This is a genomic window from Bacillus aquiflavi (assembly GCF_019915265.1).
In the GTDB taxonomy this organism is placed as follows: Bacteria; Bacillota; Bacilli; order Bacillales; family Cytobacillaceae; genus Bacillus_BT; species Bacillus_BT aquiflavi.
Genome location: NZ_CP082780.1, coordinates 1,441,788 through 1,672,473, shown reverse-complemented (window position 1 = coordinate 1,672,473; position 230,686 = coordinate 1,441,788). Strand labels below are relative to the sequence as shown.

Sequence of the window (230,686 nt, the reverse complement as noted above, 5' to 3'; positions counted from 1 at the left end):
TCCTGCAAAAGATTGATCTTGTAAGTCCTCAGCAGATGCAGATGATCTTACGGAAACATTTATAATGTCATGTGAAAAAGTCAAATTATCGTATGCCTCTTTTATCTCTTTTTCTAAATCACTCGGTATTGTGTGGCTTTGAAACAATTCGTTTATTTTAATATAAGGGTTAGACATTGTCTTCATATAATGATTAATTTGACTTCCTAACCGGTTAGCTTTTATGAAATTCAAAAAGGCACTCGAGGAAACGATGAAGCCATTTGGAACTGATATCCCTAATTTCATCAGAGTTGACAGATTTTTTGCCTTTCCTCCTATTAATGATCTATTTTTTTCATGCCCTTCACTTAAAGGAACTATCACACAGAACTCTCCTTTCAGGAGAGGATAGGAAATTTGATGTTCATTTCCTATCCATTCCATCTATTAAGTTGTTTAAATAAACCCTACATTTTGCATATGTTTAAGCAATTTTCTAATGTAAATGGATTCGATTGTTGGATATTTAAAATCATCTAATTGTTGTAAATATTTCACTGTAAACGAAGAATCAACTTTAACATCCCAGCTAAATTTATTAGATTCTACTTCTACTAATTCGGTAATAATATTAGATAATAAATCTTTTTGTTCATCGTTTTTATATATTTCGTAAATAAACGACTTAAATTCTTCTTCATCAAGTACTTTAAGATGAATTCCTAGTGCTTCTAAAGCTGCCTTCACATCAGCCATTTTAATCGTATGATGATTAAAGATATGGAATACATTCCCACAAGATTCTTCTGTTTTTAAAATTTTAACAATCGCTTCACTACATACATCTACAGGGGTAAAATCGATTATCTGGTTTAACATATGACTTGGGATCGTCTTAAAATTCACAAGAAATTTAAACCTATTATAAAAGGCGTTTTCCTCAATATTTTCTTGGAACATTCCATCAGTATATCGCCCAGTTAAATTACCCACGCGATAAATGCTGGCTTGTAAGCCTTTTTTTCGTGCTTTATAGATTAGTGATTCTGCTTTAAATTTACTTTTAATATACTCGTTATTGAAAATATTTTGATTAATATAAAGTTTATTTTCCGTAAATTCAATTTGATGTTGATCTTTCGTACGAGTTCCCGAAACACTTATTGTTGAAATATAATGAAAAGAAATTTCATTTTTGAAAAAAAAGTCAAGCAGACGTTCCGTTCCCTTTATATTTATTTGATTAAATTCCTCTTCGTTACCGTAATGTTTGACGAGAGCAGCGGCATGAATAACTACATCTATATGGTTTCCGACTTTTTCATAATCGTCTTTTAACAAACCTAGATGTTCTTTCGTAATGTCGCCCTCCATCATTTTAATTCTATGTTGGAAATCATTCCAGTTCTCCATGAACGTCTCGTTGAAATATAGCTTCATCTTTTGTAGAAAACGTTTTTCAGCGACAGGTCCTCTTACTAAGCAATATATATTAGCATCAGTTTCGATCAATAAATCTCTAATCAAATGGATTCCAAGAAATCCAGTGGCGCCTGTTACTAAAATATTTTTCATTGCGATCATATTTCCACTAGGCATCGCCTCTGTATTATTAGGAGAAACAATATCTTTAGCTTCAAGTGAATACTCTTCTTCAGTAAAGCCTTCGACTAAATTAATTTTCTCTGCTAATCCACTTATTGTTGGAGACGTGTAAAAGTCTCTTACAGAAAGGTTCCATCCATGGAAATACATTTGAGTTAACGCTTTTAATATTGAGATCGAATGTCCGCCCAATTGGAAAAAGTCATCAGTAACCCCGATCTTATTTCCTTCAATCGCTAATACTTCTGACCAAATTTGCACTAATTGCTTTTCAACTTCGTTTCTTGGTGCGACATATTCTTGTTCATTTATAAACGTTTCTCCTTTTGGCAACGCTTTTCGATCTAGCTTGCCATTTATCGAAAGTGGCATTTTGTCCAAATGGATAAAATGAGTTGGAATCATATACTCAGGAAGTTTTTCTGCCATATAGCGATACCATTCGCGATTACTCCATTCAATATCGGCTACTATATACGCACATAAATATTGATTCCCTTCAGTATCTTCTCTATCAATTACAACTGCTTCACGAACTCCTTCACGCTGCATTAAACAATATTCGATTTCGCCGATTTCAATCCGATATCCTCTTATCTTGATTTGAAAATCTGTTCTTCCTAAATATTCGATATTCCCATCTGGCAACCACCTTACTAAATCACCAGTTTTATATAAAATTGCATTTTCTTTATAAGGATTAGCAATGAATTTCTCCTTCGTTCGTTTCTTATCATGGAGATACCCTCTTGCTAGTCCTTTTCCGGCTATGCATAATTCACCAGGAATTCCAATCGGCTGTAACTTTCCCTCGCTATTTAAAACATATACTTCTGTATTGTGCAGTGGTTTTCCAATTGGTAAAATCGATGTTTCCAAATCATCATTTAGTGAATATTCCGTCGTATAAATACACGCTTCCGTCGGACCATAAAGATTAAATAATTGAGTATGCGGCAATAACTCTCTTACTGATTTTGCTAATTTTGGCGATAATGCTTCACCAGCAATAAATAAATATTTTAACTTCGTTACTTCTTTTAATTGTTCATCAGGAATCATATCGATAAATGGCTGTAACATGGAAGGTACAAAATTGACATGTGTGACCCGCTCCTTTTGAATGACGTTAAATATTTCTAACGGATCTTTTTCCATGTCTGGTTCTAAAATAACCAATCTCCCTCCTGCAATCATCCAGCCGAATAATTCTGGAACCGATACATCAAAGATAAATGGAGTTTTTAATAAATATGCATCGTTTTCCATGATTGGAAACTTTCTTTGTAAAGTTAACAATGTATTGAGAACATTCTGATGCTCGATCATTACTCCCTTCGGGGTTCCCGTAGAACCTGATGTATAGATGACATATGCTAAATGTTCGCCATTGTTCACTCTATTCAAATTGGTTACTTCTTCTTCATCATCTTTACGATCATCGACAACGATCATATTTTCATGATAAGCACGAAGTGTTTCCTTATACTTATCTTGTGTTAATAATAAGCAACGTACGACTATCTTTCATTATCGTTTCAATTCTCTTACGAGGATGATGTGGATCAATCGGCAAGTATGCACCGCCTGCTTTTAAAATCGCTAAAACACTCTTAACCATCTCAAATGAACGATCCATGACAACACTAACTAGACTCTCAGCTTTTACGCCTTGTTTTCTTAGTTTTCTGGCAAGCTGATTTGCCTGTTCATTCAATTCTTTATATGTCATAGATCGGTCACCAAAGCGAAGTGCTTCTTGATCAGGCATTCGCTCTGCTTGTTTCTCAAATAGTTCATGCAATAAAAATTTATTTTGATGGTCATATTCTGTTTGATTGAAATCACAAAGTAACAAACTTTTTTCTTCGTCTGTTAACATCTCGATTTCAGCTAGCCTTATATGAGGCGATTTAACAATCGTTTCTAAAATCTTGATAAAGTGCTCACTTAATCGCTTGATACTTTCTTTCTTAAAGAGCTCGGTACTATATTCAAAATGGGCTTGTAAGCCTTCTTCCGTTTCTGTTAAAAATAACGAAAGGTCAAACTTAGAAACATTCGTTTCCATTTCCCACGATGAAAATTGTAATCCATCTATACTTACTTCGGAATAGCTTGATTCTTGCAATGAAAACATCGTATCAAAAAGCGGATTGCGACTAGTGTCACGCTGTACTTTAAGTTTATTTACTAACATTTCAAATGGATAATCTTGGTGTTTAAAAGCATCCAACGTCGATTGTTTTACTTCGTCGAGAAATTCGGAAAATGTTTTTTCCTTTTTAGGAAAATTCCGAAGTGCAAGGGTGTTGACAAACATTCCGATAATATTTTCTACGTCTGGATGATTTCGGCCAGAGATCGGTGACCCTACAATAATATCTTCTTGATCACTGTACTTTGCAAGCAGTATATTGTATGCAGCTAACGAAAACATAAACAGAGTAGTCCCTTTTTCAGCAGCAATTCGCTGCATTTTATTCGTTAACTCTTTTCCAATATTGACTGAAATACTATCCCCTTCATAGCCTTTTACTAAAGGCCGTTTATAATCTGTTGGCAATTGAAGCACTGGATATTCTTCTGCAAATTGATTTAACCAATATTGTTCTTGTTTTTCGATCCTTTCAGATTTCAAAAGATTATTTTGCCAAGCCGCATAGTCCTTATATTGAAATCGAAGCTCTGGCAACTCTTTTCCTTCATATAATTGAACAAATTCATTTACCATTAAGTTAATAGAGTAGCCGTCTGAAATAATATGGTGAATATCTATTAAAAATAAATATTTATTTTTTTTAAGCTTAACTAGTTTTAATCTTATTAATTGATCGTTAAGTAAATCAAATGGTCTAATAAAATTAGAAACTAAGTCAGATAATTTTTCATCCTTTAGATTCACTACATTCATTTCAATGGAAGTATCGTGATTAATCTGTTGAACAGGATTTCCATTGGATACTTTAAAAGATGTTCTTAAAGCTTCATGTCTAAGCAATAACTTTTGAAATGCAGCTTCAATGCGCTTTTCATCGAGAGGACCTTCGATAATCATCGCTTTTGGCATATTATAACTCGTTTGGTATTTATTAAATGATTGTAGCATATAAATTCTTTTTTGTGCGGAAGAAAGCGGATAATATTTACTTTCTTCTACTTTTTCGATTGAATAGATCTTTTCTCTTTCGATTTGGGAAATATATTTTGCTTGCTCGAATACTGTTGGTTGTTGAAAAATAATATGTATCGGAATAGAGATTTCAAATTCCCGATATACTCTTGATACGAACGAAGCGATTTTTAAAGAATGCATCCCTAAATTAAAAAGATTATCTAATATACCAATTTTTTTTTTTTTACTATCAATATTAAGAATTTGACTCCATATTGTAACCAATTTTTCTTCGATTTCATTGCTAGGTGCTTTATAGTTCAATTGTTCACTTATATTTTCCGTCGGTTCTGGGAGAGATTTCTTATCTATCTTTCCGTTTATCGTTAATGGAAAATGATCAACCTTAACAAAATAACTAGGGATCATGAAATCTGGGATTCTTTTTTCAAGAAATTTTCGTAATGCTGATCCATTGATTTCTTCTGATGAAATATAATATGCACATAAAAAGTTTGACCCTTTCGAATCTTTAGCGGATGTAACAACAACTTCATCAATAGATTGATGTTCCTTTAATTGATGTTCAATTTCTTTAAGTTCAATCCTAAACCCTCTAACTTTTACCTGTTCGTCGACTCTTCCTAAATATTCTATGTTCCCGTCTGGTAACCACCGTGCAAGATCACCAGTTTTATACATTAAACTGCCTTGCAAAAATGGATTAAATACAAACTTTTCAGATGTTAATTTTGGATTATTTACATATCCTTTTGCAAGAGACGCCCCCGAAATACATAATTCACCGGGTACACCAATGGGTTGCAGTTTTTGTTCTTCATCTAAAATATAAATTTGATTGTTTGCAATCGGCTTCCCTATAGAAAATTTAGAATGATACGTTAAATTGCGAAAAGCAGTTGTAACGACACTATTCTCGGTTGGCCCATATTCATTGACGATTTCTACATTTACATTTTTTCGAGAATTTTTTTTCAGCAGACTATTTGTGACTTCCTCTCCAGCTAAAGTAATAATTCTTAAACTTAATTCATCGCCATCATCGATCTCATCTAACAGACTATTATAAAGCGATGGTGTACTAATAAAATGTGTAACTTTTTTTGATTTAATTATTTTATATAAATGAGGTGGATTTTTAACATCATCATTTTTTACGAGTATTAATTGTGCACCTGAGACAAGTGGTGTAAAAAAACTCGTTACAAATCCATCAAATGAGAAAGAGAAAAGCTGAAGTGCACAATCATTTTCTGTTAGTTTGTATTCATTTTTTCTCCAGACAATGTTATTTACAATACTTTTATGTTCAATCATTACTCCTTTTGGTGTACCAGTAGTTCCAGATGTATAGATGATATAGGCTAGATCATTTTCTTCATTAACTGATGGCAAATGATCATAGTTATTTGTATTTTTATTTAATAATTCAAGATCTATTATTTCCCCATTCAAATCCAATTTACTTCTATGTTCCGTTTCCATTAACAATAAGTCTAAACCGCTATCTTGAATAATAGAGTTTTTTCGTTCTTTAGGATAATTAGGGTCGATTGGAATATAAGCACCGCCTGCTTTTAAAATACTTAATATTCCAATTGCCATTTCGATGCCTGGCTTAATGATAATCCCGACTAAAGTATTTCGGGAAACTCCCTTTTCACGTAATAAAACAGCCAATCGATTTGCTCGTCTATTAAGTTCACGATAAGTGATTTTGCTTTCATCAAATACGATCGCAACTCTGTCCGGACATTTTTGTACTTGTTCTTCTACCAATTCATGTAACAGCTTCGTATGACTAAAATTTATTGTCGTATTGTTAAAATCTTTTAGTAATTTCTCTTTTTCTATTTCTGTAACTAAATTCAAATCGCCAACCTGATGATTTGGGTTATTTGTAAGTTGATCTAATGTCATCATAAACTGCTCAGCTAAATTACAAATAAAGTCACTGCTATATAATTCTTTCTGGTAAATAATTTCTCCAGTCATGCGGCTGTCTTCATCATTTTTTTGAAAATGAAAGGCAATTTTAGCTCGCGTATTACTTTTTAATTTTTTTTCTCCCAGATTTTTAAAATTGATCACTACAGGAAAAGAATCATCCTCTGTCTTTTCGTTTAGTGTACCCATCGATTTTAATAACGACATAATAGAGAGTTTATGATTGTTAATCGCATCATTTACTGTGTTTTTTACATTTAAGAGAATCTCTTTCCACGTCATATGAGGTGATACTGTATTTCTAATTAATAATAGATCGTCTGTAGTGTTTTTTAATTCCGTTGTACCAATTAATATATCGTTATTTCGTGTATACTTTTGTAAAATAACACTAATTGTCGTAACAAAAATTAAGAAAGCACCCCAATTAGAATTGTTGCTAATTTTGTTAATTTTATTGCTGACATCTGCTGGAATTCTAAGAGGATGGTTCGCTGTTAACTCACTTTTAAATAGTCCTAAATCCGGTGGAAAACTACTAAATTCTAGATCTCCCGATAATTTTTCCACCCAGTATTGTTTCTCTTTCTCAGCATTTTCATCTACGGGTAATTCTTGTGTAATCGTATTTACTTTCATAGCATTTCCTTTCTTTTTTTATTGGCATGACCTCAGTTAAAGGCCATGCCAGTAACAGGTTAAATTAAAACGAGAACGTTAAATCCTCCGGAAATGAAATCTCCTCAGCCGTTTGATTTTTCTCGATTTTGATATTTGCAATTTTTATATTTATGTCTTGAACTACTTGTTTTGCAATCGAATCTATATTTTGTGCCATTTGTTTAATCGTTTCTTCTTTAAAAAGATTGTCCTTGTATACTAAATGCAGGTTGAAAATATCCTCACTTTTAATCGCATTAACAGTTAAATCAAATTTCGCTTTTCCGCTTTCATATGGATATTCTTTTAACTTTAGACCCGCGATGTTAGAAAAACTATGATTGATTTTATCCTCTTTATAAATAAACATCGTATTAATAATTCCTTGAGAACGAATCAAATCATGAACTTGAAGGTTTTCTAACAACATTTCATATGGATAGTCTTGATTCTCAAACGCCAACATCGTATTTTCCTTCACTTTGTATAAAAAGTCTTTAAACGTCATGTCAGCCTTTGGCTGATTGCGAATAGCTAACGTATTTACAAACATTCCCACAATATTCTCGACATCTACATGTGTTCTGCCAGCAGTTGGAGTTCCAATTATCACATCATCTGAATTGGTATACTTAGAAACTAAAATAGTGTAAAGAGTAAAAAATGTTTGAAATAAAGTTGTTTTATACTCCTTACATATTTTCATTAATCCTTTGGACGTTTCTTCATTCATTGGATAATAGAAAACCTTTCTGCCATTAGAACTAGAATTACTTCTAGGAAAATCTACCGGAATCGTATCTACTGGAATATCACCTTTATACAAATCGCGCCAATACATTTCTTGTTTTCTTAATTGCTTATTAAAATCACTGCTCTGTTGCCAAACAGCATAATCTTTATATTGCAAGGAGTTATCTGGAAGTCTTTCTCCATCATAAATTCGGATAATTTCATTTAATAAAATTTGAAGTGAAAATCCGTCGGCAACAATATGATGAACATCCAAACAAAGAATAAATTTTGCATCGCCTACTTTAAAAAGTTTAGCTCTTATTAATGGGGCTTTCTCCAAATCAAAAGGTTCTATCAACTTCTCTATATTAGTATAGATATTAGATTCTCTCATCACTTCGTATTCTAGTGAAAATGGGATCATCGAATGTACCCTTTGTACAAATTTCCCATTCAGAAAGTGAAATGAAGTACGGAACGCCTCATGCCGCTTTATGAGCTTATTTAATGTTTCCTCTAGGCGATGGATATCCAAGTCGCCTTCGATCTCTAATAACACCGGCATATTGTAGCTTGTCCCCATTTGTTTCGTTTGTTCTAGTATAAATAACCTTTGTTGTACGTATGAAAGTGGATAATATTCTTTCTTTGGAGCTTTTTCTATAGGCTTATGCATAAATTGTTCACTTTTAATAATATGAACTGCCATCGACTCGATCGTTGACATTCTAAATATTTCGCGCAAATTTATTTCTTTATTAAATTTCTCATTAATCTTTGTTAATAAAGTGATTGCATTTAACGAATGTCCGCCTAATTCAAAAAAGTCATGGGTAACCCCGATCTTATTTCCTTCAATCGCTAATACTTCTGACCAAATTTGTACTAATTGCTTTTCAACTTCGTTTCTTGGTGCGACATATTCTTGTTCATTTATAAAGGTTTCTTCTTTTGGCAGTGCTTTTCGATCTAGCTTGCCATTTGGCGATAAGGGCATTTTGTCCAGATGGATAAAATGAGCTGGAATCATATAATCTGGAAGCTTCTCTGCCATATACTGAGACCATTCTCGATTACTCCATTCGACATCAGCCACTATATATGCACATAAATATTTTCTTCCTTGATTATCTTCCCTATCAACCACAACTGCTTCACGAACTGCTTCACGCTGCATTAAACAATATTCGATTTCCCCGATTTCAACACGATTTCCTCTTATCTTGATTTGGAAATCCTTTCTTCCTAAATATTCGATATTCCCATTTGGCAGCCATCTTACTAAATCACCAGTTTTATATAAGATTGCATTTTCTTTATAAGGATTAGCGATGAACTTTTCCTTCGTTCGTTCTTGATCATAAAGATATCCTCTTGCTACTCCTTTCCCGCATATACACAATTCACCGGGAATTCCGATCGGCTGCAATTTATCTTCGTTGTTTACGATATAAACTTCTGTATTTTGCAGCGGTTTTCCAATTGGTAGAATCGAAGTTTCTAAATTATGATTATTTAACGAATATCCCGTCGTGTAAATACACGCTTCCGTCGGACCATAAAGATTAAATAATTGTGTATATGGCAAAAGTTCTTTTGCTAATTTCGCTAATTTAGGTGTTAATGCTTCTCCACCGATAAATATATATTTTAAGTTCGTTAATTCCTTTAATTGTTCATCGGCAATCATGTCGATAAATGCCTGTAACATAGAAGGCACGAAATTGACATGTGTTACCTGTTCTTTTTGGATAACGCTAAATATTTCCGCTGGATCTTTTTCCATTTCTGGTTCTAAAATGACCAACCTTCCTCCTGCAATCATCCAGCCGAATAATTCTACTACCGATGCATCAAAGATAAAAGGTGCTTTTAATAAATATGCATCTCCATCATTAATTGGAAACTTCCTCTGTAAACCTAATAATGTATTTAACACATTCCGATGCTCGATCATTACTCCCTTCGGGGTTCCCGTAGAACCTGATGTATAGATGACATATGCTAAATGTTCGCCATTGTTCACTCTATTCAAATCGGTTACTTCTTCTTCGTCGTCTTTACGATCATCAACAACGATCATATTTTCATGATAAGCACGAAGTGTTTCCTTATACTTATCTTGTGTTAATAATAAGCACGTACGACTATCTTTCATTATCGTTTCAATTCTCTTACGAGGATGATGTGGATCAATCGGCAAGTATGCACCGCCTGCTTTTAAAATCGCTAAAACACTCTTAACCATCTCAAACGAACGATCCATGACAACACTAACTAGACTCTCAGCTTTTACGCCTTGTTTTCTTAGTTTTCTGGCAAGCTGATTTGCCTGTTCGTTCAATTCTTTATATGTCATAGATCGGTCACCAAAGCGAAGTGCTTCTTGATCAGGTATTCGCTCTGCTTGTTTCTCAAATAGTTCATGCAATAAAAATTTATTTTGATGATCATATTCTGTTTGATTGAAATCATAAAGTAACAAATTTTTTTCTTCGTCTGTTAACATCTCGATTTCAGCTAGCCTTATATGAGGCGATTTAACAATCGTTTCTAAAATCTTGATAAAGTGCTCACTTAATCGTTCGATACTTTCTTTCTTAAAGAGCCCAGTACTGTATTCAAATTGGGCTTGTAAGCCTTCTTCTGTTTCTGTTAAATATAACGAAAGATCAAACTTAGAAACATTCGTTTCCATTTCCCACGGTGAAAATTGTAATCCATCTATACTTACTTCGGAATTGCTTGATTGTTGCAAAGTAAACATCGTATCAAAAAGCGGATTGCGACTAGTGTCACGCGGTACATTTAATTTTTTTACTAGCATTTCAAACGGATAATCTTGATGTTCAAAAGCATCCAATGTCGATTGTTTTACCTCTTCGAGAAATTCAGAGAATGTCTTTTCCTTTTTAGGAAAATTCCGAAGTGCAAGCGTATTGACAAACATTCCGATAATATTTTCTACGTCTGGATGATTTCGGCCAGAGATCGGTGACCCTACAATAATATCTTCTTGATCACTATACTTTGCAAGCAGTATATTGTATGCAGCTAACGATAGCATAAACAGAGTAGTCCCTTTTTCAGCAGCGATTCGCCGCATTTTATTCATTAACTCTTTTCCAATTTTGACTGAAATACTATCCCCTTCATAGCCTTTTACTAAAGGCCGTTTATAATCTGTTGGCAATTGAAGCACTGGATATTCTTCTGCAAATTGATTTAACCAATATTGTTCTTGTCTTTGGACCTTTTCAGATTCCAAAAAGTTATTTTGCCAAGCCGCATAGTCCTTATATTGAATTTGAAGCTCGGGCAATTCTTTTCCTTCATATAATTGGACAAAGTCTTCTATCATTAAGTCAACTGAGTAACCGTCTGAAATAATATGGTGAATATCTATTAAAAATAAATATTTATTTTTTTCAAATTCTATGAGCATTACTCTAAAAAGTGGTGTACTTTCTAAGTGAAACGGTTTGATAAAATGAGAAAAAATGATAGGCAATTCTCTTTCTGAAGCCTTTAAAAATTCAATTTTATAGTTTATTTTTTCGTTAATTATTTGTTTTGCCTCAAAATCTATATACTGAAAAGAAGTTCTAAGCGACTCATGTCTTTGAACAAGTGAATGAAAAGCTTGTTCAAAGCGAGATTTGTCTAATGATCCTTTAATAACAAACGCCCCTGAAATATTGTAATTCACACTGCTTTCATCCAATTTAGCGATGGCTAACAGTCTGTTTTGTGCAGGTGAGGTAGCGTAAAACTGTTGTTTGTTTAAAGGTTTTATTGGATCATATTTCGATTTTTGAACGGTCTGTATATCATCTGCAAGGCTTTTAATATTAGGTGTTTGGAACAGTTTTTTTATCGGTATTTCTACATGAAGCTCCTTGAAAATTTTTGCAGCTACTATTGTAGCTTTTAACGAGTGACCCCCTAATTTAAAGAAATCATCCTCTATACCAATATCCTCTTCTTTTATTTCTAATACATCGGACCATATTTTCACAAGAGACTTTTCTATTAAATTCCTTGGTTTTTTATAAGCTGTACTTCTTGAGAAATTTGGTTTAGGTAGTGCATGATAATCTAACTTTCCATTAACTGTAGTTGGAAACTTATCTAAAGCTATAAAATCCGTCGGGATCATAAACTCTGGTAAATGCTCTCTTAAATATTCTTCTAGTTGTACCGCAGAAAGATCACTTTTAGAAATATAATACACACATAGTACATCATGATCTTCTGTATTGCTTTGTTTAGTGACGATAGCTTCTTGAATATGATGATGATTTAGTAATGTTTTCTCTATTTCCTCTAACTCGATTCGATATCCTCTTATATTCACCTGGCCACCAATTCTACCAATAAACTCAATTGTTCCATCGTGCATCCATCTTCCGATATCACCTGTTTTATACATCTTTTCACCAGGAATAAATGGATTGTCTACAAAATGATCATTCGTCAACTCTGGTTCATTTAAATACCCTTTTGATAATCCTTTTCCAGAGATATAGATCTCACCCGGAACTCCTATAGGTAGTAGCTTCCTTTTACTGTTAAGGATATATATATTCTTATCTTGAATAGGCCGTCCGATTAATATTTTCCCTGTCTCTTCTTTTTTTATTTTATGGAATGTAGCACATACAGTTGCTTCTGTAGGACCATATGTATTGTACACAGTTGAATAGGATAATAGGTTTGAAATATGTTCTTTTCTTAACACATCTCCCCCCCTAATAAATATCCTCATACTATTTAGGTTTTGTTGTTTGTTAAATTCATTTAAAATTAATGGAGAACTGCTTACAATAGAAACACTTTGTTTTTCAATCAATTCTACTAGACACGGGATATCCATTAATTCTTCTTTTTGCGGAACTACTAATCTTCCACCTACTAAAAGTATTGGAAATAATTGTTCAATAGATGCATCAAATGCAAACGATGAATGTAATAAAACAGAGTCTTCATTGTTCACCTGAAATTCATTAATAAAACAGTTAATATAATGAACTGCACTTTTATGATCAATACATACTCCCTTTGGCTTTCCTGTTGATCCAGATGTATAAATGATATATGCTGTATCCTCTGGATTCGTTATCGTTAAATTTGTTGATTCCCCCGTATAAATTTCATTATGATCTAGCATTACGACTTCATGACTGTAATCTAAATCTTCCAGTTGGTGTTTTAGCATTGATGAAGAAAGTAATACTTTTATCGCGCTATCGTTAATCATTAAATTAATTCTTTTAGCCGGATATAAAGGATCGATAGGCACATATGCAGCACCAGCTTTTAAAATAGAAAGGATTCCGATGATCATTTCAATTGAAGGATCGACCATTATTCCAACATAATCATTTTGCTTTACACCTAAGCTTTGTAATTTTCGCGCTAATTGGTTTGCTTTTACGTTAATCTCTTCATATGTTACTTCGTTATCCTTGAAAATGACCGCGGTCTGTTTAGGATGATCGCTGACAGCTTTTTGAAACAATTGGTGTATAGTAGTTTGATGATTAGATTGAATCCCTGTTGGATGATTAAACTGATATAAAATTTGATTTTTTTCGTCTTCAGTCATTAACTCAACTGCCGCTACTTTCTCATTAATATTTTCGCAAAAATGGGCTAAAGCAACGACGATTTGTTGAAAAAACCTCTTGATTGTCGCGCGCTTGTATAGGTCTCCACGATAACGAACGGTTGACGTTAATTCAAGCTCAGTAAAATGAAAGGAAATCATTAAATCGTGATCTAGCGTATTGTTTATAACATTGTGGTGTAAATTATCAAATACCAATAGCAACTTAAATAATGAATCCATTGAATGAGAATTTTTTAATAGTTTAACTAATTCCTCATAAGGAAAATTTTGATGCTCATTTGCTTCTTTAACTGATTGCTGAACTTGAGAAAGTAATTCCTTCCAAGTCATATCGTCGTTTATGTTACTTCTAATGACGAGCTTATCATTTAAATAATCTCCATCATGTTTTTGTTTAAAAACAGGAACCCCTATTACAACATCTTCATCGGTTGAATATTGATATAAAGCTGCATTAATCGCTGTAGAAACGATTAAAAATGTTCCAAGTTCTGAACCGTTAGCAATTGTATGAATTTTCCTAAAAATTGTATCTGGTATTTTTAATTGTATTGCCTCAGCAATTGGTTCGTCTTGCTCGCTGTAAATATGATCTCTAGGCAACGTGCTTGATGAAAAGTGACCTGATAGCTTTTCTTTCCAGTAGTCCTTTTCTTTTTGATATTTACCGCTATTTAATAATACTTGTTTCGAAAAACCCATTCTTTTTCCCCCTTAAAATTAATAGTGGGAGGGCTTCATTCCCCCACCGATAGTAGTTGAACAAGGGGTCTCTACACAGCATCCCCACCCTCATGATTCTTTTATTTTTCCAAGATTTAAGGTGGGGATTTTACTGCTTTTTACCTAGGATTAACGAAAATCTTCAAGGAATTCCCCCTTAACTATTAAAGGTAAATTCAATATCCTCCATATTTATAGGCTTTAATTCTTCAACCTGATGCTCTAATTGAATATCTGCTAAGCGTAAATACGGATTGTCGATTATTGTTTTTAATACCTTTAAAAAGTCAGCCGCCACTTGTTTAATTGTTTCCTGCTTAAATAAATAAATATTATACTCAAATGTAAAGATAAAGTTTTCCTCTAGTTCTTCCGTTTCTAGACTCAAGTCAAACTTAGAAGTATTTCTTTTTAATGGGTATTTTTCTATTTGTAATCCATCAAGACTAATTTCATGATTACTCATTTTCAAATCGAACATGGTATTAAATAATGGATTTTGATTTTCCGCTTGCTCAATCTTCATTTCATCGAGCAGCTCCTCAAATGGATAATCCTGATTTTCATATGCATCAAGAATAGATTCATTTAATTCTGCTAAATAATTTACAAATGTTTTTTCCTTTTCCGGAAAACTTCGAATAGCTAACGTATTTACAAACATCCCAATTAAATTTTCCACATCAGGATGTTGTCTTCCTGCAGTTGGGGTGCCAACGACAACGTCTGTTTGACCAGTATATTTAGATAAGAGAACGTTATAAACAGCAAATAATATTGAGTATAACGTTTTATCTAGTTGTGCCCTCAGTGAACGCAGTGCTGCAGAAGTCTGTTTATTAACAACAATTGAGAATGTATCACCTTCAAATGTTAAAGTATTAGGTCTAGTAAAATCATATGGTAAATTTAACGGCGCTACTTCTTTATAAAAGACTTCTTTCCAATACATTGCTTGTCTATTCATTTTTTCTGTATTCAATAAGTTGTTTTTCCAAATGGCATAATCTTTGTATTGAATCTCTAGCTTTGGTAGTGTCTTATCTTGATAAAATGCAACAAAATCGCGAATTAATATGTCTAATGAAACTCCATCTGCAATGATATGATGCATATCGAATAGCAATAAATACTTGTTCTCTTTAAGATTAACTAACTTCACTCTAAATAAAGGGGCTTCACTTAAATCAAAAGTAGTGATAAATTGTTCAATCAGTAGGTCAACTTCATGCTCTGATCCGTCCTCTTCCTCTATTGTGATATTTTTGTGTTCGTGGATAACTTGAGCAAATTCACCATTCTGATAGGTAAAACTTGTTCTTAATGATTCATGTCTATTTACAAGTTGCTGTAAGCTGCTCTGAAATTTTTTCTTATTTAGCTCTCCCTTTATAAGTAACGCTTCTGTCAGATGGTAACTTGTTTCCAATTGATTTACCTGTTCAAGTAAATACAAGCGTTTTTGTGAAGAAGTAAGCGGATAATATTCCCTCTCTTTGGCAACTTCTATCTTGGAATACTTCTCTTTATTTCTATCGTGAATTAATATTTCTGCTTGTTCCTTTATCGTTGGAGAGTGGAAAATATCCTTCAATGACAATTGAACGTCAAATTCTTCATAAACTTTAGAGATGATGGATATAGCTTTAAGGGAATGACCGCCCAATTCAAAAAAGCTGTCTGTCATACTAATTCTTTGTTCGTCTATACCAAGGAAATCAGCCCATAGTTTTGTTAATCTTTTCTCAATATCATTTCTCGGGCCTACATAGTTCGTACTCTTCGTGACATTTTTTTGTTTCTGTAAAGCCTTTCGATCCACTTTCCCACTTGCATTTAATGGAATACGATCAATATGAACAAAAGCAGATGGCAACATATAATCTGGTAACATCTTCAACAAATAGTTACGCAGTTTTAAATTAGGAATCGGTTCGGTTGCAACATAATACGCATATAGTTCTTTAGAGCCGTTTTCGTCATCCACGGCCATTACAACTGCATCCGTTATTTTTTCATGTGATGTTAAATTCGCCTCTATTTCTCCGATTTCAACTCGATTACCCCGTATTTTTACTTGATCATCTGTTCTTCCCATATATTCAATATTGCCATCAAGTAAATATCGCCCTATATCACCTGTTCGATACATTTTTGTTCCAGGAATAAATGGGTTTTCGATAAATTTTTCCGCTGTAAGTTCTTTTCGATTTAAATATCCTCTGGCTAGCCCAATTCCAGCGATAAATATTTCACCTTCAACTCCGACAGGTTGTATTTGATATTGCTTATTCAATACATACAAACAAATATTAGAAATAGGTTTGCCAATTGGGACACTTGATAAATGACGATTTACTTCATCACAGTCATAGTAAGATACATCAATAGTCGCTTCCGTTGGTCCATATAAATTTGTTAATCTCGTTCCAAACTGTTGCTGAATATTTTCATGAAACGCTTTAACATGGGGGCTTAAAAGTGCTTCACCACTAGTAAATATTTGCTTTAAACTGCTCAGATCATAGGATTGTTGATACTTTTTCAAATGATCTAAAAACATCGTGAACATAGATGGTACAAAATGCATAACTGTAATTTTGTATTTCTCAATTGCTTCACAAATCATGACTGGTTCTTTTTCTCCGTTTGGTTGAAGTAAGTACACTTTTGAACCATATAACGACCACCATAATAATTCCCATACGGATACATCAAATGTAAATGGCGTTTTTTGCATAATAATGTCCGCTTCTGTTAATGGATACTTGCTTTGCATCCAATGAATTCTATTTACAAGTGATCGATGTTCGATCATAACTCCCTTAGGTTTTCCAGTTGAACCAGACGTATAAATAACATAAGCGAGATTTGTAGGTTTTGTAATATGATTAAGATTTGTGTCGTCTAGTTGCTTGATGTTGCTATCATTTATATCAACTGTTAATCCTGTGAAGAGATTATGTTGCTTAAAGTTTCGTTGAGTTAATAAAATTTTCAAATTACTATTTTGAATCATGTATTTTATTCTTTCAGCAGGTGCATTTGGATCAATTGGTAAATATGCTGCACCCGCTTTTAAAATCCCTAAAATCCCAATGATCATTTCTACTGACCGTTCTAACATCATTCCAACAATGCTATCAGGTGATACCCCATTTGATCTTAAATAACGTGCAACTTGATTAGCCCGTTGATTTAATTCTTTATATGTTAAAGATGTATGATTATCGAATACCGCAATATGATTTGGAGTACGGACTACCTGTTCCTCAAATAGTTCATGGTATGCCTTAGATGTATCGATATCTTGCTTTGTGTTATTCCATTCATAAATGTGCCTTTTTTGCTCCTCTTTTGTTAACAGTTGTATATCAGCTAGTTTTATCGTTGTTTCGGCAATTACTTGATGAACAATTTCCTTAAAATATTTTGCCATTCTTTGAATTGTATCTTCATTAAATAGCGCCGTACTATATTCGATTTTCATTTCAAGCTTTTCCGCTTTTTCTTTTGCTTCAAAACTTAAGTCAAACTTGATATCCTTATGATTTACGTTAATAGGATTAATAGTTAAATCTTTCACTGTTAATGAATCATAGCCCGTCTCTTGCATCGTAAACATTGTATTAAATAAAGGAGATTTACTTCTATCAAAGCTTAGATCCAGTTTATTGATTAAATTTTCGAAAGGATACTCTTGGTTTTCATAAGACTTTAATAAGTTTTCTTTAACATGGGCTAAAAATTCTTTAAATGTCTTCTTTGAATGAGGATAGCTTCTTATGGCTAATGTGTTTACAAACATTCCAATTACATTTTTTATTTCATTATTTTTCCTTCCAATTACAGGGATACCGACAGTAACATCTTCCTGATCACTATACTTGGATAACATTATGTTATATAAAGCAAAGACAACCATAAATAAAGTCGCTTCCTGGTCTCTTGCAATCTTTTTTAAACCTAAAACATCTTCACGATCAATTACGAATGTTAGCTGATCCCCTTTATATGAAGGAATTGATGGTCTTGCTCGATCAATTGGAAGATTTAAATAAGGAACTTCATCAGAAAACACTTCTAACCAATAGGCTTCCTGTTTTTTCATTTCGTCTGAAAGCAAATATTGTTCTTGCCAATGTGAGAAATCTTTATATTGAACTTCAAGTGACGGTAAACTCTTTCCTTCATAAATCGTAATAAAATCTTCTATTAGAATTTTTATAGAAGTTCCATCAGAGATCATATGATGCATATCAACAAATAACAAACTTTTGTTCTTCTGCACATGGATTAAATAAACACGTAATAAAGGTGCAGCAGATAGATCAAAAGGTTGAATGAACGAATTTATCAGTTCCATTGGATCACGGTCTAATAAATCTATAGATGTTACATTGAAATTTACGTTGCGATGAATTTCTTGCATCGGAATACCATCTATTATTTTAAAAGATGTCCGAAATGCTTCATGTCTTTCAATGATTTGTTGGAAAATCTTATTTATTTCGTTTTTGTTTATTGCACCGTTTATTTCGAAAACTCCTGGCATATTATAATTCGTCGTATTACTCGTTTGATTAATAATAAATAATCGTTTTTGTGATGTGGAAGCAGGATAATATTTTTTATTTTCTACAGGTGTTATTTTTACTTGTTTTTTTCTTACTAATGTTTCTATATGTTCAGCTAATTTTTTTATCGTTGTATATTGAAAAATATCTTTCACATTTAAATGAACGTGAAATTCTCTTTGTACACTCGTCAAAAGTTCAATAGCTTTTAACGAATGACCACCTAAGTCTAAAAAATGATCATTAATTCCTATTTCTTGCGGCTTTTTATTAAAAAGATTGGCCCAAATGTTAGTTAACATGATTTCGGTTTCATTTCTTGGGGCAACATAAACAGACTTTACAGCATGATCGGAAAATGGAAGCGGTAATTTCTTTCGATCCACTTTACCATTTGGTGTTAATGGCATTTGTTTTAATGGGAAAAAATAAGTTGGAATCATTGCATTTGGTAAATTAAAACTTAAGTATTCCCTTAATTCCCCTAAATCTATTTGTTCTTCAGCGACATAATATGCACAAAGATGTTGTTCACCATTATGTTGTTTCACTAAAACGACAGCTTCTTTAATTTTTGGATGACTAGCTACTTGATTTTGAACTTCACCCAGTTCCATCCGTACTCCGCGTATTTTTACTTGATCATCATTTCTTCCAATAAGCTCCAATTCACCGTTAGGCAACCATCTTGCTAAATCACCTGATTTATACATTTTTAAGTTTGAGTCAAATGGATTTTTTACAAACTTAGATAATGAGAGTTCTTGATTTGAGAGGTAACCGTTTGCAATTCCTTCACCTGAAATGCATAGTTCACCAGTAATCCCTATTGGTTGCAGTTGTTCGTTCTTGTTCAAAATATATACTTTTTTGTTTGCAATCGGTTTTCCAACAGTGATCGGTTCAGTATCTGAATTAATTTCTTTTACAGTTAACCAAACTGTCGTTTCAGTTGGTCCATAAATATTGTAAACTTTAGCATTTGTTATTTGTTTAAGTTTTTGAACTAAACTGTTTGTTAGCGTCTCTCCCCCGACCAATACTGTTTGTAACTTTTCAAAAGTCTGATCATTTTCATCATTCAATAATAGCTGTAATCGTGATGGCGTCAATTGAATGACATCTATATGATGTTGTTGAATTAAATCCTTTATATTTGCAGCATTTTGTCTTTGCTCTTCATCCGCAATAACAACAACCATGCCTAAAGTTAATGGAAGAAAAGATTCCACTACAAAAGGATCAAATGACATAGAAGTAAGTGATAAAATGGTGTGATCTGGTGCAAATTCAACAGCACGAGTAAAACCGTGAATAAAATTATGTAACGATTGATGATCGATACAAATTCCTTTCGGTCTACCAGTTGATCCTGATGTATACATAATATATACTGAATGATCAACTTTGCCTAAATTCGGCAAATTTTCCACATTTTCTTGATCAATTCTTGAATCTGCTACATCGATTTTTCTTCCAGCAAACTCGACATCGTTTATCGTTGAACTTGATAATAATAGACTAATGGAACTATTTTGAATCATGTAAGTAATTCTGCCCTTAGGATAACTTGGATCTATCGGTATATACGTCCCTCCCGCTTTAAGAACAGCAAAAATAGCTACCATCATGTCGATTGAGCGGTCAATCATCACACCAACGCGTGTTAACGGTTGAACACCGTTTCGTTGTAAAAACCGTGCAAGTTGATTTGCTTTATTATTGAGTTGTTGATAAGTTAATTTTTGATTGCCAAATACAATTGCAGTCTTGTTAGGCGTTCTCTTTACTTGTTCTTCAAATAACTGATGAATTGCTTTAGTTCTTGAATAATCAGATTTTTCCCCACTAAATTCAGTTAACAGCTTCTGCTCCTCATCTGCTGGAATTACCTCTATTTCAAATACCCTTTTATTACTGTTATGCAATACATGTAAGATTGTTTGTACCATTCGATTAAAATGGGTTTCGATTTCCCTTTCCGTAAATAGATCCGTCAAATAATCAAAATCAAGCATTAACTCATTTTTTTTTTCTCGATCATTGACATGAATACTTAATGAATTAATTTCATGTCCTGAAAAATGCCATTCCGTCTCATACTGTCCTCTTATTTCTTCATTTTTGCTAATATGAAGCTTTGAATTTTGGTATGATAATGAAATATCGAATAATCTTTCGATGAGATTGTTTTTCTCTCTAAGTTTTCTAGTTAATAAATCAAAAGGGTATTGCTGATTTCTTAACAGAGACATTTGCTTATGCTTCATTTGTTCAAAAAAGTCAGTAACCTTTAGATCATCGTTTAACTCCACATAAAATGGCATTGTACTTGTGAACATCCCAAACGTTTCACGTTCTTTAACATTAAATCTATTTAAAATTGTTGTACCTAAAACAAATTGATTACGATCAGTTATTCTTTTTAAATAAATGGATAGTATGGAAATAAAAAATGTAAATATAGAGATTTCTTGATCCTTACAAAACTGATAAATATTTGACGTAATTTCTGAAGATAGTTTGAATGTTTTTCGATTTGCATTAGTACTTCTAAAAGCTAATCTGCTCTCTTTTAGATGAATTGGTTCAGGTATGTCAATTAGTTCATTTATCCAAAATGTTTCATTTTCAATAAATCTGTTTGATTTTATATAATTATTTTCACGGGTAATAAAATCAATATAAGAATGATCCTTTTGCGTACTAATCTCTTTTCCTTTACATAAATCGGTATAGTATTTCATCATTTTATTTGCCATTAAATGAATGGACCATGCATCAGCAATGGCATGATGAATTTTCGCAAATATTCCACTTTCATTAGCGCCGTTTTTAAAGAGAATAAAATCAAACAAATCGGAATTCAATAATGTAAATGGTTTACTAGTTTCTAGAGCCACCCATTCCTTAAACGTGCAATTTAACTTTTGTAAATCTATTTGTTTAAATTTTTTCTCGTGAAATGGTGAAATATATTGTCTTACACCATCGCTATCCTCAATTAACCGGAAACGTATAGAATCATTTTTTAGTATAAACAAGTTGATAGCTTGTTCCATTTTTTGAAAGTCTAACAAACCTTTGAATTTAATTGTTCCAACTAAATTCGATATTGGAGAAGTTTGAACAAACTTTTCCGTTTCCCAAATCCTTTTTTGCGGATGCGATAAAGGATACTTTCGTTCAACCATATGTTCGTCCTCCTCGTATCAATTAATGGTTAATCACTTTCTCTCCATTTTATAAATTTTATAATTAACAAAATCGAAAATAAGCTAAATAATATTAATACGACTAAATCCTGTGTGACCGTAACTGACCACTCACCTTGAAATAATGATCTCAATGCTTCTGATAAATATGTTGTTGGTAAAAGGTAAGAAATATACTGGATCAATAAAGGCAATGATGTAATTTCAACCATTACCGGACTCATAAATGTAATAAACATCATCGCAACTTGTCCGCAAATGGCTGCCACTTGTGGTGTTTTTGCCCAAAAACCAATCAAAACACCTACCCCAACACAACTTAATATGCCAAAAAGTATGATCGGAATTAGCCCTATATGAAATTTAAAAGTGATACCGTACATATATTGTCCTATTACAGTCAAGATCAATATTGAGGGTATCGCAGATAAAACACCCTTTAATAAAACAGACAAGATAAAAGTTATTTTAGAAATGGGTAAAGATGCATAATAAATAAAATGTCCTTGGTTTTTTTCATGCGAAATATCTTGTGCCACACTAGTGAGCCCCATCAGTACAATAGCAAATACAATATTTCCAACTATAATTCTAGTAATTGTTTCTATAGATGCATCTTGATTGAAAACTTTTAAAAAAAATAAAGCGGCGAGGGGAAACATAGACGCCATAAATACAATCAAATACCATGTATCCCTAATAATTCCCCATTGAATTCGTGCTAAAATATAAAAATCAACAAAATTTTTATATAATCTTCGATTTATTTTTGACTTTTTATCTGGAACTTCGTAAGCATAAGATTTTGTATTCATTATTAGTCTCTTTCCTCATAGTGTAAATAAACGTCTTCAAGACTTGGTGGTATAATTCTGTATTCTTCACACTTAACCATTTCTAGATACTCAATTATTTCACCGATTACACTTGTTAATTTTTCTTTTTGGATCAACACTCTGAAACGATTTTCAGTTAATGATTGGATCTCACCATATTTCGATAAATTAGCTTGATGGATATCATTTTCTCCAAATACAGAAGTTATTTCTAATTTATAGCGTTGATCGACTAATTGCTTTAATCGCCCTACATAATCAATTGCTAACACTTTCCCTTGATTAATTACTGCCACACGATCTACTATCTTCTCGGCTTCTAAAAGATTGTGCGTGACTAAAATAATGGTTGTGCCTTCTTCGCGATTTTTCTTTTGCAACAAATTCCAAATTAAATTTCTCTTTAAAGGATCCAAATCATTTGTTGGCTCATCTAAGATAAGGACTGGTAATTTTCCCGTTAGACAAGCTGCAAAGCCAACCATTCTTTTTTGACCGCCCGATAAATTCTTTACATACATATTTCTTAATTCGTCTAGCCCTAATGTCTGAAGGAGTTCTTCCGTTTCATTTTTTGCCGCTTGTTTTCGAATGCCTCTTAATCTTGCAGTAAAATAAATAGCTTCATAAACTTTTAATTTATGTAAGGCAAATGTCTCTTGAGAATAATATGCAACATTGTTCATAACGAAATAACTATCTTTTAAAACGTCTTGATCGTACAAATAAATAGTCCCGCTTGTAGGCTTTATTTGTCCTACCATTTGTTTGATTAATGTTGATTTTCCAGCACCATTAGGCCCCAATAATCCAAAAATTTCTCCTTGGCGTATACTAAAGGAAATATTTGAGTTTGCGACTTTTTTTCCTTTTTTAAATTCTTTATAAATAGAATCGATACGATATACTTCCTTCTTTAGCTGATCCATTTACACCACACTATTTGCTATTTCTTGATGGATAATTTTCTTGATGTTATTATTTTCATCCATTATTGCTATATTGCAACGAAAGTCTTCTAACTCATCTTCATGTACTAGTGCATACGATATGATGATCACTACATCACCTTTTTGCACAAGCCTTGCAGCAGCACCATTTAAACATATTTCCTTTTCCCCAGGATTACCCGGAATAACATATGTCTCGAAACGAGCGCCATTATTATTATTGACGATTTGCACTTTTTCATTAGGCATAATCCCAAGGGAATCAATAATTTCACGGTCTATCGTAATACTTCCAACATAATTCAAGTTTGACTCCGTAACTCGTGCACCATGAATTTTTGATTTCATCAACGTTCTATACATTTTTACTCTCCAATCTACTTATTTCGTATTTAAACTTCTCCAGCCAACTTTTTGAAAATTAACGTACAATTATTTCCGCCAAAGCCAAATGAATTTGAAACGATTACTTTTAAATCTTTTTTTCTGGAGCTTCCAACAATATCTACATCTACCTTAGGATCTTTAGCCTGCAAGTTTACTGATGGTGGTATGGTGTTTTTCTCCATCGCAAGTAAACAAATTACTGCTTCTATTGCTCCACTCGCACCTAAAGTATGACCAATAGCTCCCTTAATTGAACTTATTGGTGGAATTTGCTCCTGTCCCCTGAATAGTCGTTTAATTCCATTTATTTCCGCAAGATCTCCAGCTTGCGTACCTGTTCCGTGTGCATTTATGTAATCAATTTCTTCAACTGTGACGCCAGCATCCTCTAGAGCATTCTCAATCGTTCTTTCTATTTGTGAGCCGTCAACTACTGGCATTAACATGTGATAAGCGTCACATGTCATGCTATATCCTTTAACTTCCCCATAAATCGTTGCTCCTCTTTGTAAAGCATGATCTAAAGATTCTAGAATTAAAACTGCCGCACCCTCTCCGATGATAAATCCCTTACGTTCTGAGGAAAATGGCTGACAAGGTTCATTATTCGGTGCCATGACTCGCATGTTATCAAAGCCGGAGTAGATTAATCCATCAGTGGGTGAATCCGCACCTCCAGCCATCATGATATCTGCCTTTCCTGAAGCGATTGTATCAAAAGCTAAACCAATAGCATGATTACCAGATGCACAAGCTGTTGAAACGGTCATATTTGGACCTTGTGCATGATACTTAATTGCCAAATATCCTGATAAAGAATTGATGGTTGCAGCTGGAATATAATTTGGTGTAATTTTTCGATTATTATATTGATGTAAGTTAATTAATTGCTGACCGGTAAGAACAACAGCACCTGCTCCAGTTCCCATAATAACCCCAAATTTAGTCGGTTCAACCTCATTATTGTTTATTTTTGACATTGTTAGTGCTTCTTCTGCACAGCTATACGCTAGCTGAACAGTACGGTCAATTTTCTTGTCGTTAATTGCTTTTAAATTAAGATTATCTTCCTGGACAATAGCTGCGTGTTTTGTCCGAAAATCACCATATTTAGTAATTCGTTCTGGTAAAGGGGAATAGCCGCTTTTATTACTGCATATCCCATCCCATGTATCTATTGTCTTGCCTAAACTAGTAATCGTACTAAATCCTGTTATAACAACTCTTTGTTTCATTTTGTTAGCTCTTTTTCATCTACGTTATTAGCTACGAAGTTGATTACATCTTTTACAGTTTTAAGTGATAACAATTCTTCATCTGTTACTGTACGATCAATTCTTTGTTCTAAATAAAATGCTAAGTCTACTAAATCTAGCGATGTTAATCCTAAATCATTTTTTATGTTCATATCTTCACGAACATTTTCATTCCCAAGGTTTTCCTTTAAATAATTTAATACCTCATGACTAATATTGGCCAAAATGAAATACCCCCAATTTTGAAAATATTGACTTAAAAGAGAGAAAATTCGTTGAATAGATGAAAATCCTTCTAATAGTAATTTAAATCTAAATTTAAACTTATCAAAATTATTATTTAGATTAAATAGAAAATTAGAACTATTCCTTCGACATTTACCGACATCATTTGTAATAATCAATAAACACTTTGACTCATTTTATTTTTTACCTATTACTGTTATCCATTGTTAAAAACATAAGATTTATTGAATATTTATGATAAAAGACTATCTAACTAATAAAATTCATTGAAAAATATATATATAATAACTAGTCGTAGTAAATCACCAAGAAAATGACATGTTTTGACGATTTTGGTCTAAAAAAAAATAAAATTCAAGAAAAAAATAAAAAATAATTTAAGTTATCAATACTTTTATACTCTATAGAAGGGATTTAATATAAAAGTATTAATACTTTTACTCGTTCGTTATAATAGTAGAAATGGTACTTTTCCCAACCTTTTCTTTGTTGTTAGTCATTTTTTTTGGAAATGAGGAAGAAATGCGGTGGATATGAAAAATTTGATGGGTGGTGGCTCCTTCTTTTTATTTAAGTTATGATAAATAGGTGATAATGGCAGCTTAATTGGAGTGAAAATGATGTTATGTAATTGTAAGCAATTAAAAAGTATAAAATTAGAAGCTGATATAGGTGCCGAGCCAATTTGGTGCCTTGAATGCGGTTATAATTTAGATTTAGACGGATTACGGATTACAGATGATTTATTAAGAGAGATTGAGCATTGGTCATCTATTTATGGCGAATGGATTGACTGGGATTCAGATACATTAAAGCCGAATGCCAGCGAGTTAGAATACAAACACAACTCAATCGGTGAAAACCTAGCGAACAAACTAGCTGCACAATTGAATGGAAAATATAAAATTAAGTTTTCACCTTCGAGTATAGCAAGAAAGTATTTGGAGCATTTCCGGGAGCTTCGTTCTAAATAATCAATCTCGCCATTTTGAATACGAGATTGAAGACTGTTGACAACGAACTCATGAACGCTTGTGCTAGATCGTTTCCTTCTTGTGCAGTAACGAGACTGAACAAGCGTTTTTAAGCAGTCTTTTGAGGATAATCTTGAGGGGAATGAGTAAAGAAACAGTTAAGGGCCAAAACTTTCTTGCTTCAGTTTTAATCAAATGAAACGGATAAAACGTTTAACTGCTAAGGCTGTTCTAAGGAACAGATGAAGTTTTTTTTACTTTTTCGACGTTTAAATTCATTTTCTCTAGCTGATCTCTTAATTTGAATCCGTATCCAGAAAGATAGAGATCATCTTTTATCTTTATACTGTTGCCATCATGAAACAAAAACTCATAATCTGACATTTCTCCTTCATCCGCCTCATAATAAATGATTTTTTCCACTTCATCCCAAGTGTAAATATGATCTTTCATTGAAAATAGAGGTGCATATGAAAGTGAATCTTCTGATAACAATGTATAAGCTTGAGAAGCAGTGAAAAAGGTAATCCCACTAAATAAAATACAACAAATACTTAACAATATTGCAACTTTACTATTACGCATTAAAAAGAGCAGCAATGGAGATAAAAATAAAAGTAACAAACCGACTGCATAGACCGGGTAAGCCTCCGTGGGTACGTACACGTGCCAAATTCCTTTTTTATAATGGATAAGATCAACGATTGTTTGGGGAACAAACCCTAACAATAACGGTGAAGCAATTGCGATCATAACCGCAATGGCTAAAAAAATATGCCGAGTCTCATAATATTTCATCATTTCTCCCCCTGAAAAAATTTTTAAAGACAGCCAACCCCCACCTATTTTGAAGTGAGGGTATTTATGCAGTTAAATTTTTATATTTCTTCAGCACAACATGACCAATCGTCATAACAACAAAGCTTGAAATGAAGAGCACGATGCTTCCTGGCATAAAGTTAATATGTGGATTGTTATGAGCAGTTGAAACTTCACCGTTTATGATTTTGACAATATTAAAATAAGTAAAAGGTGACAAATGTGCAACTTCAGACAAAGCTTCAATGCTTAATACATATCCAGAAGCTGATAGTAATATGACAATCATAAAAACACCCAATTGATTTTTAATAAATAAAGAACAAAAAGTCGATAAGATAATTAAAAACAATAAAACGATAAGAAATAAAACGATACATTTTACTAAATAATGACCTAATGGCGTGAAGTGAAAACCCATTCCTTGTACATAAGTCCCATTGTAGTTCGCGGAATTAGCCAAGCTTTGGCTATCATAAACTAATATCGGATAATACCAATCGCCAAATCGGTCAAAGATTGTCCCTATTAAAAGAACGCTTGCGAAAATGACGGTACTGGAGAGTAGGACAACAATGAATGAACTCAACACTTTCCCATGAAAAATATGGCGCAACGAAAGCGGCTGTGACATTAAAAAACGAAGTGTTGACTTCTTTCCAGTATCAGTCGCTAAACCTCCTCCTAATAATAAGAAGAATAAGATCATCGGCACGAAATAGAAATATTGATTAAAGTATAAGTAAAGCGAAAACAGTCCGCTGCTATCAACTTTTCGATTCGCTTCCTCCCATTCTTTTTGGTAAAAAGCATGAGCTTCGTCCCAGTAGTGAAATATTGTAACGATAAATTCTCCTGAAAATACTGGCTGAACATGATGCTTCAATAACCACTTCTTTTCTTCCATGCTAGCAACGATGGCCATTTTCCCAATATCTTTTTTTAAGTCTTCACTCCTAAAGATGCCAGTATCTAGTTCTTCGTTTGCAAATTGATTTTCGAATAGTTGATATTCATATAAAGGAGTCCAATCCCCTTTTTCATAAGCTGAAAAATGGCTGCTTTATTTTTAGCCTGCTTCTCTTGAACGAAAGCAAGTGCTTTTTCGTAATCGTCCTTAAGCTCTTCTGATATAGAAGCAATTGAATTTTTTAAAATCGTCATAAGCTCTTCTGCTTGATCCGCTTTTAACTTACTAATATATGCTTGTTCTTTATCCTTCGCCTCTTAAAAAATAAAGACATATCCTATCGAAATGAATAGTAAAAGCAGGAGATGAACTTGTTTTAATAACCGTTTCTGTTTCATTTTTCTCCATTCAAATATAATAAAATTCCACAATATCGAAAATCTTTTTTGCGTATTCCCACGATGAAATGGCTTCTCCTTATCAGTAAAATAAAATAAATCTGTTTCTTTCTCACGCAAAACAATCGCTAAAGTTAATAAAATAAAGCTCCATCCGAAAGCTGAAAGGAGAGATAACCACATTTGGCTACTTGATGTTTGTGCAATTAATTGCAACAGGCGAAAAGATTGAAATGGATTTAACGGGCTTTGCAATAATGGATACGTATCTGTGACAATAAACCCGAGAAATAGTGTCGCACTAATAAGCATTAATGCACTAAAAGAATTTTTTAACACCATGCTAAATAGGAAGACGAAACTAAAAACAAAAGCACTGGCTCCCATAAACATGAGGGCTGTTCTCAATAAATAAATAAAGGTGGAAATAAGGGTAATCGTTTCTCCTGTCTCAATCAACTGTGGATACTTAAGATTTATACTGTAATCTGCGAAAAGGAACGGAGTCAGTACTCCTAAAGCAATCACGAACAAAAAAAATATGAAAAGCACGATAAGCAAGCTGGCATATTTTGCTACAAATTGTCGCCATTTAGGAATTGGCTGTGTTCTGAGCGTCAGCCATGTACGCTGTTCTCGTTCAGCTGTAATCGTATTTCCGAAGAGAAGCAATAAAATTAACATTCCAAACATGCTAAAAAGAAGCTCAATGCTTTGTTTTAACACAAGAGCAGGAGATAGCGGGTACTTTTCATCATCATAAGCGAGATGATGTGTGATCAGCCACTCACTTTTCTGAATTGCTTTTTCTCGCTCGATTCCCTTTAACACTTCGAATTGACCACCATACTTTTCAAACTGCTGTAAATTATGCAAAAATTGTTGTTCATGGTTTGGAATTTCGCTCCATCTTTTATGATTAATCGCAACTTCCCAATGTACTAAGGCAACTCCCATATCTTGTACGTGCTCGAATTGCTTAGTTTGCAATTCGTTGAGACCGTTTTCATTTCGGAGCATTTCTAAATTTTCTTTTATTCGATTTACCTCTGAAAATAGCGGATTGAGTTTTCCAAGAGCATTTTGAACCCTTAACGTTTGTTGAGAAACATTTTATTGGAAAATAAAACCAATCCCGAAAAGAACGATTAAAAACAACCAAATCAATTTTTTTTGGCGCCATAACTTCTTCATTTCAAATTGAGTTAATTTCATCATGTATCTTCCTTATGCCCGAAAATCTTTTGATAACGGTCTTCTGAACCGAGCATTTTTTTCTCGATATCTAATATGGTCATTTGTTGTTGATCTAACATTCGGAATATTTTGCTGATCGAACAGTCCTTTGCAGAGAGAATTAATTTACGATCCACGATTTTTACTGGAATATTTGCTTTTTCCAACGCATATTGTGCCTTCTCGAGATGATTTACAGTCAATTGATAACAAATTTTCTCGTGTTGAGGAATCTCTTCTTTTATTAATCTACCATTTTTCAGAAATAAAATATGCGATGTAATGAGATCAATTTCTAGCAATTGATGTGACGATAATATGATCGTCGTTCCATTTGCTAGTAATTCTAATAAAAGCTTCCGTACTTTTATTGCACTAGTAGGATCAAGTCCATTTAAGGGTTCATCTAAAATTAATAATTTCGGCTGATTTAAAAGTGCCATCGTTAATAATAGATGCTGCTTCATACCGAGAGAATAATTTCCTACTTTTTTATGGAGATAACTCGTTATCCCGATACGTTCAGCAGTATCGATCATTTGCTGTTTCGGTATTTTTTGTACATCACCGATAAATTGACAATGATCATATCCAGTCAAATAATCATAGAGTACAGAATTGTCTTGCATAAAAGAAACCTCTTTAAAAATTTCCGGATCTTTGTTGCTTTTATTTAAAATAAAAATTTCACCTTTGTCGGCAGTCAATAGGTTCGTAATGATGCTAAGAAGTGTCGATTTACCCGAACCATTCGGTCCAATTAAAGCAACAATTTTTGGTGTTTCAATTTCAAAAGTAATGTCATTTAATACTTTTTCCTTTCCATATGATTTATGTACTTGATTAACTGATAAAATCATATTGATGTCCTCCAAAAGAAACTCTTAATATTTAAGGCGGAAAAGATCATTAAGCCTGGGTAGAAATGTTCATCTTGTTTTTAGAAGAGGATTTCTTTACAAGTTAAAATATTTTTGACGCATTATCTTTTTCCATTTTTCCCATTTTTAAAAAATTTCTTCTTTCTCCCTTTTTATTTCACCACCCTCAGACACTCTACCTCTGAATGTTTTTCCTTCTTTTATTAACGTATATTTAAGGTGGAGAAATTCAAGTTATAGCCGCAGTTTTTGAATTATACTTGCAAATATCTATTTTTCAACTCATTTCACATCTTTATTTCATTATGTATCGATGCTTATTCAAGCATACCCTCTTACCTTTATCTATACTTATTAAGGCTTTACACCTTTCTGACATATATACATTACAGCTTTATGTACTACTCAAATATCAACAAAACATGAGTCCCTATTGATCTCTATTGATAAATATTCTTCATTATTAACCAGCCTGATTGGATTTAAATTTCTCCCTTCCATCATTTATTCCATAAAAAAAGATAGCAATTGATCAAACGATCCTTCTCTCCTGCTCTCGGTAAATTTATCCCCTTTTTCCACATCTATAGTCGTAAACAATCTTCTAGTCGGATCATTCCTTCAACAGCATGTTCAATTTCACTCACTTATTCTAGGTGGTTTTCAATGTTTGTTGAATGGCTTCAATGCCGGTATAAATCTCACGGGCATGTAAGATTTTAATGGCTTCTTTAACTTTTCGTGGAAAATTTATGTATAAGAGTATTTTTTTTACATTTATATTAATAGTAAATATAAATTCTACTACTTTCAAAGGGTTTTTAACCTTTTTGTGTAGAAAATAGCGTTACCCATGAAATAATTCACGCAATTAAAATGGTATACAATTCTTCATGATCATCTTAGTAACTAGATCAATAATAGATAGCCTTCTAATAAAATAAGTGTGATCTTTCCTTAAATGGTTCGTTTTCCAAATGAGCTTTTAGGAGTAGAACATTCGAAGAACTTTAAAAGTTTATAGTATTGACGAGAATAAGGCTTTTACAGCAGAAAAATATAAATATTTTTAGTTAATCACTAAGAAGATAAAGTTGTAACCCATTTTGTTCTTTTTATCTGAACTTTTTTCGTATTTTAGAGAAGTGATATTGCTTAAAAGAAACGATATTTGATTTTTAAATGTTAAGAAAATGCCCTTTATCTATTGAAGCAAGATAAAGGGCGTTACATTTTCCTCTTTAGCGCAGTGCGGTTTTCAAGTAGTTTTTTAACTGTGTTTGCAGTTCGATTTTTTTTATTTTTCCGCTTGATGTAATTGGAAATTCATTCAGAAATACGATATGATCTGGTATTTTGTAATTTGCTACTCTATTTTGCAAATAAAGTTTAATAGACTCTTCATTTTCTTGGCATCGTTGTTTTAATTTAAGAGCGGCGCAGGAAACTTCACCTAATACCGTATCTGGCAAACCGACGATCGCTGCTTCAAGAACGCTAGGGTGCTTATATAATAATTCCTCGATTTCTCGTGGATAAATGTTATAGCCTCCGCGGATAATCATTTCTTTTTTCCGTCCTATAATTCGAATATAACCATTTTCGTCGATTGTGCCAAGATCTCCTGTACGATACCAGCCTTCTTGATCCAACGCTTCTAGCGTTTGCTCTTGCATTTCGTAATAACCTTTCATGATTCCGGGACCTTTACAAACAATTTCGCCCACTTCGTTTGCACCTAAAGTGTTGCCTTGCTCATTAATAATTTTTATTTCTACTTCGGGTGCGACTGTTCCGACTGTTTGTGCCCTCAAATCATCAGGATCATCAAAACTTGTGAACGTAACTGCGGATGATGTTTCCGTTGCCCCGTAAGCAACGATCACTTCGCACCCCATATCTTTACGAATGGCTTTAATCACTTCTTCAGGACAAGGAGCTGCAGCAATTATTCCAGTGCGTAACGTAGAAAGGTTTGTCTCCTTCAGGGCTTGATGATTAAGTTCTAAAATAAACATTGTCGGCACTCCGTGATGTACAGTCACACGTTCTGTTTCAATTAAATGAAGTGCATTTTCTGGCTTATAGCTTTCCATTAATACTAATTTCGATCCAGCTACTACTGCAGAAAGGATGCTTGGGACCATTCCGAAAATGTGGAATACAGGAACAGGGACAAGAAATACATCTTCACTGTTGCACCGGAGCCATTCGGCAACCATTATGGCAACGCTTACAAAGTTTCTATGAGTCAGCATGGCTCCTTTCGGTTTGCCAGTAGTTCCAGATGTATATAAAATTGCGAACACATCGTCCTGCGGAGTTATTATCTCTTCAACGGCAGATTGTTGTTTGCCGATTGCCAACAATTGTCCGAATGAATTAAAACCAGTTTTGTGAAACCTTACTGTAAAAATTTGCTGAAGTGATTCATTTTCGTCTGAAATAAATGGCTGTAGTAGATGAAGATGGTTAAACTCTTCAATCACAAATGCGGCTTTCGCTTTTGAATTTTTCACAATATATTCAAGCTCTTCTGAACGATAACGAGTATTGGCCGGGATCATAATCGCACCTAGCTTTGCTAGTGAAAAATAAATGACGACAAATTCCATCCAGCCGGGAACACAGACAATGATTTTATCACCTTTCTGTATTCCATGCTGCTTTAGGGCTGTAGCAAGTTGATCAACTTGCTCTTTCAACTCACTATAAGTAATGCGCTTCTTTCCATCATAAACAGCTTCTTTATTTGGAAAAAGATGATACGAACGATCTAAAACTTGAAAAACTGTTAACTCGTTAGTCATATCTGCCCTCCGCCTTTCTTAAAAATGTTCCTAAATAGCTCATATTACTTATCTGCTATTATTTTGTATGAATAGAAAACTAAATATTTTGAATACTCCCCCAAATATATTATACTGCCCCAAACTGAAAATAAATACGTATATCATGTAGGAAGACAAAGTGCCTTTCTCCTAAGTTTTGCGGATTTTAATAATATAAATCATATAATTTAAAAGCGATCATTATGTTTAAACGATGTTCGGAACAACTAATATCTACGTTTAACAGTGTTTGAATTTTTTCAAGGCGATATTGTAAAGTACTCCGATGAATAAACAATTTTTTAGACGTTTCCTTCAAATTTCCATTATAAGACAAGAATGTTCGTAAAGTATGAAATAAGTCCATGCTTTTACCGTCAGTATAACTTAACAAAGGTCCTAAATGTTTTTTGACAAATATTTTAACTAATTGAGTATCTTTTAACTGGTGAAGGAGAGTGTAGACGCCTAGTTCTTCGAAAAGTGCGTAACCTTTATCAAGGAAGTGAGAAGATATTACTTTCATTGCCTGTACAGCTTCACGATAACTATGATAATAATCAACGAGTTGCACTGTTTTCCTCCCTATCCCTAAGTAAACATTTCCTTCTGTTTCATTAAAACCCATCCATTTTTTTATATCTTTATAGAGACGGTTCCAGAATAGATCTGGTGTTGTCGTTTCTTGATCAACAGGGAGAATTAACACTAATTCCTCTCCTTTTGAGGCGGTCTGTATATAGGGTGCATAATTAGATAGATGAACCTTTAGACGTTCCCAATACAATGGCTTTTCAGCTTCGATTTCAAAAAAACTTGTTTTCTTCTCATCTTTTAAACTTATTTTTAAAAATGCTACTCTATGTGGCTTAAACAAATTCCATTGGAAAATATTCGCATATTGAATGATCGTTTCTTGATCCTCTATCTGTTCAACGAGCAACTTATTAATAAACGTATCTTTTACCTGTGCTTTCGCATCAAATACCAATTTCTTTTTAAGGAACTGTAGAGAATAAATATTTAAAGCAATATCGATTCCAAGCTTGAAAAAGTCATCTGACTGATTAGGGTGAATCTTTACGATAAGATACCCTAATACATCTCGATTATCAATGACTGACCAAACTGAGAATGTATTCTTTTCAACTTCTAACTGATAAGAGTCTCTTTTTTTAATCGGAGGGAGCAGACTCATTTTATCAATAAGAGAAGTGAATGTACTCGGATCCATCCCATTTAAATATTTTCCTAACGGTCTTAAAAAGCGATCAAGGACGATAATCGAAGTTGTAAAAATCTTGCCGATAATTTCACTGATCCCATCGAAGCTTTCTTGTTCGACCGTTTTTTTCACTAGTTTCTGTTGATAGTTTAACAGCTTTTGAAGAAACTGTTTTTGGTTGCGTTCATTCTGATAAAGCTGAGCATTTTCAATCATAACTGCTATATGGTTTGAGATGAGCTCAAGTGTTTCTAAATCACTTTTCGTAAAAAAGTTCGGCTCCTCTTTTTCAACGTGCAAAACACCAATAATCTTTAAATTAATTACGATCGGAACTGTTAAATGATTGCCTCCCGGTTTTTCAAGCCATGGAAAGTAATGTTCCAATACATATGTATTTTCCACTTTTATAAACTCTGGGTATGAAATTTTTTGATACGAGGGGTGCTGTAAAATAAAACAACTTTCTTCTTCCTTATATAGATACAGGCAGCTTGCATCAGCTTGAGTAATGTTCGCGGCTTTTTTTGCTAAGCTTTCAGTTATCTTTTCTATCGGGGAATTGACCATTAAATTCGGGGTGAAGAAACCCGTCTCAATCATTTTCTGTTTTTGTGCTTCTTTTTGTTTAATAAGATTAATTGCAACCGCAACGCTATTTCCAAATTCAAGAAAAACAGAATCCATCTCCATATATAGTTCAATTTCTTTTTTAAAACCGATAATACAGACACCAAAGCTCATTCCATTATCAATAATTGGGACTGTAAACCACGTCTTTAATTTCTCTTGCTTTAACAGTAAAGTTAACACACAATCTTGTTTTTCTAGTTGAGTATACGTCAAACTTTTTTCTAACATGTCGTGACTACAGTTTTTTATCGGCAGCGGAAAGAATTGTTTGAACAAAGAAGAAGCATTGTTTAAAGCACCGTGTATTAATTGATCTCCTTCTTTTAATAAAATAAAAACACTATCACAAGGGAGTTCTTCTTTGAAAGAGTTAATTAAGAAATGAAACGTTTCCTCTCTAGTATTAAATTTCACTAAATTTCTAGCCGTAATCCGAAGATGGTGATCAATTCTTCTCATTAATCGCTCTTTTTTATTCACATCTTTACACTTCCTTTCTATATGATTTAGCTGCTCTATAAATATAGATAGTAAAAGTTATTTCGCCAATGTTGATTAAAATCCCTGTCATTCGAGTTGAACCTTACCTTGATTTAGCTACTTTAAAGGTAAAAAAGCTGTTTCAAAAAACAGCTTTTTCTTGAGCTTGTAGACAAAGTCATAATTTGACACAGACTCGTTTAGAAACACTTGTCAGTAGGTGCGAGCAACGAGACGGAAGCAAATAGAACATACGATTCAGGAGCTTATAACGAAGCTAACAATCCGAGCGTTTATTAACAGTCTGAACGTTGTTTAAAAAACAGCCTTTTCCCTGGAAATATACTTTTCCGATGCAATTACTGTATCAGCAATCCTTCGTTTTAAATCGACGATATTTTCGGGACATTTCATGATAAGCTGACTTGCCATCTTAGAAAATGTATCTTCTGCCCGTATATGATGGGAAATGTTTAACGCTTTAAGCCCGATTAATTGAGATGTTTCATAGACAAATAATTTCGTATAGTCAATTTTTTGACGAACATGTTCTTGCGTGGAAGTTTTTATTGCCTTTTCTGTTCTTAAAATGACACTTTCGATTGCATATATACTAATGACTACATCAGTAATGAATGCAGCTACTTCTTGTTCAATGTTAAAATGATGCAGAGCATTTTCCTGCACATTGAATATCGTTGAATGATAGAGCTTTTTCATCTGCTGAAGGAGCATTCTTTCTTCCCGCAGCAGACCGTCTGCATCATTTTCTTTTTGCGTTGCCTGCATGTACTCTTTTAATAATGTTGACGCAATTAAGATTCGATTGATTTCATTTGTCCCTTCAAAGATTCGGTTGATTCGCGAATCACGATACAGTGTCTCGACTTCATATTCTGCCATATATCCGTATCCACCGTGAATTTGCACCGCTTCATCAACGACAAAATCTAATATTTCAGTCGACATGATTTTATTAATTGAACATTCAACAACATACTGGGCAATTGTTTCAGCAAAATGAGCGCCTGTCTTTTTCATGTTTTCAAATCCTGTCTGTATTGCCCCTGCTGTTCGATAAATGACACTTTCATTTGCATATATTTTTGTCGCCATAGTGGCAATTTTATCTTTTATTAAGTTAAAATTCGATAATAGCCGTCCGAACTGTTTTCGTTCATTTGCGTATTTTACTGCAAGTTCGAGCGAACGCTTTGCTGTTCCTAATGAGGACGCGGCGATTTTATGACGGCCAATATTTAAAACATTAAATGCGATCACATGTCCACGACCGACTTCACCGATAATATTATCTGCTGGTACTTTTACGTTATCTAAAATAAGTGAGCGTGTAGACGAACCATTTAGCCCCATTTTCTTCTCTTCAGTACTAGTTGTCACACCCTCGTAGTCTTTCTCAACGATAAAAGCGGTAAATTTTTCTCCATTCACTTTTGCATATACGATAAATACGTCTGCAAACGCTGAATTTGTAATCCATTGCTTTTCACCATTTAAGACATAATATGTGCCGCATGTTGATAAAACCGCTTTTGTCTTTATACTCATTGCATCCGTTCCAGAGGAAGGCTCTGTCAAGGCGTACGCGGCGATCATTTCACCTGCTAAAATACGTGGCAAGTAGATTTGCTTTTGTTTTTCTGTGCCAAAATAAGCGATCGGTAACGCACCAATGCCAGTCTGTCCGCCAAAAGTAATTGAAAATGAGCGGCCAAGAGCCATTATTTCTGAAATGATTGCCGCGCTTACTTTACCTAGGTCAAGTCCTCCATCTTCCTCTGGAATATCTGCACTAATTAAGCCGAGATCACCTGCTTCTTTCATAAGCCGTATCGTCTCCGAAAATTGTTGCTTTTCAATTTTCTCTAGTGCGGGCATCACTTTATGATTGATAAATTTCATCGTGGTATCAGCAAGCATTTTATGTTCTTCATGAAAATCTTCTGGTGTAAATATTTCCTCTGGCAACATGTCATCAAATAAAAAATGCTTATTTCGCATCGTATTTTCACTTCCTTTTTTTGCTTATTGCTGAAACGGTTAAAAAATTGTAAAAGCCTCAGACTGTTTGTTAACTCTTACTAGTTAGAAAGCTCATATGCTTTACGATGTGTGTAGGCAACAACAGTCTAAGTCTTTGATTGCTGTTTTATTTTGTTACAGCCTTTCCCATATCGCAGCAATTCCTTGCCCTCCACCGATGCAAAGTGCAGCAGCGCCGTACTTTTTATTTCTGCGTTGAAGTTCATATATAAGTGAAAGTGTGATCCGTCCACCGCTTGCGCCTAGTGGATGTCCAAGTGCAACCGCTCCGCCATTGACGTTTCCAATTTCAGGGTCAAAATTGAGCTCTTTTTGACATGCTAAATACTGTGCTGCAAATGCCTCATTAATTTCAATTAAATCGAGGTCTTTTAATGTTAAACCTGCTTTTCTTAATGCTTCACGGATCGCTGGGGCAGGACCAATCCCCATTATTTTCGGCTCTACCCCAACTACTGCATAGGAAACGAGTCGTGCAATTGGAGTTAAATTATTTTTTATCGCATATTCACTAGATGTTAATACAGTCATTGCTGCACCATCATTTATACCGCTCGCATTACCCGCTGTTACGACACCGTTCTTTTTAAAACGTGCTGGAAGTTTTGCTAATTTTTCGAGTGATGTCAAACGAGGGTGCTCATCACGGTTGACGATTTTTTCTTCACTTTTTACTTTGATGATGACAGGGACAATTTCTTTTTCAAACAGACCATTTTCCATTGCTGCTAATGCTCGTGTTTGACTGCGGAACGCAAACTGATCGATTTCTTCACGAGAAATATGATATTTTTCCGCAAGATTTTCCGCGGTAATGGACATCGTACAATCGCCATATGAGTCATAAAGAGCTGCCCATAAATAATCTTCCATTTGTCCATGACCAAGCGGGGTGCCCCAGCGTGCGCCGCGGATAACATGTGGTATTTGACTCATATTTTCAGTCCCGCCTGCTAAAACGACTTTATGATGACCGAGCATAATCGAGTCCGCACCTGTGGTAAGTGCCTGAAGACCTGAACCGCACAAGCGATTAACAGTAAGACCTGACGACTCCTTCCGTGCCCCCGCCTTTAAACCAATATGGCGTCCAATATAAATCGCATCAGAACTTGACTGAATGACGTTGCCGACTATTGTTTCATCTATTTGTTCAGGATCGATATTTGATCGCTTAATGGCTTCTTTTGCTGCAGCCACCCCTAAATCAATCGCAGAAATACTTTTCAAACTGCCGCCAAATTCTCCAAAAGCGGTTCGTGCTCCTTCAATTAGTACCACATCTGTATTTTTCATGTTCATTCGCTCCTATCTCCCAACATATACTGGTTTTCGTTTTTCAACGAACGCCTGTAAACCCTCTTTCCGATCTTCTGTTGAAAATGCATTAACGAAGCATGCACTTTCAATCGTCAAACCAGACTCAATATCAGTATTGCCGCCAGCATTAACAGCTGTTTTTATCATTTGCAAGGCGATAGGCGGTTTGCTCGCTAATTTCTTTGCCCAATCTTTTGCGGTTGATAAGACTTCGTCAGCTGGAACTACTTTATTAACAATGTGCAAACTTAATGCTCGCTGTGCATCAAACATCTCTCCAAAATAGAGAAGCTCTTTTGCAATTCCTTGACCGACAATTTTTTGTAACCGTTGTGTCCCGCCTCCGCCTGGAATAATCCCTAGACCAACTTCAGGAAACGCAAATTTCGCCTTGTCCGAGCTTATTCTTAAATCACAAGCTAAAGCAAGTTCAAGCCCTCCGCCAAGCGCAAGACCATTTATTGCTGCGATAACAGGTTTCGTTAAAGTTTCGATTTTTGTAAAAACAGTCCGGGAGATTTTATTCATTTTATGAACACCTGCAAGATCAAGATTAGCCATTTCATTTATATCTGCACCCGCAACAAATGCTTTCTCGCCGCTGCCAGTAAGTACGACTGCCCGCACTTCATCATTTACTTCAAGTTCAGCAAATAATGCTAATAATTCTTGAAAAACTTGCGTATTTAACGGATTGACAGGAGGTCGATTAAGCGTCACAATCGCTACCTTATCTTCAAATTTATATTGCAAAAACGCATCATTCATGATTTTTCATTCCTCCATTATTAATCGTAGTCGTAAAAACCTGCACCTGTTTTTTTCCCATGCCTGCCGGATCTAACTAACTGTTTGAGAAGAAGCGGCGGTGCAAAACGATTCTCATTCAATTCTGCTTTAAAATATTCCATGACGTAATAACCAATATCAACACCCGCAAAATCTTGCAGTTCAAAAGGGCCCATCGGATAGTTTAAGCCGAGTTTCACTGCCTTATCGATATCCTCCGCTGTCGCCACACCTTCTTCAAGTAGCTTGATTGCTTCGATAAACTGTGGAATCATGATCCGATTGACGATAAATCCCGGAGTATCTTTCTTTACTTCTACTGCTTCTTTATTTAACTGTTTGGAAAACGTTTTCAATTCTTCAACTGTTTCGTCACTTGTTTGAAAACCGCGTACAACTTCAACGAGTTTCATTATTTGAGCAGGATTAAAAAAATGCATGCCCGCAACCCGTTCTGGACGTTTCGTCGCAGCTGCAATTTCCGTAATAGACATTGAGGATGTATTTGTCGCTAAAATGACACCTTCTTTTACAATTTGGTCAAGTTTTTAAAATACTTCCTTTTTTAACTCAAGATCTTCAATAACAGCTTCAATGACGATATCCGCATCTTCTAGCTGTTCAAGATTCGTTGTCATGTTAATACGCTCAAGTGTTTTTTGTTTTTCCTCAGGCGTCATTTTCCCTCGAGACACACTTTTTTCCATAAACTGATCGATTCGTTTTATAGCATTTTCCAAAAAACAATTTTCAATATCATGTAAAATCACCGTAAATCCATTCATCGCCACGACGTTTGCAATACCTGAACCCATTGATCCTGCGCCTACAATTCCAACTGTCCGAACAGACATTTCGTCATCTCCCTATTTATTTTAATATTAAATATTTTCTGTAAATAAATTATAACGTTACCATCTTTATGATTGTACCTACATAATGAAGGAAAAAATGCTGTTTTTTTCGTTAAAAAGCGGATAAATAAAAAACAACAGCGAATTTTCCTACTGTTGTTTTAAAAGTGGGAGCTGATAATAGCCATTTAGATGATAGGACATGCTTTATGAAGAGTATGAAGCTGTATCTTTGCTTCGTTGATTACACTAGCAATGATTTTCTCCACTGATTGAATTTCATTAATTAAACCAATTGTTTGTCCTAATGAAATCACCCCAGCATCAATATCCCCATTATGAATTAACTGTTTGTATGATTTTCCGCTAATATAAGGATAAAGCTCTTCAAATGAACAATCATTACCTTCCATTGCGACAACTTGTAGAGCAGTGTTAGTTTTCATCACTCTCATCGGCTTTTGCAAAGAACGTTTGACGATGACAGTGTCGGTTTCATTTAAATGGAGTAAATGTTTTTTCACTTTTTCATTTAGTGGATTTTCCTTTGCCAACAAAAATCTTGTCCCCATTTGGATTCCTTGTGCTCCAAGAGCTAAAGCTGCCACAAGAGACTTCCCAGTGCTAAAGCCGCCTGCGGCAATGACGGGAATGCTTACTTCTTGAACTGCTCTTTGAATAAGAGTCAAGCTAGAAATATCATCTAAGCCTGGATGTCCCCCACATTCATATCCAACTACAACTACAGCATCACATCCTATTATTTCCGCCTTTTTTTCAAATCGAACTGTTGGAACGACATGTGTAACGATAATTCCTGCTCTTTTTAATTTTTCCATATAAGGCTCTGGATTTTGACCGGATGTAAAAACGATTGGCACTTCTTCCTCGATTACAGCTTCTACAAACCGATCCATAGGTTGACGAATTCCTATTGTAATGTTAGCTCCAAAAGGTTTATCGGTCTGTTTACGAACATTGCGAATAGCTGTTCTGAATTCCTGCTTATTTTCATAACTTCCCGCTGTTAATAATCCAAGAGCACCAGCATTAGATACAGCTGTAACAAGCGTTTCTTTCCCTAGTTCTTGTAAACCGCCTTGAATAATAGGATGTTCAATTCCGAATAAACTCGTTATTCCGGTTCTAAACAAAATTGTCACCTTCCTTATGATAATATGTAAAAAAGATAAATAACCGCAGTGTATAAAAAAATCATTAAAATTGCAAAAGGAGCATTCCAGCGAATAAGATCAGGAATGTTCACTTTTAATAATTGTGCTGTAATGATATTTACCGGAGTTGTTGGTGAAATTAATGTCGACAATGACCAAGAACACGTTAATGTTAAAGCAAACATTAAATGAGAAAAGCCAAACTCTAACGGATTCACACTAGATAAAAAAGCACTGATCGTTACAATTTGATGGATGCCTGCTAAGGCGAATAGCATCGTGATTATCAACATAAACAGAATGACTAAAATGATCGTCTTGTTTGCTAAAAACATAAATAACTTTTGTACATGTTGACCTAAAGGTGTCATCGAAAGGGTTTCACTAAAAAATCCAGCAGTTAAAAACAAAACAACTTCATTAGCTCTTTTTGGTAAAACATTCATCGAAAATTGATGAAATTGTAATAAAATTTCTTTTACTTTCCTTAAAAAAAAACACCATCCAAAAGTAATTAAAACAACAATCATTGTAATGACTATGCTCATATTCGTATTCACAAATCTTTCTATACTTAAAACAATGACAACTAATAAGAAAAAGACAACCGCTAATTCTTTTACCTTTTTGCGATTTATATTGTGAAGTACACGCGGACGATGTTGAAAAGATATCTTATCTTTTTCACGATAACGAAATAGTAAATTTGCAGCAATTAACTGGATCGTCCCCAATATGAAACTATAAAAAATAAAATTTGCTACAGACAAATTTAATGTAAATAAAATGAGGAATACTGACGCAAAAAATGGCGACCATGTAATGACTGATGTAAATCCTCTTACATAAACTCTACCTAAAAACTCCTTCGGAATATGAGCCTTTTCAATAATAGAGTGCACAACTGAAATAGAACCTAAATTAACAATCGAACCTAAAACAAAAATGGTGGACGAAATCCATAAAAAAAGCAAGCTCTTCTTTTCAGTAAATCGGATAAGAAATTTCATCATTTCTTGATTGTATTGACCAATGCTTAATGGAATCGCCAATACTGGAACAAAAATAATTAAAATGACTAACGACATGTTTTTTGTAAACATTGGTGTCCATATCGAAAACGGTTTGGCAGTCCAAATCATCACAGTCATTCCGATTAGCAGCATTAATAATGAAAATATACGAGGTAAACCTGACGTAATAGGTAAACAAAGTAAAATAACAACAAAGGATAAAAATCCTACGTAAATAAAATAAGAATCAAATAAAATGAAATAGTTTAGCAGGAAAGTAAAAACTAACAGCAAAAGCAACACATTCATTACTTTTTCGTATATGAACAAATCATATCTCTTCCTTATTGTTTTTTTAATAACATGCTATGTTATAAAACTCGAAACTCGTTCATTTATTTACTCATTTTCCTTTTAACGATATACAAAGGGGAAAGCAAACGAACTATCTTTCTCACTTCGTATCGTTAAAAGGAACGAATGAGTCTAAAATAACAATATTGCTTAACATAGCTAATTAAAAAGATCGGATCGTTTCCTGCTAGAATGCTATTCACTTATGGCAAGCTTTCGCCCCAGCTTATTATTCCATCTAACGCAACGATGCCTTTCCCCTCTTTTAGAACAACTACAGGATTAATATCAAGCTCCTTTAATAAAGCTCCTTGACGATAGGCAAAATTTGCTACATGTGACAAAGCTTCAGCAAAGGCATTAATGTCAGCCGGATCTCTCCCTCTCGTCCCAGTTAAGATCGGATATCCTTTTAAACTCTTAATCATTTCTAATGCAGTTTCTTTACCGAATGGGGCTTTTCGTAAGGAGATATCTTTCAAAACTTCAATAAAAACTCCCCCAAATCCGCACGCTACAATTGGACCGAAAGTGGGATCGTGTTTTATTCCAATAAACATTTCAATTCCATCTTCAGTTAACATTTCTTCTAGTAATATTCCTTCTATTTTTGCTTCCGGCGAATAACGTTGTGCATTTTCGATTAATTCATAAAAGGAATTGATTGCTTCCTGTTTTGTTTCAATTCCGACCTTAACAGCTTTCGCATCTGTTTTATGCAAAATATTTTGTGAGATCACCTTCATCACTACAGGAAATGTAAAGCTGTTTAAAACCGATTGTAATTGTTGCTCAGATTGTACAACTACGCCTCTCGGAATGTTAAAATGTAAGTTTTTTAACATAGGTTTCACTTTTTCTTCTGTCCAAACATTTTGTGGATCGTCTAGCAATATTTGCGAAGCTGTCACCGTTTGATCTTTAGAACGTCTAATATATTTCGAGTGTTTCACTAGCATAGAAATTGCCTGTATCGTTTGTGAAGGAGTTTGATATACAGGGATTCCTGCATTTTGTAAAATATTTAATCCCCCGCCAACAATATCTTTCCTTCCAGTAAGAGTGACGATAATCGGTTTCTCTGTTTTTTTATCTAGCTCGATAATATCTTGACACACTTTTTCCCCTAATTTTCCGCCTAGCGTAGTAGCCACAACGACTAAATCACACTCTTCTGCTTCCACAAGCGCTTCGATTGTATCACTTAAAATAGATTTGTTATTTAAAGCTTGTAAAGTAATATCAATCGGATTCAAAGATGAACCAAAGGAAGGAATAATACCCTCAATCATTTCTTTTGTTTTCGAAGATAATTCGGCCATTTCTAATTCATATTCCTCACTCAAATCAGCCATAGCAATGCCCGATGCACCTGAAGTAGTAACAACAGCAATTTTTGATCCTGAAGCATACTTTTTTCGCGAAAAAATCTTCATTGCATCGATCATATCGTTCATGTCACGAACCGAAATTGCACCGTATTGCTCTGCCACTGCTTCATATACATCTGATGAACCAGCTATCGATGCTGTATGAGATAACGCTGCTTTTTGCCCTAGTTGAGAGCGGCCTGATTTTAAAATAATGACAGGCTTCCTCTTTTCTTTTGCACGTTTCAAAATATCGATAAATTGTTCTCCATCAGGAATACTTTCTAAATAAGCTGCAAGCACATCTGTTTTTTCATCATTTAACATCTCAACAAGAAAGTCTAAAGTCGAAATATCAACTTGATTTCCAGTGTTTGCAATGTAGGAAAATCCTATCTTTTCTTCTTGAGCAAGACCAAAAACAGAGTAACCAAATGCACCGCTTTGAGAAGCGAGCGCAACATTTCCAGAAAGAAACGTTTGCGCCTCAAACGATGTAGCAAATCCCATCGGAATTTGTTCTAAAACATTTAGACATCCTACACAGTTAGGGCCAATTAGTCGAATATCGGCTTTTTGGGCAATTTGTAAAACCTCTTGCTGCAGTTTCTCTCCCGTAGATCCAAGCTCAGCAAAGCCGGCTCCGAACAAAACAGCGTATTGAATTTTTTTCTCAGCGCATTGTTCCATAACATCCTTAATCCTTTTAGATGATATCGCAATAAGAGCCAACTCTACTTCAGTTGGAATATCTAAAATAGTTGGATAACATTTATATTGTTGAATTTGCTTATACTTTGGATTAACTAAAAACAACTTTCCTTTATATTGGTGGTTGATTAAGTTTCGGATCGGTTTTCCGCCTATACTTGTAAAATCTTCGGAAGCACCAATAATCGCGATCGAAGCTGGCGAAAAAAACGCTTTCATATTAAAATCCTTCATTTTTAACAACTTCCTGTTCCCCCTCTATTTTAAGATCCGTTTTGTTTTGTAATCGGATAAAGACAAACACGACAACTCCTACTGCAAGCCCTCCTATTGTTAATGCAATATTAGGAATAATAATGAGTAGTGAGGTCACGAATAAAAGTCCTCTTAAAAGCCAATTTTTTATTTCTCCTGCCCCAATTAAATACCCCTCTAAAGAGGACGATAATAGGAAGACACCTAGAACAGCTGAGGTGATTACGATTAAAACTTCGTCCACGCTGCCTCTCCCGATCAATGCAGGATCATATACAAAAAAGAACGGAATAATAAAGGTTACAATTCCTAAACGTACTGATACAAACCCCGTTTTCATAGGATTCGCTTTAGCGATTCCAGCAGCTGCAAAAGATGCTAACGCAACAGGCGGAGTAATGTAAGATACAGTTGCCCAATACAAAACAAATAAATGTGCTGCAATTGGATCAATTTGCATTTGCACTAACGCGGGAGCTAGAATAACGGCCAAAAAAATATAAACAGCAGAAACGGTCATTCCCATCCCTAAAATGAAGCTCGTAATCGCTCCAGCAATTAAAATAAGGATTGTGCTATCTCCCGCTGCTGTAATGAGTTCCCTTGAAAAGGAGAAAGAAACACCTGTGATAGATAAAGCGCCGACGATAAACCCAATTCCAGCAATTAAACAAGTTAAATCTGTTAAAACCTTTCCTATGTTAATCATTAAGTCGTATAACTTTTTCTTATTAAATCTTGTTTCCTTTTTTACCATTGCAAGGATTAAAATTAATAAACTTACATAAAAAGGGGCGTGTCCTTCATTTCGCATAAAAATAAGGAGATAAGTAAGCAACGCTAAAGCAAATAAATAAAGCCAGCCACTTTTTAATGTTTCTTTTAATGAAGGAATTTGACTAACTGGCAACCCTTTTAAATTATTTTTTGCCGCAAAGCCATCAGCTTGAATGATTAACGCAAAGAAATAAAGTACCGCTGGAATTGCAGCTGCGATAGCGATTTCACTATATGGTACTCCAATAAAAGAAGCCATAATAAATGCTGCAGAACCCATAATAGGAGGTGTAATTGTTCCTCCAGTGGAAGAACACGCTTCAACCGCGGCGGCATAATGTGGCGGATATCCACCTTTTTTCATTGACGGAATCGTCATTGCACCAGTAGTAATTGTGTTTGAAATTGCACTTCCGCTTAACATCCCAAAAAATGCGCTGCTAATAATCGATACTTTCGCAGCTCCTCCTCTAAAACGACCAAAAATCGATTGGGCAAGATTGTAAAAAAAATCTCCGCCTCCTGATGCTGTTAAAATGACACCAAATAGCATAAAACCTATTAGCAGACTGCCTACAGTTTCAAAAGGAATACCAATGATACTGTTTGTACTCATGGCATGATTTCGTGCCGTAGTAATAAAATCAAACATTTGTCCTTGCAAAAAACCGATCGGCATCGAACCCGCAATGAGTGGATAAAAAGAAAATATTCACTACTAATAATCATAATCGGCAACCCGGCAACACGACGAAGTGATTCAAGCAGAAGAAACCAAAAGACAACACTTAAAATAGTCGGTAAAGTAGGAGAAATATACTCCCATCCTTCACTAATCATTTTTTGACCATTCATACCGAAATAAAATGGAATACCAAAGGATAGTAACGCTAAAATGACATCAAAAATATGAACTTTCTGGTTTGAAAGCTTTTTACTTAATGGATACATAATAAAAGAGATCGGCATAAAGCAAGCAATTAAAAAATATAGGTAAGATGTTTTAATTGGGATAAGCTAAATAGCTTTAAATAGAATAATTGATTAATAGCAAGGAAAATCCCCATTGCTGTAAGGATTACAATGATGCTTCCCCAAAATTTATTTATACGTTGATTCAAGTTTTTCACCTCTCTAAATTAAGCAGTATGCATGGGATAATTGAGACCCATGCATACTAATTGCTTATTTCATGTATTCGTTTTTCTTTTTGAGCCAATATTCTGGAAACTTATCTTGACTGATTCCTTCTTTATCGGCTTCCTTAACAGCTTGATCCCATGCTTCTTTCAGTTTTTTACCTCTTTCAATTAATCCGTTATTTTTCTCTTCATATTCATCTGTCCAAAGACCCTCTTCTTTTAAAAATTTAATTGTCCCTTCATGCATCGGAACTCCATAAGGCTCAACAATAATCTGATCTTTACCCCAATTAACTAGATTGGCAGAACCTTGATGCCATTTATCAAAAGTAGCATCAAAAGCTTTTAATAACGCATAAATTTCGTCCTCACTTTGGTTTGCATAAGCTACTACCGCATACCCGTATCCCATTATATTAGCTGGATTATCTTTCGACATCCCTGCACCATTATCCATTGTTCCGGGAATCATCCATGGGGCAACCTCTTGTACACGACCCCATCCGCCTTTTTCATTTTCAGGCATTTCAAGCCATTTGATTCCTTCTAAACTATCTAATTCAAATAAAGCGGAAGCGGAAGGTAACATTGAGACTACATCTAATTCACCTTGTTTCAAAGCATCGCCTTGAGTTCCGTATGACGAAATTTCTACTTTTTTTTCATCGTCCCAAGTAAGACCAGCAAAAGCGAGCATTGCTTCTGTTTTAATATTTATTGAATGATTTCCAGTAATGAAAGGCACCTTTTTTCCTTTTAAGTCGTTTATTGATTCGATTCCTGATTTTTCAAGAACAGCTAGTCCAAAATAACTATACGGTGTCCAAACTACCCTTAAATCTTGTGGTCCCCAACTTTTTTCTGAAAATTCATAAATGCCTTCAAATGCAAACTGGTACTCATCACCAAGTCTCCCGATAAAAGCCATGTTATTTTTCATTGGCTGCATTCTACCAACTCCACTGGATGACGGCAAGAGGCGGATTTGAGTGCCATACGTCTTTGTCAGCTCATTGGCAATCGCAGTTGCCTCCGCATAACCTCCAGAACCTACATCGTACACACTCCATACCATTTTACTAGGGAGGTTCTCTATTGAACTTGAGTCACTTTTTTTCTTTTCACCTTCTTTAGAAGCTTGCTGACTTCCACATGCTGAAAGAACTAAAATACAAATAAGCACGATCGAAATGTTAAACCAATTTTTCATTTTCATCCTTTACACCCCGTTTTCTTATTCATTTGAACTAACAATGCTCTTTCATTAAATAGCTAAGTTTTCTACGATCGTTGAAATCCCTTGACCTCCGCCAATACATAACGTAACAAGTCCATATTTAGTACCTGTTCGTTCCATTTCATGTAATAGCTTCGTCATTAACACAGAACCTGTGGCGCCAATAGGGTGACCTAATGCAATCGCCCCTCCATTAACATTTACTTTATGAATATTTAAGCTTCCCTCTTTAATTACAGCTAAAGCTTGAGCAGCAAATGCTTCATTTAGTTCGATTAAACCAATGTCTTCTAATTTTAAACCGCATTGTGCTAGTGCTTTTTGTGTAGAGTAAACAGGTCCTATCCCCATGATTTCAGGTGAAACTCCACTAACTGCTTGCGCGATAATTTTTGCTTTCGGCTTTAATCCATACTCCATCGCTTTATTTTCAGACATCATTAGCACAACACTTGCCGCATCATTCCGACCGCTAGAGTTTCCAGCAGTCACCGTTCCATTTTTTTTGAAAACTGGATCAAGTTTCGAAAGCTTTTCAATTGAAGTTTTCCGCGGGTGCTCATCTTGATCGAAAACAATCGTTTCCTTTTTCTTTTTGATGTCATAAGAAATAATTTCTTTTTTAAATTTTCCATTTTGAATTGCTTGTTCAGCCAATTGTTGGCTGCGTAGGGCAAATTCGTCTTGCTCTTCACGGGTAATTGAGTACTTTTCGGCTAAATTTTCAGCTGTTAACCCCATTGTTAAATTTCCATATTTCTCAACAGGTTGTGACATCGGTTGACTCTCTGTATTCGGATCAAGCAAAAGTCCATTTCCAGCTTGAAGACCGTATCGTGCATTCCGAATATAGTAAGGGGCAGTACTCATACTTTCTGCTCCTCCAGCGATGATCACTTCAGATAAACCTAGTTTTATTTGCATATGTGCATTATTAATTGCTTGTAATCCTGAACCGCATTGGCGATGGACTGTATATCCAGTTACTTCAACTGGAAGCTGTGCCCGCAATGCCGCCAATCTTCCTAAATTAGCGGAATCAGTACTTTGTTTTGCTTGTCCCAAAATAACTTCATCTACTAATATTTCTTCATTAGTACGAGTTAAACAATCCACGTATATTACTTTAGCAGCTAAGAAATCGACCAATTCATTTTTTAATGTCCCCCCCATTCGGCCAATAGCTGTACGAACAGATTCTACTATGACAGGCTGATTCATCTTGTTACCTCCAAAAATGAATATTCTCTCTTTAATTCACTAGCGATAATGTTCCGTTGAATTTCAGATGTTCCTTCGTAAATTTTTGTAATCCGTGCATCACGAAAGTAACGTTCAATTGGATAATCTTTCATATATCCAATACCTCCATGAATTTGAACCGCTAAATCAGCAATTTTGTTATATACTTCTGAACCGAATAATTTTGCAATCGCTGCTTCTTTTACAACCCTTAACTTTTCATCTGTCATCCAGGCGACGCGATAAGTGATCGAACGTAGTACTTCAATTTGCATACTTATTTCTGCCAACATATGTTGGATTGCTTGTTGCTCAAAAATTGGTTTTCCAAATTGTTCACGCTGTTGCGTGTACTCCATACAGTACTCTAGTAATTTAATACTCGATCCTAAATTTCTAGCAGCTAAACCGGCACGTCCGCTAGCTAAAATCTTCAAAGCGTTTATATACCCTTCACCTTCTGCTCCAAGAACATTTTCAGCTGGAACCTCTAAATTTTCAAAAAATAGTTCTGCAGAATGGGAGCCTCTTAATCCCATTTTTTGCTCTACATTTCCGACAATAAAGCCAGGGAAATCTTTCTCTACGATAAATGACGTAATCCCTTTCACTCCTTTGGAACGATCGGTTACTGCCATAACTGTAAAAACATGACCATCTACCGCATTTGTTATATAATGTTTTGAACCATTAATAATGTAGCGATCACCTTTTCTTTCGGCTGTCGTTTTAAGTGCTGCTGCATTAGATCCTGCACTTGGTTCAGTTAAAGCGAAAGCTCCAATCCATTCCCCAGTTGCCATTTTAGGCAAGTATTTGCGCTTTTGTTGTTCATTCCCAAGCTCGACAATTCCAACTGTACCGATGCCTGAATGGGCACCAATTAGTGTTGTATAGCCGTTATGAGTTTTTCCTAATTCTTCATAAATTGCACATTTATCTACCATTGACAATCCTAAACCGCCATATTCTTCAGGAATACTAAGACCAAACAGTCCCATTTCTTTTGACATTTCGATAATTTTTTCAGGAATGTGGTCGTTTTCCTCAATTTCCATTGACAACGGATCGACTACTTCTTTCACAAATCTTTTAACATTATTTCTCAATAATTCAATATCTTCTGATAATTTAAAATCCATTTTGTTCTTCCTCTCTCTTTTTATTTTTCTATTTTTACTATTTGTTATAATCATAAAAACCTTTACCAGTTTTTCTACCAAAACGTCCTGCTTTAACATATTTGATGAGAATCGGACTTGGACGATATTTTTCACCAAGCGTTTTATATAAATATTCCATATTTCTTAACCGCGTATCTAATCCGACCAAATCCGCAAGCTCAAGCGGACCCATCGGATGGTTTATTCCAAGCTTAATCGCTTTATCGATATCTGCCGCGGATGCAACTCCCTCCATTAACATATTCATTGCTTCATTTCCAATTAAACAATTCATTCTACTCGTCACAAATCCAGGAAATTCATTAATTTCAACCGTTTCTTTGTTCATTTTTTCAGCTGCTGCTTTTACTTTTGCCACGGTGTCTTCGGTAGTTTCCAACCCTTTAATAATTTCTACTAATTTCATTTTGTGCACTGGATTAAAAAAATGCATGGCAACACAGCGATCTGGCCGTGATGTTTGTGCTGCAATTTCAGTTGGACTCATCGTTGAAGTGTTTGTCGCTAAAATTGTGTGTTTCGAGCATATTTGATCGAGTTTTTGAAAAATTGCAATCTTTAAATCGATTTTCTCTAAAACAGCTTCAATAACTAAATCAGCTTCTTTTGCAGCAATGTTCATATCCTCTTCAAAATTTAAATTTCTTTTTGCAATTTCTGCTGTTTCTTTCTTTAAAAATCCGTTTTCAACACTGCGATCTAGAAGATTTTCAATCGCTTCTTTTGCTTGCTTGAGTGTTTCTTTACTAATATCATGTACAAATACTTTATAACCCGAAATTGCGGATGTGTATGCAATTCCTCTTCCCATCGTTCCAGCACCGATCACTGTAATTGTTTTCATTATTCTTCTCCTCGTTAATCTAGTTTTAACTTGTCTGAAAGATCAAATTCCGCTTCTGTTATCTCTTTTAATTGTTCTATTGAAAGGTTTGAAGTCATTTCAGTCAAAATCATCTTTCCGTCGTGAAATTCAAACACACCATGTTCAGTAATGACCATTTCAACCTTTCTTTTACTACTGCTAGGGTATGTCAACTTTTTTACTAGCTTTGACTTTCCGTTTTTCGCCAAATGAGTGGACGCAATAATAATCTTTTTTGCCCCCGCCATTAAATCCATCGCTCCGCCGACTCCTAAAATAGTTCCCTCTGGAACCGCCCAATTTGCAACTTCTCCCGTTTGATCAATTTGAAGGGCACCCATTATGGCAACATCAATATGACCGCCGCGAATCATATTAAAGGAAATAGAGCTATCAAAAAGCGAAGCACCTAAGTCCATCGTAATCGGCTCTTTACTCGCACTAATTAAATTCATATCTCGTTCGTCTTCTGGAGGAGTAGGACCGATACCGAGAAGTCCGTTTTCAGAATGAAGATATACTTTTTTATCTCCTAAAAAATCGGGAATAAGAGTTGGAATTCCCACGCCAAGATTTACAATTTCACCATTATGAAGTTCAGCCGCGGCTCTTTTGGCAATTTTGACTCTAATATTCTCTTTTCTTAGCATGTAAACTTCCTCCTTTCTTCCGATCGTGACTTAAAACGAGATAATCGACATGAAGGTGTGGAGTAATGACTTCATCTGGTGAAATTTCTCCTACTTCAACAACTTCATCGACTTCCGCAATCACTTTCTTAGCGGCAGTCGCCATGAGCGGATTAAAGTTTCTCGCTGTTTTATCATAAATAAGGTTCCCTAACCGATCAGCCTTTAAAGCTTTTATAAGAGCAACATCACCCTTGATTGCTTTTTCAAATACAAAAGTTTCACCATCAATCATCTTATGCTCTTTTCCTTCAGCCAATTTCGTCCCTACTGCGGTCTTCGTATAAAAACCTCCGATGCCCGCTCCCCCGCATCTAATTGCTTCAGCAAGTGTTCCTTGTGGAATTAATTCGATTTCGAGTATCCCTTTAGACCATGCTTTTACTGCATCACGGTTCGTTGTAAAATAAGAGCCAACTACTTTTTTTAATTTTCCCTTGATTAAAAGCTTTCCTAAACCTCTTCCTTCTTCCCCTAAATTATTGCTAATAACTGTAAAGTTCCCTTTCGTCTCATCTGCGGCAATAGCATCTATTAACGTTAGTGGAGTTCCAGACAAGCCAAAGCCTCCAACAAGTAATACATCATCGCTATTTATTAAATTTATTGCCTCATTTATTTGAATGAGCTTTTCCATCTTTCTTCCCCCATTCATCAGAAAAGCCTTTATATTCCAAAAATTTCGATAATACTTTTATTGCTGTTTGTTCATTGACAAAGTAAGGAAGTTTCTTTTCTTTAATTAAGTCTAAAGATAATTCATTTTGATAACCTTGTGATAAAAAGATCGGGATGATGATCTTTTCCTTTTCTACAATAATTTTTAATATTTCTTTTGCTAAAAATTCATTTTGATAGTCAACCTGAAACGGAAACAGGACAATAATATTGTCAAACTCCTCTGATTCGGAAATATAGTTAAGACAATCTGAAAGCAAAGTTAAATCATCATATACAGTCGTCGTTAAATCTAACGGATTGATATAGTAATCTTTAATTTTAATTAGTTCCGCAAATTTTCTTTTAAGTTTATTAGATAAGTCAGGTAAATGAATATGATTTCTTTTACATAAATCAGCTAAATAGATAGATGCCCCGCCGGCCCATGAGAAAACAACGGTCCTAATTCCCCTCATTTGTTGATAATATTCAAATAACCAAGCAAGGGAGACGATTTCATCAATTGAATCCACTTTAATGAGCCCGGGGTGTTGAATCACTTCCCACGGAAAAGGGGTTTTCATTTCCTTTCCTAAATGGAAACGAATCGCAGAGATAGACTCATTTGTCGTACCAATCGATAATAAAATAACCGGTTTATTTTTCTCATAAGCTTTATGAATTAAATCAAAAAACCTTTTTTCCTCAAAAAAGCTTTCGATAACAAGTAAAATAGTCTGTGTATGCGGGTCATCTATTAAAAACTCAAGACAGTCATTGAAGTTCACATCAATTTCATTTCCTGGAGAAAACCAATAACTAAATCCAATCCCCTTTTCATTTGAATCAATAATCGCTCTTCCCAAACTTCCCCCGTGACTAATTAAACCGACGTTCCCACGTCTAAATTGTTTAGGTTCAAATCTTGGAGAAAACGATATTCCCCATTGCTTACAGTATGAAAAAAGACCCGGAGCATTTGGACCATAAACAGCAATATCCTTCCCTTTAATCATCCGATGTATTGATTCTTCCAGCTTACGTCCTTCAATACCGTTCTCTGAAAATCCAGAACTCAAAATCATTACTGCTTTTACACCTTTTTCAATACAGCTCTCCATCACAATTGGCACGTTTTTAGCTGGAACAATGATGCAGGCTAAATCGACCTGTTCTTCAATTTGTAATATTGAATGATAACACCTCATTCCTAAAATATTTTCATATTTTGGATTAACTAAAAATATTTCACCTTTAAAATTAGTTTTCATTAAATTCACTAATACTCTGCCAGCGCTTTTTTGCAAATTTTCTGATGCACCGATCACGGCAATAGTTTTTGGTGAAATAAAACGATTAAGCTTACTCATCATCAATTTCCCTTTTCATATTTTTGAATTTTTCTTACTATAGTAGATGCATTTACTTCTAATAATTTGGCTGCTTTACGATATGTTTTTTCTTTTTGTAGCGCTTTTGCAATAAGTTGTTTTTCCAACTCTTCTACAGCAGCCTTTAAAGGAAAAATTTGATTTACAGTAACAAACTCTGATATTGAAAGATCTGGTTCTAAGTTTAAAAGTTGTACGAGATCATCATATTGCACAACAGATGATGTCGTCGTGACAAAAATCCTTTCAATCATGTTGACTAACTCCCTTACATTACCAGGCCAATCATGATTCATAAACGCTTTAATTGCGTCATTTGAAAAATCTACATTTTTATTGTATTTTACAGAGAATTTTTTCAAGTAATAATCAATCAATATAGGTATATCTTCTTTTCTTCTTCGTAATGAAGGTACTTTAATTGGTATGACATTTAAACGGTAAAATAAATCCTCTCTAAAAATCCCTTCAATTACTAGCTTTTCTAAGTCTTTATTTGTAGCTGCAATAATACGAGTATCAATTTTTTTAGATTTTTCAGCGCCAATTCTTGTAATCTCCATTTCTTGAAGAACTCTCAACAGCTTCACTTGTAAATGTTGTGGGATTTCTCCTATTTCATCTAGAAAGATCGTTCCCCCATCAGATTGTTCAAAGAAACCTTTTTTTCCTTTCCTAGATGCCCCCGTAAAAGCACCTGGTTCGTATCCAAATAATTCGGATTCAATTAATGACTCTGGAATTGCTCCGCAGTTCACTTTAACAAACGGTTGGTCTTTTCTTTGACTAGATCTCCAGATTAAATTAGCAATTTCCCCCTTTCCCACGCCTGACTCACCAGTTAACAGCACTGTAACATCAACATTTGCCACTTGATGCACGGTTTTAATTAAATTTTTCATAGTAGGTGAACAATAAATAAAACCGCTTTCATTTTGATGATTTAAAGAACTCAATATTTTCTTCGTCTTGGCTAGCTCATCACGTAAACTTTCCATTTCAGTCATATCTTTAACGTTAATGACGACTCTATTTACATTTTTTTTGTGATCTAAGATTGGAGTTGCCGAAATGATCATATTCTTTTTAAGGATAGAACTAGCTTTTCTGCTTTTTATGACACCGTGAATAAACTGTTCTATGTTACCTGATATATCGGATAGATGGTAATTATCTTTATTCGTTAATTGAAAAATTCGCGAAAATTTTTTATTCATTTTAATGATGTTATACTGATTATTCATAATACAAATTCCGTCATTTGATGTATTAATAATCGTATCTAGCTCATTCACAATTTGTTTTACTGTTTCTAATTCGTTAGATATAAATTCAATATCAGATATGTCTTGAAAAACACCTACTGCGCCGATTACTTTGTTTTCATCTATAATTGGTGATCTGTTCGTAATATAAGTCCGTTTTCCCGCACGATATTTTTCTGTGTGACCTTTTCCTGTTCTAACTACTTCTAATAATCCCGCTGGAAGAACCACGTCAGTTAAAAATTCACCAATTGCTTTCTCTTTTGTCGTTTTAGCCATTTTTTCCGCTGGAGGATTTATTGAAGTTATGTTACCTGTCGCATCGATCGACAAAATCCCGTTATGAGTAGAGTTAAAAATGGCATCTAAATGTTTTAATTGAATTTGTGTATTTTTTGCGTATGCTTCAAGATATTGTTCTTTTGTTATATATCCAACAATGACTCCTTCACGATTCATTACTGGATTCATACAATTTAGTCCAAAATCTACTTCATTTATTTTTGCTGTTTCTTCTATCATTTTGAATGAAGGCAACAATATTTCTTTTAAACGTGTTTGTCTACTTTGTAACCCGAATAAAATTTCAGTTTCCGTAAATACTCCGATTAGACTGTCAAAATGGTTATATACCAATCCCCCTTTAAGACTTTGTTTTACTAAAGACTTTGCCACTTCCTCAATTAAGTCATTTTCATAAAACTTTAAAGAAGTCCTCGCCATAACTTCCTTAACTATCATCTCTTCACTTCTCCTTAGTGCTTAATGCACTCAATCATTATTTATGCAATTACTGTGCCAACTCTAAAATACTAGTTAATTCGACAAATATTTAAATTATGATGATGTTTTTTTATGTTATCATGTAAATTTGTTGCAAAACAACAACATCATCGTTGTGGTTCTGCAACAAAATGACGATTTAAAGTGAAAACTATGTCGAAATGAAGGAAATATAGGCATTCAGACTTTTTTTGTTGCATTTTTTCAACATTAAGCGAAATGTAAGCTTCAATCGCACACATTTTTTTAAAAAAGCTATGTTAAACATTATATTGTTGTGTTAGCCTCATTCGTGTGAACTGTAGTCTTACACGCCTTTGAACCATGACGATATGTTTGCTTCATACGACTTCCTTCAGATTCTAGGTCACCCTAGACACCCTAAGCTAACCTGTTACTACTGCCTTCACAGTTCGGGGCTTCAACCCTATAAAAGTGTGCATGCCCGGCGCACCAAAAAGAAGCTAAAGACCGATTAGCGGTTTTTAGCTTCTTTATTTGAAATTGATAAAAGTAATATTAATGAATATCTATTTTTTTTAAGTAAACGATGGTTGCGATAAATCCGATAATAGAAGTGAAAATGATCGCAATATACGAATACTGTGGAGGATATGTTGAAAGCAACGTATTATTTGCTATATCTCCAGCAGCTGCCCAAGGAAACAAATCTCTATGTTCTGAATTTGCTGTCATGATATTGATCAATGTAATCACAATTGTAAATATAATCGTTGGTACATAATTTTTCATGACAAGTGTGATAAAAATAATTGGCATTGAAAGAATAAAAAGAAGGAATCCGCCTGTAAAAAACTGCTTGAAAGATTCTCCAATTAATGAGAAACTTAAACCTTCAAACTGCCCTAGTACTCCCAATAGTAAAGTAAATCCCCAAGAAACTAAGGTTAACATCGTAATCCATATGAATAAGAGAAGAATTTTACTTATAATAAAGCTTATTCGCGGAACTGGGATCGTCAGAAGATTTTTCAATGTATCTTCCGTATATTCACGATTAAAAAGAAAAGCTGTAACAACTCCATATAAAGGGACTCCGATGACTAAAACTGTATATAAATTAGTTTGGTAAAATAGTTCTTCAAATAAAATTGCTTCAGTAGGTTGTTTCGTTTTCATATGTACATATGTAGCGACAACGACGATAAAGGGGGCGACAGCAGCTCCAAGAATACTAATGATAATCATTTTAGCACGTTTTAATTTTAAAAATTCTGTGAATAATAAATTAGCCAATCGTGTCACCCCCAACTAGTCTTGTAAAGTAGTCTTCGAGTTTATCTTCACTCATTGCAATCTTTACTACGTCAATATCATTTTGAACGAACAATTTATTAATTTCAGCTTGTTGTCCAAAGTGAGAGTATATACGAATATTTCCTTCATCATGCACTTCATAATCAAAAATATGGAAGTGTTGCTCGAGAAGCATTGTTGCTTTATTGTCATTAGAAACTTGGAACTCAATGTATTTACGATTCTTTTTTCGAAGATAATCGAATGTCACTTCTTCCAATAGCTTTCCTTTATGAATGATCCCGATACGGTCAACTAGTTGTTCTATTTCTGATAAAATATGGCTGGATATTAATATCGTTATATTTCTCTCTTCGGCTAGTGATTTAATCAGCCTCCGCATCTCCTTAATGCTAATCGGATCCAAACCGTTTGTAGGCTCATCGAGAATTAAAAGCTCTGGATAATGAAGAAGAGCTCTCGCAATTCCTAATCTCTGTTTCATCCCTAAAGAATATTGTCCTACTAGCTTTTTTGTTTCATTCTGAAGCCCAACAGTCTGCAGTGCTTCCTCAATCGCATTTTTCTTATGAACACCAATAATTTTTGCATTAATAAGTAAATTTTCTTTCCCTGTAAGATTTTCATAAAATCCGGGCACTTCAACAATTGAGCCAATTCTTCTTAAAATTTCCTTTTGATTTTTCAATAAGTTTTCGCCGAATATCTCAATTTGTCCGTTAGTAGGTTTTATTAGTCCTAATAACATTCTAATAGTGGTCGTTTTACCAGCTCCGTTTCGACCTAAAAAACCATAGATTTCACCTTGATTTACTGTCATATTGAGGCCATCTACTGATTTTTGCTTTCCATAAATTTTCGTTAAATTTGTTGTTTTAATGACCGCCAACTGCAACACCCTCTTTTTTCCCTCGACTATTTATCTTTAATTGTATCGATCAACATTTAATTGCCTATTAACTATTTCTTAACTGTTTCTTAAAGTCCGATTTAGGAAAAGAAAGACTGAATGTAGTTTTTTTTCAAGGAATACTTTCTGCCCATATTTCTCCTCTATTCTTTTCTGCTAAAGCTTTAGCAATAGCTAGTCCTAATCCACTGCCTCCATTTAATTGATTTCTTGATTGGTCACTTCGATACATTCTTTCAAACACATTTCCTATATCAGCTTTCGGAATACCTGGTCCTTTATCCCAAATATTTAGTTGATAAGCATCGTGAGTTTCTATCATCTCAATTCCAATTATTTTCCCTTTCTTTCCATGTTGAATCGCATTCTTTATTATATTATTGATAATTCTTGCTATGCTCAGTCGGTCGGCAAAGATATAACATTTTGTTTCTGGAATTGTAACCTCTATACTCATTCCCTCTTTTTGAATTACTGGTAAAAATTCAATCAATGACTCCCTAACAGCTTCCGAGAAATCAAGATATTCTTCCTTTATCGGAATTTCATCCGCATCAAGCTTAGCTAAATTAAAAATTTCTTCAATCAAATCTTTTAACCCATTTGCTTTCTTTGCAATAATCTCAAAATATTCCTGCTTCTCTTGTTCTGAAACTGCTATATTATCTTTTAGTGCATCTATATAGCCGATAATGGAGGTAAGGGGTGTTCGAATATCATGTGAAATACTAGATAGGAGTCTTTTTCTTGATATTTGGCTTTTAATTGTTTGGATTTGAACTTTTTCAAGTTGTTGAATTAATTCGTTAATCGCAAAAATGAACTGATTAAATAGGTGATCGCCGTTGGCAAATAACCTTGTATTCAAGCTTCCGCTATTTGCCCGCTTTAACTGGTTAATTGTATGCTTTAAATTTTTGTCATCATGGAGTTTTTTTGCAAAGAGAATGGCTGTTATTAAAAAAAGTGCAATGAACAATGCCCATTCTAAAAAAGATAAAGGATGAGCATTGATATTTATCAACAATAGGATATTAATGACGATAAATTGAAGAAACAGTAAGATGATCATTTTATCTTTATTCATCTCTCTCACCAGTAAACTTGTAGCCTATCCCCCAAACAGTCTGTATATATTTTGGGTTAGAAGGGTCATCTTCGATTTTCTTTCTAAGTTTCCTTATATGAACCATGACTGTGTTATCATCTTCAATATAATGATCTCCCCATGCATTGCGAAATAATTGCGTCTTCGTAAACACTTGTTCAGGATGGGAGACAAAGAACTTTAATAATTTCAGCTCTTTTGCTGTTAACGAAATCTCTTTTTCGTTTTTAGTGACTGTGTATGTTTTTAGGTTGATCGTTAAACCTTTAAATTTAATGGTGGATTTATCTTCATGATGTTGTTCGCTCCCAAGTATTAAATACCGTCTCATATGAGCTTTAATTCTAGCGATGAATTCATTCATACTAAACGGCTTAGTAATATAATCATCGGCTCCGATTGTCAGTCCTAAAATTTTATCAACCTCTGTATCTTTAGCTGTTAGCATCAATATCGGAACATTCGTTTGATCTCGAAGTTTTCTACACACTTCTACACCATCTATTTTAGGCATCATAATATCTAAAATAATCAGGTTATATTTATTTTGAGCAAATAATTTTAGCGCTTCCTCTCCGTTAACTGCTACATCTACTTTATATAACTCTCTTTCAAGATACTTTTTTAATAAATTTCTTATTTCTTTTTCATCATCTGCTACAAGTACTCGTACGTCCTCCATTTTTTTCACCTGCTTTTTTAAAATGTAAACTAACCCTTTAAAACTACAAAAGCCTAATCGTCAAAAAATAGGCTTGCCTCATCTAAAACTCTTAAAGACTTAATATTATTTTGCAAAAGTGTCCGTTTTCTGTCAAATCTGTCCTAAATAGTTGTTCATTTTAATGATGATTATTAAGGCTTATTTAGTAAAAAAAGACGTAATAAAATCGTTGCTTAAGCAGAGAATCTTTTACTGCCTGTCTGTTCAACAACAGTTAATTTAGATCATTTAAAGATCATCATTCTTCATTACTGGAACTAACCGTATTTAGCTTCCTATTTCCATTATCTCCTCTATATTTTTAACGTCAAGAACTCCTTTTAACATTTGCCTGAACTATTATTAAGAAATGGTTAAGAAATGATTAAGAGGATGTTAAAAAGTGATGCCTATAATTAAAAACAAGAATAAGATATCCTGAAAAAATTCAATTTGGTTTGCTTACTGATTGGATTTTTCTAACCGATTTGCTCGCTTTGTCATTTTATCGTTTACAACTACTATAGAAGAGGAGATGTCAAAATGTCCGTTTCTCAAATAAATATTGACGTATTTCGGATGATTAATAACTTAGGAAATCAATCTTCTTTCCTTAATCCGATTGCAATTTTTTTTGCGGAATATATGTTGTATATTCTTGCTTTAGGCATGGTTATTTATTGGTTTACTCGAACTAAACAAAATAGAATGATGATCATTCAGGCAGTTATTGCATTTATATTGGCTGAAATCGCAGGAAAAATATCTGGCTTATTTTATTCTCATCATCAACCATTCGCTGATCTGCCTAATGTAAATCAACTAATCGATCATGCGATTGATAATTCATTTCCAAGTGACCATACAATCCTGTTTTTCTCTATCTGTTTTTCAATTTGGTTAGTACGCAAAAAAGAAGGCTGGTTGTGGCTTATCATTGCATGCTTTGTAGGTATTTCTCGAATATTGGTAGGGGTTCACTATCCTATTGATATCGTCTTCGGAGGCCTTTTTGGCATAACTTCAGCCATTTTAAGTTACTGGATGACTCCAAAACTTACTTTTTTAAAAAATTTACTTCACGCCTATGAAAAAGTGGAGGATTTTTTTCTCCCTGCTAAATATAAATCTCATTCAAAAGATAAGTACAAAAACTTTTAGTGCAACGGTGTTTCTATATATAATTAAAAAAGAAAACGTCCTAATGATAACTACGCTTTTTGATATCAGTAATCAAGTTTAAATAATACCGTTAGGAAATCCTAACGGTATTTCAAACTGTTGACAAACGAACTTTATGAACGTATTCTATTCGCTCCCGCCTCGTTGCTCCGCATTGACTGACAAGCGTTTGCAATCAGTCTGAGGACATCTGCTTCAAATGAGAAATGGTTTAACTAATTACCGAGTGAAGTTTTGCTTTATTTTCCAATTAATCATTGTTTTTGTTTCGTTCACTTTTATCATGCCAAGCTTTTCTAAAACTCGCATAGATCCATAATTATTTTGCAGTGTTTCAGCTACTACTTTCTTCACTTTTGATGTATCAAAAGCCCATTTAATTAATGCTCCGACAGCTTCTGTCGCATAACCCTGATTCCAAAAGCTTTCAAGAAAACCATACCCGACTTCAACTGTCTTATTCTTATCCGGTTTTCCTTTAAAACCGATATCGCCAATGATAACTCCATCGTTTTTTCGGATGACAAGCCAAACACCCCAGTACAATAAGGACGGATCTTCTTTTAACAGCTCTAAATAAGTTTGAATTTGTGGTCCATGATCATAATTTTGCTTCATTGCGATTTCAATTGTTTGTTTCGTACATGGGATAATACTTAGCCTTTTCGTTTCTAATTTCATGATGAGAGCTCCTCAATATTAAATAAATTTTATCGTTGAATAAAGTAAAGCTAAAATAATTAGGAATTATCGTTATCATGATTCTGATCGTATATTTCAAAATACTCTTGGAATTATCCCCTTATAAATTGATCAAATGTCATTTGTAAATCAATCATTTCTGCAGAGTGATCAATCTCTACTAATTTCCACTCATCCTTCATAAATCCTCCACAGTATCCAGAAAAATCATCTCCAAAGAGGACAATATTTTTTTGTTCCTTAGCTGTACTAGGATCATAAATATCATCTGTTTCGATTAAACCACTATAAATAGCATCATGCATTTCCCCAATTGTCCCCCAACCAATTTCAAGTGAAAATTGGATATAATCTAATACGGTTGGATCATTGAAAAGTATTTTATTTATCTCTTCATTTGAAAGTTTTGTGAAATAGCGATCTAAATTCCGCATCTTTCATTCAGTGTTTAAATCATCATACTTTCTTTTCATGAGTCACTCCACTTTCATAATATCTTAGACAAGGTTATTACTATAAATCGATTTGCTTCTAATAGTTGAAAACGCTTGTCAGTCGTAGTGGGAGCGAATAGAACATACCGTTCATGAGTTCGTATGTCACAAGTCTGTTGTTAATTTCTAGTTTTCTATGAGAGAAAATCTCCGATAAATTTTATTCATTATTAATCATTTATAAGAGTTACAAGTCTAGAAATTTGTGCATTTAATTCCTCAATCGGTACGAATCTTGCTTTTCTAATCATTTCCTTCCCTGCTGCAAAGACAATAACAACAGGAACTGTAAAAATTGAATACTCCCCTGCAATTGCAGGAATCTCATCTGCATCCGCATGAATAGAAACAACAGATGGGTAGTTTTCCAATACACGTTCAACTTGAGGGAGCAATGAATGACAGACAGAACAATTATCTCTTGAAATGTAAAGAAGAGTCAATTGGTTTTCGTTAATTGTTGATTTAATTTCTTCTAATGAATGTACGATGTTCATTTTATTCGTCCTCTACTTTCATAGTAATAATTCAAAATGAATACTTGTAAAAAAATTATACATGTTCTTTCATATATTTTCTTCTTTAAGGATTTAAAATATACTTAGTTATAAATCGTAATTATTACTATTTACAAAACAAACTAAGTTAAGTTAAACTATAATTCGTAATCATAATTATTACGGAGGCGGAAATCATATGAAAATACCAGTTACCGTTTTAAGCGGTTATTTAGGGGCTGGAAAAACAACTTTACTAAATGAGATTCTTTCAAATGAAAATAATTTAAGAATAGCAGTTATTGTCAATGATATGAGCGAAGTGAATATCGATGCAAAGCTTGTGAAAAACGCCGGCTTTGCAAGAACTGAGGAAAAATTAATCGAACTGCAAAACGGCTGTATTTGTTGCACTTTAAGAGAAGATTTAATAAAAGAAGTTGATAAAATGATCGATAATGGTGGGATCGATTATATTGTAATCGAATCATCGGGTATAAGTGAACCTATTCCTGTAGCCCAAACTTTTACTTATATTGATCATGAACTAGGAATTGATCTTACTAAAAAATGCAAACTAGATACAATGGTTACGGTCGTTGATGCTAATCGATTTTGGGAGGATTATGCTTCAGGTGAATCGCTTCTTGATCGGAAACAAGGAGTAAATCAAGATGATACGCGGGAAATTTCAGACTTATTAATTGATCAAATAGAGTTTGCAAATGTCATAGTTTTAAATAAAACCGATTTACTAGAGGAAAGTGACACATTAGAACTCATCTCATTTTTAAAAAAATTAAATAGAGATGCTCATATAATTCCCACCGCCTTTTCAAAAGTAGAGCTTTCTGCTATTTTAAATACTCATCAATTTGATTTCGAAAAGGTCAGCCAATCTGCAGGATGGATTAAAGAATTAAATGAAGAACATACACCTGAAACTGAGGAATATGGGATTTCATCTTTTGTTTATCGAAGAAAAAAGCCATTTCATCCTGAAAGACTGATGAATTGGTTAGAAAATTGGCCAATCGATGTCGTCAGAGCAAAAGGTTTTTTCTGGCTTGCATCTAGAAATGAAATGGCCGGACTTCTTTCGCAAGCTGGCTCAACAATTACAATTCAAGGTGCTGGTGAATGGGTTGCTGAATATTCTGAAGCTGAACAAACACAAATGCTCCGTGAGGATTTTGAGTTACAGAAAAAATGGGATTCACAATACGGAGATAGATTGACAGAATTAGTTATGATCGGAATTGAGATGAATGCAAATGAAATTGCAAGTTCCTTAGATCAATGTTTGTTAACAGAAAAGGAAATGCTTTCAGATTGGACGCAATTTCCCGATTCACTTCCGAGATTTGTTGAAAGTTAACTAAACTTTTCATAAATTAAAAAAACCGCAGTATTCTTAATGAATACCGCGATTTTTTTATTTTGTTTCACGATGAAGCGTACGTCTTTTAAGACGCGGAGAATATTTCATTAGCTCTAGTCGATCCGGGTTATTTCGTTTATTTTTTGTCGTAATATAATTCCGATCTCCTGTTTCTGTGCATTGTAATGTAATTTTTACTCTCATGTTAACTCCTCCTAAATTTATCTAAAATATTGTAGCATTCTTTTAGTTTGCTTCAGCAGTCACAGTCCATAAAAATGGGTCTTTTAACGTATTCCAATCGCCTTCTAGCTCTTCTTCTGTCATCAGACAATGATCTAACGATGCCTTTATCACCTCTTTATCCATATCAATCCCAATCAAAACAAACTCAATTTTTCGATCGCCATACTTCAAATCCCAATCATCCTTAACAGACGGATTTTGCCGTATGTATTCAGTTTGTCTCTCTGGAGGAAGAGAAGCGATCCAAAAAGCAACAGGTTCTAATTGAATCGATGGTCCTGATTGTGAAAATAAAAGAGCAATATCATTTCTCGTAGCACACCACACGATCCCTTTTGCTCTGACAATTTCTACTGGCATCTCCTCTAACCATTTGTCAAATCTTTCAGAATGAAATGGAATCCTACTTCTATAGACGAAAGAACTAATTCCATATTCCTCAGTTTCAGGAGTATGTTCAGGTAGTTGCAGTTCTTTTAGCCAACCTGCGGATTCACTTGCTTTATCAAAATCAAATAAGCGTGTATTTAATATTTCTGCCGGCGGTACTTGACCATTTACTGATCTTATTAATTTAGCCTCAGGCTGAAGCTTTCGCAAAAAATGTTCTAATTCGTCTAACTTTTCCTGCTGAAGTAAGTCACACTTGTTTAAAACTAATACATCACAAAACTCAATTTGATCAATTAACAAATCAGCTACTGTCCGTTCGTCTCCCTCACCCGCGGCTTGACTTCTTTCTAGCAATGAATCTCCAGAAGCAAAATCATGCCAAAAACGGTTCGCATCAACAACTGTGACCATTGTATCAAGTCGACAATATTTTGTTAGATCAACTCCTAATTCTTCATCAATATAGGAAAAGGTTTGCGCAACTGGTACTGGTTCGCTTATACCAGTTGATTCAATCACGATATAATCAATGCCGCCCAACTTCACAAGTCGCTCGACTTCCTTTAATAAATCTTCTCGCAGCGTGCAACAAATACACCCATTTGATAATTCAACAAGCTTTTCTTCCGTTCTATGAAGACCTCCACCTTGCTTAACCAATTCGGCATCGACATTAATTTCGCTCATGTCATTAACAATAACAGCTACCTTTAAACCATCCCGATTTTTTAAAATATAATTCAATAACGTTGTTTTTCCTGCACCTAAGTAGCCACTTAATACTGTGACAGGGATCTTTTTCTCGTTCATCATTACTCTCCTTCATACATTTTAATTCGTAGTGATTACGATTTATTTTCGAAACGTTTTCTACTTTCTTTGTTCATTACAGCTTATTTAAATCAAAACCATTACGATTTGCATTTTAAATGAACATATGTGTTTATGTCAAGTTATATTCTCCTTTTATGTTGAGGCTGAAGAAAAAATGAGAACATTTTTTCTTCAATTATTATAATGCCATTTATCTGAAACAAGATAGTTCATTCCATGTGTCACATAAGGTAATGCTAATTTTATATATTCTTCTGGTGACATCGTCCTGTTATGCTGCCAATCTACTGAAGCTCCGTAAATTCCCCAGCTTAACATCACTGCTGCAATTCTTAAAGAACAGTCGCGATCAGTAGAAGTAGATTGTTCTTTAGTTAACATTTGATAAAAAAGATTTTCCAGTCTTTTTTTAATAATCGCTTCAATTGTTTCTGTAAAAGCCTTAAAACTTCTTGGACATTTAGTTGATAAAGATATTTGAAAATGAGTAACGGATAAAAAAACACTAATAATCGTTTCTTGGTTAAGCTCGTCATGTTCAGCAATTTCACTGCAGAAGTTTAACATTAAATCTTCCGATAATACTTTTTCCAACAAGTCATATTTATCTGCGAAATGATAATAGAAAGTTGCACGATTCACAGTTGCTTTTGCTGTAATATCTTTAATTGTAATATCCTTAAAATCCTTTTTCATTGAAAGTTGAATAAATGCATCCATAATTAACTTACGTGTTCGGATAATACGTGGATCTGTTTTTTGTTCAATCACGAAAAAAGCCATCCCTTCAAATTTTTAGACATTTCATTAGATTTGTTGTATATACGATAAAAAGCAAAAAATATCGGTTGAGCAATCTTTGTCTAATAACTATAATATAAATTGTACAACAAATGTTGGATAAACAAAAGGTGTTTAAAAATAGAGATGAACAAATTTTTAAAAAAGCTAACACTAAAAAACATTTGGCTACCTTAACTTTTGCAGAAACACGATGAAAACTTAAGGGAATTAAAATTAAGAGCAAAAGTTAAGTTGGTGTATAAATAACAACTGGAGGGTAATAAGTATGAACGTATTAGTTGTAAAAGCAAACAATCGCCCAGCATCAGAAGGCGTATCAAGTAAAATGTATGAAACATTCATGGAAGCCGTAAAAGGAGCAGAAAACTTGAATGTTACGACATATGATGTATTCGAAGAAGACACGCCTTACTTCGGTCAAGAATTATTCAATGCGTTTGCTAAAGTACAAAATGGAGGCGAATTGACAGATTTAGAACAACGCCTATTAGCAGCAAAACAAAAGGCTATGGACGCTTTAACTGCTGCGGACGTAGTCGTATTCGCATTCCCATTATGGAATTTAACGATCCCGGCTAAATTGCATACATTTATCGATTATGTTTTCGCAGCTGGATTCGCATTTAAATATGATGAAAGTGGCAACCTCATTCAATTAATGACAGATAAAAAAGCCATTTTCTTAAATGCACGCGGTGGTGTTTATTCAACACCAGAAAATGCGCCAATGGAATCAGCGGTTAATTATATGCGCAATGTATTTGGCGGTATTTTCGGTATGGAAATTATCGATGAAGTGATTATTGAAGGTCATAATGCAATGCCTGCAAAAGCGGAGGAAATTATTCAAGAAGGATTACGTAAAGTAACTGAAGTGGCTGCTAAACTAGCAAAGCAACATGCTTAAAAACTTTTAAACTTTTTTCAAAACAAACTACGCTTGTCAATCAAGCGGCAAAGCATTAAACGGAAAAATAGAATTTTAGGTTATGAGTCAGCAGACTGAATGGAGCATTTATGATGAATGCTCCATTCCTAATACATTAGTAAAAACGGCGGCGAAACCTGCGAAACCTTCTGCGATGAAATCTAAAAGGACGAAAGCGGCGAAATCCATAAAAATACATTATTTACACCTCAATTCATTTTCACAATAAAAAATTACGACTCAGTTTATTATATGTAAAGTTATTAAAGTCGTTTGGGACAATGACTAGCTTCCCCTAGTTCTTAAGTATATTAGGCTAATTCAGTTCAATAAAACTAAGGGGCTAGAACAAATCAGCCCCTAAATTGGCAGTGGACTTTCTTATTTATTTATTTACTTCCTGCTTCTTTAATTTTCCGTAATTTAAATCTTTCAGCAGTGTTGCCATCATATCATATCCTCTTTCATTTAAATGAACACCATCGAATGACTGATAATCTTTTTCATGCGATTTGTAAGCTCCATAAACGTCGGCAACTTTAATATGTGCTTTATTATGAAAGCCTTGTAAGTGTTGATTAAATTTCTGCACCCATTTATTTGCATGCTCCTTATCAGGGAAAGGATTATACAAATTACATATTCTAATAATATACGCCTGTTCACTTTCTTGTTTTAACTGATTGATTTCATGAATCATTTTCGACATATTCTTTTTACTAGTTGTTAATGCCTCGGTGAGCTTTTCTTCATCTTTATCTTTTCCATAACTTTCCACTGCTTTAATTAAATCTGTTTGGCCTGCTGTAATTGTAATGATGTCTGCCTCTTTTAAATTTTTTTGAATAAATTCATTCTTTACCTCTGCGAGCACATTACTTGTATCAAATCCTGAACGGGCAACAACGCGTAGATTAACCCGTTGCTGCAGTTCTCTTTCAGAAATCCGCTTAAATCGTTGAACAAAGCCAGGGGCAAAAAACGATGAACCGACCCCGACGGACAAAGAATCTCCCAGTGCAACATAAGAAATACTCAAGTAATTCAACCTCCTAACATAATCAACAAAATCGATCTTCTAAAATATATTTATTCTAAATAGGTAAAGTTGCTACAACGGTTATGAAATTAGGTCAAATTCATTAGTTAGAGTTATTTAGAAGGATGTAAAGAAAGAGTTGGGGCAGCTCGTAAAGTTTTTTGCATTGATAAAAGAAAAAAGCAATCAATTGTGCCATCTTTTATTTTAATATTAAACACAATATTGTCGTATAAGACTGCAGTCTCACCAATCTGAAATGAAATTAAAAAAACCGCAAAAATATTTTTGCGGGTTTTTTAGGATAGCTTTAAATCCTTCACATTCATTTTTAAAAATTATGCTTTTTGAACGTTTGCTGCTTGAGGACCACGGTTTCCTTCAACAATGTCGAAAGTAACTGATTCGCCTTCTTCTAAAGTTTTAAAGCCATCAGTTTGAATAGCTGAGAAGTGAACAAATACATCTTCTCCTCCATTAACTTCGATAAATCCAAAGCCTTTTTCTGCATTAAACCATTTTACTTTACCATTTTGCATTTACATTACCTCCACAGTAACTATTATTATTCACTATAAGTTATTTTATAATTGTAAAAGTAAAAAATCGCAGCTTGTAAAGTGGAATATAATAAAATCGTTCCACTTCACTTGTAGCTACGACTCCTATTAATCCAAAATTATAATGATCGAACTTATTAGCGTTACCTAACTATAAACGAATCGTTAGGCAAAGTCAACAATTTAATTTAATGATAATAAATTTTTAAACTGCTTCGCCGACTCTTTCGGTGATTCCGTTTGAAAAATTGCTGAGACAACAGCAACTCCATTGATGTTCGTATTTTGTAATAAACTTATATTTTCTAGTGTAATGCCACCAATAGCAACCTTTGGAAGCTGTACAGCCGCAGAAATTTGTTTCAAGCCTTCGACAGAAATAATATTTGCATCCTGTTTTGTCTTTGTTGGGAAAACAGCACCGATTCCTAAATAATCTGCTCCTTCCAGCTCCGCTTTTTTTGCTTCTTCTATCGTCTTTGCGGAAACACCGACAAGCATATGAGATGGAAGCAAAGCTTTAACTTTTGAGAGCGGCAAATCTTTTTGTCCAATATGAACCCCATCTGCATTTACAGCAAGGGCAACATCAACACGGTCATTAATAATAAGGGGAACGTGATAATGAGCTAGCATCTTCTTTAACTTGCTTGCTTTTTCATAAAACTCTAATCCAGCAGCATCTTTTTCTCTGAGTTGAACAACCGTAACCCCTCCAAGAACAGCTTGTTCTACTTTTTTACATAGCTCATCTATTTCTAAATTACTAGGAGTAACTAAATAAAGCTGATAATCTACATTCACTATTTTACTCATTTAAAATTGACCTCCTCTTCCCAACGTCCGCCATCAATAGAGGAAATTTCATCGAAAAGCTTCACTTTGAATGTACCGACTCCCTCACCTTGACGCAACGAACGAACTGCACGTTCACCAGCAATACTCATGATTGAAATCCCTGCGATTGCAGCATGAAAGAAATTTTCAGTTACCCCGGCAAAAAAACCGATTAACGACGCTGTCATACAGCCAGTTCCTGTTATTTTCGTTAACATTTCATGACCGTTAGCAATTGAAACGATGTTTTGACCGTCTGAAATGACATCGATTTTACCGCTAATCACAACGATTGAGCGAAATTCTTGAGCTGCTTTAGTCGCAAGCTGTTGACGATCGATTGATGTTTTTCCAGCATCAACACCTCGTGTCTCAGCAGACAATCCTAATAACCCCATCACTTCAGTTACATTTCCCCGAATAAGTTGGATATTCACTTCCTTTAAAAGTTCTTTCGCTTTTTCAGTCCGAAAAGAGGTTGCCCCAACACCCACCGGGTCAAAAATGACGGGAATTCCAAGATGATTGGCTGCTTTCCCCGCCTTTATCATTGCTTGAAATGTATCCGTTGCAATCGTTCCAAAATTAATGACGAGCGCTTGAGCTAGTTCAGTCATAGCTGGTGCTTCTTCAGGACTGTCAGCCATAACAGGAGAGCCCCCGATTGCTAAAGTGACATTTGCACAATCGTTCATTGTGACCGTATTTGTAATATGATGAATGAGGGGATTTTTAGTACGAACATCATCGAATAACTGCTTGATTGAATTTTTCATTTGGATCGTCCTCTTTTTTGATTAGATTTTTAATCGTGTATTTTTGCTTTTTTATATAACTGGTAAAAATGGTGTGTAGGACCATGACCGTTCCCAATTGATAGACTATGTTTAATTGCCGTTGTAATATATTCTTTTGCTTGCTGTACCGCATTGTGAATATTCATGCCCAATGCAAGATTAGAAGCAATAGCGGAGGATAACGTACAGCCTGTTCCATGTGTATTTTTAGTTTCGATTCGCTCTGCTTCAAAACTTAAAAATTCATTCCCATCATAGAGAAGGTCGATTGGCTTTCCTTTTAGATGTCCTCCTTTAATAAGTACATATTGAACGCCAGATTTTTTTAAATCTTTACATGCCTGCCGCATCTCTTCGACAGTTGAAATCGCTTTACCTGTTAGCTTTTCGGCTTCAGGTAAGTTAGGAGTAATCACCGTTGCGATCGGCAATAAATATTGAACTAGTGACGCAACAGCTTCTTCCTGTAATAAATCACTTCCGCTTTTCGACACCATTACAGGATCAAGAACGATCTCGTTCGGTTTGTAGTAGGTTAATCGTTCTGCGACTGTTTTGATTATTTCAGAGTTTGATAGCATGCCTATTTTTACACTATGAACGTCAATATCTTCAAAAATAGCATCTATTTGATCACGAATAATCGCTAAATCTATATTTTGAACAGAACGAACACCTAACGTATTTTGTGCGGTAATCGCTGTAATCACCGACATCCCATAAACACCATGGGCAGAAAAAGTTTTTAAATCTGCTTGAATACCTGCACCGCCGGAACTATCTGAGCCCGCAATTGTTAGTGCTGTTTTCATTTTTCCAACCTCCCTGTTATCGTTACAAAAGCATTATGATTAATTAAAACCTTTAATAAACAATAGCCTAAAATTCCCCCTGTAAATGAACTGACTAAAAATGATGGAACGAAGCCAAACAAAGCTACATCTTGACCAAGTATGAGCGCTGAAAGCGGAAAAGACATCATTGCACCGAAAATCCCAGTCCCAACAACTTCTCCAATTGCGGCGGCACCTGGCTTCTTCACTTTCTGATATACAATTGCCGCAAGAAACGCCCCAATCATGCTTCCTGGAAACGCAAATAGTGAACCTGTGCCCATCAAGTTGCGCAGCAAAGACACCGAAGACGCTTGTAATACAGCATAAAATGGCCCTAGCATTACAGCAGATAAAACATTTAAAAAATGTTGGACCGGGAATATTTTTGCAAATCCAACTGGAATAAACACTAAATGGCTTGTGATGGTCCCTACTGCTGTAAACATAGCTGTTAACGTTAATTTTCTTGTTGAAAACAGATAAAGCCCTCCTTTTCTTTGCACTAGGAGGGCGAAAATTAAAAATAAAATACGCAAACCCCAGTGTAAGAAGGTTTGCGTGAAATTTAAAGACGCAGCCACTTCCCTCCGCTGGTACAAACCAGATCAGGTTAAAGGGTCAAAGACTTCTTCAGGTCTTAATCTCAGCCAGCCTCTTCCGGCACCCCTAGTGCATTTCATATATTTCATAACGTATTTAGTTTATCATAAACAGTATTTTAAGAAAAGAACCTCCCTTTGTTATTTAAGTAAATCTACTGGTATAACTGCATCTTTTAAAGCGTTATTTAGCTCTGCTGTTAATTCAGCTGTTCGTTCTGGAGTCCAGCTTAATTCCTTTTCCATAAAGGAAATGACATTGTCTTTCCATTCGTGCACGAACTTAATATTAAACAATAAATCACCAGTTCGACGATTAAAAAAATCAACGGGGGTTGTCGCCATTTCTTCCTCTATTGCATAAGTAAGCTTAGCAAATAATTCGACGGGAAGTTGAGATGCAGCCATTTCTTCTTTTCGTAAACGAATGATGTTAAATACTTTTTGTACGTTTGAACCATATAGATGCGTAAGATTTGCCGCTTGGATTTTTGTTAAACCGAGTTCCATTCCGTAGTTTATTTGCTCATGTACATAGCTTTTTAAGTTGGCGGATCCTCCTACATCTCCGCCCGAAATAGTTAAGTATCTTGTTTGACATGGATGAAAGACACGGTTTTCTTCATCCGCAAATTTTTTCACTAACAAATTAACAACTGTTTCCGCCATTTTCCGATAACCAGTCAGCTTTCCTCCAGCAATTGTAATTAGTTGTGATTCTGATTCCCAAATTTCATCTTTTCTTGATATTTCTGAAGCTGATTTACCTTTTTCATAAATTAATGGACGGACACCAGCCCAGCTCGATTCAACATCTTCTTCTGTTATGTTGACGTCAGGAAACATAAAATTGATCGCGTTAATAAGATACGTTCGATCTTCACTAGTCATATTCGGATGGGCGATATCCTCATCATATACTGTATCTGTCGTTCCTACATAGGTTTTTTGCGAACGTGGAATTGCAAATACCATTCGTCCGTCAGGCGTATCAAAGTAGACTGCCTGTTTGAGCGGAAACCGCGATTGATCAATTACTAAATGAACTCCCTTCGTTAATTGCAACATTTTTCCCTCTTTTGATTGATCCTTCTCCCGAATGGTATCGACCCACGGACCTGCTGCATTGACGACTTTTTTCGCATTAATTTCATACTCCGCAAAAGATTGCTGATCAACAATTGATGCACCTGCAACTTTATTATTTTTATATATTAGTTCAGTTACTTTTGAATAATTTAAAGCGACTGCTCCTTGTTCAACAGCTTTTTTCAATACTTCGATTGTGAGACGGGCATCATCTGTTCGATACTCAACATAATAGCCTCCGCCCTTTAAACCTTGCTTCTTAATAAGCGCTTCTTTATTTAACGTTTCAACATCAGTTAACATTTGTCGGCGCTCACCGCTTTTCACACCTGCTAAAAAGTCATATAGTTTAAGACCGATTGATGTACTAAACTTACCAAAAGTGCCGCCCTTATGGATTGGTAACAGCATCCATTCTGGTGTCGTAACGTGCGGACCATTTTCATAGACGATGGCTCTTTCCTTTCCAACTTCAGCAACCATCCCCACCTCAAACTGTTTTAAATAACGAAGTCCCCCATGAACAAGCTTTGTAGAACGGCTTGAAGTCCCAGCTGCAAAATCCTGCATCTCCACAAGTGCCACTGTCATTCCGCGTGTTACAGCATCTAAAGCGATACCAGCACCTGTAATGCCGCCGCCGATAATGAGGACGTCAAACGTTTTACTTTGTAATTCATTTTGAATATCTTTACGTTCTCGTGCAGAAAATTCCATGTTTATTTCCTCCAATCGAAAAAAGAGACCACAAACACACTATCGAAATACGATAATGTCTTGTGGTCTCTCCGTTTCTCCAACCATTTTATTAACTTACATTCATTTTACCATAAAAAGAGCCGTAATAAAAGATTTTAACGATTTTCTTATTTTTTTATAGCTTTGTTAAACAATATGTTATTTTAAGACTATCCCTTTCAGTTATGCTGGAAGATCCTTATCATCCCTTTATAAAAATCTTTAACACAATGATAGTGATTAGATTAGCACCGTTTCTGTTGATTTAGTTTTGACAGAAAGATTTACTCGATCACCAACATAAAAACGTGAAGAATGAACTGAATCATGAACCGTCCAAATATCATTTTTTACTTCAACAGTATAATGAATCTCTTTACCTTGATACTGTACAAAGGTTATCACACCGTTAAGCACTTGATTGTGATCTTTTGTCAACTGCCACTGTTCTGGGCGGACAGGATAAATTCCTTTTTGTTTTAAGTTGACGGAAACTCCAATATCCGGCCAACGCTCTAAAGGAAATTGTTCCGGTATAAAAACATCATTTGTCCAAGTTCCTTTAATAATATTGCATTTTCCAACAAATTTTGCAACAAACTCCGTTTCTGGTTTTGTGTAAATGACTTCTGGGCGGGCTGCTTGTTCAATTTTCCCATTGTTCATGACAACAATTTTATCTGCCATTGCCAACGCCTCACTTTGGTCATGGGTAACATACACAATCGAAGCATGTGTCTGGCGATGAATCTTTTGAATTTCTTTCCTCATATCCATTCGCAATTCTGCATCAAGAGCACTGAGCGGTTCATCCATTAGTAACAAATTTGGCTGATGGGCAATTGCCCGTGCAAAAGCAACTCTTTGCTTCTGTCCTCCTGATAGTTGGGCAGGATACCTGTTAGATAATTTTTCTAAGCCAACTAACGATAAAACATCGTGCACTCTTTCCTCGATCCGACCTTTTAACGCATATGCAGTGTAGGGATGATGCAGCAACGGAAATTTAAAATGTTGATATACTGTGATATGTGGCCAAAGAGCAAACGATTGGAAAACCATGCCAATATTCCGTTTCTCAGGCGGAACAAGCTTTGACTTTGAAGCTACAACAGTGGTGTCCATAACAATTTTACCGCTCACAGGCTTCATAAAACCAGCTAGCAATTTTAATAAAGTCGTTTTTCCACAGCCAGAAGGACCGAGAATCGCAATAAATTCACCGTTATGAATTGTCAAATCAACTGAATGAAGAGCCGTAAAAGAATGATAAGTCTGCGTTACTTTTTGAACTTCGATCATGTTTTCTTTAACACCTTTCGATTCCACACTTTTCCAGCTGTCATAAATAATATTCCTCCTAACAAAACCGCGAAAACAATGATACTAGAAAATGCAGTTGAATAAGTAGTGTATCCTGCCTGTTCATAGTTAAAAATAACAACCCCTACTGTTTCTGAGCCTGTTGACCAAAGTAGACTAGATACTGTTAATTCTGTTAGAGCCGTTAAAAAACTACTATAAAAAAGCTCCTCCAATTAAACCAGGCAATATTAACGGCAAAAGAATATTCCTCCATTTAACCCATCCTTTTGCGCCCGTTGTTCTAGCCGCTTCCTCAATAGATGGATCAACTTGTAATAAAGCAGCATAACTTCCCCTTACTTGTAAAATTAAAAATCTTGTGACATAAGCAATAAATAATATCCAAATAGAGCCGTATATTCCTGGATTCCATCCGCGAATCGGCTGCATCCATGCGAAAATCATACAAAGTGCAAACACCGTTCCCGGTAATGCATAAGGAATCGTCACAAATAATTCAGTTATTTTTGTTAAAATATTCGGCTTTTTATACCGTAAATAAGCGATAATCGTACCAGCAATTAAACAAACAATCATTGTAAAAGAGGCTAATTTAAAACTATTTCCTAACGCCGATAATGTTTTTGGATCAGAAAACAATAAATATTGGTAGTTTTTCATTGATAAGTTTTCTAGTTTAAACGGCAACCCATATGCTTTAATAAAAGAGATGGCTCCCATCGTCAAAAATGGAACTAAGCTTGTAAAGAGTAAAAATGTCCAAATTGCAAGTTCAACTAATCGTTTCTTTACTGTCGAAAGGTAAATTCTTGGCTCAACATCTCTTTTCACTGTTTCCGCTATCCGGTTGCGTTTTAACAGCAGCCATTGAATAAATGTCCCTGTCAAAGCGATGACTCCGAGTATGACGGAAAGCACAGCGGCTCTTTGAAAAGGCTGCTGGGCCAAAACCGACAACTTGCTCATATATATAAGTGCTTAATACTCGTATATTTGCTGGTATTCCTAAAAATGCTGGAATACCAAAGTTATCTAAATTCGTTAAAAATGCAAGCAATCCCCCACTTGCTATTCCCGGTAAAGCAAGCGGCAGAACGATCTTTCCTAATACCTTTCTTTTTTTCGCTCCGGCAATTTTTGCTGCGTCTTCTAGCTCCCTCGGTATTTTTTGCAAAACATTTACAGAAAACAAATATACTAACGGATAATGAGATAGTCCGAGTATAAAGATGATTCCTCCCATACTGTATAAGTTAGGGACATCAAAGTTCCCTGGAAGTAAGCTTAGCAAAGCTAAAGCAGGACCATTTTTACTAAAAAATTGAATCCACGCTAATGTCGTAATGTACGACGGAATAATGAAAGGGAGAAAAATGAACAGCTGCATCCATTTCTTCCCGCTAAGATTTAAATAAGCAACCATCCAAGCAAGTCCTACTCCTAAAAAAAGGGAGACAAACGTTGCCCCAAAAACGATAAAAAGCGTATTTTTAATCGTTGTCCACGTCGTTTTTTCTTGTAAAACTTCTGTATAATGAAGAAATGTAATTGATTCTTCTTGAAGAAAACTTAATACGATTAAGCGCAAAATAGGTAAAATAAAGAACAGGAAGATGAGAATAAAGCCAATGCTTGCAAAGATCCTTTTCTTTCTAAATAATTGAATCGTCCTCTCTTCTTCTACATGATTGCAGGGAATCATCATCCTCTCCCTTTCATAAATAATCTTACTGACCAAAAATATTTCCAAACTGTTTTTTGTCTTCCTCACGGGCTTTATAAAGTTCTGTTATGTTTGCCTCAAGTACGTTCATCTCATCTAACGTTTTTAAGCCTTCTGGTGCCGCAATTCCTTCACGTATAGGTGTATATCCAAGCTCCGCTGCAAGCTTCTGACCTTCTTCAGAAAGAACAAAGTCAATAAATGCTTTTGCTGCCGCTTCATTTTTCGTATTTTTCATTATTCCAACCGGCTCAGTAATGACAGGAACGCCTTCTTTAGGATAAATTAATTCGACTGGAGAGCCTTCCTTTTTTGCACGCGCAACAACAAAGTCAACAACAATTCCATATGATTTTTCTCCAGTCGCAACTGCTTCCAATACACCGCCATTCCCTTTCGTAATGCCGATTTCATTTGCCTTTAAATCTTTATAAAAATCCCAGCCTAATGAATCTTGTCTCGTGATCACACCAAGATTATACGCAGCTGCACCTGAGTAGAAAGGACTTGGCATACTCGCTTTACCTTTTGACTCCTTTTCCGTTAAAACGCTCCATCCGTCAGGTAATTCTTTTACCTCATTCGTATTGATAACTAGCGCGGTTGCCATCACTTTCGTCCCTGTATATGTTCCATCCTGATCAACAAAGGAAGCAGGAATTTGTTTCGTTTCTGGAGATTGATAAGATAATAGAAGATCGTCTTCTTTCAAACTTTCAAACGTAACAGAATCAGCTACTAACAGTACATCCGCCTGTATATCTCCTGCTTGTTTTTCCGCCTGTATTTTTGAAATTACTTCTTCTGTACCCGACCGAAATGTTTCTACTTTCACATTTGGATTTTTCTTTTGAAAAGCTTCTACTAGCGCTTGAGCATCAGCATCAGGCTGTGATGTATAAAAGCTAAGCGTACCAGAGATCTCTGTCGTTTCACTTTCATTATCCGATTTTTCGCTTTCTTTTCCATTCTCCTCTGCAGCATTTTTCCCGCATCCAGCAATTACAATCGCAAACATAAATACAATCATTGTCATAAATATTTTACGCATTTGACTTTTCCTCCCTTTTATTATGATGATTTATCTTTTGAAACCATCGTTCAATTTGATCCTTTTTTCTTTTATGATGCGTGCGAAACTCTACAGGTGAAACTGTAATATAGCCTTCCTTTAGCTTTAAATAATCACTATTCTCTGCAAATTTTGATAGTTCGTTTAACTCGTCTTTAAGCCAAAAATATATTTGTCCATGCGGATCATTCAAACCGACGTAACGGTAACGGGAAACGCTCATATCTAACGGTATAGTCGCTACGCCTTTACATAATTCCTTCGATAAGTTGGGCAAATTAATATTTAAAAATACCCCTTTAGGAATTTTGTTTTTTAAGACGATCTCTACGACATCATAAATAAGCTGTTTCACTTTAAAATAATTTACCTTCGTATCATTGAAAGCATTGAGAGAAACCGAAACTGAAGGGACTTGATAAAGCGAGGCTTCAACCGCTCCCGCCATCGTTCCGGAATAATATAAATCCCTTCCAAGGTTTGGCCCAAGATTCACTCCAGAAAATAAAATATGAGGGGGCGATTTTAATAAAATCTCTATACCTAGCTTTACACAATCAGCAGGTGTACCGTTTACTGCCCATGCTCCTTTAACACCTGGAAAAATGTTAATCGGTTTTGCTTTTAACGGTGTTCTTAATGTAATTGAATGACCTACCGCACTGCGCTCTTGATCAGGACAAACAACAAACACATCGCCGAAGTGCTGTAGCACCTCTGTTAATGCCTCCACTCCAGGGGCGAAAATCCCATCATCATTCGTCACTAATATTTTCAAGAATGAACCCCCTTATATGTTGCTTGGCTTATTTGTTTTTTGACATAGTCTATATTTTTCTTTAATCGTGTTAATTCTTTTGAACTATCAAATCCTTCAATTACGATTGGGAACTGTTCAAAATGTAGAAAAGTACTTAACGTATCTCGTTTGATGCTGCCCTCCCCAAGCGGAAGATGAAGTTTTTCTGCAGTCGCATCACTAATATGAATTTTATTTACGTGTGGCATATTTTCCCACATCAAGACGATATTCTCATGAAGAGGAATATGAGCAACATCAAAAGTCGTTTTTAAATAAGGCGTAAATGGCTCAGTTAATCTAGTCACAATTGCCGGTTCTGTTACAAACTCCTTTGTTTTCCATTCCATCATTTCTAATGACATCGTAATCCCTTCCTGTTTAGCGAACTGCATAATTTCAGCAATAGATTCAACTAGCAATTGTTCATGAAATGAAGATTGAAAGGAAGTTAACGTCATCTTACCTGGATGAAACGTAACATTATTAGCCCCAATATCAATTGCTAATTCAATTGATCGTTTAATCTCTTGAATAGATTGCTTTCTAATTCCCGAATTAAGTGCACAAAGGTTTAAATCCCAACTAGCAGCGTGCATTGTCAATAAAAGATTAAGCTGTTTTCTTGTAGATTTAATCGTTTCTAATGCTGTTTCATGAGCCCATACATGCTCAGCCCAAACTTCTACACCAGTGAAATTTTCTGAGTTTGCCATTTTCATTACAACATCTATTGGATACGACCAAGCTAAAGTTGAAGCAAATAGTAAGTTCATCTGATTATTTTTCTCCTTTCCCACCAGTTGTCAATTTCAATACGAGGGTGGATATTTACACTTCCAATGGGATACGGATTACGAGAATTAGGTCCATGAAAATCACTGCCGCCTGAAATGAGGAGATTATAGTACTTGGCGATCTCGATCCAATATCGTGTCACTTCCGATGAATGTTTAGAATGATATACCTCGATACCATCTAATCCATTTTGCACAAGAATATCTAACGGAATTTGAAACGGATAAATTCCTGGATGAGCTAAAAATGCTAGTCCACCGGCTTCGTGAATAAGCTTGATTGCGTTAAGTGCCGTAAATACTTCTCTTTGAACAAACCCAGGTTTTCCTTTACTAAGTAATGTTTCATACGCCGCTTGTCTCGACTCAAAGTATCCTTTGGAAACTAACTCCTCAGCGATATGAGTCCGTACTAATACACCTTTGCCAACCCGTTTTACACACGATTCAAAAGATAATTGATATCCTAACAATTGAAGTTGTTGAACGATCTTTTGTCCCCATTTCATTCTTTCGTTCTTCCGCCAGTTAATGTGTTCACTCATTTTAGGATGATTCTCCAAAAAGAGGTATCCTAATATATGCATTTCACCTAAAGTTCCATCTGTATTGAGTTCAATACCAGGAATGAGCGTAATCCCTTCTTTTTCCGCAATCGGCTTGCCCAAATAATAACCTTCAAGCGCATCATGATCTGTAATAGAAATCGTTTGAACACCATTTTTCTTCGCTTCTTTTATAATTTGTTCTGGGCTCCAATAACCATCAGAATAAACCGAATGAATGTGTAAATCCAACTCTTTGCCTCCTTATTGTCCTCAACTTATTTACTATGTTAAAAAAAATATATGAACAGGGAATTAAAACAGATTTAAGCCTCTGTTATATATTTGTTAAGACAATAGCTTGAGAAATTTTTTGTTTCAGCCTGATCGTTTCATTGATGCAGTAATATTACAAAAGCTCTTGTAAATTAAGTGTAAATTTTTAACCGTACGTTCATATTTAAAACGATTTCTATAAAAATAAAAAAACTGGCTCCTCTTAAATTAAATGGAGGAACCAGTTTTTCTCGAATTATTTAAATACCATTGTCGCTTTTACTGCTTTTTTCCAGCCGTCATAAAGCTTTTGGCGCTCTTTCTCATCCATACGTGGTTCAAAGGAACGATCGATTGCCCATTGTTGCGCGATCACTTCTTTACTTTCCCAATACCCTACCGCAAGACCAGCCAAATAAGCTGCACCTAATGCTGTTGTTTCATTCACCATCGGTCTTTCGACTGGTACGTTTAAAATATCACTTTGAAATTCCATTAAGAAGTTGTTTTTAACTGCCCCGCCATCAACTCGGAGAGCTTTTAGTTGGATACTTGAGTCTGCTTCCATTGCTGATAAAACATCTTTCGTCTGGTAAGCTAAAGACTCCAGAGTCGCTCGAATGAAGTGCTCTTTTGCTGTCCCGCGTGTCAAACCGAAGACAGCGCCTCGGACATCACTATCCCAGTAAGGCGTACCGAGTCCAACAAATGCAGGCACGACGTAAACTCCGTCTGTTGATTCTACTTTGCGAGCATATTCCTCCGTTTCCTTCGCATCTTTAAACATTCTTAAGCCGTCTCTAAGCCATTGAATCGCTGAACCGGCAACAAAAATACTTCCTTCAAGAGCGTATTCAACTTTTCCATTTAACCCCCAAGCGATAGTTGTCAACAAACCATGTTTTGAGCGAACAGCCTGCTCACCAGTGTTCATTAACATAAAACAACCTGTTCCATATGTGTTTTTAGCCATTCCATCTTCAAAACAAGCTTGACCGAAAAGAGCAGCTTGCTGGTCACCAGCAGCCCCAGCAATTGGAACCTCCTGTCCAAAGAAATGATAATCAACCGTTTTCGCATATACTTCAGAGGAAGGACGTACCTCTGGAAGCATTGATTTTGGCACGCCGAGTATGCTCAAAAGCTCATCATCCCATGTTAAGTCATGGATATTAAACATTAACGTCCGAGACGCATTAGAATAATCGGTGACGTGCGCTTTCCCTCCAGACAGCTTCCAAATAAGCCACGTATCAATCGTTCCAAATAAAAGTTCTCCCCGCTCAGCCTTTTGACGAGCTCCTTCAACATGATCTAATATCCACTTTACCTTTGTACCAGAAAAATAAGCATCAATTAATAACCCTGTTTTTTCACGAAATAGCTCATTGTATCCTTTTCCTTTCAACTCATCGCAAATTTTACTCGTTTGTCTTGATTGCCAAACAATTGCATTATAAATTGGGGTACCGGTATTTTTATCCCAAACAACTGTTGTTTCACGCTGATTTGTTATTCCTATTCCTGCAATTTGTTCTGGTTTTACATTTGCTTCTGAAAGACAAGCTGCAATGACAGCCAAAATCGATCCCCATATTTCATTTGCATTATGTTCTACCCAACCAGGATTTGGGAATATTTGTGTGAATTCTTTTTGAGCCACGTGAACAATTTCGCCCCGCTTATTAAACAAAATTGCCCGTGAGCTTGTCGTTCCTTGGTCAAGTGATAAAATATACGTTTCCATTTAATACTCCCCCTCATTTTAACTTTGCGAACTTTATAGATGATTATGATACAAGCTTTGATTGTTCAACCTCACGAGAAGACCTTTTCTCAACTGTATATGCAAGTAAAAGAACGATGACTGTTGCACTTAAAATCAGCCAAAGCATAACTGTTATTTCACCTTTAAACAAAGCATTATAAAGAAGTGATCCTAAAGAACCTCCTAATAAAGGGCCGACAACAGGAATCCAACTATACCCCCAGTCAGAATCCCTTTTCCCTGCAATTGGAAGGAGGAAATGAGCGATGCGCGGACCGAGGTCGCGAGCAGGATTAATCGCATATCCCGTTGGACCTCCTAAAGACATTCCGATCGCAACAATGAGTAAACCAACGACTAAAGGATTTAATCCTTCTGTAAAGTTATTTGCCCCTATAAACAAAATACCAAATACGAGAACCATTGTCCCAATCATTTCACTTAAAAGGTTGGCAAATTTGTGTGCAATTGCTGGACTAGTTGCGAAAACAGCGAGCTTCGCGTCTGAATCTTCCGTTGCTTTCCAATGAGGTAAGTAATGCAAGTATACAATTACCGCTCCGATAAATGCACCAATCATTTGCGCTAAAATATACCCCAGAACATCTCCCCACGGAAAATCACCGCTAAACGCTAAGGCAACGGTAACAGCTGGATTTAAATGGGCGCCACTAAATTGTCCAACTGCGTAAACCCCCATTGTCACACCTAATCCCCAGCCAATCGTAATCACGATCCAGCCGCTGTTGTTTGACTTTGATTTTTTTAATACCGAGCCTGCGACAACTCCTGCTCCAAAAATAATTAAAATAAGTGTACCGACAAGTTCTCCCAAAAAAGCGGTCAAATGAAGCTCCCCTTTCTTTCTAAACTATTATTTACTATGTAACAAAGAAAAAAGAGATCCACGACAGAATATACCTCTAGTTAGAGGATTGATCTGTGTGAATCTCCTTATCTCCGTCACTTTTATTAACTTGATATTGAGTATACAAGGTTATGAAAGCGTTGTCAATGAATATTTTTACATGACTAAAAAAAGGGGAACTGATTAAAAGTAATTCCCCTCGGCGGCTATGTTAATAACGTTTAGCGAAAGAATCCCAAAGTTCTGTTTTCGATGTAGTAATTGCGGTTGCTCCTGCATCAAGCGCATTTTGGACTTCTTTTACAGAACGAATAAGCCCGCCTGCTAATATAGGAACCCCAACTCTTTCTTGCACTTCAGTGATCATCCACGGCATCCCCCCTGGCAATACTTCAATTAAATCAGGCTTTGTTTTCTCAACTAGACGATAGCTTTTTTCTAACGCATGAGAATCAATTAAGAATATCCGTTGAACTGCAAGTACACCTTTTCGCTTTGCTGTTAAAATAACATTTGCTTTCGTCGAGATCAGTCCAAATGGTTTGAATTCCTGACAAATATACTCAGTCGCAAAATCATCATTTTTTAAACCATGAATTAGATCAACATGATAAAGAAGCTTTTTGCCGTGTGCCTTTGCCATTGCGCACACATTTTTCAATTGAGAAATATGCATTTCTAAAAAAACACCAATGTGGTAAGGGCTTTGTAAAAACCGTTCAAACTCCTTCATATTAGAAGAAGCAGGTAATATTTTTTGATTCACGTTTCTCGTCTCCCATTTTTTATTATCTATTTTTTCTATATTTATAAAAACGAAATATTAAAATACAAATAAGAAGCCATGCACCGCCAGCTACAAAACCGCTGACGACATCACTCGGGAAATGGACTCCTAAATAGATACGGCTTAGTCCTATCATAATGATAAACAGGAATAAAAATAAAGTACTAATTAAATTGATTACTTTACTTCGTGAAAGGTGAAGAATTAAATAAGCAACTGAGCTATAAAAAATAAATGCTCCCATTGAATGACCACTCGGAAAACTAAATCCTTGCGCTTCTATTATAGGGAAAATATCTGGTCTTTCCCGTTTAAAAAGCCATTTTAACCATCTATTAAAGAACGCCCCAAAACCAGAAGCCAATATGACAAACAAACCGAGCGCAAATTTTCGCTGAAAAAAAAAAATAAGTGCGATCACAATAACTGCTGTCGTTAACCATTTAATCGAGCCAAAAAAAGTGATCCCTTTCATGACATTTGTCAAGCTTGGTGAAACGAACTGCTGTACAAACGAAATGATGCTTTGATCAAACTGTGCAAGCTTCTGTGCTTTCATTCCATTCACAAGTAAAATAAACAGAATGATAAAAAAAAGGAGTACAGCAACGATGATGCCCAAATAAACTAAATTCTTTTTCTTCATCATGTTGTTCATTGAAGTCATCCTTTATAATTGGGGTTATTAATGATAAACATATCATAAAACCGATCCTTTGAGAGATCGGTTTCGTTCACAAACGCATACACATCGTGATCGGCAATATAGAATTTCTCAATAAGCTAATCAATCCTATCTTGCATTCATTCCCGCCTCGTGCGGTGCACCTCAGTTAACAATCGTTAATCCTGTACTGGATCAGACTATTGGACTATGCATTTTTCTTTGTTTTTTTTGTCACTGCTTTTTTCCGTTTCGTTACTGTTTTCTTCGGCTGTGTTCGATCAATCGAAGCTTGGAGAGCAGCCATTAAATCCGTTACGTTTGCTGGCGCCTCTTTTTCAATTGGAGTAACTAATTCTTTTCCAGTCCGTTTTGCCTCAATTAATTCAAGTAATGCTGTCCGATATTCATCTGTATATTTTTCTGGCTTAAACTCTGTCGTTAGTTGATCAATTAGTAAGATTGCTGTATCAAGCTCTTTTTTCGTTACATTACTTTCAACCGGTACATTTGGAACATCCTGCGCTTTGCGAACCTCATCAGGAAAATGAATCGTCTCCATTATTAACGTATTTTCAAAAACACGTAAAACAGCGAGCTGTTCTTTAGATCGAATGATTATTTTTGCTAAACCAACTTTACCAGACTCCTGTAAAGCTTTTCTCAGCAAGGAGTAGGCCTTTACTCCCCCTTCGTTTGGCGACATATAGTAAGACCGATTAAAATAAATCGGATCAATCTCGTTCATCATGACAAAATCGATAATTTCTACAGATTTATCTTCATTTTCTTTTTTTAGTTTATTAAAATCTTCATCATCAAGCACAACAAATTTACCCTTCGTATACTCATATGCCTTCACAAACTCATCGGTTTTTACATCTTTACCACAAGTAGGGCAAACTTTTTCGTATTTTATCGGTGAATGGCATTCTTTATGCAATGTCCGTAATTTTATATCTTTGTCCTCTGTTGCCGCATGAAGTTTAATTGGAATATTAACAAGTCCAAAACTGATGCTTCCTTTCCAAATTGTATGCATTTGTATATCTCCATTCTTTAAATTTACTTATTTTTAATGTGGATAAATAATAATAAACCATTCATTAAAAAGGATGGAAAAGATAGAAATTGCTGTGATGCTCAAGCTAATTTCTGGATGATAATGAGTTTTATTTCTTAAATTGGTTAAAATGAATAATAGCTAAAATATTTTGCCGAAGGAGCTTTTGTATGAAATTTAATCCCATCATTCCTTTTGAACCTATTCCTTCAGACAAAATACCACTAGGTGCTGAATGGATATCACAGGTTAAATGGGATGGAGTGAGAGTGCTAACAAATTTTGACGGACAGGAAGTAAAGTTATTTAATCGAAAACTGAACGAACGTACAAATATTTTTCCTGAACTAACAAAGATAAATTCTTATACATCGGCAAAATCAGTCATTTTAGATGGAGAAGTTGTCGCTCTCGGTAAAGATGGGAAGCCATCTTTTCACGAAGTGATGAAACGTGATGGGATTAGACGGATAGATCGTGTCAAAGCTGTGATGAACACAGTGCCAATTTACTATATGATTTTCGATGTTGTTTTTTATAATGGCAATTGGATGCACAACGAACCGCTGAAAGAAAGATTGAACGTACTTTCTAAAATTATTGAACAAAATGAGCACATTCAAATCGTTCCTATCCAAGATGATGGACATACACTTTTTGAAGTAGTGAAACAATATAATCTTGAAGGAATCGTTTGTAAAAATATGAACAGTAAATACGTCATAAACGGAAAAAATGCTAATTGGCAAAAAATAAAAAATTATAAAGATATGATCGCTGTAATTGGCGGGGTTACTTATCGGTCAGGAATCGTAAATTCAATATTACTCGGTCTATATAATGAGCATCATCAGCTTTTGTATATCGGACATGCCGGTACAGGAAAACTGACAGCAGCTGAATGGCAACAGCTTACAAAGATCATCGAACCATTAAAAATAAACAATCGTCCTTTTATTAACGAACCCGAAAGAATGCATAAAGTACAATGGCTTCAACCGGCCCTGACTGTTAAAGTGCAATATATCGAATGGCCCGAAGGACGTTCACTTAGACAGCCAAGTATTCAAGCTTTTGTTGATCAAGACCCGAAAAAATGTACACTAAATGAATAAAAAAGGAAGAGACATATGCAAAAAAATTTCCCTGCAAAAAACAGAAAATATAAAGGTTTTTTTTTCTCTTAGGATGGAATACAGAAAAAGAATATTTTCTTGCTGGTATAAAGAAAGGGGACGAGATTGTTCAAATTGGAACATTTCACCGCGGATTAAAGGACAGTGAAAAAAAATCATTAATTCAAGCTATTATGAGAAATCGTGAAAAAATAGAAGATAATACAGTGTTTGTCAATCCAGGAATATGTATAGAATTAACGTTTCAAGCAATCGAAAACGATCAATTAGTTAATACTTATTTTCACTCCTTTCAATTTGAACTGACTTGGGAGCAATGTACTTGGGAAAAGCTTATTTTAACGAATCATCCAGTTCAAAGTGAAATAAAGATGACCCATCCAGAAAAGATCATATGGGAAAAACTCGATATGAATAAAGAAAAATATCTTGCCTATTTAATTCAAATATCACCATTTTTCCTGCCCTTTTTAAAACAAAGAGCATTAACAATTATTCGTTATCCGCACGGAATTCCAGGAGAGTCGTTCTACCAAAAGAACTGTCCGGACTACGCCCCAAGCTTTATTAAAACAGAAGAAATAGAAGGAAATCATTATATTATTTGTAATGAATTATCCACTTTGCTTTGGCTGGGAAATCAATTGGCAATAGAATTTCATGTCCCTTATCAAACAATTGATACTGAAAGACCGATAGAAATTGTCTTTGATTTAGATCCGCCGAATCGATCTAGCTTTCCGTTGGCAATAAAAGCTGCAAAGGAAATGAAGAAAATTTTCGACAGCTTTGATATCGTCAGTTATCCGAAACTTTCAGGAAGTAAAGGAATCCAAATCCATATACCACTCTGTAAAAATTGTTTAACGTACGAGGAAACAAGAATCTTTACATCCTTTATTGCAAATTATTTAGTCGAAAAATTTCCAAATGAATTTACAGTTGAAAGAATGAAAAAAAATCGGGGTGGTAAACTTTACATTGACTATGTCCAGCATGCAAAAGGAAAGACGATTATCTGCCCTTATTCAACGAGAGGAAAGGAAGAAGCAACTGTCGCAGCACCACTTTACTGGGAAGAAGTAAACGAAAAGTTAAAAATTGAAACATACAATATTCCTTTTGTACTTGATCGCCTTGCAAATATGGAATGTCCGATGAGTGATTTTTTTAAACAAAAAAACAAATCATTATTAACGATCATTTCCTCGCTTAAAAAGGAAATGATCAAATAGTCCCCCACCATTATTTATACATTTATAGGCGGGGGGTGTATTTACTTTTTCCATTCGTTAGCGAGCATTCCATAAACAACATGGTCTACATAATGGTCATATAACCATTCTGCTTGTCTAATGCAGCCTTCGTTCACAAATCCTAATCTTTCGGGAATACTTCTACTTTTTTTATTTTCGACGGCAGCCCAAATTTCAATCTTATTTAACTTCAACTCATGAAAGGCATAATCGGTTAATGCTTTAGCTACCTTCGTCATAATCCCATTTCCTTGATATTTTTCTCCTAACCAGTAACCAATATATGCAGTTTTGTTAGCCCAATTTATTTTATTATAACCAGCTACACCAACAATATCGCCTTTAAATAAAATAGCAGTGTTCATGCTTTCACTTTCGGCAAAGCTTTTTAAACTAGTTTTTATATACTCCTTTGTATGTTCAAGCTTCGTAGTATCGTCCAGCCAAGGAAGCCATTCTTGTAAATAATCTCTTGATTCATTTGTTAAAGTAAATATCCTTTCTGCATCATGTAATTGGACTAACTTTAAAGAAAGATTCTCATCAATTTTATGAATAAACATGAAACCCCTCCAAATCATGTGAGCTTTATTTTAAAAACCAGTTTAGCAAATTATTGGTGATTTAAATAGAGAATCATATGATTTATTTTAAAGTTTTCTAATTTAACAGATGACTAGATTACTGCACGAATTAAATCTTAGAAAAAACTTAAAGAGATTTCTCTTAAAACTTTCTCTAAATTTGTCGCAAATCTAATATAAATCGATTCCATTGAACTGTCTTTCCCTACGTAACCTTCCTAAAACTATATCAGCGTTTTTTATAGTCTGAGGGGTTTTTTACATTATTTTTGAAATCTATTCCAGGGTTTTTATTATCTCTGCTAATTTTCGCATCCCAAATTCAATTTGTTTTAATGACGCGTGAGAGTAGGAAATTCGGATACAGCATTCACTTCCAGCTTGATCGTATAAATGACCTGGGTTGAGAAGAATTCCGGCTTTTAATGCTTGATCAAATAGACGGCGAAATGAAAAAGGCTGACATAAACGGAGCCAGATGTAAAATCCTCCTTTGGGAACATTCCAAGTAGCAATTTCCGAGAAATAATTCTTTAATGCATTAAGCATTGTATCGCGACGAATTTTTAGCTCGGCTCTTAACTTATTTAAATGCTCAACATATATACCGCTAGAATACCATTGTGCAGCTACAATTTGAGATAACGAGCTTGATCCATAATCCGTCTGCATTTTAATATCTGCAAGTCGATTTATCACTTGTTCTAGCCCTACGATCCAACCTATTCTTAAGCCTGGACTAACAGATTTAGACATACTTCCTACATAGAGAACATTGCCGTTATGATCATTCGCCTTTAAAGGGCTTGGAGGCGGATGATCAATCCATAAATCTCGATAAACATCATCTTCGATCACAGGAAGTCTTTCCTCTTGACATACAGAAATAAGCTCTTTTCGTCTCGATTCCGTCATCATGATTCCAGTTGGGTTATGGAAAGAGGGAATCGTATATAATAACGCCCCATTCGTTTCTTTTTTATATTTTTGTATTAACGAAATTTCCATCCCCTCTTTGTCCATTGGAATCCCATATAACTTCATCCCCGCAGATTGAAAGACATGAATCGAATAGAGATATGAAGGCTTTTCGAGAAGTATCGTTGAACCTTTTTTTAATAGACCGATAGAAACTAATTGCAATGCTTGCAGAGCACCGGAAACGATCAAAATTGAAGACGGGGACGTATGAATGTTTAACCCCTTTAAATATTTCGCTAATTGCTCCCGCAGCAATAAGTTTCCCTTTGGTTCTTCATATCCTAAAAATATCCCTTTTCGAGAAGCTTTTTGAAAAATATGTTCCAATTGGACAGCTGGTAACAACTGTGGTGAAAGCTCCCCTGTTCCAAGGCGAATAATATGAGGATGAAACTCCGCTTCGTTAATTCGTTGGATCATTGCTCTATTCGGTTGATAAATTCCTGAACTTACGTATGTATTCCAGTCAGGTGTTGGTGACGATGCTAGTAGATTCCACGTATTATTAACTACCTTTGTTCCGCCTCCAGTCTTCCCCGCAATTAATCCACTCGCTGCAAGCTCTTCAAAAGCTGTCACAACAGTACTTCTGTTAACACCAAATGCTTTTGCTAAAGCTCGTTGCGATGGAATTCTCGTTCCAATCGGCCATTCTCCATTTAAAATTTTTTCTTTTATATAATCTTCAATTTGCTTATGAAGAGGAGTATGAGAAAGACGATTCGGTTTCCATCCTGTATTTGTCATTTTTTACCTCCTTATCTTTTCATTACACCAATTATAATATTTGGTTGGTTTGTTTTCCATCCAAAATGGATGGATACAAATAAAGCTTTTTTTACTAAAATGAAACGCATGAAAGAAACGTTTTGAACGGAGGAAGTAAATAATGACAAATGTAATCATGCATGGAATTATTCTCGCTTTTGGTCTAATTTTGCCTTTAGGTGTGCAAAATATCTTTATATTTAATCAAGGAGCTAGTCAACCTTCACTAATACACGCCTTTCCAGTCATTATAACAGCAGCTCTATGTGATACACTCTTAATTCTTCTTGCTGTTTTAGGTGTTTCGGCTATCGTCCTCACATTTTCTTTGTTAAAAACAGTACTGCTTGGACTTGGTGTTATTTTCCTCGGTTATATGGGAGGAGTCATTTGGAAAAGTGAAACAAAACTTAACGAAGCTAACAGCGAACGCATCTCCACTAAAAAACAAGTGCTATTTGCAATCTCTGTTTCTGTACTAAATCCTCATGCAATCATCGATATAATAGGCGTCATCGGAACAAATTCATTAAATTATTCAGGTGAGGCAAAGTGGGTATTTACTTTTTCTACTATTTTAGTATCTTGGATTTGGTTTTTCGGCTTGGCAATTGGGGGGAAAATGCTCGGAAATATTGATAAAACAGGGCGTCTTATTCATATTATTAACAAAATTTCAGCATTCATTATTTGGTCGATTGCTTTATATTTGCTGAAAAGCTTTTTTGAAAGCTTCTGATTTCCCGCAAAAATGAGAAGTCCTTTAAGATGATATTTAAAGCAACTGCCCAGAAGACTACTTGAAAACACTTTTCAGTCGAGGTACGTAGCATAAAGCGAAGGCAAATAGAACATGGGATACATAGGTTTGTTTGTAAAGAGTATGAAAGGACTTCAAAAACGAGAAGTCCTTTCATTAATCATCTAGCAAAAATAAATAACAGTGTTAGAGTATATTTGTTATTTTTTAATTGCGTTACGAATTTAGCTGTTCATCATAACGATAAAATTAGCGAGAAACAAGCAAGCAATAATATAAAGAGTGAATGAAACCTCGCGCGCTTTGCCAATTGCTACTTTTAACAGCGGATATAAAATAAACCCAACAGCGATTCCATCTGCAATACTATACGTAAACGGAATCATCGCAATGATAAAAAAAGCAGGGAAGCTTTCACTTAAATCTTTTAAATCAAGATGACGAATATTTTGTAGCATTAATCCTCCGATAATCATTAAAATCGGTGCGATTGCACTGTCTGGAATAAGCTTAATGACAGGAATAAAAAACGCAGACAATAAAAATAGCATTGCAGTTGTTACTGATGTTAATCCTGTTCGTCCTCCAGCTGCCAAACTAGCAGCAGTCTCAACTGTTGAAACAGTTGGGCTAGTGCCAAATAAACCAGAAAGCATTGCTGAGACGGAGTTTGCTTGAAACGCCTTTGCAAATTTATCAGGTCGTTTTATAAACTGAACATGCCCATGCACTGTGCCGATATTTTCAAAAACAATGACCATCGTCAGTGAAAAAACAGCCACCCAGAAGGACAATTTAAAGATACTTTTAAAAGAAAAGGCAGCAAATACAGATGTATAATCAGCAAGCGTAAATGATTGTATGGAAAAACCGGTCATATCAATTGTCCCAAATAAAAGTGCGATTACCGTACCGCTCAGCATGCTAATAAGAAAATTTCCACGGACATTTCTCATAAAAAGCACAATTGCAACGATAAACGTAAAAATTGTCGCAAGCACTTGAGGATGACTAAGATCACCTAGTGCAATGATTGAATTTGTGCCCCGCTCGACAATGCCGCCCTTTTCAAGACCGATCAACATTAAAAATAAGCCTAATCCGACAGTAATTGCTTCTTTTAATGACTTTGGAATCGCAGCGCTTAATTTCTTTGCATAACGAGAAAAAGCGATGAAAGTAAAGATGACTCCAGAAACAAAAACGACTCCTAATGCTTCCTGCCAGGATAAACCAAGCGATTGAACTAGCGTATAAGAAAAAAGTGCATTAATTCCCATCCCGGGAACGAGCAAAATCGGAACGTTTGCCCAAAAACCCATCAATAAACAGCCAACAACCGATGACAATATCGTCGCTATAATTGCTCCTTCAAGCGGAATACCCGCCTCAGATAAAATGAGTGAATTTACAGCAATAATATAAACAATTGCAAAATAACCGACTGTTCCTGCGGTCAATTCTTTCTTAACAGATGTATCATTTTTTGATAACTGAAAAGAACGTTCTAACCACTTTTGCAGCATCTTGTATCATATCCAGTATCATAATTCCCTCTCCCTACCCACTCATCATAAAAAAATAATAGATGAGCCACAAATACATATTTTATCAAAATTTTTATACGATGCCAATAAATGAAGCTTGGTGTCTAATAATAGTAGATATTTGATCATTACGAACAAATGATCTATAACATAAGAAACGTTTGTTCGCATTTGATTGCCAAGAAGGTTTCATAGCATTCCCGACATTAATAGCGTTAGCGTTTAGCATGCATTGGTAAATCAATAACTGTTCCTTTTTACCGTGCTGATAACATTTTAGAATAGAACCACACTTCGGACAGTATAGGAGGTAGAGATGTTATCTTCACAATAATCGATAATTATCTTCGCCCTCTATTATATCAAGGATCCCTATATTTGGGTGATTTAGCATATTTAATGAATTCATCATATACCTTTTATTCTGATATCTGACGTAAAAGCATAATACCAAGGGTACTAAGCATAATAGATATAGATCAACTTTTTCATAAATATCCCCACCAATCTTTACCAAGCAATGGGCTGGCGATTACGAAAATAACCACCATTTGGCCCCTCTTCATTCAATGTTGCTAACCAAACAGCGGTATCTGCACCTTCTTCGACTGTGCTAGGTGCATCAGATCCTCCCATATCGGTTTGAACTCTTCCAGGACAAACTGCGTTAACTTTGATTCCCATATCAGCCACATCTTGAGCTACTAAACATGTTAAGGCGTTAAGCATAGTTTTGGTGATTCGATAGGCGGGCGAAGATCCCCCTAATTGACGTGCTAGGGTATGGTTTTGAATAGATCCTTGACCGCACATAATTTCGGAAGGCCCCTAGACCAGATGATAAATTGACAATTCTCCCATAATTCTGTTGTTTCATAATAGGAACTACGGCCTGTGTGATTCGTAAAGCACCAAAAAAGTTGGTTTCAAAAGTTTCTTTGACTACTAACTCCTCAACTTCTAAAACGGAAACTCCCCTGTCAAGAATAATTCCAGCATTATTCACAAGTACATCCAATCGGCCATACTTATTTGCTATTTGATTTATTATCTCTTCGATGTTTCCGCTATCATTTACATCGATTACTTGCAGATCCGCCATCAATCCATTACTTCTAAAGTCCATTACAACTTTTTCTCCCTTTTCTGCATCTCTACATCCGATTAGGACATGGGATCCTTGTGAGGCTAATTGACGGGATATCTCTCGCCCAATCCCACGATTTCCTCCTGTAACTATAGCAACTTTATGATCTTGTTTGTTTACTAAATTAATCATTTTACCGATCTCCGTATTTGATTTGTTTTTTAGATTTTTGACTATATCCATAAGCTGAGACTCTGCTTTGCGTAAGTTCTCAAATTGTTCCCTAATTTCAGTTAGTTTCAGTTCACCCTTTCTGATACCATTTTGGATACAAGCTTCTTTGTTTTCATCCCATGAACAGTGAAACAAATCAGCAATTTCATTAGTTTTTAAACCCATACTTAGATAAAACTGAATCATTCGAATCTGTTCAATATCGATTTCGCTATATTGACGATACCCATTATCTAACCGATTTGGCTTCAAAAGTTGTTTTTCTTCGTAATACCGCAGAGACCGAAGACTTACACCCGTTTTCCGAGCTAATTCACTAATATGAATGATAATCACTTCTTTCACATGTCTTAATTTAGTTTTACTATAAACCTTCACATCATGTGAAGATCAAGTATTTTATTCAATGAATAACAAATCAAATAAAGGTTAATGTAAATGTTTACAGTGTGATCAAACAACTTAAATAAAAAAGTATTCAGATCTCGTATGAGCACAATTCCACACGATAATCTGAATACCCAAAAAAAGCAGGCCAAGCATTTATCATGATTAACCTTTTGATTTATAAACAAAAAGCTGAATAAAAAAATGACAGATTCCCAAATGGGTAAACCTGTCATTTTTTTCCTTTGCAAAGTTATGCTAATTGGCGATATAAGTTTGCCATTTCGATTGCTCCGACTGCTGCCTCCCAGCCTTTATTTCCGGCCTTCGTACCTGCACGCTCAATCGCCTGCTCGATCGTATCCGTTGTTAATACCCCAAAAATAACAGGAATTCCACTCTGCATACTTGTTGCTGCTACTCCTTTTGCCACCTCACTGCTAACGTATTCAAAATGCGGAGTAGCTCCTCTAATAACTGTTCCTAAAGTAATAACAGCATCAAATGAACCAGATTCGGCAAATTTTTTTGCTGTTAACGGAATCTCAAATGCGCCTGGAACCCAAACGATTGTTACATCTTCTTCGTTTACTCCGTGTCTTTTCAGCGCATCCTCTGCTCCGCTTAACAATTTACTCGTGATAAATTCGTTAAATCTTGATACTACAATTGCTACTTTTAACCCTGTCCCTACTAAATGACCTTCTATTGTTTTTTTCATTTTTTCCACTCTCCCAAAAATTATAAATGAAGTAAATGTCCTAGCTTTTGTTGTTTTGTTTGTAAATAACGTTTATTTTCTGCTTTAAATGGCAGTTCAAGAGGAACCCTTTCTATCACTTCTAATCCGTAGCCATTTAAGCCCGCAATTTTGCGCGGATTGTTTGTTAATAAGCGCATTTTAGTAATTCCTAGTTCACGAAGGATTTGTGCTCCAATCCCATAATCTCGTAAATCAGCGGCAAATCCCAATTTATTGTTTGCTTCAACTGTGTCATAGCCCTCCTCTTGAAGCTTATATGCTTTTAGTTTGTTAATAAGTCCAATTCCTCGGCCTTCCTGTCTCATATAAAGAAGGACACCACGGCCTTCTGCTTCAATTTGGGTTAGCGCTGCTTCAAGCTGTGGACCGCAATCACAGCGGTTTGAACCGAACACATCACCTGTTAAACATTCCGAATGGACCCGCACTAGTACAGGTTCGGCTCCAGAAATATCACCTTTAATAATAGCAACATGCTCCTTTTGATCAATAATCGATGTATATCCGACTGCACGGAATGCTCCGTATTCAGTGGGTAATTTAATTTCAACTTCTCTTTTGACTAGTGAATCTTTTTGCATCCGAAAATGAATTAAATCTTTTATCGTAATCATTTTCAAATTGAACTTTTTCGAGATTTCGATTAACTCAGGAACTCTCGCCATCGTCCCGTCGTCCTTCATAATTTCACAAATAACACCTACAGGCTTTACACCGCAAAGCTTTGCCAAATCAACGGCTGCTTCTGTATGACCAGCTCTTCTAAGGACGCCCCCCTCTTTTGCGACGAGTGGGAAAATGTGACCTGGCCGTCGAAAATCACTTGATGTTGAATTTTCATCAAGAAGCTTCTGCACTGTTAACGAACGTTCAAAAGCACTAATTCCTGTTGTCGTGTCTATGTGATCAATACTAACGGTGAAAGCCGTTTCGTGGGCATCAGTATTCACCTCAGTCATCGGCTTTAAGGCAAATTTTTGTGCCGTGTCAGAATCAAGTGGAACGCAAATTAGCCCACGGCCTTCCTTTGCCATAAAATTAATCGCCTCAGGAGTTGCAAACTCACCTAATACGACAAAATCACCTTCATTTTCTCTATCTTCATCATCGCAAACGATAATCGGTTTTCCTTTTTTTAATTCCTCTAGTGCTTCTTCAATCTTATGGAACAATTTTTGTCACCCTTTCGTTATGCAAAACCATTTTCCTTAAGGAAGTCAACTGTCATTTTACTTTTATGAGTGGAATCTTCAGTTTTTTTCGCAAGTGCTAATTGAACATATTTCGCTAACATGTCAAATTCAATGTTCACTTTGTCACCTATATTTTTCATTCCTAAAATGGTTTCATTTGCCGTGTGAGGAATGAGCGAAACGGTAACAAATTCATCATTTACACCAAAGGTTGTTAATGATGTTCCATCAATCCCGATTGATCCTTTCTCCATCACGTAAGCTTGCCCTGTTTCAGGTATACTTATGTCAATGTAAATAGCATTTTCTTTCGCTTCTTTTCGTAAAATGACACCTGTTCCATCAATATGGCCGGTAACAAAATGACCTCCAAATCTGCCGTTAGCCGCAAGTGCCCGTTCAAGGTTTACGAAAGAACCATTTTTTAAAGACGCTAAAGATGTTGAATGAAACGTTTCTGGCATAACATCGACTGTAAATAATTGACTAGAAAAGCTTGTTACGGTTAAGCAGACACCATTCACGGCAATGCTGTCGCCTAATTTTACATCCTCTAATATTTTCATCGCTTGAATCGTCATCTGCAATGAGTTTCCATTTTTTATTATTTTTTGAACAGTGCCGATTTCTTCAACTATTCCTGTAAACATTTATACATCACTGTCCTTTTCTCTCGGTATTGCTGTAATCTTTAAATCAGATCCAATCTTTTCTATAGAAATAAATGTTAATTTTTCTGCTTCCTTCATTACAGTTGCCCCATTCCCACCGATCACAGGAAATGACTGTTTACCGCCAATGAGAAGGGGTGCAACATAAAAGATGATTTGTTGATACACTTGTTCCTTTATAAAGGATGCGTGCACTTCCCCTCCTCCTTCAACGAGTAGGGACATAATGTTTTTCTTTCCTAATTCAAATAATACGTCTTGGAGAGAGATTGTTTTACTTGAAAGGGAAATGACCTCAACTCCTTTTTGTTTTAAGGCGTATTTTTTCTGAGTATCAATATTTTCCCCTGTGATAATAATTGTTTTAGCTGAACGATCTTCGACAATACGGGCGTTAAGCGGTGTCCGCAATTGTGTATCTAATATAATTCGATTGGGATTTTTTCCACCTCGGGGTAGTCTGGTGGTTAGGAGTGGATCGTCTGTTAAAACTGTGTTAATGCCAACAAGAATGGCATCATGCTTATGCCTTAATTCATGAACGTCTAACCGCGCTTCCGATGATGTAATCCATTTGCTATCACCAGAGCTTGCTGCTGTTTTACCGTCTAAAGAAAGCCCAGCTTTCAGCGTAACAAAAGGCTGTCTTGTTTTAATAAAGTGGAAAAAAGGTTTATTCATGTTGTCTGCTTCACCTTTACATAAACCTACTTCTACTTCAATTCCTGCACTTCGTAACCTTTCGATCCCTTTTCCTGCAACTAGCGGATTCGGATCTTGTGTTGCGACTATGACTCTTTTAATGCCCGCTTCAATAATCAGCTCGGTACATGGAGGTGTTTTACCATGATGGCTGCAAGGCTCCAATGTAACATATAAATCTGAGCCACTCGCCTCAACACCAGCCGCACGGATTGCATGTACTTCTGCATGCGGTGTCCCAGCTCGTAAATGAGCCCCCATCCCTAAAATATTTCCGTTTTTTACAACTACTGCTCCAACTAACGGATTCGGACTAGTTTGGCCCTCAGCTGCCCGAGCAAGTGAAAGAGCAAGCTTCATATATTCATACTCTTGCATCGAAATATCCATCCCGCCTTTTTATCTTTAGTTTTTACGCAGACAACAAACGAAAACCCCCGTATAGACGAAGACGGGGGTAATGAAAGCATGATGGAATAGACGTTAAAAAAGCTATTTTTTAACGTTTCTCACTCATTCCTTCTCCCATCCAGACTTTTACTGTCGGCTTTGGAATTACACCAAATCAGCCGTTTTTGAACGTTCAAAAACGGGTCACGGGCTGAGAGGAATTCTCCTCATTACCGCCGGTTGGGAATTGCACCCGACCCCGAAGGAAAAACTATTCAATTATAGAAAGTGCTGACCGCCATTAAAATTATATTAAAATCGTTCATGTTTTAATATTCTACTAAAAGCTTGTCAGTCTTTAATGGTTTAAATTTTAACAGCATCATAATAAAAAAGCAAGTATTCAAACTGTTATAAAATACAGATCATCAATCGTAATCTTTTTTGTTTCACCCCAATGCACTCCTCCTTAACTTTAAAACCAATCTAAATCAACGACATAAGCTGTCGGATTCTTTTTATCCTTCTGCAAATCAATGATGACGTTAGTTGAACCGGCATTGCCAACGATAGGGGCATGATAACTTAAACTTAGGATTATAAAATCCTTATTAAAATATAAGATATGTGCATGTTTTACACCTGCAGCACTTTTAAAGCCCGACTCTTTCGCTATTTTTTTAAAACTAATTTTGAATTCCGCTTCGTACGCGTCGTTACCGGCCATATAGTTTTCAATTGTTTGAATCCGTTGAATGCCGTCGGATAAAGGATCTTCTAGCCCATTAATATACACATATTTGCCATCTTCACTTAAATAATCTTCTTCACCAATTTCTTTTAGCTGCTTATCTTTTCTGTCATATACGAAGCGATGTCTGAAAGACTTTTCATACCTATGATCATTCTTTACATTAGAGAATAAATCATGAAATTCATCGAGTTCTCCGCTAGCTAACGTTTTATTAAATGTCGCTGGATCGGTACTTGTCGGTACGATACGCGATAAATCTTGTTTAATAAAAAGAGCAATAGATTTATTTAATTTTTCTTCCGGATTTTTATTTACTAAATATATAACGAAATGATCATCATTCACACTAAAAAGATTAAAAATTAACGGATCTTCAGGGTTGAGTTTAAATTTTTCCATAAGTTCAGGTAAATCTAATATTGTTTCTTTCTGTCTTGTTTTAACGTACAATTGATTTTTCTCCTCTAACTTTAATGTTGGGAGGTTGAATTCATCCTTATTCGCGATTTGTTGTTCTATTTTATCTGTTAATTCATCATTTTCCCATAAATTATAAAAGGTTTTCTCTACATCTTTTGTATAAAATAACGGTTCATAAAATGTTTTTAAGTCATCTTCCTTATTGTAATGAAAAGAAATTTCTTTATCATCTCTACTTCCATTACTTTTTGTATACACATGTATCCCATTAACGTCATACAAAAAATTATATCCGCTCCCCGGCAGCTTACCCCTTAAAAATTCAGACAACGCTGGGCTATCCTTTGTTGGAAAGCCTTTTTTATATGTCACTTTACTAGCTCCACAGCTGACAAAAAAGAATGAAGAGATGAGCAATATACTTATCAGTACAGCTATTTTTCTCAATCTACTCACCCCACTACTCTTGTTGTGTTTTATTTATTTGCCCTTCAAAATTTACACACTTCATTAATAAACACTCATATCTAGCTCTACTATGTAGGCTGTCGGGTTCTTTTTTTCCTTCTGCAAATCTATCATCACATTAGTTGAACCGGCATCTCCAGCAATAGCTGCATAATAATTTAAGTTTAAAACAACATAATCTTTATTAAAGTAAACAATTTTAGCTATCCCTACATCTACAGCACCTTTAATGTCACCCTTTTTTGCGATTTTTTTAAAACTAATTTTGAATTCCGCTTCGTACGTGTCGTTACCAGCCATATAGTTTTCAATTGTTTGAATCCGTTGAACTCCATCTTCCAGTTTTCTTTTTGCTCCATTAAGATACACATATTTGCCATCTTCACTTAAATAATCTTCTTCACCAATTTCTTTTAGCTGCTTATCTTTTCTGTCATATACGAAGCGATAGATGAATGTTTTTTCAAACCTATGATCACTTTTTACATTAGAAAATAAATCATGAAATTCATCAAGTTCTCCGCTAGCTAACGTTTTATTAAATGCCTCTGGATCGGTACTTGTCGGTACGATACGCGATAAATCTTGTTTAATAAAAAGAGCAACATATTTTATTTAACTTTTCTTCCTGATTAAAATTTTTAAATATACAATAAAATGATCATCATTCATATTATACAGATTAAAAACTAACTCATCATCTGGCTTAAGTTTAAATTTTTCCATAAGCTCAGGTAAATCTAATATTGTTTCTTTCTGTCTTGTTTTAACGTACAATTGATTTTTCTCCTCTAACTTTAATGTTGGGAGGTTAAATTCATCCTTATTAGCAATTTGTTGTTCTATCTTATCTGTGAATTCACCATTTCCCCATAAATTATTAAAGGTTTTCTCTACATCTTTTGTATAAAATAACGGCTCATAAAATGTTTTTAAGTCATCTCCATCATGAAAATGAAACATAATTTCCCTATCATCTTCATTCAGATTTATTCCTGTATATACATACATCCCATTAACATCATAGAGAAGATTATAACTACTACTAGCCATCTCACCTCCTAAAAATTCAGACAACGCTGGGCTATCCTTTGTTGGAAAGCCCTTCACATATATGACTTTATTTCCACAGCCAATAAGTAGGAGTGAAGAAATAAACAACATGCAAATGACGACAGCTTTTTTTCTCAACCTTTTCACCCCTTTGCTTACTCTTGTTGTGTTTTATTTACTTTTTTAATTAATTCGATAAACTCCTCATTCTCTATTTCATAAATATGAGGCGGCTTCGTGGGGCGAAACCCTCCTCCATCAACTTTATATGATAAACGCTGATCAATTAACGCTCCTAAGGACTTTGCTTGTTGACTTTTTACTGAAACAGCGCCATCTTGTGATGATTTAGTTCCAAGCCAACCTGCTAAATCATAGCCCGCTACCGCAGTTATATCCATTTCCTCCAGTTTTCGATACACTTCTGGATTTGCCGCTTTCAAATAAGTCATCTCCTCGCTTAACGCTTCGCTCGTCATATCAGTATAAACATTACTATGTTCGATTCCTTTATCTACTCGTCTATTTTCTGGATTTGGATCTACATATCCACTATATTGAGTTGGCTCTTTATCAACTAATTTCTGTACCCATTTCCAGCGTAAAATGGAGACGTTATTCCCGAGCTTGCCCATCGTATTTTTATCGTACGGTGTCCCAATTGTCGTTATGCTTCGCACTTGATCAGGGTAGTCCATCGCAAATTGGAAAAACCTTCGCCCACCATAACTATGGGCAAACAAATCAATCTTTGTCGTTTCGTTCACTAATCCCATTTCCGTCAATCTTTTCGCTACATCGTCACTCGTTTCTTGACGGTGTTCGTTTTTATGTTCAGTATCGTAAACGATATGGAGACGTCCTTGTTTATTCTTAAATTCATCTGCTAATCTTAATTTTTCAAATTCCTTAAATTCCTTTATTCCTCCATCTTCATTTACTACAAAATATTCATTCTTTCCTTTCCTCATTTCACGCATAATTACATCGCCTGGTTGAGCCGCTTTCTTCGCACTTTTGATAAAATCTTCCCCGTTCGATTCGATCCCGTGCACATAGACTGAGACATTTTTTTAAGCCAGAAAAGTCGCCTTTTACATTGTTTACTGAGTTGTATAATCGTGTAATGTCATTTAATGCTTGGCGCAAAGGTGAGCGGTATACACGGACTGTATTTTCAAACTCCATTTCCACTTCATCTACTTCGGCTTTTAGTTCTCGATATACTTGTTGAATGTAGTCTATATCATCTATCATAAATGACATTTTATTTCTTTCCTCGAAGGGGACATCAACTTTCATATATTTTTTTTTATTACGTCATCCCGACAATCTTCTAAATGTTCAATCCAACTATTAATCTTCCCTTTTATCTCTCCTGCATCGAAAGTAATCGTATCTTTGTTTGCATTGGCTGTTAAGCTTGTGTGATTAAGTTTGTTCCATTTTTTCGAGAATGCTTGTTTAAGTAAATTCGAACCGGTTTCGGTGATGATTTCATTTGCTTCGACTTGATGCTTATTGATTTTAGCAAATGGTGTGGTCTTACTTTGTTGGTTTAGTCTCCTAAAAATTCAGACAACGCTGGGCTATCCTTTGTTGGAAAGCCCTTTACATATGTGACTTTACTAGTATCATAGCGATAAAAAAAGAGGAGCGTACAAGCAAGTAACAAAATACAGATCATCAATCGTAATCTTTTTTGTTTCACCCCAATACACTCCTCCTTAACTTTAAAACCAATCTAAATCAACGACATAAGCTGTCGGATTCTTTTTATCCCCCTGCAAATCAATGATAACGTTAGTTGAACCGGCATCGCCAACGATAGGGGCATGATAATGTAAGCCTAAAATAATATAATCTTTATTAAAATAAACAATTTTAGCTATTCCTACACCTGCAGCACTTTTAATGCCCGCTTCTTTTGCGATTTTTTTAAAACTAATTTTGAATTCCGCTTCGTACGTGTCGTTACCAGCCATATAGTTTTCAATTGTTTGAATCCGTTGAACGCCGTCGGATAAAGGATCTTCTAGCCCATTAATATACACATATTTGCCATCTTCACTTAAATAATCTTCTTCACCAATTTCTTTTAGCTGCTTATCTTTTCTGTCATATACGAAGCGATAGATGAATGTTTTTTTAAACCTATGATCACTTTTTACATTAGAAAATAAATCATGAAATTCATCAAGTTCTCCGCTAGCTAACGTTTTATTAAATGCCTCTGGATCGGTACTTGTCGGTACGATACGCGATAAATCTTGTTTAATAAAAAGGGCTATATAATTGTTTAATTCCTCTTTGTCTATTTCAAGAACGAAATGATCATCATTCACATTATACAGATTAAAAACTAACTCATCATCTGGCTTAAGTTTAAATTTTTCCATAAGCTGAGGTAAATCTAATATTGTTTCTTTCTGTCTTGTTTTAACGTACAATTGATTTTTCTCTTCTAACTTTAATGTTGGGAGGTTAAATTCATCCTTATTCGCGATTTGTTGTTCTATTTTATCTGTTAATTCATCATTTCCCCATAAATTATTAAAGGTTTTCTCTACATCTTTTTGTATAAAATAACGGTTCATAAAATGTTTTTAATTCGTCTTCCTTATTGTAATGAAAAGAAACTTCTTTATAATCTTCATTCCTATTTCTTTTTATATACACACATGAACCCCGTTAACATCATACAAAAAATTATATCCGCTTCCTGGCATCATACCCCTTAAAAATTCAGACAACGCTGGGCTATCCTTTGTTGGAAAGCCCTTCACATATATGACTTTATTTCCACAGCCAATAAGTAGGAGTGAAGAAATAAACAACATGCAAATGACGACAGCTTTTTTTTCTCAACCTTTTCACCCCTTTGCTTACTCTTGTTGTGTTTTATTTACTTTTTTAATTAACTCGATAAACTCCTCATTCTTTATTTCATAAATATGAGGCGGCTTCGTGGGGCGAAACGCTCCTCCATCCACTTTATATGATAAACGCTGATCAATTAACGCTCCTAACGATTCCGCTTGTTGACTTTGTATTGAGACAGCACCATCTTGTGTGATGATTTAGTTCCAAGCCAACCTGCTAAATCATAGCCCGCTACCGCAGTTATATCCATTTCTTCCAGTTTTCGATACACTTCTGGATTTGCCGCTTTCAAATAAGTCATCTCCTCGCTTAACGCTTCGCTCGTCATATCAGTATAAACATTACTATGTTCGATTCCTTTATCTACTCGTCTATTTTCTGGATTTGGATCTACATATCCACTATATTGAGTTGGCTCTTTATCAACTAATTTCTGTACCCATTTCCAGCGTAAAATAGGAACGTTATTCCCGAGCTTGCCCATCGTATTTTTATCGTACGGTGTCCCAATTGTCGTTATGCTTCGCACTTGATCAGGGTAGTCCATCGCAAATTGGAAAAACCTTCGCCCACCATAACTATGGGCAAACAAATCAATCTTTGTCGCTTCGTTCACTAATCCCATTTCCGTCAATCTTTTCGCTACATCGTCACTCGTTTCTTGACGGTGTTCGTTTTTATGTTCAGTCAGTATCGTAAACGATGTGGAGGCGTCCTTCTTTATTTTTAAATTCTGTTTCTAATTTTAATTTATAAAATCCCTCTACTTTATTTATTCCTCCACCTTTTTTAACTACAAAATATTCATTCTTTCCTTTCCTCATTTCACGCATAATTACATCGCCTGGTTGAGCCGCTTTCTTAGCACTTTCAAGAAATTGCTTTCCATTCGATTCGATCCCATGCACATAGACTGACACATTTTTAAAGCCAGAAAAGTCGCCTTTTACATTGTTTACTGAGTTGTATAATCGTGTAATGTCATTTAATGCTTGGCGCAAAGGTGAGCGGTATACACGGACTGTATTTTCAAACTCCATTTCCACTTCATCTACTTCGGCTTTTAGTTCTCGATATACTTGTTGAATGTAGTCTATATCATCTATCATAAATGACATTTTATTTCTTTCCTCGAAGGGGACGTCAACTTTCATATATTTTTTTATTACGTCATCCCGACAATCTTCTAAATGTTCAATCCAACTATTAATCTTCCCTTTTATCTCTTCTGCATCGAAAGTAATCGTATCTTTGTTTGCATTGGCTGTTAAGCTTGTGTGATTAAGTTTGTTCCATTTTTTCGCGAATGCTTGTTTAAGTAAATTCGAACCGGTTTCGGTGATGATTTCATTTGCTTCGACTTGATGCTTATTGAGAATTTGCTTCACGATCTGCTCCCTTGCCATCCTTATCAATCCCCCTTCTTTACACGCTGCATTTGATTTGAGAGTAGGTGATCTACACGCTTTAATTCTTTGACAAGATTTTCGGAATCTCCAATCAATTGTGTGACACGTTCTTTAAATTCATTTATTACAAATTGGATTTTATTCTGCGCCTCTGGCCAAACCTCTGTTACATCACCCCATGGGAAGTCAGTGCTAACGATAATATGATTTAAGAGTGAATGAAAAACTGTCAATATCTCCTCAAAACCAGCAAGGTTAGAGTGGAACGTGCTTGTTGCCTGTTCCAGCGCCGTTGGATCTAATTTAATTTCTGCTTCAACTCTTCCTGCTGAATACGTATATTGACGTTCCGCTCTTGTTGCGATCGGGGGCGCACACCCATTAATACCCTCATCAGTCGTATTTATACCAGCTATAAAGCTTTTGACAGTATCAACAAATAGCATTAATCCGAATGACGCCTCGCTAAAGTAATGAATCTGATCATCCATCTTCTGTTGAAGAGCCTGTGCTGCTGTTCCAGTATGTCGATCAAGCTCTTTCCGAAAATAAACCATCTGTTCGAATACTGTCTGAAACAAACTTTCCAACCTTACAGTTACATGAGAAATATGATCTCTCAATTCTTTATTAAACTGAAAAATCCCCATCATCCGCACCTCTGTTATCCGTACTCTCTGCCTCGATTATTAATGTTTCTAATTGCATTTCCTTTTCATCGACATAACCGTAATGATAGACAACTGCGATATCCGCATGATTAAACATAATAAATTTCTCTTTTGCATCGATAAACCCATTCGGATATTCTACAGCTGCATAATCTCTTATGATCTGATTTGTTTCAGAATATAATTGTCTTCCAACTACTAATAGACGTCTTGCATCCTTTTGTAAGCCAACAACACTTCCTATAGGAAGATATTTTTTTTTTTCGAAAAAAACATAAGCAATCACCTTTCTATCTTTACAAAATCTTTCAAGATTTGATTATTTTCACCTTTTGTCGAAATTATAGCAAATTTTTATGACTAAGTTTGACAAAATAGGTGATTTCACCTAAAACAATGAAAAAGTCATAGACGGAAATATCTAGTCATCATCACAAATAACATTTTTATCGGAAGAAAGTATTTATTCTGTGAGTAACATTAGGTCTTTTTATAGAGCTGAACGTTTCGTTGTCAATCTATGATCGAATGTGCTTTCTATTATTTTTTTGAAAACTGTCGAAAATTCCATAGTATCTTAGGAAAATATTTTAAATAGCATCATTGTTTTCTCAAGGAGTATTAGGGATATAATTTTGTATGAATCCATATGAAGGATTAAATGAGCTTTTTAAAAAATATAACAGAACAATTAAGCGAAGAAATACAGCGTTAAAAACATTCAAGAAGCTATGAAAATTTTGAGGTTCAACAGATTAAATTACAAAACATTGATTATGAAAAGATTGAAACTATCATTGAACGCAATTTACAATATGGTTGGACTTTAACAGGAGAAATGGATGTTCATTTTTTAAACTAACAGATTTTGTGGCAAAATAATTTTTTTAAGTCTTGTTCATAGTAATGTAAAAATTCATTATCGATTTTTTGTTGATTTAATTGTAATAAATCTTTAAATTTTTGAGAAAGGAAAGTATAAAACCATACTTCCTTTACTAATTACCATGATCGAAGGAAAAATTTCAGAGATAACAAAAAGCGATTTATTCGGTTCAAAGTTACTCAATAAGTGAAAAATGGATATTCAGCGAACAAGAAAAAAAGCTGACTATCATTTCCCATTCACGATATAAATATTTATGTAGTAAGATTTTTGCATTTATGAGGTTTTCAGGCGAAAGGGGCTCATTCATCGTAAGCCCGAACTATAAAAATATGCGCACCTTCTGGTGCGCATGACAATTAACCGTATTTCATGATCTTTTTGGTCAAAATACGGCTAATTTCATTTATTTACTACATTCTGCCTTGATCATTTTCGACCATGGCATATATAGATCTAAAATTTCAGGGTTTTGATGGATACTACAATTTGGTAGATCGGTCAAAAGCTTTTTTATATATTCGTAGAAATCGATGCCGTTACTTTTGGCTGTTTTCTGCGATACTCAAACAAATGGCGTTGGCTTTTGCCCCAGCTTCGCTGACCGAAAATAGCCAATTTTTTCTTCCAATGACATTGGGTCGGATGGCATTTTCCGCGGGATTATTATCAATTTCAATCCGGCCATCATATAAGAATGCCTTTAATCCATCAGCTCTATTAAGTGTATATTCTGCCGCCTTCGCAAGGGCATTTTTTCCGAAGAATGGCGATGTTTCAACCCAGTTAAGGAATTCCTCCACTATTGGCTTTGAAAACTTTTTGCGTTTTTTTCTACGTTTACTCGGGGACAAATGTTTAAACTTCCTCTCGAGCCGATACAAATCATCGCAATACTTCACACCAATTCGGCCATTTTTGCTGTCTGCTTTCAGCCAATAACGCCGAACATGAGCCCAACAATTCGCAAAGCTGATTCCTTCAATTTTGTCATATGCAGAATAACCATCACAGATAATCGTTCCTGAATAATCTTCAATAAAACTTTCAAGAACTGAACGTGCACGTGATAATGAACTTTGAAATAGAACTATCGTTGGCCCCTGGCAAGGTATACTTCGGTAGACCCAGTTATAGGCATTGGCTTGACCCGGTTTACCGTCAGAACGATTAATAATTTTTGCATACGTTTCATCAATATGTAAAACGGATTTTTGCCATCATGATCGTTTTCATTCGTTCATAGATAGGAAGTAGCCAATCACCTGCTACACGAATGACCCAATTGGAAAGGTTTTTGTCATTCGTATCCAGTCCATAACGAACCCATTCCTTCACCTGACGGTGAAGGGGTAAGTACTGCACAAATTTATCATAGATAACTTTGGCAAGTACACTGGGACTAGTAATACTGCGTTGAATAACTGGTTGTGGTGCTTTCCCACGTTTTATTTGCGCTGGTTGGGATGAATCCCCCTTACATTTTGTACACCCATAAGCATGTTCAATGTGTTGAATTTTCTTCATCCTTGCTGGAATGAATTCTGCCTCTTCACGTACGATTGTGCTGCCGATCTCAATCATTTGCCCTTGGCAACACTCACAGATTGTATTTTCTGGATGATGATGAATGTCATCTACTTCAATGTCATCATGTAATGAATCGTTTCTTTTTTTCTTTTTTGAACTTTTCGTACAACAGTATAAGAAATCGTCTGTTGGCTTTGTTCTTCTGTGTGCTCAGAATCGCTAAAAGACGAGTCATCATCAAATAAAGAGGCTTGCCCGTCTGGCGCATTGTATTTAGATTTCTCCGTTTTAGAACCATATAAAGCTTTTGTTAGCTGGCGAACTTGCTGTGATAGAGAATCAATCTTCTTCATTAATTCTTTATTTTGCTGGTTCGAATGAGCCAATTGTTCTTCGAGTAATTGAATTAATTTGTCCTTTGAAGAAGAGTCTTTTCCCACAATGTTCACCACTTTTCGTCCATTTTCGTACTCCTATTATAATCATTTTAAACCTTGAAATAAAGGAAAAATAGGTAGAAAAAGTTCAGAACGTGCCTTTTGGCGATGGTTGAATGGCCTTTGGCTGCTGAATGGATAACCCCTCAAGCAACCACCTGAGCTCCTTCTGAGATAGATTACGAACTGCTTGTTCATCTTTAGGCCATTGTAGCTTACCATTGTCCAGTCGTTTATAGAGCATGGCGAAGCCATCCCCATCGAAATACAGACATTTATATCTATCTTTCTTCCATCCGGCAAATAAGAATATAGAGTCGCCATAGGGGTCTAATTCAAAAGAATCTTGAATTAGAGTAGCCAATCCGTCAATCCCCTTCCGCATATCCGTTTTCCCACAGATAATATAGATATTTTTCACATCCGTATAATCATGTTTCACCAATGTTTCAACTCCCTCATGATTGCTTGGATGACGTGCTCCTCTACGCCGTTGAAGAAGGCAATTTCCGCAGCTGCTGTTTTAATCATGCAAGCAGGTTTTGAGGAAAGCTCAGCTGGAACTGAACTAGAAGAATTATTGTTTTCGGTATGTAATGTAACGGGGACAATAGTCAATTTTTGTTGTGGCATTTGAAAAGCACCTCCTTTTTTAATAGATACGCTTATCGTACCAGGAGGTGCTTCTATTTTATATGCGTTGTTTGAATTCGGGCTTACAATTCACACTCTAACATTAGCCCATACGGGGAGTGAACAATTTGGTACCAGTATAAACATATCATTCTCTTATTTTCTCACTCGAATATGATTTAATATAAATTTTTAAAAAAACCTTGGAAGGCATTTAGCCAATCAAGGTTATCGAATTCATTCAAACTATTTATATATTTTAACTGCGCTCTTTATGAAGACCTCTATAATAAAAAATCCAATTAGCTGTTACTATCTCTTTCTTCTATGAATTCTTAAAAACGAATCTTGCAGTTCTCCTTCCGTATCAATAGAATCGAGAAGTAATTTAGGTTCTAACGAACAATCTTTTAAAGTGTACTTCCATCAATTACTCCTAGCATGTTTGAAATAGTATCAATCATAGTTTGTTCAATTAATATATCTTTTTTTTCGTCAGTTAAACTATCGTAAAAACCAATAGCTTTTTTCCAATAATCATCTGTTTTAGAAGTAACATTCGTTGTTTCATACAAGTCTTTGTATAGTTGAAGGTTCTCTTTAACGATAGACTTATAAAGTGATTTAACAAAAATATCATTTATTTTATTTCCTCATTTTAAACTTCGTCAGACATAGCGTCATCGTCATCCTGTAATTCTTCCATAATTTCTTTTAATCGGTCAATATTATTAATAAATTGGTCGTAAGAAATTTCTTGATAATCGAAAATCCCTTCACCATATTCATCACTATCAAATATTCTCACTTCTGCACCTAACTTCAACAAGTTATCAACTAATCCTTTTAAATTTTCCATATCATCAATATCATTTGCATCCGTTTTAGCAAAAAAATCTTTGTTTTCAATTTTATTTTTTATCTCCGCAATTCCTAAACAAGTGTACTTTCTTAAGGGTACTACACATTTACTAAATGTACCATTAGAGCTTATTTTAATTGCCATTTTACTCATCTATGATTCTCCTTTCCATTAAAATTCTTCTAAATAGTTTGGATCAACAGGTCTACCAGGTGCATTTTTACTATAGCTTCCGCCATGCCACCCCTTTAAATGTTCCCTACTAGTTACAGGATAAATTAATTCTCCCCTATTACATATATGTGGGTAATTCATAGCATTGTAAGTATGATGTCCAATTATTGATTGCCCATTATATTGAGGTTTTTTTCCTTTTAAAATCTCTTGTATCTGTTCATTAGTCCAATCTCTTGTTGGAGGTTCTCCATCTAAAATCCTTTTCTTTTCTTGCTTCCAAAATTCATTAACCCCTACAGCTCTTCTTTTTGAAAATCTTTTATCCCATTGATATCTTTTATATTCTTCTTTTGTTACTGTACGATTTTCAATCTTTTCTTTTATTTTTTTCTGTTGACCCCTACTTAAAGATTTGTATGGTGTAAGCTTTGGTACTAAATCGAGTTCCACCTTCAGTACCCTTTGAGCAATAATTTCTTCACCTACTGCTACTTTCTTATTACCCAGAGCTTCTCCCGTCCCCCTACCTTCCTTACTCTTCACCGAAAACATTTGCGGACGAATCTCACCGAGCGGCTTTGTTCCCATTCCAACAATCGGCAGAGAAGAATAGCCTGTCGACAGTTGCTCTCGATAAAGTACAGGGACCTTCACCTTGCCCAATTCCGCTTTTGCTGCATTGATCTTTTCTTGGATAAATTCTTTGCTGTATGGTTTACTGTTGTTCACTTTCGGTGATTTTCCAGGACTCTTTACGCTAGAAAGACCTTTTACTCCTTTTAATAAGGTGCTTGGAATGAGAGACGGCAAGGCAGAACCAGTTGCATACATGATGCCTTCTTGTTCAACCGAATCGGTCACGACCTGTGCGACAGATTCCGCTGTACGAATAGGGTCTTGGATAAATTGTATCGCAGCCTGTGTGTATGTATCAATCGTTTGATCTGCCTTTTCTTTTAATTTAGGTGGTTCGATTACATCAGGAATAACACCTGATAATATCACTACACCTGCATCTTCCACAACGGTGACCAATCCCGTCACCATCCCGACGATTCCATTTGCCAGTCCCTTGATGAGATCGGTGACGCCTTCGGTTATATTTTCGACGACATCTCCTACTCCCTCAAAGAAGTTCGTATATTTCCCCTTCATTTTTGCGGCTCGATCATGGTACGCATCATCGACATTTTCAAATTTTTTTACTTTCATGTCGTATAGTTCCCACAGATCATCCATTTTGTTTTGAAGTTTGTTTCTAGTTGATTTAATGCTCGCTTGGATCTTTTCCATATTTCTTCTATTTATCTCGCTTGCTTTCTTTTCGGCATCGGTTGGATCATCAAACAAGCTTAAGATGGAAGAGGGTGTCTCGAAGCTTCGGTTTAATGCTTTCGTCACGTTTCTAGTGATGCCACTTTCTATTTGAGTGAGATTAATCCAAATATCATTACGGTCGACACGCATCATAGCGTTTCTCGCAATCGGGGAAATGTAAACAGTTGTGTCTGCCACATAATTTTCGAATAATGACAAAAGATCGTTGATTTGTGTTTCGTATTTTTCGATTTTTCCTGGGAACGATTGATCTTTTGATCCCATGCCTCGACACTTTTCCCCTGATTCGTTTGAATCGCTGTGGAAACTTGATCAAGCGAGTCTTTCATTTCTACAAGGGCATGCTTATACATATGAAGCTGTCCAATCATGTCATCTAAAATCCCATAATTTAATTGTAAGTCACGCTTCACGATCGATCGCCCCCAATTGCCTCTCCAAGTTCTTCATCTACTTGTTTCATGCTTTCTAGAAATGTTTTGCCAGCTTGATAGATTTCTTGGAGCTGTTTAATTAAATCTTGATTGACATCATTATTCATGTTATCGAGGAGGGCATCGACTTTGGCGATAAAATCGGAATGAAAGTTTTTTAAGCGATCCCTTGTGTTCGAGCGAAAGGTTGTCGTGTAGCTTGTAAACTCATTCATCCCAGTTTGTAATTGATTTAATGTTGTTTGAAGCTCTTCGAGATGTAATTTAATTTTTTGTGCTGATCCCATGAAAACCCTCCCTTCTTCACAAACTAGCGAAAGTGAACGGATTCTATTTTATTAATTAATTGAGTTAACTCCGTCACCATCTCATCCACGATCGCTCTCATCTCCTCTTCGACAGATGCATTTTCTAAATCCATATCTTCAAAGTTTTGCTTGATTTCATCAACGGCATCTTGTAAGTTGTTAATTATTCCAAAATCCCAACCGCCGTACAATAAGCGATGGCAAAAATCAGCCTCATATAATCCCACTACACTTCACCTACTTTTTGTTTCGCTGCCATTTCCTGTTGAAGCTTGTTCATATCATGATGAGAAAACTCAATAGAGTTCATGTCTTTTTTTAATTAATTGTTAACTTGTTCAGTCATCAAGCTAATCAACTCACTTTTTCTATTTATATTTCCTACATCAATCATAATGTTAAATTCATCCATTCTCCATACATCTATTTTCCTAGTTTTTTATGTATATTTTTAACTAATAAATACTTAAATAGAACTCTCAACTTACCAAAATGATATTATCCGGATATATAACTTTAAACATGAGCTCCTTGTTATTTAGAAGGGGATTTGATGGGGATATTCATTGTGGATGATTATCAACATTCGAAGAAACTTCCTTAAAATATTATGCAGTCAACAAAACAAAAACGATAATCTAGTATTATTTACTCTTACATATTTCGTTACGATCCTGTTAATTTCATACGATAGTTCGTCTCTAAATTTTTTTAAAAAAAAAAAGGCTAGCTCATTTCGGTCGCACAAATGTAAAAAAGCCGATTCATTCAGAAATCGACTTTTTTCGTTTCATAATAACCAATGTATTTGGTGCAATACACTCTAAAATTACACAGGTAAGTTAAAATAAGCTTAAAGCGTAAAAGTTGACTGCCTAGAACAGTCTCCGCCATTCATTGTTATGAATGGCTTTTTATTTTTATTTAAACTCACTAGCATTGCGTAAAATTAGTTAGAACTTTCTGTTAATATATTTCTTCGTTTTTGAACTAAAAAGACAAGACCTAAATAAAGGTGGCACTTTCCATTTGGTAACAATATACAGTTATCCCAGAGTTACAACAACAAGATTCTTTTACGGACTAGAGCGTTCATCAAACTTTCGTGTCCAAATATTAAGAAGGTTTCCAAATTGCTCTCTTTAACCAGCGAGTGATTCGAAGTAAAGATTTACTACTTTTCATCTCTAATTGAATGAGAACATTTAAGCAATAGGTGATAAGGGCTAAGAAAATTTGGTTTTGAATCGCGGTCTCACTCATACGATAAAAATGCTTAATTTCTACGTGCTGCTTCAGCCATTTGAAAAATAGTTCAATGGCCCAACGAGAACGATAAATATCACTGATTTCTTCAGCACTTAAATCAAAGCGATTCGTGATTAAACGAAGGAAGTTTCCTTTTGTATCCTTGACTTCAAGAAGACGAAAGACATTTTCTGTTCGATTTTGTATGCTACCGATGTAAACCCTTTTGTCGGATTGTACAGGGCAATCATCCGAAATTGAAAAAGAATGAACTTCACGAATGACTGCATTTTTTTCTTCAGTCGTGATACGAAAAAATAACCTTCATCGGTCATCCGATCAAATCGTTCATAATCCACATAGCCACGATCAAACACGTACATAGCTTCTTTATCATCTACCAGAACTTCAAGCTGATTTCGGTCATGTTCTTTTGCCGTTGTAATGACAGCTTTTTCTGAATAAACAGCATTTTTATCCATGAATACAAGTCGTAAATGTAGTTTTACACCTGCTTTTGTTTGACGAAACTTCGCCCATTGATAGTTAGTTAAGTTGAGTGGTAGAGTACTCGAATCAATGATTTTTAGTGGCATTCTCTTTTCACTTTTCATGTGATAATGTTGAATTTTCCACACTAAATCCAAGAACATATGAGAAAGAATGAGCGGATTGATATTATTGTTCTTTCGTGATAACTGAGATGCACTAATTGATTCAAATCCGAGTATTTTCTGAAGATCTTCGTCTAAAAGGGCATCACTGATTTCTTCTAAGCTCTCATATTCATGAAGCTGGGCAAAAAGCAAAAGCTTAATATAAGACTCCGTTGTAAACTTCTTTGTATAGTAGTCCTGTTTTTGTTCTTTAACAAGTTCAGAAAGCTTTTGAATATTTATTGGTGAAACCCATTTACCAAATGACATAATTAGTGTATTCTTGTCCATGAATGTATTCCTTTACATTTGGATTTGGACAGGAACCACCTGTACTTCCATTGTAAAGGATTTTTTTGTTTTACAATCACATTATTTTTAAAAATTCCTAGTATTTTAAATCATCTGAACATGTTAATGCAATGCTAGTGATAAGAAATAAATTAAAAATGAAGCCAATTTAACTTGGCTTCAAAATACAACTTTCCCCCTTCAACTGCAATGATTTGCTAATTAATAAAAGTTTTTTATCATCTTTCGTCGAAACTTGCCATACCTATCTTAAGATTGTAATTATCATAATCTTCGTTTTACAATTTTTCGATTTTGATGATTCGCACCAATTCTTTAAATTTAGGAACGATTGCAAAAACATCATTCAACACTGTTGATCTACTATGCGTTTAAGGACATCCTTATCCATAATATTTCACATATTATAGAAGGTAATATTTCCTATCACTTAACCCTTATTAAATCAAGAAATAACAATTTTAACACGGACGTTAAAATAATAATTTTGCTTCTTAGTTCTCACTTCTTTCCTATAAAAATTTCAATAATAAATGACATCCTTTTTGTTTTCTTTATATTTTAAAAATAATACTCATTCCCAATTGCATTAAATATGTTATGATCTAAACTCCGACGAATCGTTTCAATAAAATCCGCAATCACTTTATTGTTATATAAATGCTCTTCATTTGTTATCACTCCAACGGTAAATCCGCTTTTAAAATCCGCAATCGATTTGATAACTTTACCGTATGAAGATGGATGTACAGCTATTTTGGGCACAATGGCAATTCCTAATTCACTAACAACGTATTTTTCGAGTGCGCTGAAACTGTTTACTTCAATATGATATTGTAAATTGATACCTATCTGAAGTAAATGTCTTTCTAAATGTTGTCTAATTGGACAATGGGGGAAGTGATTAATAAACGATTACTTTGTAAGTCTTTTAAACTAAGATGTTCTTTTTGACTTAAAGGATGATGCTCTGACATATATAAAACAACTTCTTCATCAAATAATGGTTCAAAAATAAATGAATGCTGACTTTCAGGAGCTCTGTACATATTGCTAAATCTATCTCTCCATTTTGGAGCATTTCATGTAATTTATTTACTTGATGCATTAGAACTCTTATCCGAACCGTTGGATATTTTTCTGTAAATAATTGCAACACTATCGGAAAACGAAAGCTAGCGGCGGGCTCCATTACCCCAATCCTGATAACACCGGCTTCCTCATTTTTTAATGCTTCTATTGCACATTAAAGGCTGTCTAATTCCTTTAAAAGAAAGTCCCCTTTTTCATGTAATAACATCCCTGCTTCTGTTAATTTTAATTCCCTTCCTCTTTCAATTAACGTAATGCCTAAATCTACTTCCAAATTTTTAATGTGCGTTGTAATAGTAGATTGAGCATAATTTAATTTTTCAGCGGCGCGTTGGAAACTCCTACATTTTATAATAGTAAGGAAAGATTTTATTGCCTTTACATCCATCTATTTCACCATACATTTTTGTAAAACAGACTTTAATTTTTTTAAAAAATTAATATCATATTGTCATCTAATAATAACTACTTTATTTTTTCAATCCGATTGATAAATGAATCAATTCATCTTCAATGAAGAATATGAGTCCGTCATTTTGACTAACTGTCCAAGACTTTAGCTTAAAATACTAAGTATTGCTTCTTCATTATCTACTGTAAAGAAAATCATTCCATCGAATCCGTTTGCTTGTTTTTATACATTGTTGTTTTGAATAATTAGAAAAGAATGAATAGAATGCTTTGTTTACTTCTGTATGTTCATTTAAAAAGATCATTTCCGTAGGCTTTTTGTTCAAACTATCTACTTTTGCTTTTAAGATCCATTATTCCCCTCATTCCATAACTCCAATGGCAAGCCAACTAAATCTTTCCCTACTTGATCACGGGCAATATTATTTGATGGTGCCATCGGAATGCCTGCTCGTGCATCGCGATACAATCTTTCAAAAATTCCTTCTTGATAACCATAGCCACCTGCTACGTCCATTGCAATCCTTGCTGCAAAATCGGCTAACTCCGAGGTCTGAACCTTAAATTCAATTACTTCTATCGCCAATTCACTAAGAGATTTCCCTTCTGCTAGTAATTCATCGTGATGCCTTGCTAAATCTAACTGCCAGGCCTTTAATGCCGAGATTTGCATTTTAACTTCTGCTAGTTTTTGACGAATGACTTGATAGTCGGCAAGATTTTTATTGAAACCTTTATTCACAGCTTTCGTTACATGTTCAACAGCCGCATTTAACGCACCTTGTGCGACACCAAGCCATGCTGATGCCAAGCCGACTAAATAGATAGGATTAATTCCCTCATCCATAATTTCATTTCCTAATTTCTCATTGCCAATTAAATCACGCCGTTCTACTTTGACATTGCGATACGAAATTGGACCACTATGATTCCCCCGTACACCTAAAGCCTTCCATGGTTTTACTGAAATCCCCTTACTATGACCATCTACAATGAAGTAACTAACCCGACTAGGATCTGTTGTTTCGGGCGTTCTAGTTTGTAAAATATAAAAATCCGCTTGACCCCCACTAGTTGTAAAAGATTTTTCAGCATTAATAATATAATCCTGTTCCGCCCTTTCAGCTTGACTTAAATTAAACCAGACGTGACCCCTTGTTGCTTTTTCACTAATTGAAAAAGTTCCAATCGATCCTTCCCGAATCGGCAACAGCCACCTTTCTTTCTGATCATCATTTCCATAAAGATTTACTACTTGTGTTGCACCAATATGCATCGCATAAACTAAAGCTGTTGATGCATCTACCTTCCCGATTTCTTCAGCAGCAATTGAAAAACCTAAATATCCTAAATCTAAACCTCCCCATTTTTCAGGAAGAGTGACAGAATTCCATCCTTCTTTCGCAAGCGCTACTAGATTTTCTCGAGGAAACTTCCCTTCCTTGTCAATCATCTTCGCATTTGGCTTAATCATATTTTCTATAATCGGCGCAATGCTTGTTCGAATTTTCTCTACATAACTTCTTGAAAAAATATTTTTTTCTGTTACTACACTGTTCATCTCTTACCCCTCCAAATTTCATTTTAGGTTTATGAACGCCTACCGCCGTCACTCGCTTTATCGAGAATCGATCTTAAAAATAAACTTCTTGAATAGGAAGCTCTGTACCATTTACAACATAGTTTCCAATGGCACGCGCTTTATAAACCGTTGGATTGTGCGAAGCGATCGTTCTAATGTTGCGCCAATGACGATCAAGATGTGCCGATTGTTTTGTGGCTGATGCTCCTCCCACTTCAAAAAGAAGCGTGGAAGCTTTTAAAGCTAGTTTGTCAATCACGACTTTTGCCTGTGCTGCCTGAAGTGAAGCTTCATGACTTAGCCCATAATCAATAACACCGTCAACTGCTGAATTAACAGCAGCATCGAGTGCTTCTGCAGCTGTAAGTACGATTGCCTCTGCAGCAAAAGTAATGCTTGAAAGTTCTCCTATTACTTGTTGTAATTGTGGATCAGCAGCGGCTGTTTCAGCAGCTGCAAAGGTAAATGTTCGTCTCCGACTATGAACTAAATCCTTAGCATCGGTTACGACATTACGCAATATACCCGCAATAACAACATGTAAAAAGAGTTGCAAATGTGAATTAAACGGTGTATCAGTCTCCTGAGTGATTGTCACTTCCTCTTCATTTACAAAAACATTATTTAGAATAGTAGTGCCGCTTCCAGTCAATCGCTGTCCTATCCCATCCCAGTCATCCTTCATCATAACGCCTTCTCGATTCGTCGGAATGAGTGCGGAAACTGTTTCTCCTTTCCAATTTGAAGCTAAAACGTCAACCCAATCTGCAAACAAAGTACCTGTACCTGTACTAAAATACTTTGTACCATTTAATCGATAGCCCGAGCCATCAGGAGTTAAAGATGTGTCAAAAGTATAAGTTCCTACATTTCTTGCTGAAATTTCAGTAAACGCATTTCCGATTATTTCTCCTGCTGCAATTCTTTTTAACCATCTATCTTTCCGATCACTAACAGGGGCACGAAGAAATTGTTCTACTTGATAATAATGATAGCGAAGACTATGTGCCACATCGGGGGGGTCCGCTTCAGCTAATCGAATCAGTACATAGAATAATTCACGGATGCTAGCACCTCCGCCCCCCAGTTCAACGGGTAACCGAAGAGCACTTAATCTCGATTCCTTAATAAGTTCGATAGCATAATAAGGTCTTTCTTCTTTACCGCGTTCTCTACGTTGTTTTGCATTTTGCTCAATTGCTATCAACAGTTGCTCTAATTCTATAGATCCTACTTTTACGGGTTCTGAGAAGGTAGGTAATGTACCTGAATTTTTTTCTATCTGTTGTTTTACTTTATCTTTAACAGACATTTGATTTCACTCCATTTCAATAGATTTAATGTTAAATATATTCCACCATTTTACTGATCTTGGTGAAAATATTTTCATAGTGATTATTTTAAAACCTCTTCCAATTGTTGTTGCTCTTTCTCTCTTACTAAAGGAATCACCTTTTCTCCAAAAGCCTTTAAGTCTTCTTCATAATGTAAAAATCCTGTCAGAACAATATCTACACCGATTTTTTTCAATTCGACAATTCGATTAGCAACTTGCTTAGCTGTTCCGATAAGTCCTGTTTTAAAACCATCATTGTATTGTACTAAGTCTTCAAAAGTCGATTCAGACCACATTCCTTTTCCTTCGGGCGAAGATGATCCAGCTGCCTGGACAGAATCTCTAAATCCTTGAACCGCCTCTTCATTTGCGTTTGTCACAATATCTCGCAACACTTGTTTTGCTTCTTTTTCTGTATCCCGAACAATGACAAAGCTATTTACACCAAACTGAATGTCACCTGCACCATGCTTTTTTCTATATCCCCTTACTTCATTAATTTGTTCCTTTATCTCCTCTAATGAACCTCCATTCATTAAGTACACATCCGAAACACGACCCGCCATTTCCTTTGCAGCTCGGGAATTTCCACCTTGAAATATTTTCGGCGGATGAATCGGTTTTGGTTTTAAAGGTGCATCATTCAATCGATAGAAATCACCACGATAGTTCGCGATTTCTTTTGACCACAATTGACGAAGTACATTAATAAATTCCTCAGAACGACGGTAACGTTCATCATGATCCAACCACGGTTCACCGTAGCCATTAAACTCCCCTTTCAACCAACCACTAACAATGTTAATGGAAGCACGACCGTTACTAATGTGATCGATGGTTGAAATTATTTTAGCCATGACACCTGGATGCCATAATCCAGGTAATACTGCCGTAATAATGTTAATCTTCTCTGTTGATGCAGCTAGGGCAGAAGCAAGCGCTGAGGCTTCTAATTGATTTTCAGCTCCATAACTTGCAATGAAACGTGTTTGTAACAAAACATAATCAAAACCACTATTTTCAGCGATTTGAGCATAACGTTTATTATCCTCAAATGACCAACCGGTTTTCTGTTGTATATTTGAAATGACTAATCCCCCGCTCACATTAGGTGCCCAATAAGCAAATTGTAAACTCATACTATCTCCCCCTAACACTTATTAAAAAAGAGGTGCGCATGATATCCTTTGATGGAAAGGATTAACACGAACCTCTAGTGATCTAGTCAGTTTGTTTTTTTTCTCATTTATATGAATAATTCGTTTTTACAGTTGATGTCAACGTTTTTAACTGCTGTTCTAAAAACTTAGCAACTTCAAGCATGCCAAATTTTTTTACCGCAAATTCTGCATCCGCATTATAATTTGTGTTTGTATTAACATCGTACGTATAAAGCTCTCCGCGATCATTCCGTATAAACTCAATGCCCGCAATTTGAATGTCGTTTTGCTTTAGAAAAGATTCGTATTTTTCAATAATAGGTTCTTGAAAATCCTCTATAATTTTAAACTTTGGCTTTTTTGTAGGAAGTTTTTCTCCAACTGGACAAAACAGATCTTCAATTTGACAAGCCTCTGCAGGACACAATTCAAATCCTTCTGATGTATCTACTTGAACCGCATAAACAAATTTTCCACCTACAAATTCACAGCGAGTAATATATGGTTCAGGTGCTTGAATATATTCCTGAATTAAGGTTATCCCATCAATCGACAGTTCAAACCTTGGACTTTTTACGTATTCATTAAGCGCATCTATTGAATGAAATAGCTGTACCCCTAATCCTTTTCCTGCACGATTATGTTTTGTAATGAAAGAAGCAGCATCTAACCTTTTAGCAGCACGAATAATTTGCTCTTTACCTACAGCTGCTATTGTATTTGGTGTACGAATTCCAGCTGCTTCAAGAGCTGTATATTGATTGACCTTACTTACTTCAAGTCTGAGCGCACGACTGCCATTGATGATTTTTCGGTCATAATACTCCAACCAAGCTATGACAGCCTCAGTTAGTTCTGGAGCAAATGGATGTCCTCTCGTATGAGATGATGCGCTCATTCGACTATAAAAAATACCTTCTGGCGGACTGACAGTTAAATCTAAGATTCCTTCGTTAAGATGCCACTCTTCATATGGCAGGGCAAGCTCATCTAACCGCTTTGTCAAGTGAATCGTCCACTCATCATTTTCGTGAATGACATAAATTTTTCCCGTCATTTCGTAATCCCCTTTCAACGGAAGATTTTTCTTTTATAAGAGGAATGACATCCTTTGCAAAACGTTCCATTTCTTCTAGTTGTGGTGAAAACTGTAGAATAAGTAAATCCAAACCAACTTTTTCATATGCGTGAATCCGTTCAGCTATTTGAAGCGGTGTACCTATTAAATTAGGACGTAATCCTCGATTGGAAACGGAATAATCCATTAATGTTACTTGTTTCTCCAATTTTGATTTCGTTGTAAAATCTACAAACCCCGCATAACCTGACGCACTCTTTTTTACATTAGTAATTCGTTGTAGCTCTTGTTGTGCCTCCTTCTCCGAATCTCGGCAAATCACATAGGCAGCCATTCCAAACTGTTGGAAAGGTTCCTTTCCCGCATTCGCTCGACGTTCTTTCATATCCGCAATTTTCAAGGCTATTTCGTCTACCGTCCCCCCATGCATGACATACGCATCGCATTGATTAACAATTGCCTGTTTTCCTCGCTCGCTTTCACCCCCGGCATACAATGTCGGGTACGGATGCTGAATTGGTTTCGGTTCAAGATGTGCATTTTCAATTTGATAAAATTCACCATCATACCGGAAGGACTGTTGTGTCCAAAGTCCTTTTAATATTTCAATAAACTCTTCTGTTCGATCATAACGTTCGTTATGTTTTGTAAAAATGCCGCCATATTGCTTTGCCTCTTCTTCCCACCACGCAGATACGATATTTAACGTAAAACGACCGTTTGAAATATGATCAATATTTGCCGCCATTTTCGCTATAACAGCTGGATTATGAAATCCAGGGCGAATAGCCGTTAAAATCTCAATTTTTTCAGTCACTGCCGCTAAAGCTGAAGCGGTAGACCAAGCTTCAAGCGAATCGTGTTCAATTCCTTTAATATCGTTTAAATATAGCTCGGCAATTAGAGTCATGTCGAATCCCCACGCTTCAGCTGATTGAATCACATTTTTTGCATAATCGAATGTGGGAGGCATATGTTCCTCCTTTACATTTCGTAACCATCCTCCAAAAATCGGTAACCAAAATCCAAATTTCATTTTTGATGCCCACCTTAAACTTTTTCTATAAAATGTCGCTATAAATAAGAACGTGAAAAATCCACAAAAGTACTTCTTATTTCTTTGTCTTCAATCACTTTCCTTAATCTTCTAGCTCCTTGTCACCTAATCAATCTAAAAATCTTCTTTCATTCCTTTTCATGTATCGTTATCTTTTAGCTATTCGTTTGCAAGGAGAGGTTTTTTCGATATTGGCGACCTATATGATGATCAGGTAAATAATCATAACCAAATAGGTTGTTGCGGAACGTACCTTGTTCATATTCCGTTCGAACAAGTCCGCGTTTCTGCAATATTGGAACTACGTATTCAACAAATTCCTCAAAAGTACCGGGGCTTATTGCATAAGCAATATTAAAACCATCAACACCTGTTTCACGAATCCACTCTTCCATCAAATCAGCCACTTTTTCTGGTGTACCTACTGCGACTTGACCCATACCGCCAATACCAACAAAATCAGCTACTTCCTCAACTGTCCATTTTTTCCTCGGATCAATTTGTGTCAATGCCTCTAAACTTGAACGGATAGCATCATTTTCGACATATTTCAGCTCTTCATTAGGCTGGTAGGTTGAAAAATCAACTCCGCTCCATCCTCCGTACAATGCCAATGCCCCTTCATAGCTAGTATGAAGTTTATAATCTTGATATTTGTTATGTGCTTCTTCATCAGTCTTTCCTATAATTGGTGTTAATAAGGAGAGGACTTTTATTTCATTCGGGTTGCAGCCGACTAAGTTTGCTTCTTCTCGTAAAGATTGAACATAGTTTTTTGCAATTGTTACTGTTGGGGAGCTAATAAAAACAAGTTCTGCGTGTTTTGCTGCAAACTCCCTACCTCTTTTTGAAGCTCCAGCTTGAAAAATAACTGGCGTTCGTTGTGGTGATGGCTCACATAGATGTGCACCAGGAACACGATAATAGTTACCTTCATGTCGAATATCATGGACTTTCCTTGGATCTGCATAGAGCCTCCTTTCCTTATTTACGACAACCGCATCGTCTTCCCAACTCCCTTCCCACAATTTATAAACAACCTCCATATATTCATCTGCAATATCATAACGTTTATCGTGGCTTATTTGTTGTTCCAATCCAACATTTACAGCTCCGCTATTTAAATAAGATGTAACGACATTCCACCCGATACGTCCATTTGTTAAATGATCGAGCGTTGAAATTCGTCTTGCAAAAACATAAGGATGTTCAAAGCTTGTAGATGCCGTTAATCCAAAACCTAAGTGTTTTGTTACTTGTGCCATTATCGGTACAACAAATGCTGGATCATTAACAGGAATTTGAATTCCTTGGCGAACAGCTGCATCTCTTGAGCCGTCATATACATCATACGTTCCAAGTACATCCGCTAGAAAGATCGCATCAAAACATCCTTTTTCTAATACTTTTGCTAAGTGAATCCAGTATTCTGCATCTTTGTATGTGGAAGATTTGTCTTCTGGATGTGTCCATAATCCTGGTGACTGATGACCAGAACAATTCATCTCAAATGCATTTAAATAGATTCTTTTTTTCACCATCATCATTCCATCTCCTTTTCCAAAAAGTATTTTTCCTCTAATTGAAATCCAATTAGATATAAACAAAAGAGCCCTCACTTTATTAAACACATAAAGATGAGAGCCTCTAGTTGCCTAGTCAGCTTTATTCATTTGTTAACCTTTCAACTCGAATGAATAGCTTTTTTTATCGCCTATAAAATAATTATTTTAAAACAATTATATATTACTTTTCATATATAATTACTTGGATTTATTATAAGACGTTTTATATTGTTTGTAAAATTAAAATAATTGAATATTCATTTAAACTATTTGAACAACCTCATGTTTAATGTCACGACTCACCGGTTATGACCTTTCCTATCCAGATCATTGTAACAACAATTATGATACTGGATGTTTATATTGTGCTACAAAAGCGGAAAGCTTTGTGACAAGTTTACCCTTCCCAAATTTTAATGATTTAGATTCTGGATTATACTCAGCTCCTGCTACATGTTTGAGGAACTGTAAAATAAGTATACGCCGCTTATACAAATCAATTACTTCATTTGTATATAACCAACAATCTATCGTATTCAATACACCACGATTAATTCTGAAATGTTCATTACACCACTTATAAAAGTATAAATCAGGATAATGAAGGCAATCAAAAGTGGCTAATTTTGTCTCACTAGATTTTTGTAATTCTCTTTTCTTATATATTTCCCCCCTCTCTATTCTCCTTCTATTCAGTAATAGCGGATGTAGTTTACTTCATATAACTCATATTTCATATTCGTTTACTTGGAATTAGTATACTATGTTTCCTTCATTTTGTGAAATGAAACTTTTAAATTTGCAAATTATAAATTGATTCGGACAGGTGCAGTAACTAAGTTAGACAGAAAAGATAGATGTAAGCAGGTGTCATCCCCTGTTCATCTATCCTTTCCTTTTACTATTTTCTTGCTTTTAGTAACATCTTTTCTGAAATCAATTTTTTTCGGTTGAAAATGCTCCCCATTATTCACGGTTTTACAATTTTATCAAAGCGGAAAACACTTTCAGTCCTTCTCATGTTAAATATATACTTGCCCCTTCAATCAATGTAACGATTGTTAATTCTTTCGTCGGCGAAACTTTGCCGCCTATCTAAATGAATATTTTAATCATGATAATATTCAGCTAATGCATTTGCCGCAATGATTGCTTGGTACACATCGTCAGGAGTTACGGGGTGTGGCATGTTCCCCATTGTATCTCCTTCAGCACACGCATCTTCCGCTACTTTTCTCCATTCTTCCTCTCTAAATTTATCGAGACCTAAATCGTTTAATGTTAGAGGCAGACCAACTTTTTTAATAAATTCAATAACTGTTTCAAGCTCCTCTTTTGGTGCATTTTCTAAAACAAGCTGTGTTAATAAACCGAATACGACTTTTTCACCGTGTTGCGCCTTGTGGAGAGATGGAACGGCAGTCATTCCGTTATGGATCGCATGTGCGGCAGCTAAGCCACCCGCTTCAGCACCGACACCACTTAAATAAATTGTTGCTTCGATTGTATTTTCAACAGCTGGAGTAGAAATTCCATGATCTACTGCAATTTTAGCTTGATGACCATATTTTAAAATTGTGTCATAGCACATTTTCGATAAACCTAACCCAGCAAGTGAAGGTTTCATATTCGCTAAGTTATCACCGTTTTTGTGATAACATGCGCGTGCTTCGAAATATGTAGCAAGGGCATCGCCAATTCCAGCAACAAAAAAGCGAGTCGGGGCAGCTGCTAATATATTTGTATCCGCTAATACTACATCTGGATTCGCCGGCAAAAATAAGTAACGATCAAATGAACCATCTGAATTGTATATAACTGCAAGTGCTGTACAGGGTGCATCTGTTGAAGCGATAGTTGGGAAAATGACCACTGGTAAATGTTCATAATAGGCAGTTGCTTTAGCTGTATCTAACGTTTTTCCTCCACCAATACCAACGATTACATTTGCACCTGTTTTTCTAATTGCTTCACGGTGTCGATCAATTTCTTCTTGTGTAATTTGATAATTAAATTGAACAAATTCACTTTTATGACCAGCATCTTCAAATGATTTTTCCGCTTCTTTTTTTGCACGTTCAAGGATAAATTCATCACAAATAACATAAGCATCATCACCAAATGTTTTTGTATACGTTGATAGATCTCCTAATAAATTTTGACCAATGATAAATTTTTTCGGTGATGTTACTGATTTTACTGGTTTAGTCATCGCAAACAATCTCCTTTTATATAGATTTCACGAAATAGTATCTGCTTTAATTTACATTTACATGTAATTTAACATGTGAATTTAGCTTAAAGATGTCAGTTTAATTTCTAGTAGCTGCTTAACATATTTGTGAAAGATAAAATTTACATCAAAAAACCGCAACTGATGATGAACTGCGGTTTTTTAGGAAATACGCGATGGTCGCCACTATTTCTTCATGCCATTATTTTTTAGAACTGAGTCTTTTGGTACTTGTGATCATATAGAAATAAGCTAAACATATCAACTGAAGACGATGCTGTATTCAGCAAGATTAAAAGTTTTAATGCTGTTGTTAAGCCTAATACTAAAGGTAAAAAATTGAAAGTATAATAAAATGGGCTACTGTAATAAGGACGTACCTTTTTAAGCGAAAAATGTTAGTCTATATCCTATAAGTTTAAGAAAATAGACGATCACTTTATCATGTTCATCTATTAATATTAGGGGTGGTTTTTTAAAAAATAGATAATAAGACCTATTAAAACAACCGAATTAACATTATATTCAATATTTTCTTAAATAATGAAGCCATATTTCTTTTTCCTCTTCTGATGTTTCTCCAACAAGCTGTGAAAAATCTATTTTTTGAATAAATAAATCTTTTAACAAATAAAATTGTGCAAAAGAGCCTGTAAATGTAGTTAAAGATTTTGAAGAGGCAATGCTTTCAAGATTGCCAATTGTCGAACCTTCTAACGTTAATTTCGTTAAACGGCTTAGTTTTACTATCGTTGAAGCATCTTTAATTACTGAATTTGTAAATGTTAATTGTTGCAGCGCATTGTTTTTACGTAAAAAATCTACATGTTGTAAAGTGGCGTTTTCGATTTTCAATGACTTTAATGTTTTTAAATTTCCTAATAACGCTAAAACTTCTTCCGTCACGTTTTCTAATCTTTGTATGTGCAGCTCCTTTAAAGCAGCAATGTTTACAATAGCTTCAAGTTGCTTTATATGAGAAATCGCACACGTCAATGTTTCTAGCTTTTTACACTCGGATAAAGGCGAATAATCAGCAATTTTAGTATGAGCAATATTTAATATTTTTAACGCTGATAAAACAGTAAGCGGCTGGATATTAGTCACATTTGTTTTTTCAAGATTTAAAAATTGCAAATGTTTCAAGTATGCAATTGGTTTTAAGTCCGTTACAGGGTTGTTGCAAAGATATAAATTTTTCAGAGAAGTTATTGCTTTTAACGGTGATAAATTATTAATGTAGTTGCCGCTTAAAACCAACTCCCTTACATCTGTACATATTGTGAGCGGTGTAATATGCGTCAGCTCTTTACCCATTAAAAGTAAATTTTTCTTTTGTGTAAATGATTGTGGATTTACCGCCATTTCGTTTACAATCGAAACCCAGTCATTATCTAATTGCTCGAACCACCCATCGGCATCTGCACTATTTTTTTCTATCGGATGTAGAACAGGCAGTTCCATCGTACGAATGGCATCTAAAAAGTGGAGCTGTTCAATCGATCCATAGCTCCAACTTACATCGCCTTCTTGTTCGTCGATCGTGTAAGTGCCATCTTTAAGTGTATTTGTGATAAATGTGAGGAAATCGCTTAGATGATACGCAATGACGTATTTTACTTCTTCATCGGCACCAAAATTAATGACTTGCCCTCTTTTTCCGCATTCATCAGGATCAAGATCAATTCCGAGATGATTTCCCCCAAAGTCTGTACTGATCGGGATCCAATAACGGTTCGCGTATTTTTCTTTAATCCACAATTGCGGTACTGAGTAGGCATCAATCGTATTTAGTTCTTCATCCTCCTCTAAGCCCACCCAACATTTCCATTCTGTCAGCATTTCATCCAACGAAAGAAAAGGAAGTCCAAAAAATAATCCCGGCCCCGATTGTTTCTCGCCATTATGTGTCAGATAAAGAGCACGCAAGTCTTCTGGAAAGGTTACGTTCATTTCCTTCTCAACTGCCTTAATTTTGTCCTCAGACGCAGGTGGATTTAAAAACGGCTGAAAATGTATCTTTAATTGTTCTTGTAATTTTTTTATAACTGAAGTGATCATTTCTTTTTCTCCTTTTTGTCAGCTCATTTTTCTTATTTAGTATTTTAACGATAAACTAAAACATATCAGACTTCAATGTCACTTAAATCTTTGGGCTAATATTTAAATCTTTCTAGTATCTCATTCCAAACTTCTTTTAATCAGTAATCAAAAAAAGCATATTCCGCTAAAATCGAAATAAGCTTTTGTAAAGTAAGCTATTAATCATTAGTTTTTTCTATTTGTCCGCTTGTTTGAAGTCTTTCATCTTTAAAGGAATGAGGTAAGGAAGATGCTCGCAAAGAAATTTCACCATTTTCTCTGGCTGTTTTAAGCGATTCAATTCTAGTATGAGAGGACAATCCTTATGCTCTTCCTCCCGCCAATCTTCATCAACAAAATTAAATCCAAGTCTCATTTCTTCTGAATCAGATAGCATGACTTTATTATAAATGCCCCAATAGCTACTATCATGTTTTGCAAACTGAATGTGCAGCAAGTTTTCTAAATCATTTGTAACAGCGTCAAGATCGTCGATCGTAACTCCTAGTTTTATATATTTATTATTCATAAAAAACACCGTTTACCTTCCTTTAAAAATTTTTAATCTTATAAACTTACATATATTGCGAGAGTTTCTTTCTGCTATTCATGAATAGTTTGGTTGGTATGTACCCTAAAACTCCTCCAAGCGTATTTAAAATTAAATCATCAACATCAAAACTTCCAAAATGAAATACAAGCTGAACAATTTCAAATGTTAGACTTAAACAAAATGTTGCTAGTAAAACAACTTTAAGCCGGCGGAATTTTTTTGACAGAAGCGGAAGCATTAAGCCAAAAGGTGCAAAACCTATTACGTTTCCAACTATATTCTCAATCCGAATGTTTAAATTAATATCAGCCAAAAATAAATAATAAGTAATCGTTTTAAAAGGGATAAAGTTGTGGTAATACTACTGATTTTGTTCATATGTAAAATTAAAACGGCTCATAATTTCGGTTAGAGGAAGATGTTTAAATAAAATGAGTTTTGTCAAAATCGCCAAATAGAGACAAAATAATAATGTTAAGCTCACTCTTGCAAAAGTTTTCATTCGTTCACTTTTCTCCTTGAAAAATTTAAAAACACATACCAAAACTACCTTATTTAACATGTAATGTCAACTTAAACATTTGATATTTATTTTTACCATTGTTCTGTATGATTTCTTAGTATTTCAAGAAAGACATTTAACGTTGGGGATAGCGATTTATCTTTATGAAAAGCGATATACGTTATTAATTGATCAATTTGTTGTGCCTGCAGCTTCTTTTGCTGGATTTCATTTTTGACTGTAATGTAAGGAAGTATTGAAATGCCAAGTCCCGTAATAACACATTGTTTTAAAGCTTCAATACTCCAAAATTGTAGATTGTTAGTTTCTTTCAGATGTAAATATTGTTCAATTAGTTCTTCAAATACGACCCGATAACTACATCCGCTTTCAGTAAAAAGGAAGACACGATCTTTCATTGAATCTGGTCGATCTAAAGATATCACATCTTTTGAAATAAGCATCATCGGTTCGGAGACTAATCGTTCAAAGCGGATCCCTTCTTCCTTTCTTTCTTTATCCAACAGAAACGCTAAGTCGACTTCGCCATCAATTAACTCGGTTTTTAATTGGGTCGGGTCTAAATGCTTTAAATGAATCACAGCCTTCGGGTATTTTTCTTTAAATTCTTTAATTACAAGTGGAAGGCGGTAAATTAATAAAGCTTCTGAAGCAGAAATGACTAACTCTCCTTGAATTTCACCGTTAAGTGACGTTGCATCTTTTAATTCCTTATATGTATGTAATATTTTTTTAGCATAAGGCAAGAGCCGCTTGCCTGTTTCAGTTAACTGCACTTTTTTTCCGACCCGATCAAATACTTGGCTCCCCAGTTCTTCCTCAATTGATTGAATATGAAATGTAATTGTCGATTGAGCATAACGGAGTGAGTTTGCTGCTTTTGTAAAACTTCCGAGACGAACAATCGTAAAAAAAGTTTTTAAGTGGCGAATTTCCATTTATGAAAACATTCCTTCCATCGAAAAATTCGATTATTTTGTTTTAAAATATCAATTTTACTAATCATAAGCAACATTATATAATAAAAACAAATCGATCGACTTGGTGAAGAGAGGTGTTTGTGATAGAGTTTGTACGTCTTGCCTTTATTATCATGTGGAGCAGCGGAGCAATTTTTGTTGAGTTAGGATTGCGTGATGCCGATCCTTTTACTTTTCTGTTTTTAAGGTTATTATTTGCAGCGATTATTTTATGGACTGCGGTTTTTTTCTTAAAGACTGCCCTGCCTACAAACATAAAAGAATGGAGATATATTTTACTTACGGGATTATGTGTGCAAACCGGTTACCAAATTTTCTACTATTTAGCGATTTATCATGAAGTATCCCCGGGCGTTTTAACGATTATATTAGGGGCACAACCGATCATTACGACAATCGCCTTAAAGGAAAAAAGCAATACTGTTCAGTGGTTCGGATTATTATTTGGAATGGTTGGTTTAATATTAGTCGTCGCTGATAATATTATCATTGCTTCTGTTACTTTAATAGGGATTTTAAATGCGATATTATCTCTTTTATGTATAACAGTCGGTACAATTTTACAAAAAAAAATAAAAATCATCCAGCCTGCAAACATGGCGATCCAGTACAGCAGTGGTGCCTTAGTCCTTTTCCTACTATTATTATTTTTTGAACAATCACTTGAATGGACAATGATGTTTTCCGTTTCACTCGCTTGGATGACGATTGTTATTTCAGTCGGCGCAACCTTTCTACTATATTATCTAATCGAAAAAGACCATTTAATGAAAGTAACTAGTTTATTTTACGCTGTCCCGCCAGTAACAGCGATGTTAGATTTTTTGATCTTTGGAAATATGATAAAGCTATTCACAATTATCGGCATGATCTTAATTGTCATCGGTTTAATCTTAATTAATAGACAAACAGTCATTTAACAATTGAAATCCCTCTTCAGACTAGAAATTAACGATACCTCCCTAATATGTTTTTATTTAATTGTAAGGATGATAAGCTTTCGTCATTATTTGCTTTTTCATTCATTTATAGGAATTGGCTAAATGCCAATAACTTTTCAGATTGTTAGTATCCAGCCCGGTGCTAACTTGAAATTACAATAAAAAGGAGAATGCAAAACTATGGATGTAATCTTAATTAACATTTTATTAATGTCGATTGCATTTATCTTATTTAAAGCTTTTAAGAATGGAGCAAATAAAATCGTCGTATTCACTGTGCTTTCAAGCTCCGCAGCAGCACTAGCATTTTTCTTAAGTTCAGTTTATGCAATTCCTTTCTATGCTTTACATTTAGTCTGGTTGTTACTTTCCTTAATATTTGCGATTAAAAAACAGGCAAAACAACATTGGTTTTAGTATGAACCAGTCGATCAAACTTTTTTATGCAACAATTTTTTATAAAAAAGCTGCTCCCATTTTGTCCATGGGAACCATTTTTTTAAATAAAAAGCTAGCTTTACCCCTTTTCCAATTGGATAACGGAGCGCTTTTAATCTATCTTGTTCACAAATATTAGCGATAAGTGAGGCCACTTCTTTAGGATCACCCATCTCTTCTTTTCCTTTTTCCAGTTGATCTTCTATCGCTTTCATATATAAATCATATGGAGAATTCGTGTTGTTTGCTTTTTTCGCTATTCTTTTGCCGCTTGACCAAATATTTGTGGCAAATGATCCGGGTTCAATAAGAGCGACATCGATTCCAAATGGTTTTACTTCCAGGCGCAAACATTCCGACCAACCTTCTAATGCGTGTTTGGAAGCGACATATGGTGAAAGCCCTGGAAAACCGATTTTCCCAGAAATGCTACTTAAATTAATAATTTTCCCCTGTTTTTGCTTCCTCATAAATGGCAATACAGCTTGTGTTACGGCGATGACGCCAAAAAAATTTGTCTCAAACTGCTCTTTATATTCTTGCAAACTGACTTCCTCGCAAAAACCGCCAAAAGCAAAGCCGGCATTATTAATCAAAATATCAATTTTCGGAAATTGGTTTAAATGTTCGCTTAAATGTTGTAATGATTTTTTACATGTTACATCTAATTGTAAACAGGTAATTTGCTTTTCAACTTGAAATTGTTTGCATAATTCAATGACCTTCTCCTTTTTTTCTTCATTTCTCATCGTTGCAATGACTGAAAATCCGCGCTTTGCTAATTCGATCGTTGTTAATAGACCAAAACCGCTTGATGCCCCAGTAATGAGAACGTATTTTTTCTCCATTTCCTTCACCCCTAGCGAAAGTTAAGGGCATCCAATAAGTCAATTTTCGGCTATTGGATGCCCTTTTATGTTCAAAAAAGCTGATATATTTACATTCATATTTTCATTTTTTATAGTATTTGCCCCAGAAAAAAACCGTAAATTTTGTCATTTACGGTGTGTCAGACTGTTGATAAACAAACTTATGAAACGACTGATTCCCTTCCGCCTCAGCTGACAAGCGTGGCAATCTTTCGGGGAATCATTCAATTATTGACTTTGTAAATTGTATTTCTAATATCTTATTTTAGGTAATATTTGGAAAATCGCAATCTATTTTACTTTTACAATCCAGCCGAATGGATCGGGTTCTGTTCCATACTGAATTCCAGTAAGTGTATCATATAATTTTTTTGCGATAACTTTCCTGTTTGTCCATCGTTAATAATCATTTTTTTTTATCTTGCCATCGCAATTCACCAACCGGAGAGATAACAGCTGCGGTGCCTGTTCCAAAAACCTCTTCCAGTTGGCCACTTTTATATGCTTCATACACTTCCTCAATTCCAAGCTTTCGTTCCACTACTGGAATTTCCCAATATTTTAAAAGTTGAATGATTGAATCTCTCGTTACCCCTTCTAAAATACTGCCATTTAAAGCCGGTGTTACTACTTCGCCATTCATTTTAAAAAAGATGTTCATGCTTCCGACTTCTTCGATATATTTTTTCTCTAAACCGTCTAACCATAAAACTTGCGAGTATCCTTTTTCTTCGGCAACTTCTTGTGCTTTTAAGCTTGCAGCATAGTTACCAGCTGTTTTAGCTGTGCCTGTTCCACCTGCAACCGCACGGACGTATTCATTTTCAACGAGGATTTTTACAGGATTTATCCCTTCTTTATAGTAAGCACCTACAGGCGATAGGATAATGAAAAAGCGGTATTGTGTTGAAGGTGCCACACCCAAGTATGGTTCTGTTGAAATAACGAAAGGACGAATATATAATGATGTTCCCTTTTCAGTTGGAATCCAATCTCTTTCAAGTGCAATTAATTGTTTTAACGCTTCTAATGCCAAATCTTCATCTATTTGCGGCATACATAGGCGCTCGTTTGAGCGATTTAATCTTTGCATATTTTTGTCTGGTCTAAATAAGTGAACTTCATGATCTTTTGTGATATATGCTTTTAACCCTTCAAAGACAGTTTGTCCATAATGAAAAATAATTGCTGCAGGATCTAACGTAATTGGCTCGTAAGGAACGATACGCGGATCATGCCATCCTTTATCTTCCGAATAATCCATAACAAACATATGATCTGTAAATGTTCTCCCAAACTCAAGCTGAGCGAAATTAGGTTTTTGTTTTTTTGTTTTCGTCAATGTCATTTGAATTCTCTGTTGTGGTTCCATCGTAAAATCTCCTTAATTTTCAGTCATATTTATTAATAATTATACAATATTATCACAACCATTGAAACAATTACACGATTACAAAAATATCATTTTTTTAAAAGCAACTTATGCTAGTTAAATGGAATCGTCTTTACAAATTTCTTAAAATATGACTTGCGTTGTTTTTATAACGCTGACCGCTTTGAATATACCGATCAACCATATGTCGTGTTTTATGGCCGGTTTGTTTCATAATGCTGTTGTCATTCATCCCTTCCATTGAGGCTGACGTCGCTAACCCGCTCCGCAATGAATGACCTGCATACTCAGATGGGTCCAAACCTGCAAGTGCCGCATATTTTTTAACGACTCGTGCAACTGTTTTATCAGTTGTTCGATTATATATGTTGCCGTATTTATCAACGGTTTTGAAAACAGCGCCCGTTTGAATGTTTGCTGTTTGAAGCCAATCGGCCAAAGCAACTACAGGACAATATGCAGAAGAGACTTTTAATATACTCTTTACGACATCGTCATCGTTCGTTTTTGTTTGCCGAATCCGAATATCGGCTCCTTCTCTTGTGAAATAAATATCTTCCCTATTAATCGCGACAAGCTCCGATCGCCTGCTCGCTAAAGCGAAGCCGACTAACAGTAAAGCTTTATCGCGTTTCCCAATAACAGTAGAAGTATCGATACAATCAACCATTTTTTTTAAATCTTCAAGTAAGATCGCGCGCTTTGAATGTTGCCGTCTTCCATTTAATTTTCCAATCCCATCAAGGGCCATTTGAATATAATCATGACGTACCGGATTCATTTGATTACGTAATTTATGCGCTTTACTAATACTTGAAATTCTTCGTCTAATCGTACTATATTTATAAGTTTTCGATAAATCATTTAAATAGAGTAAAACTGTTTCAACTGAAGCAGGCATTGACTGCACGGTATTTTCCGCACACCAGTTTTCAAAATGCCTCCAATCTGATTCATACGCTTTTTTCGTATTGTTACTTTTCGCCGCCTCAATAAGATGTTTGATTTCTGCTAATCTTCCTGTTAATTGTATTTGATCACTCGGTAATATTGACATCTTTCTATCTCCAATACTATTCATTTCTAACGTCCGATATCTATATATTATCGGACGTTAACCATTTTAGCAAAGGATTTAATAACATTTTCACTTGTGATTTATTTAACAAAGGGCTCTACAACGAAATTAGATTTACATTCATCTATCCTTGTCCATCTAATTGCAACCAAATGATTCCGTTTGAATTTTCAAAATTTATTGCTTTTTGTTGTTTGATTTATTATTATTGGGTAAAATGGATAAATATAGTATGCACGGAGGTGACAAATGTTTAGCGAAAAAAGAACATTATTCCAATGGATAAATTTCTTTATTCCCTATATATACGCAGGAGGAATTGTTGTAATTTTTAGTTGGATGGTTATAGCTTCTTCTATTTTTTTAATAGAAACAGTTCAGGATGATCCAAAAGCTATTTTTTTACACCCCCAAACAGAAAACACCGAAGTGGAAATTATAAATCAACAAGATACTTGGATGAATGTTGTTGTAAAACCAATTGTCGAATCTCCATTAAATAAAATTATTTTTCGAGGTATTTTTTTACTTATTATTTGGATGCTTTTCTTTCTTGTTATTCCAGTAGCGTTTAAACGTTTAAAAAGATTTAAATTTTTTAATTTAGAATTTGAAGTAGAAAATATCGAACAAGCTGCGATACACACTGTTGAAGTGAGCGGAGGAAAAGCGAAGTTGATGGCTTATTTAACAAGCGAACAAGCAGCTGGCAAAACACTTGAATTTTTAAATGATGCATCGATTGATTTTTTTGAGGTTTTACAATATTTTCTTGAGGAAATTCAAACTGGATACCGCAATTATTTTGAAGCACCATTTTCTTATGCGGTTTTTTCTGAAAGCCTTCCAGAAAATTTGATTGATCTCATGGAAGAGTCAAAAGAAACTGGTGAGGCTGTTATTAAAAATAAAGTGGATAATGAGCATTTGTTAAAGAAAAACTACCTTTTATATTACTATATCCATGAAGAAAAAGAAGTGTTCACGGTTTTAAGTAGCTATCGTTATCAGTTCGATATTTTTGATAAATATTTAATTGAATTGCTTCATAATACGATTAACAAAAACATAGAGAACATTGAGTATATCGTAACAATTACAAGCCCGATAGATGAATGAACATGTTTTGCAGTTACTTGACTGTGTCGTTCTCATCATATATTATAAAATTAAGGAGTGATGAATCATGTCAAAAGTAAAAACTCCAATCAAACCAGAGGATGTCATCAAACGAGCTGAAAAAAAACTTACTCTTTCAGGAAAAAATGTACATACTTCTAGCACAGGAAATATTGTCAAACCTGTCCACATAGGTAAAAATGACCCATTAGTTAAAAAAATGTTAGGCTTACAATAAAATTGGTGATCAAATCTAGCCCACTTTATTTATTAGTTAGTGGGTTTTTTTATTTTTTATTTTTTAACGTCTTCGCATGTTTTTTAGCCATTTCTTGCATAATTAAAGAAGGACCAACTAAATCAGCCGGTTGTTTTATTGGTAATTTTCTTAAATCAATTTCGTTAATCCCTTTAAATCGTTCCCCCTTCTTGAATCTTTTATAGAGCTGCAACATTCCCACATTAACGACCTCACTTTAAAAGTATTGTCCTCTCTCTTCGGTAAAATTATTCAACATAAAGCTCTGTATTAGTTTATGCGATAATGGAGGTCGGGTGAAAAAGCGAAATTTATTTTTTATGTTTAACATACTGATGGGCTTGAAACGAGCGTTTGAACAGTCTTATGCCCACCTTATTAGGTGGGCATAGATCTTGTTTTATTGTTGATTGTTGTTATTATTAGGCATTAACTCTTTAGAGAACTCGGCAAAAGATTGTTGATTTTGTAATTGATTTGGCTGGAAGTTTTTAATCATATTTTGTATAGGCTGGAGCAATTGATTATTTTGCTTCCTTCTTAATCCAAAAGCTGCTGCACTTACTCCTAATCCTATTAAAGAAGCCCAAAGCATTCCCCGATTATTATTTTTTCTGCCAAACCTATTCATCAGCGGTTGTTTTTTTCTTGTATTAAAAAGCGCTGTTAACCATTGAAAATTATTCAATCTAAAGCACTCCTTTGATAAAAGTTGGAAAGCCACAATTAATTAACTTTCCAATCATTTATTCTCCCTTCATTTAACCGTTGTATGCGAGGAAAAGGTTGGCTTAATTTAAAATCATTTATTTAGTGCATACTTTTAATGATTACACTTAAATAAAATTCACCTTTTCCCAATAGTCGAGCATTTTCTTTGTTGCTGTTTCATTTAGTTTACTCCATTTGAAGTTCATTTTTTCTAATAAGTAAGTTGTTTTTTCATTTAAACATATGGTTTCTGTAACATCTGATTTTTTATTTGTTAAATGAAAGTACATGAATATTTGATCTAAATATGGTCTGATTTCTTCATGATGGATATTTTTTAATATAAAATCCAAAAACTCAGCAAAACTTATCATGTTAACCGTGTTGTACTTTTTCTTGATTAAATTTGCGATATCAACAATGCTTACTTTATATGGATTATATAAGTGAAACACTTCATTTTTAAGCTCTTTTTTATTAAATAGAAGTACAAACGATTTTGCAAGTTGATCGACATAAGAAAAATTTAAATCTTTAATATTTAATTCAGGGAAAGTGTTTAATTTAATGAATGATTGCAATGTTTTCGACATTGCATTATCTTCGATGTTTTCTTGAAAAGTACCATTTTCGTAATGAAATGAAACATTACCTAATCTAAAAATTTTAAACTCGATCCCACTTTCACTTGCAGCCATCACTAATTTTTCCGATTCTAATTTTGTTTGCGCATAGAAGCTATTTGATTTTTGTCCTATATCCATTTCAAATTCTGAAAAATACACTTTATCCTTGCCTTTTATATTCCCTTTACTGACAGTCGTTGTAGAAATATGATTAAAATCCTTTACTTTATGATTTTTTGCAAAGTTAATTAAATGATTTGTACCTTGCACATTTATCCGGTAAAATTTTTGAAAATCGCCATAATGTTTTACGTATGCTGCTGAATTTATAATACAATCAATTTCGTGAGATAATGTTTCATATTCTTTTTTTTCCAGCCCTAAATAACGATCTTCAATATCGCCTTTTATAATATTTATTCGCTTTGATATTTGATCAAAATATTCATTGCCAAAGTAGAAAGTAATTTTATGTTTAACACGCTGCTCCGCTTCTTTTAAGTCTTTGCCTCTCACTACTACATGGATCATACTGTCTGTTGCATGGATCAGTTCTCTTAAAAGGTATATTCCAACATAACCTGTTGCTCCAGTTAACAATATATTGTCATATTTTTTTGTTTTTGTAAGATTTAATTGTTTGTATAATTCTATTTTCTTCTTATATAATCGATATTGGTCCTCTAAATCATGAGCTTTTTCCTCATTTATTTTTACTTCACTTGCTGTGGCAAATTGTTGTTTGAGCTCTTCAATCCGTGCGGCTAAGCCTTTGTGAGAATAATCAATTTGTGAGGCTAGCTCTTGAATTGTTTGATATTTATATATATCATTTATTTCGATATTCAATTGTTCAGATAATATGCTTACAGCCCGAATTGCTTTTAAGGAATCACCGCCAATCGAAAAGAAGTTATCATTTATTCCTATTTTGTTAACATTAAGAACTTTAGTCCAAATGTCGGCAATTTTTTCTTCAATTTCATTTCTTGGAGCGACATATTGCGAGGCAAGGCTAATAGCATTACTTGGCGTTGGCAAGGCTTTTCGATCAATTTTTCCGTTGTTTGTCATCGGCATTTCCTGTAACTGAATAAAGTAGGATGGAACCATATATTCAGGTAGGTCTTGAGATAAAAATTCTTTTATTTCATTAACAGATAATCTTTGATCAGAAACAAAGTATGCACTTAAATATTTTACCCCATTTTCATCCTCGCAATCGATAACAGCAGCTTGTTTAACGAACGTATAAGCTAGTAGCTTTTTTTCAATCTCTCCAAGTTCAATTCGGAAACCCCGTATTTTTACTTGAAAGTCTTTTCTTCCGATAAAATCAATATTTCCATCATCGCACCACTTTCCTAAATCTCCTGTTCTATACATTATTTGTCCTTTTTTAAACGGATTGTGAACAAATTTTTCTGCAGTAAGTTCAGGTCTATTTAAATATCCTCTTGCTAACCTGCCTCCAGATATACAAATCTCTCCACATACTCCTATCGGACATAAATTATCATCCTTATCTAAAATATAAATGTAGGTATCATATATAGGTTTGCCGATTTTAATAATTTTATAGTCATTCATATTTCTATATATTGTTGAGATAATTGTATTCTCCGTCGGACCATACTCGTTCACAAGTTCAATCTGTTTTTCAGCGCATAATTTTATTAAATTTGCCGGAGTTCGATCTCCACCTACTGTAATAGTTTTTAAACTGCTTGCTTCATCCTCATTTATTTTTTTTATTATTAAACTAATGATGGGTGGAACTCCGTGTAAATGAGAAATCTTTCTCTCCTTCATATACTTCCTTATTTGAATTGGATTTTTTATTTCATCATTAGTGAGTAAAACGATTTTACTGCCGGAAATAATTGGAGCAAAAAAACCTCCAACGAAAGCATCAAAAGAATATGGGACTAACTGTATAATTCCATCGTCTTCTGTAAATTCATATTCTTCCTTTCTCCATAATATTGTTTTGGAAGCGGTTTCATGTTCAACCATAACACCTTTAGGCTTTCCAGTAGATCCAGAAGTATAAATAATATATGCTAAGTCATGTAAAGATTGGCGAATATTTAAATCATTTTTTTCACCTATAAAAATTGCTTGATTTTCTATATTCAGTTTTTTCACATTTTCTTGCAAGCGGTGTAAATTTTTATGATCTGTCAATACTAATTGAACATGACTATCTTGCATCATAAACGTTAAACGATCTTTGGGATAATTTGGATCAAGTGGTAAGTATGTACCTCCTGCCTTTAAAATTGCTAACAAGCCAATTGCCAATTTAATTGAGGGTTCAACCATTATCCCGACAATATCTTGACGAGCTATTCCTTTTTCCCTGAGTACTCTAGCAAGCTGGTTTGCTTTCTCATTTAAGTCCTTATACGTAATCGTTTCGTTTCCTGCTATGGCGACAATATGATTTGGTGTTTTAACCACTTGATCTTGAAAAAGTTCGTGTAATGTCTTTATCTCACTGTTTAGTTTAGTATAGTTATTAAAAGTAGAAAAAATCTCCTCATACTGTTCATTTGCTAACACGTGAATATCTTTTATTTTATTATTTTTATGAAACATCATAGCTTGTAATAAATGATCTAAGTTTTGAGCAATTCTTTCAATTGTAGACTTTTTATATAAGTCGGGGCGATATTCAATTGTAACTGAAAGGCCATTTTCATTTTTTGAAAAAATAAATGTTACATTGTTTTTTACATGTTGTACATAGTCTTTATCATGAATCGCGTCTAAAATTACCATCACATCGAAAAGTGGAAAGCCTTGTTGATCTATCTCTGTATTTAATTCATTTATCATATTCTCAATTGAGTAATTTTGGTGTTTATTTGCACTTAAAATAGTATCATGAATTTGCAATAAAAGTTGTTGAAATGTCATCTCCCCTTTAACGGTGTTACGCAAGGGCAAAATGGTGTTTATTAATACTTTCTTATTTTTTTGCTTATAAATAGGAGAACCAATGATAATCTCTTCATGTCCTGAGTATTTATATAACAATATATTTAAACTAGTGATGAGGAGTACATGCAATTTATAATCGGAATGACCACTTAATTGACGAAGTCCATCACAAGCTTGCTTTGATAAATTTTTCGTCAATTTTTTTACCTTATCTTCCTGGTGTACTTCTAAACGATCATAAGGAAATTTCACTTTTGTTAATACTCCAGTCAATTGTTTCTTCCAAAAACTCTTTTCATCAGTTTTTATACTTTTATTCATCTTGTACTTCTCCCCCTTTTATTTAGCAAATTCATTCTTGTTTCTTATACTTAAAGTAATTTGTATAATGACAAGGGGAAATAATCCCCTAAACATCCGACTTGAACATTTTCAATTTTGTCTGTGTTCGGATTAAACAATTATGTATGTTTGCTAATATAAAAACTAGTAACGATCATAATCGTTACTCTTTTTTATAAATAACAACATTAATATTATGTTGCCTTAGGGAAAATATGTATTTTACCTATTTCTATACTGTCAATATTTTAAACGATGTATTTTTATTTTTATTAACAAGCAACACCCTTACAATATAAATAAAGGATGTTACCCATCAGTTAACATAAATTTCACTTAAAAGTCAAAAATTAGTCATTTCTATATTAATTGACCTGATTCAGCAATAAATACTATTTGTCTTTCTTGTTAATGTCTTTATATCTAAGTTTTTTCTTTATAGTTCAGAAGCTCTAGTTGTATCCGTTCTTTTAGGGTAGTAACCTTTATACCATTATTTTTTCTTATTGATATCGCTTTATTGCAAAAAGGAACTAAGTTTATTATTCCCTCTGAATATACATAATATTCAGAATATTATATATATTAAAATTAAGAGAAGTCCGATTTCCTTAATATAAATAAATCGGACTTTTTAAATTTTAAACTTCGTTTATTTAAAATTAGTTCGAAAGTAGTAAATACAACTTTAAATGAAGAAAAACAAATCTAGAAAATATACGTATACTAATGCGCCTATTCCTGCCATAGTAACGAGTGTATAAAAGCCTTTACTCCATATAGAAAGGAATTTTTGTTTCCAAACTGATACAAATAAAAAGATAGATAAAAGTATCTGTATAGCAGTTATAATGCTCATTAAATTAACTCCAATGAGAACACCTTGTCGAAGGCCGTCACTTTGAGTAAAGATGACTAATATCATTCCAATTCCTAAAAATAAAATTAAAAAGCATATGCGGCTAGAGATTTTTCTCGCACGTTTCACTACACTATTTTCGCTTTGTTTCTTTTTCTTCTTCTTTTTCTTTTTCCTTCTCCTTCTAAACAATCTAAAAAAGCTAACGAGACAGCCTAATAACGCAACAATAAAAACGAAAGGTCTTAGATAACTTTCCATAAAGACTTCTTGATCAGTTAATTTTTCAAACGACTGCATCGGGACCTTCGTGTTAATGAATAAATATTTAGACCCATCCTCACCTTCTTTTAGTAAAAGACGTCTATGATTTTTTTCATTTACAAACAGATTTTCATCAATTTGTTTATACGATCCGCCCAGACTTGGATCAAACACTTTAAGATTCAGTTTTCCATTTTCTCCAACCCTTACTTTCACTTTTAAAAATAAGCCTCTTGCTTTTAAAGGACCTTCTAATAATCTATTAACAAAAACATAGTCCCCTTCAAATATTTCCAATTGTCTCGTGTTACCATCGAATGCTTCCGTCACAATTGTTTTTTCTTCTAACTCAATTCCAAAAAACTTATATAATTCTTCTTCAAACTCATCTCTTAACTTTCCATCATCTAATGTGTTATAAGAGATAAAAAATCCTAAGTTTTCTTCTGGTAATATTGACAGCTGACTAGTAAAAGAATCAGTATCTCCGTCGTGGAGCATGATTTTATGATTTTTATAGTTTTCATAAAACCCATATCCGTATCCAGGCATTAAATCATGTTGTGAAAACTGACGTGTATGCATCTCGATGGCTGTGTCTTCCTTCAAAATTGTGTTTTCTTCGTATTTTCCGTTCTGTAAATGTGCAATTAAAAACTTTGACATATCTTCTGCTGTCGCAACGATTGAACCTGCCGGATGCACAATAATACTTCCAATTGGTTTTTCAGTAAAGCTTTTATTCTCATATGCATAACCTTTAGATGCTTTGTATAAATTTTGTGGTGACAAAAAATAATAACTGTTATTCATTTGAAGAGGTTTAAAAATATTTTCTTCAATGTATTGATTAAACGGTATTCCGCTCACTTGCTCAACAATGTATCCTATAAGGGAGAATCCGTGGTTACTGTACTGGATTAATTCATCGGGTGCTCTAATAAGAGAAGGCATTTTATTTTTAATTGTGTTACTTAAAGGTACAAGCTCATCTAATAATTTCTCACTATAGACACCATCATTACTATCTGCAAACCCACCTGTATTTGTTAATAATGATGCCATTGTTAAAGGCGTCTCATCATCATTTTCAATTTTAATCTCTTTTAAATACTGATTAATATCCGTATGTAAATCGATTTCCCCTTTTTCTGCAAATTGCATAGCTGCGGTAGCTGTAAAAAGTTTTGTAATAGACCCTATTCTAAAAAGCGTTTCATCCGGGTCTACTGGAACCTTTTTCTCTACATCAGAATAGCCGTACCCCTTTTTTAATAACACATGGCCATCTTTTACAACGACCAAAGTTGCACCAGCAACATGATTTTTTTTCAATCCATTTTTCATAAACTGATCGATTATTTTTTCAAGCTTTTCTACTTCGTTATCAGTGTCTTTAGCATAAACAGATGTGCCCATAAAAGACATGATAAATATAAAGATAATAGTCAAGCTAATTATTTGATAAAATTTTGTTTTCATGTACATCTATGTCCCCCTCATAACATAAATAAAAGATTAATTTTTAGCCATTAATAAAAGGAGTTCGTATGCTGTTTTTGTCAGTTTTATCGGAGTATCATATAACATAACAGCGCGTGAATTTTCAATCTTTTAATCTGAATAACATCTTCATGATGTTGAAATTGCTTCTTTGTTATTTAAATATGTAAATCTCATTTGTTTGTTTCTAGCTCATGATCCTCCCTCTTTTACATGCATATTCATGATCAAATTGTTATTTTTGACTACATAATTTCATAAAATCATTGATTAAATCATGTTGATTTAAATAAGTAATCTGATTTGGAAAATGGTTATTTAGATTACATGCTGACATGACGTAATTTGGAGCAATATTAAATAATTTAAAATAGCACTCTTTTAATCTATTTGAAGTGAGCATCTTTATATCATTAGGGTTAGATATATGAAAGGAAAATGATTTTAGCGGAATTGATAACCCCTTTCCATCAGCTTTAATATAACTTTCCTTTAACGTCCAAATCCAGTAAAACTTCTTTAACTGATTCGTTAAACTTTCATTCATAATAAAAAGATACTCTTCCTCTGTAAAGTAGTTTTGGGCGATCTCTTTGTACTCGATGTCGATTATTTCTTGAACATCTACCCCTACACTTTGACGATCAATGGCGCACACAACCCAGTCACCAGAATGAGAAATATTAAAATGAAGTTCGGAGTCCAAATCTAAATAAGGCTTACCAAATTTAGTTTGTTTTAGACGAATTTGATCATTTCTTAAATCCAACTTCCGACAAACAATTAACCTGAGCAGTGCTTCAGCTAACAATAACCGATTTTTATCATCTTCATGAACCATTTTAATAATTCTATTCTTTTTATTACCATCTATAAAATTAATCATTTTATTAAAAAAAAAAAAAATATTTATTAATATTTTCAACGATTTTTACTGCATAAATCTTCATAAGAAATTATTCTCCATTTCATTAATTTACATAAACATCTCTTTGACTTATTCAGTGCAATTAAATAAATTGGTGAATTTTTTATTTATTGTCAGTTGTATAGATACGATGTAAATATACCATTTTTTTATAGAAAAAGCTTCTATCTATAGCACTGTTTAGCACCATTGATAGAAGCCTTATCAATTTTTTTATACTCAGTAGAAAACAAAGGTCATCCTTTTTAATCCTTGAGCTAAGAAAAATTCTAGTAACCTATTGCTCACTGTATGAAGAAAATAAAAGCAATATAAGGAATGTTCCGAACATTCTAATTAATATCTATACTTCCTACTGAAACAGATAGATTTAATTCCTTATTTCCTTTAGAACGATTGATGATCCTCTGTCCTACACCTCGTTTTGTTATTTGTTTGTTTAATAATTCATTTTTTAAAATGATCTTACCATTATTCGTTGAAATATGATATCCTATATCATTAAATTTTAATTCATTTGGCAGTGTTATCTTTACATTGCCGTTTGATAATTTAATACTATTCTTACCCTTAATGTCAACAAAAGTTAAGCTATTTAAGTTACCAGTTCGATTCTTTATTTTGACTTCTCCATCAACAGTTCCTAAGTTTATAGCACCATTTTTTGCATCTATATTTACAAATTCCCCCATAAAAGAATCTACATTAATATTACCGACATTTGAACTTAGAAATAATCGATTTATTTCATTTAAATTTTTCACGTCAATATTTCCATTTTTAGTATTGATTTGGACTTGTTTTAATAATTTTGGTGGAATATTCACTAGCAATATCTTTTTCTTGCACCGGGGAAAATATTTATCCACTTTTTCTGAATCGCATTTACCTTAATTATTGCTTGATCTTTGTTATAAACTATATCAATTTTAGGAGTTCCTAAAATTGATTTCTCACCTACATATTCAACGTACATACTTGAATCATTATTAACAAAAAGAATATTAGCAACGTCACAATCTACAATCATCTTTTCTACTTCTTTTAGATCGTTCCTATACTCAAAGTTTTTTTATTCTCCTTAAAAATAGCAAAAATTACAATCATCATCAAAGTTATAACCCCAATCATAATTAGTTTTCTATTCTTTATAGACATTACTAGTATTCCATTTTCTCGAATAATTTACTCATTTCTCCTAAAACGCTTAATATTCTCTCTAACTTTTCCTTTGAATATCTTGAAAATATCGCGTCCACCTTTTCTTCTCCTTTTCTTGTAAGTGAGACTCTTACAACTCTTCTATCATCTTTAATCCTTATTCTTTCTACATAATTTAAGTCTTCAAGTTTATCGCACATATTCGTTAATGCACCAGGTGTTAACATGAATTCTTCAGAAATCTCAGTAATTTTCATCTGTTTGTATAATTTAAGTCTTAATAATAAGAGCACTAAATTTTCCGAAATGTTTTCGTGACGAGTAAGTAATTCTATAAATTCTCTTGATTTTTTTTGAATGTTAAACATTTCCTCCATTAAATTACGAATAACATCATCTAAAGACTTTTCAATTAAAATTTTAATTATTTTTCTTTAACAAAAAACATCTATTATTTAAATGGTAATGGATACATAGAGTGGAAGAAATACATCTTAACTTTTGGATAAAGTCAAATCATAGGGCGAGAGTGAATAAACCGATGTCTATGGACTGATAACGAAACACAAATCATACAAGAATGCGTGCGATTTATCAATAGTCTGAGATGACTCAAAAAGTCACTTTTAACAACATTTTGAGTCAATCTCTTTTATGGATGAAGATGTTGCTGTACTTTATATTTGTCGTTTTGCTTACTTATTAAGCCTTTCTCATTTAACTCACGTAAATGACTTCTCACTTTATACAAAGGTAATTGAGTATGTTTTCCGATTTCTTCTTCAGAAAGGTAATTGTCTTGAATAGCGTGCAAAATTTTTTTAGCGCTTATTGTCAAATGATCTGGATTATTAATACAAGCCATTTGCTTTCACCTATAATTGTTTTTTGCAAATATACCAGTCTTTACATTCAATGGTTTCATCCGTTATTCTTGCTTCTGCCTCCTCCTGTGTTGCTGGCGGCGGGACAATAACTTTATCTCCAGGAGCCCAATTTGCTGGTGTTGCAACTTGATGTTGATCAGTTGTTTGGAGGGCTTTAACAAGCCTAATAATTTCACTCATATTTCTTCCGGTTGATAACGGATAATAAATAATCGCTCTAACAACTTGCTCACTGTCAATCACAAAGACGGCCCTTGAAGTTTCTGTATTATTTCCTTCAGGCATAATCATGCCGTATTTTCTTGCTACATCTTTATTTAAAACCGCAATAACTGGGAATTCAATTTTCGTTTGAAATTTTTCTTCAATATTACGAACCCACGCAATATGTGAATGAACACTATCAATACTTAAACCTAATAGTTCAGTATTTAACTCACGCAATTGCGGATAAATTTCTTGGAAACCGATAAATTCAGTTGTACAAACAGGGGTGAAATCTGCGGGATGGGAAAATATAATAAGCCAATTTCCTTTGTAGTCATCAAGTCTGATTTTTCCATGAGTTGTAGTCGCTTCAAATAACGGTGCTTTATCTCCTATAAGTGGCAAAGAGTGATGACTTATCACTTCAGTATCTTGGATAACTGTGTCTCCTTGAAGATTGTTTTCGGTCATGATCTTCCCTCCAAAAAATGTTTAATTTTAACACACTTAGAATGTCAATTCGAACACTTTTTTATTCACAATAAAAGAAATGGAGAATAAAAAAAGTGATCTTTATTAGCGGTCGTTTAAAAACAATAAGGAGCACATTTGTGTTTATTTCGACCTCTGACATTCTTATAGAAAGAGAAAAGCATTAAATGAAACAAATCTCTCTTTATGAACGTATCATTAAAATAGACTAAAATTTTTTCGATAAATTTATAATCAAAATACAAAGGGGAATGAGGAAATGCATTATCAAGAATATGGGAAGGAAAATGCCTCATTCATGTTATTTTTGCATGGTGGAGGAGTGAGCAGCTGGATGTGGGATAAAAAAATTGAATATTTCACCCATTATCATTGCGTTGTTCCAGATTTACCAGAACAAGGACGGAGTATAAATACAAACTTTTCTATTAAAAATAGTGCAGAAAAATTAATTAAATTAATTGAGGAAAAGGCTAAGGGAAAAAAAGTAATTGTTATTGGGTTTTCATTAGGTGCTCAAATAACGATTCAAATGTTAAGTATAAAATCAGATTTAATTGATTATGCAATGATAAATAGTCCGTTAGTCAGACCAATCCAATTTGCAAAAAAATTGATTAGACCATTTGTAAAACTAGCATTCCCATTAATTAAAAATAAAACATTTTCAAAAGTGCAAGCGAAAACACTTTATATTAATCAAGATTATTTTGCAACCTATTATCAAGAAAGTTGTCGTATGCAATTAGAAACCCTTGTTAAAATTTTAGAGGAGAATATGTCATTTAAAATACCAAATGATTTTAAACAGGCAAAGGGAAATATATTAATTAATGTGGGAGAAAAAGAAAAAAACATTATGAAAAAATCAGCAATTGACTTAGTGAAAAATAATCCGAATTGTCAGGCAGTGATTATACCTAATGTTGGGCATGGAGTTCCTATGGCAAAACCTAATATTTTTAATCAAATGATTGAAGCATGGATAAATGAAGGGATCATACTAGAAGGTAAAGTAATAAAATGCTAACAAGAAACAACGACTTCAAATTCGATATATTTTTAAACTAATAATCAAAATGAATATTAGGTATTAGGCACTTCAGTCTAGGCGCATAATAAAACATATAGTTCAGCGGTTCCTTTAATCAACAATCGGCAAAGACATCAAATTCGATGTCTTTTTTATTTATAGCTATATTAATTTTAAGCTTCTGCTTTACATATCGTCAGAAAGAAGCTATTTAAATTTCGTTTGCCAGCATTCCATTTTCCTCCTCTTTCTTTTTAACAAGAATATCTCATTTTAACAATGTTTTTAAGTTAGTTGGTTTATTTCCAATCATAAAAAGGACTAAATGAAAGATAATACAAAAGAATGATTATTTTATTATGAAATGGAGTGATATTCGTGACAAATATCCCTGGATTAACAGCCGAACAACTTTATAAAAAAATGAAAACAGGTGAAAACATCATTATTTTTGATGTACGAAATAAAGATGATTTTAACGATTGGAAAATCGAGTATAAAGAAATAAAAATGGTGAATGTCCCATATTTTAATATTATTGAGGACGAGGACAATGTTGAAAATTTTAAGGATCTTTCAAAAGATACTGAAATTGTCGTTGTTTGTGCAAAAGGAGGAAGTTCTGAGTATGTTGCTGATGTCCTTTCAAAAAAAGGATTTAAAGTTTCGCATTTAATAAATGGAATGCTTGCGTGGAGTCAATTTTATTATCCAACCACGGTTAATATTAGTGAACAGATGAAATTAGTTCAAATTAATCGTCTTTCAAAAGGTTGCCTTTCTTATTTAATTATTTCTAATGGAAAAGCTGCCCTCATTGATCCAAATCGTCATATTGATATTTATTTAGAGTTAGCGAAGAAGGAAAATGCAACAATTGAACATATTCTTGACTCGCATCTTCATGCTGACCATATTTCTGGCGGGGCAGAGATCGCAAAAATAACTGGAGCTACTTATTATTTAAATTCAAGTGAAGGGGCAAAAATTTCATTTGAACCTCTTGAAAAACATGATGTAATCAAATTTGGCGACGTGCATGTAGAAGTATTAGCAATAAAGACACCTGGTCATACACCAGGAAGCGTTTCCTTTCTCGTTAATAACCAATTCCTTCTATCTGGTGATACTATTTTCGTTGGTGGATTAGGCCGTCCTGATTTAGGTGGAAAAGCCCGTGAATGGGCAATGGACCTTTACGACACAATTTTCAATAAAATTGCCGACCTTGCTGATGACGTTTTAGTATTGCCTGCTCATTTTGCTGATATTCAAGAAATAAATGAACAGGGCATTGTCGCTGCTACTTTAGGTGAAATTCGAAAAAGCAATCGACAAATGCAAACGACTAATAAGGAAGAATTTACTGAAATGGTTGCAAGTTCAGCTAATACTACGAAGCCTCCAAACTTCGAAGATATTGTAGCGATTAATAAAGGGGAACAAAATGTCGATGATGAAACAGCAACTGCGCTAGAAATTGGTCCAAATCGGTGTGCTGTCCATCATACTGCAGAATAAGAAAAAGAAGGTGAAATAAATGACAAACCAACAATACGAAGTTGCAATTGTCGGCGGAGGTACAGCTGGAATTACCGTAGCTGCTCAATTAGCAAAAAAAATGTCTCGAGCTGACATCGTGATTATCGATCCCGCTGAATCGCATTATTATCAACCATTTTGGACTTTAGTCGGGGCAGGTATTGTTCAAAAAGAGGATTCTGTTCGTAAGGAAAGAGATGTCATTCCAAAAGGTGTTCATTTTCTTCAAGAGGAAGTCACTTCATTTAACCTTGAAGAAAAAAAATTAGTGACTAAAAACAAGACTGAAATATATTTCAACTATTTAGTTGTTGCCCCCGGCATTCAACTCTTATGGGATCAAGTTAAAGGGCTGAAAGAAGCGATTGGTAAAAATGGTGTAGTAAGCAATTATTCTTATGATTATGTTGATGATACTTGGGAGTCAATACGAGATTTTAAAGGAGGAAATGCAGTTTTCACTCATCCAAATACACCAATTAAATGCGGAGGAGCACCACAAAAAATTATGTATTTGGCAGAAGAGTTTTTCCGTAAAAAAGGGATTCGAGAAAAGTCCGAAGTGATGTTTTTTTCTGCAAATCCGGCCATTTTTGATGTCGAAAAATATAGAATAGCTTTAGAAAAAGTTGTTACTGAAAGAAATATAAAGACGAGCTTTAGAACGCACTTAATTGAAATTCGCCCCGAAACGAAAGAAGCGATTTTCGAAAACTTAGATACAGGAGAGACAAAAACAATTAATTATGAAATGATTCACGTTACTCCTCCAATGGGGCCACCGCAATTTATAAAAGAAAGCAAACTGTCAGATCAGGATGGCTGGGTTGATGTTGATCCTTATACACTCCAACATAAACAATACCCATTTATTTTTGGATTAGGTGATGCCGCAAATCTGCCAACGTCTAAAACTGGCGCAGCAGTAAGAAAACAAGCTCCTGTAGTCGTTAAGAATTTACTTGCAGTTATGCATGGGGAATCACTTAAAGAACGGTACAATGGTTATAGCTCTTGTCCAATTGTTACTGGAAAAGGAAAGTTAGTTTTGGCGGAATTTGATTATGAAAAGCACCCAGTAGAAACATTTCCTTTTAATCAAGCTAAAGAAAGATACAGCATGTATTTTTTAAAAAAAGAGATCCTTCCAAGGTTTTACTGGCAAAGCATGCTAAAAGGTCGCGGATAAATTAAAGCTCTATTTATGCTTATGCTAGTTAAATCTGTTATCATTTTGAAGTAGAGGAAAAATATAAGGGAAGGTGTTTGAATTGTTATTACGTTATTTTTATGATGAAAGACTTGCGCAAGCCTCTTATCTCGTAGGCTGTGAAGCAACAGGGGAAGCAATCATCATTGATCCTGCTAGAAATATTGAGCAATACTTAACTGCTGCTGAGCAGCAAGGAATGAATATTATTGCAGCTGCTGAAACACATATTCACGCTGATTTTGTTTCTGGAACATGTGAATTAGCAGTAAGAACGGGGGCTACGGCCTATCTTTCCGATGAAGGAGATCAAGATTGGAAATACCAATTTCTTCATAAGCTAAATCATGTGTTAGTAAAAGATGGAGATACATTCAAAATTGGTGGAATTACATTTGAAGTCATACACACACCTGGACATACACCAGAGCATATTTCATTTATCGTCACTGATGGAGGGGCAACACAACCAATTGGTATTTTTACAGGTGATTTCGTCTTCGTAGGGGATATTGGACGTCCAGATTTATTGGAAAAAGCAGCAGGTATACAAAATACAGCCGATAAAGGTGCAAAACAAATGTTTCATTCATTACAACGTTTTTTAAAACTACCTGATTTTGTTCAAGTTTGGCCTGCTCATGGTGCAGGAAGTGCATGCGGAAAGGCACTTTGCGCTGTTCCATCAACTACAGTCGGGTATGAAAAACGGGCTAATTGGGCTTTTAATTATAATAACGAAGCAGAATTTGTTAAAGAGCTCCTTTCAGATCAACCTGAACCACCAGAATATTTTGCTGAAATGAAACGAGTGAATAAAGAGGGTCCCGCACTTTTAAGTGAACTTTCTGCAATTAAACGCTATTCACCTTCAAAAAAGACAATTGAAAATTGGATAAATGACAACGTACCAATTATTGATGTCCGCTCTTTTCATGAATTTTCTAGAGGACATATTCCAGGTACGATTAATATTCCATACACGTTGTCCTTTACTAATTGGGCTGGATGGTTCCTCGATTACAATCAGCCATTTTATGTGATTGCAGATGAAACTGAAATTAACGGTGTCATCCATGATCTTCATTCGATTGGGATTGATACACTAAAAGGATATATGCATAGTGACATACTAGAACGTCTTGAGCAAGATGGGTTAGAACTGCAAAAATACGAACAAATTTCCTCAGAAGAATTAAAAAATAAAATGAAAAAAGACGAAGTGTATGTTATCGATGTTCGGAATGAAAGTGAATACAAGCAAGGAGCAATACCTGGATCCCGCCATATCATGCTAGGAACTTTACGAGATCGCGTTCATGAGATCCCAACTGATAAACCAGTCGTGACAACATGTCAAGCAGGTGGAAGAGCTGCAATTGCAACAAGTATTCTCCAGGCACATGGGGTAAGTAATGTCATTCATTATCGTGGCGGATATAATAATTGGGAAAAACAACATGCTTCTACTAAATGTTAAATAAAAATCCCTTTACAATGAACTGCACTTAATTATTAGTTGTCCCTAACAATTAAGTGCAGTCCATAACTAACTATGTCGGGCTACTTTAAAAAAAGCTTACGCAGCTTCCCCATCTTTTGAATGAACTTTACGCATGAAGTCGTTGACATCCGCCGGCACCTTGCCATCTAATTTCGAAACGATATATACTGTTAAAAATCCGACAGGAACAGACACAATTCCCGGAACTCTAAATTGTAAAAATTCCGGAAGAGTTGATGAAAAGAAAATCAAGTACATTGAAACAAACAATCCTGTAAAAAGACCAGCAATTGCACCTTTTTCAGTCATTCCGCGCCACCAAATGCCAAAAATGAAAATGGGAGCAAATGTACTTGCACCTACTGTAAATGCAAGAGCTACGAGATGTCCTATTGACGCACCTTTAACAAGCAATCCTAAAATTCCATAAACAATCCCGAGGATAACAATTGCAATTTTTCCTGAAATGACTCGTTGTTTTTGTGTAATATTTTTCTTAAAAAACGAAGCGTATAAATCATGAGCTAATGCCCCAGAACTTGCGATAAATAAACCTGATAAGTTTGAAAAAATTGCTGCAAAAGCTCCAGCTATAACAAGCCCTAGCAGCCATTTTCCTCCCAATGCTGCCGCAGTTGATGGAACAACCATATTATCTCCGCCCGTTATTAATTCTTTCATGATTTCCGGACTCGCTGTCCCTTCTAAAAAGATTGCTCGTCCAACAACACCGAGATAAATAGCAAAACAGAAAAATAAACTTGCAATTCCAATGGCCATAATCGCAGATCTACGAGCGGATTTTGCATCAGGATTTGTATAAAAGCGTAATAAAATATGGGGTAAGCCAATTGTTCCTAAAGAAAGCCCGATTAACATCGAAGCTGAATGCCAAAACGTCGGGTTAAAAGATCCGGCTTTTCCCCATGCTTCCCCGTCAAACGCAATATCTTTTCCATCAGCTGTAAATTGTGCTGTATTGCTAACGATGCCGCTAAAATCAGTAATAGCAGCCAAAATTTTTTCATAATGAAACCCACCGTATATTGCCGCCGCTACCATAATGATAAAAGCACCAAAACGAATCCAAAGTTCTAACGCTTGATTCAACGTTGTTCCCTTCATACCGCCAACCCCGACATAAAAAACCATAACAATACAAGTAAAAATAATTCCAAACTCATATGAGGTTCCAAAAAACATATTTAAAATTTGCGCAGCACCGAGTAATTGCGGGGCAGCATAAAAACCTGAAATTGCTAAAACGACAATCACTGCTGCTAGCCGGGCATTTTTACTATGGAATCGATATGCAACAAAATCAGCGACCGTAAAAGCACCGAAACGTCTTAAAGGACCTGCGACGAAAATGGCAAGCAGCGTTAATCCTATTGAAAAACTAAATACATAAAACGCACCATCATAACCAATGGCAAATGTTAAACCAGCTAGTCCGAGGAAGGTGGCTGCACTTAAATAATCTCCAGCGATCGCTGATCCATTCGTAAACCAACCGAACGATCGACCGCCAACAAAAAAGTCACTGGCATCTTTATTTCTTTTTGTTAAGTACGTAATAAATACAATCGTGCCTAATAATAAAAATGTAAATAAATACTTTGGATCAAGAATCGTTTGCATCATCCTTTAAAATGCCCCCTATCACCCTGATTAGCTACTTTATTTATCTTCATAAGATCATATTTTTCTAAGCGCTTTTCATATAGCTTTGTATGGATATATGCAATACAAAAAGCCATGGCCATCGAAACAATCGCCGTCAAAAACCAACTATTAGACATTCCTCCCCACATCTTTGAAAAAGCCCAATCTTGTTTATACCAATTTAAAATAGGGATTAAAAAGATAAACGCAAAATAAATAATAGTTAAAAGTAGTCCTGTTCGAAATTCAGATTTCATAATACGGCTCGTATCCTCTTCGAGCGGTAATAAATTTTCTACATCAATCTTTTCTTTTTTTTCGTCTGTCATAACATAATCCTTCATTCAATTTGCCATCCCCTTTTAAAATAATTTTTCTTTAGGAAGAGAATTCCATATACTGAATATTCCGATTATTTTGAAATTAACCTCCTTTCGTCCATAGTATACAGACTATTCAGTCATTTTACAATTTTTATTTTCAGGAAATAAAGCGATAATATATTTATTTTTATCCTATTATAGTATTATGATAAAATTAAAATGATCGAATATCATTCTATTCCATTCGTACCATTGCCGTACTTTATTAGCTCATTAGTTCAGAAAACGATCATTTTATCGTAATGATTTAAAATTGTGTTAATAAATAAATTAGCTCCGCCTATTTAATAGCGGAGCGCTTGAATTCTTCGTTATAAGCAAACAAACGATATGCAGCTTCAACTAAGAAGCGTTTTAACTTAATTTATATATAAACGATGGATCTCATTCGCCTATTGTTTTAAAAAAAGGTATACTATAACTAAGAACCATAGAAAGAAATGAGTTATGAATCCCCTTTTACAAGGGGATCTGAAAAAGTATCTGTTAGTCCATTGAAGACAAAGAACATTGTAGATAAACTTAATTTTTTATATTTTGTAGCTCTTTTAACAATATTTCAGCACCTTCGCGACTTAAAGAGATTTTTCCATTCACTAAACTAACATTATCATTTGAAATGATACCTGTAATATCACATGCATTATTAACTACATATTTTCTTAAAATAATTTTGTCATCATCAACAAAAATTTCAATCGGGTCTTTAATTTCTAATGACAAACTTCTTCTCAACTCAACTGGTATAACAATTCTCCCTAATTCATCTATTTTTCGTACAATTCCTGTTGGTTTCATGCGTCCATCTCCTCTTCTTTAATAGTTTAATATTTTTATAAATTATATCATATTTTCTATTTATGTAAATACAGGACATATATTACATAAAATATTTTATGTGCCATTTTATTGTATAAAATGTAATAGTTTTTTCATACAATTTAATATTAATAACGTATTAAAGAAATCAGCCGCTAACTAAATAGAAAAGAAATTCATCTCATGAATCATTACGAGATGAATGAAAAAGGTACATATTAGCATGTTGACAACTAAAACACTTATGAACGATTGTTCTATTCGCTTCCGCCTAGAATCTGAGGAAATTTATGACTAGTATTGACTTTGTTTATAATCTCGGTACGTATTATTTAGTCTTTTTTTCAAGAAATGATAAATTTATCAGCCCATCAATATTATTGCTAGAAACATAACCAGCTTCTTCACTAATATCAGCCATTTCTTGAATCACTTGTTCATTAACGGATGTCGTCACTTGTAATCTTGTAAACGCTGCTTTTAATTCAGCTTTATTTAATTCTTTCCCTGTCAACCCTTTAATATGTTTGATCACAATATCTTGGCTTTTTTCAGGATTTTCTTCAATAAAAGTAATTGCCCTTTCATGTGCCTTTAAATAAGCTTTAACAAGGTCTTTGTTTTGTAAAAATTCATCAGTTGCAGCTACAACAGTATTTGTCGACTCTTTTCCCCAAGCGAATTCATCCCAATCAAGTAATAATTTTCCGTTTGCTTCTGTTTCAAGTACATAGCCCCACGGTTCCTGGGTTGCTGCCGCATTAACTGATTTTTGGATAAAAAGTGTTACCGTATCGGCTGGTGCTGCTGCATACAGTTCAACTGTGCCTCCGCTCGTTGTTGGTTTTAGCTTTACATCTTGCAGCGCTTTTCTTAACATAATATCTTGTGTACTTCCAATGACAGGGATAGCCACTCTTTTACCATCTAAATCAGATAATTGTTTTACATCGCTTTCTTTAGTTGAAACGAGAACTGCTCCCCCATTTACTGCTCCAGAAATAATATGATACTTTGGATCTTTTAAATAAAAGTTTAACAATGGTCCGGGACCAACTGTACCGACATCAATTGATTTTGTTGCCATTGCTTCCATAAACAATCCACCATTACTAACTGTTTTCGTGTTGATCTTAACGTCTTCACCAAATTCCTCATTAAAATAGTTATTTTCAAGGGCAACAATCGTTGTAATATGTGTTAAGTTCGGAAAATATCCGATATTTACTTCCTTGTTTGTTGAGCCTGTTTTTTCTCCTTTTTGGTTGCAAGCTGCTAACATACCAATAAAAAAAAAAGAGATAAAGATTATCATCATTCGTTTCGTTTTCATTTTAATCGCCTCTTTTTCCATACTTTTAACTAACTCCCCACTTCATTTGGACGTTTCGTTCTAAGCGTAAAAATACTATATTATCCATAATCGTACCAATAACTGCGATAACAATCATCACCGAAATGACTAGGTCCATTTGTCCGAGCGATCTCCCTGTTTCAAGGAGCTGGCCAAGCCCTTCACCTGCACCTAATAATTCACCTGCCATTAAGGCACGCCATGAAAAAGCCCAAGCGATCCGCAAACCAGATATAATTTGAGGAACAGATGCGGGCAAAATAACTGTTCGAATAAAATGAAATCCGCTTGATCCTAATGTTTTAGCAACTCGCTTATACAATTGCGGGACATTTTTGAAACCGCTAGTCGCACTAATTGTCATTGTCCATGTTGCCCCGATCGTTACAATAAATAAAATCGACATATTATTTAAACCGAACCAAATAATTGCAAATGGAAACCAAACAATACTCGGGATTGATTGTAAAGCAGTAACAGCAAATCCAAGTGTATCTTCAACAAATTTATAACGCCAAATTAAATAACCTAAAAAAAGTCCTACTACAATTGCAATCGAGAACCCGATTAGTAACCGACCGAGACTTTTATAAACAGCTGTGATAATTTGGCCGTCTATCATACCTGTAAATAAAGTTTCAAATACTTGCGTGAGACTCGGAAACATGAAATCTGGCAAACTAGAAAACCTAGATGTGATTTCCCATATCACCGCTATAGTCACGATGAAAATGATCCGTCTTAAAGCTGTATTCATCACCAATTTCCTCCTTTAACACTTTCTCAATTTCTCCCTGTAAGATAGATAATATTCTCTGTTCAATATGAAGCGTTACACTATCAGGCATAACGCCGTCTCTCATAGATGGAACAGATAAAGTCGTTTTAATTTTTCCAGGCCGTGTTGCGAAAACGATAATTTGCTCGGAAAGCAGAACAGCTTCACGAATGTTATGGGTAACAAAAAAAATCGTTACTTTTGTTTTCCGCCATATTTCAAGTAGTTCTTTGTGTAAAACCATTCTCGTCTGCTCATCAAGCGCTGCAAATGGTTCATCCATTAATAAAATATCTGGTTCCATAACGAGCGCACGAGCAATGGAAACTCGCTGTTTCATCCCACCAGATAGTTGATGAGGGTATGCATCGATATAACGGCTTAAATGAACCATTTTTAAAATATTTATCGCTTTTTCTCTTGCTCGTTCTTTCGAAATTTTCTTTAAAAGTAATCCATACATTACATTTTCCAGAACAGTTAACCACGGAAACAGTCCTGCTTCTTGAAAAACAACGACACGGTCAGGGCCAGGTTTCGTCACTTTATTACCAGAAATCGAAATTTCCCCCTTATCCGGCTTTTCAAGACCTGCAATTAGATATAATAATGTTGATTTCCCCCAACCTGAAGGACCGACAATCGAAACAAACTGTCCCTTTTCAACCGCTATATCAATCTTATCAAGCACTTTGACTTGACCGTTGACTTTATGATAAAAACTCTTTTCTATGCCGTTAATTGTAAGATACATAAATCCACCTCTTTTTTATTCTCATTAAACCAATATGTTTTAATGATAATAATCACTAATCCTATGAGTTTTGTCAACTATAAAATTAAAAATAATCATTATCTTTATACAAATATGTATAATGCCATGAAGTGGAACTTTAATAAATATTAGCTTTCTTGTCTCCAATTCATTGTTGTCGCCTAAATTTTTTTTCTATTTTTAAAGTCAATAAAGAAAAAAAGAAGCTAAAAACCTCATATAATCGGTCTTTAACTTCTTTTTCTTTGCTTTTCACGAATATCGTTATAATTACAGCAAGAAAAAACGAATGACAGATAAAATTGTAATTGTGATAACTATCCCAATCTGAAGCTTTGATGGTTTTTCACGCAGCAATAAACTAGATAGCGCTACAGAAAATATAGATGTTGAATTTAATATCGGCCAAGCTACGGCTGAAGCTGTGCTCCCAACTGCTAAAATAAAGGTTGTTTGTGTAATAATCGTTAACAAAGCTCTAACGAAAAACACCGGATTCGATAGCAATCCAAAAAAGGAAGCCTCGTCTTGTGCACGTTTTTTCCTCAGTAACGGAATGAGACTCCAAACTGTACGCCAAATAATGACTGCTGTTGTAAATGCGAATGTATCACGAATGGCTACAACTGTGTTCATTTCAGTCAACAAAGGGGAAAGGCTCGCTTGTAATACAAGTGCACTACCTATTATTAATCCAACTTTTTTAAAAGCATTGCCATTTTCCCGTTCCCCTTTTTCCCATAAAATCGGCAGACAAACTATTGTAGTAGCTACTGCAAAAAAATATGTACTCCAATCCCATTGCATCGTTGTGACAAAAATTCCGATTGGGATAAATAAATCAGACATTTTTTTTTTTCCGATCACTAATACTTGACTTACATTTAAATGACGAAAAGCATAGGAAAAAGCGTAGGCAACAAGCTGAACGATACCGCTGAATACTAATGTTTTCCAATCAAATATACTTGCCACGAGTTGACCATGCCAGCCTAATAATATACATAGAGCAATCATAAGAATTGCAGGAATGACATTATTCCATAGATTTACATAAAAAATCGAAAGCTTCTTCATTCCGATTTGATAACGATCGACAATATTTAATCCTGCCCTGCTTAAAGCCGAGAGGAAAGCAAATATCATGATGAATTGTACAGACAATGAAAACATATATTCTCCTTTATCGTTTAGCGTAAAAATCTAGCCATAAATCGGAAATAAAAGACTTAGACTCATCGCTTATTTGGTAAACTTTGTCGTTTGGAAAACGTGATAATTGTGATAGTGCAAAAATAATTTCTGCTTGTACTAGCTTAATAAATGGACCAACAACACCACCATGCATAAAATTAGCTGAATTACCATTGTTACAAAGAAATAGCTGTTTACCAGCAACTTCGAGTTGAGAAATTTTTTTATTAGGATGAGGAACAGCATTTTCCATTATTAAAAGATGTTCTTCAATTTCATCGTCAGCAGATGTTGCAGTAAATATATAAGAATTATTTTTCATTTTTGGGAGGTCACTCTGCTTCAATGAATGATTGCCTGTGGCACAAAATAGCAAGTCAGCATTTTCAAGGAGAACGTCTTTTTTGTTTGTATGAAAATCATGAGCAAGCGCTAATACTTGTCTACTTGAGTTAGTATCAATAACATCAACCCGGACACCTTTAGAACGTAAACTATTAGCAATGCTGCGGCCAATTTTACCATACCCTAACACAACTGCCTGTTTTCCAGTTAAGATCTCTCCTTCTTCACGCAGTAAAGCTTCCGCAGAAAACACAATTGCATGCCCGACTAAAAAGTCTTCTGAATCTTTTAACGAGCTTCGAGCAACAGAAATCACTGGACAAGGTAACGAAGTATGATTTTCATTTAACAGTAATGTCTCATATTTTTGGTGACCATTTTCTGTATCTTCGACGACACCAATGAATTTTGAACCAAAAATATACTGCATTTCATCTAAGACATGCGAAAAATAACCACCAATATCAACGACAGCAAAAGTATCATTGCCAATATGTTTTTGAAGGAGTTCGAGGAACTTTTTTTTATTCCTCTTAATTTCGTCACGAGTAAAATGCAAAATTGGAATAAAATCTATCACTTTATCTTTTACTTGTTTATCTATCGAGTTTGGTTTTGGAATAAGCATTGCAATGGGTATTTCTTCATTAACCGTTAACAAAAACTCATCACTGCCTGGAACAAGATGGGTAACTATTACTAACTTATCTATTTTTTCAATCGCACTTAAGTTTAAAATTGAACGAAAAAAATTTTTCTCTGCAACAGTTCTATGCATTAATACACCCCGCTTTAATGTATTGTCAAACCTTTTTATCGAGTCGGTTATAAAATACCTTGGGCTTTTTGTGTAAAAAAGTTGCCACCACTTGAAATTGAGGTAACTACACACCCAATAACCTTAGAAAAGGAAGTGTTGTCCCCTCAAATAATAACCTTTGTCAAAAGCGATCGCGTGGCCTTTTCACTAAAAAATGGAAAAGCACCCATACAACTATTCAGTTTTCATAGAGCTTTTGATCATACATTCATTTTATATCTTTGTTCCTCCCATTTTCTAATTGCTGTTTTTAAATGGGGCTCTTCTATGCTTTCTATGTTCATCCAACTAATCTGCAGGTCTTCTTCTGAATGTCCTTTGTCTCCCCCATCAAGCTGTAATAAATAACGAAAATCGTAATGGAAGTGACTAGGCTCTTGCTTATTTGGGTTAGCAGGAATTGAGTGAACATCTATATCAAAAGGAGCAGCATGTTGATTATGCCAAGGATGCAGTTTCGTTTTCAAACCCGTTTCCTCGAGGATTTCCCGCTTTGCTGCCTCTAACGGGGTCTCTCCTTCATCTACATGCCCTCCAGGCTGTAACCATTTTTTAATATTCGGATGATATATCATTAACATTTTCTCCTCTTTTATTACTATGCCGCTAGCTGTAATATGGCCAGGAAGTGATTTACGATCAAATATTTTGATATTCTTTTTTAATTGATGAACTAAAGGCAAAATACGCTTTTGTTCACTAGGAAAATAGTTTAAATAACACTTTGTTTGCTTTATCACTTCATCATAAGTGGTTTTCTGTACTCGTTCATTCATATTTTGATTCATAGATTTCCTCTCCTAATTTACTAGAATTTAGCATTTCATTTATTATAAATTAATATTTTAAATTGTCAATACTTTTACATTTACAGCTAAAATAGGCGGTAAAGGTCATTTCTTAAAATAATCTTTTGAGGAATGTTATTTTTCTATCAATGTTCATTTTAAAAATGTTATATTTCTTTTTATATACTCCCAATTTTGGGGAGATGGTAGTCTAATTTGCCAAAATGTTGTTCCTTGTAACTGATAATAATCAATGAGATTGTATTTCTCTACATAGCTTCGTATATCCTCAAACCAAACAATGTGTTCTTCACTATTTTTCCAGTATTTAAATGATGGTGCTTTTGCTTCCCGATCATAAAATATAACCGTTTGCTTAGAAATTGCGAGATTTTGGGCACCTAAAGCAGAAAAAGCAGTTGTCTTATTATCGGAAATTCTCCAATCATATCCGTAAAGCGGTAGCGATATTTGTAATTTTTGTGGGGGAATTAAGCTAGTTGCATAACGGACTACTGCATCCACCCACCAAATTGGTGCGATCGGATTTGGTGGACCGGTTGGATAACCATAATCAATTGTCATGACAGCTACAATATCGGCAATTTCTCCAATAGCTTTATAGTCATAAGCGCCGATAATTGGATTCGTCGGAATATCTTCAGTTTTAGAATGAACATTTACATGAAGAATCCGCGTGCCTAAAAAGCTTTTTTATTCGGTTAAAAAGCTAATGAAATCTTTACGCCTTGGTGGAGGAATAAATTCAAAATCTATACTGACTCCTTCATAACCTTTCTGTTCGATTATATTAACAAGACTCGTGACTAAACGTTGTCGAGACTGTGAGTTTTCAAAAACTTTCCCAACAAGCTCTGCACTGAAATTTTTTTCCTTAAAGTTACGAATCATTAATAATGGTTTTATGTTTATTTGCTTACTTTGAGTTAAAGTCACAGAGTCATCAGCCTCTAGATATACATCGCCATTTTCCGAAAATGAATAAGCAATAATGGCAACATAGGATAATTGATTAGCAATTTCGTTAAGAGCAGCAAAACTTTTTCCGTTTGCTTGCGGAAAGATAAAGCCAACCGTTTCGATTGACATTTGATTCGGGGATGGAACGATTACCTTTTGACCGATAAATAATTGATTTGGATTTATCCTTGGATTTACTGTGAAAATATGCTCTATACTTGTATCAAAGCGTCTAGCTAATTTCCATAAAGTATCACCCGGTTTAATTTGATAAATGCGGTTGTAAAGGTAATTGTCAGGGATATACAACGATAATCCTGGTATTAATACATTTGGAGACTTTAATCCATTTACGTTAACAATCAACGAAATAGAAACGTCGTACATTTTCGATATGTCATATAACGATTCACCCGTTTTAACTACATGGATAGTCATTTCATCTCACACATTTTAGTATTATTACAACAGTTTATGGTAAAGGCTTTTCATGATATGACTAAAAAGGGCATCCATATTTTTTTTGGACACCCTTTCCATGAAATTATTTAGCTAGTACATCTTGATACTTTTCATTTCTGTTCAGACGCACCTCTACATACCAACAAGTTGGCACAATTTTTTTACCTTCTTCGCGAGCAAGCTCGACGACATGATCTACTAACTGTTCAGCTATCCCTTGGCCGCGGAGCCTCTCTGACACGTACGTATGATTGACATCGATCTGCTCGTCATTAAGCGGTTCGTATGTAATTTCAGCAATCATTTCACCTTGTTCTTTAATAAAAAATTTATTATGTCCCTTTTGAATTTTAGTCATTAATATTCCTCCTATCATTTGTAAAGCCTGAATGTGCTTATTTTACTATGAAAAATGAAAAGATGAAAAGATGATGCTCTTTATATGTTTTACATAAGTTGTTTCTATTCTTAGACATTTAAAGCTTATTTTGATGAAAGCATTGGCGGTCTATTTGTGTGACTGTTTTTAAACGGAGTAACCCTCACTTGCCGATCTCCCCATTGTGGCTCAAAAATTAATTCGCGTTTTTTTACGTGTGGGTGATGCGGAAGTTCTTCAATTGATAAAACTGGTGCTAGACATGCATCCACCTCCATTGAAAATTTCAGCCATTGTTCAAATGTGTATGTTTTAAAAAACGCCTTTACTTCATGATAAACAGCATTTGTTTCATTTGCAGCACTTAAATGGGCTTCTATCCATCTTTCTTTTCCTGCCCAAATACAAAACTCTTTCCAAAATTTCATTTCTAATGCGGCAATGGATATGTAACGGCCATCTTTCGTTTCGTACAAATGGTAAGAGATATTAGAACCATCAATTTCCGGAATCCCCTTTTTTGATATCTTTTCTTTTTCGTATAAAACATGGTTCGTTTGCAAGCCAACCATCATATCTGTAATTGCAAGATCAATATAAGCTCCATCACCTGTTCGCAGTTTTTTTATGATCGCTGCTAATATCGCTTCTGATGCAACTGTACCACCGACCAAATCCGCTAATGTCGTTGTCGGATGAACTGGTCTTCCGGAATGATCGGAAAAATGCGTAAGGACTCCACTTAATGCCATATAATTTAAATCATGACTTCCAAGATGAGCAAGCGGACTATCATGTCCATATCCAGACAAAGAACAATAAATAACAGTAGGGTGAAATGCTTTTACCTCTTCATAGCTAAGCCCATGTTTTTTCATGACACCAGGGCGAAAGCTCTCTAATAATACATCAGCCGTTTGAATCAATTTCTTCAACTCATTTTTCTCTAGCGAATCTTTTAAATTAAATGTTTTGCTCTGTTTGTTTCGATTGTTTGCTCTAAAGACAACTCCTTCACTTAATTGGCGAGCTGGATCACCATGTGGAGGTTCGATTTTAATGACCTCTGCCCCCATTTCAGCTAGTCTTAACGACGCAAATGGGCCAGGCAAGTATTGGGAAAAATCTAGTACTCGTATACCATTTAACATACGTATAAAAAGCCCCCATTCTCTTTTAATCTACTAAATTGTTTCCGATGAACTTCACTCAGTGTTAATGAATAATAGTAAATTTCCCTTTCAATTTCACCTCGCCTTCTTGATTCACTACTTGAAGCTTTCCTTTTTGAAATATTTCGTTATTTTCTTCATATTGATCTTCTAATTTTCCGCTAATCGTTAAAATTTCCCCAGGGAAGGTCATTTTTGCAAATCGCACTTGAAATTTTTTTATTTGCTCTCTTTTAAACCATCTTGTTAACGCCTCCCCCGCCATACCCATAACAAGCATACCGTGGGCAATTACATCGTTGAGTCCTGCCTTATTAGCAACAGGAACGACAGTATGAATCGGATTAAAATCCCCAGATGCTCCGGCATATTTGACTAGCTGCGTATGGGTAATCTTTTCTTTAACGATTGGTGTTAATTCAGTCATTATTTCCCACCTCCATGGCGCTCAATAATTGTTGAGCGGGAAATAAAAACTGTTTCGTCATCTTTTCTATATGATGTTTCAATCGTAATAAAGTCCATCCCCGCTTTTGTCACATGACGCACAACTTTGGGAAAGACAGTTAATATATCACCCGCATAAACCATTGAGAAATATTCATATTCTTGTTCTCCATGTAAAAAATTTAATGGATTAAGCTCAAGCATTTCGATTAGTTTATTGAAATTCATCCCACCCCACATATCGATCACTGTTGGAAATGTAAGCGGCATAGGGATTCCCTCTAACTCGCTCATTTTTGCCTCCTCTTCATGGTAGTAAATCGGGTTTGAATCTCCGATTGCTTGAACAAATTCCTTTATTTTCCCCTGTTCGATTTTAAAATTGAAAGAATCAAAAACAAGTCCTGTTTTATCTGCCATCCATCCTCACCCTTTCATTCTAGTAGGCCCATAACCTATCATTTTTAAACTCTATCTCATTATATAACAGATACTGCAAATAAATTTATAATTATTACAATATTCACAAAATATATCTACTCCTTTTAATGCTCGTTAAATAGTTGTTATTCGTTCAAATGTTATTTTTCCTAAAGTACTCATGAATGAATGTTTCAATTTGATCTGGTTTAGGAGATCGACCTGTAAATTCAAACTTAATTTCCTCAATAAATTCTCCATTGTGATATACATGAATAGCACCCTTTTGACTGATTACACTGTATTCCGGTTCAAAGATAAAGCCATTTCGTTCTATTGCTCCCAATTAAAACACCTCACTCTAATGTTTTTAAATTTTTTATTAGAAATCCTCTTTTGTTTATTATGTAACAAAGGATGTAACATACTCTTTTTTGTTAAAATAAAAATGAAAGCTTTTGTTGATTAAAAGGGATCACAGAAGTATGAAAAGGTTAACATATAACGAAGTGGAGGAATCGTAATGAGAAAGATCCTAGTAGCAGATGATGATATAAATATTCGAAACATAGTAAAAGTTTATTTAAATGAAGAAGGCTATCGCGTACTGGAGGCGGAAAATGGATTCAAGGCTTTAGAAATATTAGAGAATGAAACCTGTGATTTGGCGATTGTTGATATTATGATGCCAATTGTAGATGGATTTGAACTTACGAAAGAAATCCGTACGAACTATAATATCCCCATTATTTTATTAACAGCTAAAACCCAAATAGAAGATAAGGAAAAAGGATTTTTATCAGGAACAGATGACTATCTTGTCAAACCTTTTGAACCGAAAGAACTTCTTTTTCGGATCAAGGCATTACTTCGTCGTTATGACAAACCGAATGAAGTAATCATTCAGCTCGGTTCAACTAAAATAAACAAAAAAAGTTATGAAGTGCACATTGGTCATCAGGCATTTTTACTGCCACTAAAAGAATTTGAACTGCTATACTTCCTTGCCTCACACCCGAATCAAGTTTTGTCACGAGATCAGCTAATTGAGGCAATTTGGGGTGTTGATTATAAAGGAGATGAGCGAACAGTTGATGTACATATAAAACGGTTGCGCGATCGCTTTTCAGCATTAACCGATGATTTCCGAATTAAAACGAAACGAGGAGTAGGGTATTTTTTGGAGGAAAAACAAAAATGAAATCGCTTTATACTAAATTTGCGCTTACAACAATTACAATTATGCTCGCTAGCGGACTCATTTCATTTATCATTTCAAATACTTATTATCAACAAAAGTTAAAGCCATACAATGATGAAAAAAACACAAAAATCGCTTTACAAATCGTTGACTATATAAATAGTCACGAAAATATAAACTTAGATCAATATTTACAAAGCATTTCATCTATTGGTTATCAGTTGTATTTAGCAGATGAAACAGGAAAAGGCGTATTTTACGGAGAAGCGTTTAGAGACACCCATCTCCCTTCTTCTACAAAAAAAAAGGAATTAAATGGTGATATCTATCACGGAATCGCTCTATTTCCCCAAGAAACGTTTGTTACAGGTTTTTTTGCAAATGAATTAAAAAAAACAATTGGAGTCCCTTTACAAAATGAAGGTCGCCACTACGCCCTTTTTATTCGTCCTGATATAAAACTTCTTTTTAATGAAATGCACGTTTTATTCGGTTGGCTTTTAGGATTAACAATTATTTTAAGTATTGTTTTAGTAGCGATCAGCACAAAATTTTTAGTGAAGCCAATTTCAAAATTAACATCGGCTACAAAAGATCTATCTCAAGGTCATTTTTCGATCAAACTCGATATTGACCGTGATGATGAGCTAGGTGAATTAGCGAATAGCTTTAATTATATGGCAAAGAAACTCGAGCGTTTAGATGATATGAAAAATGAATTTATTTCAAATATTTCTCACGATATTCAATCACCACTATCCAATATTAAAGGGTATACAGCTTTACTTGAAAAAAATTCAATAACAGCAGAAGAAAAAAAAAATTATATTTCCGTCATTCAAAACGAAATTACAAGATTATCTAATTTAACGAAGCAGCTCTTGCTGCTCGCCTCCCTTCATCGTAATGAAGGTGTAATAAAGAAAAAAGAATTTAATGTTTCAAAACAGTTGAAAGAAATTATTTTAAATTATCAATGGACCTTAAGCGAAAAAGGGATGATGATTAGTTATTCATTGCCGGATACTTATGTCATTGGTGATTCCTCCCTCCTTTATACAGTATGGGATAATTTAATAACAAATGCGATTAAATATAATAAAAAGAATGGCAGCATTCATATATCAGTTAAAGAGAAAGTCCATACAATCGAAATTTCTTTTCAAGATACTGGTATAGGTCTATCTGACGATGAAATCGACCGAATTTTTGACCGATTTTATCGAGTGGATTCTGCAAGAACTCGAAAAGTTGATGGGACAGGTTTAGGCTTATCCATTGTATCGTCTATTATGAAACTTCATGACGGACACATTAAAGTGAATAGTACAAAGGGCGAAGGGACTACATTTACGGTCTCACTTCCGATGTTATAGCATCCATATAAGACCTCTCACTTTAAAAAGTGAGAGGGAACGTTTAATGATTATATTTTCGATAGGCAGAATGATTTGTTGGTCCAACTTGATCTTTAAAAGATAACGAATGTCGAATAGCAACTGTAATGAAGTCCTTGGCAATTTTCACTGCTTCATGAACAGATTTTCCCTTAGCTAATTCAGCCGTAATTGCCGCTGAGTATGTACAGCCTGCGCCATTTGTATTGATTGTATCAATCCGTTCTGCTTCGAACATTTCAAATGTGTTGCCATCATATAAAATATCAATTGCAGGTCCTTTTAATCGCCCTCCTTTTATAAGCACATAATGAGGGCCTAGCTTATGGAGTTCAATTGCCGCTTCTTTCATGTCATTAATCGATTTTAGTTCCAATATATTTAATAGTTTTGCCGCTTCAGGCATATTCGGCGTAATCATTTTCGCTAAAGGGAATAGTTTCTCCTTCATGGCATTAACCGCATCATCTTTAAGTAATTGCGATCCCATTTTTCCGATAATCACTGGGTCCACGACAAGATTTTCAAATTTCTTTTCTTCTAAAAGCTCGGCTACTCTTAAAATCACTTCTTCAGAAAATAACATCCCAGTTTTTAATGCATCAATACCAATATCGTTTACTGCAGTGTAATACTGAGCTTCTATTGCTTCTATCGATTGTGGAAAAATCCCACTCCTAGTTATTGGATGAGGTGCAACAATCGCTGTAATCGCACTCATTCCAAAAACATCTCGTTCTTGAAATGTTTTAATGTCTGCTTGAATCCCTGCTCCGCCTCGAGCAGCAGAACCCGCAATCGTTAAGGCTCTATAAATGGTCATTTCTAATGTTACCCCTTTCAATCGTTAAAAATAAAATCATGATTCTGTTTCTAGTATAAAACAAAAAAAATGATGTTGTTTATCTTTTCATTCGTAAATTTATCGACTATCATTCTTTCTTAGAAGGAGATGATAAAATTGGAACAATCAGGGATTCACGCATTGAAACTACATTCAGCACATATTGATCATAAATTTAATGAATGACAGTAAAAATAGATGCGCAAATTAATAAAAATTGAAAATCGAATGGACGGACTTGAAGATCATCGAGACTTACTTGATAAAAAAATGAATAAAATAGAAATAAAGATAGATAAAGTTGAGACAAAAATGGACAAACTAGAAACAAAAATCGATGAACGGTTAAATCAGACTGATAAAAAATGAGATAGCTTTCGCGTTGAACTTTTTGAAACACAAGAAACCGTTAATTATTTATCAAGTGAAAAGCCTCCAACATGAACGTAACCTTCGTTTCTTTCAAGCTTAAAATCATTTCTCCATATAAAAAAATGGGAGAACATAATCTGAAAGTTGTTCTCCATTCATTATTATTCATTAATAAAAACGTTGATTTTTTCTTTCACCTTTCCTCCAATATCTTCTAGCTTGTTGATTCCTTTGTTAATTTTCTCCTTCCATTTTCCTGATTCTTCTTTAAGCTCTTCTGTTTTCTCTTTTAACTGTTGCTTTGCTTTTTGAATAGACTCAGTGCTATCCTTCTCTAGTCCGTTATTGACAGAGGCAACTTCAAACTCACGTGGTTCAATATATTGAACAGCTTGCTCCATCATCGCTTTAAAAATGGGAACAACGTTATCTGAACCTCTGCTTGGCAAATAATGGTCCCGATCTGTCTTATCATAGCCAATCCAAACAGCTCCGACAAGGTTCGGAGTATATCCTACAAACCATTGATCTTTCGTTCCATTTATATCATTGTAAGGCAGTTGAGTTGATCCTGTTTTTCCTGCTATTTCTACTCCAGGAATTCTCGTTCCTTGCCCAGTACCGGTTTCAACTACATTTAAAAGCATTGACGTCATCTTTTTCGTTACAGCTTTAGATGTTACTTTTACCGTCCTTTGTTTATGTTCAGCAATTATATTTCCTGTCGGTCCAATAATTTTTGTAATGAGATGACTTTCCTGTCGCTTACCGTTATTAGGAAATACAGAGTATGCTTCTGCCAATTCAAGTGGTGAAACCCCTTTATGCATTCCCCCCAGCCCTATACTTAAATTTGCATCTTCTTCTTCGAGGGGAATCCCAAATCGCTTAAGGGCGTCCATACCTTTATCAATTCCAATCTCATTTAAAAGCCAAACAGCAGGTATATTAAGGGAGTCTTCCAATGCTTTATACATTGGAACCTCTCCTTGGTAACTTTTAGAGAAATTTTCAGGCTGATATGAACCAAATGACATTGGTTCATCAACTAGCATTGAATTGATCGTGTATCCTTCCTCAAGCGCCGGTGCATATACAGCGAGAGGTTTTAATGTTGAACCTGGCTGCGCTTTAAGATGTGTGGCTCGATTAAAGCCACGAAAAACATGGGTCCCTCTTCCCCCAACTAATCCCCTCACTCCACCTGTTTCTGGATCAAGTAATACTGCTCCACTTTGAACAATCGCATCTCTCCTTCCTTTAGGAAAAAGAGAATCTCGTTCGTACACTTTTTCAATAGAAACCTGTAAGTTTTGATCCATCTCTGTATAAATTTGATATCCTCTAGTAACAATTTCATCTTGTGTTAATCCATATTTATTAATCGCTTCGTCTAAAACAGCGTCGACGTAATATGGATATTTCCCTTTTGCAAAATTACTGCCTCCATCTTTTAACACAATTTTTTCTTTTTTAGCTTTTTCATATTGATCTTTTGTAATAAGATCATACTCTTTCATTTGCCCTAAAACAACATCTCGCCGCTCGATTGCCCGTTCATAATGTTTGAATGGATCTAAGGCAGATGGAGACTTCAACAGTCCAGCAAGAAGGGCTGCCTCACTAATTGTCAGTTCTGAAACCTCTTTAGCGAAATATTTTTGTGCTGCACTATCAATTCCCCACGCACCGCTGCCAAAATAAACTTGATTTAAATACATTTGTAAAATTTCATCTTTTGAATAGTTTTTTTCAATTTCGACTGCTAAAAAAAGTTCTTCTACTTTTCGTTTATATGTTTTTTCAGGAGATAATAACGCATTTTTCGTCAGCTGCTGTGTGAGCGTACTTCCGCCGCCAGTAATTCTACCAGCGAATATATTTTTTAAAAAAGCCCGAGCCATTCCTTTAATATCAAAGCCGTTATGTTCATAAAAGCGATGATCCTCTATCGCAATAACTGCATTTTGTACATGTTTAGGTATATCTGTAATTTTTGATCGTTTCTTTCATATTTACAGAAACTTTACTAGCAACATCGCCATCTTTATCATAAATAATTGTCGATTGAGCTAATCCGTCTTTTAAAGATTGAACATTCGCTGTAACCGCATGGTAACCAAAATAAAGTAATAGAAACAAGACAGCTGAAGAAAAAATAAGTAATAAAATTTGTGTTAAATGTCTTTTCCTCCAAAAAAGTCTAATTGCTTCTTTATATTTTTGTAATCTTTCCATGTCTCTCCTTACCTTTACTTGTAATCATATATATTACTATATTACACTATTTTACATTACATTAGAAATATTGAACTAAATTAAAAAAGTCAGTCCCCGAACGAAATCATTCAAGGACGACTTTAAATGAAAGCTATGATCTAAAAATTAAATAAAGAAGCAAAATGACGATAAATATTGTTGCGATAAGTCCAATTTCAATAATTGGAAATGTCGATATAAATGCTGTTTTATCTAGAAGTGCGATACTAATAACGAGACTAGCAATAATAATACTAAACGATAACAAGACAATACTGTTTGAAACACGTCTCCCGATCCTATCCATCTTTGCCAAAATTGACTCTAGCTGTGGAATAGTAACTTCAAAGCGAAATTTTCCTTTTTGCATCATATCTTGAAAATATTCTGGAAAACGAACGAACCATTGCACAAATTCGGATGTGCTGCTCCAAATTCGCTGCGAAATGCTTTTTGGCGAATAGCGGTCCTTTAATAATTGCTTTCCGAAAGGTTCTGCTATTTTAACCATATTTAAATTTGGATTCAAACGTTCAACAATCCCTTCTACCGTTAACAGTGACTTGCCCAATAAGCTAAGATCAGCCGGAAAATGAATTTTATATTTAAAACTAATCGAAAATAACTCTTTCATCACTTCACCGAAACGAATTTTACTAAAAGGAATGCGGTAATATTTTTCTCGTAAATCATCTACATCTGCACGAAAAGCAACCATATTTATATCATGAGGTATGAGGCCCATTTGAGAAATAGCCTTCATAACCCCATCTGTACTTTGTCGCTGCATTGCTATGACTAATGATGTGAAATGATATTTCATGTCTGAATCAATTTTCCCCATCACACCAAAATCAAGCAGGCCAAGAGCCCCATTCGGAAGGACAATTATATTTCCTGGATGCGGGTCTCCATGAAAAAACCCGTCGATTAATATCTGCTTTAGAAAAGCATGAGCAAGTCTGATTGCGATCTCTTTACAATCCTGTTCCTGCTCATTCAGCTTGTCAACATGGCTTATTTTAATCCCTGAAATAAAATCAGAGGTTAAAACCTTCTTCGTCGTGTACTCCCAATAAATGTTTGGAACAACAATTTGCTCATCATGAGAGAAATGATGCGCCAGCTTTTCTGCATTCCTTCCTTCATTTTCATAATCCAATTCCTTACGCATTGAAATAGATAGCTCTTCAACAAGCTCAGACAATTTATGTCTAGCAGCCCACTCAAATTTATTTTCCGCCAACCGAGCTAAATCAGCTATAATCTCCAAATCAGTTTCAACTATTCCTTTCATATTAGGACGTTGAATTTTTACCGCAACTGGTTGATTTGAAGGCAAGATAGCATAATGAACTTGTCCAATGGAAGCAGCTGCAAGTGGGTTTTTGTCAAATTCCACAAAAAGCTCTTCTATATTTCTTCCCAATTCTTCTTCTAAAATTTGTTTTACCTCTGCAAATGAAAATGGAGGAACACTATCTTGTAGTTTTTCAAGCTCCTTAATAATGTCTTCTGGCACTAGATCAGGCCGGATACTGGCCATTTGACCTAATTTTACAAATGAAGGACCAAGATCCTCTAAAAAACAGCGTATCCGTTCGCCTCGTGTACGGTGATTTCTTTGTTTGACAGAGGACCATTTCTTTCTAATCGAAAACATTTCTAATAAACCAAGCTCTTTTACTACGTATGAAAAGCCATTTTTAATAAAAGCGTTAATAATTTCTTGATAACGTTGGAGATGCCTTAGCCGTTTCCCGATCACGTCCCCCCACCTCACAATAATCTTTACAGTTTAAAGATTTTCTTTTGACTTCTCAAGCTCGATAATTCGTTCTTTCAATTCTTTAATCTCGTCCTTTGTTGCAATATTTAATGACTGAATCAATTGTCTAGTACGTTCTTCGACGATTTGAGAAATTTCTTCTCTTGCCATATTTCCCTTTTGTACAAGTTCCTCTACATATTGATTTGATTCAGACTTTTTTATTTCACCTTTTTTTACAAGTTCATCAACTAACTTCTCAACTTGTTCTTTACTTGCTACGGCGAGACCTAATCCGATTGAAAACGCTTTATTTATTAACTCCTTCATTTTTGGCAATCCTCCTTTTTGTTATTATATGCAAATATTTTTTGAAAACACGTTTTAAAATAGGCTTTGTTTAATAGACGGGTAATGAACGTATCCCTCTTATGAATTATTGCAAATCATCAAACCAAGAAGCATGATCAGGGCAATCTAGTACAATAAATTTTCCGTATTCTCCATTTTTAGCTTGATGATATTTTAAATATGCTTTTCCATTTTTTATTGCTAAAATTTCTATCTTTCCTGAAACGTGACTCATAACCAATCTAACTCTCTTTCCGAGCCCGGATGTTTTTGCTTTTGCACCTTCTACAATGTCATAAGCTTCTTTTAAAGTTAAAACAAATCCTCCATTTCCAGCAACAGGACGGTTTATAAAGAAATAATAAGGAGTTACTCCTGCCCAAGAAAGCTTATCAAGCAGCTCAGCTAAAACGTTCGGATCATCGTTAATACCTTTAATAATTGGAGTTTGATTTACAATAATTGCACCAGCATCATATAGTGCTTGAAATGCTTTGTTTGTTCTTTCAGTAATTTCTCGGGGGTGAGTAATGTGTGCCATGATATAAATTCTTTTATCTGGCGTTGAATATTCACGAATTAATTGCAGTAGATCTTCGTCTTCATAAATACGCATCGGGTTAAAAGCAGGTAGTTTAGACCCGATTCGAATAATTTTTACATGATCAATTTTTCTAAGTTGTTCAATGATCGTGCGAAGTTTTTTCGTAGATAAAATAAGAGGATCTCCTCCGGTTAGAAGAACGTTATTAATTTCCGGAGTTTGGCGAATATATGCCAGTCCAGGTGCTACATCAGACATTGCCTCTGTTACGTCATCACGAAATAGTCTCTTTCGAAAACAATAGCGGCAATATGATCCACATACTTCTGAGACAAGAAGTAAGGCTGTCGTTGTATATTTATGCTGACATCCTGGCACAACATAATTTGATTCTTCATCAGAAGCGTCCCAGCTTCCATATTCATTTAGTTCATTCTCATGCGGAATTACTATTTTGCGAATAGGATCATCCAGGTCGTTCCAATCTATTAGCTGAAGATAGTAATCATTTACACGAAAAACGTAATTTTCAGTTATTTCCTTTAGCTTTGAACGTTCCTTTTCAGAAAGCTCAGTTATTTTTTCTAAATTCGTAATATACTTTGGTTGTCCCATTTTTTCTCGCCCTCTCTGAAAAATTTTTTCTACATCTTCAGTCTAACATTTATAAAGCACAATCGTTTGTTTTAAAGGAAATGTTTGAATTTTATTCAAGAAAAATATCATAAATATATAAATATAGGTATTGACATTATATTCGGAATTTTTTAATCTTTTAGATATGATGGAATATTTAGAAAATAAAAGGGGTTGTGATAATGGATCAATTAGAGAGCAATCAAAAAGGAACGATCGATTTTGAAGCGATTGCTGCAAGTGAAAAATTTAATGAATTAAAAAATGAAAAGAAGAAATTTGTTGTCCCATTTACATTTATCTTTCTGATTTTTTACATTATGTTACCGATACTTACATCCTATACTGATATTTTGGAAAGACCTGCCGTAGGATCAATATCATGGGTCTGGGTTTACTCTTTATTTTTATTTATTATGACATGGACATTCGTTATGCTCTATGTGAGAAAAGCAGCCTCTCTTGATATTTCAGCAAAAGAAATATTAACAGAGCAAGAAGTAAAAGGGGGTAAAGCAGTGTGAATTTTACTGTTATTGTCCTATTTTTAATAATTGTCGCAAGTACACTTGTCATTACGTATTTTGCTGCTAAACGCACTCAAACTGCAAGCGATTTTTATACTGCTGGCGGGGGGTTAACCGGTTGGCAAAATGGGTTGGCTATTTCAGGAGACTACTTATCAGCAGCATCCTTTCTTGGAATTGCTGGTGCAATATCACTAAATGGTTTTGACGGATTTTTATTTAGTATCGGATATCTTGTTGCCTATTTAGTCGTTCTCTTTATTGTTGCTGAGCCTTTACGAAATCTTGGTAAATATACGCTTGCTGATATGATTAATGCTCGATTTAATGCGAAGAAAATTCGTGCCGCTGCTGCCTTAAGCACGATCACAATTGTCATCTTCTACATGATTGCCCAGCTAGTTGGGGCCGGTGCACTTATACAATTATTGTTTGGAATCGACTATTGGTTAGCTGTTTTAATCGTTGGTGTCATGATGACAATTTATGTGTTATTTGGGGGGATGACAGCTACAAGCTGGGTTCAAATTATAAAAGCTGTTTTATTAATGATCGGAACAGCTGTTATTTCCTTTTTAGTGCTAGCTAAATTTAACTTTAATATTTTGAGTATGTTTGATGAAATGAGAACGTCAACCCCACTAGGAGAAGCGTATTTAAATCCGGGGGTTAAATATACGATGCCGCTCGATACGATCTCACTAATGATTGCGCTCGTTTTTGGAACTGCTGGATTACCGCATATTTTAATGAGGTTTTTTACAGTTAAAGATGCAAAAACAGCTCGTTCTTCTGTCATGTGGGCGACATGGATTGTCGGAATCTTTTACTTGATGACCATTTTCTTAGGTTTTGGCGCCGCTGCTTTCGTTGGCTTTGAAACAATAAAAGAGGCCAATCCTGCTGGTAATATGGCGGCACCACTACTAGCTAACGTTCTTGGCGGAGACTTCTTAATGTCATTTGTTGCTGCTGTGGCATTTGCAACCATTCTCGCTGTCGTAGCTGGTCTTGTATTATCAGGTGCTTCGGCATTTGCTCATGATATATACGGACAAATTATTAAAAAAGGAAAAATAACAGAAAAGCAGCAAATGCTCGCTGCTCGTTATGCTTCAATTGGTGTTTCAGTTTTCTCTATTTTATTAGCTTTGTTTGCCCAAAAAATGAATGTTGCTTTCCTCGTGTCTTTAGCCTTTTGTGTGGCTGCAAGTGCTAACTTACCAATTATAGTGTTTACAATTTATTGGAAGCGCTTTAATACAACAGGAGCCATTACGGGAATGATGTCAGGGTTATTATCTTCCCTTATATTAGTTTCAATAAGTCCAAACGTATTTGCTTTAGACGGTTCAGCTTTATTTATTGGGGAGCCACTATTTCCATTAACAAATCCAGCCCTTATATCTGTACCTCTAGGTTTTATTGGATCAATAGTTGGAACATTACTCTCAAGCCATTCTGATGCTAAAAAATATGCTGAAGTAACAGTTAGAGCAAATACAGGCTATCGGGAAAATATTTAAAAATTGACAGCCAGATTTTTGAAATCTGGCTTTTTTATCCTTTAATCGATTCTAACCATTCTCGGTAACATCCATCACAAAGAGTTTCATTACGTTCACTTACTTCATCGTAAAAAGTAACATAATGAGTTTCCTTTTGTTCCATTTCATGATTACAATAATGACAAATAACGAGACAAAATTTCCACCTCTCCTTTCATAACTATTTTTAATCATATTTTCCCCACAATTTATTTGTTTTTTATTATTTGTTTTTACAAAAATATCAAACAATACTTCGCTTAATCCCCAATTTCTAACATCACTGTAGAGAATTTATTTTAATAATCTTTCGTTTCTTTACATAAAAAAAGTTTTCGATTTAATATATAAGGAAAGGAATTTATTATTTCAGAAATTCTTTTCGATTTTATTTGCAAATTTAATGGAGGAACTTTATGAATCAAACTAGAGAACAATGGACATCAAAACTAGGATTTATTTTAGCAACAGCTGGATCAGCAATTGGCCTAGGAGCTATTTGGAAATTTCCTTATGTAGCTGGAAGTGCTGGGGGCGGAGCGTTTTTCTTCGTTTTTTTACTTTTTACACTGCTTGTTGGCTTACCTATATTGCTTGCGGAGTTCATTATTGGCAGAGGCTCTCAACAAAATGCCATTTCTGCTTATACAACGTTTGCACCGGGAACGAAATGGAGTTTAATCGGGCGCTTAGGAGTGGTCACAAGCTTTATTCTCTTATCATTTTACAGTGTAGTCGGAGGCTGGATCTTAATATACCTTATCAAGTCTCTTACTGGGGGATTAAATAATTATACTGCTGATGAGTATGGGCAATTATTTAACGATCTCATCGCAAATCCTTTTATTGCAATTTCGGGACAACTTATTTTTCTGCTAATAACAATCATCATTGTGGCAAAAGGAGTTCAAAAAGGGATTGAACAAGCGAGCCGGATTATGATGCCCGCTTTATTTGTCTCATTTTTTATTTTAATTATTCGTTCATTGACGCTCGAGGGCGTGGGTGAAGGACTCCGCTTCTTTTTATATCCCGATTTTTTTGCACTTAATTCAAAAACAATTTTATATGCTTTAGGTCAATCATTTTTTGCATTAAGTGTTGGTGTTTCCGTTATGGTTACATACAGTTCCTATGTATCAAAAACCGAAAACTTGCCGAAGTCCTCTTTAACGATTGTATTAATGAATATATTAATTTCATTATTAGCAGGATTAGCAATTTTCCCAGCTGTATTTTCTTTTAATGTTGAGCCTGAGGAAGGTCCTGGTCTATTGTTCGTTGTACTTCCTGCGGTCTTTGACCAAATGCCTTTCGGAATATTTTTCTTAATTATTTTCTTATTGCTATTTTTATTTGCGACTTTAACATCTGCTTTTTCAATACTAGAAATGATCGTCGCAGTTTTTGTTAAAGACGAAGCCGAAAAACGAAAAAAAAAAACTTGGCAAGCAGGTTCCCTTATTTTTCTTCTTGGCATCCCTTCTACTCTTTCATTTGGATTGTTAAGTGATGTGACGGTATTCGGAAAAACAATATTTGATTTAGCAGATTATTTAGTTTCTAACATTTTATTACCTATCGGAGCTCTATCTATTTCTATTTTTGCATTTCTAAAAATACCGAGACAAACGTTAATTGACGAAATAAGCACTGGAACGAATAACGGAAAACGAATATTTACAATTTGGTTTTTTCTCATTCGTTACATTGCCCCAATTGCAATCATTATTGTTTTCTTAGATGTGATTGGTGTTTTTGATATGCTTCATTTATTTAAATAAGGAGGAGTTTGTTCTTTATTTTAGACCTTATAGCAATGATTTTTCATAAGATTGGTCATGGCTTTAGGCGCATATATTGTAAAAGTGGAGCGGATAGACATTTGTGCGGGCAACAGTCCGTTCCTCTTTTCTTTTTTTGGGAGAAGTAAATTTTTTCACATTCATCTTTATTATTTTTTTCGGTGGATATACAGAATCACGTGCACATTCTTACACCTCTAAAGATAAAATCATTATGGCTTTTTTATAAATCCTGTCCCTTTCAAAAAAAATCAGATAGTGATATCCACTTGAGTTTTACTTAATTCCAAATCATAAAAATTTGCATAGAAAGTAGGTTTATATGTTGAAAGAGTTTTTGTTACGTATTTCTATCTTTTCTATCTTTTGGTTTGGGTTTATTATTGAAAGCGGCAGCCGCTCCTTACTGCCTGCTATACTCTTTATTTGTGCGTTAACGATCGGGAGTTATTTCTTTTTAGCCGTTATTAAAAAACCACTTCTTTTATATATTGGCATATCTCTTCTTATTTTTTTTTCTTATATTTTAAATAGCAATGATGAAAATTTATATACTGCTTTACTATTGTTATACATTCATATAGAAAGTATTTATCAATTAAAAACAATTCATTTTCGAATTTTTACAGCCTTTCATTTTATTTTATTTCTCTTTATCGTGATCAGTAATAACGCTCAACTCGAATGGCTTATGTTCTTTAGTTTAGTTTATTTTATTGCGCTCTCTTTAAATAACATGGTTCATAACAGAAAAGAACAGCGAAACATGTACGAAGAGCTTCTCGGGGAATTTAGAAAACTAAAAAGAGCAAGTTATGAAACAGATCGAACTGCTAGACTTGAAGAAAGAACGAGAATTGCCCGAGATATGCATGATTCTGTAGGTCATAAATTAACAGCATTACAAATGCAGATTGAAATATTATCTATGCAAAAAACGGAACTAGATGTTTCTGAACTTAAAAAACTGGCACGGGAAAGCTTAGAGGAAACTAGGCATGCAGTAAAAGCATTAAAAGTTGAAGAAAGCGAAGGAATTGCTACTGTGTTAAATCTTATTCGAAAATTAGAGTCTGAAAGTCATGTTTTTGTCCAATTTACAACTAAGCAACGTGTCCTATCAGCAAAACTATCCAACAAACAAAGCGTTGCTCTTTATCGGGTCATTCAAGAAGCCCTAACAAATGCAATGCGGCATGCTCATTCAAAAGAAATCCATGTTATTTTAGGACGTTCTGCAACTGGTGATTTAACATTCAAAATTTCCAATCGTATTCATCAACAAAAACCATTGCAGCTCGGTTTTGGATTATCAAGCATGAAGGAAAGAATTAACGAGTTAGGCGGAACCGTAAGTATTTATCAAACCGAGAATGAATTTATTATAAGCGGAACATTACCTTTAAAGGAGAAAGATAGATCATGCTAAAAGTCTTATTAGTTGAAGATCAAGCAATTGTCCGTGAAGGCATAAAGATGATGCTTGAACAAGATGACAATATTCAAGTTATTTCTGAAGCAGAAAACGGACAAACAGCTATTGAACAGATGGAAAAATTTATTGTTGATCTTGTTGTAATGGGCATACGGATGCCCGTCATGAATGGCATTGAAGCAACAAGAAAGATGAAACAAAGATGGCCTAATGTCAAAATATTAATATTAACTACATTTAATGATGACGAATATGCGCTTCAAGCTCTTAAAGAAGGAGCGAGTGCTTTTTTGCTAAAATCAGCTGAACCGCAAAAATTAATTCAAGCTGTATATAGTTGTATGAGAGGCGGTATCGCAATTCATGAAGAAGTTGCTGCTAAAGTACTACCTCGCCTATTAAAGAAGGAGACCCGACTAGATGTCACTGTCCCGCTCTCCCCTCGAGAGCTATCAGTTACAAAATTAGTTGGCGAAGGAAAAACAAATAAAGAAATTGCTGCGGAACTTTATTTATCAATCGGAACGGTTAAAAATAATATTACACATATATTACACAAACTGGAATTAAGAGATCGCACACAATTAGCAATCTATGCAGTAAAACATCATTTATCTTAAGACAGTATGAAAGGGTTGCCCCAAAGTCGAAATAACTGACTTTTAGGCAACCCCTTTTTTAACAACAAAAAATGACTGTAGTCATGGTTGTTATTAAAAATAGTGACAAAAGACAGTATGTATGATTCCTTCTTATACGTAAAATGAAAAGTAATGAAAAGGAGGAGGGTCTTATGTTAGAAGTCGTAGAGTTAACAAAACGGTTCAAACAATTTCATGCTGTAAAGGGAGTAAATATGTTTTTGGAGAAAGGAGAAATTGTTGGTTTATTAGGTCCAAACGGTGCAGGGAAATCGACAACAATTTCAATGATCTCATCTTTAGTTCAGCCTACAACTGGCGATGTTCGCTTGAATAATAAAAGCATCATAAAAAACCCTGAACAAATTCGCAAAGTGTTAGGAGTTGTCCCTCAAGAAATAGCACTTTATTTAGATTTAACTGCTCAAGAAAATCTAGAATTCTTTGGAAGAATTTATCGACTTTCTGGAGCAGAACTTAAAAATAAGATAAACGAAGTACTAAATCAAATCGGCTTAACCGATAGACGAAAAGATCTCGTGAAAACCTTTTCCGGGGGGATGAAACGGCGATTAAATATCGGCGTTGCTCTTTTACACGATCCAGAACTTATTATTATGGATGAACCTACCGTTGGTATTGATCCTCAATCCCGTAATTACATTCTTGAAACTGTGAAACAGCTAAATAAAGATAGAGATATGACTGTTCTATATACGAGTCATTATATGGAGGAAGTAGAGTTTTTATGCGATCGAATTTATATTATGGATGAAGGCTCTATTATCGCTTCTGGGACGAAAGATGAAATTAAAAATATATTATCATCAGAGAATACAATCTTAATTAAAACAGAAAGAATGAATGACAAGTTTATTAGTGCATTAAAAAAAGAAGCGGTGATTACTAGAGTAACCGTCCAAAACGAAGCGATTACTATTATTGTCCCGAAGGAAGTAAATGTGTTTCGAACAATTATTAAACATGCAGAAGATACCAACACAGTGCTAATGTCTGTTGACGTCAAAACACCAACTTTAGAAGATGTATTTTTACATTTAACCGGCCGGGCATTACGAGATTGATAAGGGGTGATTAAAATGATGACACAGATTGTTAAAAAACAATGGCTACTGCTGTTTCGTAATAAACAAGAGTTAATTATCCTTCTTGGAATGCCTCTTATATTAATTTCAATTTTAGGATTTTCATTGGGTAGTTTTATGAATGGTGAAACACCTGACATAAAAGCTAAAGTAGCCCTGATTGAACATGGAAATGAACAAAAAGAGATTGAGCAATTTATAAATGAAATAAAAAACATGAATCTACCTGAAAAACAGAAGCAAGCAATGATTGCTGGAGCAAAACAAATCCAGCCTTCCCACTCATTGAAAAATGATGTTTTCGGTCATAAAGAATTAAAAGATCATATAGAACTAGTCATTGCGAAGCCTTCACACTTTGACAAAATTAAAAAAGATGATCATTATGACGCAGTGATCGAAATTCCAGAAAAATTTACTTACAACACATTGCAAACCGTTTTCTTTAACAAAAAGGAGTCACGTTCGACAATAACTTTATTTAGGAATGAAGGAAATGAATTAGCATCATCAATAATTGAAGAAATATTAGAAAGCTTTCAAAACCAATTTTCTACGCTCACTGTTCTTGGAGCTGCCGGTCTCTTACATGAGATTCATTTTTCTCAAGAAAAAACTTTTGAAGGAACGATTGAATCAGTAACAAAAAGGGAGCCGATTAATGCAACCGTTTATTATACGATCGGAATGAGTGTCATGTTCGTTCTTTATATCGCTTCCAGTATCGGCACATATGCTTTTCAAGAAAAACAATTACATGTATTTAACCGTATTCTTCTAGCAAACATCTCAAAATGGACTTATTTTTCAAGTATATTTATTTCGGGGATGACGTTAGCCTTTATTCAATTAATGATTTTATATGGTGTTACCGCACTCGTCTATGATGTAAGGTGGCCGAATATCCCGGCATTTTTCACAGTCTGCTTTATGCTTAGTTTTGCAGTTGGGGGAATGACTGTTTTATTAACTTCGTTGACTTATAATTTAAATTCAGAGTTAATAACAAACTTTTTTTCTTCCGTTATCGTCACCTTTTTCGCATTTTTAGGAGGAAGCTTTTTTCCTTCTGGTGAATTATCAAATGTTATCCAATTTTTAGGCGAACTCACTCCTAATGGAGCAGGGATGACAGCCTTTTTGAAGCTACAACAAGGATACGATTTAAGTGATATTACAGGTTCTTTAATTTTCTTAACTTTATTTGGACTTTTAATGATTGTCATTGCTGTTATCAGTTTCCCAAAAAGGGGGGAAACAATATGATTGGTATTTTACTTGCAAAATTGCGCTTATTTTTAAGATTTCCTTGGCCATTTATCGGGATGACCTTTATCTGCTGAATATTTGCTTATTTTATTGGCCAAGGAAATGAAATAAAAGTATCAATTCCCGTCTATAGCAATATCGAAAATATTGAAACAAACTCTTTATGGAAGCAATTAAAAGCGTCAGATACTTTTGATTTTTATTTAACATCAAAAAAAGAGGTAAACAAGATTGTAAGTGAAGGAAAAGCTGAAGCTGGTGTCGAGCTTAAACAAGATTCCTATCGGATTATTATTACTTCAAAAACAGAAAATGTGAATTTAGTTCGCCAATATATCGAAACTGTTTATGCAGATGTTTTTCGTCATGATCAAATCGTTAAGGCGGTATCTAGTCAGGCAAATATTGAGATAACAAAATTAAAGGATACATTAGCAGAAGTAAATGAAACACCGATTTTTTCTTTAAATAGGGCAAACTTTCGTGGCGATCAAACAGTTGTCATTGATGGAAAACTCCAAGCTATTTATGGTTTTTCTCTATTCTTTGTCATTTATACGATAGCTTATAATGTCCTGCATATATTATTGGAGAAAAACGAAGGTGTATGGGATAGGATGATCCTCTCCCCTGTTCGAAAGTGGGAAATGTATACTAGTAATTTATTATACAGCTTTGTCGTCGGGTATATACAAGTCGTTCTTATTTTCTTAGTGTTTCGTTTTGGAGCTGGAGTTGACTTTTATGGCGGCTTCGGAAAAACGTTAATATTGTTAATACCTTATGTTTTTTCAATTGTTGCGATGTCAATTTTAATTACAAGTATTGTTAAAAACACGCAACAATTTAATGCGGTCATTCCCCTAGTTTCAGTGAGTATGGCAATGATTGGCGGTGCTTACTGGCCATTAGAAATTGTCTCATCTGATGTAATGCTTACACTTTCAAAATTTGTTCCGATCACATATGGAATGGAAGCTTTAAAAGGAGCAACAGTGTACGGTTACTCGCTGAGTGAGCTGATGTACCCAATGAGTATCCTTTTCTTAATGGGTGTCGTCATGATCGGAATAGGCATCAACTTTATGGAAAAAAGACGTATTTGATCAGTTCAGTTCCAAACTCATAAAGATTTATTTTCCTTAAGGGTTTAAGAATGTATATGGTCAATATTAGAATCTATTTTCCGAGCGAGAGACTAGAAATGCTTGTCAGTCGAAGCATCGAGCAATGAGTCGGAAACGAGTAGAACAAAGCGTTCATAAGTTCGTTTGTCAACAGTCAGAAACCCACAAAGGTTTATTTTCTTTGTGGGTATTTTTATTCAAGGGCTTTTTTCTCTTACAACCCTTTTCGTTTATTTATACTATTTTAAGGGTGCGTAATTTAACTGTTTAATTGAAGTGTTGATTTTGCATTTGTTATGTAATCTATTACATCATCAGCTGTAATAATTTCAATATTTTCTAATAAATTATCGTCTTTTGAAATACCGTTATGCTCCATACATGATGAACAAACTTTTAATTGACCGCCTTTTTCAAGAAATTTCGTTAATAAATCTTTCACTGGAGAAAATGGTGCTCCGATATCAATTGAATCTGCATACCCTTTCTTTGCTAAATGAACAGCATCAGATAAAAGCATAATAGCCGTTTCATGCCCCTTCTCTAAAGCCTTTACCCCCATTGTAAAAGCAATTGTTACATTGTTTGAGTTGTTTTCCTTAGCAGTTAACGTAATTAAAAACGATGGCTGTGACATAAAATAAAACCCCTTTCAAAAAGTATTGTTTTACAATTTCTATTATACCTATATAGGTATATAAAAGAAAATGATCTGTACTTTATTTCAGTTTAATCTATTAGAACTAAAATTATTCTTCTGTTTTTTCGGACATTGCAGAGATTGACTTGTTGTAACCACGTAATTTCTATAAATACATTAATTAAAAATAAATTTATTATTTTTTTAAAAAAAACTACACATTTTATTTATTATCGTGTATACTGTTTTATAACAGATACGAATTTTATAAAACTGTACTATATTAAAGGAGGCGTTTATTTTGTTACAAAGTCCAGTAGAATTTTTTAGAAATTTACCTAAGAAAGTATGTCCGGAGTGTGGCGAACAAATAAACGAGCAAGCTGAATCGTACATGATGGAATGCGATCGCTGCCTCGCCCAAAAACCTGAATAACTTTTTGAACACCTTTAAGCAGATAGCAAAACAGCCATCTGCTTTTATTTTTATATTGTTAGTAAAGACATTATTTAAGTTCTCTAACTATAAACTGTTAAAGTGCAGCTAACACTTATTTTGACTTTTGCCTTAAGCTGTTCAATACATCAGCCATTAAAAAATTGTTCTCTTCATTAGCCTCTTCAATTTCTACTATTTTGCGGTCTATGTAATAATCAACTTTTGAAAAAGGATCATTTTCTACATAATCCTTCGCTTCCTTCAATGAAGCAGCTTGGATCATCATAAAAGCAGTCCCATCTACACAAGGCCCGCAAAAAGATAACACACCTTCCCTTTTTAATCTTTTTAAATAAGTAACATGATCAGTAATAAGTGCTTCAGTCATCAGCTCCCTTTGTTTATTTGAAAGTTGTACGATAAATTTTTTCATCAAATTTTCACTCCTACAACGTTTTGTTTAGTAATTTAACTGCTTGTTTAATGATTTCTAAATTCCCATCGAGTTCAATATTTAAACTTTTGTCAGCTTGCCTTAAAGCGTTTAATGCTTCATCTAAAATTTCCTCCCCTTTTGCCGTTAAATGAACTTCCATTGACCTCCTTTCCTTCCCTGGTAAACGTTTAATAAAATCATCTCTCTCCATTCGTGAAAGCAAATTACTTACAGTAGCTCGCTCAAGCTCTAAATTTTCGGCAATAGTCGTTAACGTAGATGGGCCAAAGTCTTTTAATACCTCCATTACATAAACGTAAGAAGTATTTAAACCTAGCGATTTTAAATATTGCTCATACCACTTTTGAATCTTTTTACGAGCTAAGCTTAATTGAAAAGCTAAACAATTAATTGTTACACTATTATCCTTCATAGCTAGTATACTAACAATTAGTATACTAAATGTCAACTTTTTCATCATGTAAATGATGTCATTATCAGTAATCAATATGAAATTTATATCTCTCTACATATATTTTAAGACGAAAACAAATGGCTAAAAGGATGAATGATTGAAATTATATGTTGTGTCGGCTTTCTTCAACAGCTTAAAAGAAAAAGGATAATGCGAACTTTTAAGGAATAAAGGAGAATAAAATTAAAATACAGAACAGCAAATATGAGTATCTTTTATAGAGTTAATTATATAGCTGATTCAAACAGATATTTTTAAAAAATTACTTCGAAAGAAATCAGTTTAAAACGATCAATCCTGTTAACTTAACATGAAGCATTATTAAAAGCTCATATTTACATTTAATATATTTAAACGATGTGAGAACAAAATGTTCGAAACATCTACTAATATAAAGTGAAACTTCAGTTAGTCATCGCAGTTCTAGATGGCAAAGGGGGAACGAAAGAAAGAGACTTCCATAACGAAAGTCTCTCGGACTGCTAATAAACGCTCGCATTCTTCGTTGCTAAGCTCATGAACGACTGTTCTATTCGCTTCCGTTTTGTCCCGTGCACCTTGACTGACAAGGATTTTTAGATCAGTCGAAAGAAATAAATTTATGATTTAACTGCTGTAATATTAACAGCACATGCTTTAAATTCAGCAGTTCCCGAAATAGGATCATATTCATCGATCGTTAATATATTCGTCGGGACTTCAGACCAATGAAAGCTCATAAAAACGAGACCTGGAACAACTTGATCTGTTACTTTAGTCTTAACAGTGATTTCACCCCGACGAGATGTGACTTTAACTAAATCTCCGTCCTGAATGCCAAGTAAGTTAGCATCATTAGGATGAATATCGACTGTTTCCTCAGTCTGTTTTATTTTTACTCCTTTTGCATAATATCGAGTTTGCGTATGTGTGTTATAAGATTCATAGCGTCTTCCTGTCGTCAACGTAAATGGATATTCTTCATTCGGCAGCTCAACTGGCGGTGTGTATGTTACTGGTATAAAAGGAGATTTTGACTTACCTTCATTTTTTTGATGGAAACGCTCATGCAAAATGAATGTACCAGGATGTGTTTCATTTGGACAAGGGTAATGAATAGCATATTCCTTTTCTAATCGAGTATATGAAATGCCTCCATACATTTCATGAGCTAAAGTGCGAACTTCATCCCATATTTCTTCACTGTTTGCATAATTCATCGGGTAACCTAACAACGTTGATAATTCACAAATAATTTCCCAATCTTCTTTCACATTTGGATGAGACTCAACAGCCTTACGTGCGCGCTGCACTCTTCTATCTGTATTTGTATACGTTCCATCCGCCTCAGCCCATGATTTTGCTGGAAGAACAACATCAGCAAATTTTGCTGTTTCGGTTAAGAAAATGTCTTGTACAACTAACAAATCTAATTGCTCAAACAGTTTCCGAGTATGTGTGAGATGAACATCCGCTGTTAACGGATTTTCACCGATAATATAAAGAGCTTTCAGATCACCTGTTTCAATTCGCTCAAATGTTCTTGTTTGCGTATCTCCTACCTCTTTTGGGATAGAAACACCCCACGCATCTTCAAAACGAGATCGGTATTGATCATTTGTAATAAAAACACCGCCAGGGAGCTGGTTAGGCAAGCATCCCATATCTCCTGCACCTTGCACATTATTTTGACCACGCAGTGGCATAATACCGCTACCTTTTTTACCAATATTACCTGTTAATAAAGCAAGATTGGCAATATCAAAAACATTATTTACGCCACAGTGATGCTCTGTAATTCCAAGTGTATAGGCAATCAATGCACTGCTTGCAGTTGCATATTCTCTTGCTGTTTCGACGATTTCTTCGGGAGTCAATCCCGTAATCGAGGCTGCATATTCAGGCGTATATTGCTCTACTTGTTTTTTCAATTCTTCAAAATTATCGGTAAGCTCCTGTATAAAATTTGGATTATACAAATTTTCCTTGATAATGACATGTATTAGTGCATTAATTAATGCAATATCACTGCCGACATTAATTTGGAGATGACGATGGGCCACCTTCACCATATCAATTTTTCGGGGATCAACGACAATTATCTTTAATCCAGATTTTACTGCTTTTTTCATTCGGTTTGCAATAATTGGATGGGCTTCAGTTGTATTAGATCCCATTAAGAGTAATATTTCAGCCTCATCAAAATCATCAAGTGTGTTAGTAGGAAAACCACTGCCAAATACAGTTGCCAGACCGGCAACACTTGGAGCGTGTCAAGTACGATTACAGCCGTCAATATTGTTGCTCCCAATCGCTGCCCTCATAAACTTCTGAGTAATGTAATTAGATTCATTCGTTGATCTAGCACATGCAAACATTGAAATCGCATCAGAACCCCATTTTGTTTTAATGAAGCTGAGCTTACTAGAAATAAATGTTAATGCCTCCTCCCATGTTGCTTCGACTAGTTTTCCAGCTTTACGAATAAGCGGGGTACGAAGCCTTTCTTTAGCATGGACATATTTGTAAGCAAACGCCCCCTTTACACATGTTTGCCCTTTATTTACAGGCGCTTGGCGGTCGCCGCGAATTCTGACAATTTCATTATTTTGTACTTCAAGAACTAGACCGCAGCCAGTGCCGCAATAGCCACAAACCGTTTTAACTTTCGTTACTTCTTCCACATCGGTCCCTCCTAGTTTTTTATTAAAACTATGTTAATCATTCATCGAACGATTAGAAATGAAGAATGCTAACATAGCCTTGATTAAAATTAAAAATACACAATAATAAACAAATAATCACAACTAATGTTGCTAACTGAAAAGCGATCCTTTTCTTCACTTTCTCTTTGGCAAGCGTTTCAGTTGAAAAAATACCTCAAAGCTAATGACTTTTCTTCATTTTACCACGTTTTCATCGTTGATCGATTACTTTAAAGAAATTTCCCTAAAATTCCGACTATTTATTAAAGGAAACTTATCAATGATTAAAAACGTATGAAGAAGTAAAGGGATTTTAACATGGAGGTGTTACAATGAGTGGAGAAATTAATCGGTTTTTAAAAGATGTTTTATGGGTAAAAGATGACAATTTAAGCAACTATACTTTAACAAATATTGAACAAATGATGATCAAAGATAAATTTCAGCATGAATTTATTAAAGAAATAATCGCTTTATTTAGAAAAAGAATAGAAAAATACGGTGAAAAGGAATTTCAACTTTGGTTTAGTCAATTAAACTTCACTGTTCCAGAAGAATTTCAAAACGAAAAAGCTTGTATACAAATCTATGAGAAGTATCATTTTTGGTTCGAGAAAGAGGTAGAAAAATTAGAAAAAGAAACGAAATTATCATGGGAAAAACAAACAGAAGATATTAAGTTTTTACATGAAAAAGCAAGGAAAGTACAATTAGTGATAAGACATCGGCTTTCAGAAATTCAATTAGCTTTGTTAACGTAAGTATAGTTCGCTAAAATAGGACAGGACTTCTATAATTGGGAAGTCCTTTTCTATGTAATTGTTTGCACGAACATTCCGTCTCCCTCAAGCCATTCTGCTAAAAATATTTTAGAATAATCAACAACATGAACATGGGCTAATAATTGTGATTTTAGCCATGCCTCGTCATAATTTAATTCCTTTAGCTCATCCCATAACACTTGGCCATCACGAATTAAGGTTACTGGGACTGCAACAGATTTAATTGGCAAATTAAAATCTTCCTGGGCTGTTTTTTGATATTTTGACTTTTTCAATATACTGATTGATCCATTTGCCTCAAGATAGCAATACGCTACCTCTCTTACTGAAAAAGTTTCGCTTTGCCGAAGCAAGCTTTGCAATTGGTTTATATTCATATGATTTTTTTTTTTTACTCTTCCCGATCAATGACACCATTTTTGATTAGCGCGGAAGGTTTTCCCTCAATGATCCCGCGAAAAGATAAAAATTTTTGTCCAAGATATTCGACAATAAATAAAAAAAAGCCCCATAAAAGCATCGTATAAATGATTGTTAATACGTTAGCATTTGGATCATACAATGCATTTCCAAGTAATTCTCCTAAAACGATAGATGCGATAAATGTAAAAGGACTAATTTGATTAATAATTTTTTTTCCGACAATTTTCACAATCAGAAATAATAGAATAAATCCAACAGCGAGCTCCGTAGTTAACTGAAGTATTTTCATTATTTAAATACTCCTCCTTATTTTCATTCATTATCCATTTTTAACTAAAATGACTTATTAATATACAAAAAGGAAGATAAATAAATGCTTTGAACAGGTACTACGACTCTTTACAGAATATTCAGTTACTTATAACATTTAAATTGGAATCAAATTTAAAATGAGGAGGTTTTAGTAAATGAAGAAAAAATCTATTGTTTCTATGTTAGTTGCTTTTTATTTAGCATTTGGTGTCTTATTTTCTTCTGTATCCGCTAAAATTCAATCTGAGCAGGCATTTGATAATAAAATAGTTAAAAGATTAAAAGTTAATAATATTTTTAACCATATTGAAGCCCTTTCTAAGGAGCCGCGTGTTGCTGGTACAGAAGCAGAATGGAAAGCAGTACAATATATTAAACGACAATTCGACTCATATGGCTATGAAAGCGAGCTCCAACCTTTTACATTTATCGAATACAAAGCTCCAACTAAAGTATCAGTAAATGTGAATGGAGATACTGTAGCTGCTGCACCATTCACATACACTCCAAATGGAGACGTTAATGGAGAGCTAGACTATATTGGACTTGGTACTCCAGATGATATTAAAGGAAAAGATTTAACAAATAAGATCGCTTTAATTAAGCGCGGTGAGATTACCTTTGGGGAAAAAGTAATCAATGCAGCAAATGCTGGGGCTAAAGCGGTGATTATTTTTAATCATTTAAGCGGTGAACTTAATGGTACACTAGGAAACGTTGACAACCGTTTCGTCCCGACAATCGCGATGACAAAGGAGCAAGGCGATATTCTTGTTGAAAAATTAAATTCTGGTGATGTTTTATCTGCTTCTATTACAATAGCAGGAAGTGTGATAGAAGAAAAAAAATCTCATAATGTAATTGCGAAAAAGGATGTTACTCATAAACAAAAGGACACCAATCAAGTCATTGTTATCGGAGCGCATTATGATTTTGTCCCTACATCACCCGGTGCAAACGATGACGCATCAGGTACTGCAGTTACATTAGAATTAGCACGTGTACTAGCGAAAGTGCCTACCGATACCGAAATACATTTTATTACATTTGGTGCAGAAGAGCTTGGTTTAATTGGATCAAACAAATACGTTGATTCATTAACGGATGTAGAAATCGATCGTATTGTCGGCATGTTCCAGCTAGATATGGTTGGCAGCAAAGATGCTGGTGAATTAGTGATGTTTACTGTTGATGGGGAAAAAAATCTTGTTACTGATTTATCGGCAGCTGCAGGTGTTAGAACGGGAACACCGTTAACATATGGTCAGGAAGGCCGCAGTGACCACGTTCCTTTCTATTACGCAGGAATTCCAGCAGCGTTATTTATTCATTCGCCTACCGAACCTTGGTATCATACACCAGAAGATTCTCTCGATAAAATTAGTAAAGAAAAGCTGCTTGAAACAGCTAAAATAGTAGGTTCAGCAGCTTACCAGATTGCTAGACCTGATACACCTGCTCTTGAACGGGCTAAAGTAGCTCCTAAAGAAGTAGATTACGAAAAAATGACGGGGGGTTTAAAGTAGCCAAATTTTGAAGCAAAAACGCTTATCAGACAGGGTGCCTAGCACGAGGCGGAAGCGAGTCGTTGATAATCTAACACTAGCAGTAAGTTAAAAACAGCTTACTGCTAGTGTTTTTTTATGCAGCCTTGAAATACCAGTGTTGTGCGTAATCTTTATCGATTAATTTTCCTGATAGTACACCTACTTGGCAATGTAAAGCAAATAATCGATATTTCTGACTTTTATTATTTTTTTCATTTTGAATTCCAATAATTTGATGCAAAAAACTGTTATAAATTCCCCGGTTTGTAATATATTTTTTGTCCAAACCAATTTCTAATAGTTCATCTAAATGATCAATATCCATCATTACTTCAATATTGAAAGTTCTTTCACTTTTATTACCAGCAGCATCTTTGGCAGTAACAGTTAATGTATGAGTACCTGCTCGTAATTGTAAAGGTTCAATTTTTATTGGATTTGTTAGCTCTTTACCATTTAAAGTGATATTTATTTCTTCAACTCCACTGCCTTCGTCTGTCACATTGATCATTTGTTCATATAAATCTGTTAAAAAAAAAAATTCTTTGACTAAATCATGAATAATGGGAGATTCAGTATCCTTTACTTCCGCAAGCTCAACATCATTTAATCGGAGCAGCTTCAATTGAAATGTGTCTTTGAAAATAGAGGCAACACCCGAAAGATGAATGTTGTCTCCATTTTTAAAATTTGCTGAAAACTGTTCATGCGTAATACCTGTTCTTCCATCTACACGGACACGAGTTGCTGTTCCTTCTCCAGCAATATCAAACTCAAAAGCTCGGTTTACTTCTTTCAAATTTTCAATCGTCACATTTTCTAGCCGAACAAGCTGGCCTTGATTTGTCTCGTTTACTTCTGAAACGATTTTTGCCTCAGGTCTATCAGATGTCCCAACTTTATTTATTGCTACTATATTTTCTAATTCAAACTCATTATTAAATAATTTTGTTGGTGCAGTAATTTTTACAACATCGCCGACTTGATAGCCTTCATCATGTTGGTACACATAAATACCCGCTGTCTCATCTTGTATGTAAAACCCTTTTCCTCCAAAAACCCCAGGCTCAGAAGTAATAACACCTTGAACTGTAACAACAGTTCCTTCTGTTTTTTGTCTTGCATCAGCAATGGAAATTTCCCCTGGTACGTTTTGACTATCATCTGGAAGCGGAACACTTGGGACATGATCAATTGTAACCGTATTTGTAATTAGATTTTGTTTTCCTTGCTTCAAACGAAGGCTTGCTGAACCAGTGGTCTCACTTTTAATTTGCACTGTTAAATCTTTTGTTGCTCGACCAGATTGATCAGCAGTGACGGAAATTGGTTGGCTGTACCCATAACTTGCTGGCCAAGTTCCGTCTTCATTTTGAAATTTTGCAACTTGTGTACCGCCTTCTAAATAAATACCTACTCGAAGGTCAGAAACTGTTTGACCTGGATTCATATTATCAACAACTAAGCGAATTTGAAATTCTTCTGCATTTGGTAACACATCTTGATGAACAAAAGAATATTCTGGTTCTATTTCAGCCTGTTTTACTGAACCGTATGATCCCGGAGCAAATGTAGAAGGATCGTACCATTTATAACCTGGTGTCGGAGCTGCCCATGGCTCTGGTTTTGGTTCTGTAGAGTTCTCTGGTATTTCCATGTCTAATACTGGTGACGGGGCATCTAATGGAATTCCCGCCTCCTCAAAGTTTGTATAAGTTTCTTTATCTGCAAGCCAATGAATGATATTCATTAATAAGATCGCATCGTCTTGTTCCTTAAATCCGTCGTAAGTTCGTTTCTTCTGTCCATTTTCTTCTCGTAAATATTTAGGAGTTGCGTCCTCTACTGGAGAAGAATCGCCGATAAATGCAGCTTTCCCATTTCCTAGCTTTGAAATCGCCGCATATGGACCTTCCTCAATCCCGCCGCCAAAATAAACACCTTGGTCAACTGCAGGTCCCCATGCTTCATTTTCTGTCAAACCAGTAGGTAAATAAACAAGCCCTTTTGCTTTTTTCGGATCAATTATCATTAATGTTGAACCGGCATGCATCGCGACAGAATTAACCCCATTCGTAATCCCAAATGTTTCGTTAGCAGGTGCCACTGTTCTTGCATTTACATCACCAACTGCATTGTAGCGGAAACGGATACCAAAATTATCTGCAAGCCAATCAGAGCTTACAATACCTTGCATTGCTTCAGATGCCTTTTCCCCAGCACTCATTCCTTTAGCAGGGTCTGTAAATGCACCACGGCGATATCCATTCATTACTTCGGAAGAATCCCAACGATTTTTATTTCGGTCTGCATTGTAATGGTCGGAAATAAAAAAGATACTTCCACCATTTTCTACATATTGAATCATAGCATCTTGTTCAGATTTTTTATAAGGAATGTTTGCTTCTGGAATAACAAATACTTCATAATCTTTTAAATCTTCGTACGTAATTGGTGTTGCTTTACGAAGCTCCTTCACAAAAAAACCTTCTTTTGCAATCTCATTTGCGAAATCAGAAAATGCACCATCAATTACCCAATCTGCTGCACCAGCTGTTTGTCCATGAGTATTATCAAATAATACACTCATGCCATTTGGATTCGCCGGGGTAATTTGTGGTGCTGGATCTAATGGACCTTCAGCATTAACAACATTTGTGTCGAAAATAAAAGACGGCAACACACCAAAACTCAAAATAGCTACGAGCAACAATTTAAATAAAAAGCTAGCTTTTTGTCTCAATTCTCTACTCCTTTAAAATTTTTTTGCAAGACCTATTAGCCGATCAACAAATAATATATTTTTATTTATCCCTCCTACTTTCTATTATTTAAAAGGGGATAACACTTGTACAAAAATCCCCCTCATTTACCTTATATATTATATACTGGTTTAAATCTACATTTTTAGTATTAAGTTTTTGTTAAATTTAATAGTTTTATATCATTTAGCACTTCCCGCTAGTTTTATTATGCTTTAAGCCCTCTACAAAAACATAAAGGCACAGTATGATAAACTACTCATTAACTACTGCGCCTTATACTAACCGTTTAGTTTTTAATTTTTACAAATGATTAACTATTACTCCTGTAACTTGCGCCATAATACTTTACCGCTGCTTGTAGTTGGGAAGCTCTCCCTAAACTCAACAATTCTAGGATATTTATAAGCCGCCATTTGCTTTTTAGACCAATTTATTAAATCAGTATCTGTTATTTTCCCTCTGTACTCTTCTTTTAAAATAATGAAAGCCTTCACCGTTTCACCACGTAAAAGATCTTGCGCGCGTACAACACATGCTTGTTGAACCGCAGGATGTTTGTATAATATTGATTCGACTTCTGTTGGCCATACTTTTAATCCTGAAGCATTAATCATCCGTTTTAAACGATCGACAAGGAAAAAATATCCTTCGTGATCCATTTTTACGATATCACCTGTTCTAAAAAATCTTTTTCCATTAATCGTCATATGATTTGCTTTATTTTCTTCTTCATTACGATAGTATCCTTCAAAAAGCTGAGGCCCATTTACTACAAGCTCCCCTTCTTCACCTATACTGACTTCTTTACCTGTTTCAGGGTGAACAACTCTTGCATCTACATTAAATGCCGGTATTCCGAGACATTGCAGCTTCGGACGATGTGGCGGATTAAAATGAGTATGTGACATCGTTTCAGATAATCCGTACCCTTCCACATAATCAAGTCCTGTTACTTTATAAAGTTGTTTCCCGACAGCTTCCGGCAAAGGAGCTCCACCCCCCCCAACTAAAACTAATGATGAAAGATTATAATTTGCTATATTTGGATTCGCTAAAAAATCAATCAGCATTGTGCTTATATTAATCCAATGCGAACAACCGAACTTTTCAATTACTGCACTAGCATACTCACGATCCCAACGTGTCAAAAGTACAATCGTACTTCCGGCGAAAATTGGAGCTAAGGCGCTGTGAACTAATCCAGTTACATGGAATAAAGGTAAAGTTGTAAGTGAAACTGAATCTGATGTCATATTCAGCCAATGAAATGCGCCGACTGTATTTGCTTGAACTGTTTTATTTGTATGAACACATCCCTTCGGCAACCCTGTTGTTCCTGATGTATAAGGAACTATAGTAACATCCTCACTTTCACCGCAATAAGGTAAAGCGCTTTCATTGGATGTTAAAGCATCGTTCCAACTAATTGTCTGATGAAACTCTTTTCTACATCCAGCTACTTCTGAAGGTAAATGATCATATGCTTCATTTTCATTTATATAGTCAGAGTAAGTAGCAATAATAATGTTTTTTTGCAAATTATTTTGATGGATTATCTTCAATTTTTCATAAAGTTCTTGCCCGACAAGTGCAGTTTTAATATTTCCGTCTTTGATATAAAACTCCAAATCATTCGTTGTACTCATTGGATTAATTGGAACAACGATCGCTCTAATTCTAAGTATTGCGAAAAATCCAATAATAAATTGCGGTGAATTTTGCATAAATAGTAAAACGTGTTCCCCTTTTTTAACACGCAACTCTTTTTCAAGATAATACGCAAGTGCCTCAACCTCATTTAGCAATTGCTTATACGTATATGAAGTACCATAGTAGTGTATCGCTATTTTTTGAGGATACTTTTTAGTTGTCATTAACAAATTTTCGTATAATGTTGTTGCAGGCACAGTAAGCGTTTTAGTCATTCGTGGCGGCCAAAATTTAAAATGAACTTGATGTTTCAAGCGATTCACTTCCTTTTAAATTTCTTTTTGCTAATAATTAATTAATCGATTGTTCACTAACTGAGGAATTACAGTTATAATGCCTTGCATACTTACAAATTCAACATCGTCACCGATACCTATCTGAGTTAGCTTTTTCCCCACTTTTGACTCAGTTAACATCTGTTTACTTTCAGAGGCGAATTGCTCATAAAACAACTTTGCAGTTAATGCACTATCAGTTAATTTAATTTCACGTTCATCTGCTAATTGACTGATAAAATAACCTGCCCCATAAAAATCTTCAAGACTAAATTTGTTTTTTGATCCAGAGCAAATCACAATAATTGTTTCATTTTCATAAGCTTGCGCTATTTCTTTTGCGACAGCTCTGCCATTTAATAATGAACAGATGAAAACCTTTTTTGCATTAGAAGCTTTTCGAATCGCTACAGTGCCGTTTGTTGTTGATAAAATAATACTCTTCCCTTTCATATGTTCTCGTAGTGATAATGGCGTCGGATCTAGAAATTGTTCAATCGTTTGACCGTCGAATTCTCCGACTAGACAAACGTCCTTATTTACCATCTTGTTTGCTAAAGAACGTGCCTCAGCTTCATCTACAACTGGGTACACCTCTTTTGCTCCGTATGAAAAGCAAGCTGTAATCGTTGATGTTGCTAGTAGCACATCAAGAACGACCGCAATTTTATCCTCCATTTTCAACGGATTTATTTCTTCCTTCTTTAATAACAAATGTACCTTCAACTTTCTCACACACTTTCTTAGTTATTTACGTTCAATGCTTCGTAAAGCTTGATGCACCATGTTTTTAACTAAGGAATTAAAATGAGCAAAACGAGGGTCATGCGTTTGACCATTTTTATACCGATAATAAATTTGCTGGCCAATAACCGCTAATTTAAAATAAGCAAACGTTAAATAAAAATTTATTGCTGATAGATCACGGCCACTTTTATTTGCGTAATCTTCTATAAATTCATCACGAGTAAAAAATCCATCCATTACTGTAACAGATGGTTTTCCCCGTCCTTTTTTCAAAAGGTCATCATCATCTTTTTGAATCCAATAGCTCATCGCAACACCTACGTCAGCTAACGGATCTCCTACTGTTGACATTTCCCAATCAAATAAACCTGTTACTTGACGAAAGTCTTCTGAAAACATCGCATTATTTAATTTATAATCATAATGGATAATTGTCGGCTTTTGAGAAACTGGTATATTTTCAGCCAAGTAGCGGATTAATTTTACAACACCTTGGATATCATCTGTTTTAAACCGTTCATATCGGTTAATCCACCCCTCTACTTGACGATGCATAAACCCATCTGGTTTTACCAATTGCATTATTCCGGTTTTAGTATAATCGACTTGATGGAGCTCTACTAACTTATCGACCATTAATCTTGATATTTGCCGCCCCATTTTTGGTGTATAGTTAACGTACTTAGGAAATTCCGAATCTAACACGATCCCTTTTCTTCGCTCCATCATGAAAAATGGGCTTCCAACAATTGTTTCGTCATCTGAATATAGATATGGTTTCGGTGCAGTCTGATAAACAGGACTTAAACTTGTGAGAAACGTATATTCCCTCTTCATGTCATGAGCTTTAGGAGCAACAGGACCATGTGGCGGTCTCCGTAAGACAGCCTCCCAATCTCCTATTCTTAATAAATAAGTCAGATTAGAATGTCCTGCGCCAAACTGTTCGATTTCCAACTCCCCCGCGGGAGCCTCTGAAAGATGCTTTAATAAAAAAGCGTGTAATTTTGCTTGATCTAATTCTTCCCCTTCTCTAACCTGAATCGTATCTTTATACGTTCGCGTCATTTTATTTTTCCTCCCAACTTCAGCTTACTAAAGAATCTACCCTCATCTCACTAAGATACCGTCCAGTCAGTATGTTTATGTTTCAACAGATTCACGCTCATTTTTAACGGTTACAAGACAGATTTATGCTTTTATTATTCCATGTAAAATCATTTCTACATACGTATCGATGAGTTGTTCTGTTGTTACTTCACCATTCGGATTAAACCAGTTATAACAATAATTCGTTAAACCTAAAATACCGAACGTGACCATATCTGTGCGCAGATCTGAACGAAATTCTCCATTATTTACTCCGTCTTGAATGATTTTTTCAATGTTTAAACGAAAAAGTGTTCGCTTTTGTTTGATTTTATCGATATTTTCATTGATTAAATGCCGTATTTCGCGAAAGAATACGCGTCCATTCGCCCCTTTATCCTTAATATCATCAATCAATAAAGTCATGATCTTTTTCAATTTTTCTTTATTTGTTATGAGATCATTTTGTAAAATTTGCTGTTGGCGACCAAGCAAATCGGTAATATATTCAAGGTGAATATCCATTAGCAATTGTTCTTTACTTGAAAAATAATAATAAAACGTTCCTTTCGTCACTTGTAGTGAATCAACAATATCTTGAATAGACGTTTGGCTAAAACCTTTTTTCTCAAAAAGCTCAATGCTCTTTTCTGTTATTTTTCTTTTCATGACTGACTCTCCACTCTTTTTGATCATCTACCAATTAATTTACCACAAACGTCTATCTTCTACCATATTTTAAAAAGCGTGTGCTCCGCCATCAACTGTTAAAATATCACCAGTTACATAATCAGAAGCTTTCGATGCTAAAAATAAAGCTGCACCTTTTAAGTCTGAGTCATTTCCTAAACGATTAAGCGGTGTACTATTTAAAATAATTTCCTCTCCATATTCGATCAGACCTTTCGACATTTTTGTTGGAAAAAATCCTGGAGCAATTGCATTTACATGAATATTATATTTTCCCCATTTAACTGCCAAATCTTTTGTAAAGGTGATGACCGCCCCTTTACTAGTATTGTATCCAATTGTTTGCATGAATGGATGTGTTCCGCCAAAGCCAGCTACAGAAGCTATATTAATCACTTTTCCTCTCTTTTGTTCAATCATTACTTTTCCTACAGCTTGACTCATAAGGAATGTTCCGGTTACATTCACATCGATTACTTTTTTCCATGCTTCTAAAGGCATTTCCTCAACTGGCGCTCCCCATGAAGCTCCACTATTATTAACTAAAATATCAATCGAACCAAATTTGTTTTTTGTTTCTGCAACGACAGCTTTAACATCTTCTGCATTTGTTACATCGCATTTAATTGGCAACGAAGCAACTCCAAATTTTGTAAGACTCTCACTCCGGTCTTTACAAGCTTCTATATCCCGGGAACAGATCACAACATTTGCTCCTGCCTCAGCAAAAGCTTGAGCAATTTGTGCCCCTAACCCTCGTGCCCCTCCTGTCACAATCGCTGTCTTTCCTTCTAATTTAAACAAATCAAAAATACTCATGTAAAAACTCCTCCTAAAAACATTCACTTTATTTTGAATACTTTCGTAATTCTAATCTTGCAATTTGACGGCGGTGCACCTCATCTGGACCATCGGCAATTCGAAGCGTTCTTGCGTTTACATAAAGATGCGCCAATGGAAAGTCTTCACTAACTCCAGCTCCTCCGAATGCTTGAATTGCTCTATCAATTACTCGTTGTGCCATATTTGGAGCAACTACTTTAATCATCGCAATTTCAGCTTTCGCTACTTTATTTCCTACAGTATCCATCATATAAGCCGCTTTTAATGTTAATAACCGTGCTTGTTCAATGTCCATTCTTGATTCAGCAATCCATTGTTGAATTACACCGTGCTGTGCCAAACTTTGACCAAATGTACTTCTTTCTTGAACTCGTTTCGTTAATAATTCTAGCGCACGTTCAGCAGAACCAATTAGACGCATACAATGATGGATTCTTCCAGGACCGAGTCGTCCTTGTGCAATCGCAAAACCTTTCCCTTCTCCCCATATGATGTTGGATACGGGAACCCGTACATTTTCGAATTCAATTTCAGCATGACCGTGCGGCGCTCCGTCGTAGCCAAATACCGGAAGCATCCTCTTTATCTTTACACCCGGAGTATCCATTGGTACGAGAATCATAGATTGTTGTTCATACCGCGGGGCACTCTTATCGCTTTTACCCATGAAAATAGCAACTTTACATCTTGGATCACCTGCACCAGAGGACCACCATTTCCTGCCATTTAACACATATTCATCTCCATCTTTCATAATACTTGCTTGAATATTTGTCGCATCACTTGAAGCGACATCTCTTTCAGTCATCGCAAAGCACGAACGAATTTCTCCAGCAAGAAGCGGCTCTAGCCACTCTTTTTTTTGTGCTTCGGATCCATACTGTACTAACACTTCTATATTTCCTGTATCCGGGGCATTACAATTAAAAACTTCAGGTGCAATCATTGAACGTCCCATTATTTCACATAAAGGAGCATATTCTAAATTTGTTAACCCCGCACCATATTCCTTATTTGGCAAAAATAAATTCCATAATCCTTCAGCTTTCGCCTTTTGTTTTAACTCTTCAATAATCGGCGGAACAGCAGTCCAACGGTTTTCCTGTACTTCAACTTGTTGTTGATATATTTTTTTATTTGGATAAACATAGTCTTCCATAAAACGGGCTAATTTTTCCTGTAATTCTACTACCTTTTTAGAATATGAAAAATCCAACAACATCATCACCTATACTATATTATACTGACTGGTGGGTATGTTTAAAGTATGGTAAATTACGATGTTTCTTAATTGTAACTACCTTTCTATTATGTCGCACTCCCCCATATTTATCTCCCTTCTATTTTTTTATATTTTAAACATACCGACCAGATAGTATGTTTAAAATATTAACTAACATAATATATTAAAATGAAAAATAAAGCAAAAAAAAAAAAAAATTTTTATATTGATAATTACTTGAATCCTGCTTTCCTGTAACACTTCAAGGCAGCACTACATTAATGTAACAAAAAATTCTTATTTTTAGTATTGATAAGATTTCAGAATTATGTTACTCTTTTTAACAATAACTTTTTGCAGTTTCGACTTCTATATAATAGATAATGAAGTTTAGACTTCATTATTTTTTAAAGGATGACTAAAATGACACACTTCAAAACTTTAGTAAAGGAGCATTATCACCAGTTGTCAAAAAGCCAGCAAAAGGTGGCGAAATATTTGTTGGAACAACCTGGAGATTTTGCAATTAAATCAGCACAAGATATCGGTAAGGAAATTGGGGTTAGCGAAACTACTGTTATTCGCTTTTGCTATTCTTTAAATTTTAATGGCTTTTCAGAGCTGCAAAAAAACACGCGCGAAGCATTATTACAAAAAAGTAGTCTTGATGAATATCATGAAGAAAAACTAAAGCTTGCAAAGAAGCCTCACCTTTTTGCAAGTGTGATGGAACAAGATAGTCGGAACATTAGGAATGCAATTCACAGCATTCATGAAGAAGATTTTCAATTAACTGTTGAACAAATCGTTAAAGCAGAGAAAGTATTCATCTGTGGATTGCGTTCCTCTTTTGCAGCGGCTCAGTGGTTAACGTTTACTTTAAATATTATGAGAGATCAAGTTTTTTTATTCCGGCCAGAAACAGATGATTTATTAGTTACCCTTCCGCAATTAAACGAAAATACAGTGTTTATCGGAATTTCATTTCATCGTTATTTAAAAGAAACAGTTGAACTGGCACGAATTGCTAAAGAACAAAATGCCTTTGTTTGCGGGATTACTGATTCACCTGTGTCACCGATAAGCAAGTATACGAGTACACTTTTAGCAACTAGTGAAACATCAACATCAACAATTGACGCAACACCTATTCTATTCTCAATACTTAACGCGCTTGTTGCCAATGTATCTGTGATGAATAAAGAACGAATTGAAAAGCGAAAAGAGCAATATGAATCATTTAATATTCATCATTTTTTTGCAAAATAACAACAAGGTGGGAGAGATCATGAAGGCGACTATAAATGAATTAAAGCCAATTATAAAAGAAATTTTTACGCATTTACACGAACATCCTGAAGTTAGCTGGAAAGAATACGAAACGACAAATTATCTTAAAGACTTATTAGAACATATCGGCTTCACACCTAAAACGTTCCCAGACAGTACAGGATTAACTGTAGGATTAGGAACTGGCCCGATTACAGTTGGTTTACGAACAGATATTGATGCATTATGGCAAGAAGTAGACGGTCAGTATAAAGCTCACCATTCATGCGGACATGATGCCCATATGACAATGGCATTAGGTGTCCTTCTTTTATTTAAAAAAAAGGGGTATCAGCCGCTAGGAAAGCTAAAAGTAATATTCCAACCTGCAGAGGAAAAAGGAACTGGAGCTTTAAAGATGGTCGAAATGGGAGTTGTCGATGATATCGATTTTCTTTATGGTGTCCATCTTAGACCAGTTCAAGAATTAGAAAATGGTAAAGCAACCCCGGCAATTATGCACGGTGCAGCAAAATTTATCGCTGGTAAGATTTATGGTGAAGATGCCCATGGAGCTCGTCCCCATTTAGGTCAAAATGCAATTGAGATTGGTGCTGCACTCGTAAATGAGCTTAGTAAAATCCATGCAGATCCAATGGTCCCTTACTCTGTAAAAATGACTCAGTTTCATGCAGGCGGTGAAAGCAGTAATATCATTCCAGGCCGGGCATCATTTCATCTCGATGTGCGAGCGCAAACGAACGACGTAATGGAATATCTCACTAGCAAAATATCAAAAGTTGCACAAGCGGTTTCAAGTCTATATGATGTCTCAATTTCTTTAGAAACAAAAGCTGCTGTTGCAGCTGCGAAAGTAAATAAAGATGCTCAGAATTTTATGAAAGAAGCAATTATCGATTCAATCGGCAGAGACAATCTTGTCGAACCAATTATTACGACGGGAGGAGAGGATTTTCACTTTTACACATTAAAAAAACCTCGCCTCAAGGCTACGATGCTTGGGTTAGGTTGTGATTTAAAACCGGGATTGCATCATCCAAAGATGACATTTGATCAAACAGCACTTTATACCGGAATTGAAATTTTAGCCAAAACGATTATTCGCACATTTGACCAACTAGAAGGAGCGACCAAGCATGAATAATGATGTAGAAATTAAAAAAATAGATACATTAGAAGAGCTAGAGGAGGTGCAGCAGCTTGATCAAACCATTTGGACAACAGAAGCTATTCCTGTGCATCAAACATTAACGGCTGTACAAAACGGCGGAATCATGATTGGAGCTTATAAGCATAATAAACTAATTGGATTTAGCTATGGATTTCCAGGTTTCTCTGAAGGGAAAGTATATCTTTGCTCCCATATGCTCGGAATCCATCCCGATTTTCGCGGTCAAGGAATTGGGCCTCTCTTAAAGCATGCACAAAAACGAGAAGCATTAAAAATGGGCTACTCATTAATGACCTGGACATACGATCCTTTAGAAAGTGTGAACGCGTTTTTAAATTTAACAAAGCTAAGTGCTGTCTCAAATACTTATATTGAAAATTGTTATGGAGAAATGGCTGACGGTTTAAATGATGGATTACCTACTGATCGTTTAAAAGTACGCTGGCATATAGCAAATCCGTACATTGGACAAACAAACGAATGGAATACTGAAAAATTACAGACTATCTCAACATGGAAAATATGCGAGCACGGACATCCTAAACTAAATGATCATGCACTAGACGTAAATACGGATGAAACAGCTTTCCTACTTCCAGTTCCTGAAAATTTTCAAAAAATAAAGCGTGAGGATTTTCAACTAGCGCTCGATTGGCGATTAAAAACGAGAAAGCTTTTTCAAAGCGCTTTTCAACATAACTATGTTGCTGTAAGCATTGTTAAAACACAAGATGAACCCGTGAACTATTACGTATTAACAAACAAAGAGTTAGCGTTAGACTAGGCAAACTAAAAAAGAGAAGGTTGGGATAAATAATGAAATTAACAGAAATTACATTACGTCAGATGAAAATGAAAATGAAGTTTCCATTTGAAACTAGCTTTACAACAATGCAAGATAAAGATTTTATCTTAGTTGAAGTCGTTGATGAAGATGGGAAACGCGGCTGGGGAGAATCTGTTGCCTTTACTGCCCCCCTTTATAATGAAGAAACGATGAAAACAAACTGGCACATGCTAGAGGATTTTTTAATCCCATTAATACTTGATAAAAACATTCATCATCCGGATGAAGTAAATCAACTTTTCTCACCGATACGAAAAAATAATATGGCAAAAGCAGCAATTGAAGGGGCTGTTTGGGATCTATATGCTAAAAAACAGCAAATGACACTTTCCAAGGCATTGGGTGGAGAAAAAAAAAAAATTGAAGTTGGGATTAGCATCGGGATTAAAAATACGATTGATGAACTTCTTCAAGTAATCGATCAATACGTCATGGACGGCTATAAACGGATTAAAGTAAAAATTAAACCGGGCTGGGATGTAGATGTCATTCGTGCTATTCGAAAAAAGTTTCCCTCGATTCTTCTAATGGCAGATGCCAATTCTGCATATCAGCTTGAAGATATAGAATTGTTAAAACAGCTTGATGAATTTGACTTAATGATGATTGAACAGCCCCTTGCTTCAGATGATATTGTTGATCATGCAGTTGTTCAAAAACAACTGAAGACTCCAATCTGTTTAGATGATAGCATTCATTCTTTAGAGGATGCGCGAAAAGCCATCAGTCTAGGAAGCTGTAAAATTATTAATATAAAAATCGGCCGAGTAGGCGGCTTAACAGAAGCTAAAAAAATTCATGATTTATGTTTGACAAAAGGGATTCCAGTTTGGTGCGGTGGAATGCTTGAAGCTGGTGTTGGCAGAGCACATAATATCGCTCTTACAACTTTATCTAACTTTACAATGCCCGGGGACACTGCTGCTTCTAACCGTTACTGGGAGCAAGACATTATCGAACCAGAAGTAACTGTCCATGATGGAATGATTACCGTTCCAGATAAACCAGGGATTGGCTATGATATCAACATGAAAGCGGTTGACATGTTCACTGTTGCTAAGAAAACCTTTAAAAAGTAAGGAGATGCTCCTTACTTTTTAGTAAATTTTCTTAATATTCCAACTAGTTTCTTCAAAATAATGGGGGATTAAAATGAAAAAGAGTTTACAAATTGCAGGTGCTTATATCGGATTAATTGTTGGAGCGGGATTTGCTTCAGGGCAAGAAATTTTACAGTTTTTTACGAGCTTCGGAATATTCGGAATGTTAGGCACACTCGTTGCTACTTTCCTATTTGCATTTTTAGGAATGCAAATTACTCAGCTTGGTTCAGATTTAAAAACAATTTCACATAAAGAAGTACTTTATCAAATTTGTGGCCGGCATCTAGGATTAATCGTCGATATATTAGTCACTTTTTTCTTATTTGGCGTGTCAGTCGTTATGATTGCTGCAAGCGGATCTATTTTTCAGCAGCAATTTGGAATGCCTTCTATTGTCGGAAGCATTATTATGACGTTATTAACAATCGCTACTTTATGCTTAAATATTAAAAAAGTCATCTATGTCATAAGTAGTATTACTCCGTTTTTATTATTACTTATTTTTATTATTACAGGTTATTCTATTTTTACGAGTGATGCAAGCTTCTCAAACCTTCAGATGGCTGCGAAAGATTATGAAGCGTCAGCTCCCAATTGGCTTCTAGGCGCTTTCTTGTATGTGTCTTATAATTTGGCAGCCGGCTTTGCGATGCTATCAGTAATTGGAGGGGCTGTTGACGATAGAAAAACTGCCGGCAAAGGTGGATTCATTGGCGGCATCGGTTTAGGTTTATTTATTTTATTAATTAATGTAGGAATGTTTGTTAATTTAGATCGCCTTCATGGAATTGAAATGCCGACACTATTAATAGCTTCAGAAATCTCCCCTATTGTCGGTGATTTAATGTCACTCGCTTTACTTGGGATGATTTTTAATACGTCTGTCGGGATGCTGTATGCTTTTACGGCACGATTTATTTCGCCTAAAGAAAAAGCATTTAAACCTGGAGTTGCCTTCACTGGTGTTCTAGCTTTTGCTGCTAGCTTTATCGGATTCATCACGCTTGTTAGTACTGTTTATCCTATAACTGGTTATTTAGGGTTTGTGTTAATGATAACAATTTTTCTATCATGGCTAAAAAAGTGGAAAAGTAAGATATAATAAAGTTTATGTGCTTTAGATTTTAGACAAAGTATATTTAGAAACGTTTACTAGTCGTTGCCCCCGAGTAACGAGGCGAAAGCGAAGAAAATTTATCATTCATGAGTTTGCTTGTCAAATAGTCTAAGCACATAAATTTTTATGTGCAATTTTTCATATCACTTTTTTACTAAGTGGGAATATGTTATGATAAAGTGCGAAATTTGATAAAAATCTATATGTCACACTAAAAAAAGTATGATAAAATAATTTTGCTCTTCCCTTTATTCATCACAACTAATAATCAAGTGAATCCCGCTTAATAAAGTTTCACTTTACGTAAGGAGTTTTGTTTTATGAGTTTTATGAGTTTTGTTGAGAAGTACTTAACTTACGATACTTTAGTAAAAATCCTTATTACAATTGGTATTTTTCTTTTATTCGTTATTTTCAGGAAAATATTCGCAAAATACATATTTAAAATTATTTTACGACTAAGTAAAAAAAAACCGACTGATTTTTTTACTCACTTATTAACATCATTCGAAAACCCAATTCGCTGGTTCTTTATTATTATAGGAATTTATCTTTCTGCTAGATATTTCCCATATTTCAATCATGAAAACCCACTATTTTTATAATTAATGCGTTCTTCTTTAATTGTGCTCGTGATCTGGGGACTGTACAATTTCTCTTCTTCATCTTCGTTACTTTTTAGGAAGCTGAACAATCGCTTAAATATTGAAATTGATCAAATGTTAATTCCGTTTTTATCTAAAACAATTCGCTTCATTATAATTGCAATTGGGATTAGTATGATTGCAGAAGAATTCGGTTATGACGTAAACAAATTTATTGCCGGACTCGGCTTAGGTGGTCTGGCTGTCGCATTGGCTGCAAAAGATGCGCTCGGTAATCTTTTTGGCGGCGTTGTTATTATTACGGAGAAGCCTTTCTCGATTGGTGATTGGATTATGACTCCCAGTGTTGAAGGAACAGTGGAAGAAATTAGTTTCCGCAGCACAAGAGTAAGAACGTTTGCCCAAGCGTTAGTAACAGTTCCGAATGCAACTTTAGCTGTTGAAACAATCACTAATTGGAGTAAAAAGGGGAAACGAAGAATTTCTTTTCATTTAGGTCTTACTTACGACACACCTAAAGAAAAAATAGAGAAAATAGTAAGAAGGATTGAGGAATTGCTACGTTCTCACCCTGACATTCATCAAGAAACAATTTTCGTTAAGTTCGATCAATTTAATGAAAGCAGTTTAGATATCTTTTTATACTTTTTTACAAAAACAACAAATTGGGGAGATTTTTTAACAATAAAAGAAGAAATAAATTTTAAAATTATGGATATTATTGAAGAAGAAGAAGCATCGATTGCTTTCCCTAGCAGAACATTATACGTTTCCTCTGATTCTGAAACAAAGGCAGTAAAAGACCGTGCCTAATAAATAAAAAGCTGATGGCTAAATATGCTGTCAGCTTTTTAGTATATTGATCATTCAATTCACAAAAAATAATGGTAACACTTTTAAGGAAGGTGAATTGGAAGTGAAAGAAAAAGAAAACTCCACACTATCAAACATACCGGAAGAACCGAAAATAACGATTAGAACTGATGTTGGTACAATTAATAAAGAGAACTATCATCATGGAAACTCGGTAAATAAGCATAAAGATTTGGAATATGCAAATGAACTTCTTGGCAGTGACGAAATTCATCAGCAAAATGAAAATTTATGAACATAAATTTCAGACTGTTGACAAACGGACTCATGAATGCCTGTTCTATTCCCTTCGACCTTGTTGCTTGCGCCTCAACTGACTAGAGAATCCATTCAAATATTAGTTTTTTGTATACAAATCGAAAATTTTAAGACATCATTTTCTCAAGCTGTTAAAGCCTATAGACGAAAAATGAAACGGTTGTTAACAGTATACGGCCAAAGGTCATTTATTAGCCTTTGGCTTTTTATTAGTGTGCCAGGCATGGCATTTATCTAGGTGGTGCAAGTCCACTGTGGGGGAACACATCATCCAACCACTAGGGAAGCGCAAGGTGCTTGTCGTGAGGCAAGAGCTGAAGGAAGCGTGTACCAAAATCTTGGTCTGACGAACAGAAATCTGATACCAAGGCTTTACAGAAGGATAAGACTACTAAACAAGTCAAAGTCCAAAAGATGTGCGTAACTCTGTGAAGTAAATCAGGCAGATAAAAAGAGGAAAGATAAATGTCTTACCTTGGGAGGTCTCACGAACAGTTGAGGAGTCCCCTATAAAGAAAACTGGTCGAATAAGGTTTATCGTGAGAAGTCAGCAGAAACCAACACGTGGTTAATTGATATTGACCTAGAACGCTTCTTTGATACTGTCCATCATGATAAGTTAATGAGAATAATTTCTTATACAATCAAGGATGGCGATGTCATATCACTCATACGAAAATATCTAACAAGTGGAGTAATGGTGAATGGGAAACGTGAAAACACTCCCATTGGAACACCGCAAGGTGGTAACCTGAGTCCGCTATTAAGCAACATCATGCTTAATGAATTAGAAGCAAGAAATCTAAATTTCGTCAGAGATGCGGATGATAGCATCATCTTCGTCAAAAGTGAAAAAGCAGCCAATCGTGTCATGAAATCTATCACAAATTTTATCGAAAAGAAACTTGGGTTAATCGTAAACGCAGAGAAAAGTAGAATATCAAGACCAGGAAATACGAAATTTCTAGGATTTGGATTCTATTATGATACGCATACGAAAAAATATCAACCACGAGCGCATCAAGATTCGGTACGGAAATTCCAAAGAAAGCTAAAACAGCTAACGAAACGCAACCAAGGAATCTCCCTAAATAACAGGATAATGAAATTAAGACAAGTTATTTACGGATGGGTGAACTACTTTAAAATCGCGAAGTTGAAAAAGATACTCACAACTACTGATGCGAAATTGCGCTCTAGGTTACGAGTCATCATTTGGAAACAATGGAAAAGTAATAAGAAGCGAATCCAATCACTTATTCAATTGGGTATACCTGAAGAAGAAGCCAAAGGACTGACCTATTGCCGAAAAGGATATCGGTACATAGGGCTATCGAAAGTTGTTCAAACAGCATTATCAAATAAACGCCTAAAGCAAAGAGGAATCCCCTTTGCCTTAGATTATTACTTAGAAGTTCATACTGCAATATAAGTTGAACCGCCGTATACGGAACCGTACGTACGGTGGTGTGAGAGGGATGGGAAGTTAAATAACTTTCCTCTCTACTCGATTGAGTTTTCCTTTCGCTTCATTCTTATTTTGTAACGTTCCCAAGCTTGGTCGTACTGTCTCTTTTCCTCAACGGTCTCTGGAATCACATGTGGAACAGATGCAGCCCTTCCTTGATCATTTAACGCAACCATCGTCAAATAAGCACGGGAAGTCAATCGTTTCTCAGCTGTTAATAAATTTTCTGATTCTACTTTAACAAACACTTCCATTGAAGTGCGATGAGTCCAGGCAACATATGCTTCAAGACTTATCGCTTCACCTGCTTTAATAGGTGCCAAAAAATCAAAAGAATCAGTTGAAACGGTAACAACAGGCTTACGGCAATGGCGCATCGCTGCGATACAGGCTATTTTATCTACATAAGCCATTACCTTTCCACCAAAAATTGTGTCATGATGGTTCGTATCTGATGGTAATACGAGGTCTGTTAAATACGTTCGAGATTGAGAAACTGTTTTTGCTTGATCGCTAATACTTTTCATTCTAAAATTCAACTCCCCTATTTATTGCAAATAAAATAGCACTCCTAATTTGTTCACATAGAAAATTAGAAATGCTAAATAAATGTCAGACATATTATATAACACCTCCCTATTTCCCGTAGGTTATCAGTGTTGCTGAAACAGGCAGGTCTCCTGACTTAAGGATCATTTGTGAGCAGCAACCTTCCCAATCTAACGATCAGTGGTATTTTTGCCGCGCATTATCCTTTCACAGTGGCGGGACCGTGTCGGCATTTCACCGAACTTCCCTTTTAATCCTCGAAAGTATTCTTTCAAGGAACCTGATTCCAACTAATATTTAATTGTTGAAATATAAAAACTAGATTAGCATGTACAGAAAATGATGTCAATTATTGTTTTTATATGATCATGCCTATTTTAACAGCGAAGAAAATGACAAAAAGAAAAAAACGCCCTTTTTAGGACGAAAAATAGTACATATTCACTATACAAATATTGCTAATAAAAGAATGTCATAAAACAACATGCATATACATAAATAAAAGGGGGTGAAAAGATGAACAAAATTTACTTTGTTTTCTTTACATTTTTGTTTTTCATCGTCACTTTTCTCTCTTTAATCGTTGCGCTTGTAAACTAAAAATAAGACATTTTTTTAAAATCACTTGGTATGCCCGTACCAAGTGATTTTTTCTCACATTGTTATCATATACATCAAGGACGATAAAAATGAATCTTTTTAATAAAAATAAGAAAAGAAACTATGACGAAGAAAACATAAACTTTCTCGTTCGTGCTCTTACATTCAAAACGAGTCCAAGTGCAATCATATTCGTTAAAAGTGCACTGCCTCCGTAGCTAATAAACGGTAAGGCTAATCCTGTTATCGGCATTAAACCGACGGTCATCCCAATATTTTGAAAAATTTGAAAAGCTAACAAACCAATGACCCCAGTTATAATGTAAGTACCATACTCACTATTTGCTTCTAAAGCAATTGAAATCATGCGGAAAAATAAAATAAAGTAAATACTTATTAAGATGGATGCACCGATAAATCCGAATTCTTCACCAATTACAGTAAAAATAAAATCAGTATGTACTTCTGGCACCCTGCCGCTTTGCGATTGCACCCCATTCATAAAACCAAGCCCGGTCATTTGACCAGCCCCGATACCTGTTTTTGCTTGTAAATGTTGGTAGCCGTAGCTTGAAGCATATTGTTCAGGTGCAAGCCAGCCGTAGATTCTTTCAAGTTGATGAGGTTTAATCATTTTAGAAAAGAAATCAAAATGAAAAAAATGCAAATAAACTAATGAACCAATTACAGATGAACCGATCCCAATTAACGAAAGTAAAATTTTAAAAGAAACACCCGCAACAAATAACAACGAGAATACAATTGATATAATCACCAATGAGGTCCCTAAATCTGGCTGTTTCAAAATAAGTAAAAGCGGTGGGATACTCCAAGCAAATAAAGTTACCGTAAGCTTTAAATGATTTTTGAACGAATTTTGATAATTTTTCTTAAATTTATCTATTTGAGCCCCCAAGTGGATGATAAGGAAGATTTTCATAAATTCTGATGGCTGAAGTAAAAATCCTCCTAGTTGAAGCCAACGTTGGGAACCGTTCTTCTCAATACCGAAAAAGTATACCGCAATTAATAACACAATTCCTATAATATATAAAATGAGCGAAAAATTCGGCAATAACTCATAATCAAAAGTCATAACTGCACCTAAAACGATAAGTCCAATAATGTACCATACAATTTGGCGCTTCAAAAAAAAGTAAGGGTCACTTGGCGCATATTGACCAGAACCGCTATATACAGTAATTAAGCTAATGATAAAAAGGAGTAATAAACAAACAATAATTGATTGATCAAGCCTGAAATTAGAAAAAGCTTGAAACGTTGTTCTCTTTTCCATGCTATCCTCCTTAACATGCATTTCTTTAAACGTAAGCCTTAAGAACGTGATCATAAATAAAAAACTCGAAATAACATTATATCATAAAAAATCAGATTTGATAAAAAGATACATTGAACAGCAAATTTAAACTAATAATAAGTAAATAAGAAGAAAGTTTGTAAAAGGGGTGTCAATGGATGAAGAAAAAAAATTGTATTTTTATTATTTTTTTATCTTTTATTATGATCTTATCTGGATGGACAGGAAAAAAACCCGAACCTATAAGTGAAACTCATGTTAGCGAGAATGAACAACCTGAACATCACTCAAATTTAACCGTCCAGGTGCAAAAGCCTGTCTCTTTTTGGAGGTTACAGCAAGAATTCCCTAATATCGTCGTGATCCGTGGTATCGGGAACAAAATTGCGCTTACATTTGATGACGGTCCTAGTGCAAAGTACACACCACAAATCTTGAATGTATTAAAAAAATATAACGTAAAGGCAACCTTTTTTATGATGGGGGCTAAAGTTTCAAAATATCCTTATATTGTAAAGCGAGTTGCTCAGGAAGGTCATGCAATCGGAAATCATACGTATTGGCATCCTAATTTAGGTAAAGCTACCGTAGAACAAATGAAATGGGAAATTGCAGAAACAGAAAAGGCATTGAACAAAATTGTCGGAATTAAACCTAAATTATTTAGACCTCCATTTGGATCATTAACGCGGGAGCAAACGATTGAGTTGGGAAAATTAAATTTAACGACTGTTATGTGGTCTGTTGATTCCAATGATTGGAAACAACTTCCTGCAGAACAAATTAAAAATAATGTCCTTAATCATATTCATCCTGGAGCTGTTGTGCTTTTCCATGATGGCGGCCACTGGACTCAAGATTTATCTGGAACAGTAGAAGCATTAGAGCTCATTATTCCTAAACTGCAGGAAGATGGATTTACATTTGTCACCATTCCGCAGCTTTTTCATCTTTAAAAAGAGGAGTTCCTCTTCTCACCTTGCAGACAAGTCAAATAATTAGCATCTTCTCTCCTCTCAGAATACGAGACGAAGCTAGAAACAACGTTCATATAATCGGATATAAACAGTCTAAAGAAGAAGGAGCTTCCCCCTTCTTTTTAAATGCGTGCATTCATTTTTTCATCGCTAAAAAGGACGAAATATGTTAATATAAATTAAAAATAATTCATAATTATTCAAATAATGGAGGTATTTTAATTGGAGATTCAGTTGGCAAAAAGAATGGAAGCATTTAAACCATCAATTTTTAGTAAATTAGCTGCTTATAAAAAGGAGAAGCTAGAACAGGGTTGTGACATTGTCGATTTAAGTGTCGGTAGCCCCGATTTATCTCCACCTCAATTTATTATGGATGAATTAGCGGAGGAAGTAAAAAAAGACCAGTATGGTTATACACTATCTGGTATAGATGAGTTTGCTGAAGCAGTTGCGGACTACTATAAAGAATCGTACAATGTATCTTTAAATCCAAAAGATGAAGTGTTACAACTTATGGGTTCACAAGACGGACTCGTTCACTTACCGATGGTATTTGCAAATTCCGGTGATTACATTCTTGTTCCTGATCCCGGATATACTGCTTATGCGACAGGGGTAGCAATGGCTGGCGCTGAATGTTATTTAATGCCGTTATTGCAAGAAAACAACTATCTCCCAGATTTAAAAGCAATCCCAGCAGAAATTGCCGCAAAAGCAAAAATGATTATTTTAAATTATCCGGGGAATCCAATTCCTACCCTTGCAACTGAAAGCTTTTTTGTCGAATTAGTTGCTTTTGCGAAAAAATATAATATTATTGTTCTTCACGATTTTGCCTACTCTGAAATTTATTATGACGGTAAAAAGCCAGTGAGCTTTCTATCTGTCCCAGGTGCAAAGGAAGTTGGAATGGAAATCAATTCGCTTTCAAAAGGGTTAAATTTAGCTGGGACACGAATCGGATATTTAATGGGTAACAAAGATATGATCAAAGCTTTCGCCCAACTAAAGTCGAATTTAGACTATGGTGTTTTTTTTCCTGTTCAAAAGGCAGCCGCTACTTCTTTACGACATGCAAAAACGATATGTACTAGTAATCGCATCGTTTATCAAAAACGAAGAGACTTACTTGTTAACGGACTCCGTTCTATCGGTTGGAACGTTGATGCACCAGAAGGAGGAATGTTTGTATGGGGGAAAATTCCTGAAGGATGGAATTCAACTGATTTTGCTTTTACCCTGATTGACAAAGCAAATGTTGTTGTTACCCCTGGCGTTGCATTCGGACCATCTGGTGAAGGTTATGTACGAATTGCCTTAGTCCAAAGTGAAGAAAAACTTCAAAAGGCTGTTTCTCAGTTACCACAAAGTGGTCTATTTCTTCAACCGTCACCATTAAGTTAAAGACAAAGCAAATTAAAAGATGAAACAGCCTGAGCTTGTGTTTTAACCTTAGCTTATAAACAAAGTTGATAATGTCCTTAGACTCGTTGGAAAACGCTTGTCAGACAAGGCACCGAGCAACGGGGAACAAGCAAATAAAATAAATGCTTACAACGAAGTGCAAGGTTTCGATAAATGCGAACGTTTGTCAACAGTCTAAGGACGATAAAACAGTAGCTTGTTTTATCGTCCTTTTTAATTGACTAAGTACGGATTAATTTTTTGAATCATTTTCTCTAGTTTTTCAGCATTTTTTGTATACATGAATTGTGCGGATTTTGATTCTGTTTCAAGTGCAAATAACTCGAGATCTGCTTGACATTTTTTCAAAGACGCTAATAACAAAGGTTTTTCCTGTGGTGCCGGAACTTGAATTTTATCATCAAATAAATCAACAGTTAATTGTCCATACGAATCAATTTGGGCAAGAAATACATTTTCAACTGTTACATCTAATTTATCAAGTTCCGTATGAAGCCACCCTCGATTATAGCCGCTATTAGATAAAGGCTCATCTAATATTTCCCCATCCATAATAACAGTTTGCGGTTCCTTTTCAGGTGGAACGTACAGTTGAATATCCTTTGGTGTAATCGGTTGAGCTTCTTTTTTTAATAATACGTTTAAATTGCCATCTGCCTCTAAAACAGCAAATTCTACATCGGACACATTAAACGCATTTTTTTTCCTTAACAGTTCCATTAACTCATCTGTTGTATACTTTTCTTTTTTTTAATTATCCTCTAAAATTTTACCCTCTTTAATAAATACAGTTGCTGAACCTTCAACAAAATCACGAATACTTTTATTCTTCATTGCGATAACCGCAACTAAAAACGGGACTGTTGTCCAAACAAGCAAACTGAAAATTCCATGTAAAAAGTTTCTCTCTAACCCAGTTGATATTTCTGCTGCAATACTTCCAATCGTAATTCCAGCTACATATTCGAAAAATGAAAGTTGAGATAATTGCTTTTTTCCAAGCCACTTTGTTAATAAAAATAAAAGACCTAACATAATAAATGACCGGGTAATAATATCGAGCCAATCTGGAATCTCCAAAATATCTCCCCCCTAATTTCCTTTATATTGAGGTTCTTCACGCTCTAAAAAAGCTAGTCGTTTCTGTAAGTCGTCAACAATCTCTCTTGTTTCCAACATACATTCGTGAAAGGCACGAGTAGCATCAGTACATGAAGTTATTGCTGCTAATTTACTGAAGCTTGCTTCAGCACCTTTCAAACTGGCTATACATGATTTCAAACTTGAAGCGATCGTCATGAAAACAAAACTCCTTCATCATGATTTTTGAAGAAAAGAGGCTGGGACAAAACCATTTTAATCAAAGATAAATCCGAACAATGAGATAGTTAGTGCTTATATCCCGCTCCGGAAATATACTTCGCTTTCCGCGGGCAACGCCTCAACTTCCTCGGAAGCAAAAACCGCTTCCTGCAGGATTTTCAGCTGTTGCTTTTCCCGCAGGAGTCTACGTATATTTTCTCCGCTGAATGAGCATATCGTTCTTAGAGTTGATTGTTTTAAGTTTTGTCCCGACCTCTTTTAAAATAATCTTCGTTACAGCAACTTTCTTAGGCTAGTTGAAAACGTTTATCAATTATAAACTTAAAATAGTTGCCAACAGTCTAAGAGCACCATCGTTATTATTGCTGTTTATATTGTGGTTCTTCTTGCTCTACTTCGGTAATACGAGGTGATAATGTATCAATAATTGATTGAGTTTGTTGTGCTGCGGCTTGATACAATTGCTTTGCTTTCTTATTATCAGTATCTAACGCAAATGTTTCAAGACTCGCTTGCGCACTTTTTAAACCAGAAATTGTTTGTTTTAAATTATTTATAACTGTCATTTCTCTTCCTCCGCTTTAAAAAGTAATGCTGATTTTATTTATAAATCAGCTCCGACGTTATTTTATGAAGAAAACAACTTTCTATAATAAAGAAAACAATCCAATTGAGTCTTATTTTACCTATATGATAAAAAATTTAATTTTGCATAGTAATTTTTTATTGAGCTAAGATAAAATATCTTGACTGTAAGTGATCTTGAAAGGAGAAACAATTGTGAATATTCGAATGTATCTCCTCTCTCTTTGGGGGTTATTCGATCCAATTTATTTTGCATTTACACGATTAACATATGTTGAAACAAATTCATATGGAGAAAAAACAATATTTAGGGTACGTTTAATTAAATATAAAGGAAAAAAAATTATCCTTTCAGATGGCTCAAAAATATGTAAAAATGATATGTTAATTAAAATCCATTTACACAATATTCGCTTACTTAAAGAGTTGTCTTGTTTGAAAAATAATACTTCAAGGGGCATTTCGATTTATCGACATGTGTTAAATTCTATGCCGTTTTTAAGCTCCTATATAAAAAAGCATCCATTTGAAAATGATATTAAAGGAATTATTGGAATCACAATGATAAATAAAGGGGTTCAAAAATTAGGTTTTGAATGTTTTGAACCAAATCAATCGCTTTATAAGTGGTTTAAATTTATTTGTCAGCTCCCTATTTTCCTTCTGTCACAATCTCATTTTTCACTTAAGAACATGCATAAAAATACACCTGTGTTTTTATGCATGTCAAAGGAACAGTTGTTTCGTAAGTACGGAAAATGATAATGGGCTGTTGTTAAAAGTCATTGATATGACTTTATAACAGCCCATCTTTTTAGTTGCTATATACTGCTAATTCCTTTCGGAGCATAAACTTCTGGATTTTCCCACTTGCATTTCTCGGCAATTTTTCAACAAAAATATATTTTCGTGGACGTTTATAATCCGCAAGACGATCACTGCTTTTGCAAAAAATATCTAATTCTTTTTCAGTTAATGATTTATCTTTTTTTACAATGACTGCTGTTACAAGTTCTCCCCATTTTTCATCGGGTATCCCTATAACAGCAACATCTAAAACACCTTGATGCTCATGTAACAAATCTTCTACTTCTCTCGGATAGACGTTTTCTCCTCCGGTATTGATCATGTCATCTACACGATCAGCAACATATAAATAGCCGTCTTCATCTAAATATCCAAGATCACCCGTATGATACCAACCTTTATATAAAGCCTTCTTAGTCGCTTCCTCCCGATGAAAGTAACCAGCCATCATACAAGAGCCTCTGACAATAATTTCCCCTACTTCATTAGGTGGGAGAATATCACCTGGTTCAGATGGTTCAGCCCCCCTCGGTTTCACAATACGGATTTCATGATTGTAACAAGCCTTTCCAGCAGATCCAGCCTTACATAATTGCTCGTCTTCTTGTAAAAAAGCAACTGCTGGACCCATTTCTGTTTGGCCATAAGCTTGAATTAAATCGATTCCTAGTTTCTCTTTCACTGCTCTTACATGAACTGGAGCCATCGGAGCTGCACCATATAAACCAACTCGCAATGAACGTACATGATAAGATGTTAAGTCTTCTTGAAGAAGCATGTTCCACATTGTTGGAGCGGCAAACAATTGGGTAATTTTTTCATTTTCAATCGTCTGTAAAACAGTTGTTGAATTAAAATGTTTGATCATGACGTTACAAGCCCCCGCCTGTACTCGAGGAAGAAAACAGCAATGTAGTTCAGCACAATGAAACATCGGCGCAACAACAAGTCCACGGTCATTTGGAGATAGTTTCATCATTGATAAGCAAATTAAACTTTGCTCAACCATATCACGGTGTCGATGCAACACCCCTTTTGGCTGTCCAGTTGTTCCGCTTGTGTACATAATTGCATATAAATCCTGTTCATTCACGTCAACTTCAGGTGCTGTAGTGATGGAGTTGCTTATTTTTACATCATAATTTTCTGCATATTGGGGAGTGTCTTCATTAATATACCAAAAAGATATATAAGGAAATTGCTCATGTATTGCTGCGATTTGCTGTTCGAGACCTTGCTCAAATATGACAATTTTAGGTGTCGCATCTTTAAAAATATGAATAATTTCCTGTGGTTTCAACCGAAAATTAATTGGATTTATAATCGCACCGATTTTAGCACAAGCAAAATAAGTCATTGCAAGTTCACTTGTATTAAACAAAAAAGTTGACACACGATCTCCTTTCGTTATTCCTGCAGCAAGTAATGCATTTGCTAGACGGTGGACATCATTTTGCCATTCTTCAAAAGTCCAGCGCTTATTTGAAGAAATATCGACTAGCGCTTCTTTTTTCGGATATTTTTGCACTGTTTGATCAAAGATTTTACTAATTGTTGGATACATTCGTGATCATCCTCCTTTTTTATAAAAGTATATTGCAAAACAAAGTATTAATTTCCGAATTTTCAAATCCTTCTGCATAAAAAAATAGAGTTCCTTTTTTAAAGAGCTCTATTTTTCGATTTAAATCAAATAAGTAATGATTGATGGAATGATTAGAGATGTGAAAATTGCGGCTAACCCCATTGCTACTGCTGAAATTGCGCCTTGCAGCTCTCCTTCCTTCACCACCTCTGCTGTTCCAATACCATGAGCAATTGTTCCCATTGATAATCCTCTAGAAAATGGATCATTAATTTTTATGACATTCATAAGCCATGGACCAAACATTGCCCCAATCATACCTGTTGTCATTACAAACGCTGCTACAAGAACTTCATCACCTTTGATTATTTTTGCTACTTCTGAAGCAACTGGAATTGTAATCGATTTTAAACTGAGCGCTCTCATCACCCAGTCTGAAAGTTGAAAAAGCTTAGCTAAAAACAATGCGGAGAAAATGGTTGAAACTGTTCCAGTTATTAATCCAATACAGGCTGGAATTAAATATCGAAGCAATTGTTTTCGCTGCTTATATAGTGGTACAGCTAATGCCACTGTAGCGGGACCAAGTAAAAATGTTAACACTTCTTTCGCTAAGCTGTACTCTTCGTAAGAGATATGACTGAACAATAAAATAATAATAACGAACACTGTACTTAAAAAAACGGGAGATGTTAACGGCGACCCATATTTTTTTGAGATCATTCTTGAAAAAAGATAACTCCCGATCGTAATGGTCATACTATACAGTGTGATGATGATGCTCATCAGAAGTCCCCACTTTCCTTTTAGCCAAGCTTTGTGTAAACAAACCGGTCACTGAAATACCTATAAATGCACTTGTCACTAAAACAATAATTAAAAAAATTCCATTTTCAAGAAAAATCGATCCGAGCGTCATTAAGCCAACGGAAATGGGAATAAAAAAGAAACCTAAATGCTTAATTAAAAAAACAGACGTTTCTTCAATCCAGCTAAGTTTTATCACACCCGTTAATAATAAAATAAAAAGAAAAATGATTCCCATCACATTCCCGGGAAGAGGCAAATGTAGAAAGGTAACAGTTAAATTGCCAAGCTGATGAATCACGATAAGAAATAACAGCTGGGCCAAAATGATAAATATTCTTTTTGTTATAGGCATATTAACACAACCCCAATCAATCATTGTTCGTATATTTGCAGTTAATTACTGAATAATAAAGTAAATTCAGATTATTTTCAACATAAATATTGAAAACAAACCGTAAAAAACATTCATTCCTCTATCAGTTTGTTACATTATTAAAAATACACTAAAATAATATCAACGGATAATTGTTAAACATTTTAGCAATGCTTTTTAATACTTTCATTACTGGGTGATAAATAATGAATAAGCTTTCTTTTAAGCTCGGATTGTTGTTTTTTTTTATTATTTTCGGAATGGAAACGATTCTCTTTTTCTATCTTCATAAAGGGATTGTTCATTCTCGAGTAGATGAAGAATTAGCAGCTTTACAAGCTAGAGGAAATAATCATCGCGACGTGCTGGAAATTTCATTTGAAGAAGAAACAATTAACCATATCGCTTTAATGGAATCACAAGGCGAAACACATGTAGCTATTACCGATTTAGATGGAAAGCTAATGAAAGCATCCGAAGAAATAACCGCTGAAATGTATGATATTTTTTCAATTAAACGAGACAACATTCCGCGAAAAGGTGCTATTTTAGTAAATGACTGGAAATCAAAACCGTATATAGCAACTGTCAGTCCATTTACAATTGACGAGACGACTAAAGGTTATGTATACATGTTTTAAAATACAGAAACCGTTCAAGATTTAATATCAAAGCTGAACCGTCATTTCTTATTAGCCGGTTTACTAGCGATCCTTTTTATGATCATTACGATCACCTTTTTAACAAATATGTTAACTAAACCGCTTATTAAAATGAAAAAAGCTACAAAAGAAATGAGTAAAGGAGATTTTACAGTATCCTTGCCAAAGCTTGGAGATGATGAACTTGGAGATTTAGCAAAGTCGATCCAAGTTTTAGCAGATGACTTAAATTATTTAAAGCTAGAGCGAAATGAATTTTTAGCAAGTATTTCCCATGAGCTTAGAACACCTTTAACATATGTAAAAGGGTATGCAGATATTACGAGACGACATCATATTTCTGAAAAAGATAGACAAAAGTATTTAAATATTATTTATGAAGAAAGTATTCGGCTGTCCAACTTAATTAAAGAGCTATTCGAGCTTGCAAAAATTGATGAAAATACGTTCACGATTCATAAAGAAAACATTGAAATCTGTTCCTTTTTTAAAAAAATTCACACAAAAATGGCTCCAGCCTTTTACAACAGAGAGATTCAACTTGAGGTGAAATGTTCTAAAAATCACATCGTTTCCGTTGATCCAATCCGTTTTGAGCAAATCATCTTAAATTTATTAGATAACGCATTAAAATATTCTGAACAAAATTCAACTACTACAATTGAAGTATCTGAATTGGATAACAAAACTTATTTTTATATAAAGGACGAAGGACAAGGAATCCCGAAAGAACACCTCCCTTATATTTTTGAGCGTTTTTATCGAGTTGATAAGTCACGAGCGCGTGCTTCTGGTGGAAAAGGGCTTGGGCTTGCAATTGTTAAAGAACTTGTCGAGGCACATAATGGGAGTATTAGTGTAGAGAGCACATTAAATAAGGGAACATGTTTCAAGATTGTGTTGAATCACGATTTATAAGAGTTTAAATCGTAGACAAAAGGTGCTGTTCTCCTTTTGTCTACGATTTGGAAAGATTTCAGGCTATAGATATGAAAATATGTTGAAAAATGGTGTCGTTATTTATCAGAAAATTTGTAATAGTAATAATTGAACATCTATTTTGATAATGTTAACATTGATATGGGCGTTTTAAACTCTTAAGGCATCTAGCGTTATTCCTAATTAATAGAGAAACGTCACGATGTTATTAAGCATTTATTAAAGGAGGCATTCGATGAGTCAACTAACAGTTGAACTGAAAAAGAAGGTTGCAAGTTTTTTGAGAGGTACAAAGAAACTTTATATTAATGGAGAGTTTGTTGAAAGTAAATCACAAAAAACATTTGACACCCCAAATCCAGCTACCGGAGAAACATTGGCAAAAGTTTACGAAGCAGGACCGGAAGATATTGATTTAGCGGTAAAAGCTGCAAGAAAAGCCTTTGATGAAGGCCCGTGGTCAAAAATGACACCTGCAAAGCGAAGCCACCTTATGTATAAGCTTGCTGATTTAATGGAGCAAAATAAAGAAGAGTTAGCCCAATTAGAAACGTTAGATAACGGAAAACCTATCCGAGAAACATTAAATGCCGATGTTCCTCTAGCCGTTGAACATCTTCGATATTACGCAGGCTGGACAACGAAAATCGTCGGGCAAACGATTCCCGTTAATGGATCGTATTTAAACTACACACGGCATGAAGCAGTCGGGGTTGTTGGGCAAATTATCCCTTGGAACTTCCCATTATTAATGGCAATGTGGAAACTCGGAGCTGCTCTTGCAGCAGGGTGTACTGTGATTTTAAAGCCTGCAGAGCAAACACCGCTCTCAGCTCTATACTTAGCAGAGTTAATTGAAGAAGCCGGATTCCCGCCAGGCGTTATAAACATCGTTCCTGGTTTTGGGGAAACAGCGGGACAGCCGCTCGTAGATCATCCGCTTGTCGATAAAATTGCCTTCACCGGTTCTACAGAAGTAGGGAAGCTTATTATGGAACGTGCGTCCCGTACTTTAAAAAGAGTAACATTAGAATTAGGTGGCAAATCACCAAATATTATTTTACCTGATGCAGATTTAACGAAAGCAATTCCTGGTGCCTTAAACGGAGTCATGTTTAACCAAGGTCAAGTTTGCTGTGCCGGATCACGCGTATTTATTCAAAAGAAACAATTTGATAACGTCTTAGCAGATATGGCTTCCCAGGCAGAAAAGATCAAACAAGGTGCAGGGATTAACGCAGAAACGGAAATCGGTCCACTCGTTTCTAATGAACAACAAAACAGAGTACTTAGCTACATTGAAAAGGGATTAGAAGAAGGCGCTGAGCTAGTGTCAGGCGGAACAAAACCTTATGAAGAAGGTTACTTTGTCTCCCCGACGATATTTGCAGACGTTCGAGATGAGATGACAATCGCGAAAGAGGAGATCTTCGGCCCGGTTATTTCTGCCCTTCCATACGAAGACATTGACGAATTAATTGAACGAGCAAATAATAGCCCATATGGCCTGGCAGCCGGTGTTTGGACTAAAGATATTAGCAAAGCTCATTATATTGCAAGTAAACTGAGAGCAGGAACGGTTTGGATCAATTGCTACAACATGCTAGATGCAGCTTCTCCGTTCGGAGGATACAAACAGTCTGGAATAGGCCGTGAAATGGGCTCATACGCTTTAAATAATTACACAGAAGTTAAAAGCGTTTGGGTATCAATGAAATAAAAAATTACAAAAAACAATCGGTGGAAATTCCAAAAAAACTGATTGAAAACGCTTGTCAGTTAAGGCGCGCTGCACAAAGCGGAAGCGAATAGACATATAATTCATGAGCTGACAACGAAGAAAGCGAGCGTTTGTCAATAGTTTGAACAATCGGCTTATTGCACCGATTGTTTTTTTATGTTCAAAAAAAGTGACTGTTTTATTTAATTACATTTCACTATAATGAAACTAGTTGCATTTATAAATGATCGTACTATTTTTGTCTCCGGCAAATGTCGTTGTCAATCTTGCAGAAAATGACTTCTTTTACTCAAGCCTATAAATAAGAAGATGTTCAAGAAAATCCGAGGAGGAATTAAAATGAAGAAAATCGTCATCTCTCTATTGTTATTAATCGTACTCATTTCTCTTACCTCTTGTTCCTCAACCTCACAAGAGAAAGAAGTATCTAATGCGCCAAAAAAGGAAATAACAATTTCAGCGGCCGCAAGTCTTAATGAAGTAATGCAAGAAATGAAAAATCTATATGAGCAAGATAATAAAAACATTAAACTTTTATTTAATTTTGGCGGTTCCGGTGCTCTTCAACAGCAAATTTCTCAAGGTGCTCCCGTTGATCTCTTCATTTCAGCATCAGAAGATAAATTTAATTTTTTAAAAAATGAAGGACTCATAGCAGATGAAAATAGTAAAAACCTTGTTGGTAATGAACTCGTACTCATTACATATAAAGATTCACCTAAACAAATAAAAACGTTTGAAGATTTAACAAATGAGGAAGTAGAGAAAATTTCTATCGGTACACCTGAATCCGTTCCAGCTGGAAAGTACGCTAAGCAAACATTTGGCTTTTTAAACATTTGGAATCAGGTTGAGAGTAAACTTGTATTTGCTAAAGATGTTCGCCAAGTTCTAACATATGTTGAGACTGGCAATGTAGATGCAGGAATTGTCTATAAAACAGATGCCGCTACATCTGATAACGTTATGATCGTTTCGACTGCAAATAAAGAAAGTCATGATCCAATTATTTATCCTGCCGGTATTATCGAAAATTCAAAACATAAAGAAGAGGCAGTCGAGTTTTTTACATTTTTACAATCAAAAGAAGCAAAAGATATTTTTATAAAATACGGTTTTAAAGTATTGGATTGAGATTAAATGGCTCATTATTTTTGGGAACCGGTTAAGCTCTCGCTTGAAGTAGCATCGGTATCAATTATCATCGTTTTTTTTACAGGAATAATCTTTGCAAGATTGATGACACGGGTTCAATTTAAAGGGAAAATAATTGTTGAAACGCTGTTTATGCTACCTCTCGTTTTACCGCCAACTGTTGTCGGTTTTTTACTCGTTATTATTTTCGGGAACAATAGTCCCATTGGAATTTTTATTGAATCGCTTTTCAACAAACAGCTTATGTTTACATGGTGGGCGGCAGTTATTGCATCAACGATCGTTGCATTCCCCCTCATGTATCAATCAGCAAAAGCTGGCTTTTTAAATGTTGATCGCGATATTGAGGAAGCTGCTAGAATTGATGGGGCAAGTGAATTCAAAGTTTTCATATATATTACTGTTCCTGCAGCAATGCGCGCAATTGTTTCCGGTATTATTTTAAGTTTTGCAAGGGCACTCGGTGAATTTGGGGCAACTCTTATGTTTGCAGGTAATATTCCCGGAAAAACTCAGACAACACCAACTGCAATTTATGTTGCCCTTGATTCAGGCAATATTCAGCTTGCTTGGCTTTGGGTTATTTCAATTTTAATTATCTCTTTTTTTATGTTACTTATGACATCGATGTTAAAATAAATGACCACAAGCAAAAAGAGTACATAGAAAAATATATTTTAGGTTGGATTGATGAAATAGTTGATAATAAAAGGAACCACACATAGTAGACATATCTAAATGTGTGGTCCAAATTTTTTTCTTATTCAACTGAACGCAGAGTCTGGTTTGTCTTTAAAAAATCGTACTCTTTTCAACCTGCTGACAAACGATCCTTGTTCTATTCGCTTTCGATTCGTGCTGCACGCCTCGACTGATAAGCGTTTCTTGTCTTTAATCAATCTTTAACATAAATTCAAAATAATATAAATAAAAATATATTCTTTTTTTCTTCGGCATTAACGAAAAAAATTACAGGGACTTTAAGGTACAAACCAGCTATTAAGAAACTGGCTGTTTTATTGGCTTGGCAATATATTGACGAGGTGTCCCCATATAGTTGACTTGTTGAAACTGACGATAAGCGGATTCAAATTGAAGATATATTGGTGAGTCAAGCAGCCATGGGAAATGTACGTAAAACTGCTGATCTCCGTTAACGAATGCTTTTAATGCTTGGCTTGTTTCTTTCTTAAAAATCATAAATCGAATTTTAGCACTTTGTTCATCATCTTGACCATCGTCAACAAAAACTTTTACCCATAAGACGATTTGTCCCATTTGAGGGATCCATTCCGCTAATACTTGATCTCGCTTTTTTTCGTCTTTATTTATATGATAGTCGTAACCAATGTGTAAACAATGGCTATCTGTTATATTACAACGGGTTAATGTATATCTGCGGCCATGTACAGGACGAAATCTTGTAGAAGGTGGAATACACGAAACAGTTAATTTTTCAGGATCGAAAGAACTCATTTTTATCAACGCTCCTTCCAATCAAAATTGCTTACTTTATGGTATGTTCAAATTTTGAGTACGTGACTGCTGCCTATTCTTGTTTTTTCTTTTCGACCCAGCTATTAACGAATTGCCAACTTTTGTCCTTATAAACCCACGTTGATTTCAAATAGGCAATCGTCTGATCATCAATTCCTCTTACTTGTTGAATTCCTCTTAATCCGTATTGCTCTCCGTTCATTTTTACAGGCTTTAATTTTAAATATGGACTTACGATGAGCTCGGTTGGGATCATTAATTTTCCATTTTGATATAAACCGAGTTGATCAAACTCATTCTTCTGCGATGTTAAATCGAGCTCATATGTTTTTTTCGTTTCATCTACTGAGATAAATGCTTGATAATTATCTTGATATTCTCCATTAATCGTCTGTGACTGGGGAACAGTTAAATTTTCAACTGTAAAATTTGCTAATGTATACAAGAAATGATTCGTCACCTTACCACCTTTATCAGTCGAAATTTTAACAAATATATCTTTTGTCCCATCGCCGTTAAAATCTTGATAAATAAGCTTCGGCTTATATCCACTGCCTAAATCTATTGAATATGTATTTTGATGAGAATCTTGAACTTCTAAATAAACTTCATTTAAAAAATTTGTTTTTCTTTCTAGTTGTCGACCCTTTACATAAATTATCTCTTTTTTCCCATCCCCTGTCACATCGATTTTATCTTTAGAAATGATGATCATACTAGCTTCCTCTTCTGCGTACGCACCTGTAATTGCAATAATGGACATTAAAAAAAATGCAGTATAAGCAAATAACAGCTCTTTTCTCACGAAAATAACCTCCAACTATTTTTCACTTATTTGTTACATTGCCCATTTTTGGTAAAACCATTCTAAAGCTTTAATTCAAGTAGAAAAAAACAACTAACTCTCCGATATCTCACATCACCGTATTTGATTGCTTATTACCTTTTTTTATGGCTTTTAATGGTCTATTTTTTAGTTTATTTGCATCCTTAGTTAACTACTCTTCACTGAAAACATTGTGAATAAATTTCACCAAGTGACTTCGTTTCCATTCCAACAATCGGGATCAAAGAATATCCAGTCGACAGTTGCTCTCGATATAATGCAGATCACCTTGTCCAACTCCGTTTTGATGTTTCATATTCCAGCTCTCATGAGTTTTCAATTCAATTTTTGCGATATTTATTTTCAGCTTCCTTTAGATTCCGCATCACCATGTTGACACCCTTGCTCCTAGCTAACCTGTAGGTTCCTATAGTTCATGCGCATGCCGGACGCACCAAAAAAGCATTTGTTGCCTACAATACAACCAAGTGCTTACAGTTAACAATATCAATTTCTTAGTTTTGTTCTGTTACAACGTAAGCCCGAATTCAAACAACGCATATAAAATAGAAGCACCTCCTGGTACGATAAGCGTATCTATTAAAAAAGGAGGTGCTTTTTTCAAATGCCACAACAAAAATTGACTATTGTCCCCGTTACATTACATACCGAAAACAATAATTCTTCTAGTTCAGTTCCAGCTGAGCTTTCCTCAAAACCTGCTTGCATGATTAAAACAGCAGCTGCGGAAATTGCCTTCTTCAACGGCGTAGAGGAGCACGTCATCCAAGCAATCATGAGGGAGTTTGAAACATTGGTGAAACATGATTATACGGATGTGAAAAATATCTATATTATCTGTGGGAAAACGGATATGCGGAAGGGGATTGACGGATTGGCTACTCTAATTCAAGATTCTTTTGAATTAGACCCCTATGGCGACTCTATATTCTTATTTGCCGGATGGAAGAAAGATAGATATAAATGTCTGTATTTCGATGGGGATGGCTTCGCCATGCTCTATAAACGACTGGACAATGGTAAGCTACAATGGCCTAAAGATGAACAAGCAGTTCGTAATCTATCTCAGAAGGAGCTCAGGTGGTTGCTTGAGGGGTTATCCATTCAGCAGCCAAAGGCCATTCAACCATCGCCAAAAGGCACGTTCTGAACTTTTTCTACCTATTTTTCCTTTATTTCAAGGTTTAAAATGATTATAATAGGAGTACGAAAATGGACGAAAAGTGGTGAACATTGTGGGAAAAGACTCTTCTTCAAAGGACAAATTAATTCAATTACTCGAAGAAGAAACAATTGGCTCATTCGAACCAGCAAAATAAAGAATTAATGAAGAAGATTGATTCTCTATCACAGCAAGTTCGCCAGCTAACAAAAGCTTTATATGGTTCTAAAACGGAGAAATCTAAATACAATGCGCCAGACGGGCAAGCCTCTTTATTTGATGATGACTCGTCTTTTAGCGATTCTGAGCACACAGAAGAACAAAGCCAACAGACGATTTCTTATACTGTTGTACGAAAAGTTCAAAAGAAAAAAAGAAACGATTCATTACATGATGACATTGAAGTAGATGACATTCATCATCATCCAGAAAATACAATCTGTGAGTGTTGCCAAGGGCAAATGATTGAGATCGGCAGCACAATCGTACGTGAAGAGGCAGAATTCATTCCAGCAAGGATGAAGAAAATTCAACACATTGAACATGCTTATGGGTGTACAAAATGTAAGGGGGATTCATCCCAACCAGCGCAAATAAAACGTGGGAAAGCACCACAACCAGTTATTCAACGCAGTATTACTAGTCCCAGTGTACTTGCCAAAGTTATCTATGATAAATTTGTGCAGTACTTACCCCTTCACCGTCAGGTGAAGGAATGGGTTCGTTATGGACTGGATACGAATGACAAAAACCTTTCCAATTGGGTCATTCGTGTAGCAGGTGATTGGCTACTTCCTATCTATGAACGAATGAAAACGATCATGATGGCAAAATCCGTTTTACATATTGATGAAACGTATGCAAAAATTATTAATCGTTCTGACGGTAAACCGGGTCAAGCCAATGCCTATAACTGGGTCTACCGAAGTATACCTTGCCAGGGGCCA

General features: G+C 34.9%; 202 protein-coding genes, 11 pseudogenes and 3 riboswitches (2 of these 216 only partly in view). Of the genes and pseudogenes, 47 read left to right on the top strand and 166 right to left on the bottom strand.

Annotation, left to right across the window (positions count from 1 at the left end; all coding sequences use genetic code 11):
- From K6959_RS08165 to K6959_RS08120, 10 genes are all read right to left on the bottom strand, one after another.
- On the bottom strand, positions 1–366 hold the 5' end (the start) of the coding sequence (locus tag K6959_RS08165; protein ID WP_163243111.1) for a PEP/pyruvate-binding domain-containing protein. The gene continues 576 nt to the left of window position 1, outside the view; the window shows 366 of its 942 coding nt (coding positions 1–366); its start codon is at positions 364–366; its stop codon lies beyond the left edge, outside the window.
- Positions 367–438: 72 nt separating this feature from the next.
- Positions 439–3,042, bottom strand: coding sequence for an amino acid adenylation domain-containing protein (locus K6959_RS08160; protein WP_223088144.1), 2,604 nt, complete (start codon positions 3,040–3,042; stop codon positions 439–441).
- A 34-nt stretch (positions 3,043–3,076) separates the two neighbouring features.
- Positions 3,077–7,309: a non-ribosomal peptide synthetase gene (locus K6959_RS08155; RefSeq protein WP_223088142.1), complete on the bottom strand. Its 4,233-nt coding sequence runs from the start codon at positions 7,307–7,309 to the stop codon at positions 3,077–3,079.
- Between the two features lie 64 nt (positions 7,310–7,373).
- On the bottom strand, positions 7,374–14,399 hold the full coding sequence (locus tag K6959_RS08150; protein WP_223088141.1) for an amino acid adenylation domain-containing protein: 7,026 nt from the start codon (positions 14,397–14,399) through the stop codon (positions 7,374–7,376).
- Between the two features lie 178 nt (positions 14,400–14,577).
- Positions 14,578–22,191 carry a non-ribosomal peptide synthetase gene (locus tag K6959_RS08145; protein ID WP_223088139.1) on the bottom strand — a complete coding sequence of 2,538 codons (7,614 nt, stop codon included), beginning with the start codon at positions 22,189–22,191 and terminating at the stop codon, positions 14,578–14,580.
- Positions 22,192–22,220: 29 nt separating this feature from the next.
- The gene (locus K6959_RS08140) at positions 22,221–23,027 is read right to left on the bottom strand and encodes an ABC transporter permease (protein ID WP_163241383.1); all 807 of its coding nucleotides are present in this window, start codon (positions 23,025–23,027) and stop codon (positions 22,221–22,223) included.
- Between the two features lie 2 nt (positions 23,028–23,029).
- Positions 23,030–23,977, bottom strand: coding sequence for an ABC transporter ATP-binding protein (locus K6959_RS08135; RefSeq protein ID WP_163241381.1), 948 nt, complete (start codon positions 23,975–23,977; stop codon positions 23,030–23,032).
- The gene (gene panD / locus K6959_RS08130) at positions 23,978–24,361 is read right to left on the bottom strand and encodes an aspartate 1-decarboxylase (RefSeq protein ID WP_163241379.1); all 384 of its coding nucleotides are present in this window, start codon (positions 24,359–24,361) and stop codon (positions 23,978–23,980) included.
- 29 nt (positions 24,362–24,390) lie between these two features.
- Entirely contained in the window at positions 24,391–25,620 is a 1,230-nt protein-coding gene (locus tag K6959_RS08125) for a beta-ketoacyl-[acyl-carrier-protein] synthase family protein (RefSeq protein WP_163241377.1), read from the bottom strand.
- On the bottom strand, positions 25,617–25,865 hold the full coding sequence (locus tag K6959_RS08120; RefSeq protein WP_163241375.1) for an acyl carrier protein: 249 nt from the start codon (positions 25,863–25,865) through the stop codon (positions 25,617–25,619). Before K6959_RS08120 ends, K6959_RS08125 begins: the two co-directional genes overlap by 4 nt.
- A 642-nt stretch (positions 25,866–26,507) precedes the next feature.
- On the opposite strand from K6959_RS08120, the gene K6959_RS08115 reads away from it, so the two are divergent.
- Positions 26,508–26,861: a hypothetical protein gene (locus K6959_RS08115; protein WP_163241373.1), complete on the top strand. Its 354-nt coding sequence runs from the start codon at positions 26,508–26,510 to the stop codon at positions 26,859–26,861.
- Positions 26,862–27,092: 231 nt separating this feature from the next.
- Here the strand turns inward: K6959_RS08115 and K6959_RS08110 are convergent, their stop codons facing one another.
- The 28 genes and pseudogenes from K6959_RS08110 to K6959_RS07975 form a co-directional block, all read right to left on the bottom strand.
- Entirely contained in the window at positions 27,093–27,659 is a 567-nt protein-coding gene (locus K6959_RS08110; RefSeq protein WP_163241371.1) for a hypothetical protein, read from the bottom strand.
- 64 nt (positions 27,660–27,723) lie between these two features.
- Complete coding sequence (locus tag K6959_RS08105) at positions 27,724–28,605, bottom strand: ABC transporter permease (protein WP_223088137.1); 882 nt, start codon at positions 28,603–28,605, stop codon at positions 27,724–27,726.
- Between the two features lie 47 nt (positions 28,606–28,652).
- Positions 28,653–28,844, bottom strand: coding sequence for a hypothetical protein (locus K6959_RS08100; protein ID WP_223088136.1), 192 nt, complete (start codon positions 28,842–28,844; stop codon positions 28,653–28,655).
- Between the two features lie 63 nt (positions 28,845–28,907).
- The gene (locus tag K6959_RS08095) at positions 28,908–30,008 is read right to left on the bottom strand and encodes an ABC transporter permease (protein ID WP_163241367.1); all 1,101 of its coding nucleotides are present in this window, start codon (positions 30,006–30,008) and stop codon (positions 28,908–28,910) included.
- A 194-nt stretch (positions 30,009–30,202) separates the two neighbouring features.
- Positions 30,203–31,084, bottom strand: coding sequence for an ABC transporter ATP-binding protein (locus K6959_RS08090; protein WP_163241365.1), 882 nt, complete (start codon positions 31,082–31,084; stop codon positions 30,203–30,205).
- Positions 31,085–32,346: 1,262 nt separating this feature from the next.
- A complete protein-coding gene (locus K6959_RS08085) occupies positions 32,347–33,915 on the bottom strand; it encodes a class I adenylate-forming enzyme family protein (protein ID WP_163241363.1) in 1,569 nt (522 codons plus the stop codon).
- Between the two features lie 187 nt (positions 33,916–34,102).
- Positions 34,103–36,274: a helix-turn-helix domain-containing protein gene (locus K6959_RS08080; RefSeq protein ID WP_223088135.1), complete on the bottom strand. Its 2,172-nt coding sequence runs from the start codon at positions 36,272–36,274 to the stop codon at positions 34,103–34,105.
- A 315-nt stretch (positions 36,275–36,589) separates the two neighbouring features.
- A complete protein-coding gene (locus K6959_RS08075) occupies positions 36,590–38,296 on the bottom strand; it encodes an acyl-CoA dehydrogenase family protein (protein ID WP_163241359.1) in 1,707 nt (568 codons plus the stop codon).
- Between the two features lie 156 nt (positions 38,297–38,452).
- The gene (locus tag K6959_RS08070; RefSeq protein WP_223088133.1) at positions 38,453–39,634 is read right to left on the bottom strand and encodes an acetyl-CoA C-acetyltransferase; all 1,182 of its coding nucleotides are present in this window, start codon (positions 39,632–39,634) and stop codon (positions 38,453–38,455) included.
- A gap of 12 nt (positions 39,635–39,646) precedes the next feature.
- On the bottom strand, positions 39,647–40,426 hold the full coding sequence (locus tag K6959_RS08065) for an enoyl-CoA hydratase/isomerase family protein (RefSeq protein WP_163241355.1): 780 nt from the start codon (positions 40,424–40,426) through the stop codon (positions 39,647–39,649).
- Positions 40,427–40,446: 20 nt separating this feature from the next.
- Positions 40,447–41,301, bottom strand: a pseudogene (locus tag K6959_RS08060) (3-hydroxyacyl-CoA dehydrogenase family protein).
- Between the two features lie 188 nt (positions 41,302–41,489).
- A complete protein-coding gene (locus K6959_RS08055) occupies positions 41,490–42,464 on the bottom strand; it encodes an NAD(P)H-dependent flavin oxidoreductase (RefSeq protein WP_262421929.1) in 975 nt (324 codons plus the stop codon).
- A 5-nt stretch (positions 42,465–42,469) separates the two neighbouring features.
- A complete protein-coding gene (locus K6959_RS08050; protein ID WP_223088131.1) occupies positions 42,470–43,819 on the bottom strand; it encodes a hypothetical protein in 1,350 nt (449 codons plus the stop codon).
- A gap of 227 nt (positions 43,820–44,046) precedes the next feature.
- Positions 44,047–46,158: an acetate--CoA ligase family protein gene (locus K6959_RS08045; protein WP_246234631.1), complete on the bottom strand. Its 2,112-nt coding sequence runs from the start codon at positions 46,156–46,158 to the stop codon at positions 44,047–44,049.
- Positions 46,145–47,635 (bottom strand): TRAP transporter permease, encoded by a 1,491-nt coding sequence (locus K6959_RS08040; protein ID WP_223088130.1) that lies wholly within the window; start codon positions 47,633–47,635, stop codon positions 46,145–46,147. The genes K6959_RS08045 and K6959_RS08040 overlap by 14 nt, the downstream gene beginning before the upstream one ends.
- A gap of 301 nt (positions 47,636–47,936) precedes the next feature.
- Positions 47,937–48,077, bottom strand: coding sequence for a hypothetical protein (locus tag K6959_RS08035; RefSeq protein ID WP_223088127.1), 141 nt, complete (start codon positions 48,075–48,077; stop codon positions 47,937–47,939).
- 64 nt (positions 48,078–48,141) lie between these two features.
- Positions 48,142–49,314, bottom strand: a complete 1,173-nt coding sequence (locus K6959_RS08030) for a TAXI family TRAP transporter solute-binding subunit (protein ID WP_223088125.1) — start codon at positions 49,312–49,314, stop codon at positions 48,142–48,144.
- A gap of 48 nt (positions 49,315–49,362) precedes the next feature.
- Positions 49,363–50,556, bottom strand: a complete 1,194-nt coding sequence (locus K6959_RS08025; protein ID WP_223088124.1) for a thiolase family protein — start codon at positions 50,554–50,556, stop codon at positions 49,363–49,365.
- Positions 50,553–51,719: an acyl-CoA dehydrogenase family protein gene (locus K6959_RS08020; protein WP_163241341.1), complete on the bottom strand. Its 1,167-nt coding sequence runs from the start codon at positions 51,717–51,719 to the stop codon at positions 50,553–50,555. Before K6959_RS08020 ends, K6959_RS08025 begins: the two co-directional genes overlap by 4 nt.
- A 37-nt stretch (positions 51,720–51,756) precedes the next feature.
- On the bottom strand, positions 51,757–52,605 hold the full coding sequence (locus tag K6959_RS08015; protein ID WP_223088122.1) for a 3-hydroxyacyl-CoA dehydrogenase family protein: 849 nt from the start codon (positions 52,603–52,605) through the stop codon (positions 51,757–51,759).
- A 14-nt stretch (positions 52,606–52,619) separates the two neighbouring features.
- Positions 52,620–53,276, bottom strand: a complete 657-nt coding sequence (locus tag K6959_RS08010) for a 3-oxoacid CoA-transferase subunit B (protein ID WP_163241337.1) — start codon at positions 53,274–53,276, stop codon at positions 52,620–52,622.
- Positions 53,254–53,952, bottom strand: a complete 699-nt coding sequence (locus K6959_RS08005; RefSeq protein ID WP_163241335.1) for a CoA transferase subunit A — start codon at positions 53,950–53,952, stop codon at positions 53,254–53,256. The genes K6959_RS08010 and K6959_RS08005 overlap by 23 nt, the downstream gene beginning before the upstream one ends.
- Positions 53,927–55,345, bottom strand: coding sequence for a CoA-binding protein (locus K6959_RS08000; protein WP_262421928.1), 1,419 nt, complete (start codon positions 55,343–55,345; stop codon positions 53,927–53,929). Before K6959_RS08000 ends, K6959_RS08005 begins: the two co-directional genes overlap by 26 nt.
- Before the next feature lie 2 nt (positions 55,346–55,347).
- Positions 55,348–57,372, bottom strand: coding sequence for a sigma 54-interacting transcriptional regulator (locus tag K6959_RS07995; RefSeq protein ID WP_223088119.1), 2,025 nt, complete (start codon positions 57,370–57,372; stop codon positions 55,348–55,350).
- 561 nt (positions 57,373–57,933) lie between these two features.
- The gene (locus K6959_RS07990) at positions 57,934–58,671 is read right to left on the bottom strand and encodes an ABC transporter permease (RefSeq protein ID WP_223088117.1); all 738 of its coding nucleotides are present in this window, start codon (positions 58,669–58,671) and stop codon (positions 57,934–57,936) included.
- A complete protein-coding gene (locus K6959_RS07985; RefSeq protein ID WP_163241327.1) occupies positions 58,664–59,581 on the bottom strand; it encodes an ABC transporter ATP-binding protein in 918 nt (305 codons plus the stop codon). Before K6959_RS07985 ends, K6959_RS07990 begins: the two co-directional genes overlap by 8 nt.
- 133 nt (positions 59,582–59,714) lie before the next feature.
- On the bottom strand, positions 59,715–60,689 hold the full coding sequence (locus K6959_RS07980; protein ID WP_223088116.1) for a sensor histidine kinase: 975 nt from the start codon (positions 60,687–60,689) through the stop codon (positions 59,715–59,717).
- Positions 60,682–61,392, bottom strand: coding sequence for a response regulator transcription factor (locus K6959_RS07975; RefSeq protein ID WP_163241323.1), 711 nt, complete (start codon positions 61,390–61,392; stop codon positions 60,682–60,684). The genes K6959_RS07980 and K6959_RS07975 overlap by 8 nt, the downstream gene beginning before the upstream one ends.
- A 564-nt stretch (positions 61,393–61,956) precedes the next feature.
- Between K6959_RS07975 and K6959_RS07970 the strand changes: the two genes are divergently transcribed.
- Positions 61,957–62,574 carry an undecaprenyl-diphosphatase gene (locus K6959_RS07970; protein WP_223088114.1) on the top strand — a complete coding sequence of 206 codons (618 nt, stop codon included), beginning with the start codon at positions 61,957–61,959 and terminating at the stop codon, positions 62,572–62,574.
- A gap of 240 nt (positions 62,575–62,814) precedes the next feature.
- On the opposite strand, the gene K6959_RS07965 is transcribed toward K6959_RS07970, so the two are convergent.
- The 3 genes from K6959_RS07965 to K6959_RS07955 all read right to left on the bottom strand — a co-directional run bounded on the left by K6959_RS07965 (position 62,815) and on the right by K6959_RS07955 (position 64,288).
- Positions 62,815–63,276 (bottom strand): GNAT family N-acetyltransferase, encoded by a 462-nt coding sequence (locus K6959_RS07965; protein ID WP_223088112.1) that lies wholly within the window; start codon positions 63,274–63,276, stop codon positions 62,815–62,817.
- 113 nt (positions 63,277–63,389) lie between these two features.
- A complete protein-coding gene (locus tag K6959_RS07960; RefSeq protein WP_223088111.1) occupies positions 63,390–63,731 on the bottom strand; it encodes a hypothetical protein in 342 nt (113 codons plus the stop codon).
- A 230-nt stretch (positions 63,732–63,961) separates the two neighbouring features.
- Positions 63,962–64,288: a thioredoxin family protein gene (locus K6959_RS07955; protein ID WP_163241315.1), complete on the bottom strand. Its 327-nt coding sequence runs from the start codon at positions 64,286–64,288 to the stop codon at positions 63,962–63,964.
- A gap of 199 nt (positions 64,289–64,487) precedes the next feature.
- Between K6959_RS07955 and K6959_RS07950 the strand changes: the two genes are divergently transcribed.
- Positions 64,488–65,666 (top strand): GTP-binding protein, encoded by a 1,179-nt coding sequence (locus K6959_RS07950; RefSeq protein WP_163241313.1) that lies wholly within the window; start codon positions 64,488–64,490, stop codon positions 65,664–65,666.
- A 57-nt stretch (positions 65,667–65,723) separates the two neighbouring features.
- Here K6959_RS07950 and rpmG read toward each other — a convergent pair whose 3' ends face one another.
- The 3 genes from rpmG to K6959_RS07935 form a co-directional block, all read right to left on the bottom strand.
- On the bottom strand, positions 65,724–65,873 hold the full coding sequence (gene rpmG, locus K6959_RS07945) for a 50S ribosomal protein L33 (RefSeq protein ID WP_163241311.1): 150 nt from the start codon (positions 65,871–65,873) through the stop codon (positions 65,724–65,726).
- 42 nt (positions 65,874–65,915) lie between these two features.
- Positions 65,916–67,118, bottom strand: coding sequence for a GTP-binding protein (locus K6959_RS07940; protein WP_163241309.1), 1,203 nt, complete (start codon positions 67,116–67,118; stop codon positions 65,916–65,918).
- Positions 67,119–67,313: 195 nt separating this feature from the next.
- A complete protein-coding gene (locus tag K6959_RS07935; protein ID WP_163241307.1) occupies positions 67,314–67,913 on the bottom strand; it encodes a TetR/AcrR family transcriptional regulator in 600 nt (199 codons plus the stop codon).
- 298 nt (positions 67,914–68,211) lie between these two features.
- Here K6959_RS07935 and K6959_RS07930 point away from each other — a divergent pair, with 298 nt between their 5' ends.
- Positions 68,212–68,853, top strand: a complete 642-nt coding sequence (locus tag K6959_RS07930) for an FMN-dependent NADH-azoreductase (protein WP_163241305.1) — start codon at positions 68,212–68,214, stop codon at positions 68,851–68,853.
- Between the two features lie 406 nt (positions 68,854–69,259).
- Here K6959_RS07930 and K6959_RS07925 read toward each other — a convergent pair whose 3' ends face one another.
- The 20 genes from K6959_RS07925 to ku all read right to left on the bottom strand — a co-directional run bounded on the left by K6959_RS07925 (position 69,260) and on the right by ku (position 87,036).
- A complete protein-coding gene (locus K6959_RS07925; protein ID WP_163241303.1) occupies positions 69,260–69,913 on the bottom strand; it encodes a GDSL-type esterase/lipase family protein in 654 nt (217 codons plus the stop codon).
- Between the two features lie 338 nt (positions 69,914–70,251).
- Positions 70,252–70,452, bottom strand: a complete 201-nt coding sequence (locus K6959_RS07920) for a cold-shock protein (RefSeq protein WP_163241301.1) — start codon at positions 70,450–70,452, stop codon at positions 70,252–70,254.
- A 204-nt stretch (positions 70,453–70,656) separates the two neighbouring features.
- Positions 70,657–71,289: a thiamine phosphate synthase gene (gene thiE / locus K6959_RS07915; RefSeq protein WP_163241299.1), complete on the bottom strand. Its 633-nt coding sequence runs from the start codon at positions 71,287–71,289 to the stop codon at positions 70,657–70,659.
- Complete coding sequence (gene thiM, locus K6959_RS07910) at positions 71,286–72,086, bottom strand: hydroxyethylthiazole kinase (protein WP_223088109.1); 801 nt, start codon at positions 72,084–72,086, stop codon at positions 71,286–71,288. The genes thiE and thiM overlap by 4 nt, the downstream gene beginning before the upstream one ends.
- Positions 72,087–72,115: 29 nt before the next feature.
- On the bottom strand, positions 72,116–72,919 hold the full coding sequence (gene thiD / locus K6959_RS07905) for a bifunctional hydroxymethylpyrimidine kinase/phosphomethylpyrimidine kinase (RefSeq protein WP_163241295.1): 804 nt from the start codon (positions 72,917–72,919) through the stop codon (positions 72,116–72,118).
- Positions 72,916–73,422, bottom strand: a complete 507-nt coding sequence (thiW, locus tag K6959_RS07900; RefSeq protein ID WP_163241393.1) for an energy coupling factor transporter S component ThiW — start codon at positions 73,420–73,422, stop codon at positions 72,916–72,918. Before thiW ends, thiD (K6959_RS07905) begins: the two co-directional genes overlap by 4 nt.
- 86 nt (positions 73,423–73,508) lie before the next feature.
- Positions 73,509–73,621: riboswitch (TPP riboswitch) on the bottom strand.
- Positions 73,622–73,683: 62 nt separating this feature from the next.
- Positions 73,684–75,348 (bottom strand): glycerol-3-phosphate dehydrogenase/oxidase, encoded by a 1,665-nt coding sequence (locus K6959_RS07895; RefSeq protein ID WP_223088108.1) that lies wholly within the window; start codon positions 75,346–75,348, stop codon positions 73,684–73,686.
- 261 nt (positions 75,349–75,609) lie between these two features.
- Positions 75,610–76,671 (bottom strand): ABC transporter ATP-binding protein, encoded by a 1,062-nt coding sequence (locus K6959_RS07890; RefSeq protein ID WP_223088107.1) that lies wholly within the window; start codon positions 76,669–76,671, stop codon positions 75,610–75,612.
- Positions 76,668–76,907, bottom strand: a complete 240-nt coding sequence (locus K6959_RS19010) for a hypothetical protein (RefSeq protein ID WP_262421927.1) — start codon at positions 76,905–76,907, stop codon at positions 76,668–76,670. Before K6959_RS19010 ends, K6959_RS07890 begins: the two co-directional genes overlap by 4 nt.
- Positions 76,888–77,526, bottom strand: coding sequence for an ABC transporter permease (locus tag K6959_RS19005; protein WP_262421926.1), 639 nt, complete (start codon positions 77,524–77,526; stop codon positions 76,888–76,890). The genes K6959_RS19010 and K6959_RS19005 overlap by 20 nt, the downstream gene beginning before the upstream one ends.
- Positions 77,510–78,400: an ABC transporter permease gene (locus tag K6959_RS19000; protein WP_262421925.1), complete on the bottom strand. Its 891-nt coding sequence runs from the start codon at positions 78,398–78,400 to the stop codon at positions 77,510–77,512. Before K6959_RS19000 ends, K6959_RS19005 begins: the two co-directional genes overlap by 17 nt.
- A gap of 22 nt (positions 78,401–78,422) precedes the next feature.
- Positions 78,423–79,469, bottom strand: a complete 1,047-nt coding sequence (locus K6959_RS07880) for an ABC transporter substrate-binding protein (protein ID WP_163241290.1) — start codon at positions 79,467–79,469, stop codon at positions 78,423–78,425.
- Entirely contained in the window at positions 79,462–80,268 is an 807-nt protein-coding gene (surE, locus tag K6959_RS07875) for a 5'/3'-nucleotidase SurE (RefSeq protein ID WP_163241288.1), read from the bottom strand. The genes K6959_RS07880 and surE overlap by 8 nt, the downstream gene beginning before the upstream one ends.
- The gene (locus K6959_RS07870; protein ID WP_163241286.1) at positions 80,265–81,065 is read right to left on the bottom strand and encodes a sugar phosphate isomerase/epimerase family protein; all 801 of its coding nucleotides are present in this window, start codon (positions 81,063–81,065) and stop codon (positions 80,265–80,267) included. Before K6959_RS07870 ends, surE begins: the two co-directional genes overlap by 4 nt.
- Entirely contained in the window at positions 81,062–81,883 is an 822-nt protein-coding gene (locus tag K6959_RS07865) for a PHP domain-containing protein (RefSeq protein ID WP_163241284.1), read from the bottom strand. Before K6959_RS07865 ends, K6959_RS07870 begins: the two co-directional genes overlap by 4 nt.
- A gap of 280 nt (positions 81,884–82,163) precedes the next feature.
- A complete protein-coding gene (gene glpK / locus K6959_RS07860) occupies positions 82,164–83,654 on the bottom strand; it encodes a glycerol kinase GlpK (RefSeq protein ID WP_163241282.1) in 1,491 nt (496 codons plus the stop codon).
- A 43-nt stretch (positions 83,655–83,697) separates the two neighbouring features.
- Entirely contained in the window at positions 83,698–84,522 is an 825-nt protein-coding gene (locus K6959_RS07855) for an MIP/aquaporin family protein (RefSeq protein WP_163241280.1), read from the bottom strand.
- A 232-nt stretch (positions 84,523–84,754) separates the two neighbouring features.
- Positions 84,755–85,309: a glycerol-3-phosphate responsive antiterminator gene (locus tag K6959_RS07850; protein ID WP_163241278.1), complete on the bottom strand. Its 555-nt coding sequence runs from the start codon at positions 85,307–85,309 to the stop codon at positions 84,755–84,757.
- Between the two features lie 22 nt (positions 85,310–85,331).
- A complete protein-coding gene (locus K6959_RS07845; RefSeq protein WP_262421924.1) occupies positions 85,332–85,988 on the bottom strand; it encodes a phosphatase PAP2 family protein in 657 nt (218 codons plus the stop codon).
- Positions 85,989–86,202: 214 nt separating this feature from the next.
- Positions 86,203–87,036 (bottom strand): non-homologous end joining protein Ku, encoded by an 834-nt coding sequence (gene ku, locus K6959_RS07840; RefSeq protein WP_223088105.1) that lies wholly within the window; start codon positions 87,034–87,036, stop codon positions 86,203–86,205.
- A 191-nt stretch (positions 87,037–87,227) separates the two neighbouring features.
- On the opposite strand from ku, the gene K6959_RS07835 reads away from it, so the two are divergent.
- Together K6959_RS07835 and ligD are read left to right on the top strand one after the other, a co-directional pair.
- Entirely contained in the window at positions 87,228–88,172 is a 945-nt protein-coding gene (locus K6959_RS07835; RefSeq protein WP_223088103.1) for an ATP-dependent DNA ligase, read from the top strand.
- 107 nt (positions 88,173–88,279) lie between these two features.
- A complete protein-coding gene (gene ligD / locus K6959_RS07830; protein ID WP_262421975.1) occupies positions 88,280–89,428 on the top strand; it encodes a DNA ligase D in 1,149 nt (382 codons plus the stop codon).
- A 41-nt stretch (positions 89,429–89,469) separates the two neighbouring features.
- Here the strand turns inward: ligD and K6959_RS07825 are convergent, their stop codons facing one another.
- Positions 89,470–90,012 carry a GNAT family N-acetyltransferase gene (locus tag K6959_RS07825; RefSeq protein ID WP_163241271.1) on the bottom strand — a complete coding sequence of 181 codons (543 nt, stop codon included), beginning with the start codon at positions 90,010–90,012 and terminating at the stop codon, positions 89,470–89,472.
- A gap of 297 nt (positions 90,013–90,309) precedes the next feature.
- Complete coding sequence (locus tag K6959_RS07820; protein ID WP_163241269.1) at positions 90,310–91,761, bottom strand: aminotransferase-like domain-containing protein; 1,452 nt, start codon at positions 91,759–91,761, stop codon at positions 90,310–90,312.
- Between the two features lie 142 nt (positions 91,762–91,903).
- Here K6959_RS07820 and K6959_RS07815 point away from each other — a divergent pair, with 142 nt between their 5' ends.
- Positions 91,904–92,521, top strand: coding sequence for a LysE/ArgO family amino acid transporter (locus K6959_RS07815; protein WP_163241267.1), 618 nt, complete (start codon positions 91,904–91,906; stop codon positions 92,519–92,521).
- A 245-nt stretch (positions 92,522–92,766) separates the two neighbouring features.
- Here K6959_RS07815 and K6959_RS07810 read toward each other — a convergent pair whose 3' ends face one another.
- From K6959_RS07810 to K6959_RS07600, 43 genes and pseudogenes are all read right to left on the bottom strand, one after another.
- Positions 92,767–94,068 carry an NCS2 family permease gene (locus K6959_RS07810; protein ID WP_374058347.1) on the bottom strand — a complete coding sequence of 434 codons (1,302 nt, stop codon included), beginning with the start codon at positions 94,066–94,068 and terminating at the stop codon, positions 92,767–92,769.
- Between the two features lie 531 nt (positions 94,069–94,599).
- Complete coding sequence (locus K6959_RS18995; RefSeq protein WP_262421923.1) at positions 94,600–94,902, bottom strand: SDR family oxidoreductase; 303 nt, start codon at positions 94,900–94,902, stop codon at positions 94,600–94,602.
- On the bottom strand, positions 94,811–95,755 hold the full coding sequence (locus tag K6959_RS18990; RefSeq protein ID WP_262421922.1) for an SDR family NAD(P)-dependent oxidoreductase: 945 nt from the start codon (positions 95,753–95,755) through the stop codon (positions 94,811–94,813). Before K6959_RS18990 ends, K6959_RS18995 begins: the two co-directional genes overlap by 92 nt.
- Positions 95,756–96,050: 295 nt before the next feature.
- A complete protein-coding gene (gene ribH / locus K6959_RS07795; protein WP_223088102.1) occupies positions 96,051–96,518 on the bottom strand; it encodes a 6,7-dimethyl-8-ribityllumazine synthase in 468 nt (155 codons plus the stop codon).
- Positions 96,519–96,538: 20 nt separating this feature from the next.
- Positions 96,539–97,732 carry a bifunctional 3,4-dihydroxy-2-butanone-4-phosphate synthase/GTP cyclohydrolase II gene (locus tag K6959_RS07790; protein WP_163241263.1) on the bottom strand — a complete coding sequence of 398 codons (1,194 nt, stop codon included), beginning with the start codon at positions 97,730–97,732 and terminating at the stop codon, positions 96,539–96,541.
- A 17-nt stretch (positions 97,733–97,749) separates the two neighbouring features.
- Positions 97,750–98,403, bottom strand: coding sequence for a riboflavin synthase (ribE, locus tag K6959_RS07785; RefSeq protein ID WP_163241261.1), 654 nt, complete (start codon positions 98,401–98,403; stop codon positions 97,750–97,752).
- Positions 98,404–99,504 (bottom strand): bifunctional diaminohydroxyphosphoribosylaminopyrimidine deaminase/5-amino-6-(5-phosphoribosylamino)uracil reductase RibD, encoded by a 1,101-nt coding sequence (ribD, locus tag K6959_RS07780; protein ID WP_163241259.1) that lies wholly within the window; start codon positions 99,502–99,504, stop codon positions 98,404–98,406.
- Between the two features lie 135 nt (positions 99,505–99,639).
- Positions 99,640–99,787, bottom strand: a riboswitch (FMN riboswitch).
- Positions 99,788–99,991: 204 nt separating this feature from the next.
- Complete coding sequence (locus K6959_RS07775; RefSeq protein WP_223088101.1) at positions 99,992–101,137, bottom strand: hypothetical protein; 1,146 nt, start codon at positions 101,135–101,137, stop codon at positions 99,992–99,994.
- A gap of 63 nt (positions 101,138–101,200) precedes the next feature.
- Positions 101,201–101,527, bottom strand: coding sequence for a hypothetical protein (locus tag K6959_RS07770; RefSeq protein ID WP_223088099.1), 327 nt, complete (start codon positions 101,525–101,527; stop codon positions 101,201–101,203).
- Positions 101,528–101,773: 246 nt separating this feature from the next.
- Positions 101,774–102,349: a hypothetical protein gene (locus K6959_RS07765; protein ID WP_223088098.1), complete on the bottom strand. Its 576-nt coding sequence runs from the start codon at positions 102,347–102,349 to the stop codon at positions 101,774–101,776.
- A gap of 17 nt (positions 102,350–102,366) precedes the next feature.
- Complete coding sequence (locus K6959_RS07760; protein WP_223088096.1) at positions 102,367–103,191, bottom strand: alpha/beta hydrolase family protein; 825 nt, start codon at positions 103,189–103,191, stop codon at positions 102,367–102,369.
- Complete coding sequence (locus K6959_RS07755; RefSeq protein ID WP_223088094.1) at positions 103,184–103,477, bottom strand: hypothetical protein; 294 nt, start codon at positions 103,475–103,477, stop codon at positions 103,184–103,186. The genes K6959_RS07760 and K6959_RS07755 overlap by 8 nt, the downstream gene beginning before the upstream one ends.
- A gap of 292 nt (positions 103,478–103,769) precedes the next feature.
- On the bottom strand, positions 103,770–103,922 hold the full coding sequence (locus K6959_RS07750; RefSeq protein ID WP_163243580.1) for a hypothetical protein: 153 nt from the start codon (positions 103,920–103,922) through the stop codon (positions 103,770–103,772).
- Between the two features lie 22 nt (positions 103,923–103,944).
- Positions 103,945–104,808, bottom strand: a complete 864-nt coding sequence (locus K6959_RS07745; RefSeq protein WP_223088093.1) for a hypothetical protein — start codon at positions 104,806–104,808, stop codon at positions 103,945–103,947.
- A 428-nt stretch (positions 104,809–105,236) separates the two neighbouring features.
- On the bottom strand, positions 105,237–105,719 hold the full coding sequence (locus K6959_RS07740) for an alpha/beta hydrolase family protein (protein WP_223088092.1): 483 nt from the start codon (positions 105,717–105,719) through the stop codon (positions 105,237–105,239).
- A gap of 58 nt (positions 105,720–105,777) precedes the next feature.
- On the bottom strand, positions 105,778–106,500 hold the full coding sequence (locus K6959_RS07735) for a hypothetical protein (RefSeq protein WP_223088091.1): 723 nt from the start codon (positions 106,498–106,500) through the stop codon (positions 105,778–105,780).
- Positions 106,501–106,505: 5 nt separating this feature from the next.
- Complete coding sequence (locus K6959_RS07730; protein ID WP_223088089.1) at positions 106,506–107,153, bottom strand: hypothetical protein; 648 nt, start codon at positions 107,151–107,153, stop codon at positions 106,506–106,508.
- On the bottom strand, positions 107,134–107,460 hold the full coding sequence (locus K6959_RS07725) for a DUF4176 domain-containing protein (RefSeq protein WP_262421921.1): 327 nt from the start codon (positions 107,458–107,460) through the stop codon (positions 107,134–107,136). Before K6959_RS07725 ends, K6959_RS07730 begins: the two co-directional genes overlap by 20 nt.
- A 1,006-nt stretch (positions 107,461–108,466) precedes the next feature.
- Positions 108,467–110,042 (bottom strand): annotated as a pseudogene (tnpC, locus tag K6959_RS20000) (IS66 family transposase).
- A gap of 73 nt (positions 110,043–110,115) precedes the next feature.
- A complete protein-coding gene (gene tnpB, locus K6959_RS07715) occupies positions 110,116–110,469 on the bottom strand; it encodes an IS66 family insertion sequence element accessory protein TnpB (RefSeq protein ID WP_262421973.1) in 354 nt (117 codons plus the stop codon).
- Positions 110,466–110,660, bottom strand: a complete 195-nt coding sequence (locus K6959_RS07710) for a hypothetical protein (RefSeq protein ID WP_163240371.1) — start codon at positions 110,658–110,660, stop codon at positions 110,466–110,468. The genes tnpB (K6959_RS07715) and K6959_RS07710 overlap by 4 nt, the downstream gene beginning before the upstream one ends.
- A gap of 658 nt (positions 110,661–111,318) precedes the next feature.
- A complete protein-coding gene (locus tag K6959_RS07705) occupies positions 111,319–111,675 on the bottom strand; it encodes a hypothetical protein (RefSeq protein ID WP_223088086.1) in 357 nt (118 codons plus the stop codon).
- 18 nt (positions 111,676–111,693) lie between these two features.
- A complete protein-coding gene (locus tag K6959_RS18970; RefSeq protein WP_262421918.1) occupies positions 111,694–113,169 on the bottom strand; it encodes a hypothetical protein in 1,476 nt (491 codons plus the stop codon).
- Complete coding sequence (locus K6959_RS07695; RefSeq protein ID WP_223088085.1) at positions 113,166–113,450, bottom strand: hypothetical protein; 285 nt, start codon at positions 113,448–113,450, stop codon at positions 113,166–113,168. The genes K6959_RS18970 and K6959_RS07695 overlap by 4 nt, the downstream gene beginning before the upstream one ends.
- The gene (locus K6959_RS07690) at positions 113,447–113,758 is read right to left on the bottom strand and encodes a hypothetical protein (RefSeq protein WP_223088083.1); all 312 of its coding nucleotides are present in this window, start codon (positions 113,756–113,758) and stop codon (positions 113,447–113,449) included. The genes K6959_RS07695 and K6959_RS07690 overlap by 4 nt, the downstream gene beginning before the upstream one ends.
- Before the next feature lie 23 nt (positions 113,759–113,781).
- Entirely contained in the window at positions 113,782–114,006 is a 225-nt protein-coding gene (locus tag K6959_RS07685) for a hypothetical protein (RefSeq protein WP_223088082.1), read from the bottom strand.
- An 849-nt stretch (positions 114,007–114,855) separates the two neighbouring features.
- Positions 114,856–115,974: pseudogene (locus K6959_RS07680) on the bottom strand (IS4 family transposase).
- A gap of 582 nt (positions 115,975–116,556) precedes the next feature.
- Positions 116,557–116,841, bottom strand: a complete 285-nt coding sequence (locus K6959_RS07675) for a substrate-binding domain-containing protein (RefSeq protein ID WP_262421972.1) — start codon at positions 116,839–116,841, stop codon at positions 116,557–116,559.
- A 23-nt stretch (positions 116,842–116,864) separates the two neighbouring features.
- On the bottom strand, positions 116,865–117,044 hold the full coding sequence (locus K6959_RS18965) for a LysR substrate-binding domain-containing protein (protein WP_163240870.1): 180 nt from the start codon (positions 117,042–117,044) through the stop codon (positions 116,865–116,867).
- Positions 117,045–117,100: 56 nt separating this feature from the next.
- Positions 117,101–117,187: pseudogene (locus tag K6959_RS19815) on the bottom strand (hypothetical protein); the annotation flags it as partial.
- A gap of 54 nt (positions 117,188–117,241) precedes the next feature.
- A complete protein-coding gene (locus K6959_RS07660; protein ID WP_163240866.1) occupies positions 117,242–117,475 on the bottom strand; it encodes a LysR family transcriptional regulator in 234 nt (77 codons plus the stop codon).
- 366 nt (positions 117,476–117,841) lie between these two features.
- A complete protein-coding gene (locus K6959_RS07655) occupies positions 117,842–119,059 on the bottom strand; it encodes an acyl-CoA dehydrogenase family protein (RefSeq protein ID WP_163240864.1) in 1,218 nt (405 codons plus the stop codon).
- A gap of 73 nt (positions 119,060–119,132) precedes the next feature.
- Positions 119,133–120,392, bottom strand: a complete 1,260-nt coding sequence (locus K6959_RS07650; protein WP_223088080.1) for an acyl-CoA dehydrogenase family protein — start codon at positions 120,390–120,392, stop codon at positions 119,133–119,135.
- Positions 120,393–120,475: 83 nt separating this feature from the next.
- Entirely contained in the window at positions 120,476–121,555 is a 1,080-nt protein-coding gene (gene sfnG / locus K6959_RS07645) for a dimethylsulfone monooxygenase SfnG (protein WP_163240859.1), read from the bottom strand.
- A gap of 103 nt (positions 121,556–121,658) precedes the next feature.
- Positions 121,659–122,633 carry an ATP-grasp domain-containing protein gene (locus K6959_RS07640; RefSeq protein ID WP_163240857.1) on the bottom strand — a complete coding sequence of 325 codons (975 nt, stop codon included), beginning with the start codon at positions 122,631–122,633 and terminating at the stop codon, positions 121,659–121,661.
- On the bottom strand, positions 122,599–123,690 hold the full coding sequence (locus tag K6959_RS07635) for an LLM class flavin-dependent oxidoreductase (protein ID WP_163240855.1): 1,092 nt from the start codon (positions 123,688–123,690) through the stop codon (positions 122,599–122,601). The genes K6959_RS07640 and K6959_RS07635 overlap by 35 nt, the downstream gene beginning before the upstream one ends.
- Positions 123,691–123,866: 176 nt before the next feature.
- A complete protein-coding gene (locus tag K6959_RS07630) occupies positions 123,867–125,252 on the bottom strand; it encodes an LLM class flavin-dependent oxidoreductase (protein WP_163240884.1) in 1,386 nt (461 codons plus the stop codon).
- Between the two features lie 366 nt (positions 125,253–125,618).
- On the bottom strand, positions 125,619–125,816 hold the full coding sequence (locus K6959_RS07625) for a hypothetical protein (protein WP_223088079.1): 198 nt from the start codon (positions 125,814–125,816) through the stop codon (positions 125,619–125,621).
- 568 nt (positions 125,817–126,384) lie between these two features.
- Entirely contained in the window at positions 126,385–127,488 is a 1,104-nt protein-coding gene (locus K6959_RS07620; protein ID WP_163240851.1) for a glycerol dehydrogenase, read from the bottom strand.
- A 546-nt stretch (positions 127,489–128,034) separates the two neighbouring features.
- Positions 128,035–129,570, bottom strand: coding sequence for an SMI1/KNR4 family protein (locus K6959_RS07615; RefSeq protein ID WP_223088077.1), 1,536 nt, complete (start codon positions 129,568–129,570; stop codon positions 128,035–128,037).
- Positions 129,571–129,787: 217 nt separating this feature from the next.
- Positions 129,788–130,129 (bottom strand): hypothetical protein, encoded by a 342-nt coding sequence (locus K6959_RS07610; RefSeq protein WP_163240844.1) that lies wholly within the window; start codon positions 130,127–130,129, stop codon positions 129,788–129,790.
- A gap of 37 nt (positions 130,130–130,166) precedes the next feature.
- Positions 130,167–130,457: a VanZ family protein gene (locus K6959_RS18960; protein WP_246234571.1), complete on the bottom strand. Its 291-nt coding sequence runs from the start codon at positions 130,455–130,457 to the stop codon at positions 130,167–130,169.
- A 281-nt stretch (positions 130,458–130,738) separates the two neighbouring features.
- Positions 130,739–131,605 (bottom strand): LysR family transcriptional regulator, encoded by an 867-nt coding sequence (locus K6959_RS07600; RefSeq protein ID WP_163240842.1) that lies wholly within the window; start codon positions 131,603–131,605, stop codon positions 130,739–130,741.
- 122 nt (positions 131,606–131,727) lie between these two features.
- Between K6959_RS07600 and K6959_RS07595 the strand changes: the two genes are divergently transcribed.
- Both K6959_RS07595 and K6959_RS07590 read left to right on the top strand, forming a co-directional pair.
- On the top strand, positions 131,728–132,567 hold the full coding sequence (locus K6959_RS07595; protein ID WP_223088076.1) for a DMT family transporter: 840 nt from the start codon (positions 131,728–131,730) through the stop codon (positions 132,565–132,567).
- Positions 132,568–132,768: 201 nt separating this feature from the next.
- Positions 132,769–133,005: a hypothetical protein gene (locus K6959_RS07590; protein ID WP_163240837.1), complete on the top strand. Its 237-nt coding sequence runs from the start codon at positions 132,769–132,771 to the stop codon at positions 133,003–133,005.
- A 14-nt stretch (positions 133,006–133,019) separates the two neighbouring features.
- Here the strand turns inward: K6959_RS07590 and K6959_RS07585 are convergent, their stop codons facing one another.
- From K6959_RS07585 to K6959_RS07575, 3 genes and pseudogenes are all read right to left on the bottom strand, one after another.
- Positions 133,020–133,874, bottom strand: a complete 855-nt coding sequence (locus K6959_RS07585; protein ID WP_163240835.1) for an oxidoreductase — start codon at positions 133,872–133,874, stop codon at positions 133,020–133,022.
- Positions 133,875–134,186: 312 nt separating this feature from the next.
- Positions 134,187–135,267, bottom strand: a pseudogene (locus K6959_RS07580) (branched-chain amino acid aminotransferase).
- Positions 135,268–135,400: 133 nt separating this feature from the next.
- Positions 135,401–136,345 (bottom strand): site-specific integrase, encoded by a 945-nt coding sequence (locus K6959_RS07575; protein ID WP_163240831.1) that lies wholly within the window; start codon positions 136,343–136,345, stop codon positions 135,401–135,403.
- A 270-nt stretch (positions 136,346–136,615) separates the two neighbouring features.
- On the opposite strand from K6959_RS07575, the gene K6959_RS07570 reads away from it, so the two are divergent.
- Entirely contained in the window at positions 136,616–137,485 is an 870-nt protein-coding gene (locus tag K6959_RS07570; protein ID WP_163240829.1) for a hypothetical protein, read from the top strand.
- Positions 137,486–137,552: 67 nt separating this feature from the next.
- Complete coding sequence (locus tag K6959_RS07565) at positions 137,553–137,723, top strand: M20 family metallopeptidase (protein WP_163240827.1); 171 nt, start codon at positions 137,553–137,555, stop codon at positions 137,721–137,723.
- Positions 137,724–137,772: 49 nt separating this feature from the next.
- On the opposite strand, the gene K6959_RS07560 is transcribed toward K6959_RS07565, so the two are convergent.
- From K6959_RS07560 to K6959_RS07515, 10 genes are all read right to left on the bottom strand, one after another.
- Complete coding sequence (locus tag K6959_RS07560) at positions 137,773–137,946, bottom strand: hypothetical protein (RefSeq protein ID WP_223088074.1); 174 nt, start codon at positions 137,944–137,946, stop codon at positions 137,773–137,775.
- A gap of 198 nt (positions 137,947–138,144) precedes the next feature.
- A complete protein-coding gene (locus K6959_RS07555; protein ID WP_163240823.1) occupies positions 138,145–138,432 on the bottom strand; it encodes a hypothetical protein in 288 nt (95 codons plus the stop codon).
- 148 nt (positions 138,433–138,580) lie between these two features.
- Complete coding sequence (locus tag K6959_RS07550; RefSeq protein WP_223088073.1) at positions 138,581–142,348, bottom strand: non-ribosomal peptide synthetase; 3,768 nt, start codon at positions 142,346–142,348, stop codon at positions 138,581–138,583.
- A gap of 709 nt (positions 142,349–143,057) precedes the next feature.
- A complete protein-coding gene (locus tag K6959_RS07545) occupies positions 143,058–144,980 on the bottom strand; it encodes a serine hydrolase domain-containing protein (RefSeq protein WP_223088072.1) in 1,923 nt (640 codons plus the stop codon).
- Between the two features lie 250 nt (positions 144,981–145,230).
- A complete protein-coding gene (locus K6959_RS07540) occupies positions 145,231–145,920 on the bottom strand; it encodes a 4'-phosphopantetheinyl transferase family protein (RefSeq protein WP_223088070.1) in 690 nt (229 codons plus the stop codon).
- Positions 145,921–146,255: 335 nt separating this feature from the next.
- Positions 146,256–146,750, bottom strand: a complete 495-nt coding sequence (locus tag K6959_RS07535) for a DUF4097 family beta strand repeat-containing protein (protein WP_163240815.1) — start codon at positions 146,748–146,750, stop codon at positions 146,256–146,258.
- Complete coding sequence (locus K6959_RS07530) at positions 146,750–146,953, bottom strand: hypothetical protein (RefSeq protein WP_163240813.1); 204 nt, start codon at positions 146,951–146,953, stop codon at positions 146,750–146,752. Before K6959_RS07530 ends, K6959_RS07535 begins: the two co-directional genes overlap by 1 nt.
- Positions 146,954–147,083: 130 nt before the next feature.
- Complete coding sequence (locus K6959_RS07525; RefSeq protein ID WP_246234566.1) at positions 147,084–147,452, bottom strand: MarR family winged helix-turn-helix transcriptional regulator; 369 nt, start codon at positions 147,450–147,452, stop codon at positions 147,084–147,086.
- Between the two features lie 284 nt (positions 147,453–147,736).
- Positions 147,737–147,949, bottom strand: a complete 213-nt coding sequence (locus K6959_RS07520) for a winged helix-turn-helix domain-containing protein (protein ID WP_163240811.1) — start codon at positions 147,947–147,949, stop codon at positions 147,737–147,739.
- A 10-nt stretch (positions 147,950–147,959) separates the two neighbouring features.
- The gene (locus K6959_RS07515; protein ID WP_223088069.1) at positions 147,960–148,649 is read right to left on the bottom strand and encodes a peroxiredoxin; all 690 of its coding nucleotides are present in this window, start codon (positions 148,647–148,649) and stop codon (positions 147,960–147,962) included.
- 280 nt (positions 148,650–148,929) lie between these two features.
- Between K6959_RS07515 and K6959_RS07510 the strand changes: the two genes are divergently transcribed.
- From K6959_RS07510 to K6959_RS07495, 4 genes are all read left to right on the top strand, one after another.
- Positions 148,930–149,700 (top strand): alpha/beta fold hydrolase, encoded by a 771-nt coding sequence (locus K6959_RS07510; RefSeq protein WP_223088067.1) that lies wholly within the window; start codon positions 148,930–148,932, stop codon positions 149,698–149,700.
- Between the two features lie 381 nt (positions 149,701–150,081).
- Positions 150,082–151,224, top strand: coding sequence for an MBL fold metallo-hydrolase (locus K6959_RS07505; protein WP_262421917.1), 1,143 nt, complete (start codon positions 150,082–150,084; stop codon positions 151,222–151,224).
- A 19-nt stretch (positions 151,225–151,243) separates the two neighbouring features.
- Positions 151,244–152,434: an NAD(P)/FAD-dependent oxidoreductase gene (locus K6959_RS07500; protein WP_163240805.1), complete on the top strand. Its 1,191-nt coding sequence runs from the start codon at positions 151,244–151,246 to the stop codon at positions 152,432–152,434.
- 82 nt (positions 152,435–152,516) lie between these two features.
- The gene (locus K6959_RS07495; protein WP_223088065.1) at positions 152,517–153,935 is read left to right on the top strand and encodes an MBL fold metallo-hydrolase; all 1,419 of its coding nucleotides are present in this window, start codon (positions 152,517–152,519) and stop codon (positions 153,933–153,935) included.
- A gap of 99 nt (positions 153,936–154,034) precedes the next feature.
- Here the strand turns inward: K6959_RS07495 and K6959_RS07490 are convergent, their stop codons facing one another.
- The 16 genes from K6959_RS07490 to K6959_RS07420 all read right to left on the bottom strand — a co-directional run bounded on the left by K6959_RS07490 (position 154,035) and on the right by K6959_RS07420 (position 167,087).
- Positions 154,035–155,603 (bottom strand): sodium/solute symporter, encoded by a 1,569-nt coding sequence (locus K6959_RS07490; RefSeq protein ID WP_163240801.1) that lies wholly within the window; start codon positions 155,601–155,603, stop codon positions 154,035–154,037.
- Positions 155,600–155,968 (bottom strand): hypothetical protein, encoded by a 369-nt coding sequence (locus tag K6959_RS07485; protein ID WP_163240799.1) that lies wholly within the window; start codon positions 155,966–155,968, stop codon positions 155,600–155,602. Before K6959_RS07485 ends, K6959_RS07490 begins: the two co-directional genes overlap by 4 nt.
- Before the next feature lie 561 nt (positions 155,969–156,529).
- Entirely contained in the window at positions 156,530–156,805 is a 276-nt protein-coding gene (locus K6959_RS07480) for an AbrB/MazE/SpoVT family DNA-binding domain-containing protein (RefSeq protein WP_163240797.1), read from the bottom strand.
- A gap of 349 nt (positions 156,806–157,154) precedes the next feature.
- On the bottom strand, positions 157,155–158,108 hold the full coding sequence (locus K6959_RS07475) for an aliphatic sulfonate ABC transporter substrate-binding protein (protein ID WP_374058345.1): 954 nt from the start codon (positions 158,106–158,108) through the stop codon (positions 157,155–157,157).
- A gap of 76 nt (positions 158,109–158,184) precedes the next feature.
- On the bottom strand, positions 158,185–158,937 hold the full coding sequence (locus K6959_RS07470) for an ABC transporter permease (RefSeq protein WP_223088064.1): 753 nt from the start codon (positions 158,935–158,937) through the stop codon (positions 158,185–158,187).
- The gene (locus K6959_RS07465; protein ID WP_223088062.1) at positions 158,870–159,712 is read right to left on the bottom strand and encodes an ABC transporter ATP-binding protein; all 843 of its coding nucleotides are present in this window, start codon (positions 159,710–159,712) and stop codon (positions 158,870–158,872) included. Before K6959_RS07465 ends, K6959_RS07470 begins: the two co-directional genes overlap by 68 nt.
- A 291-nt stretch (positions 159,713–160,003) precedes the next feature.
- Positions 160,004–160,897 carry a hypothetical protein gene (locus K6959_RS07460; RefSeq protein ID WP_223088061.1) on the bottom strand — a complete coding sequence of 298 codons (894 nt, stop codon included), beginning with the start codon at positions 160,895–160,897 and terminating at the stop codon, positions 160,004–160,006.
- Between the two features lie 19 nt (positions 160,898–160,916).
- Complete coding sequence (locus K6959_RS07455) at positions 160,917–162,050, bottom strand: adenosylhomocysteinase (protein ID WP_163240791.1); 1,134 nt, start codon at positions 162,048–162,050, stop codon at positions 160,917–160,919.
- A 242-nt stretch (positions 162,051–162,292) separates the two neighbouring features.
- Positions 162,293–162,880: an NUDIX hydrolase gene (locus tag K6959_RS07450; RefSeq protein ID WP_163240788.1), complete on the bottom strand. Its 588-nt coding sequence runs from the start codon at positions 162,878–162,880 to the stop codon at positions 162,293–162,295.
- A gap of 153 nt (positions 162,881–163,033) precedes the next feature.
- Complete coding sequence (locus K6959_RS18955) at positions 163,034–163,519, bottom strand: glycosyl hydrolase family 18 protein (RefSeq protein ID WP_394373035.1); 486 nt, start codon at positions 163,517–163,519, stop codon at positions 163,034–163,036.
- Between the two features lie 75 nt (positions 163,520–163,594).
- Complete coding sequence (locus tag K6959_RS18950; RefSeq protein ID WP_262421915.1) at positions 163,595–164,299, bottom strand: LysM peptidoglycan-binding domain-containing protein; 705 nt, start codon at positions 164,297–164,299, stop codon at positions 163,595–163,597.
- 106 nt (positions 164,300–164,405) lie between these two features.
- Positions 164,406–164,681, bottom strand: a complete 276-nt coding sequence (locus K6959_RS07440) for a GNAT family N-acetyltransferase (protein WP_163240784.1) — start codon at positions 164,679–164,681, stop codon at positions 164,406–164,408.
- Positions 164,682–164,806: 125 nt separating this feature from the next.
- Positions 164,807–165,853 carry a CaiB/BaiF CoA transferase family protein gene (locus K6959_RS07435; protein WP_163240782.1) on the bottom strand — a complete coding sequence of 349 codons (1,047 nt, stop codon included), beginning with the start codon at positions 165,851–165,853 and terminating at the stop codon, positions 164,807–164,809.
- Between the two features lie 64 nt (positions 165,854–165,917).
- Positions 165,918–166,301: a MaoC/PaaZ C-terminal domain-containing protein gene (locus K6959_RS07430; protein WP_163240780.1), complete on the bottom strand. Its 384-nt coding sequence runs from the start codon at positions 166,299–166,301 to the stop codon at positions 165,918–165,920.
- Positions 166,301–166,741: an FAS1-like dehydratase domain-containing protein gene (locus tag K6959_RS07425; RefSeq protein WP_223088059.1), complete on the bottom strand. Its 441-nt coding sequence runs from the start codon at positions 166,739–166,741 to the stop codon at positions 166,301–166,303. The genes K6959_RS07430 and K6959_RS07425 overlap by 1 nt, the downstream gene beginning before the upstream one ends.
- A gap of 154 nt (positions 166,742–166,895) precedes the next feature.
- Positions 166,896–167,087, bottom strand: a complete 192-nt coding sequence (locus K6959_RS07420) for a YbxH family protein (RefSeq protein WP_163240776.1) — start codon at positions 167,085–167,087, stop codon at positions 166,896–166,898.
- Between the two features lie 177 nt (positions 167,088–167,264).
- Here K6959_RS07420 and K6959_RS07415 point away from each other — a divergent pair, with 177 nt between their 5' ends.
- Both K6959_RS07415 and K6959_RS07410 read left to right on the top strand, forming a co-directional pair.
- Positions 167,265–167,942, top strand: coding sequence for a response regulator transcription factor (locus K6959_RS07415; protein WP_163240774.1), 678 nt, complete (start codon positions 167,265–167,267; stop codon positions 167,940–167,942).
- On the top strand, positions 167,939–169,318 hold the full coding sequence (locus K6959_RS07410) for a sensor histidine kinase (protein ID WP_223088057.1): 1,380 nt from the start codon (positions 167,939–167,941) through the stop codon (positions 169,316–169,318). The genes K6959_RS07415 and K6959_RS07410 overlap by 4 nt, the downstream gene beginning before the upstream one ends.
- Positions 169,319–169,361: 43 nt before the next feature.
- Here K6959_RS07410 and thiD (K6959_RS07405) read toward each other — a convergent pair whose 3' ends face one another.
- Complete coding sequence (thiD, locus tag K6959_RS07405; RefSeq protein ID WP_163240770.1) at positions 169,362–170,162, bottom strand: bifunctional hydroxymethylpyrimidine kinase/phosphomethylpyrimidine kinase; 801 nt, start codon at positions 170,160–170,162, stop codon at positions 169,362–169,364.
- 219 nt (positions 170,163–170,381) lie between these two features.
- Between thiD (K6959_RS07405) and K6959_RS07400 the strand changes: the two genes are divergently transcribed.
- Entirely contained in the window at positions 170,382–170,552 is a 171-nt protein-coding gene (locus tag K6959_RS07400; RefSeq protein WP_163240768.1) for a hypothetical protein, read from the top strand.
- Positions 170,553–170,716: 164 nt separating this feature from the next.
- On the opposite strand, the pseudogene K6959_RS07395 reads toward K6959_RS07400, so the two are convergent.
- The 4 genes and pseudogenes from K6959_RS07395 to K6959_RS07380 all read right to left on the bottom strand — a co-directional run bounded on the left by K6959_RS07395 (position 170,717) and on the right by K6959_RS07380 (position 176,092).
- Positions 170,717–172,793 (bottom strand): annotated as a pseudogene (locus tag K6959_RS07395) (transglycosylase domain-containing protein).
- Positions 172,794–172,926: 133 nt separating this feature from the next.
- The gene (locus K6959_RS07390) at positions 172,927–174,582 is read right to left on the bottom strand and encodes an ABC1 kinase family protein (RefSeq protein WP_163240764.1); all 1,656 of its coding nucleotides are present in this window, start codon (positions 174,580–174,582) and stop codon (positions 172,927–172,929) included.
- Between the two features lie 30 nt (positions 174,583–174,612).
- Entirely contained in the window at positions 174,613–174,912 is a 300-nt protein-coding gene (locus tag K6959_RS07385) for a phasin family protein (protein WP_163240762.1), read from the bottom strand.
- Positions 174,913–175,018: 106 nt separating this feature from the next.
- On the bottom strand, positions 175,019–176,092 hold the full coding sequence (locus tag K6959_RS07380) for a KamA family radical SAM protein (RefSeq protein WP_163240760.1): 1,074 nt from the start codon (positions 176,090–176,092) through the stop codon (positions 175,019–175,021).
- Positions 176,093–176,295: 203 nt separating this feature from the next.
- Here K6959_RS07380 and K6959_RS07375 point away from each other — a divergent pair, with 203 nt between their 5' ends.
- From K6959_RS07375 to K6959_RS07340, 8 genes are all read left to right on the top strand, one after another.
- Positions 176,296–176,637: a DUF485 domain-containing protein gene (locus K6959_RS07375; RefSeq protein WP_163240758.1), complete on the top strand. Its 342-nt coding sequence runs from the start codon at positions 176,296–176,298 to the stop codon at positions 176,635–176,637.
- Entirely contained in the window at positions 176,634–178,166 is a 1,533-nt protein-coding gene (locus K6959_RS07370) for a solute symporter family protein (protein WP_163240756.1), read from the top strand. The genes K6959_RS07375 and K6959_RS07370 overlap by 4 nt, the downstream gene beginning before the upstream one ends.
- A gap of 437 nt (positions 178,167–178,603) precedes the next feature.
- Complete coding sequence (locus K6959_RS07365) at positions 178,604–179,971, top strand: sodium-dependent transporter (protein WP_223088055.1); 1,368 nt, start codon at positions 178,604–178,606, stop codon at positions 179,969–179,971.
- Positions 179,972–180,317: 346 nt separating this feature from the next.
- Complete coding sequence (locus K6959_RS07360; RefSeq protein ID WP_223088053.1) at positions 180,318–181,421, top strand: sensor histidine kinase; 1,104 nt, start codon at positions 180,318–180,320, stop codon at positions 181,419–181,421.
- Complete coding sequence (locus K6959_RS07355; protein WP_223088052.1) at positions 181,415–182,047, top strand: response regulator transcription factor; 633 nt, start codon at positions 181,415–181,417, stop codon at positions 182,045–182,047. Before K6959_RS07360 ends, K6959_RS07355 begins: the two co-directional genes overlap by 7 nt.
- Before the next feature lie 173 nt (positions 182,048–182,220).
- Entirely contained in the window at positions 182,221–183,153 is a 933-nt protein-coding gene (locus K6959_RS07350; protein ID WP_223088050.1) for an ABC transporter ATP-binding protein, read from the top strand.
- 15 nt (positions 183,154–183,168) lie between these two features.
- A complete protein-coding gene (locus K6959_RS07345) occupies positions 183,169–184,440 on the top strand; it encodes an ABC transporter permease (protein WP_223088049.1) in 1,272 nt (423 codons plus the stop codon).
- A gap of 77 nt (positions 184,441–184,517) precedes the next feature.
- Positions 184,518–185,549, top strand: coding sequence for an ABC transporter permease (locus K6959_RS07340; RefSeq protein ID WP_316252544.1), 1,032 nt, complete (start codon positions 184,518–184,520; stop codon positions 185,547–185,549).
- Positions 185,550–185,829: 280 nt separating this feature from the next.
- On the opposite strand, the gene K6959_RS07335 is transcribed toward K6959_RS07340, so the two are convergent.
- Positions 185,830–186,207, bottom strand: a complete 378-nt coding sequence (locus tag K6959_RS07335) for a DsrE family protein (protein WP_163240742.1) — start codon at positions 186,205–186,207, stop codon at positions 185,830–185,832.
- A 304-nt stretch (positions 186,208–186,511) separates the two neighbouring features.
- Between K6959_RS07335 and yhfH the strand changes: the two genes are divergently transcribed.
- On the top strand, positions 186,512–186,646 hold the full coding sequence (yhfH, locus tag K6959_RS07330; protein WP_163240740.1) for a protein YhfH: 135 nt from the start codon (positions 186,512–186,514) through the stop codon (positions 186,644–186,646).
- A 115-nt stretch (positions 186,647–186,761) separates the two neighbouring features.
- Here the strand turns inward: yhfH and K6959_RS07325 are convergent, their stop codons facing one another.
- From K6959_RS07325 to K6959_RS19805, 4 genes and pseudogenes are all read right to left on the bottom strand, one after another.
- On the bottom strand, positions 186,762–187,082 hold the full coding sequence (locus K6959_RS07325; RefSeq protein WP_223088047.1) for a YciI family protein: 321 nt from the start codon (positions 187,080–187,082) through the stop codon (positions 186,762–186,764).
- A gap of 13 nt (positions 187,083–187,095) precedes the next feature.
- Entirely contained in the window at positions 187,096–187,593 is a 498-nt protein-coding gene (locus K6959_RS07320) for a MarR family winged helix-turn-helix transcriptional regulator (protein WP_163240736.1), read from the bottom strand.
- A 566-nt stretch (positions 187,594–188,159) separates the two neighbouring features.
- Positions 188,160–190,025, bottom strand: a complete 1,866-nt coding sequence (fdhF, locus tag K6959_RS19810) for a formate dehydrogenase subunit alpha (protein WP_394373034.1) — start codon at positions 190,023–190,025, stop codon at positions 188,160–188,162.
- Positions 190,026–190,112: 87 nt separating this feature from the next.
- Positions 190,113–190,223, bottom strand: a pseudogene (locus K6959_RS19805) (hypothetical protein); the annotation flags it as partial.
- A 353-nt stretch (positions 190,224–190,576) separates the two neighbouring features.
- Between K6959_RS19805 and K6959_RS07305 the strand changes: the two are divergent.
- Positions 190,577–191,005, top strand: coding sequence for a hypothetical protein (locus K6959_RS07305; protein WP_163240732.1), 429 nt, complete (start codon positions 190,577–190,579; stop codon positions 191,003–191,005).
- Between the two features lie 50 nt (positions 191,006–191,055).
- Here the strand turns inward: K6959_RS07305 and K6959_RS07300 are convergent.
- A pseudogene (locus K6959_RS07300) lies at positions 191,056–191,738 on the bottom strand (DUF421 domain-containing protein).
- Positions 191,739–191,916: 178 nt separating this feature from the next.
- Here K6959_RS07300 and K6959_RS07295 point away from each other — a divergent pair.
- Positions 191,917–193,287: a M28 family peptidase gene (locus K6959_RS07295; protein ID WP_223088045.1), complete on the top strand. Its 1,371-nt coding sequence runs from the start codon at positions 191,917–191,919 to the stop codon at positions 193,285–193,287.
- 115 nt (positions 193,288–193,402) lie between these two features.
- Here K6959_RS07295 and K6959_RS07290 read toward each other — a convergent pair whose 3' ends face one another.
- From K6959_RS07290 to K6959_RS07260, 7 genes are all read right to left on the bottom strand, one after another.
- On the bottom strand, positions 193,403–196,051 hold the full coding sequence (locus K6959_RS07290; RefSeq protein WP_223088044.1) for an endonuclease: 2,649 nt from the start codon (positions 196,049–196,051) through the stop codon (positions 193,403–193,405).
- Between the two features lie 339 nt (positions 196,052–196,390).
- Positions 196,391–197,998, bottom strand: coding sequence for a long-chain-fatty-acid--CoA ligase (locus K6959_RS07285; protein ID WP_262421970.1), 1,608 nt, complete (start codon positions 197,996–197,998; stop codon positions 196,391–196,393).
- A 69-nt stretch (positions 197,999–198,067) separates the two neighbouring features.
- Complete coding sequence (locus K6959_RS07280) at positions 198,068–198,772, bottom strand: 2-phosphosulfolactate phosphatase (RefSeq protein ID WP_246234561.1); 705 nt, start codon at positions 198,770–198,772, stop codon at positions 198,068–198,070.
- A gap of 33 nt (positions 198,773–198,805) precedes the next feature.
- Entirely contained in the window at positions 198,806–199,873 is a 1,068-nt protein-coding gene (locus K6959_RS07275) for a phosphotransferase family protein (protein ID WP_223088040.1), read from the bottom strand.
- 123 nt (positions 199,874–199,996) lie between these two features.
- Entirely contained in the window at positions 199,997–200,563 is a 567-nt protein-coding gene (locus tag K6959_RS07270) for a TetR/AcrR family transcriptional regulator (protein WP_163240720.1), read from the bottom strand.
- A gap of 69 nt (positions 200,564–200,632) precedes the next feature.
- A complete protein-coding gene (locus tag K6959_RS07265; protein WP_163240718.1) occupies positions 200,633–201,403 on the bottom strand; it encodes an SDR family oxidoreductase in 771 nt (256 codons plus the stop codon).
- A gap of 28 nt (positions 201,404–201,431) precedes the next feature.
- Complete coding sequence (locus K6959_RS07260; RefSeq protein WP_223088039.1) at positions 201,432–202,643, bottom strand: acyl-CoA dehydrogenase; 1,212 nt, start codon at positions 202,641–202,643, stop codon at positions 201,432–201,434.
- A 429-nt stretch (positions 202,644–203,072) separates the two neighbouring features.
- Between K6959_RS07260 and K6959_RS07255 the strand changes: the two genes are divergently transcribed.
- From K6959_RS07255 to K6959_RS07220, 8 genes and pseudogenes are all read left to right on the top strand, one after another.
- Complete coding sequence (locus K6959_RS07255) at positions 203,073–203,918, top strand: MurR/RpiR family transcriptional regulator (RefSeq protein ID WP_163240714.1); 846 nt, start codon at positions 203,073–203,075, stop codon at positions 203,916–203,918.
- Between the two features lie 19 nt (positions 203,919–203,937).
- The gene (locus tag K6959_RS07250) at positions 203,938–205,083 is read left to right on the top strand and encodes a M20 peptidase aminoacylase family protein (protein WP_223088037.1); all 1,146 of its coding nucleotides are present in this window, start codon (positions 203,938–203,940) and stop codon (positions 205,081–205,083) included.
- Entirely contained in the window at positions 205,076–205,894 is an 819-nt protein-coding gene (locus K6959_RS07245; RefSeq protein WP_163240710.1) for a GNAT family N-acetyltransferase, read from the top strand. Before K6959_RS07250 ends, K6959_RS07245 begins: the two co-directional genes overlap by 8 nt.
- A 32-nt stretch (positions 205,895–205,926) precedes the next feature.
- Positions 205,927–207,036 (top strand): o-succinylbenzoate synthase, encoded by a 1,110-nt coding sequence (gene menC / locus K6959_RS07240; protein ID WP_223088035.1) that lies wholly within the window; start codon positions 205,927–205,929, stop codon positions 207,034–207,036.
- Between the two features lie 73 nt (positions 207,037–207,109).
- The gene (locus K6959_RS07235; RefSeq protein ID WP_163240706.1) at positions 207,110–208,162 is read left to right on the top strand and encodes a YkvI family membrane protein; all 1,053 of its coding nucleotides are present in this window, start codon (positions 207,110–207,112) and stop codon (positions 208,160–208,162) included.
- A gap of 344 nt (positions 208,163–208,506) precedes the next feature.
- Positions 208,507–209,595: pseudogene (locus tag K6959_RS19800) on the top strand (mechanosensitive ion channel family protein).
- Positions 209,596–209,698: 103 nt separating this feature from the next.
- A complete protein-coding gene (locus tag K6959_RS07225; RefSeq protein ID WP_223088442.1) occupies positions 209,699–209,890 on the top strand; it encodes a hypothetical protein in 192 nt (63 codons plus the stop codon).
- Between the two features lie 594 nt (positions 209,891–210,484).
- Positions 210,485–211,345 (top strand): reverse transcriptase domain-containing protein, encoded by an 861-nt coding sequence (locus K6959_RS07220; RefSeq protein ID WP_316252543.1) that lies wholly within the window; start codon positions 210,485–210,487, stop codon positions 211,343–211,345.
- 71 nt (positions 211,346–211,416) lie between these two features.
- On the opposite strand, the gene K6959_RS07215 is transcribed toward K6959_RS07220, so the two are convergent.
- Together K6959_RS07215 and rodA are read right to left on the bottom strand one after the other, a co-directional pair.
- Positions 211,417–211,908 carry an acyl-CoA thioesterase gene (locus tag K6959_RS07215; RefSeq protein WP_163243305.1) on the bottom strand — a complete coding sequence of 164 codons (492 nt, stop codon included), beginning with the start codon at positions 211,906–211,908 and terminating at the stop codon, positions 211,417–211,419.
- A gap of 127 nt (positions 211,909–212,035) precedes the next feature.
- Positions 212,036–212,229, bottom strand: a riboswitch (cobalamin riboswitch).
- Positions 212,230–212,651: 422 nt separating this feature from the next.
- On the bottom strand, positions 212,652–213,827 hold the full coding sequence (rodA, locus tag K6959_RS07210; protein ID WP_163243306.1) for a rod shape-determining protein RodA: 1,176 nt from the start codon (positions 213,825–213,827) through the stop codon (positions 212,652–212,654).
- 179 nt (positions 213,828–214,006) lie between these two features.
- Here rodA and K6959_RS07205 point away from each other — a divergent pair, with 179 nt between their 5' ends.
- Positions 214,007–214,804 (top strand): polysaccharide deacetylase family protein, encoded by a 798-nt coding sequence (locus tag K6959_RS07205; protein WP_163243307.1) that lies wholly within the window; start codon positions 214,007–214,009, stop codon positions 214,802–214,804.
- 243 nt (positions 214,805–215,047) lie between these two features.
- Positions 215,048–216,232, top strand: a complete 1,185-nt coding sequence (locus tag K6959_RS07200; RefSeq protein WP_223088033.1) for an LL-diaminopimelate aminotransferase — start codon at positions 215,048–215,050, stop codon at positions 216,230–216,232.
- 234 nt (positions 216,233–216,466) lie between these two features.
- Here K6959_RS07200 and K6959_RS07195 read toward each other — a convergent pair.
- From K6959_RS07195 to K6959_RS07185, 3 genes and pseudogenes are all read right to left on the bottom strand, one after another.
- Positions 216,467–217,336, bottom strand: a pseudogene (locus K6959_RS07195) (DUF421 domain-containing protein).
- A gap of 9 nt (positions 217,337–217,345) precedes the next feature.
- Positions 217,346–217,552 carry a DUF1657 domain-containing protein gene (locus tag K6959_RS07190; protein WP_163243309.1) on the bottom strand — a complete coding sequence of 69 codons (207 nt, stop codon included), beginning with the start codon at positions 217,550–217,552 and terminating at the stop codon, positions 217,346–217,348.
- Between the two features lie 383 nt (positions 217,553–217,935).
- Positions 217,936–218,142 carry a DUF1657 domain-containing protein gene (locus tag K6959_RS07185; protein ID WP_163243399.1) on the bottom strand — a complete coding sequence of 69 codons (207 nt, stop codon included), beginning with the start codon at positions 218,140–218,142 and terminating at the stop codon, positions 217,936–217,938.
- Between the two features lie 214 nt (positions 218,143–218,356).
- Between K6959_RS07185 and K6959_RS07180 the strand changes: the two genes are divergently transcribed.
- The gene (locus K6959_RS07180; RefSeq protein WP_316252535.1) at positions 218,357–218,923 is read left to right on the top strand and encodes a YkoP family protein; all 567 of its coding nucleotides are present in this window, start codon (positions 218,357–218,359) and stop codon (positions 218,921–218,923) included.
- A 52-nt stretch (positions 218,924–218,975) separates the two neighbouring features.
- On the opposite strand, the gene K6959_RS07175 is transcribed toward K6959_RS07180, so the two are convergent.
- The 3 genes from K6959_RS07175 to K6959_RS07165 form a co-directional block, all read right to left on the bottom strand.
- Positions 218,976–220,532: a fatty acid--CoA ligase gene (locus tag K6959_RS07175; RefSeq protein ID WP_163243400.1), complete on the bottom strand. Its 1,557-nt coding sequence runs from the start codon at positions 220,530–220,532 to the stop codon at positions 218,976–218,978.
- A gap of 120 nt (positions 220,533–220,652) precedes the next feature.
- Positions 220,653–221,339 carry an LrgB family protein gene (locus K6959_RS07170; RefSeq protein ID WP_223088032.1) on the bottom strand — a complete coding sequence of 229 codons (687 nt, stop codon included), beginning with the start codon at positions 221,337–221,339 and terminating at the stop codon, positions 220,653–220,655.
- On the bottom strand, positions 221,314–221,715 hold the full coding sequence (locus K6959_RS07165) for a CidA/LrgA family protein (RefSeq protein ID WP_163243402.1): 402 nt from the start codon (positions 221,713–221,715) through the stop codon (positions 221,314–221,316). Before K6959_RS07165 ends, K6959_RS07170 begins: the two co-directional genes overlap by 26 nt.
- Before the next feature lie 227 nt (positions 221,716–221,942).
- Between K6959_RS07165 and K6959_RS19580 the strand changes: the two genes are divergently transcribed.
- From K6959_RS19580 to modB, 5 genes are all read left to right on the top strand, one after another.
- Positions 221,943–222,377, top strand: a complete 435-nt coding sequence (locus K6959_RS19580) for a hypothetical protein (protein ID WP_316252534.1) — start codon at positions 221,943–221,945, stop codon at positions 222,375–222,377.
- 78 nt (positions 222,378–222,455) lie between these two features.
- The gene (locus K6959_RS19575) at positions 222,456–223,316 is read left to right on the top strand and encodes a HAMP domain-containing sensor histidine kinase (protein WP_316252533.1); all 861 of its coding nucleotides are present in this window, start codon (positions 222,456–222,458) and stop codon (positions 223,314–223,316) included.
- Positions 223,317–223,572: 256 nt separating this feature from the next.
- Positions 223,573–225,057 carry an aldehyde dehydrogenase family protein gene (locus K6959_RS07155; RefSeq protein WP_163243404.1) on the top strand — a complete coding sequence of 495 codons (1,485 nt, stop codon included), beginning with the start codon at positions 223,573–223,575 and terminating at the stop codon, positions 225,055–225,057.
- Between the two features lie 360 nt (positions 225,058–225,417).
- Positions 225,418–226,212: a molybdate ABC transporter substrate-binding protein gene (modA, locus tag K6959_RS07150; RefSeq protein ID WP_163243405.1), complete on the top strand. Its 795-nt coding sequence runs from the start codon at positions 225,418–225,420 to the stop codon at positions 226,210–226,212.
- A gap of 6 nt (positions 226,213–226,218) precedes the next feature.
- Entirely contained in the window at positions 226,219–226,872 is a 654-nt protein-coding gene (gene modB, locus K6959_RS07145) for a molybdate ABC transporter permease subunit (protein ID WP_163243406.1), read from the top strand.
- Between the two features lie 360 nt (positions 226,873–227,232).
- On the opposite strand, the gene K6959_RS07140 is transcribed toward modB, so the two are convergent.
- Both K6959_RS07140 and K6959_RS07135 read right to left on the bottom strand, forming a co-directional pair.
- Positions 227,233–227,709 (bottom strand): staygreen family protein, encoded by a 477-nt coding sequence (locus K6959_RS07140; protein ID WP_163243407.1) that lies wholly within the window; start codon positions 227,707–227,709, stop codon positions 227,233–227,235.
- 73 nt (positions 227,710–227,782) lie between these two features.
- Positions 227,783–228,535 carry a hypothetical protein gene (locus tag K6959_RS07135; RefSeq protein ID WP_163243408.1) on the bottom strand — a complete coding sequence of 251 codons (753 nt, stop codon included), beginning with the start codon at positions 228,533–228,535 and terminating at the stop codon, positions 227,783–227,785.
- A gap of 646 nt (positions 228,536–229,181) precedes the next feature.
- Here K6959_RS07135 and tnpB (K6959_RS07130) point away from each other — a divergent pair.
- Positions 229,182–229,727, top strand: coding sequence for an IS66 family insertion sequence element accessory protein TnpB (gene tnpB, locus K6959_RS07130; RefSeq protein WP_223088030.1), 546 nt, complete (start codon positions 229,182–229,184; stop codon positions 229,725–229,727).
- Between the two features lie 85 nt (positions 229,728–229,812).
- Positions 229,813–230,686 (top strand): annotated as a pseudogene (tnpC, locus tag K6959_RS07125) (IS66 family transposase) (it continues 684 nt past the right edge of the window).

What these genes read in the sequence shown, in the direction of transcription:
- K6959_RS08160 (WP_223088144.1), bottom strand. Translation starts at nt 3,042, where the DNA reads ATGATCGTTGTCGATGATCGTAAAGATGATGAAGAAGAAGTAACCAAT.
- K6959_RS08155 (WP_223088142.1), bottom strand. Translation starts at nt 7,309, where the DNA reads ATGAAAGTAAATACGATTACACAAGAATTACCCGTAGATGAAAATGCT.
- K6959_RS08150 (WP_223088141.1), bottom strand. Translation starts at nt 14,399, where the DNA reads ATGGGTTTTTCGAAACAAGTATTATTAAATAGCGGTAAATATCAAAAA.
- K6959_RS08145 (WP_223088139.1), bottom strand. Translation starts at nt 22,191, where the DNA reads ATGGTTGAACGAAAGTATCCTTTATCGCATCCGCAAAAAAGGATTTGG.
- K6959_RS08140 (WP_163241383.1), bottom strand. Translation starts at nt 23,027, where the DNA reads ATGAATACAAAATCTTATGCTTACGAAGTTCCAGATAAAAAGTCAAAA.
- K6959_RS08135 (WP_163241381.1), bottom strand. Translation starts at nt 23,977, where the DNA reads ATGGATCAGCTAAAGAAGGAAGTATATCGTATCGATTCTATTTATAAA.
- panD (WP_163241379.1), bottom strand. Translation starts at nt 24,361, where the DNA reads ATGTATAGAACGTTGATGAAATCAAAAATTCATGGTGCACGAGTTACG.
- K6959_RS08125 (WP_163241377.1), bottom strand. Translation starts at nt 25,620, where the DNA reads ATGAAACAAAGAGTTGTTATAACAGGATTTAGTACGATTACTAGTTTA.
- K6959_RS08115 (WP_163241373.1), top strand. Translation starts at nt 26,508, where the DNA reads ATGTTATGTAATTGTAAGCAATTAAAAAGTATAAAATTAGAAGCTGAT.
- K6959_RS08110 (WP_163241371.1), bottom strand. Translation starts at nt 27,659, where the DNA reads ATGAAATATTATGAGACTCGGCATATTTTTTTAGCCATTGCGGTTATG.
- K6959_RS08105 (WP_223088137.1), bottom strand. Translation starts at nt 28,605, where the DNA reads ATGGCCATCGTTGCTAGCATGGAAGAAAAGAAGTGGTTATTGAAGCAT.
- K6959_RS08100 (WP_223088136.1), bottom strand. Translation starts at nt 28,844, where the DNA reads ATGACGATTTTAAAAAATTCAATTGCTTCTATATCAGAAGAGCTTAAG.
- K6959_RS08095 (WP_163241367.1), bottom strand. Translation starts at nt 30,008, where the DNA reads ATGCTCCGAAATGAAAACGGTCTCAACGAATTGCAAACTAAGCAATTC.
- K6959_RS08090 (WP_163241365.1), bottom strand. Translation starts at nt 31,084, where the DNA reads ATGATTTTATCAGTTAATCAAGTACATAAATCATATGGAAAGGAAAAA.
- K6959_RS08085 (WP_163241363.1), bottom strand. Translation starts at nt 33,915, where the DNA reads ATGACTAACGAGTTAACAGTTTTTCAAGTTTTAGATCGTTCGTATCAT.
- K6959_RS08075 (WP_163241359.1), bottom strand. Translation starts at nt 38,296, where the DNA reads ATGCGAAATAAGCATTTTTTATTTGATGACATGTTGCCAGAGGAAATA.
- K6959_RS08070 (WP_223088133.1), bottom strand. Translation starts at nt 39,634, where the DNA reads ATGAAAAATACAGATGTGGTACTAATTGAAGGAGCACGAACCGCTTTT.
- K6959_RS08065 (WP_163241355.1), bottom strand. Translation starts at nt 40,426, where the DNA reads ATGAATGATGCGTTTTTGCAATATAAATTTGAAGATAAGGTAGCGATT.
- K6959_RS08045 (WP_246234631.1), bottom strand. Translation starts at nt 46,158, where the DNA reads ATGAAGGATTTTAATATGAAAGCGTTTTTTTCGCCAGCTTCGATCGCG.
- K6959_RS08040 (WP_223088130.1), bottom strand. Translation starts at nt 47,635, where the DNA reads ATGCCGATCGGTTTTTTGCAAGGACAAATGTTTGATTTTATTACTACG.
- K6959_RS08030 (WP_223088125.1), bottom strand. Translation starts at nt 49,314, where the DNA reads ATGAAAATGAAAAATTGGTTTAACATTTCGATCGTGCTTATTTGTATT.
- K6959_RS08025 (WP_223088124.1), bottom strand. Translation starts at nt 50,556, where the DNA reads ATGAATCAGCCTGTCATAGTAGAATCTGTTCGTACAGCTATTGGCCGA.
- K6959_RS08020 (WP_163241341.1), bottom strand. Translation starts at nt 51,719, where the DNA reads ATGGATTTTAAATTATCAGAAGATATTGAATTATTGAGAAATAATGTT.
- K6959_RS08015 (WP_223088122.1), bottom strand. Translation starts at nt 52,605, where the DNA reads ATGAAAACAATTACAGTGATCGGTGCTGGAACGATGGGAAGAGGAATT.
- K6959_RS08010 (WP_163241337.1), bottom strand. Translation starts at nt 53,276, where the DNA reads ATGCTAAGAAAAGAGAATATTAGAGTCAAAATTGCCAAAAGAGCCGCG.
- K6959_RS08005 (WP_163241335.1), bottom strand. Translation starts at nt 53,952, where the DNA reads ATGGAAAAGCTCATTCAAATAAATGAGGCAATAAATTTAATAAATAGC.
- K6959_RS08000 (WP_262421928.1), bottom strand. Translation starts at nt 55,345, where the DNA reads ATGAGTAAGCTTAATCGTTTTATTTCACCAAAAACTATTGCCGTGATC.
- K6959_RS07995 (WP_223088119.1), bottom strand. Translation starts at nt 57,372, where the DNA reads ATGATAGTTAAGGAAGTTATGGCGAGGACTTCTTTAAAGTTTTATGAA.
- K6959_RS07980 (WP_223088116.1), bottom strand. Translation starts at nt 60,689, where the DNA reads ATGAATAAAGATAAAATGATCATCTTACTGTTTCTTCAATTTATCGTC.
- K6959_RS07975 (WP_163241323.1), bottom strand. Translation starts at nt 61,392, where the DNA reads ATGGAGGACGTACGAGTACTTGTAGCAGATGATGAAAAAGAAATAAGA.
- K6959_RS07970 (WP_223088114.1), top strand. Translation starts at nt 61,957, where the DNA reads ATGTCCGTTTCTCAAATAAATATTGACGTATTTCGGATGATTAATAAC.
- K6959_RS07965 (WP_223088112.1), bottom strand. Translation starts at nt 63,276, where the DNA reads ATGAAATTAGAAACGAAAAGGCTAAGTATTATCCCATGTACGAAACAA.
- K6959_RS07960 (WP_223088111.1), bottom strand. Translation starts at nt 63,731, where the DNA reads ATGCGGAATTTAGATCGCTATTTCACAAAACTTTCAAATGAAGAGATA.
- K6959_RS07955 (WP_163241315.1), bottom strand. Translation starts at nt 64,288, where the DNA reads ATGAACATCGTACATTCATTAGAAGAAATTAAATCAACAATTAACGAA.
- K6959_RS07950 (WP_163241313.1), top strand. Translation starts at nt 64,488, where the DNA reads ATGAAAATACCAGTTACCGTTTTAAGCGGTTATTTAGGGGCTGGAAAA.
- rpmG (WP_163241311.1), bottom strand. Translation starts at nt 65,873, where the DNA reads ATGAGAGTAAAAATTACATTACAATGCACAGAAACAGGAGATCGGAAT.
- K6959_RS07940 (WP_163241309.1), bottom strand. Translation starts at nt 67,118, where the DNA reads ATGAACGAGAAAAAGATCCCTGTCACAGTATTAAGTGGCTACTTAGGT.
- K6959_RS07930 (WP_163241305.1), top strand. Translation starts at nt 68,212, where the DNA reads ATGAACGTATTAGTTGTAAAAGCAAACAATCGCCCAGCATCAGAAGGC.
- K6959_RS07920 (WP_163241301.1), bottom strand. Translation starts at nt 70,452, where the DNA reads ATGCAAAATGGTAAAGTAAAATGGTTTAATGCAGAAAAAGGCTTTGGA.
- thiE (WP_163241299.1), bottom strand. Translation starts at nt 71,289, where the DNA reads ATGAGTAAAATAGTGAATGTAGATTATCAGCTTTATTTAGTTACTCCT.
- thiM (WP_223088109.1), bottom strand. Translation starts at nt 72,086, where the DNA reads ATGAAAAATTCAATCAAGCAGTTATTCGATGATGTTCGTACTAAAAAT.
- thiD (WP_163241295.1), bottom strand. Translation starts at nt 72,919, where the DNA reads ATGAAAACAGCACTAACAATTGCGGGCTCAGATAGTTCCGGCGGTGCA.
- K6959_RS07895 (WP_223088108.1), bottom strand. Translation starts at nt 75,348, where the DNA reads ATGGAATTTTCTGCACGAGAACGTAAAGATATTCAAAATGAATTACAA.
- K6959_RS07890 (WP_223088107.1), bottom strand. Translation starts at nt 76,671, where the DNA reads ATGATCGAAGTTCAAAAAGTAACGCAGACTTATCATTCTTTTACGGCT.
- K6959_RS19000 (WP_262421925.1), bottom strand. Translation starts at nt 78,400, where the DNA reads ATGATGATTCCCTGCAATCATGTAGAAGAAGAGAGGACGATTCAATTA.
- K6959_RS07880 (WP_163241290.1), bottom strand. Translation starts at nt 79,469, where the DNA reads ATGCGTAAAATATTTATGACAATGATTGTATTTATGTTTGCGATTGTA.
- K6959_RS07870 (WP_163241286.1), bottom strand. Translation starts at nt 81,065, where the DNA reads ATGAACTTACTATTTGCTTCAACTTTAGCTTGGTCGTATCCAATAGAT.
- glpK (WP_163241282.1), bottom strand. Translation starts at nt 83,654, where the DNA reads ATGGAAACGTATATTTTATCACTTGACCAAGGAACGACAAGCTCACGG.
- K6959_RS07845 (WP_262421924.1), bottom strand. Translation starts at nt 85,988, where the DNA reads ATGAACAACATGATGAAGAAAAAGAATTTAGTTTATTTGGGCATCATC.
- ku (WP_223088105.1), bottom strand. Translation starts at nt 87,036, where the DNA reads ATGCATACAATTTGGAAAGGAAGCATCAGTTTTGGACTTGTTAATATT.
- K6959_RS07835 (WP_223088103.1), top strand. Translation starts at nt 87,228, where the DNA reads ATGAAATTTAATCCCATCATTCCTTTTGAACCTATTCCTTCAGACAAA.
- K6959_RS07825 (WP_163241271.1), bottom strand. Translation starts at nt 90,012, where the DNA reads ATGTTTATTCATAAAATTGATGAGAATCTTTCTTTAAAGTTAGTCCAA.
- K6959_RS07820 (WP_163241269.1), bottom strand. Translation starts at nt 91,761, where the DNA reads ATGACAAATACAGGATGGAAACCGAATCGTCTTTCTCATACTCCTCTT.
- K6959_RS07815 (WP_163241267.1), top strand. Translation starts at nt 91,904, where the DNA reads ATGACAAATGTAATCATGCATGGAATTATTCTCGCTTTTGGTCTAATT.
- K6959_RS07810 (WP_374058347.1), bottom strand. Translation starts at nt 94,068, where the DNA reads ATGCTGCAAAAGTGGTTAGAACGTTCTTTTCAGTTATCAAAAAATGAT.
- K6959_RS18995 (WP_262421923.1), bottom strand. Translation starts at nt 94,902, where the DNA reads ATGTGCGGTCAAGGATCTATTCAAAACCATACCCTAGCACGTCAATTA.
- ribH (WP_223088102.1), bottom strand. Translation starts at nt 96,518, where the DNA reads ATGAAAAAAACAATAGAAGGTCATTTAGTAGGGACAGGGTTAAAAGTA.
- ribE (WP_163241261.1), bottom strand. Translation starts at nt 98,403, where the DNA reads ATGTTTACAGGAATAGTTGAAGAAATCGGCACTGTTCAAAAAATAATA.
- ribD (WP_163241259.1), bottom strand. Translation starts at nt 99,504, where the DNA reads ATGCAAGAGTATGAATATATGAAGCTTGCTCTTTCACTTGCTCGGGCA.
- K6959_RS07760 (WP_223088096.1), bottom strand. Translation starts at nt 103,191, where the DNA reads ATGCGTGAAATGAGGAAAGGAAAGAATGAATATTTTGTAGTAAATGAA.
- K6959_RS07755 (WP_223088094.1), bottom strand. Translation starts at nt 103,477, where the DNA reads ATGTCATTTATGATAGATGATATAGACTACATTCAACAAGTATATCGA.
- K6959_RS07745 (WP_223088093.1), bottom strand. Translation starts at nt 104,808, where the DNA reads ATGAACCGTTATTTTATACAAAAAGATGTAGAGAAAACCTTTAATAAT.
- K6959_RS07740 (WP_223088092.1), bottom strand. Translation starts at nt 105,719, where the DNA reads ATGGGATTAGTGAACGAAGCGACAAAGATTGATTTGTTTGCCCATAGT.
- K6959_RS07735 (WP_223088091.1), bottom strand. Translation starts at nt 106,500, where the DNA reads ATGGCAAGGGAGCAGATCGTGAAGCAAATTCTCAATAAGCATCAAGTC.
- K6959_RS07730 (WP_223088089.1), bottom strand. Translation starts at nt 107,153, where the DNA reads ATGGGGATTTTTCAGTTTAATAAAGAATTGAGAGATCATATTTCTCAT.
- K6959_RS07710 (WP_163240371.1), bottom strand. Translation starts at nt 110,660, where the DNA reads ATGCCACAACAAAAATTGACTATTGTCCCCGTTACATTACATACCGAA.
- K6959_RS07705 (WP_223088086.1), bottom strand. Translation starts at nt 111,675, where the DNA reads ATGAGTAAAATGGCAATTAAAATAAGCTCTAATGGTACATTTAGTAAA.
- K6959_RS18970 (WP_262421918.1), bottom strand. Translation starts at nt 113,169, where the DNA reads ATGATGCGTGTCGACCGTAATGATATTTGGATTAATCTCACTCAAATA.
- K6959_RS07690 (WP_223088083.1), bottom strand. Translation starts at nt 113,758, where the DNA reads ATGGGATCAGCACAAAAAATTAAATTACATCTCGAAGAGCTTCAAACA.
- K6959_RS18965 (WP_163240870.1), bottom strand. Translation starts at nt 117,044, where the DNA reads ATGTACAGAGCTCCTGAAAGTCAGCATTCATTTATTTTTGAACCATTA.
- K6959_RS07660 (WP_163240866.1), bottom strand. Translation starts at nt 117,475, where the DNA reads ATGGATGTAAAGGCAATAAAATCTTTCCTTACTATTATAAAATGTAGG.
- K6959_RS07655 (WP_163240864.1), bottom strand. Translation starts at nt 119,059, where the DNA reads ATGAACAGTGTAGTAACAGAAAAAAATATTTTTTCAAGAAGTTATGTA.
- K6959_RS07650 (WP_223088080.1), bottom strand. Translation starts at nt 120,392, where the DNA reads ATGTCTGTTAAAGATAAAGTAAAACAACAGATAGAAAAAAATTCAGGT.
- sfnG (WP_163240859.1), bottom strand. Translation starts at nt 121,555, where the DNA reads ATGAGTTTACAATTTGCTTATTGGGCACCTAATGTGAGCGGGGGATTA.
- K6959_RS07640 (WP_163240857.1), bottom strand. Translation starts at nt 122,633, where the DNA reads ATGACGGGAAAAATTTATGTCATTCACGAAAATGATGAGTGGACGATT.
- K6959_RS07635 (WP_163240855.1), bottom strand. Translation starts at nt 123,690, where the DNA reads ATGAAATTTGGATTTTGGTTACCGATTTTTGGAGGATGGTTACGAAAT.
- K6959_RS07630 (WP_163240884.1), bottom strand. Translation starts at nt 125,252, where the DNA reads ATGGTGAAAAAAAGAATCTATTTAAATGCATTTGAGATGAATTGTTCT.
- K6959_RS07620 (WP_163240851.1), bottom strand. Translation starts at nt 127,488, where the DNA reads ATGACTAAACCAGTAAAATCAGTAACATCACCGAAAAAATTTATCATT.
- K6959_RS07615 (WP_223088077.1), bottom strand. Translation starts at nt 129,570, where the DNA reads ATGATCACTTCAGTTATAAAAAAATTACAAGAACAATTAAAGATACAT.
- K6959_RS07600 (WP_163240842.1), bottom strand. Translation starts at nt 131,605, where the DNA reads ATGGAAATTCGCCACTTAAAAACTTTTTTTACGATTGTTCGTCTCGGA.
- K6959_RS07590 (WP_163240837.1), top strand. Translation starts at nt 132,769, where the DNA reads ATGGATGTAATCTTAATTAACATTTTATTAATGTCGATTGCATTTATC.
- K6959_RS07585 (WP_163240835.1), bottom strand. Translation starts at nt 133,874, where the DNA reads ATGGAGAAAAAATACGTTCTCATTACTGGGGCATCAAGCGGTTTTGGT.
- K6959_RS07575 (WP_163240831.1), bottom strand. Translation starts at nt 136,345, where the DNA reads ATGTCAATATTACCGAGTGATCAAATACAATTAACAGGAAGATTAGCA.
- K6959_RS07570 (WP_163240829.1), top strand. Translation starts at nt 136,616, where the DNA reads ATGTTTAGCGAAAAAAGAACATTATTCCAATGGATAAATTTCTTTATT.
- K6959_RS07565 (WP_163240827.1), top strand. Translation starts at nt 137,553, where the DNA reads ATGTCAAAAGTAAAAACTCCAATCAAACCAGAGGATGTCATCAAACGA.
- K6959_RS07550 (WP_223088073.1), bottom strand. Translation starts at nt 142,348, where the DNA reads ATGAATAAAAGTATAAAAACTGATGAAAAGAGTTTTTGGAAGAAACAA.
- K6959_RS07545 (WP_223088072.1), bottom strand. Translation starts at nt 144,980, where the DNA reads ATGTACATGAAAACAAAATTTTATCAAATAATTAGCTTGACTATTATC.
- K6959_RS07530 (WP_163240813.1), bottom strand. Translation starts at nt 146,953, where the DNA reads ATGATTGTAGATTGTGACGTTGCTAATATTCTTTTTGTTAATAATGAT.
- K6959_RS07525 (WP_246234566.1), bottom strand. Translation starts at nt 147,452, where the DNA reads ATGTTTAACATTCAAAAAAAATCAAGAGAATTTATAGAATTACTTACT.
- K6959_RS07520 (WP_163240811.1), bottom strand. Translation starts at nt 147,949, where the DNA reads ATGGCTTGTATTAATAATCCAGATCATTTGACAATAAGCGCTAAAAAA.
- K6959_RS07515 (WP_223088069.1), bottom strand. Translation starts at nt 148,649, where the DNA reads ATGACCGAAAACAATCTTCAAGGAGACACAGTTATCCAAGATACTGAA.
- K6959_RS07510 (WP_223088067.1), top strand. Translation starts at nt 148,930, where the DNA reads ATGCATTATCAAGAATATGGGAAGGAAAATGCCTCATTCATGTTATTT.
- K6959_RS07500 (WP_163240805.1), top strand. Translation starts at nt 151,244, where the DNA reads ATGACAAACCAACAATACGAAGTTGCAATTGTCGGCGGAGGTACAGCT.
- K6959_RS07490 (WP_163240801.1), bottom strand. Translation starts at nt 155,603, where the DNA reads ATGATGCAAACGATTCTTGATCCAAAGTATTTATTTACATTTTTATTA.
- K6959_RS07485 (WP_163240799.1), bottom strand. Translation starts at nt 155,968, where the DNA reads ATGAAGGATTATGTTATGACAGACGAAAAAAAAGAAAAGATTGATGTA.
- K6959_RS07480 (WP_163240797.1), bottom strand. Translation starts at nt 156,805, where the DNA reads ATGAAACCAACAGGAATTGTACGAAAAATAGATGAATTAGGGAGAATT.
- K6959_RS07475 (WP_374058345.1), bottom strand. Translation starts at nt 158,108, where the DNA reads ATGTTAGCAGCTTGCAACCAAAAAGGAGAAAAAACAGGCTCAACAAAC.
- K6959_RS07470 (WP_223088064.1), bottom strand. Translation starts at nt 158,937, where the DNA reads ATGAATACAGCTTTAAGACGGATCATTTTCATCGTGACTATAGCGGTG.
- K6959_RS07465 (WP_223088062.1), bottom strand. Translation starts at nt 159,712, where the DNA reads ATGTATCTTACAATTAACGGCATAGAAAAGAGTTTTTATCATAAAGTC.
- K6959_RS07455 (WP_163240791.1), bottom strand. Translation starts at nt 162,050, where the DNA reads ATGCATAGAACTGTTGCAGAGAAAAATTTTTTTCGTTCAATTTTAAAC.
- K6959_RS07450 (WP_163240788.1), bottom strand. Translation starts at nt 162,880, where the DNA reads ATGAATCAAAATATGAATGAACGAGTACAGAAAACCACTTATGATGAA.
- K6959_RS18950 (WP_262421915.1), bottom strand. Translation starts at nt 164,299, where the DNA reads ATGACTATCCATGTAGTTAAAACGGGTGAATCGTTATATGACATATCG.
- K6959_RS07440 (WP_163240784.1), bottom strand. Translation starts at nt 164,681, where the DNA reads ATGACTAAAATTCAAAAGGGACATAATAAATTTTTTATTAAAGAACAA.
- K6959_RS07435 (WP_163240782.1), bottom strand. Translation starts at nt 165,853, where the DNA reads ATGTTAAATGGTATACGAGTACTAGATTTTTCCCAATACTTGCCTGGC.
- K6959_RS07430 (WP_163240780.1), bottom strand. Translation starts at nt 166,301, where the DNA reads ATGACTGAATTAACACCAATCGTTAAAGAAAAGATTACCCATACGCAG.
- K6959_RS07425 (WP_223088059.1), bottom strand. Translation starts at nt 166,741, where the DNA reads ATGGCAGATAAAACAGGACTTGTTTTTGATTCTTTCAATTTTAAAATC.
- K6959_RS07415 (WP_163240774.1), top strand. Translation starts at nt 167,265, where the DNA reads ATGAGAAAGATCCTAGTAGCAGATGATGATATAAATATTCGAAACATA.
- K6959_RS07410 (WP_223088057.1), top strand. Translation starts at nt 167,939, where the DNA reads ATGAAATCGCTTTATACTAAATTTGCGCTTACAACAATTACAATTATG.
- thiD (WP_163240770.1), bottom strand. Translation starts at nt 170,162, where the DNA reads ATGACCATTTATAGAGCCTTAACGATTGCGGGTTCTGCTGCTCGAGGC.
- K6959_RS07400 (WP_163240768.1), top strand. Translation starts at nt 170,382, where the DNA reads ATGCGCAAATTAATAAAAATTGAAAATCGAATGGACGGACTTGAAGAT.
- K6959_RS07385 (WP_163240762.1), bottom strand. Translation starts at nt 174,912, where the DNA reads ATGAAGGAGTTAATAAATAAAGCGTTTTCAATCGGATTAGGTCTCGCC.
- K6959_RS07380 (WP_163240760.1), bottom strand. Translation starts at nt 176,092, where the DNA reads ATGGGACAACCAAAGTATATTACGAATTTAGAAAAAATAACTGAGCTT.
- K6959_RS07375 (WP_163240758.1), top strand. Translation starts at nt 176,296, where the DNA reads ATGGATCAATTAGAGAGCAATCAAAAAGGAACGATCGATTTTGAAGCG.
- K6959_RS07365 (WP_223088055.1), top strand. Translation starts at nt 178,604, where the DNA reads ATGAATCAAACTAGAGAACAATGGACATCAAAACTAGGATTTATTTTA.
- K6959_RS07355 (WP_223088052.1), top strand. Translation starts at nt 181,415, where the DNA reads ATGCTAAAAGTCTTATTAGTTGAAGATCAAGCAATTGTCCGTGAAGGC.
- K6959_RS07350 (WP_223088050.1), top strand. Translation starts at nt 182,221, where the DNA reads ATGTTAGAAGTCGTAGAGTTAACAAAACGGTTCAAACAATTTCATGCT.
- K6959_RS07345 (WP_223088049.1), top strand. Translation starts at nt 183,169, where the DNA reads ATGATGACACAGATTGTTAAAAAACAATGGCTACTGCTGTTTCGTAAT.
- K6959_RS07335 (WP_163240742.1), bottom strand. Translation starts at nt 186,207, where the DNA reads ATGTCACAGCCATCGTTTTTAATTACGTTAACTGCTAAGGAAAACAAC.
- K6959_RS07325 (WP_223088047.1), bottom strand. Translation starts at nt 187,082, where the DNA reads ATGAAAAAATTTATCGTACAACTTTCAAATAAACAAAGGGAGCTGATG.
- K6959_RS07305 (WP_163240732.1), top strand. Translation starts at nt 190,577, where the DNA reads ATGAGTGGAGAAATTAATCGGTTTTTAAAAGATGTTTTATGGGTAAAA.
- K6959_RS07295 (WP_223088045.1), top strand. Translation starts at nt 191,917, where the DNA reads ATGAAGAAAAAATCTATTGTTTCTATGTTAGTTGCTTTTTATTTAGCA.
- K6959_RS07285 (WP_262421970.1), bottom strand. Translation starts at nt 197,998, where the DNA reads ATGACTAAAACGCTTACTGTGCCTGCAACAACATTATACGAAAATTTG.
- K6959_RS07275 (WP_223088040.1), bottom strand. Translation starts at nt 199,873, where the DNA reads ATGACGCGAACGTATAAAGATACGATTCAGGTTAGAGAAGGGGAAGAA.
- K6959_RS07270 (WP_163240720.1), bottom strand. Translation starts at nt 200,563, where the DNA reads ATGAAAAGAAAAATAACAGAAAAGAGCATTGAGCTTTTTGAGAAAAAA.
- K6959_RS07265 (WP_163240718.1), bottom strand. Translation starts at nt 201,403, where the DNA reads ATGAGTATTTTTGATTTGTTTAAATTAGAAGGAAAGACAGCGATTGTG.
- K6959_RS07255 (WP_163240714.1), top strand. Translation starts at nt 203,073, where the DNA reads ATGACACACTTCAAAACTTTAGTAAAGGAGCATTATCACCAGTTGTCA.
- K6959_RS07250 (WP_223088037.1), top strand. Translation starts at nt 203,938, where the DNA reads ATGAAGGCGACTATAAATGAATTAAAGCCAATTATAAAAGAAATTTTT.
- K6959_RS07245 (WP_163240710.1), top strand. Translation starts at nt 205,076, where the DNA reads ATGAATAATGATGTAGAAATTAAAAAAATAGATACATTAGAAGAGCTA.
- menC (WP_223088035.1), top strand. Translation starts at nt 205,927, where the DNA reads ATGAAATTAACAGAAATTACATTACGTCAGATGAAAATGAAAATGAAG.
- K6959_RS07235 (WP_163240706.1), top strand. Translation starts at nt 207,110, where the DNA reads ATGAAAAAGAGTTTACAAATTGCAGGTGCTTATATCGGATTAATTGTT.
- K6959_RS07215 (WP_163243305.1), bottom strand. Translation starts at nt 211,908, where the DNA reads ATGAAAAGTATTAGCGATCAAGCAAAAACAGTTTCTCAATCTCGAACG.
- rodA (WP_163243306.1), bottom strand. Translation starts at nt 213,827, where the DNA reads ATGGAAAAGAGAACAACGTTTCAAGCTTTTTCTAATTTCAGGCTTGAT.
- K6959_RS07205 (WP_163243307.1), top strand. Translation starts at nt 214,007, where the DNA reads ATGAAGAAAAAAAATTGTATTTTTATTATTTTTTTATCTTTTATTATG.
- K6959_RS07190 (WP_163243309.1), bottom strand. Translation starts at nt 217,552, where the DNA reads ATGACGATCGCTTCAAGTTTGAAATCATGTATAGCCAGTTTGAAAGGT.
- K6959_RS07185 (WP_163243399.1), bottom strand. Translation starts at nt 218,142, where the DNA reads ATGACAGTTATAAATAATTTAAAACAAACAATTTCTGGTTTAAAAAGT.
- K6959_RS07175 (WP_163243400.1), bottom strand. Translation starts at nt 220,532, where the DNA reads ATGTATCCAACAATTAGTAAAATCTTTGATCAAACAGTGCAAAAATAT.
- K6959_RS07170 (WP_223088032.1), bottom strand. Translation starts at nt 221,339, where the DNA reads ATGAGCATCATCATCACACTGTATAGTATGACCATTACGATCGGGAGT.
- K6959_RS07165 (WP_163243402.1), bottom strand. Translation starts at nt 221,715, where the DNA reads ATGCCTATAACAAAAAGAATATTTATCATTTTGGCCCAGCTGTTATTT.
- K6959_RS19580 (WP_316252534.1), top strand. Translation starts at nt 221,943, where the DNA reads ATGAATAAGCTTTCTTTTAAGCTCGGATTGTTGTTTTTTTTTATTATT.
- K6959_RS19575 (WP_316252533.1), top strand. Translation starts at nt 222,456, where the DNA reads ATGATCATTACGATCACCTTTTTAACAAATATGTTAACTAAACCGCTT.
- K6959_RS07155 (WP_163243404.1), top strand. Translation starts at nt 223,573, where the DNA reads ATGAGTCAACTAACAGTTGAACTGAAAAAGAAGGTTGCAAGTTTTTTG.
- modA (WP_163243405.1), top strand. Translation starts at nt 225,418, where the DNA reads ATGAAGAAAATCGTCATCTCTCTATTGTTATTAATCGTACTCATTTCT.
- modB (WP_163243406.1), top strand. Translation starts at nt 226,219, where the DNA reads ATGGCTCATTATTTTTGGGAACCGGTTAAGCTCTCGCTTGAAGTAGCA.
- K6959_RS07140 (WP_163243407.1), bottom strand. Translation starts at nt 227,709, where the DNA reads ATGAGTTCTTTCGATCCTGAAAAATTAACTGTTTCGTGTATTCCACCT.
- tnpB (WP_223088030.1), top strand. Translation starts at nt 229,182, where the DNA reads ATGCCACAACAAAAATTGACTATTGTCCCCGTTACATTACATACCGAA.